The organism is Streptomyces sp. NPDC037242 (genome assembly GCF_055604165.1).
In genome coordinates, this window is sequence record NZ_JBVJUY010000008.1 from 65,924 (window position 1) to 252,223 (window position 186,300).

General features: G+C 71.3%; 186 protein-coding genes and 3 tRNA genes. 64 read left to right on the forward strand and 125 right to left on the reverse strand.

All coding sequences use genetic code 11. The features are described from left to right. Nucleotides 1-237: 237 nt before the first annotated feature. A complete protein-coding gene (locus tag ACZ7GJ_RS12065) occupies nucleotides 238-1,257 on the forward strand; it encodes an adenosine deaminase (RefSeq protein ID WP_470751128.1) in 1,020 nt (339 codons plus the stop codon). Here the strand turns inward: ACZ7GJ_RS12065 and ACZ7GJ_RS12070 are convergent. The 10 genes from ACZ7GJ_RS12070 to ACZ7GJ_RS12115 form a co-directional block, all read right to left on the reverse strand. Then, complete coding sequence (locus tag ACZ7GJ_RS12070; RefSeq protein WP_365919361.1) at nucleotides 1,247-1,663, reverse strand: hypothetical protein; 417 nt, start codon at nucleotides 1,661-1,663, stop codon at nucleotides 1,247-1,249. The two genes, ACZ7GJ_RS12065 and ACZ7GJ_RS12070, sit on opposite strands and share 11 nt — an antisense overlap. A gap of 16 nt (nucleotides 1,664-1,679) precedes the next feature. After that, nucleotides 1,680-2,819, reverse strand: a complete 1,140-nt coding sequence (locus tag ACZ7GJ_RS12075; RefSeq protein ID WP_470751342.1) for a UDP-N-acetylmuramate dehydrogenase — start codon at nucleotides 2,817-2,819, stop codon at nucleotides 1,680-1,682. Further along, nucleotides 2,816-3,214: a DUF3291 domain-containing protein gene (locus ACZ7GJ_RS12080; RefSeq protein ID WP_470751130.1), complete on the reverse strand. Its 399-nt coding sequence runs from the start codon at nucleotides 3,212-3,214 to the stop codon at nucleotides 2,816-2,818. Before ACZ7GJ_RS12080 ends, ACZ7GJ_RS12075 begins: the two co-directional genes overlap by 4 nt. A 112-nt stretch (nucleotides 3,215-3,326) precedes the next feature. After that, complete coding sequence (locus ACZ7GJ_RS12085; RefSeq protein ID WP_470751132.1) at nucleotides 3,327-4,775, reverse strand: DHA2 family efflux MFS transporter permease subunit; 1,449 nt, start codon at nucleotides 4,773-4,775, stop codon at nucleotides 3,327-3,329. 132 nt (nucleotides 4,776-4,907) lie between these two features. Further along, nucleotides 4,908-5,492, reverse strand: coding sequence for a TetR/AcrR family transcriptional regulator (locus ACZ7GJ_RS12090; RefSeq protein ID WP_470751134.1), 585 nt, complete (start codon nucleotides 5,490-5,492; stop codon nucleotides 4,908-4,910). Nucleotides 5,493-6,320: 828 nt separating this feature from the next. Further along, entirely contained in the window at nucleotides 6,321-6,749 is a 429-nt protein-coding gene (locus tag ACZ7GJ_RS12095) for a MaoC family dehydratase (protein ID WP_470751136.1), read from the reverse strand. Nucleotide 6,750: 1 nt separating this feature from the next. Next, on the reverse strand, nucleotides 6,751-7,203 hold the full coding sequence (locus ACZ7GJ_RS12100; protein WP_470751137.1) for an FAS1-like dehydratase domain-containing protein: 453 nt from the start codon (nucleotides 7,201-7,203) through the stop codon (nucleotides 6,751-6,753). A gap of 138 nt (nucleotides 7,204-7,341) precedes the next feature. Next, nucleotides 7,342-7,506, reverse strand: a complete 165-nt coding sequence (rpmG, locus tag ACZ7GJ_RS12105) for a 50S ribosomal protein L33 (RefSeq protein ID WP_003956487.1) — start codon at nucleotides 7,504-7,506, stop codon at nucleotides 7,342-7,344. 88 nt (nucleotides 7,507-7,594) lie between these two features. Then, nucleotides 7,595-7,667: transfer RNA gene (locus ACZ7GJ_RS12110), tRNA-Met, on the reverse strand. Nucleotides 7,668-7,715: 48 nt separating this feature from the next. After that, a tRNA-Thr gene (locus ACZ7GJ_RS12115) sits at nucleotides 7,716-7,788 on the reverse strand. A gap of 365 nt (nucleotides 7,789-8,153) precedes the next feature. On the opposite strand from ACZ7GJ_RS12115, the gene ACZ7GJ_RS12120 reads away from it, so the two are divergent. Beyond that, entirely contained in the window at nucleotides 8,154-9,464 is a 1,311-nt protein-coding gene (locus tag ACZ7GJ_RS12120) for an amidohydrolase family protein (RefSeq protein ID WP_470751138.1), read from the forward strand. Nucleotides 9,465-9,518: 54 nt separating this feature from the next. Then, nucleotides 9,519-10,175 (forward strand): SDR family oxidoreductase, encoded by a 657-nt coding sequence (locus ACZ7GJ_RS12125; protein ID WP_470751139.1) that lies wholly within the window; start codon nucleotides 9,519-9,521, stop codon nucleotides 10,173-10,175. Between the two features lie 101 nt (nucleotides 10,176-10,276). Here ACZ7GJ_RS12125 and ACZ7GJ_RS12130 read toward each other — a convergent pair whose 3' ends face one another. Then, a complete protein-coding gene (locus ACZ7GJ_RS12130; RefSeq protein WP_470751141.1) occupies nucleotides 10,277-10,717 on the reverse strand; it encodes a DUF3574 domain-containing protein in 441 nt (146 codons plus the stop codon). Between the two features lie 38 nt (nucleotides 10,718-10,755). On the opposite strand from ACZ7GJ_RS12130, the gene ACZ7GJ_RS12135 reads away from it, so the two are divergent. Beyond that, complete coding sequence (locus ACZ7GJ_RS12135; protein ID WP_470751142.1) at nucleotides 10,756-11,322, forward strand: maleylpyruvate isomerase N-terminal domain-containing protein; 567 nt, start codon at nucleotides 10,756-10,758, stop codon at nucleotides 11,320-11,322. A 69-nt stretch (nucleotides 11,323-11,391) separates the two neighbouring features. Here the strand turns inward: ACZ7GJ_RS12135 and ACZ7GJ_RS12140 are convergent. Next, nucleotides 11,392-11,473, reverse strand: a tRNA-Tyr gene (locus ACZ7GJ_RS12140). A 199-nt stretch (nucleotides 11,474-11,672) separates the two neighbouring features. Here ACZ7GJ_RS12140 and ACZ7GJ_RS12145 point away from each other — a divergent pair. The 3 genes from ACZ7GJ_RS12145 to ACZ7GJ_RS12155 all read left to right on the forward strand — a co-directional run bounded on the left by ACZ7GJ_RS12145 (nucleotide 11,673) and on the right by ACZ7GJ_RS12155 (nucleotide 15,096). Beyond that, nucleotides 11,673-12,161, forward strand: a complete 489-nt coding sequence (locus ACZ7GJ_RS12145; protein WP_136213204.1) for a YajQ family cyclic di-GMP-binding protein — start codon at nucleotides 11,673-11,675, stop codon at nucleotides 12,159-12,161. Nucleotides 12,162-12,399: 238 nt separating this feature from the next. Then, nucleotides 12,400-13,830 carry a SulP family inorganic anion transporter gene (locus ACZ7GJ_RS12150; RefSeq protein ID WP_470751144.1) on the forward strand — a complete coding sequence of 477 codons (1,431 nt, stop codon included), beginning with the start codon at nucleotides 12,400-12,402 and terminating at the stop codon, nucleotides 13,828-13,830. A gap of 18 nt (nucleotides 13,831-13,848) precedes the next feature. Next, a complete protein-coding gene (locus tag ACZ7GJ_RS12155) occupies nucleotides 13,849-15,096 on the forward strand; it encodes an APC family permease (protein ID WP_470751145.1) in 1,248 nt (415 codons plus the stop codon). Here ACZ7GJ_RS12155 and ACZ7GJ_RS12160 read toward each other — a convergent pair. From ACZ7GJ_RS12160 to ACZ7GJ_RS12220, 13 genes are all read right to left on the reverse strand, one after another. Further along, complete coding sequence (locus ACZ7GJ_RS12160; RefSeq protein ID WP_470751147.1) at nucleotides 15,080-15,604, reverse strand: SMI1/KNR4 family protein; 525 nt, start codon at nucleotides 15,602-15,604, stop codon at nucleotides 15,080-15,082. The genes ACZ7GJ_RS12155 and ACZ7GJ_RS12160 overlap by 17 nt on opposite strands. An 88-nt stretch (nucleotides 15,605-15,692) precedes the next feature. Then, nucleotides 15,693-16,085 (reverse strand): YccF domain-containing protein, encoded by a 393-nt coding sequence (locus ACZ7GJ_RS12165; protein WP_470751148.1) that lies wholly within the window; start codon nucleotides 16,083-16,085, stop codon nucleotides 15,693-15,695. Further along, complete coding sequence (gene htpX, locus ACZ7GJ_RS12170) at nucleotides 16,082-16,945, reverse strand: zinc metalloprotease HtpX (protein ID WP_470751150.1); 864 nt, start codon at nucleotides 16,943-16,945, stop codon at nucleotides 16,082-16,084. Before htpX ends, ACZ7GJ_RS12165 begins: the two co-directional genes overlap by 4 nt. A gap of 189 nt (nucleotides 16,946-17,134) precedes the next feature. Further along, nucleotides 17,135-18,688, reverse strand: a complete 1,554-nt coding sequence (locus ACZ7GJ_RS12175; RefSeq protein ID WP_470751152.1) for an NADH-quinone oxidoreductase subunit N — start codon at nucleotides 18,686-18,688, stop codon at nucleotides 17,135-17,137. Beyond that, complete coding sequence (locus ACZ7GJ_RS12180; protein WP_470751344.1) at nucleotides 18,685-20,238, reverse strand: complex I subunit 4 family protein; 1,554 nt, start codon at nucleotides 20,236-20,238, stop codon at nucleotides 18,685-18,687. The genes ACZ7GJ_RS12175 and ACZ7GJ_RS12180 overlap by 4 nt, the downstream gene beginning before the upstream one ends. 38 nt (nucleotides 20,239-20,276) lie before the next feature. After that, nucleotides 20,277-22,268: an NADH-quinone oxidoreductase subunit 5 family protein gene (locus tag ACZ7GJ_RS12185; RefSeq protein WP_470751153.1), complete on the reverse strand. Its 1,992-nt coding sequence runs from the start codon at nucleotides 22,266-22,268 to the stop codon at nucleotides 20,277-20,279. Next, nucleotides 22,265-22,606, reverse strand: a complete 342-nt coding sequence (gene nuoK / locus ACZ7GJ_RS12190) for an NADH-quinone oxidoreductase subunit NuoK (protein WP_365919329.1) — start codon at nucleotides 22,604-22,606, stop codon at nucleotides 22,265-22,267. The genes ACZ7GJ_RS12185 and nuoK (ACZ7GJ_RS12190) overlap by 4 nt, the downstream gene beginning before the upstream one ends. Then, nucleotides 22,606-23,226 (reverse strand): NADH-quinone oxidoreductase subunit J family protein, encoded by a 621-nt coding sequence (locus ACZ7GJ_RS12195; protein ID WP_470751156.1) that lies wholly within the window; start codon nucleotides 23,224-23,226, stop codon nucleotides 22,606-22,608. The genes nuoK (ACZ7GJ_RS12190) and ACZ7GJ_RS12195 overlap by 1 nt, the downstream gene beginning before the upstream one ends. Then, nucleotides 23,226-23,837, reverse strand: a complete 612-nt coding sequence (locus tag ACZ7GJ_RS12200) for a NuoI/complex I 23 kDa subunit family protein (protein WP_470751345.1) — start codon at nucleotides 23,835-23,837, stop codon at nucleotides 23,226-23,228. The genes ACZ7GJ_RS12195 and ACZ7GJ_RS12200 overlap by 1 nt, the downstream gene beginning before the upstream one ends. Beyond that, a complete protein-coding gene (locus ACZ7GJ_RS12205) occupies nucleotides 23,834-24,802 on the reverse strand; it encodes a complex I subunit 1/NuoH family protein (protein ID WP_470751157.1) in 969 nt (322 codons plus the stop codon). The genes ACZ7GJ_RS12200 and ACZ7GJ_RS12205 overlap by 4 nt, the downstream gene beginning before the upstream one ends. Then, nucleotides 24,799-25,857: an NADH-quinone oxidoreductase subunit C gene (locus tag ACZ7GJ_RS12210; RefSeq protein WP_470751158.1), complete on the reverse strand. Its 1,059-nt coding sequence runs from the start codon at nucleotides 25,855-25,857 to the stop codon at nucleotides 24,799-24,801. Before ACZ7GJ_RS12210 ends, ACZ7GJ_RS12205 begins: the two co-directional genes overlap by 4 nt. Further along, entirely contained in the window at nucleotides 25,854-26,489 is a 636-nt protein-coding gene (locus tag ACZ7GJ_RS12215) for an NADH-quinone oxidoreductase subunit B (protein WP_470751159.1), read from the reverse strand. Before ACZ7GJ_RS12215 ends, ACZ7GJ_RS12210 begins: the two co-directional genes overlap by 4 nt. Next, the gene (locus ACZ7GJ_RS12220) at nucleotides 26,480-26,887 is read right to left on the reverse strand and encodes an NADH-quinone oxidoreductase subunit A (RefSeq protein ID WP_470751160.1); all 408 of its coding nucleotides are present in this window, start codon (nucleotides 26,885-26,887) and stop codon (nucleotides 26,480-26,482) included. The genes ACZ7GJ_RS12215 and ACZ7GJ_RS12220 overlap by 10 nt, the downstream gene beginning before the upstream one ends. A 157-nt stretch (nucleotides 26,888-27,044) precedes the next feature. Between ACZ7GJ_RS12220 and ACZ7GJ_RS12225 the strand changes: the two genes are divergently transcribed. From ACZ7GJ_RS12225 to ACZ7GJ_RS12260, 8 genes are all read left to right on the forward strand, one after another. Continuing rightward, nucleotides 27,045-28,235 carry a sensor histidine kinase gene (locus tag ACZ7GJ_RS12225; RefSeq protein ID WP_470751162.1) on the forward strand — a complete coding sequence of 397 codons (1,191 nt, stop codon included), beginning with the start codon at nucleotides 27,045-27,047 and terminating at the stop codon, nucleotides 28,233-28,235. 290 nt (nucleotides 28,236-28,525) lie between these two features. Continuing rightward, nucleotides 28,526-29,863, forward strand: a complete 1,338-nt coding sequence (locus tag ACZ7GJ_RS12230; RefSeq protein WP_470751164.1) for a sensor histidine kinase — start codon at nucleotides 28,526-28,528, stop codon at nucleotides 29,861-29,863. Nucleotides 29,864-30,115: 252 nt separating this feature from the next. Further along, entirely contained in the window at nucleotides 30,116-30,775 is a 660-nt protein-coding gene (locus ACZ7GJ_RS12235) for a response regulator transcription factor (RefSeq protein WP_453387077.1), read from the forward strand. A gap of 259 nt (nucleotides 30,776-31,034) precedes the next feature. After that, a complete protein-coding gene (locus ACZ7GJ_RS12240) occupies nucleotides 31,035-32,981 on the forward strand; it encodes a 2-oxoacid:acceptor oxidoreductase subunit alpha (RefSeq protein ID WP_470751166.1) in 1,947 nt (648 codons plus the stop codon). Nucleotides 32,982-33,120: 139 nt separating this feature from the next. Further along, nucleotides 33,121-34,122, forward strand: a complete 1,002-nt coding sequence (locus ACZ7GJ_RS12245) for a 2-oxoacid:ferredoxin oxidoreductase subunit beta (protein WP_470751347.1) — start codon at nucleotides 33,121-33,123, stop codon at nucleotides 34,120-34,122. A gap of 156 nt (nucleotides 34,123-34,278) precedes the next feature. Next, entirely contained in the window at nucleotides 34,279-35,145 is an 867-nt protein-coding gene (locus ACZ7GJ_RS12250) for an SDR family oxidoreductase (RefSeq protein ID WP_470751168.1), read from the forward strand. A 135-nt stretch (nucleotides 35,146-35,280) separates the two neighbouring features. After that, nucleotides 35,281-36,228, forward strand: coding sequence for an EamA family transporter RarD (gene rarD, locus ACZ7GJ_RS12255; RefSeq protein ID WP_470751170.1), 948 nt, complete (start codon nucleotides 35,281-35,283; stop codon nucleotides 36,226-36,228). Between the two features lie 207 nt (nucleotides 36,229-36,435). After that, complete coding sequence (locus ACZ7GJ_RS12260) at nucleotides 36,436-37,752, forward strand: M28 family metallopeptidase (protein ID WP_470751171.1); 1,317 nt, start codon at nucleotides 36,436-36,438, stop codon at nucleotides 37,750-37,752. On the opposite strand, the gene ACZ7GJ_RS12265 is transcribed toward ACZ7GJ_RS12260, so the two are convergent. The 4 genes from ACZ7GJ_RS12265 to ACZ7GJ_RS12280 all read right to left on the reverse strand — a co-directional run bounded on the left by ACZ7GJ_RS12265 (nucleotide 37,749) and on the right by ACZ7GJ_RS12280 (nucleotide 40,927). Then, the gene (locus ACZ7GJ_RS12265; protein ID WP_470751173.1) at nucleotides 37,749-38,165 is read right to left on the reverse strand and encodes a hypothetical protein; all 417 of its coding nucleotides are present in this window, start codon (nucleotides 38,163-38,165) and stop codon (nucleotides 37,749-37,751) included. The genes ACZ7GJ_RS12260 and ACZ7GJ_RS12265 overlap by 4 nt on opposite strands. Then, nucleotides 38,162-38,365, reverse strand: coding sequence for a ribbon-helix-helix domain-containing protein (locus ACZ7GJ_RS12270; protein WP_251055898.1), 204 nt, complete (start codon nucleotides 38,363-38,365; stop codon nucleotides 38,162-38,164). Before ACZ7GJ_RS12270 ends, ACZ7GJ_RS12265 begins: the two co-directional genes overlap by 4 nt. Nucleotides 38,366-38,461: 96 nt before the next feature. Continuing rightward, complete coding sequence (locus ACZ7GJ_RS12275; RefSeq protein WP_470751175.1) at nucleotides 38,462-39,679, reverse strand: LolA family protein; 1,218 nt, start codon at nucleotides 39,677-39,679, stop codon at nucleotides 38,462-38,464. 237 nt (nucleotides 39,680-39,916) lie between these two features. After that, nucleotides 39,917-40,927 carry a polyprenyl synthetase family protein gene (locus ACZ7GJ_RS12280; protein WP_470751177.1) on the reverse strand — a complete coding sequence of 337 codons (1,011 nt, stop codon included), beginning with the start codon at nucleotides 40,925-40,927 and terminating at the stop codon, nucleotides 39,917-39,919. A gap of 190 nt (nucleotides 40,928-41,117) precedes the next feature. Between ACZ7GJ_RS12280 and ACZ7GJ_RS12285 the strand changes: the two genes are divergently transcribed. Together ACZ7GJ_RS12285 and ACZ7GJ_RS12290 are read left to right on the forward strand one after the other, a co-directional pair. Further along, a complete protein-coding gene (locus ACZ7GJ_RS12285) occupies nucleotides 41,118-42,635 on the forward strand; it encodes a peptide MFS transporter (protein WP_470751178.1) in 1,518 nt (505 codons plus the stop codon). 22 nt (nucleotides 42,636-42,657) lie between these two features. Next, a complete protein-coding gene (locus ACZ7GJ_RS12290; RefSeq protein ID WP_470751180.1) occupies nucleotides 42,658-44,679 on the forward strand; it encodes a CocE/NonD family hydrolase in 2,022 nt (673 codons plus the stop codon). 48 nt (nucleotides 44,680-44,727) lie between these two features. Here ACZ7GJ_RS12290 and ACZ7GJ_RS12295 read toward each other — a convergent pair whose 3' ends face one another. Next, nucleotides 44,728-45,534: an HAD family hydrolase gene (locus ACZ7GJ_RS12295; RefSeq protein WP_470751181.1), complete on the reverse strand. Its 807-nt coding sequence runs from the start codon at nucleotides 45,532-45,534 to the stop codon at nucleotides 44,728-44,730. A 305-nt stretch (nucleotides 45,535-45,839) separates the two neighbouring features. On the opposite strand from ACZ7GJ_RS12295, the gene fahA reads away from it, so the two are divergent. From fahA to ACZ7GJ_RS12310, 3 genes are all read left to right on the forward strand, one after another. Then, nucleotides 45,840-47,063: a fumarylacetoacetase gene (gene fahA / locus ACZ7GJ_RS12300; protein WP_470751183.1), complete on the forward strand. Its 1,224-nt coding sequence runs from the start codon at nucleotides 45,840-45,842 to the stop codon at nucleotides 47,061-47,063. 149 nt (nucleotides 47,064-47,212) lie between these two features. Beyond that, on the forward strand, nucleotides 47,213-47,824 hold the full coding sequence (locus ACZ7GJ_RS12305) for a hypothetical protein (protein ID WP_470751184.1): 612 nt from the start codon (nucleotides 47,213-47,215) through the stop codon (nucleotides 47,822-47,824). 110 nt (nucleotides 47,825-47,934) lie between these two features. Continuing rightward, nucleotides 47,935-48,555, forward strand: coding sequence for a Uma2 family endonuclease (locus ACZ7GJ_RS12310; RefSeq protein WP_470751185.1), 621 nt, complete (start codon nucleotides 47,935-47,937; stop codon nucleotides 48,553-48,555). A gap of 66 nt (nucleotides 48,556-48,621) precedes the next feature. Here the strand turns inward: ACZ7GJ_RS12310 and nuoN are convergent, their stop codons facing one another. Genes nuoN through ACZ7GJ_RS12380 form a run of 14 tightly spaced genes read right to left on the reverse strand, consistent with a single transcriptional unit; the run spans nucleotide 48,622 to nucleotide 64,502 of the window. Continuing rightward, on the reverse strand, nucleotides 48,622-50,268 hold the full coding sequence (gene nuoN / locus ACZ7GJ_RS12315; RefSeq protein WP_470751349.1) for an NADH-quinone oxidoreductase subunit NuoN: 1,647 nt from the start codon (nucleotides 50,266-50,268) through the stop codon (nucleotides 48,622-48,624). Nucleotides 50,269-50,273: 5 nt separating this feature from the next. Next, nucleotides 50,274-51,875: an NADH-quinone oxidoreductase subunit M gene (locus ACZ7GJ_RS12320; protein WP_470751186.1), complete on the reverse strand. Its 1,602-nt coding sequence runs from the start codon at nucleotides 51,873-51,875 to the stop codon at nucleotides 50,274-50,276. A gap of 1 nt (nucleotide 51,876) precedes the next feature. After that, complete coding sequence (gene nuoL / locus ACZ7GJ_RS12325; protein WP_470751188.1) at nucleotides 51,877-53,772, reverse strand: NADH-quinone oxidoreductase subunit L; 1,896 nt, start codon at nucleotides 53,770-53,772, stop codon at nucleotides 51,877-51,879. Between the two features lie 9 nt (nucleotides 53,773-53,781). Continuing rightward, nucleotides 53,782-54,081: an NADH-quinone oxidoreductase subunit NuoK gene (gene nuoK / locus ACZ7GJ_RS12330; RefSeq protein ID WP_112449176.1), complete on the reverse strand. Its 300-nt coding sequence runs from the start codon at nucleotides 54,079-54,081 to the stop codon at nucleotides 53,782-53,784. Continuing rightward, on the reverse strand, nucleotides 54,078-54,893 hold the full coding sequence (locus ACZ7GJ_RS12335; protein ID WP_470751190.1) for an NADH-quinone oxidoreductase subunit J: 816 nt from the start codon (nucleotides 54,891-54,893) through the stop codon (nucleotides 54,078-54,080). The genes nuoK (ACZ7GJ_RS12330) and ACZ7GJ_RS12335 overlap by 4 nt, the downstream gene beginning before the upstream one ends. Then, a complete protein-coding gene (nuoI, locus tag ACZ7GJ_RS12340) occupies nucleotides 54,890-55,480 on the reverse strand; it encodes an NADH-quinone oxidoreductase subunit NuoI (RefSeq protein WP_470751191.1) in 591 nt (196 codons plus the stop codon). Before nuoI ends, ACZ7GJ_RS12335 begins: the two co-directional genes overlap by 4 nt. Continuing rightward, the gene (gene nuoH, locus ACZ7GJ_RS12345; protein ID WP_470751193.1) at nucleotides 55,473-56,858 is read right to left on the reverse strand and encodes an NADH-quinone oxidoreductase subunit NuoH; all 1,386 of its coding nucleotides are present in this window, start codon (nucleotides 56,856-56,858) and stop codon (nucleotides 55,473-55,475) included. The genes nuoI and nuoH overlap by 8 nt, the downstream gene beginning before the upstream one ends. After that, entirely contained in the window at nucleotides 56,855-59,362 is a 2,508-nt protein-coding gene (locus ACZ7GJ_RS12350; protein ID WP_470751194.1) for an NADH-quinone oxidoreductase subunit G, read from the reverse strand. The genes nuoH and ACZ7GJ_RS12350 overlap by 4 nt, the downstream gene beginning before the upstream one ends. Next, nucleotides 59,359-60,723: an NADH-quinone oxidoreductase subunit NuoF gene (gene nuoF, locus ACZ7GJ_RS12355; RefSeq protein ID WP_470751195.1), complete on the reverse strand. Its 1,365-nt coding sequence runs from the start codon at nucleotides 60,721-60,723 to the stop codon at nucleotides 59,359-59,361. The genes ACZ7GJ_RS12350 and nuoF overlap by 4 nt, the downstream gene beginning before the upstream one ends. Next, nucleotides 60,723-61,490 (reverse strand): NADH-quinone oxidoreductase subunit NuoE, encoded by a 768-nt coding sequence (gene nuoE, locus ACZ7GJ_RS12360; RefSeq protein WP_470751197.1) that lies wholly within the window; start codon nucleotides 61,488-61,490, stop codon nucleotides 60,723-60,725. Before nuoE ends, nuoF begins: the two co-directional genes overlap by 1 nt. Continuing rightward, entirely contained in the window at nucleotides 61,487-62,845 is a 1,359-nt protein-coding gene (locus tag ACZ7GJ_RS12365; protein ID WP_470751198.1) for an NADH-quinone oxidoreductase subunit D, read from the reverse strand. Before ACZ7GJ_RS12365 ends, nuoE begins: the two co-directional genes overlap by 4 nt. Then, the gene (locus ACZ7GJ_RS12370) at nucleotides 62,845-63,558 is read right to left on the reverse strand and encodes an NADH-quinone oxidoreductase subunit C (RefSeq protein ID WP_470751350.1); all 714 of its coding nucleotides are present in this window, start codon (nucleotides 63,556-63,558) and stop codon (nucleotides 62,845-62,847) included. Before ACZ7GJ_RS12370 ends, ACZ7GJ_RS12365 begins: the two co-directional genes overlap by 1 nt. A gap of 14 nt (nucleotides 63,559-63,572) precedes the next feature. Further along, nucleotides 63,573-64,127: a NuoB/complex I 20 kDa subunit family protein gene (locus tag ACZ7GJ_RS12375; RefSeq protein WP_007265818.1), complete on the reverse strand. Its 555-nt coding sequence runs from the start codon at nucleotides 64,125-64,127 to the stop codon at nucleotides 63,573-63,575. Nucleotides 64,128-64,142: 15 nt separating this feature from the next. Beyond that, nucleotides 64,143-64,502 carry an NADH-quinone oxidoreductase subunit A gene (locus tag ACZ7GJ_RS12380; protein ID WP_190182942.1) on the reverse strand — a complete coding sequence of 120 codons (360 nt, stop codon included), beginning with the start codon at nucleotides 64,500-64,502 and terminating at the stop codon, nucleotides 64,143-64,145. 746 nt (nucleotides 64,503-65,248) lie between these two features. On the opposite strand from ACZ7GJ_RS12380, the gene ACZ7GJ_RS12385 reads away from it, so the two are divergent. Together ACZ7GJ_RS12385 and ACZ7GJ_RS12390 are read left to right on the forward strand one after the other, a co-directional pair. After that, nucleotides 65,249-66,103 carry a C40 family peptidase gene (locus tag ACZ7GJ_RS12385; RefSeq protein ID WP_470751199.1) on the forward strand — a complete coding sequence of 285 codons (855 nt, stop codon included), beginning with the start codon at nucleotides 65,249-65,251 and terminating at the stop codon, nucleotides 66,101-66,103. A gap of 266 nt (nucleotides 66,104-66,369) precedes the next feature. Then, entirely contained in the window at nucleotides 66,370-66,696 is a 327-nt protein-coding gene (locus tag ACZ7GJ_RS12390; protein ID WP_470751200.1) for a hypothetical protein, read from the forward strand. Between the two features lie 7 nt (nucleotides 66,697-66,703). Here ACZ7GJ_RS12390 and ACZ7GJ_RS12395 read toward each other — a convergent pair whose 3' ends face one another. Continuing rightward, nucleotides 66,704-67,987 carry a geranylgeranyl reductase family protein gene (locus ACZ7GJ_RS12395; RefSeq protein WP_470751201.1) on the reverse strand — a complete coding sequence of 428 codons (1,284 nt, stop codon included), beginning with the start codon at nucleotides 67,985-67,987 and terminating at the stop codon, nucleotides 66,704-66,706. Nucleotides 67,988-68,085: 98 nt separating this feature from the next. Between ACZ7GJ_RS12395 and ACZ7GJ_RS12400 the strand changes: the two genes are divergently transcribed. After that, nucleotides 68,086-68,637 (forward strand): GNAT family N-acetyltransferase, encoded by a 552-nt coding sequence (locus tag ACZ7GJ_RS12400; RefSeq protein WP_470751203.1) that lies wholly within the window; start codon nucleotides 68,086-68,088, stop codon nucleotides 68,635-68,637. A gap of 63 nt (nucleotides 68,638-68,700) precedes the next feature. On the opposite strand, the gene ACZ7GJ_RS12405 is transcribed toward ACZ7GJ_RS12400, so the two are convergent. Both ACZ7GJ_RS12405 and ACZ7GJ_RS12410 read right to left on the reverse strand, forming a co-directional pair. Beyond that, nucleotides 68,701-69,612, reverse strand: coding sequence for a glutaminase (locus ACZ7GJ_RS12405; RefSeq protein WP_470751204.1), 912 nt, complete (start codon nucleotides 69,610-69,612; stop codon nucleotides 68,701-68,703). Between the two features lie 5 nt (nucleotides 69,613-69,617). Then, on the reverse strand, nucleotides 69,618-70,310 hold the full coding sequence (locus ACZ7GJ_RS12410) for a demethylmenaquinone methyltransferase (RefSeq protein WP_470751205.1): 693 nt from the start codon (nucleotides 70,308-70,310) through the stop codon (nucleotides 69,618-69,620). A 235-nt stretch (nucleotides 70,311-70,545) separates the two neighbouring features. On the opposite strand from ACZ7GJ_RS12410, the gene ACZ7GJ_RS12415 reads away from it, so the two are divergent. Together ACZ7GJ_RS12415 and ACZ7GJ_RS12420 are read left to right on the forward strand one after the other, a co-directional pair. Then, the gene (locus ACZ7GJ_RS12415) at nucleotides 70,546-71,454 is read left to right on the forward strand and encodes a DUF3152 domain-containing protein (RefSeq protein ID WP_470751207.1); all 909 of its coding nucleotides are present in this window, start codon (nucleotides 70,546-70,548) and stop codon (nucleotides 71,452-71,454) included. Between the two features lie 53 nt (nucleotides 71,455-71,507). Then, on the forward strand, nucleotides 71,508-71,801 hold the full coding sequence (locus ACZ7GJ_RS12420; RefSeq protein ID WP_470751208.1) for a helix-turn-helix domain-containing protein: 294 nt from the start codon (nucleotides 71,508-71,510) through the stop codon (nucleotides 71,799-71,801). Here the strand turns inward: ACZ7GJ_RS12420 and ACZ7GJ_RS12425 are convergent. The 13 genes from ACZ7GJ_RS12425 to ACZ7GJ_RS12485 form a co-directional block, all read right to left on the reverse strand. Next, nucleotides 71,767-72,411, reverse strand: a complete 645-nt coding sequence (locus ACZ7GJ_RS12425) for an imidazolonepropionase-like domain-containing protein (protein WP_470751209.1) — start codon at nucleotides 72,409-72,411, stop codon at nucleotides 71,767-71,769. The two genes, ACZ7GJ_RS12420 and ACZ7GJ_RS12425, sit on opposite strands and share 35 nt — an antisense overlap. Before the next feature lie 31 nt (nucleotides 72,412-72,442). Next, complete coding sequence (mqnC, locus tag ACZ7GJ_RS12430) at nucleotides 72,443-73,642, reverse strand: cyclic dehypoxanthinyl futalosine synthase (RefSeq protein ID WP_470751210.1); 1,200 nt, start codon at nucleotides 73,640-73,642, stop codon at nucleotides 72,443-72,445. A gap of 96 nt (nucleotides 73,643-73,738) precedes the next feature. Then, entirely contained in the window at nucleotides 73,739-74,482 is a 744-nt protein-coding gene (locus ACZ7GJ_RS12435; protein WP_470751211.1) for a prepilin peptidase, read from the reverse strand. A 2-nt stretch (nucleotides 74,483-74,484) separates the two neighbouring features. After that, nucleotides 74,485-77,454, reverse strand: coding sequence for a BTAD domain-containing putative transcriptional regulator (locus tag ACZ7GJ_RS12440; protein WP_470751213.1), 2,970 nt, complete (start codon nucleotides 77,452-77,454; stop codon nucleotides 74,485-74,487). A 51-nt stretch (nucleotides 77,455-77,505) separates the two neighbouring features. Next, nucleotides 77,506-77,979: a Tad domain-containing protein gene (locus tag ACZ7GJ_RS12445; protein ID WP_470751214.1), complete on the reverse strand. Its 474-nt coding sequence runs from the start codon at nucleotides 77,977-77,979 to the stop codon at nucleotides 77,506-77,508. After that, complete coding sequence (locus ACZ7GJ_RS12450; protein ID WP_470751215.1) at nucleotides 77,976-78,422, reverse strand: TadE/TadG family type IV pilus assembly protein; 447 nt, start codon at nucleotides 78,420-78,422, stop codon at nucleotides 77,976-77,978. The genes ACZ7GJ_RS12445 and ACZ7GJ_RS12450 overlap by 4 nt, the downstream gene beginning before the upstream one ends. A gap of 7 nt (nucleotides 78,423-78,429) precedes the next feature. After that, a complete protein-coding gene (locus ACZ7GJ_RS12455; RefSeq protein ID WP_470751216.1) occupies nucleotides 78,430-78,897 on the reverse strand; it encodes a TadE family protein in 468 nt (155 codons plus the stop codon). 13 nt (nucleotides 78,898-78,910) lie between these two features. Continuing rightward, nucleotides 78,911-79,159: a hypothetical protein gene (locus ACZ7GJ_RS12460; protein WP_214946958.1), complete on the reverse strand. Its 249-nt coding sequence runs from the start codon at nucleotides 79,157-79,159 to the stop codon at nucleotides 78,911-78,913. 49 nt (nucleotides 79,160-79,208) lie between these two features. Next, complete coding sequence (locus ACZ7GJ_RS12465) at nucleotides 79,209-80,144, reverse strand: type II secretion system F family protein (RefSeq protein WP_470751217.1); 936 nt, start codon at nucleotides 80,142-80,144, stop codon at nucleotides 79,209-79,211. Further along, complete coding sequence (locus ACZ7GJ_RS12470; protein WP_470751219.1) at nucleotides 80,141-81,082, reverse strand: type II secretion system F family protein; 942 nt, start codon at nucleotides 81,080-81,082, stop codon at nucleotides 80,141-80,143. Before ACZ7GJ_RS12470 ends, ACZ7GJ_RS12465 begins: the two co-directional genes overlap by 4 nt. 7 nt (nucleotides 81,083-81,089) lie before the next feature. Further along, nucleotides 81,090-82,397 carry a CpaF family protein gene (locus tag ACZ7GJ_RS12475; protein WP_470751220.1) on the reverse strand — a complete coding sequence of 436 codons (1,308 nt, stop codon included), beginning with the start codon at nucleotides 82,395-82,397 and terminating at the stop codon, nucleotides 81,090-81,092. After that, the gene (locus tag ACZ7GJ_RS12480) at nucleotides 82,394-83,239 is read right to left on the reverse strand and encodes a hypothetical protein (protein ID WP_470751221.1); all 846 of its coding nucleotides are present in this window, start codon (nucleotides 83,237-83,239) and stop codon (nucleotides 82,394-82,396) included. Before ACZ7GJ_RS12480 ends, ACZ7GJ_RS12475 begins: the two co-directional genes overlap by 4 nt. A 28-nt stretch (nucleotides 83,240-83,267) precedes the next feature. Further along, nucleotides 83,268-83,978, reverse strand: coding sequence for a hypothetical protein (locus ACZ7GJ_RS12485; protein WP_470751222.1), 711 nt, complete (start codon nucleotides 83,976-83,978; stop codon nucleotides 83,268-83,270). A 404-nt stretch (nucleotides 83,979-84,382) separates the two neighbouring features. Here ACZ7GJ_RS12485 and ACZ7GJ_RS12490 point away from each other — a divergent pair, with 404 nt between their 5' ends. Together ACZ7GJ_RS12490 and ACZ7GJ_RS12495 are read left to right on the forward strand one after the other, a co-directional pair. Next, nucleotides 84,383-85,030: a hypothetical protein gene (locus ACZ7GJ_RS12490; protein ID WP_470751224.1), complete on the forward strand. Its 648-nt coding sequence runs from the start codon at nucleotides 84,383-84,385 to the stop codon at nucleotides 85,028-85,030. Beyond that, nucleotides 85,018-86,058: a hypothetical protein gene (locus ACZ7GJ_RS12495; protein WP_470751225.1), complete on the forward strand. Its 1,041-nt coding sequence runs from the start codon at nucleotides 85,018-85,020 to the stop codon at nucleotides 86,056-86,058. Before ACZ7GJ_RS12490 ends, ACZ7GJ_RS12495 begins: the two co-directional genes overlap by 13 nt. Nucleotides 86,059-86,115: 57 nt before the next feature. Here ACZ7GJ_RS12495 and ACZ7GJ_RS12500 read toward each other — a convergent pair whose 3' ends face one another. From ACZ7GJ_RS12500 to ACZ7GJ_RS12525, 6 genes are all read right to left on the reverse strand, one after another. Continuing rightward, nucleotides 86,116-86,907 carry a hypothetical protein gene (locus ACZ7GJ_RS12500; RefSeq protein WP_470751227.1) on the reverse strand — a complete coding sequence of 264 codons (792 nt, stop codon included), beginning with the start codon at nucleotides 86,905-86,907 and terminating at the stop codon, nucleotides 86,116-86,118. 34 nt (nucleotides 86,908-86,941) lie between these two features. Then, on the reverse strand, nucleotides 86,942-87,532 hold the full coding sequence (locus ACZ7GJ_RS12505; RefSeq protein ID WP_470751229.1) for a hypothetical protein: 591 nt from the start codon (nucleotides 87,530-87,532) through the stop codon (nucleotides 86,942-86,944). A gap of 29 nt (nucleotides 87,533-87,561) precedes the next feature. Then, a complete protein-coding gene (locus ACZ7GJ_RS12510) occupies nucleotides 87,562-88,773 on the reverse strand; it encodes a mucin-2 (protein WP_470751230.1) in 1,212 nt (403 codons plus the stop codon). Between the two features lie 97 nt (nucleotides 88,774-88,870). Then, nucleotides 88,871-89,212 carry a hypothetical protein gene (locus ACZ7GJ_RS12515; RefSeq protein ID WP_470751231.1) on the reverse strand — a complete coding sequence of 114 codons (342 nt, stop codon included), beginning with the start codon at nucleotides 89,210-89,212 and terminating at the stop codon, nucleotides 88,871-88,873. Then, nucleotides 89,209-89,571 (reverse strand): hypothetical protein, encoded by a 363-nt coding sequence (locus ACZ7GJ_RS12520; protein ID WP_470751233.1) that lies wholly within the window; start codon nucleotides 89,569-89,571, stop codon nucleotides 89,209-89,211. Before ACZ7GJ_RS12520 ends, ACZ7GJ_RS12515 begins: the two co-directional genes overlap by 4 nt. Before the next feature lie 49 nt (nucleotides 89,572-89,620). Beyond that, nucleotides 89,621-91,813, reverse strand: a complete 2,193-nt coding sequence (locus tag ACZ7GJ_RS12525; protein WP_470751234.1) for an alpha/beta hydrolase — start codon at nucleotides 91,811-91,813, stop codon at nucleotides 89,621-89,623. 78 nt (nucleotides 91,814-91,891) lie between these two features. On the opposite strand from ACZ7GJ_RS12525, the gene ACZ7GJ_RS12530 reads away from it, so the two are divergent. Next, complete coding sequence (locus ACZ7GJ_RS12530) at nucleotides 91,892-92,137, forward strand: hypothetical protein (protein WP_470751235.1); 246 nt, start codon at nucleotides 91,892-91,894, stop codon at nucleotides 92,135-92,137. A 36-nt stretch (nucleotides 92,138-92,173) separates the two neighbouring features. Here the strand turns inward: ACZ7GJ_RS12530 and ACZ7GJ_RS12535 are convergent, their stop codons facing one another. Further along, nucleotides 92,174-92,746, reverse strand: coding sequence for a hypothetical protein (locus ACZ7GJ_RS12535; RefSeq protein WP_470751236.1), 573 nt, complete (start codon nucleotides 92,744-92,746; stop codon nucleotides 92,174-92,176). 283 nt (nucleotides 92,747-93,029) lie between these two features. Between ACZ7GJ_RS12535 and ACZ7GJ_RS12540 the strand changes: the two genes are divergently transcribed. Further along, entirely contained in the window at nucleotides 93,030-93,290 is a 261-nt protein-coding gene (locus ACZ7GJ_RS12540; RefSeq protein ID WP_365926445.1) for a WXG100 family type VII secretion target, read from the forward strand. Between the two features lie 75 nt (nucleotides 93,291-93,365). Here ACZ7GJ_RS12540 and ACZ7GJ_RS12545 read toward each other — a convergent pair whose 3' ends face one another. Beyond that, a complete protein-coding gene (locus ACZ7GJ_RS12545) occupies nucleotides 93,366-93,629 on the reverse strand; it encodes a hypothetical protein (protein ID WP_470751237.1) in 264 nt (87 codons plus the stop codon). Between the two features lie 126 nt (nucleotides 93,630-93,755). Between ACZ7GJ_RS12545 and ACZ7GJ_RS12550 the strand changes: the two genes are divergently transcribed. The 5 genes from ACZ7GJ_RS12550 (at nucleotide 93,756) to ACZ7GJ_RS12570 (ending at nucleotide 98,185) form a co-directional block, all read left to right on the forward strand. Next, on the forward strand, nucleotides 93,756-94,412 hold the full coding sequence (locus tag ACZ7GJ_RS12550) for a hypothetical protein (protein WP_470751239.1): 657 nt from the start codon (nucleotides 93,756-93,758) through the stop codon (nucleotides 94,410-94,412). Beyond that, complete coding sequence (locus ACZ7GJ_RS12555; protein WP_470751240.1) at nucleotides 94,400-95,422, forward strand: hypothetical protein; 1,023 nt, start codon at nucleotides 94,400-94,402, stop codon at nucleotides 95,420-95,422. The genes ACZ7GJ_RS12550 and ACZ7GJ_RS12555 overlap by 13 nt, the downstream gene beginning before the upstream one ends. A gap of 60 nt (nucleotides 95,423-95,482) precedes the next feature. Then, complete coding sequence (locus ACZ7GJ_RS12560) at nucleotides 95,483-96,007, forward strand: hypothetical protein (protein WP_470751241.1); 525 nt, start codon at nucleotides 95,483-95,485, stop codon at nucleotides 96,005-96,007. A gap of 75 nt (nucleotides 96,008-96,082) precedes the next feature. Beyond that, nucleotides 96,083-96,754, forward strand: a complete 672-nt coding sequence (locus tag ACZ7GJ_RS12565) for a hypothetical protein (protein ID WP_470751243.1) — start codon at nucleotides 96,083-96,085, stop codon at nucleotides 96,752-96,754. Between the two features lie 48 nt (nucleotides 96,755-96,802). After that, the gene (locus tag ACZ7GJ_RS12570; RefSeq protein ID WP_470751244.1) at nucleotides 96,803-98,185 is read left to right on the forward strand and encodes a PE-PGRS family protein; all 1,383 of its coding nucleotides are present in this window, start codon (nucleotides 96,803-96,805) and stop codon (nucleotides 98,183-98,185) included. 33 nt (nucleotides 98,186-98,218) lie between these two features. On the opposite strand, the gene ACZ7GJ_RS12575 is transcribed toward ACZ7GJ_RS12570, so the two are convergent. The 4 genes from ACZ7GJ_RS12575 to ACZ7GJ_RS12590 all read right to left on the reverse strand — a co-directional run bounded on the left by ACZ7GJ_RS12575 (nucleotide 98,219) and on the right by ACZ7GJ_RS12590 (nucleotide 105,738). Then, nucleotides 98,219-99,064, reverse strand: coding sequence for a hypothetical protein (locus tag ACZ7GJ_RS12575; RefSeq protein ID WP_470751245.1), 846 nt, complete (start codon nucleotides 99,062-99,064; stop codon nucleotides 98,219-98,221). Between the two features lie 82 nt (nucleotides 99,065-99,146). Next, nucleotides 99,147-103,598 (reverse strand): FtsK/SpoIIIE domain-containing protein, encoded by a 4,452-nt coding sequence (locus tag ACZ7GJ_RS12580; protein WP_470751246.1) that lies wholly within the window; start codon nucleotides 103,596-103,598, stop codon nucleotides 99,147-99,149. 183 nt (nucleotides 103,599-103,781) lie between these two features. Then, entirely contained in the window at nucleotides 103,782-104,609 is an 828-nt protein-coding gene (locus ACZ7GJ_RS12585) for an MBL fold metallo-hydrolase (protein ID WP_470751247.1), read from the reverse strand. Between the two features lie 265 nt (nucleotides 104,610-104,874). Next, nucleotides 104,875-105,738 (reverse strand): menaquinone biosynthetic enzyme MqnA/MqnD family protein, encoded by an 864-nt coding sequence (locus ACZ7GJ_RS12590; protein ID WP_470751248.1) that lies wholly within the window; start codon nucleotides 105,736-105,738, stop codon nucleotides 104,875-104,877. A 237-nt stretch (nucleotides 105,739-105,975) separates the two neighbouring features. Between ACZ7GJ_RS12590 and ACZ7GJ_RS12595 the strand changes: the two genes are divergently transcribed. Beyond that, the gene (locus ACZ7GJ_RS12595) at nucleotides 105,976-106,179 is read left to right on the forward strand and encodes a cold-shock protein (RefSeq protein WP_007265804.1); all 204 of its coding nucleotides are present in this window, start codon (nucleotides 105,976-105,978) and stop codon (nucleotides 106,177-106,179) included. Between the two features lie 188 nt (nucleotides 106,180-106,367). Here the strand turns inward: ACZ7GJ_RS12595 and ACZ7GJ_RS12600 are convergent, their stop codons facing one another. Continuing rightward, nucleotides 106,368-108,089: a lytic transglycosylase domain-containing protein gene (locus ACZ7GJ_RS12600; protein WP_470751249.1), complete on the reverse strand. Its 1,722-nt coding sequence runs from the start codon at nucleotides 108,087-108,089 to the stop codon at nucleotides 106,368-106,370. Nucleotides 108,090-108,338: 249 nt separating this feature from the next. On the opposite strand from ACZ7GJ_RS12600, the gene ACZ7GJ_RS12605 reads away from it, so the two are divergent. Further along, nucleotides 108,339-109,142: a thioredoxin domain-containing protein gene (locus ACZ7GJ_RS12605; RefSeq protein WP_470751251.1), complete on the forward strand. Its 804-nt coding sequence runs from the start codon at nucleotides 108,339-108,341 to the stop codon at nucleotides 109,140-109,142. A 1,246-nt stretch (nucleotides 109,143-110,388) separates the two neighbouring features. Here the strand turns inward: ACZ7GJ_RS12605 and ACZ7GJ_RS12610 are convergent. Then, nucleotides 110,389-112,125 carry an AMP-dependent synthetase/ligase gene (locus tag ACZ7GJ_RS12610; RefSeq protein ID WP_470751253.1) on the reverse strand — a complete coding sequence of 579 codons (1,737 nt, stop codon included), beginning with the start codon at nucleotides 112,123-112,125 and terminating at the stop codon, nucleotides 110,389-110,391. A 131-nt stretch (nucleotides 112,126-112,256) separates the two neighbouring features. Here ACZ7GJ_RS12610 and ACZ7GJ_RS12615 point away from each other — a divergent pair, with 131 nt between their 5' ends. From ACZ7GJ_RS12615 to ACZ7GJ_RS12625, 3 genes are all read left to right on the forward strand, one after another. Next, nucleotides 112,257-113,264 (forward strand): AraC family transcriptional regulator, encoded by a 1,008-nt coding sequence (locus tag ACZ7GJ_RS12615; RefSeq protein ID WP_470751255.1) that lies wholly within the window; start codon nucleotides 112,257-112,259, stop codon nucleotides 113,262-113,264. 158 nt (nucleotides 113,265-113,422) lie between these two features. After that, nucleotides 113,423-114,256, forward strand: a complete 834-nt coding sequence (locus tag ACZ7GJ_RS12620; protein ID WP_470751256.1) for an ATP nucleotide 3'-pyrophosphokinase — start codon at nucleotides 113,423-113,425, stop codon at nucleotides 114,254-114,256. Between the two features lie 116 nt (nucleotides 114,257-114,372). Continuing rightward, on the forward strand, nucleotides 114,373-115,551 hold the full coding sequence (locus tag ACZ7GJ_RS12625; protein ID WP_470751257.1) for a lipase family protein: 1,179 nt from the start codon (nucleotides 114,373-114,375) through the stop codon (nucleotides 115,549-115,551). Nucleotides 115,552-115,580: 29 nt separating this feature from the next. On the opposite strand, the gene ACZ7GJ_RS12630 is transcribed toward ACZ7GJ_RS12625, so the two are convergent. Further along, nucleotides 115,581-117,110, reverse strand: coding sequence for an alpha/beta hydrolase (locus tag ACZ7GJ_RS12630; protein ID WP_470751259.1), 1,530 nt, complete (start codon nucleotides 117,108-117,110; stop codon nucleotides 115,581-115,583). A gap of 187 nt (nucleotides 117,111-117,297) precedes the next feature. After that, nucleotides 117,298-119,160, reverse strand: a complete 1,863-nt coding sequence (locus ACZ7GJ_RS12635; RefSeq protein ID WP_470751261.1) for an AMP-dependent synthetase/ligase — start codon at nucleotides 119,158-119,160, stop codon at nucleotides 117,298-117,300. 143 nt (nucleotides 119,161-119,303) lie between these two features. Here ACZ7GJ_RS12635 and ACZ7GJ_RS12640 point away from each other — a divergent pair, with 143 nt between their 5' ends. Beyond that, nucleotides 119,304-120,821 (forward strand): glycosyltransferase family 2 protein, encoded by a 1,518-nt coding sequence (locus ACZ7GJ_RS12640; RefSeq protein ID WP_470751262.1) that lies wholly within the window; start codon nucleotides 119,304-119,306, stop codon nucleotides 120,819-120,821. After that, nucleotides 120,814-121,266, forward strand: a complete 453-nt coding sequence (locus ACZ7GJ_RS12645; RefSeq protein ID WP_470751263.1) for a hypothetical protein — start codon at nucleotides 120,814-120,816, stop codon at nucleotides 121,264-121,266. The genes ACZ7GJ_RS12640 and ACZ7GJ_RS12645 overlap by 8 nt, the downstream gene beginning before the upstream one ends. A 19-nt stretch (nucleotides 121,267-121,285) precedes the next feature. Here the strand turns inward: ACZ7GJ_RS12645 and ACZ7GJ_RS12650 are convergent, their stop codons facing one another. The 3 genes from ACZ7GJ_RS12650 to ACZ7GJ_RS12660 form a co-directional block, all read right to left on the reverse strand. Next, a complete protein-coding gene (locus ACZ7GJ_RS12650) occupies nucleotides 121,286-122,818 on the reverse strand; it encodes a serine/threonine-protein kinase (protein WP_470751264.1) in 1,533 nt (510 codons plus the stop codon). 96 nt (nucleotides 122,819-122,914) lie between these two features. Continuing rightward, the gene (locus tag ACZ7GJ_RS12655) at nucleotides 122,915-123,709 is read right to left on the reverse strand and encodes a helix-turn-helix domain-containing protein (RefSeq protein ID WP_470751265.1); all 795 of its coding nucleotides are present in this window, start codon (nucleotides 123,707-123,709) and stop codon (nucleotides 122,915-122,917) included. Between the two features lie 351 nt (nucleotides 123,710-124,060). After that, nucleotides 124,061-124,483, reverse strand: a complete 423-nt coding sequence (locus ACZ7GJ_RS12660) for an ATP-binding protein (RefSeq protein ID WP_470751266.1) — start codon at nucleotides 124,481-124,483, stop codon at nucleotides 124,061-124,063. A 154-nt stretch (nucleotides 124,484-124,637) separates the two neighbouring features. Between ACZ7GJ_RS12660 and ACZ7GJ_RS12665 the strand changes: the two genes are divergently transcribed. Next, on the forward strand, nucleotides 124,638-125,495 hold the full coding sequence (locus ACZ7GJ_RS12665) for a helix-turn-helix domain-containing protein (protein ID WP_470751267.1): 858 nt from the start codon (nucleotides 124,638-124,640) through the stop codon (nucleotides 125,493-125,495). Further along, a complete protein-coding gene (locus ACZ7GJ_RS12670) occupies nucleotides 125,492-125,680 on the forward strand; it encodes a DUF397 domain-containing protein (RefSeq protein WP_470751268.1) in 189 nt (62 codons plus the stop codon). The genes ACZ7GJ_RS12665 and ACZ7GJ_RS12670 overlap by 4 nt, the downstream gene beginning before the upstream one ends. Before the next feature lie 57 nt (nucleotides 125,681-125,737). Here ACZ7GJ_RS12670 and ACZ7GJ_RS12675 read toward each other — a convergent pair whose 3' ends face one another. The 5 genes from ACZ7GJ_RS12675 to ACZ7GJ_RS12695 all read right to left on the reverse strand — a co-directional run bounded on the left by ACZ7GJ_RS12675 (nucleotide 125,738) and on the right by ACZ7GJ_RS12695 (nucleotide 130,179). Further along, nucleotides 125,738-127,090, reverse strand: coding sequence for a dicarboxylate/amino acid:cation symporter (locus tag ACZ7GJ_RS12675; protein WP_470751269.1), 1,353 nt, complete (start codon nucleotides 127,088-127,090; stop codon nucleotides 125,738-125,740). Between the two features lie 387 nt (nucleotides 127,091-127,477). Next, nucleotides 127,478-127,786 (reverse strand): DUF4229 domain-containing protein, encoded by a 309-nt coding sequence (locus tag ACZ7GJ_RS12680; protein WP_470751271.1) that lies wholly within the window; start codon nucleotides 127,784-127,786, stop codon nucleotides 127,478-127,480. 84 nt (nucleotides 127,787-127,870) lie between these two features. Next, on the reverse strand, nucleotides 127,871-128,395 hold the full coding sequence (locus ACZ7GJ_RS12685; RefSeq protein ID WP_470751273.1) for a GNAT family N-acetyltransferase: 525 nt from the start codon (nucleotides 128,393-128,395) through the stop codon (nucleotides 127,871-127,873). Between the two features lie 107 nt (nucleotides 128,396-128,502). Further along, nucleotides 128,503-129,666, reverse strand: a complete 1,164-nt coding sequence (mqnE, locus tag ACZ7GJ_RS12690) for an aminofutalosine synthase MqnE (RefSeq protein WP_470751274.1) — start codon at nucleotides 129,664-129,666, stop codon at nucleotides 128,503-128,505. Nucleotides 129,667-129,723: 57 nt separating this feature from the next. After that, nucleotides 129,724-130,179 (reverse strand): Lrp/AsnC family transcriptional regulator, encoded by a 456-nt coding sequence (locus tag ACZ7GJ_RS12695; protein WP_470751275.1) that lies wholly within the window; start codon nucleotides 130,177-130,179, stop codon nucleotides 129,724-129,726. Nucleotides 130,180-130,301: 122 nt separating this feature from the next. Between ACZ7GJ_RS12695 and ACZ7GJ_RS12700 the strand changes: the two genes are divergently transcribed. Then, entirely contained in the window at nucleotides 130,302-130,436 is a 135-nt protein-coding gene (locus ACZ7GJ_RS12700) for a hypothetical protein (RefSeq protein ID WP_470751358.1), read from the forward strand. A gap of 14 nt (nucleotides 130,437-130,450) precedes the next feature. Here ACZ7GJ_RS12700 and ACZ7GJ_RS12705 read toward each other — a convergent pair whose 3' ends face one another. Then, a complete protein-coding gene (locus ACZ7GJ_RS12705; RefSeq protein ID WP_365926384.1) occupies nucleotides 130,451-131,122 on the reverse strand; it encodes a UbiX family flavin prenyltransferase in 672 nt (223 codons plus the stop codon). A 97-nt stretch (nucleotides 131,123-131,219) separates the two neighbouring features. Between ACZ7GJ_RS12705 and ACZ7GJ_RS12710 the strand changes: the two genes are divergently transcribed. Continuing rightward, nucleotides 131,220-131,825 carry a rhomboid family intramembrane serine protease gene (locus ACZ7GJ_RS12710; RefSeq protein WP_470751277.1) on the forward strand — a complete coding sequence of 202 codons (606 nt, stop codon included), beginning with the start codon at nucleotides 131,220-131,222 and terminating at the stop codon, nucleotides 131,823-131,825. Here the strand turns inward: ACZ7GJ_RS12710 and ACZ7GJ_RS12715 are convergent. Genes ACZ7GJ_RS12715 through ACZ7GJ_RS12735 form a run of 5 tightly spaced genes read right to left on the reverse strand, consistent with a single transcriptional unit; the run spans nucleotide 131,818 to nucleotide 135,188 of the window. After that, a complete protein-coding gene (locus ACZ7GJ_RS12715; RefSeq protein ID WP_470751278.1) occupies nucleotides 131,818-132,141 on the reverse strand; it encodes a Uma2 family endonuclease in 324 nt (107 codons plus the stop codon). The genes ACZ7GJ_RS12710 and ACZ7GJ_RS12715 overlap by 8 nt on opposite strands. Next, nucleotides 132,138-132,284 (reverse strand): hypothetical protein, encoded by a 147-nt coding sequence (locus ACZ7GJ_RS12720; protein WP_470751280.1) that lies wholly within the window; start codon nucleotides 132,282-132,284, stop codon nucleotides 132,138-132,140. The genes ACZ7GJ_RS12715 and ACZ7GJ_RS12720 overlap by 4 nt, the downstream gene beginning before the upstream one ends. Nucleotides 132,285-132,328: 44 nt before the next feature. Continuing rightward, complete coding sequence (mqnP, locus tag ACZ7GJ_RS12725; RefSeq protein WP_470751352.1) at nucleotides 132,329-133,252, reverse strand: menaquinone biosynthesis prenyltransferase MqnP; 924 nt, start codon at nucleotides 133,250-133,252, stop codon at nucleotides 132,329-132,331. After that, complete coding sequence (locus tag ACZ7GJ_RS12730; RefSeq protein WP_470751282.1) at nucleotides 133,252-133,734, reverse strand: hypothetical protein; 483 nt, start codon at nucleotides 133,732-133,734, stop codon at nucleotides 133,252-133,254. Before ACZ7GJ_RS12730 ends, mqnP begins: the two co-directional genes overlap by 1 nt. Next, nucleotides 133,731-135,188 (reverse strand): menaquinone biosynthesis decarboxylase, encoded by a 1,458-nt coding sequence (locus tag ACZ7GJ_RS12735; protein ID WP_470751284.1) that lies wholly within the window; start codon nucleotides 135,186-135,188, stop codon nucleotides 133,731-133,733. The genes ACZ7GJ_RS12730 and ACZ7GJ_RS12735 overlap by 4 nt, the downstream gene beginning before the upstream one ends. Nucleotides 135,189-135,349: 161 nt before the next feature. On the opposite strand from ACZ7GJ_RS12735, the gene ACZ7GJ_RS12740 reads away from it, so the two are divergent. Further along, complete coding sequence (locus ACZ7GJ_RS12740; RefSeq protein WP_470751285.1) at nucleotides 135,350-135,673, forward strand: PLD nuclease N-terminal domain-containing protein; 324 nt, start codon at nucleotides 135,350-135,352, stop codon at nucleotides 135,671-135,673. Here ACZ7GJ_RS12740 and ACZ7GJ_RS12745 read toward each other — a convergent pair whose 3' ends face one another. From ACZ7GJ_RS12745 to hemL, 8 genes are all read right to left on the reverse strand, one after another. After that, the gene (locus ACZ7GJ_RS12745) at nucleotides 135,674-136,126 is read right to left on the reverse strand and encodes an SRPBCC domain-containing protein (protein ID WP_470751287.1); all 453 of its coding nucleotides are present in this window, start codon (nucleotides 136,124-136,126) and stop codon (nucleotides 135,674-135,676) included. It lies immediately after the preceding gene. A 25-nt stretch (nucleotides 136,127-136,151) separates the two neighbouring features. Beyond that, complete coding sequence (gene ccsB, locus ACZ7GJ_RS12750) at nucleotides 136,152-137,231, reverse strand: c-type cytochrome biogenesis protein CcsB (protein ID WP_470751353.1); 1,080 nt, start codon at nucleotides 137,229-137,231, stop codon at nucleotides 136,152-136,154. Beyond that, complete coding sequence (resB, locus tag ACZ7GJ_RS12755) at nucleotides 137,231-138,961, reverse strand: cytochrome c biogenesis protein ResB (protein WP_470751288.1); 1,731 nt, start codon at nucleotides 138,959-138,961, stop codon at nucleotides 137,231-137,233. The genes ccsB and resB overlap by 1 nt, the downstream gene beginning before the upstream one ends. A 12-nt stretch (nucleotides 138,962-138,973) precedes the next feature. After that, nucleotides 138,974-139,747 carry a cytochrome c biogenesis CcdA family protein gene (locus tag ACZ7GJ_RS12760; protein WP_470751289.1) on the reverse strand — a complete coding sequence of 258 codons (774 nt, stop codon included), beginning with the start codon at nucleotides 139,745-139,747 and terminating at the stop codon, nucleotides 138,974-138,976. 4 nt (nucleotides 139,748-139,751) lie between these two features. Then, on the reverse strand, nucleotides 139,752-140,363 hold the full coding sequence (locus ACZ7GJ_RS12765; protein ID WP_470751291.1) for a TlpA family protein disulfide reductase: 612 nt from the start codon (nucleotides 140,361-140,363) through the stop codon (nucleotides 139,752-139,754). Between the two features lie 82 nt (nucleotides 140,364-140,445). Then, nucleotides 140,446-141,669 carry a polysaccharide deacetylase family protein gene (locus ACZ7GJ_RS12770; protein ID WP_470751292.1) on the reverse strand — a complete coding sequence of 408 codons (1,224 nt, stop codon included), beginning with the start codon at nucleotides 141,667-141,669 and terminating at the stop codon, nucleotides 140,446-140,448. A 152-nt stretch (nucleotides 141,670-141,821) separates the two neighbouring features. After that, nucleotides 141,822-142,496: a histidine phosphatase family protein gene (locus tag ACZ7GJ_RS12775; RefSeq protein WP_470751293.1), complete on the reverse strand. Its 675-nt coding sequence runs from the start codon at nucleotides 142,494-142,496 to the stop codon at nucleotides 141,822-141,824. Next, the gene (hemL, locus tag ACZ7GJ_RS12780; protein ID WP_470751294.1) at nucleotides 142,493-143,815 is read right to left on the reverse strand and encodes a glutamate-1-semialdehyde 2,1-aminomutase; all 1,323 of its coding nucleotides are present in this window, start codon (nucleotides 143,813-143,815) and stop codon (nucleotides 142,493-142,495) included. The genes ACZ7GJ_RS12775 and hemL overlap by 4 nt, the downstream gene beginning before the upstream one ends. 298 nt (nucleotides 143,816-144,113) lie before the next feature. Between hemL and ACZ7GJ_RS12785 the strand changes: the two genes are divergently transcribed. After that, complete coding sequence (locus ACZ7GJ_RS12785) at nucleotides 144,114-144,551, forward strand: hypothetical protein (protein WP_030161262.1); 438 nt, start codon at nucleotides 144,114-144,116, stop codon at nucleotides 144,549-144,551. After that, on the forward strand, nucleotides 144,548-145,093 hold the full coding sequence (locus tag ACZ7GJ_RS12790; protein WP_470751295.1) for a GNAT family N-acetyltransferase: 546 nt from the start codon (nucleotides 144,548-144,550) through the stop codon (nucleotides 145,091-145,093). Before ACZ7GJ_RS12785 ends, ACZ7GJ_RS12790 begins: the two co-directional genes overlap by 4 nt. Before the next feature lie 44 nt (nucleotides 145,094-145,137). Here the strand turns inward: ACZ7GJ_RS12790 and ACZ7GJ_RS12795 are convergent, their stop codons facing one another. After that, nucleotides 145,138-146,037, reverse strand: a complete 900-nt coding sequence (locus ACZ7GJ_RS12795; RefSeq protein WP_470751354.1) for an NADP-dependent oxidoreductase — start codon at nucleotides 146,035-146,037, stop codon at nucleotides 145,138-145,140. Nucleotides 146,038-146,158: 121 nt separating this feature from the next. On the opposite strand from ACZ7GJ_RS12795, the gene ACZ7GJ_RS12800 reads away from it, so the two are divergent. Both ACZ7GJ_RS12800 and ACZ7GJ_RS12805 read left to right on the forward strand, forming a co-directional pair. Beyond that, nucleotides 146,159-146,575 (forward strand): winged helix-turn-helix transcriptional regulator, encoded by a 417-nt coding sequence (locus tag ACZ7GJ_RS12800; protein ID WP_470751297.1) that lies wholly within the window; start codon nucleotides 146,159-146,161, stop codon nucleotides 146,573-146,575. Nucleotides 146,576-146,615: 40 nt separating this feature from the next. Further along, nucleotides 146,616-147,353, forward strand: coding sequence for a Mut7-C RNAse domain-containing protein (locus ACZ7GJ_RS12805; RefSeq protein ID WP_470751298.1), 738 nt, complete (start codon nucleotides 146,616-146,618; stop codon nucleotides 147,351-147,353). A 27-nt stretch (nucleotides 147,354-147,380) separates the two neighbouring features. On the opposite strand, the gene ACZ7GJ_RS12810 is transcribed toward ACZ7GJ_RS12805, so the two are convergent. Next, entirely contained in the window at nucleotides 147,381-147,884 is a 504-nt protein-coding gene (locus ACZ7GJ_RS12810) for a hypothetical protein (protein WP_470751299.1), read from the reverse strand. A 149-nt stretch (nucleotides 147,885-148,033) separates the two neighbouring features. On the opposite strand from ACZ7GJ_RS12810, the gene ACZ7GJ_RS12815 reads away from it, so the two are divergent. Beyond that, complete coding sequence (locus ACZ7GJ_RS12815) at nucleotides 148,034-148,366, forward strand: YnfA family protein (protein WP_470751300.1); 333 nt, start codon at nucleotides 148,034-148,036, stop codon at nucleotides 148,364-148,366. 63 nt (nucleotides 148,367-148,429) lie between these two features. Then, on the forward strand, nucleotides 148,430-149,191 hold the full coding sequence (locus ACZ7GJ_RS12820; protein ID WP_470751301.1) for an SDR family oxidoreductase: 762 nt from the start codon (nucleotides 148,430-148,432) through the stop codon (nucleotides 149,189-149,191). A 22-nt stretch (nucleotides 149,192-149,213) separates the two neighbouring features. Here ACZ7GJ_RS12820 and ACZ7GJ_RS12825 read toward each other — a convergent pair whose 3' ends face one another. The 3 genes from ACZ7GJ_RS12825 to ACZ7GJ_RS12835 all read right to left on the reverse strand — a co-directional run bounded on the left by ACZ7GJ_RS12825 (nucleotide 149,214) and on the right by ACZ7GJ_RS12835 (nucleotide 152,373). Beyond that, entirely contained in the window at nucleotides 149,214-149,885 is a 672-nt protein-coding gene (locus tag ACZ7GJ_RS12825) for a polysaccharide deacetylase family protein (RefSeq protein ID WP_470751302.1), read from the reverse strand. A gap of 41 nt (nucleotides 149,886-149,926) precedes the next feature. Next, a complete protein-coding gene (locus ACZ7GJ_RS12830) occupies nucleotides 149,927-150,880 on the reverse strand; it encodes a DUF8094 domain-containing protein (protein ID WP_470751303.1) in 954 nt (317 codons plus the stop codon). A gap of 299 nt (nucleotides 150,881-151,179) precedes the next feature. Beyond that, nucleotides 151,180-152,373, reverse strand: a complete 1,194-nt coding sequence (locus ACZ7GJ_RS12835) for an RtcB family protein (RefSeq protein WP_470751305.1) — start codon at nucleotides 152,371-152,373, stop codon at nucleotides 151,180-151,182. 165 nt (nucleotides 152,374-152,538) lie between these two features. On the opposite strand from ACZ7GJ_RS12835, the gene ACZ7GJ_RS12840 reads away from it, so the two are divergent. The 3 genes from ACZ7GJ_RS12840 (at nucleotide 152,539) to ACZ7GJ_RS12850 (ending at nucleotide 155,678) form a co-directional block, all read left to right on the forward strand. After that, entirely contained in the window at nucleotides 152,539-153,372 is an 834-nt protein-coding gene (locus ACZ7GJ_RS12840) for a DUF3558 domain-containing protein (protein ID WP_470751306.1), read from the forward strand. Nucleotides 153,373-153,499: 127 nt separating this feature from the next. Continuing rightward, entirely contained in the window at nucleotides 153,500-154,270 is a 771-nt protein-coding gene (locus ACZ7GJ_RS12845; RefSeq protein ID WP_470751308.1) for a DUF3558 family protein, read from the forward strand. A 91-nt stretch (nucleotides 154,271-154,361) separates the two neighbouring features. Next, a complete protein-coding gene (locus ACZ7GJ_RS12850) occupies nucleotides 154,362-155,678 on the forward strand; it encodes a DUF2637 domain-containing protein (RefSeq protein ID WP_470751309.1) in 1,317 nt (438 codons plus the stop codon). Here ACZ7GJ_RS12850 and ACZ7GJ_RS12855 read toward each other — a convergent pair. Then, on the reverse strand, nucleotides 155,675-156,922 hold the full coding sequence (locus tag ACZ7GJ_RS12855; RefSeq protein WP_470751310.1) for a serine hydrolase domain-containing protein: 1,248 nt from the start codon (nucleotides 156,920-156,922) through the stop codon (nucleotides 155,675-155,677). The genes ACZ7GJ_RS12850 and ACZ7GJ_RS12855 overlap by 4 nt on opposite strands. A 125-nt stretch (nucleotides 156,923-157,047) precedes the next feature. Beyond that, entirely contained in the window at nucleotides 157,048-158,787 is a 1,740-nt protein-coding gene (lysS, locus tag ACZ7GJ_RS12860; protein WP_470751311.1) for a lysine--tRNA ligase, read from the reverse strand. Between the two features lie 168 nt (nucleotides 158,788-158,955). Between lysS and argS the strand changes: the two genes are divergently transcribed. From argS to ACZ7GJ_RS12880, 4 genes are all read left to right on the forward strand, one after another. Then, entirely contained in the window at nucleotides 158,956-160,725 is a 1,770-nt protein-coding gene (gene argS / locus ACZ7GJ_RS12865) for an arginine--tRNA ligase (protein ID WP_470751313.1), read from the forward strand. A gap of 113 nt (nucleotides 160,726-160,838) precedes the next feature. Further along, nucleotides 160,839-161,186 (forward strand): DUF6247 family protein, encoded by a 348-nt coding sequence (locus ACZ7GJ_RS12870; RefSeq protein ID WP_470751314.1) that lies wholly within the window; start codon nucleotides 160,839-160,841, stop codon nucleotides 161,184-161,186. Beyond that, nucleotides 161,183-161,473 (forward strand): hypothetical protein, encoded by a 291-nt coding sequence (locus tag ACZ7GJ_RS12875; protein ID WP_470751316.1) that lies wholly within the window; start codon nucleotides 161,183-161,185, stop codon nucleotides 161,471-161,473. The genes ACZ7GJ_RS12870 and ACZ7GJ_RS12875 overlap by 4 nt, the downstream gene beginning before the upstream one ends. A gap of 212 nt (nucleotides 161,474-161,685) precedes the next feature. Next, nucleotides 161,686-162,483 (forward strand): VOC family protein, encoded by a 798-nt coding sequence (locus ACZ7GJ_RS12880; RefSeq protein ID WP_470751356.1) that lies wholly within the window; start codon nucleotides 161,686-161,688, stop codon nucleotides 162,481-162,483. A gap of 23 nt (nucleotides 162,484-162,506) precedes the next feature. On the opposite strand, the gene ACZ7GJ_RS12885 is transcribed toward ACZ7GJ_RS12880, so the two are convergent. From ACZ7GJ_RS12885 to ACZ7GJ_RS12915, 7 genes are all read right to left on the reverse strand, one after another. Next, complete coding sequence (locus ACZ7GJ_RS12885) at nucleotides 162,507-164,906, reverse strand: ATP-binding protein (protein ID WP_470751317.1); 2,400 nt, start codon at nucleotides 164,904-164,906, stop codon at nucleotides 162,507-162,509. Continuing rightward, nucleotides 164,906-165,247 carry a hypothetical protein gene (locus ACZ7GJ_RS12890; RefSeq protein WP_470751318.1) on the reverse strand — a complete coding sequence of 114 codons (342 nt, stop codon included), beginning with the start codon at nucleotides 165,245-165,247 and terminating at the stop codon, nucleotides 164,906-164,908. The genes ACZ7GJ_RS12885 and ACZ7GJ_RS12890 overlap by 1 nt, the downstream gene beginning before the upstream one ends. Nucleotides 165,248-165,353: 106 nt before the next feature. Then, nucleotides 165,354-165,788 carry an ATP-binding protein gene (locus ACZ7GJ_RS12895; protein WP_470751319.1) on the reverse strand — a complete coding sequence of 145 codons (435 nt, stop codon included), beginning with the start codon at nucleotides 165,786-165,788 and terminating at the stop codon, nucleotides 165,354-165,356. Between the two features lie 105 nt (nucleotides 165,789-165,893). Continuing rightward, nucleotides 165,894-166,166: a DUF1876 domain-containing protein gene (locus tag ACZ7GJ_RS12900; RefSeq protein WP_470751321.1), complete on the reverse strand. Its 273-nt coding sequence runs from the start codon at nucleotides 166,164-166,166 to the stop codon at nucleotides 165,894-165,896. A gap of 196 nt (nucleotides 166,167-166,362) precedes the next feature. After that, on the reverse strand, nucleotides 166,363-166,956 hold the full coding sequence (locus ACZ7GJ_RS12905; protein ID WP_470751322.1) for a TetR/AcrR family transcriptional regulator: 594 nt from the start codon (nucleotides 166,954-166,956) through the stop codon (nucleotides 166,363-166,365). Between the two features lie 99 nt (nucleotides 166,957-167,055). Continuing rightward, nucleotides 167,056-168,057: a porphobilinogen synthase gene (hemB, locus tag ACZ7GJ_RS12910; RefSeq protein ID WP_470751323.1), complete on the reverse strand. Its 1,002-nt coding sequence runs from the start codon at nucleotides 168,055-168,057 to the stop codon at nucleotides 167,056-167,058. 43 nt (nucleotides 168,058-168,100) lie between these two features. After that, complete coding sequence (locus ACZ7GJ_RS12915; protein WP_470751325.1) at nucleotides 168,101-168,538, reverse strand: ATP-binding protein; 438 nt, start codon at nucleotides 168,536-168,538, stop codon at nucleotides 168,101-168,103. 151 nt (nucleotides 168,539-168,689) lie between these two features. On the opposite strand from ACZ7GJ_RS12915, the gene ACZ7GJ_RS12920 reads away from it, so the two are divergent. Together ACZ7GJ_RS12920 and ACZ7GJ_RS12925 are read left to right on the forward strand one after the other, a co-directional pair. After that, nucleotides 168,690-169,475 carry a helix-turn-helix domain-containing protein gene (locus ACZ7GJ_RS12920; RefSeq protein ID WP_470751326.1) on the forward strand — a complete coding sequence of 262 codons (786 nt, stop codon included), beginning with the start codon at nucleotides 168,690-168,692 and terminating at the stop codon, nucleotides 169,473-169,475. Next, nucleotides 169,472-169,654, forward strand: a complete 183-nt coding sequence (locus tag ACZ7GJ_RS12925; RefSeq protein WP_470751327.1) for a DUF397 domain-containing protein — start codon at nucleotides 169,472-169,474, stop codon at nucleotides 169,652-169,654. The genes ACZ7GJ_RS12920 and ACZ7GJ_RS12925 overlap by 4 nt, the downstream gene beginning before the upstream one ends. 82 nt (nucleotides 169,655-169,736) lie before the next feature. Here ACZ7GJ_RS12925 and ACZ7GJ_RS12930 read toward each other — a convergent pair whose 3' ends face one another. The 5 genes from ACZ7GJ_RS12930 to ACZ7GJ_RS12950 all read right to left on the reverse strand — a co-directional run bounded on the left by ACZ7GJ_RS12930 (nucleotide 169,737) and on the right by ACZ7GJ_RS12950 (nucleotide 175,519). After that, nucleotides 169,737-171,410: a bifunctional uroporphyrinogen-III C-methyltransferase/uroporphyrinogen-III synthase gene (locus tag ACZ7GJ_RS12930; protein WP_470751328.1), complete on the reverse strand. Its 1,674-nt coding sequence runs from the start codon at nucleotides 171,408-171,410 to the stop codon at nucleotides 169,737-169,739. Continuing rightward, nucleotides 171,407-172,375: a hydroxymethylbilane synthase gene (gene hemC, locus ACZ7GJ_RS12935; protein WP_470751329.1), complete on the reverse strand. Its 969-nt coding sequence runs from the start codon at nucleotides 172,373-172,375 to the stop codon at nucleotides 171,407-171,409. Before hemC ends, ACZ7GJ_RS12930 begins: the two co-directional genes overlap by 4 nt. Next, nucleotides 172,372-174,153, reverse strand: a complete 1,782-nt coding sequence (locus ACZ7GJ_RS12940) for a glutamyl-tRNA reductase (RefSeq protein ID WP_470751330.1) — start codon at nucleotides 174,151-174,153, stop codon at nucleotides 172,372-172,374. The genes hemC and ACZ7GJ_RS12940 overlap by 4 nt, the downstream gene beginning before the upstream one ends. Further along, nucleotides 174,150-174,968, reverse strand: a complete 819-nt coding sequence (locus tag ACZ7GJ_RS12945; RefSeq protein WP_470751331.1) for a redox-sensing transcriptional repressor Rex — start codon at nucleotides 174,966-174,968, stop codon at nucleotides 174,150-174,152. Before ACZ7GJ_RS12945 ends, ACZ7GJ_RS12940 begins: the two co-directional genes overlap by 4 nt. A 272-nt stretch (nucleotides 174,969-175,240) precedes the next feature. After that, nucleotides 175,241-175,519, reverse strand: a complete 279-nt coding sequence (locus ACZ7GJ_RS12950) for a glutaredoxin family protein (protein ID WP_470751332.1) — start codon at nucleotides 175,517-175,519, stop codon at nucleotides 175,241-175,243. A gap of 124 nt (nucleotides 175,520-175,643) precedes the next feature. On the opposite strand from ACZ7GJ_RS12950, the gene ACZ7GJ_RS12955 reads away from it, so the two are divergent. The 3 genes from ACZ7GJ_RS12955 (at nucleotide 175,644) to ACZ7GJ_RS12965 (ending at nucleotide 179,263) form a co-directional block, all read left to right on the forward strand. Then, nucleotides 175,644-176,612, forward strand: a complete 969-nt coding sequence (locus ACZ7GJ_RS12955) for an HAD family hydrolase (protein WP_470751333.1) — start codon at nucleotides 175,644-175,646, stop codon at nucleotides 176,610-176,612. Between the two features lie 407 nt (nucleotides 176,613-177,019). Continuing rightward, nucleotides 177,020-177,832, forward strand: a complete 813-nt coding sequence (locus ACZ7GJ_RS12960; RefSeq protein ID WP_365928147.1) for an ECF subfamily RNA polymerase sigma factor, BldN family — start codon at nucleotides 177,020-177,022, stop codon at nucleotides 177,830-177,832. Between the two features lie 234 nt (nucleotides 177,833-178,066). Beyond that, nucleotides 178,067-179,263 carry a DUF5667 domain-containing protein gene (locus ACZ7GJ_RS12965; RefSeq protein ID WP_470751335.1) on the forward strand — a complete coding sequence of 399 codons (1,197 nt, stop codon included), beginning with the start codon at nucleotides 178,067-178,069 and terminating at the stop codon, nucleotides 179,261-179,263. An 85-nt stretch (nucleotides 179,264-179,348) separates the two neighbouring features. Here the strand turns inward: ACZ7GJ_RS12965 and ACZ7GJ_RS12970 are convergent, their stop codons facing one another. From ACZ7GJ_RS12970 to ACZ7GJ_RS13005, 8 genes are all read right to left on the reverse strand, one after another. After that, complete coding sequence (locus ACZ7GJ_RS12970) at nucleotides 179,349-180,341, reverse strand: lysophospholipid acyltransferase family protein (protein ID WP_470751337.1); 993 nt, start codon at nucleotides 180,339-180,341, stop codon at nucleotides 179,349-179,351. Further along, complete coding sequence (locus ACZ7GJ_RS12975; RefSeq protein ID WP_470751338.1) at nucleotides 180,341-181,417, reverse strand: NAD-dependent epimerase/dehydratase family protein; 1,077 nt, start codon at nucleotides 181,415-181,417, stop codon at nucleotides 180,341-180,343. The genes ACZ7GJ_RS12970 and ACZ7GJ_RS12975 overlap by 1 nt, the downstream gene beginning before the upstream one ends. Nucleotides 181,418-181,518: 101 nt before the next feature. Further along, a complete protein-coding gene (locus ACZ7GJ_RS12980) occupies nucleotides 181,519-181,617 on the reverse strand; it encodes a 30S ribosomal protein bS22 (RefSeq protein WP_003948845.1) in 99 nt (32 codons plus the stop codon). A 153-nt stretch (nucleotides 181,618-181,770) separates the two neighbouring features. After that, the gene (locus tag ACZ7GJ_RS12985) at nucleotides 181,771-181,980 is read right to left on the reverse strand and encodes a helix-turn-helix domain-containing protein (RefSeq protein ID WP_162688852.1); all 210 of its coding nucleotides are present in this window, start codon (nucleotides 181,978-181,980) and stop codon (nucleotides 181,771-181,773) included. 114 nt (nucleotides 181,981-182,094) lie between these two features. Then, on the reverse strand, nucleotides 182,095-182,925 hold the full coding sequence (locus ACZ7GJ_RS12990; protein ID WP_470751339.1) for a phosphatase: 831 nt from the start codon (nucleotides 182,923-182,925) through the stop codon (nucleotides 182,095-182,097). Nucleotides 182,926-183,049: 124 nt separating this feature from the next. Continuing rightward, nucleotides 183,050-184,201, reverse strand: coding sequence for an acetoin utilization protein AcuC (locus tag ACZ7GJ_RS12995; RefSeq protein WP_470751357.1), 1,152 nt, complete (start codon nucleotides 184,199-184,201; stop codon nucleotides 183,050-183,052). Then, complete coding sequence (locus ACZ7GJ_RS13000) at nucleotides 184,173-185,399, reverse strand: MFS transporter (protein ID WP_470751340.1); 1,227 nt, start codon at nucleotides 185,397-185,399, stop codon at nucleotides 184,173-184,175. Before ACZ7GJ_RS13000 ends, ACZ7GJ_RS12995 begins: the two co-directional genes overlap by 29 nt. A 51-nt stretch (nucleotides 185,400-185,450) precedes the next feature. Then, nucleotides 185,451-186,104 (reverse strand): HAD family hydrolase, encoded by a 654-nt coding sequence (locus ACZ7GJ_RS13005; protein WP_470751341.1) that lies wholly within the window; start codon nucleotides 186,102-186,104, stop codon nucleotides 185,451-185,453. Nucleotides 186,105-186,300 lie beyond the last annotated feature (196 nt).

The window sequence follows — 186,300 nt, forward strand, 5'->3', positions numbered from 1 at the left end:
GGTGAGGCCCCGCTCCCCGCGCCGGAGGTTTCCCTCCCCCCCCCCCCCCCGACCCCCCCCCCCCCCTCCCCCCCCCCCCCCCCCCCCCCCCCCCCCCCCCGCTCAGGCGTTTCCGGGCCCCGCCGGGGGCTGCGGCCCGGGGCTCCGGCGGGCCCTCTCCCAGAATTTCCGTTCGGGCAAGGTCCCGTTCAGGGAATGGGGCTGCCGATCGGGTGACAAGTGCGGCAGTATCACCAGATGGAGCACCTACGCGATCTCACGCTTCTGCCGAAGGCCCACCTGCACCTGCACTTCACCGGGTCCATGCGCCCCTCGACCCTCCTCGAACTCGCCGACAAGTACGGCGTGCGCCTGCCCGACGCGCTGACCGCCGGGGAGCCGCCCAAGCTGCGCGCCACCGACGAGCGCGGCTGGTTCCGCTTCCAGCGGCTGTACGACGCCGCCCGCTCCTGCCTGCGCGAGCCCGACGACATCCGTCGCCTGGTGCGCGAGGCCGCGGAGGAGGACGTACGGGACGGCAGCGGCTGGCTGGAGATCCAGGTGGATCCCACGTCCTACGCACCCCTGCTGGGCGGCATGATCCCCGCCGTCGAGATCATCCTCGACGCCGTCGACGCGGCCTCCCGGGAGACCGGCCTCGGGATGCGGGTCGTCATCGCCGCCAACCGCATGAAGCACCCCCTCGACGCCCGCACCCTGGCCCGCCTCGCCGTCCGCTACGCCGACCGCGGCATCGTCGGCTTCGGGCTGTCCAACGACGAACGCCGCGGCATGGCCCGCGACTTCGACCGCGCCTTCGCCATCGCCCGGGAGGGCGGCCTCCTCGCCGCCCCGCACGGCGGCGAGCTCACCGGCCCCGCCTCCGTCCGCGACTGCCTCGACGATCTGCACGCCTCCCGCGTCGGGCACGGCGTACGGGCCGCGGAGGACCCCAGGCTGCTCAAGCGCCTCGCCGACCGGCAGATCACCTGCGAGGTCTGTCCCGCCTCGAACGTGGCCCTCGGGGTCTACGAGCGGCCCGAGGACGTCCCGCTGCGGACCCTCTTCGACGCCGGGGTGCCGATGGCGCTCGGCGCGGACGACCCGCTGCTGTTCGGGTCCCGGCTCGCCGCGCAGTACGAGATCGCCCGCCTCCACCACGGCTTCACGGACGCGGAGCTCGCCGAGCTGGCCCGCCAGTCGGTACGCGGTTCGGCCGCGCCGGCCGACGTGCAGGAGAAGCTGCTCGGCGGGATCGACCACTGGCTCAGCGTGTGAGCCGCAGGTCCCCCTCGTGGCAGTCGGCCCGTACCCGGCGCCCGTCCGGGAAGCCGATCTCCAGGTGCGTGCGCCCCTGCTCGGGCAGCGCGTACTCGGCCACCGAGGCGACGGTCTCGCCGAGGTGGCGCAGGAAGGGGTGGTCGCCGAGGTCCTCGCCGACCTCGATGCGGCCCCACTCCCCCATGTCGTAGGGCTCGTGCGGGTCGGCGGACTCGACGATGAGGCACCAGTCGGACCCGGTGGTGATCCGGGTGGAGTCGCCCGCGCTGTCGATCAGCCAGACGTCGAGCGGCGACTCGGACCGCTCGCCGTCGCTGAAGTGCCAGGACGCGACGACTCGGCTGATCGTGCGTCCCACCAGGCGGGTGGGGTCCGTACCGGCCCCGTGCAGGGGACAGAGCATGGGCGGCCGGGGCTCCTCAGATGCTGACGCCGACCGTCACCGGTTCGTTGACCAGGGTGACGCCGAAGGCCGCGTGGACGCCCGCGACCACCTCGCGGGCCAGGGCGAGGAGGTCTTCGGTGGTGGCCTCGCCGCGGTTGGTCAGGGCGAGGGTGTGCTTGGTGGAGATGCGCGCGGGGCCGGTGCCGTAGCCCTTGGTGAAGCCGGCCTTGTCGATCAGCCAGGCCGCGCTGGTCTTCGTACGGCCGTCGCCCGCGGGGTACGCGGGCGGGGCGGTGTCGGGGCCGAGGCGGTCCTGGGCGCGGGCGAGGAAGGCGGCGTACGCCTCGTCGGTCAGGATCGGGTTGTGGAAGAAGGACCCGGCGGACCAGGTGTCGTGGTCGGCGGGGTCGAGGACCATGCCCTTGCCGGCGCGCAGGCGCAGCACGGTCTCGCGGGCGGTGGCGGCGGGGACCCGGTCGCCGGGCCCGACGCCGAGGGCGCGGGCGGTCTCGGGGTACTTGATCGGCGCGGACAGCCCGCCGGCGTCCTCCAGGGCGAAGCGCACGCGCAGGACGACGTACCGCTCGGGCCGGTGCTTGAAGAGGCTGTCGCGGTACGAGAACGCGCACTCGGCGGCGGTCAGCGTGACCGTCTCGCGCAGGGTGCGGTCGTAGGCGACGACCTCGGTGATGGTGTCGCAGACCTCCTGGCCGTACGCCCCGACGTTCTGGATCGGGGTCGCGCCGGCGGAGCCGGGGATGCCGGCGAGGCACTCGATGCCCGCGAGGCCGGCGTCGACGGTGCGGGCGACGGCGTCGCTCCAGTTCTCGCCCGCGGCGAGCTCCAGGGTGGTGCCGTCCAGGGTGTAGCCGGTGGTCGCGATGCGCAGGGCGGTGCCGTCGAAGCCGCGGTCGCCGATGACCAGGTTGCTGCCGCCGCCGATGACCAGGAGCGGGGTGCCGCTCTCGTCCGCGGCGCGGACGGTGGCGACCACCTCGGCGTCGGTGGTCGCGGTGACCAGACGGGTGGCGGGGCCACCGAGGCGGAAGGTGGTCAGCGGGGCGAGGGGGGCGTCGTGGAGTTCCTGCACGTGGACAAGAGTACGGTCCGTGCCCCTCGCATCCCTGCGGGGCCACGGACCGTACGGGCGCTTCCCCCGTACCGTCCGGCTCAGGAGGCCGGCTTCTGTTCGGCGAGGCGCCGCTCGGCCTCGGGCCAGTCGATGGGGAGCTGCGAGGCCGGGACGGTCCAGAAGGTGAAGGCGGATTCCTTCATGAACGCGGCGGCCGCGCGGGAGCTGGAGCGGTGCGGCTCGCTGCGGGCGAAGCGGTAGAGCGCGTCGCGGTCCTCCCAGGCGGAGAGGGTGAGGAAGGTGCGGCTGAAGACGCGGGCGCGCAGGGCGACGCCGTGGGCTCCGGGGGCCTTGCGGATCTGGGCGACGATGCCGGGCGACTTGAGGAAGAACCTGAGGGCGCCGGTGAGGGTGGCGGTCTCGAAGCGTGAGGCCATGACGTAGACCTCGGCGTCGGGGGCGGCCTGGGTGGGCGTGGACCAGGGGATGTCGGGCATGGCGGGCACTCCTTCGCTGTGAGTCGTACGGGGTGGGGCGCGGGCGTAGGTGGTGCGGGCGGTGCGGTGGTGCGGGCGGTGCGGTGGTGCGGGCGGTGCGGTGGTGCGGCGGTCAGCTCGCGGCCGGGACCTTCGCCAGGGCTTCCGCCGGGGCCGCGGTGGGCTGCGCCGCGACCTGCGGCTGCTTCGCCTTGCGGGGCAGCAGGAGGGCGAGGGCCGCGGCCACCGCCACGGCTCCGGCGCCGATCCACAGCGCGGGGACGGTCCCGTCGGTGAAGGCCTGCCCGGACTCGTAGCCGCCCTGGGCGGAGAAGACCGAGGCGAGGACCGCGACGCCGAGGGCTCCGCCGACTTCGCGCAGGGCGTTGTTGGTCCCGGAGGCCCTGCCCTGGTCGGCGGGGGCGACGGTGGACATCAGCGCGTTGGAGGCGGGGGCGAAGTACAGGGCCATGCCGATGCCGCTGAGGATCAGGGCCGGGAGCTGGGCGGCGTAGGAGACGTCCGTACTCAGGATGGCCGCGAACCAGCCGAGGCCCACGGCCTGCAGCGTCAGTCCGGCGGCGACGACGGGGCGGCTGCCGATGCGGTCGGAGAGGATGCCGGCGATCGGGGCGACGATCATCGGCATGCCGGTCCAGGGGAGCATGCGCAGGCCGGCCTCGGTCGGGGAGTAGCCGGCGACGCCCTGGAGGAACTGGCTCAGCAGGAAGATCGAGCCGAACATCCCGACGTACATCAGCAGGCTGGCCATGTTGATGCCGAAGAACCCGCGGTCGCGGAAGAGCCGCATGGGGAGCATGGGGTTGGCGTTGTTGAACCCGTGGTGGATGAAGCCGCCGACGAGCACGGATCCGCCGATCAGGCCGGTGAGGACGGGGGCGCTGGTCCAGCCGTCCGCGTTGGCGTTGACCAGGGCGTAGACGATCCCGAAGAGGCCGCCGCTGATGAGGAGCGTGCCGGGGACGTCGAGCCGCGAGCCGGGGGCGGTGGACTCGGCGAGGCGCAGGCGGGCGAGCGGGATCAGGGCGAGGCCGAGCGGGACGTTGAGCCAGAAGATCCACTGCCAGGAGATGTGTTCGGTCAGGCTGCCGCCGATGAGGGGGCCGCTGGCGACGGCGAGGCCGGTGACGGCGCCGTAGATGCCGAGGGCCATGCCGCGGCGGGCGGCCGGGACGGCGGTGGTCAGCAGGGTGAGGGAGAGCGGCATCATGACCGCGGCGCCTACGCCCTGGACGGCGCGGGCGGCGATGAGCTCGTTGATGCCGGGCGAGAGCGCGGCCGCGGCGGAGGCGCCGGTGAAGACGGCGAGGCCGGCGATGAAGAGGCGGCGGCGGCCGAAGCGGTCACCGAGGGCGGAGCCGAAGAGGAGGAGGACGGCGAAGGTGAGCGTGTACGCGTTCACCGTCCACTCCAGGTCCTCCAGCTTGCCGCCGAGGTCCTCGCGGATGACGGGGAGGGCGGTGGTGACGACGAGGTTGTCGAGGGCGGCCATGAAGCTCGCGGCGCCGGTGAGGATGAGGGCCCATATCGCGGGCCGGCCGAGCTTGTCTTGCGTGTTCACGAGTGTCCCCCTGGGGATGTTAGTTATTGCTGACTAACTTTCGTGGGCAGAGTTACGCGTTGACGCGGGCCGTACGGTGTGCCGGGCGCGGCGGGGGCGGGGGCGGGGGCCCGCGGGGCGCGGACCGGCGCGCTAGTCGCCTGCGGTGGTCTCAGTGGTGGGGGCGACGGGGCGCGCGGCGGGGTAGCACCCGTCCCAGACCCGGTGCCCGGGCGGGAAGCCCATGGCGGCCAGGGTGTTGATGAGCATCCCGTACGCCATGAAGGTGGTCGTCTCGTTGACGTCCGCCCCGAGCGGCAGGTGGACGGTGTCCCAGAGCTCCATCCAGGCCGCCCGGACCATCTCCCCGAAGCCCGGCTCCCCGGCGGCCTCGGCCGCGGAGACCGTCACGAACGTCTGGAGCTGCATCTGGAGCTTCTCGGGCTGATCGGCGATCAGCCGCATGTAGGCCTCCCCCATGGCCTTGACCGCGTCCTCGCCGTGGTGGCCCTTGGCGGCCTCCTCGAAGACGAGGCGGACCTCTTCCATGCAGCGGGCGGAGGCGGCGAGGAACATCGCCTGCTTGTTGGGGAAGAGCCGGAAGAGGTACGGCTGGGAGACGCCGACGCGCTTGGCGATCGCCTCGGTCGAGGTCCCGTAGTAGCCGCCGCGGGCGAACTCGCTCATCGCCGCACGGATGACGCTCTCGCGCCGCTCCTCTGCACTCATCCTTGCCATGCCCTTAAGTTAGTGCTCAATCACTAACTACGTCAACCCCCGCCGCCGAGCGCGTGCCACCGGGGGCGGCGGCCGGGCGGCACCTCGCACCACTCTGGCGGCGCCCCGGCAGCGGCACGGCCGGGGCACAGCCGTGCTGCTGCCGGGGGGGGCAAGGTCGGAGCACCGCCGGTGCACCGGGAGGCGAAGACGCCCGCCCAGCCTGAGCGGCAGCAGCAGCCCAGCCGGGGCCGGGGCCGGGGCCGGGCCGGGCCGGGCCGGGCCGGGCCGGGCCGGGCCGGGCCGGGCCGGGCCGGGCCGGGCCGGGACAGCCACCCAGCCGGAACGAGCGCCCCGCCAGCCGGCCGCGGCAGCAGCCCAGCCGGAGCAGGCGCTTGCCCCCAGCCGGACCGCGGCCAGGGGCCAAGGGCAGGGCCAGGGGCCAAGGGCAGGGCCAGGGGCCAAGGGCAGGGCCAGGGGCCAAGGGCAGGGCCAGGGGCCAAGGGCAGGGCCAGGGGCCAAGGCCAGAGCAAGGGGCCAAGGCCAGAGCAAGGGCCAGAGGCCAAGGCCCCGGGAGGCCGAGACAGGCGCCCAGCCGGAGCGAGTGCCCGGCCAGGCAGCCGCGGCTGCCACCCCGCCTGGGGCTGCAGCTGCCCCCGGCCGGGGCGGGAGCGGGGGCGGGGGCGGGGGCGGGGGCGGGGGCGAAACCGCCGAGACGGGACCGGGGCCCCGGGAGCCAAGGCCAGGGACCAAGGCCGAGGCCGAAACGGCCGGGCCGGGGCCGGAGCCGAAACGGCCGGGCCGCGGCCAGGGCCTTGGCCGAGACGGCCGGGCCCTGGCCGGGAGGCGTCAGGCGAGGGTTACCACCGCGCGGGACATGCCCAGGACCTTCTGGCCCGCACTCATCGCCGTGAGGTCGACGCGGACCCGGTTGCCCTCCAGCTTCGCGGCGACCTTCGCGGTGACCTCGATCAGCGCGCCCTGGTCGTCGTTCGGGACCACGACCGGCTTCGTGAAGCGCACCCCGTACTCGACGACCGCACCCGGGTCGCCCACCCAGTCGGTGACGACCCGTACCGCCTCGGCCATGGTGAACATGCCGTGCGCGATGACGTCCGGCAGCCCGACCTCCTTGGCGAACTTCTCGTTCCAGTGGATCGGGTTGAAGTCGCCGGAGGCGCCCGCGTACCGGACCAGCGTCGCGCGCGTCACGGGGAAGGACGCCGCCGGCAGCTCGGTGCCGACCTCGACGTCGTCGTACTGGATCTGCGCAGTCATCTCAGGCCTCCTCGGGGGCGCGGGAGACGAGCTTCGTCCACGCCGTCACCACGTGCTCGCCGGTCTCGTCGTGGACCTCGCCGCGGATGTCGATGATGTCGTTGCCCGCGAGCGACTTCACGGCCTCGATGGTGGAGGTCACCGTCAGCCGGTCGCCGGCCCGCACGGGGCGGGAGTACGCGAACTTCTGGTCGCCGTGCACGACGCGGCTGTAGTCCAGGCCCAGCTGCGGGTCCGCGACGACCTGCCCGGCCGCCGCGAACGTGATGGCGAACACGAAGGTCGGCGGGGCGATCACGTCCAGGTGGCCGAACGCCTTGGCCGCATCGGGATCGGTGTAGACGGGATTGGCGTCACCCACCGCAACCGCGAATTCGCGGATCTTCTCCCGGCCGACCTCGTACGGATCGGTGGGCGGGTAGCTCCGCCCCACGAAGGTCTGGTCGAGCGCCATGGCTCACTACCTCCTGTTGAAGGAACATCAAAGACGGTCAGAGATCCGGAAAGACAGGCCCGGGAAACGACACGAGGCCGTCCCCCATTGAAGGGGACGACCTCATGACGGTGCCTATATTGCGGGACTTCGCTGGGGTCAGCGGGTCTCGCGGTGCGCGGTGTGCGAGTTGCAACGCGGGCAGTGCTTCTTCATCTCAAGACGGTCCGGGTTGTTACGCCGGTTCTTCTTGGTGATGTAGTTCCGCTCCTTGCACTCCACGCAGGCCAGCGTGATCTTCGGGCGGACGTCGGTGGCAGCCACGTGAGTGCTCCTTGACGGACTATGGGACGGATGAACGCATAAAAGAGTAGCCGATCGGGAGACCGACCCCGCAATCGGCTACTGTGTGTAGCGGCGACCGGACTTGAACCGGTGACACAGCGATTATGAGCCGCTTGCTCTACCGACTGAGCTACGCCGCTTTGATGAGATCCGTTCCCCACCCGAGGGTGGGGAACCTCTCTCACCAGAGCCCCAATGCGGAATCGAACCGCAGACCTTCTCCTTACCATGGAGACGCTCTACCGACTGAGCTATTGGGGCGAGCGAGGAAGACATTACACGGTTGCCCGCCGATCGCCCAAATCCTTTGCGGGGCCTGGCCTCGGAGGACGCGGCGAAGTCTTTCCCGATCACCACTCAGGCACCTCCCACCCCGTTTTCGGGCCGGATTGTGGGCGGGGTCACAACCCCGGCCCGGTCCGCGGCACCCGCCACCCGTGTCCCCAGCCCGAAGACACCGCGCGCAGCCGCGCGCCGGGGCGCGTGGGCACCACACCGGTACGACTATTGCGCTCTTCCGTGAAGCGGGCAGCCCCGCACCCTAGGCTCTGAGCACGCTGCGTGATCTTGGGCCGCGGGCCGGGCGGCCACGGCCCAGGAACCGCCCGAGCCACCGCAGGAGCGCGATGTCCGACAGCCAGCCGCAGCAGCCGTCCCCCTCCCCGCGCAGCGGCCGCGGCGAGGGCGGCGGCCACGGGCACCTCCGCCCGGCCGGCCACGGGAACGCGGCCGCCGCCGAGTCCACGACCCTCCTGCTCGCCGGGGCCCGCCTCACCGACGGCCGCACCGTCGACGTCCGCCTCGGCGGCGGCCGGATCCAGGCCGTCGGCACCGCCGGCAGCCTGCCCGCCCCCGCCGTCTCCCGCGTGGACCTGAGCGGCTACCTGCTGCTCCCCGCCCCCGCCGAGCCGCACGCCCACGGCGACACCGCCCTGACGGCCGACGGCGAGGGGCCCGTCTCCTACACCCCCGACGAGGTCCAGCGCCGGGCCACCGAGGCCGCTCTGCTCCAGCTCGGCCACGGGGCGACCGCCGTACGCTCGCACGTCCGCATCGGCGACATGCACGGCCTCGGCCCCATGGAGGCCGTGCTCCAGGCCCGCCGCTCCCTGCGCGGGCTCACCGACCTCACCGCCGTCGCCGTCCCCCGGCTGCTGACCGGCGTGGCCGGGGCCGACGGGCTCGCGATGCTGCGCGACGCCGTCAAGATGGGCGCCTCCGTCATCGGCGGCTGCCCCGACCTCGACCCCGATCCGACGGGCTTCCTCGAAGCCGTGCTGGAACTCGCCGCCGAACACGGCTGCCCCGTGGACCTGCACACCGACGGTGACGACCCGGGCCGGCTGTCCCGGCTCGCCGCGATGGCCGGCGGCCTGCGCCCCGGGGTGTCCATCGGCCCCTGCGGCGGCCTGTCCCGGATCCCGCTCGACGTGGCGGCCCGCGCCGCCGACCAGCTGGCCGCGGCCGGCGTACGGGTCACCTGCCTGCCCCAGGGCGACTGCGCGGCCCTGGAGCGCCGCGGCCTGCGCACCGCCCCCGTACGGCTCCTGCGCGCGGCCGGGGTACGGGTCGCCGCCGGCAGCGGAGCCCTGCGGGACGCCGGGAACCCCGTCGGCCGCGGCGATCCGCTCGAAGCCGCGTACCTGCTGGCCTCCCAGGGCGGCCTGCGGCCCATGGACGCCTACGACGCGATCAGCGCCGCCGCCCGCGAGGCGATGGGCCTGCCGGAGGTACGGGTGGAGGCCGGCTTCCCGGCGGAGCTGCTCGCGGTGCGCGGGGACCGCATCGCCGGGGTGCTGTCCCTCGCGTACAGCCGGATCGTGATCCACCGCGGGCGGGTGGTAGCCCGTACGAGTGCCGTGCGGGAGTACTGCGACTCCGCCGTCGCCGTGGCCCTGGACCTGCCTCGGCAGGGCCGTATGGAGCCCGGTCCCTGAGCGTTCGCCGTGCGTTCGCGGGCGTGGGCGCCCGGGTCGTCGTACGGTCGGGACATGCGCATCGTCATCGCTGGTGGACACGGTCAGATCGCGCTGCGGCTGGAGCGCCTGCTCGCCGCGCGCGGGTACGAGGTCGCGGGCATCATCCGCGACCCGGCACAGGGCGACGACCTCAGGGAGGCGGGCGCCGAACCGGTGCTGTGCGACCTGGAGTCGGCCTCGGTCGAACACGTGGCGGGGATCCTGCAGGGCGCGGACGCGGCGGTGTTCGCGGCCGGCGCGGGCCCGGGCAGCGGCGTCGGCCGCAAGGGCACTGTGGACCGGGGCGCCGCGGTGCTCTTCGCCGACGCGGCCGAACGGGCCCGCGTCCGGCGCTTCCTGATGGTCTCTTCGATGGGCGCGGACGCACGGCACGGGGGCGACGAGGTCTTCGACGTCTACCTGCGGGCCAAGGGCGAGGCGGACGACCACGTCCGCACCCGGCTGGGCCTGGAGTGGACGGTGCTGCGTCCGGGCTCGCTGACCGACGACGCCGGTACGGGCCTGGTGCGGCTGGAGGCGCTGACGGGCCGCGGCTCGGTCTCGCGCGACGACGTGGCGGCGGTGCTGGCGGAGCTGGTCGAGACCCCGGCGACGGCGGGCCTGACGCTGGAGCTGATCTCCGGCTCGACCCCGGTGGCGGTGGCCGTCAAGGACATGGCGGGCAACTGACCCGGGACCGGCCGGTGGCTCAGGGACCGGCCGGCGAATCCTGGCACGGGACCGACGGGCCGACGGGCCGACGGACCGCCGGGGCCGGCCCTGACCGTTCCTCAGAACTCGGCGCTCACCTTGTCGTCGGACCGCCCGACCGAGTCCTGCTGGAACTGCGCCTCGTAGGCCCGCCGGATCCGCTCGATGCGCACGCTGCGGTCGTCGGCGTCCTTCTCGGGGTACAGCAGCACCACCTCGTAGGAGGTCTCGCGCACGGACTTGCCGTCCCCGCCCCGCCACTGGCCGTATCCGTCGTGGACGGTGAGCCCCTCGGGGAAGGCGGGGGTGATCTCCCGCTCCAGGAAGCGCATGAAGTCCGCCTCGCCGACCGGGGGACCGCCATTCGGGCGATCGGTGCCGAAGTACAGTCGGGTCTCCTCGTACGGCTCGCCCACTTGCGTGTGGAGCGCCGCCCCGACCAGAGCCGGGATCCCGGCCCCGAGCAGGGCGATGAGTACTCCGCCGCCGACCTTTCCGCGTGTTTCAGAAGTCCATTTCACCCCCGTGCAACGAACGGAAGGCTGAGACGATGCGGCCGATGAGCGGCTCCGACGTCGAACGGGCGGCGGCCGAATCGGTGTCCGCCCTTGCCCCGCACGCCGGGCGCGACTGGCAGGTCCCGGCAGGTTCGCTCGACTGGAGCTGCTGGACGACCGCGGCCCACATCGCGCACGATCTCGTGGCCTACGCCGCCCAGGTCGCCTCGCTCGCGCCGGGCGGCTACCTGCCGCTGGACCTGCGGGTCCGCCCGGGCACTCCCCCGGCCGAGGTGCTGACGGTGGTGTCGGCGAGCGCCCGGCTGCTGAGCACCGCGATCTCCGCGGCCGCTCCGCAGGACCGGGCCTGGCACTGGGGGCCGTGCGACCCGGGGGGCTTCGCGGCGATGGGTGTGGCGGAGCTGCTGCTCCACACGTATGACATCGCCCAGGGCCTCGCCCTGCCCTGGCTGCCCCCGCCGGACCTGGCCGCCCCGGTCCTGGCGCGGCTCTTCCCCGACGCCCCGCCCGGTCCGGCGCCCGAGGTGCTGCTCTGGTCGGCGGGCCGCCTGGCCCTCCCGGACCGGCCCCGCCGCACCTCGTGGTCCTGGCAGGCCGCACTCCCGTGATGCCCCCGGGCGTACGACGAGAAGACCCCCGCTGCTGCGTTTCCGCAGTAACGGGGGTCTCACATCGCGTGGCGGCGCCAGGGTTCGAACCTGGGTAGGCTGAGCCGGCAGATTTACAGTCTGCTCCCTTTGGCCACTCGGGCACACCGCCAAGATTTGCTGCCGTCTTTCCGCCTTGCGGCGGCGCTCCGTGGCAACGACGTAAACAATACCCGATGCTCGGGGATGCTTCGCCACCGGATTGATCAGCACCTCCGGCGGGCACGGTGGCTAGGCTTTGCGGAGCGGGCCGGGGATGTCCGGCCGCGCCCTTCGGGGCCACCACAGCCGACTTCAAGGAGCCACAGCACATGGCCGACTCCAGTTTCGACATCGTCTCGAAGGTCGAGCGGCAGGAGGTCGACAACGCCCTCAACCAGGCCGCCAAGGAGCTCTCGCAGCGCTACGACTTCAAGGGCACCGGCGCGTCGATCGCCTGGTCCGGCGAGAAGATCCTGATGGAGGCGAACTCCGAGGAGCGCGTGAAGGCCATCCTCGACGTCTTCGAGACCAAGCTGGTCAAGCGCGGGATCTCCCTGAAGGCGCTCGACGCCGGTGAGCCGCAGCTGTCCGGCAAGGAGTACAAGATCTTCGCCACGATCGAGGAGGGCATCTCCCAGGAGAACGCCAAGAAGGTCGCGAAGATCATCCGGGACGAGGGCCCCAAGGGCGTCAAGGCCCAGGTCCAGGGCGAGGAGCTGCGCGTCAGCTCGAAGAGCCGCGACGACCTGCAGGCCATCCAGGCGCTCCTCAAGGGCAAGGACCTGGACTTCGCGATCCAGTTCGTGAACTACCGCTGATCGAACTCTGCGACCTGCGCAACGGGGGCGCACCGCCCCCGTTGTGCGCGGCCCGCGGCGCCGGACCCCTTGCGCCGCATCCGGGCTGAGCCTCCCTCACCCCGGCCGGCGTGCGGGTGGTGTGTGCGGGGCGCGTGCGGCGCGTGCGCCTTCGCCGGCTCCTGTGGGGACTTGGGCGGGGTGGGTGCGCCCGGCCAGGCTGTGGGCATTCGTCACCGCTTGGCAGGGGGGTTCTCGCATGCCTGGGGCCGGCACGTTTCGTGAAGACTTCGGGGCGTCGGTGGTCGTCGCGCTCGTCGCGCTGCCGCTGTGCGTGGGGGTGGCGGTCGCCTCCGGGGTCCCTGCCGAACTGGGCATCGTCACGGGGGTGGTGGGCGGGCTGGTCACGGGCTGGTTCCCGGGGAGCTCGCTCCAGGTCAGCGGGCCCGCCGCCGGGCTGACCGTGCTCGTCTACGAGGCCGTGCAGGCGTACGGGGCACCCGTGCTCGGGGTGCTCGTGCTGGCCGCCGGTGTGGTGCAGCTGGGCATGGGGGCACTGCGGCTCGGGCGGTGGTTCCGGGCGATCTCCGTCGCCGTCGTGCACGGGATGCTGGCCGGGATCGGACTCGTGCTGATCTCCGGGCAGTTGTACGCCCTGGGCGGCGCGCAGGCCCCGGGCGCGACCCTCGCCAAGCTGGCCGGGGTGCCGGCGCTCGCCGGGCGGGCCGACTGGACCGCCGTGGCGCTCGGAGCCGGGACCGTGGCCGTCATGGTGGCCTGGCGCCGGCTGCCGGCCCGGCTGCGGTTCGTGCCGGGAGCGCTCGTCGGGGTGGCCGCCGCCACCGCCGTGGCCGCGCTGCTGCGGCTGCCCGTGGCGCGGGTCCGGGTGACCGGGGTGCTGGATGCCGTGGCCCCGCCGGGCTGGGGGGACTTCGGGGTACTGGCGTCCGCGGGCGCCGTGGGCACCGTGGCCGCGCTGGCGCTGATCGCCTCCGCCGAGACGCTCTTCAGCGCCGCGGCCGTGGACCGCATGCACGACGGGCCCCGTACCGACTACGACCGGGAGCTGGTGGCCCAGGGCTTCGGGAACACGGTCTGCGGGCTCCTCGGGGCGCTGCCGATGACCGCCGTGATCGTGCGCAGCGCCGCCAACGTGGAGGCCGGCGCCCGCACCCGCGCGGCCCGGGTGATGCACGGCGGCTGGCTGCTGCTGTTCGCGGTGGCGCTGCCCTGGCTGCTGGAGATCGTGCCGCTCGCCGCGCTGGCCGGGGTGCTGCTGCACGCGGGCTGGAAGCTGCTGCCGGCCCGGGCGGTGGCCGCGCTGTGGCGTACGCACCGGGGCGAGGCGGTGGTGCTGGTGGCGACGGCCGGCGCGATCGTGGCCACCAACCTCTTCGAGGGGGTGCTCCTCGGACTGGGGCTCGCCGTCGCCAAGGCGGCCTGGGAGACCTCCCACGTGCACGTCGAGGAGGTGTGGGAGGGCGAGGTGCTGTGCCTGCGGGTCCTGGGCAACGCCAGCTTCCTGCGGCTGCCCAAGCTGCTGGACGAGCTGGACGCCGTACCGGACGACGGGCGCAGCGTACGGCTCGACCTGAGCGGCCTGCGCCACCTCGACCACGCGTGCCTGACCGCGCTCACCGGCTGGCAGGACCAGCGCACGCCCCTGACCCGCCCCAAGGGCGTCATCTAGGCCGTTTACCCTCCGCCTGTGGACAACGAATTGAAGCGCACCCTGGGTGTGTCCGATGCGGTCGTCGTCGGGCTCGGGGCGATGGTCGGGGCCGGGATCTTCGCGGCGCTCGCCCCGGCGGCGGACGCGGCGGGCAGCACCGGCCGGGCCCTCCTGGCCGCCCTGGCCGTGGCGGCCCTCGTCGCCTACTGCAATGCGCGCTCCTCGGCGCGGCTCGCCGCCCGTTACCCGTCGTCCGGGGGCACCTACGTGTACGGGCGCGAGCGGTTGGGCCCCTTCTGGGGGTATCTGGCCGGCTGGGGCTTCGTCGTGGGCAAGACGGCCTCCTGCGCCGCGATGGCGCTCACGGTCGGGGCGTACGCATGGCCGGGGCAGCAGCGTGCCGTGGCCGTCGCGGCGGTGGTGGCGCTGACCGCCGCGGGCTACGGCGGTGTGCAGAAGTCCGCCAGGATCGCGCGGGTGATCGTGGCGGCGGTGCTGGCCGTGCTGGCCGGGGTCGTGGTGGTGTGCCTGTCCTCCGGCGCGGCGGACGCCGGGCGCCTCGGCGGCGCGGGCGGGATCGGTGCCGGCGGGCTGTTGCAGGCGGCCGGGCTGCTGTTCTTCGCCTTCGCGGGCTACGCCCGGATCACCACCCTGGGCGAGGAGGTGCGTGATCCGCAGCGCACGATCCCGCGGGCGGTGCCCCTCGCCCTCGGGATCGCCCTGCTCGTGTACGCCGCGGTCGCGGTGGCGGCGCTCTCGGTGCTCGGCGCCGACGGCCTGGCTCGGTCGTCGGCCCCGCTGGCGGATGCGGTACGGGCGGCCGGGTGGCCCGCACTGGCTCCCGTGGTGCGGGTCGGGGCGGCCCTGGCGGCGCTGGGCTCGCTGCTCGCGCTCGTGCTCGGGGTGTCGCGGACGGCCCTGGCGATGGCTCGCGACGGCCATCTCCCCCGCGTGCTGGCCGCCGTACACCCCCGCCACCGGGTGCCGCACCATGCGGAGCTGGCGGTGGGCGCGGTCGTGGTGGTGCTCGTGGCCACCACGGATCTGCGGGGCGCGATCGGCTTCTCCTCCTTCGGGGTGCTGGCCTACTACGCGATCGCGAACGCCTCGGCCTGGACTCTCGATTCAGGTGTCAAGGATCGGGCCGTGGCAGCGGTCGGGCTGTCCGGCTGTGTGCTGCTGGCCTGCGCCCTGCCCGCCGCCTCGGCGGTCTCGGGGGCGGCGGTGCTGGCCCTGGGCGCACTCTCCTACGCCGTCCGCAGGCGGCTCACACCCGGGATCTGAAGCCCGACCAGGGCGTCAGGTCCAGGTCGTACCCCTCCCCCGCGTCGGAGTCCTCGCAGTACCAGGCGGTGCCGTCGAGCCAGCCGCGCAGCCAGTCGGCGAGGCTCGGCGCATCGACGAACCAGGCGAGGTCCGGTTCCCCCAGGTTCGGCTCGAACAGCAGGACTTGGGCCGTGGCGGACTGGCAGTCCACGCACACATACATCCCGCAGCCGTAGTCCGCCAGCGGCAGCACCCCGGCGGGCCAGCGCCACCCGGAGCTGCGCATCGCCCCGTACGCCGCGACGCTCTCGCGCAGCGGCAGCAGGCCCCGCTCCGGGCCGAACCCCCCGTCCCCGACCCGGGTGTAGAGCCCGGCGAGCAGCGGCGGCAGGGCGAAGCCGAGTATGCGCTCGACCTCGGCCCGCGCGCCGGCCTCCAGCGGCGCCGGCAGGGGCTCTACGCAGCCCTGCGCGCGGTGGCGCGCATGGGCTGCGACTTGCTCCAGCAACTGCTCGTTCTCGTCCATGCACACATCGTGACCGACCCCACTGACAATCGCCCCGACCTGGGCGTTCCCGCCTAAATAGCCCCAAGGCGCAGGAGAGCCCGGCCGCTCAGCGCGAGGCGAACGGCGCGTCCGTCGGGACGATCTCGCGGCCCAGCGGGAGCAGGGACAGCGGGACCATCTTGAAGTTGGCGATGCCGAACGGGATGCCGATGATCGTGATGCACAGCGCGATGCCGGTGGCGATGTGGCCCAGGGCCAGCCACCAGCCCGCCAGGATCAGCCACAGCACGTTGCCCACGCAGGACGGGGCGCCGGCGTCGCGCCGCTCGACCGTGGTGTAGCCGAAGGGCCACAGGGCGTACACGGCGATGCGGAAGGCAGCTATCCCGAAGGGGATGCCGATGATGGTGATGCAGAGCAGCGCGCCCGCCAGGCAGTAGCCCAGGAACAGCCAGACGCCGCTCAGTACGAGCCAGATGATGTTGAGGATTGTCTTCACTGCCTGCGGCCTGCCATCTGTTCGAGCCGGGCGATGCGCTCGGCCATCGGAGGGTGGGTGGAGAACATCTTCGAGAGGCCCTCACCCGGCCGGAACGGGTTCGCGATCATCATGTGGCTCGCCGTCTCCAGCCTGGGCTCGGGCGGCAGCGGCAGCTGCTTGGTGCCCGCGTCCAGTTTGCGCAGGGCGCTGGCCAGGGCCAGCGGGTCCCCGGTGAGCTGGGCTCCGGAGGCGTCGGCCTCGTACTCGCGCGAGCGGCTGATCGCGAGCTGGATCACGGACGCGGCCAGCGGGCCCAGGATCATGATCAGCAGCATGCCGAAGAGGCCGGGGCCCTCGTCGTCGTTCGACCGGCCGATCGGGATCAGCCAGGCGAAGTTCACCAGAAACATGATCACGGAGGCAAGGGCTCCGGCGACCGAGGAGATCAGGATGTCGCGGTTGTAGACGTGGCTCAGCTCGTGGCCGATGACCCCGCGCAGCTCGCGCTCGTCGAGGATGCGCAGGATGCCCTCGGTGCAGCAGACCGCGGCGTTGCGCGGATTGCGACCGGTCGCGAACGCGTTGGGTGCCTCGGTCGGCGAGATGTAGAGCCGGGGCATGGGCTGGCGCGCGGAGGTGGAGAGCTCGCGCACCATGCGGTAGAGCTCGGGGGCCTCGAATTCGCTGACGGGGCGGGCGCGCATCGCGCGTAGAGCCAGCTTGTCGCTGTTCCAGTACGCGTACGCATTCGTCCCGAGGGCGACCAGTACGGCGACGATCAGGCCGCCGCGCCCGAAGAAGCTTCCGATGACGATGATGAGTGCCGACAGCCCGCCGAGGAGTACGGCGGTCTTCAGCCCGTTGTGCCGGCGGTGCACGGTACGCCCTCCAAATGGTGCGGCAGGGGAGCCCGTCATGGTTTTGAGGGTCTACGGTCCAGTGGACCCTCCCTCTCTGCACAACGCGAGGTGAGGGCGGCGGGTTCCCGGCGCGCGGCCGCCCCGGCGCCCAAGGGACGGGGGCGGCGGGGCGGCTGTCGGCGTTGCTCCGTACGGGCTACGTAGCGGCTACTGCGGGAACAGGCTGCCCGCGGCGAAGCGCAGGACGAGCTGCGGGGCTCCGGAGAGCACCACGGCGACCGCGGCGGTGAGCACGATCGCGGTCGTCACGGGCCACGGGGCCCTGGTACGGGCGGCGGGGGCCGCCTCCTGCTCCGCCTCCTGCGGGCTGCGGAAGAGCAGTGCCGTCCAGCGCAGGTAGTAGTACAGGGCGATCACGACGTTGACGGCCATGACAACGGCGAGCCAGCCCAGGCCCGCGTCGACCGCCGACCGGAAGACGGTGATCTTGGCGAAGAGCCCGATGATGCCCGGCGGCAGTCCGGCCAGGCAGAGCAGGAAGAAGGCCAGCGAGAGGGCGGCGAGGGGGTGCTCGGCGTACAGGCCGCGGTAGTCGCTGATCCGGTGCAGCGGCTTCGTACGGGCCACCAGGGCGGCCACGGCGAAGGCGCCGAGGTTCACGGCGGCGTACATGAGGGCGTACGCGACGGTGGAGCCGATCTGGTCGCGGTCGGAGTACGCGGCCGCGGCGATCGGGACCAGCAGGTAGCTGGCCTGGCCGACCGAGGACCAGGCGAGCAGCCGGACGGCGCCGTTGGGGCGGTCCGCGGACTGGCGCAGGGCGGCGGCGTTGCCGAGCGTCATGGTGAGCGCGGCGAGGACGGCCAGGGCGGGGCCCCAGATCTCGGAGTACGCCGGGAACGCGATCACGGTGACGAGGACGAGGCCGGTGAAGCCGACGGCCTTGCCGATCACCGAGAGGTAGCCGGCGATGGGCAGCGGGGCGCCCACGTAGGTGTCGGGGACCCAGAAGTGGAAGGGGACGGCCGCGGTCTTGAACGCGAAGCCGACGAGGGTGAGCGCGACACCGGCCATGGCGAGGGTGTCGAGCTGCCCGGGGACGTCCTCCAGGCGGCCGGCGACCTGGCTCAGGTGCAGGGAGCCGGTGGCGGCGTAGACGAAGCTGACGCCGAGCAGGGAGACGGCGGTGGCCGTGACCGAGGAGAGGAAGAACTTCAGGGCGGCCTCGGAGGAGAGCCGGTCGCCGCGCCGCATGCCGACGAGGGCGAAGGCGGGCAGCGAGGCGACTTCGAGGGCGACGATCAGGGTGGCGAGGTCGCGGGAGGCTGGCAGCAGGGCCGCGCCGGCGGCGGAGGAGAGCAGCAGGAACCAGTACTCGCCGGCCGGCATGCGCGCGTCGCGGACGGCGGTGACCGACAGCAGGGCGGTGACCAGGGCGCCGGCCAGCACCAGGAACTGGACGACGAGCGCGAAGTGGTCCGCGGCGTAGCTGCAGGCGGCCGGGTCGGCGGTGCCGGGTCCGGTGAGGCAGAAGGTGGCGCGGTCGTCGGCGCGCAGCGGCAGCAGGGTGGCGGTCGCGGCGGCCAGGCCGGCCACGGAGATCCAGCCGAGGGCCGGCTTGTGCCGCTCGGGTACGAAGAGGTCCGCGACCAGGACGACCAGGGCGACGGCGGCGGTGATGACCACCGGTGCGATGGCGAGCCAGTCGACGGACTGGACCAGGTCGGGGGTCTCGGCGGCGAGGACCGTCAGGGCCGTCATGAGTTGCCTCCTGCGAGGAGCTTCTGGACGGCCGGGTCGGTGAGGCCGAGGAGGACCGCGGGCCACAGGCCGGCGAGGACGGTGAGGGCGGCGAGCGGGGTCCAGGCAGCGAACTCGTAGCGCTGGATGTCCGCGACGGCGAGCTCGGGACCGGCTTTCGGGTCCCCCATGCACACGCGCCGTACGACGATCAGAAGATAGGCGGCGGTGAGCAGGGTGCCGAACGCGCCGACGGCCGTGTACGTCAGGAAGGCCGGCCGGGACAGGCCCTCCGCGGGGTCGAACGCGCCGAACAGGGACAGCATCTCGCCCCAGAAGCCCGCCAGGCCGGGCAGGCCGAGGGAGGCGACGGCGGCGAAGGCCAGGAGCGCGCCGAAGCGCGGGGCGCGGCCGTAGAGGGCGGCGCCGGTGGCCCCGGCGAGGGTGTCGAGGTCGGCGGTGCCGTAGCGGTCCTTGAGGGCGCCGACCAGGAAGAAGAGGAGGCCGGTGATCAGGCCGTGGGCGATGTTGGCGAAGAGCGCGCCGTTGACTCCGGTGGGGGTCATGCTCGCGATGCCGAGGAGCACGAAGCCCATGTGGCCGACGGAGGAGTACGCGATGAGCCGCTTGAGGTCGCCCTTGCCGCCCTTGCGCGCCAGCGCGAGGCAGGCGAGGGACCCGTAGACGATGCCGACGGCGGCGAAGGCGCCCAGGTAGGGGGCGAAGGTGTGCATGCCGTCGGGGGTGGCGGGCAGCAGGATGCGGACGAACCCGTACGTGCCCATCTTCAGCAGTACGCCGGCCAGCAGGACGGAGCCGACGGTGGGCGCGGCGGTGTGGGCGTCCGGCAGCCAGCTGTGCAGCGGCCACATCGGGGTCTTCACGGCGAGGCCGATCCCGATGGCCAGAACGGCCAGGATCTGGGTGCTGTGGGACAGTTCGCGCCCATTGTCGGAGGCGAGTGCCACCATGTCGAAAGTGCCGCCGTTCAGCCCGATCAGCAGCAGACCGAGCAGCATGACGACGGAGCCGAGGAGCGTGTAGAGGATGAACCTCCAGGCGGCTGCCTGCCGCTGAGCACCGCCCCAGCGGGCGATGAGGAAGTACATCGGGATGAGGACCATCTCGAAGGCGAGGAAGAACAGCATCAGGTCGAGTACGGCGAAGGTCGCGAGGGTGCCGGACTCCAGGACCAGGAGCAGCGCGACGAAGGCCTTCGGGGAGGGGCCCGCGGGGAGCTTGAAGTAGCTGTAGAGCGCGCAGAGGAAGAACAGCAGCGCGGTCATCAGGAGGAGGGGGAGCGAGATGCCGTCGATGCCGAGGTGGATCCGGACGTTCAGCGCCTGGATCCAGCTGATGTCCGTCGTCGCCTGGAAGCGGGACGGGGCGTCGTGGTCGAAGCCCAGGGTCAGGGCGACGGCCGCGGCGAGGATGGCGCCGGTCACGGTCACGCCGTGGCGCAGTACCGCCTGTTCGGGGCTCTTGCCCTTCAGCCCGGGAGGGGCCGGCAGGAGGGCCGCGGCGGCGCCGACGAGCGGTCCGGCAACGATGAACGCCAGAAGGAACTGCATCACGGACGGGCTGATATCAATCACGGCTGACTCACGGCTCACGATCCGGCGTTGACGTTGGCGAGGACGGCGGTGGCGATCGCCAGGACCACGGCGCCGGCGAGCAGGGCGCTCAGGTAGCTCTGCACGTTGCCGGTCTGGGCGCGGCGTACGAGGCTGCCGAGCAGCCGGGGGCCGGTGCCCGCGCCGCGGACGTACGTCTCCACCACCTCGCGGTCGAGGAAGCGTACGAGGCTCGCGGCGCCCCGGACGGGGCGGACGAACAGCCGGTCGTAGACGGCGTCGAGGTGGAAGCCGTCGGCCGCGTGGCGGTGCAGGGGCCCCAGGAGGGCCCTGCCGGGGTCGGGGGCGGTTCCGGCGGGGACGGCGGGGTGGTCGTGGGTGACCTCGGCGACCTCGGGGGTCTCGGCGGCCGACTCCGCGGCGGCGACCGACACGGGCACCCCGGCGGCGGCTCCGTCGCGGGCCACGGCGCGCTGCCAGAGGGCGTAGGTGAGCAGGGCGCCGATGACGGCGGCTCCGGTGCCGAGGACCGAGGTGGTCACCGTCGGGGTGAGCTCCTTGCCGTCGAACCAGTCGGCGAGGGGGCCGGCGGCGAGGCCGAAGCCGACCGACGGGATCGCCAGCAGCCACAGCACGCCGGTCATGGCGACGGGCTCCTTGCCGTGGTCGGGGGCGGCGGCGCCCTGGCCGCGGAAGGCCAGCAGCCACAGCCGGGTGGCGTAGGCGGCGGTGAGCAGGGCGGTCAGCACGCCGGCGACGAGGACCACCCAGCCGGCCGTGCTCGGCGCGAACTCGGAGTGGCCGGTGGCGGTGTGCTCGGCGGCGACCAGGACGGCTTCCTTGGAGAAGAAGCCGGCGAAGGGCGGGATGGCGGCGAGCGCGAGCAGCGCGATCGTCATCGTCCAGAACGCATCGGGGATGCGCTTGGCGAGGCCGTCCATGCGGGACATGGCGGCCAGCGAGTTCGTACCGGCGGCGTGGATGATCACGCCGGCGCCGAGGAACAGCAGCGCCTTGAAGGCGCCGTGGGACAGGAGGTGGAAGACGGCGGCCGAGCGGTCGCCGACGGCCAGGGCGCCGGTCATGTAACCGAGCTGGCCGACGGTGGAGTAGGCGAGCACGCGCTTGATGTCGTCCTGCGCCAGCGCGGCGAGCGCGGATCCGACCATCGTGACGGCCGCCATCACGGCCATGACCACCAGCGCGGCCCGCGAGGCCGCGAAGACCGGCAGGAGGCGGGCGATGAAGTAGACACCGGCGGCGACCATCGTCGCGGCGTGGATCAGCGCGGAGACCGGGGTGGGGCCCGCCATGGCGTCCGGGAGCCAGGTGTGCAGCGGGAACTGCGCGGACTTGCCCGCGACTCCGGCGAGCAGCAGCAGTGCGATCAGCGTCGGGTGGTCGAGCCCGCCCGCGGCGACGGCGCCCAGGATCTTCGTGATCCGGAAGGAGCCGGTGTCGGCGGCGAGCGCGAACAGGCCGATCAGGAAGGGGACGTCGCCGAGCTTGGTGACGAGGAAGGCCTTCAGGGAGGCGGAGCGGGCCGCCTCGGTCTCCCAGTAGTGCCCGACCAGGAAGTACGAGCAGATGCCCATGATCTCCCAGCCGACCAGCAGCACCATCAGGTCGCCGGAGTAGACGACGAGCAGCATGGCGGAGGTGAACAGTGAGACCAGAGCGGCGTACGACGGGTAGCGCGGATCCTCGCGCAGGTACGCGGTCGAGTAGAGCTGTACGCAGGTGGCGACGACCCCGACCAGGACGGCCACCAGCACGGCGAAGCCGTCCAGGTGGAGCGAGAGCTCGATCGGCACCGAGCCGGTCGGGGTCAGCTCGGTCGCGGTGTCGATCGCCTTGCCGCCGCCGTGGCGGACGGCGACGAGCACCGCCAGCACGGCGGCGGCCAGCGTCGGCAGTACGGCGAGCGGCCGGACGAAGCCGGGGGCCGCGCGGCCGGAGAGGAGTCCCGCCACCGCGCCCAGGAAGGGGAGGAGGGGGACGAGGACGGCGAGGGTCGGGGTGCTCACGCGGCGGCTCCAGTCGCGCTGTCCGGCTCGTGGCCCTCGGCGGTGTCGCGCAGTGCGTCGACGTCCGCGGTGCCTCGGTTGCGGTACACCATCAGCACGATCGCGAGGCCGATGCCGATCTCGGCGGCGGCGATGGCGATGGTGAAGAGGGTGAGGGCCTGGCCGGCGTGCAGGGCGTCGCGCAGCCAGACGTCGAAGGCCACCAGGTTGAGGTTGACGGCGTTGAGCATCAGCTCGACGGACATCAGCACCAGGATGGCGTTGCGGCGGGCGAGTACTCCGTACAGGCCCGTGCAGAAGAGGAGCGCCGCGAGCACGGCGGGGTAGGCGAGGTGCATCAGCGCTGCCCCTTCTTGTCACCGGCGTTGGCGGCGCCGGCGTCCGCGGTGTCGGCGGTGTCGGCGGTGTCCACGGATGTGTTCCTGCGGGACAGCACGATGGCGCCGATCAGGGCCGCGAGGAGGAGGACGGAGAGCGCCTCGAAGGGCAGCACCCAGTGCCGGAAGAGGATCTCGCCGGACACCTTGGTCGAGCCCTGGGCGGGGCCGTCGAGGTCGATCCAGGTGGTGCGGAAGGCGTCCACGACCACCCAGACCAGCGCGGCGGCCGCGGTGGCGGCGACACCGAGCGCGACCCAGCGGTTGTTGGAGTCGGCGTCCGGGGAGCGGCCGATGGGGGCCTTGGTGAGCATCAGCCCGAAGAGGAGGAGGACGACCACGGAACCGAGGTAGATCAGCACCTGGACCCAGGCGATGAACTCGGCGGTCAGCAGCAGGTACTCGACGGCGATGCCGCCGAGCGCGACGACCAGCCACAGGGCGGCGTGGACCAGCTGCTTGGTGGTGACGGTGACGGCTGCCGCGCCGAGGGTGGCGAGGCCGACGAGGACGAAGGCGATCTCCACGCCCGTCGGGGAGAGGAAACCGGGAGCGGTGGCCGCGGCGAGGTGGGCGTACATCAGGCGGTGCCTCCCGCAGGGGAGTCGGGGGTGCCGCCGGGGGTGCCGCCCGGGGCGCCGTCGGCGGCCGTCGCGGCGGCTGCCGCTGCGGCGGCCTCGGCCTTCTCCACCGCCTTGCGGGCGGCGGCGAGTTCCTTGGGCTCCTCGGCGGCGGGGTCCAGGGCGGGCGGGGCCGGGACGGTCCACATCCACTCGCGCAGCTTGTCGCGTTCGTGGGTGAGCTCGTGGATGTCGGTCTCCGCGTACTCGAACTCCGGTGACCAGAAGAGGGCGTCGAAGGGGCACACCTCGATGCAGATTCCGCAGTACATGCAGAGGGAGAAGTCGATGGCGAAGCGGTCGAGGACGTTGCGGCTGCGCTCGCGGCCACCGGGGGTGGACGCGGGCAGCGTCTCCTTGTGGGAGTCGATGTAGATGCACCAGTCGGGGCACTCGCGGGCGCAGAGCATGCAGACCGTGCAGTTCTCCTCGAACAGGCCGATGACCCCGCGCGAGCGCGGCGGGAGTTCGGGCTGCACCTCGGGGTACTGGGCGGTGTGCGAACGCTTCGTCATCGTGCGCAGGGTGACGGCGAGGCCCTTGGCCAGGCCGGATCCGGGGATGGGCATCAGTTGATCGCCACCTTCACGATGCCGGTGAGCGCGATCTGGGCGAGCGCGAGCGGGATGAGTACGGTCCAGGCGAGCTTCTGCAGCTGGTCCTCGCGCAGCCGCGGGTAGCTCACGCGGAGCCAGATCACCACGAAGGCGAGCACCGCGACCTTGAGCAGGGTCCAGACCCAGCCGAGGCCGTCATCGCCGAGGGGTCCGTGCCAGCCGCCGAGGAAGAGGACGGTGGTCAGACCGCACAGGACGACGATGCCGGCGTACTCGGCGAGGAGGAACAGCGCGAAGCGCAGGCCCGTGTACTCGGTGTACGCGCCGAAGATGATCTCGGAGTCGGCGACGGGCATGTCGAAGGGGGGCCGCTGGAGTTCGGCGAGGCCGGCGGTGAAGAAGACGAGCGCGCCGACGATCTGCCAGGGCAGCCACCACCACTCGAAGGCCTCGACGATGCCGGGGAGCGAGACGGTCCCGGCGGCCATGGCGACCGAGGCGGCCGCGAGGAGCATGGGGAGCTCGTAGGCGAGCAGCTGCGCGGCGGTGCGCAGGCCTCCGAGCAGGGAGAACTTGTTCGCGGAGGCCCAGCCGGCCATCAGCGAGCCGAGGACTCCGACGCCCATGACGGCGAGCGCGAAGAAGAGCCCCGCGTCGATGACCTGGCCGACCGCGCTCTCGCTCGGACCGATCGGGATCACGAGGAGGACGAGCAGGTACGGGAGCAGCGCCACGGCGGGAGCGAGCTGGAAGATCCGCCGGTCGGCGTTGGCCGGGACGATGTCTTCCTTCTGCGCGAACTTGACTCCGTCGGCGACGAGCTGGGCCCAGCCGTGGAAGCCGCCGGCGTACATGGGGCCGAGGCGGCCCTGCATGTGGGCCATCACCTTGTGCTCGGTCTGCCCGACGACGAGCGGGAGCACGAGGAAGACGGCGAAGACGACGATCAGCCGCAGGGCGACGTCGAGGACGTCGTTCACGCGTCGCCTCCGTTGTCGGGGTTCGGTTCGGGGGTCTCGGACCGGTCCGCGTCTGCCTGCGGCGCGGGTTCCGAGGTGGCCGGGGCCTCGAAGGCGGGCTTCGGGTCGTGCCAGGGCGCGTCCGCGCTGCGGGGGGCCGGGCGGCGGGGCGCCCGCGCCTCGGGCTCGGCCGCGTCGGCCTCGCCCTGCGCGGCGTCCGCCGCCGGGGTCGCCTGACTCGCCGAGCCGTCCGCCACCGAGCGCGTACGCCGGACCGGGCGCGGCGGGGCCTCGCCCTCCGGGGCGTCCGCCGCCGGGGTCGCCTGACTCGCCGAGCCGTCCGCCACCGAGCGGGTACGCCGGACCGGGCGCGGCGGGGCTTCCGGCTCGCCGGCGGCGGGCTCGGCGACCGTACGGGTGCGGCGTGCCGGGGCACCGGCGGCACCGGCCGCGCCCGCCGCACGCGGGGTGCGGGCCGGGCGGGCGGGGGCCGGCGGGAGCTGGCCCTTCATCGGGCCCCAGTCGTTGGGGTCCGGGACGCCCGGCGGCAGCATCTGGCGGCGCTTGGGCCCGTCGGGGTCGGCACCCTCACCGGGCTCCTTGGCCCCCGGCCAGGCCTTGGCGACGCGCGCCGCGAGCACGAAGTCCTTGCGCAGCGGGTGGCCCTCGAAGTTCTCCGGGAGGAGCAGCGGCACCAGGTGCGGGTGGTCGGTGAAGACGACCCCGAACATCTCGAACGTCTCGCGCTCGTGCCACTCCGCCCCCGCGTAGATCGCGACGGCGGAAGGCAGCGAGGGCGCCGAGTGCGGGACCGTCGTCCGCAGCAGCAGCCGGCGTACCCGGTGGTTCTCCAGGGAGACGACGTGCGCGCAGATACGGAAACCGGTGCCCGGCTCGTCCACCGCGCTCAGCCAGTCGAAGTACGTGCAGCCCAGCTTGTCCCGGGCGATCTCCAGCGCCGGGATCCAGCTTCCGACGGGCACGTCGACCGTGAGGACGTCGTACGAGAAGGAGCCGACGGCTTCGGCCCCGAAGATCGTCGGGGCGCCGTCCGGGAGGGAGTCGTAGAGGTTCACGCGCCCGCCTCCGGGGTCGGCGGAGGGGTCACCAGGGGGCTCGTCAGCTGGGCGGTCGAGGCGGGGAGGGCGGGAGAAGCGGCCGCGTTCGTGTAGCGCTCCGCCAGCGACTCCCGGGCGATCTTCTCCTGGAGTTTGAGGATGCCCTGGAGCAGCGCCTCCGGGCGCGGCGGGCAGCCGGGGACGTAGACGTCGACCGGGATGATCTGGTCGACGCCCTTCGTCACCGAGTACGAGTCCCAGTACGGGCCGCCGCAGTTGGAGCACGCGCCGAAGGAGATGACGTACTTCGGCTCCGGCATCTGCTCGTACAGGCGCTTCACGGCCGGGGCCATCTTGTCCGTCACCGTGCCCGAGACGATCATGAGGTCCGCCTGGCGGGGCCCCGGCGCGAAGGGGATGACACCCAGCCGGATGAAGTCGTGCCGGGCCATTGACGCGGCGATGAACTCGATCGCGCAGCAGGCGAGGCCGAAGTTGAAGACCCACAGGCTGTAGCGGCGGCCCCAGTTCAGGACCACCTTCATCGGCTCGGGGGCGAGGCGGGAGAGCACTCCCAGCCGCTTCGGCTCCGGAAGGAGCTGGGGCGGGGCCGGGGTCTGGGCCGGTGTCTGGGCCGGTGTCACGTCCATTCGAGGACGCCCTTCTTGTACGCATAGAGCAGGCCGACGGCCAGGAAGCCCAGGAAGATGAACATCTCCACCAGCGTCGTGGCGCCGTAGCCGACGGCCGCGAACACCGTCGCCCACGGGAAGAGGAAGATCGAGTCGACGGCGAAGATGACGTAGAGGAAGGCGTAGACGTAGTAGCGGACCTGGGTGTGCGCCCAGCCCTCGCCGACCGGGTCCACGCCGCACTCGTAGGTCAGCAGCTTCTCGGGGGTCGGGACCGAGGGGCGCAGCAGGCGGTTCGCGCTGAAGGCCACGGTCACGAAGAGCACACCGAGGACGGCCAGGAGGCCGACGACCGAATAGCTCCGGAAGTAGTCCGTGGCGAGCACGGATACGGTCGATACCGTCTGGTCGGGCACGTCCGTTTCCTCGCTCCTCGGCCACTGTCGACGATCAGGGTGATCTGGTACGGACGGGAGTCTAGGGCCTGGGCCCCGCAGGGTGGGGTTATCCCCCGTTTACCTCGACCTGACTACCCCATGGCATCGGAGTGGCGTAATTGGCAGGGTGGGGCGCATGACCGCGAGCATTCGAGCCAGTCAGGCCGCCGGAGACGATCGGCCCCCTCCCGTACGCGCCGCCCTGAGTGCCGTGACCTGGAAGGAGATCGCCCATCTCTTGAGCAATCTCCCAGCGACTCTCGTCGGGTTTGTTTACACGATTGCCATGGTGTCGACCGCGGGCGGTCTGTCCGTGACCGCGATCGGTCTTCCGTTGCTCGCATGTGGTCTGTTCACGTCTCGCCAGTTGGGACGCCTCGAACGCGCGCGGGCCCGCGTGCTGCTGGGCGTGCGCGTGGAGGAGCCGACACCGCTTCCCGGCCCGCGGCGGGCCGGCGGGTTCTTCCCCTGGCTGTGGGCGAGCCTCAAGGACCCGGTGGCGTGGCGGACCGTGCTGTACGAGCTGGTGCGGCTGCCGTGGGGGGTGCTGACCTTCACGGTGGCGCTGACCGGGCTGTTCGTGCTGTGGCCGGTACTGCCGTACGTGGCGCGCCTGCTGACCAATGTGGACCGGGCGATGGTACGGGGCCTGCTGTCCCCGTCGGACGAGCTGGAGCGGCGCATCGCCGAGCTGGAGTCCGACCGCGGGGTGGTCGTCGACACGGCGGCCGCTGACCTGCGGCGCATCGAGCGGGACCTGCACGACGGTGCGCAGGCCCGGCTGGTGGCGCTGGCCATGGGGCTGGGCCTGGCCAAGGAGAAGCTGCTGGAGGACCCGGAGGGCGCGGCGGCGATGGTGGACGAGGCGCACGGCGAGGTGAAGTTGGCACTGCAGGAGCTGCGGGATCTCGCGCGGGGCATCCATCCGGCGGTGCTGACCGACCGGGGGCTGGACGCGGCGCTGTCCTCGGTGGCGTCCCGGTGCCTGGTGCCGGTGAAGGTCTCGGTGGACCTGCCGGGCCGCCCGGCGGAGGCGATCGAGGGCATCGCGTACTTCGTGGTGTCGGAGCTGCTGCAGAACGTGAGCAAGCACGCCGGGGCGCGGATGGCGTCGGTGGAGGTGTGGCGGTCGGGACCGCGGCTGCTGATCCGGGTGTCGGACGACGGGCGGGGCGGGGCGAACACATCGGCCGGGACCGGGTTGGCGGGGCTGGGGGAACGGCTCGACTCCGTCGACGGGGTGTTCCTGGTGGATTCCCCGGAGGGGGTCGGGACCACGGTCACGGCCGAGCTGCCGTGGCGGGACCGGGTCCCCGTGCGGGGCTAGGGAGTGTCGGCGAACGGGACCCCCGTCCAGGGTCGGGCGGGGGTCCCGCCGTGTGCCCGGGGTCGGGCGGGGATACCGCCGTGTGCCCGGGGTCGGGCGGGCGGGGCCCTGCGGGGCTGTCCCCCACCCGCCCTTCCACCGTTCCCCGGGCTCCGCCCGGACCCGTAGGACCTGGGGCTCCGCCCCAGACCCCGCGCGTTGCAGGGGGTGGGGTTAACCCCCCGGGCAAGAGGCCGACGCGCCGCATGGTTCCGGGGTGGGCGCGGGCGGCAGGGTGGAGGGGTAAAGGGATGACGGAAGGGCGGGTCGGGACCATGGTCGGCAGCGAGCGCACGGGCAGTGGCATCGGCAGGGCACTGCGGGCCCCGGTCGAGGGGCGGGCCTGGCGGGAGTTCGGGTACGTGCTGCTCGGGCTGCCGCTCAGCACGCTCTACTTCGCCCTCGCGATCACCGGCATCAGCCTCGGCGCCGGACTGCTCGTCACCTTCCTCGGGGTGCCGGTCCTCGCCGGGGTCCTCGCCATGTGCCGGGGGTTCGGGCGGCTGGAGCGGGCACGGGCGCGCGGTCTGCTGCGGGCCGACATCGCCGAGCCGGCGCCCATCCGGGCGCAGAAGGACGGGGCGCTCGCCGCGATGGGGGCGCTGCTCAAGAGCGGGAGCGCCTGGCGGCACGCGCTGTACTCCGTGATCCACTTCCCGTGGGCGGTGTTCAGCTTCTGCCTGGCGCTGGTGTTCTGGACGTACGGGTGGGCCTTCCTCCTGTACCCCCTCTGGTTCTGGGTCTTCCCCGGCTTCACGGACCAGCCCGGGCTCCAGGTCTTCCAGAACGACGACTACTCGTACTTCCTGGACTCGCCCCTCGACATCACGCTGACCTGCCTCCTCGGGCTCGCGCTGACGCTCGCCACCCCCTGGGTGGTCCGGGCGCTCACCACCGTCGACCGGGTCCTGATCGCCGGGCTGCTGGGGCCGTCCCGGCTCGCCCACCGCGTCAGCGAGCTGGAGAGCGACCGGGGCGTCGTCGTCGACACCGCCGCCGCCGACCTGCGGCGCATCGAGCGGGACCTGCACGACGGGGCGCAGGCCCGGCTGGTGGCGCTGGCCATGGATCTGGGGCTGGCCAAGGAGAAGCTGGCCGAGGACCCGCGGGCGGCCGCGCAGATGGTCGACGAGGCGCACGGCGAGGTGAAGATCGCCCTGCAGGAGCTGCGCGACCTGGCCCGCGGGATCCACCCGGCCGTACTGACCGACCGGGGGCTGGACGCGGCGCTGTCCTCGGTGGCCTCGCGGTGCGCCGTTCCGGTACGGGTGGCCGTGGACCTGCCCGGCCGGCCCGCGGCGGCGATCGAGGGGATCGCGTACTTCACGGTCTCCGAGCTGCTCCAGAACGTCAGCAAGCACGCCCGGGCCCGTACCGCGAGCGTCGACGTGTGGAAGTCGGGCGACCGGCTGCTGATCCAGGTCGCCGACGACGGCCGGGGCGGGGCCGGCGCCGCCGGCGGCAGCGGGGCCGGCAGCGGCCTGGCCGGGCTCGCCGAGCGGCTCGACGCCGTGGACGGGGTGTTCGTCGTGGACTCCCCCGTCGGCGGGGGGACCACCGTCACCGCCGAGCTGCCCTGGCGCCCGTAGCCGAGCGTCTGCCGGACACGGCCGTTCGGCCCGCGCGCCGCGTGGGCCGAACGGCCGTGTCCGGCACGGTCCGAGGCCCTGACTTCCGGCCGCCGGTGCCCGGCGCGCCACGCCGGGCACCCGGAAACACCGCCCGTACGCCCACTCGTTGATCCGGCTCCGCCTTGATCCGGCCTTGAGGCTGGGATGCTTGGCTGAGTCAGGAACACGGGCACGAGCGAATGCGGGAGCTGCAAAGTCGTGGAAGACAGGGTGCGGGTGGTCATCGCCGAGGATTCAGTGCTGCTGCGTGAGGGCCTGACCCGGCTGCTGACCGACCGGGGGCATGACGTCGTGGCGGGCGTCGGGGACGCGGAAGCCCTGATCAAGACGGTGGCGGATCTGGCGGCGGAGGATGCGCTGCCGGACGTGGTGGTGGCGGATGTACGGATGCCGCCGACGCACACCGATGAAGGCGTACGGGCCGCGGTGCGGCTGCGGCGCGACTACCCCGGGATAGGGGTGCTCGTGCTGTCGCAGTACGTGGAGGAGCAGTACGCCACCGAACTGCTGGCCGGTTCCAGCACCGGGGTGGGGTACCTGCTCAAGGACCGGGTGGCCGAGGTGCGGGAGTTCCTGGATGCGGTCGTCCGCGTGGCCCGGGGCGGTACCGCCCTGGACCCCGAGGTCGTCGCCCAGCTCCTGGGCCGCAGCCGCAAGCAGGACGTGCTGGCGGGGCTGACCCCCCGGGAGCGCGAGGTGCTCGGACTGATGGCCGAGGGCCGGACCAATTCGGCGGTGGCCAAGCAGCTGGTGGTCAGCGACGGGGCGGTGGAGAAGCACGTCAGCAACATCTTCATGAAGCTCGGCCTCTCGCCGAGTGACGGGGATCACCGGCGCGTGCTGGCCGTCCTCACCTACCTAAGGTCTTGATCGACTGACACTCTGTCAGGTATGGCCGGATGCAGCCCCTGCGTCGGCACCCGTACCGGCACCCCTGCCGGTACCTGTGCCGCACAGGGAACTGCGTCCGGCCGGCACCTGGGCTCGGAATATTTTGCGCACGGCACGACATCTCTCGGACAGACCGTCTCAGAGGACGGTCCAGAACACGAGCGCCCCAGGGAAGGAAAACCTTCCGACGTAGGGTTGGCCTTGGGAGCGGCTCACGCCTCGAAGGAGGTCCAGTTCAGTGACCAGCCAGGTCAGTAGCCCAGCCGAGCAATCCGACGGGGCCGAAGGGGCCGTGGTCGGCGAGCAGCGGACGCCCCCGGGCCCGGGAGGCGGCAAGGAAGTGCGCCGCCTCGACCGAGTGATCATCCGCTTCGCGGGTGACTCCGGTGACGGCATGCAGCTCACCGGTGACCGCTTCACCTCGGAAACGGCATCGTTCGGCAACGACCTCTCGACGCTCCCGAACTTCCCCGCCGAGATCCGGGCGCCCGCCGGCACCCTGCCGGGCGTCTCCTCCTTCCAGCTGCACTTCGCCGACCACGACATCCTGACGCCGGGCGACGCCCCGAACGTCCTGGTGGCCATGAACCCGGCGGCGCTCAAGGCGAACATCGGGGACGTGCCGCGCGGCGCGGAGATCATCATCAATACCGATGAGTTCACCAAGCGCCCGATGGCCAAGGTCGGCTACGAGACCTCGCCGCTGGAGGACGGCTCCCTGGCGGCGTACAACATCCACCCGGTGCCGCTGACCACGCTCACCGTGGAGGCGCTGAAGGACTTCGGGCTCCCCCGCAAGGAGGCCGAGCGCAGCAAGAACATGTTCGCCCTGGGGCTCCTGTCCTGGATGTACCACCGCCCCACCGAGGGCACCGAGAGCTTCCTGCGGCAGAAGTTCGCGAAGAAGCCCGAGATCGCCGAGGCGAACGTCGCCGCCTTCCGGGCCGGCTGGAACTTCGGCGAGACCACCGAGGACTTCGCCGTCTCCTACGAGGTGGCCCCGGCCACCCGCGCCTTCCCGACCGGCACCTACCGCAACATCTCCGGGAACCTGGCCCTCTCGTACGGCCTGATCGCGGCGGGCCTCCAGGCCGACCTGCCGGTCTACCTGGGCTCGTACCCGATCACCCCGGCCTCGGACATCCTGCACGAGCTGAGCAAGCACAAGAACTTCGGCGTACGGACCTTCCAGGCCGAGGACGAGATCGCCGGCATCGGCGCGGCGCTGGGCGCGGCCTTCGGCGGCGCGCTCGGCGTGACCACCACCTCCGGGCCCGGCGTGGCGCTGAAGTCCGAGACGATCGGGCTGGCGGTCTCCCTGGAGCTGCCGCTGCTCATCGTGGACATCCAGCGCGGCGGGCCCTCCACCGGCCTGCCGACCAAGACCGAGCAGGCCGACCTGCTCCAGGCGATGTACGGGCGCAACGGCGAGGCCCCGGTCCCGGTCGTGGCCCCGCGGACCCCGGCGGACTGCTTCGACGCCGCGCTCGATGCGGCCCGGATCGCGCTGACCTACCGGACCCCGGTGTTCCTGCTCTCCGACGGGTACCTCGCCAACGGCTCCGAGCCCTGGCGGATCCCGGACGTCGCGGACCTCCCGGACCTCAAGGTGCAGTTCGCCACCGCCATGAACCACGAGCTCGCGGACGGCACCGAGGTCTTCTGGCCGTTCAAGCGCGACCCGCAGACCCTGGCCCGCCCCTGGGCGGTCCCGGGCACCCCGGGTCTGGAGCACCGCATCGGCGGCATCGAGAAGCAGGACGGCACGGGCAACATCTCCTACGACCCGGCCAACCACGACTTCATGGTCCGCACCCGCCAGGCCAAGATCGACGGCATCGAGGTGCCCGACGTGGAGGTGGACGACCCGGACCACGCCCGGACCCTCGTGCTGGGCTGGGGCTCGACGTACGGCCCGATCACGGCCGCCGTACGCCGGCTGCGCATCGCCGGCGTGCCGATCGCACAGGCCCACCTGCGCCACCTGAACCCCTTCCCGAGGAATCTCGGCGAGGTCCTGAAGCGTTACGACAAGGTAGTGGTGCCGGAGATGAACCTCGGGCAGCTGGCCACCCTGATCCGGGCGAAGTACCTGGTCGACGCGCAGTCGTACAACCAGGTCAACGGAATGCCGTTCAAGGCCGAACAGCTCGCCACGGTCCTCAAGGAGGCCACCAATGACTGACCTGTCCGAGGCGACCAGGCCCGAGGCGGACCTGTCCGGGCCGGCGCTGACCGAGGCCCTGCCGGACGTGGCCGCAGCCGGGGCGGACCCCGAGCCGACGCTGCTGTCGCTCGTACCGAAGGCCGCGGCCAAGCAGTCGATGAAGGACTTCAAGTCCGACCAGGAGGTCCGCTGGTGCCCGGGCTGCGGCGACTACGCCGTGCTCGCCGCCGTGCAGGGCTTCATGCCCGAGCTGGGGCTGGCGAAGGAGAACATCGTCTTCGTCTCCGGAATCGGCTGCTCCTCGCGTTTCCCGTACTACATGAACACGTACGGGATGCACTCGATCCACGGGCGCGCCCCGGCCATCGCCACCGGCCTGGCCACCTCGCGGCGCGACCTGTCGGTCTGGGTCGTCACCGGTGACGGCGACGCGCTCTCCATCGGCGGGAACCACCTGATCCACGCCCTGCGGCGGAACGTCAACCTCAAGATCCTGCTGTTCAACAACCGGATCTACGGTCTGACCAAGGGGCAGTACTCCCCCACCTCCGAGGTCGGCAAGATCACCAAGTCGACCCCGATGGGCTCGCTCGACGCGCCCTTCAACCCGGTCTCGCTGGCGCTCGGCGCCGAGGCCTCCTTCGTGGCCCGCACGGTCGACTCGGACCGCAAGCACCTCACCGAGGTGCTGCGGCAGGCGGCCGACCACCAGGGCACGGCGCTGGTGGAGATCTACCAGAACTGCAACATCTTCAACGACGGGGCCTTCGAGGTCCTGAAGGACCACGAGCAGGCGCAGGAGGCGGTGATCCGGCTGGAGCACGGGCAGCCGATCCGCTTCGGCGTGGACGGCGCCAAGGGGGTCGTGCGCGACCCGGTGACCGGGGAGCTGGAGGTCGTGGTGGTCACCCCGGAGAACGAGTCGCGGATCCTGGTCCACGACGCCGGCTCGGCCGGCCCGACCACGGCGTTCGCGCTGTCCCGGCTGGCCGACCCCGACACGCTGCACCACACCCCCATCGGGGTGTTCCGCAGTGTCGAGCGGCCGGTCTACGACACGCTCATGGCCGAGCAGCTGGAGAAGGCCGTGGACCGCAGCGGCAAGGGCGACCTCAGCACCCTGCTGAGCGGCAACGACACCTGGACCGTCGTCGGCTGAACCGGTGCGCGCGCAGCCGTCCGGGGCCCGGATCTCCCAGGAGATCCGGGCCCCGGCGCATTTCCCGGGGCTATCGCGACGCATACATGGCGCCATGCACTTTCTAAAAGTTAGCGCTTACCGTAAGGTGGTGACATCCGACCAAGGAGAGCAATCATGAGCATCGTCGTCACCGGAGCCACCGGAGCCCTCGGCCGCCTCGTCGTCGAGGAGCTGCTGGAGCGCGTCCCCGCCGACCGCGTCGCCGTCGTCGTACGCAGCGCCGACAAGGCCGCCGACCTCGCCGAGCGCGGCGTCGAGCTCCGGATCGCGGACTACAACGACCCCGCGAGCCTGACCGGCGCCTTCCGGGCCGGCGACCGGGTGCTGCTGATCTCCGGGAACGAGATCGGCCGCCGCGTCGCCCAGCACACCGCCGTGATCGAGGCCGCGGTCGCCGCCGGGGTGGCGCAGCTCGCGTACACGGGGATCCTGGGCGGCCCCGAGGCCGACTTCGAGCTGGCGGCGGAGCACCGGGCCACCGAGCGGGCGATCCTCGACTCCGGGCTCCCGTACACCTTCCTGCGCAACGGCTGGTACCACGAGAACTACACCCGCGACCTGGCGGGCGTCCTGGAGCACGGCGCCGTCCTGGGCAGCGCGGGCGAGGGTCGGGTCGCCTCGGCGGCGCGCGCCGACTACGCGGCTGCCGCGGCCGTGGCCCTGACCGGCGAGGGCCACCTGAACCGGGCCTACGAGCTCTCCGGGGACACCGCCTGGAGCCTGGCGGAGTACGCGGCCGAGGTCGCGAAGCAGTCCGGCAAGGAGGTCGCGTACACCGAGCTCCCCGCGCAGGCGCACCTGGAGGTCCTGACCGGCGCCGGGGTCCCGGAGGCCTTCGCGGCGATCTTCGTGGACGTGGACGCGGCGATCGGCCGCGGCCGGCTGGGCTCCACCAGCGGCGACCTGGCCCGGCTGATCGGGCGGCCCACGACCCCCGTGGCGCAGGCGATCACCACCGCCCTCGCGCCCCTCACGGCGTAGCAATCGATCACACGGTCAGGCCGGTTCCAGCCCGGATCCACTCGATGTCATGAGTATCTCGTAACAACAGTCATGACATCCGGCCCGTACGGCGCTACCGTCGTCAGGTTGGCTCAAAGTCGTAGTGGAGGCCCCGTGAAGGCGGATAACGAGCAGCGCACGGGTTTGCTCTACGGATTGGGCGCGTACGGGATCTGGGGGCTGGTCCCCCTGTTCTGGCCGCTGCTCAAGCCCTCCGGGGCCGTCGAGATCCTCGCCCACCGCATGGTGTGGTCCCTGGCCGCCGTCGGCCTGGCACTGCTCGCCCTGCGCCGCTGGGCCTGGATGGCCGAATTGCTGCGCCGGCCGCGCAAGCTCGCGCTCACGGCGCTGGCCGCCGCGCTGATCTCGGTCAACTGGGGCATCTACATCTGGGCCGTCAACAACGGCGCCGTCGTCGAAGCGAGCCTCGGCTACTTCATCACCCCCCTGGTCAGCATCGGGCTCGGCGTGCTGGTGCTCGGCGAGCGGCTGCGCCGCGTCCAGTGGGCGGCGGCCGGCATCGGCGTCGCCGCCGTCCTGGTGCTCGCCATCGGCTACGGGCGCCCGCCGTGGATCTCCCTGGTCCTGGCCTCGACCTTCGCGCTGTACGGGCTGCTCAAGAAGAAGATCAACCTCGGCGGGCTGGAGTCCCTGACCGCCGAGACGGTGCTGCTGTTCCTGCCCGCCCTCGGCTATCTGCTGTGGCTGGCCGCGCGCGGCGAGTCCACCTTCGCCGCCGAGGGCACCGGGCACTCCCTGCTGCTCGCCTCGACCGGGCTGGTCACCGCCGTCCCGCTGGTGCTCTTCGGGGCGGCCGCGATCCGGGTCCCGCTGTCCACACTGGGGATGCTCCAGTACATGGCCCCGATGTTCCAGTTCGTGCTCGGCGTCGTGTACTTCCACGAGGCCATGCCGCCCGCCCGCTGGGCCGGCTTCTCGCTGGTCTGGGCGGCCCTCGCGATCCTCACCTGGGAGGCCCTGCGCACCGCCCGGCGGACCCGGGCCGTACGGCTCGAAGCGGCGCCCGCCGCGTCGGTGGCGCCGGCCCGCGAGCCCGCGTAACGCCGCACCCGCCACACACACGATCCCCGCTACGCAACACAGGTAGCGGGGATCGTCCGTTTTTCGAACTCCCCTGACCGAATTATGGTCTTGACGGACAGTCATACTCTCGTTGAACATCAGGCTCGCACTGACGCACCCATGCTCACCTGCCGTATCCCCGCACGTTCCGTTCACATCCCCAGTACGGAATCACGGAGCCCCCACATGAGCCTGTCCGTCTCCCGGCGCCTCACTGCCGTGGCCGCACTCGCGGTCGCCGGCCTGTTCGCCGCGTCCTCTCCCGCCGCCCTCGCCGCCCCTACGGCGGTCACCGCGGCCCCGACACCGCCCGACATCCCGGTCGCCAACGTCAAGGCGCACCTGTCGCAGCTCTCGACCATCGCCGCCAACAACGGCGGCAACCGCGCCCACGGCAGGGCCGGCTACAAGGCCTCGATCGACTACGTGAAGGCCAAGCTGGACGCCGCCGGGTTCACGACCACCCTGCAGACCTTCACCTCCAGCGGCGCCACCGGCTACAACCTGATCGCCGACTGGCCGGGCGGCGACCCCAACTCGATCCTGATGGCCGGCTCGCACCTGGACTCGGTGACCTCGGGCGCCGGGATCAACGACAACGGCTCCGGTTCCGCGGCCGTCCTGGAGACCGCCCTCGCCGTCTCCCGCGCGGGCCTGCAGCCCACCAAGCACCTGCGCTTCGGCTGGTGGGGCGCGGAGGAGCTGGGCCTGGTCGGGTCGAAGTACTACGTCAACAACCTGCCGGCGGCCGAGCGAGCGAAGTTCGCCGGCTACCTGAACTTCGACATGATCGGCTCGCCGAACCCGGGCTACTTCGTCTACGACGACGACCCGACCATCGAGCAGACCTTCAAGAACTACTACGCGGGCATCGGCGTACCGACCGAGATCGAGACCGAGGGCGACGGCCGCTCCGACCACGCCTCCTTCAAGAACGTGGGCATACCCGTCGGCGGCCTCTTCACCGGCGCCAGCAACACGAAGTCGGCGGCCCAGGCGCAGAAGTGGGGCGGCACCTCCGGTCAGGCCTTCGACCGCTGCTACCACTCGTCCTGCGACAACACGGCGAACATCAACGACGTCGCCCTGGACCGGAACTCCGACGCCGTCGCCTACGCGATCTGGAACCTCGGGGCGGCCACCCCGGTCCCGCCGGGCCCGTCCTTCGAGAACACGGCGGACGTGAGCATCCCGGACTCCCCGGCCGCCGCGGTGAACTCGCCGATCACGGCCTCGGGCGTCACGGGCAACGCCCCGGCCACCACCAAGGTCGACGTGAACATCGTCCACACCTACCGCGGTGACCTGGTGGTCGACCTGGTCGCCCCGGACGGCACCGTCTACAACCTGCACAACCGCTCCGGCGGCAGCGCCGACAACCTCGTGCAGTCGTACACCGTCAACGCCTCCAGCGAGGTCGCGAACGGGGTCTGGAACCTCCGGGTCAAGGACGTGGCGGCCCAGGACGTCGGCTACATCAACAGCTGGAAGATCACCTTCTAGCCGGACGAAGCGGGCGAGGCGGGTGAGGTGTGCTGCGGGTCCTGTATGCGGGCCCGCAGCTCCTCCGCGACCGCCGCGACATCGGCCCGCCCCAGCTTCGCCGCCTCCACCAGATCGCCCAGCTCCTCCGGCGTGGGGAGCTGTTTCGCACCGGCGACGCGCAGGTACGAGCGGGTCGCGGCGGCCGCGTAGAACTCGTTCATCGGCGATTCCAGCGCCGGGCACACCGCGAGGGTGTGCAAAAACGCGGCGGCCCGCCACGCGGTGTCCGGGGCGGGCTGTTCGGGCACCAGGACGAGGTCGTTCTGGTGCCGGGCGACCGCGGCGGCCACCCCGGAGGGGTCCCACACGGCTGGATCCGACGGGAGATGGTGGGCCAGAGCGGTCCAGGCCCACTCCATGGTGATCTTCAATTCCCGAACCGCTCCTGGAAGTAGCCCCAGTGGTCGGCGAACTCCTCGATGCCGGACAGGAAGTTCTTCCGGTCGTCGTCGAGTTCGCGTTCCGTGACTTCGGTGATCAGCGCGGTGACCGTCGTCCCCAGCGCCGCCGCACGCGCCTTCAGGCGTTCGTGGAACTCTTCGTCCAGGCGGATGGTGACGTGTCTCGACATGCCATTCACCGTACAGCGGGGCCGCTGTACACAGGGCGGCAACGGCAGAAGGGTGGGCAGGGACACAGTCCCCGCCCACCCTTCGCCGCCTGCGCGTTACTTGTTGGCGTCGGCCGCCTTCACCAGCGCGTCCTTGGTCACCGCGCCGACGTAGACCTTGCCGTCGTCCGTGATCAGGGCGTTGACCACGCGGGTCTTGAAGACCCGGCCCTCGCCGAACTTCCCGGAGACCTTGTCCCCGAGGGCGTCGAGGAACTGCTTGGCCTCCTTCGGGGCGTTCTTGTCGTTCTCAAGCTGCTTGAGGTTGTTGCCCGCCCCGGTCTCGATCCGCGCGATGCTCGCCCAGCCCTCGCCGAGCACCTTCACCTCGCCCTTGCCGTCCGCCGCCCCGCCCATCAGGCCGTCCAGGCCCGGGATCGCCTCCAGGCCCTTCAGGCCCTTGCCGTGCTCGGCGCCGTCCTTGGCGCCCTCGCTCACCTTGGCGCCCTTGGGCGGGGTGAAGGCGAAGGTGTCCGCGGCGGGCTTCTCGAAGTCCACCTTCGTGAAGCCGGCGTCCACGATCGGCTTGCCGCCCTCGGTGGACAGCAGCTGCACGCGCAGCGGCACGCCGTTCTTCGCGTCGACGGCGATCTTGACCGAGGCGATGGTGGAGCCGGCCGCCTTCGGCTTCAGCACGAGCTGGTAGGCGTCGCGCCCGGCCACCTGGGCGGTGTCGCCGACGCTGATGTCCGTGGTGGGGCCGGCGGCCTTCAGGACCTCCTGGGCGATCTCCTGGGGGGAGGTGGCGAGCCGGTCGGCCGTCTTGTGGTCCTTGCCGTCCTTGCCGGCTTCCTTGCCGTCCTTGCCGGCGCCGGGGTTCTTCTCGTGGAAGACCTCGTTCGACTTGGAGTCGTATCCCCAGACGTCGTCGCCGTTGTGGATGAGGCTGTACTCGTCCTTGCCGTCCAGGAAGGTGAGCTTCTGGCGGTCCGGACCGTCGGCGGCCACCCGGAAGGTGTGCGTGCCGCTCGCCAGCTGCGCGACCTTCTCCTCCGGGTTCGCCGAGCCGCCCGTGACGCCCCCGCCGCCGAGCAGGCCGGTCGCCAGCGTCGGCAGGCCCAGGTCGGTGCTGATCTTGGCGCTGCCGGAGAGCTGCTGCACCTCCGAGGCGGCCACCTTCTCGATGAGCTGCTGGGCCGTCACCGCCGGCAGGTCCGGGCCCGAGGAGTTCGCGAAGGCGGGAACCATCGCGATGGCCCCTGCGGCCACTCCGAACACCGCGACCGGTACGGCGTACCGTGCGGCCTTGCGGGAAGTCTTCGCGTTCGCTGCCATGTCAGTGCCCTGCCCTCTGTGTCCACGGTGACGACCCCGGTGTCGCCACACTCACTCGATCCGGTGGGGGTTTGATGACTCCATCTGACCAAATCGGGGACTTCGGGGCGTCACTCCCCGGCATCAACTGCGCGTACGACCGTGGGATGACATGGGAAGGGCCCTTCTCCCCCGACCCGTAGGGGTCGATGGGGCGGAAGGGCCCGTTCCGCTGCCGAAACCGCAGCAGGGGTCGTACTAGCCGGCGCGGTGCACCACCGCGTCGCACAGCTCCTCCAGAGCCGACTTCGCGAAGCACTCCGGCAGCGGTGCCAGCGTGGCCCGCGCGTCCTCCGCGTACCGGACGGTGTCCCTGCGGGCCTGCTCCAGCGCGGGGTGGACGCGCAGCCGGGACAGCGCCTCGGCGTGCCGGACGTCGTCCGTCAGGTCCCCGTCCAGGAGCCGTACGAGGTCCAGGTCCTCGGCCCTGCCCTCGCGCGCGGCCATCTCGCGCAGCCGCAGCACGGGCAGCGTCGGGATGCCCTCGCGCAGGTCGGTGCCGGGGGTCTTGCCGGACTCGTGCGAGTCGGAGGCGATGTCGAGGACGTCGTCGGCCAGTTGGAAGGCGGTGCCGAGCCGCTCGCCGTACTGGGTCAGGATGTCGACGACGGCCTCGTCTGCGCCGGACATCAGCGCGCCGAACCGGCCGGAGACGGCGATCAGCGAGCCGGTCTTGCCGGCGATGACGTCGAGGTAGTGCGCGACCGGGTCGCGGCCGTCGCGGGGACCGGCCGTCTCCAGGATCTGGCCCGTCACCAGCCGCTCGAAGGCCTCGGCCTGGATGCGGACGGCCTCGGGCCCGAGGTCCGCAAGGATGTGCGAGGCACGGGCGAACAGGAAGTCACCCGTCAGGACGGCCACCGAGTTGCCCCAGCGGGCGTTGGCGCTCTCCACGCCCCGGCGCACGTCCGCCTCGTCCATGACGTCGTCGTGGTAGAGCGTCGCCAGGTGGGTGAGTTCCACGACGACTGCGGAGGGCACGATTCCGGGCGCATAGGGGTCGCCGAATCGGGAGGCGAGCATCACGAGCAGCGGCCGAAACCGCTTGCCGCCGGCTTTCACCAGGTGCTGTGCGGCCTCGGTGATGAAGGGGACTTCGCTCTTGGTGGCTTCCAGCAGACCCGCCTCGACGGCGGCCAGTCCGGCCTGGACATCGGTTTCAAGAGCCTGGTCCCGCACGCTCAGTCCGAACGGCCCGACGACGGTCACGAGGGGTACTCCTGTCTGCTGACGATCACGCTGACGATCACATGGATTGTCGATGTGTCGCTGCCATCACTCAAGCCAGCGTATCCGGTCTGTTTTCGATCACCCAGAGCGCCTGCCCGCTCGCATCAGACGCGCTGACCGATCCGCACCGGTATGTTCTTGAGGAGCCGAAACAACCGGAGAATACGTTTTGTCCAGAATTGCGACCGATATAGAGGAACCCGGGGACCCCGAGGCGGACCAACCGCCGCCCCGCGACGACCACGCCTTCCTCGGGCACCCCCGGGGCCTCGCCACCCTGTCCGGGCTGGAGGTCTGGGAGCGCTTCTCGTTCCTGGGCATGCAGGCCATCCTCGTCCTCTACTTCGCGGACACGGTGGCCAACGGCGGCCTGGGGATGAACCCGGGCACCGCGGCCTCCGTCTCGGCGGCCTACGGGACCATGGTCTACCTCGTCTCCGTCGCCGGCGGGTGGCTCGCCGACCGGATCCTCGGCTCGTACCGCGCCGTCCTGTGGGGCGGCATCCTGATCGCCTGCGGACACTACGCCATGGCCGTGCCGACCGCCGCCATGACCTGGGCGGGCCTCGGCCTGATCAGCGCGGGCACCGGCCTGCTCAAGCCGAACGTGGCCAGCATGGTCGGCAAGCTGTACCGGACGGACGACGAGCGGCGCGACGCCGGCTTCGCGCTCTACTACATGGGCATCAACATCGGCGCCTTCGCCGGACCGCTGATCACCGGCTGGCTCGGCGAGCACCAGGGCTGGCACTGGGGCTTCTCCGCCGCCGCCATCGGCATGACCGCGGGCCTGGTCCAGTACGTCCTCGGCCGCCGCCACCTGGCCGGACGCAAGCACTCGGCCGAGTTCGCGCTCGCACCCGAGGCGATGCGCTCCGCCGTCCGGAAGATCGTCGGCGGGCTCCTCGCCGTCGCCGCGCTCGCCACCGTGCTGGCCGGCCTGGGCTGGCTGACGATGGGCCGGTTCGTGGACCTGCTCACCCTGATCTCGGTGATCGCCCCGGTCGTCTACTTCGCGGTCATGTTCCGCAGCCCCCGGGTGAGCGCCGAGGAGCGCGGGCGGCTGCGCCCGTACGCCGTCCTGTTCCTGGCCTCGGTCGCCTTCAACTTCATCCTCTTCCAGGCGTACTCGACGATGATGCTGCTCGCGTCGACGAACGCCGAGACGAGCATCCTGGGCTTCCACTTCCCGGCGAGCTGGTACGCCTCCGCGCTCGGCGCGTTCGAGGTGGCGCTCGCCCCGGTCGTGGCCGCGCTCTGGGTCCGGATGGGCCGCCGCCAGCCGCACGCCTCGAACAAGATCGCCATCGGTGTGGTCCTCGGCGGGCTGTCCTTCCTGCTGATGATCGTCCCGACCTCGGGCCACGGCGGCGACACCTACAAGATGGCCGCCTGGTGGATCATCGGCTCCTACCTGCTGCTCGGGCTCGGCGACATCCTGCTGGAGACCTCCGGCATGTCGGCCACCACGAAGCTCGCCCCGAAGGCCTTCAGCAGCCAGACCATGGCCCTGTGGTTCCTGTCGCTGGCGCTGGCCAACGGCATCCAGGCCCAGGTCGTCAAGCTCTACGGCGAGGTCTCCAACCCCGTCTACTTCGGCGTCAACGGCGGCATCGCGATCGCGGTGGGCATGGCCGTGATCGCCCTCGCGCCGTGGCTGCGGCGCACGATGCACCCCGTCCACTGAGGCGATTGGCGGCCCGACCCTGATGATCATCCGCACCGAGTTCCCGTACGAGACCACCCGTGAGGATGTCCGGATCCCGCTCCCCGACGGAGTGGAGCTGTACGCCCGGATCTGGCGCCCGGTGACGGACGAGCCCGTTCCGGCGCTGCTGGAGTACCTCCCGTACCGGCTCACCGACTGGACCGCGCCGCGCGACTGGCAGCGCCACCCCTGGTACGCGGGGCACGGCTACGCCTCCGTACGCGTCGACGTGCGCGGCCACGGATGCAGCGGGGGGCTCCCGGGCGACGAGTACGACGCCCGGGAACTCGCCGACGGGGTGGCCGTCGTGGAGTGGCTGGCGGCGCAGCCCTGGTGCACGGGGTCGGTGGGGATGTTCGGGATCTCCTGGGGCGGCTTCAACTCCCTGCAGATCGCCGCGCTGGCCCCCGAACCGCTCAAGGCCGTGGTCACCGTCTGTTCGACGGACGACCGGTACGACAACGACGTGCACTACATGGGCGGCTCCGTGCTGGCCGTCGACATGCACGCGTGGGCGGCGACGATGCTGGCCTTCGCCTCGCGCCCGCCGGACCCGCTGTTCGTCGGCGACGGCTGGCGGGAGCAGTGGCTGGAGCGGCTGGAATCGCTCGAACCCCTGATCCACACCTGGCTCTCGCACCAGACGCGGGACGACTACTGGCGCCACGGCAGCGTCTGCGAGGACTACGCGGCGATCGGCGCGGCGGTCCTGGCGGTGGGCGGCTGGCACGACCCGTACCGGGACACCGTGCTGCGGCTCGCCGAGCACCTGCCGGCCGGGCGGGTGCGCGGGCTGATCGGGCCGTGGTCGCACCAGTACCCGGACCGCGGGCTGCCGCCGGGCCCGGCCATCGGCTTCCTCCAGGAGACGCTGCGCTGGTGGGACCACTGGCTGAAGGGCGCCGACAACGGGGTGATGGACGAGCCGCTGCTCCGCTCCTGGATCAGCGAGTCCCACCCGCCGGCGACGGTGTACCCGGAGCTCGCGGGCCGCTGGGTGGGCGACACGGCGTGGCCGTCCCCGGCCGTGGGGACCGTCTCGTACGCGCTCCAGGGCGCGCCGGTGGTCGTGGCCTCCCCGCAGCACACGGGGCTGGACGCGGGCCGGTTCTTCCCCTTCGGCAATGACGCGGACCTGCCGCCGGACCAGCGGGAGGAGGACGCGAAGTCGGCGTGCTTCGAGTTCCCCGTCGCGGAGGGGCCGGACGCGGCGCCGGTGGAGATCCTCGGGCGGCCGCGGGTGACCGTACGGATCCGGCTCGACGTCCCGTACGGGCAGGTGGTGGCCCGGCTGTGCGACGTGGCCCCGGACGGCTCCTCCACACTGGTCACGCGGGGCGCGCTGAACCTGTCCGCCCGGCAGGGGCGGGACAAGGCGGTGCCGTGGCGGACGGGCGCGTTCGAGGACGTGGCCTTCGAGCTCAACGGCATCGGCCACGCCTTCGCGCCGGGGCACCGGATCCGACTCGCCCTCTCCTCCGCGTACTGGCCGTGGATCTGGCCGCGGGCCGGGTCCGAGGCGGGCTGGACCCTGGAGCCCGCGGGCAGCGCGCTGGAACTCCCGGTGCGGGACGCGGCCTCGGCCGGGGCGTACGGGGAGGAGATCCTCTTCGAGGCGCCGGAGCAGGCGCAGCCGCTGGGGGTGGTCTTCCCGGCCACGCTGGACGAGCCGCGGCCCGAGCGGCTGGTCGTACGGGACGTCGCGCGCGGGACCTGGCGCATGGAGGTCGACCCGCGGTACGGGGGCACGCGGGTGTACCCGGACGGGCTGGAGTTCGGCGAGGACGCCCTGGAGGTCTACGAGATCCAGGAGGCCGACCCGCTGTCGGCCCGGACCCGCTCGGACTGGCGGATCCGGCTCCACCGGCCGGAACTGGGCTGGGACGCGCGCGTGGAGACCCGCTCGGAGATCCGTTGCGACGAGGGCGGCTTCCTCACGTCGAACGAGGTGGTGTGCCGGGAGGGCGACGAGGTCGTCTTCCACCGCTCGTGGGAGCGGCGCCTGCCGCGCGCGGCGGGCTGAGCGGGCCCGGGCGCGGGCGCGGGCGCGGGCGCGGCAGGCACCCGCGCCCTACGCGAACAGCCGCTCCAGGACCACCGCGATGCCGTCGGCCTCGTTCGACAGCGTCAGCTCGTCCGCCACCTCGACCAGCTCGCGGTGCGCGTTGGCCATGGCCACACCGTGCGCGGCCCACGCGAACATCGGGATGTCGTTCGGCATGTCGCCGAAGGCGATGGTCGACGCGGCGGCCACCCCCAGGACCTGCGCGGCCCGCGCCAGCCCGCTGGCCTTGTCGATGCCCGGGGGCTGGAGTTCCACCGTGTGCTCCCCCGCCATCGTGACGTTCACGAGGTCGCCGACGACCGACCGGGCGACCCGGGTCAGTTCGTCGTCGTCCAGTTCGGGGTGCTGGAGCAGGACCTTGTTGATCGGCGCCGCCCACAGGTCGGCCCGCCGCCGCACGCGCACCGTCGGCAGGTGCGGATGCGGCATCCGGTAGCCCGGCCCTATGAGCATCTCGGCGTCCACGCCCTCCTGGTTGACCGCCGCGTAGAGCTCGCCGATCTCCGCCTCGATCTTCCCCAGCGCCACTTCCGCGAGCTCGCGGTCCAGGGAGACGGAGTGCAGCATGCGCCCGCGCGCCGTGTCGTACACCTGCGCGCCCTGTCCGCACACCGCGAGCCCGGTGTAGCCGAGGCCGTCCAGGACGTGCCGGACCTGTGGAACGGGGCGGCCGGTGACGATGATGTGCAGGGCGCCCGCCGCGCGGGCTGTCGCGAGAGCCGTGTGGGAGCGGGCCGAGACGGTGTCCCCGGCGCGCAGCAGAGTCCCGTCCAGGTCAGTGGCGATCAAGTCATAGGGGAGGGCGGAAGTCACGGCGCCAAGGATACGGACCCTCTTGGACAAGTCCTATGAATATGGCGTTAATCCGGCCTCCCACATGCCCCACCAACCACTTGACGCACTCCTGGATCCGAGGTCGACCATATGACCCCGCCCTGCCGGCACATGCCAAAAGATCAGATATGACCGGAACTGGGCACATCTGGCCGCTCGCGACCTCCCGAGTGTGTTCATCTCCGCCCGGGGCCCCGCGCTTTCACACCGGAACCTGGGTAGCGTGTGCCGCACTGTGTCTTCCGGGCCACCCCCGGACCGCATCGAAAGCGAGGCCGCACCCCATGCCCCAGCAGAGCCCCCTCGATGTACCCGAGGGCGACCCGTTCGGGCCGCACAACCTCCCGTACGGCGTCTTCTCCACCTCCCAGGACGCCCGCCGCCGGATCGGCGTGCGGATCGGCGGACACGTGCTCGACGCCGGTGCGACCGCGGCCGCGCTCGGTTCCCCGTACGCCGCACTGCTCGGCCACGGCTCCCTCAACCCGCTGCTCGCCGCCGGCCGCACCGCCTGGCGCGACGTGCGCCGCGCGCTGACCGCCTGGGTCACCGACCCCGGCCACCGGCCCGCCGTGGAGCCGCACCTGCTGCCGCTGGACGAGGTCGAGCTGCACCTGCCGTACGAGGTCGCCGACTACGTCGACTTCTACGCGAGCGAGAACCACGCCACCAACGTCGGCCGGATGTTCCGGCCCGACGGCGACGCGCTGACGCCCAACTGGAAGCACCTGCCGATCGGTTACCACGGCCGCGCGGGCACCATCGTGGTCTCGGGGACCGACGTCGTACGCCCCAGCGGGCAGCGCAAGGCCCCGACCGACCCGGCGCCCGTCTTCGGCCCGTCGGTCAAGCTCGACATCGAGGCCGAGGTCGGCTTCGTCGTCGGCGCCCCCTCCGAGCTGGGCAGCCCGGTGGCGCTGGGCGACTTCGAGGACCACGTCTTCGGCCTGTTCCTGCTCAACGACTGGTCCGCGCGCGACATCCAGGCCTGGGAGTACGTCCCGCTCGGCCCCTTCCTCGGCAAGTCCTTCGCCACCTCCGTCTCCGCCTGGGTCACCCCGCTGGAGGCCCTGGACGCCGCCCGGGTCGCCCCGCCCGCCCGCGACTTCCCGCTGCTGCCGTACCTGGACGACGCGGACGCCGACCGCCCCGGCGGCTTCGACCTGCACATCACCGTCTCCATCAACGGGCAGGAGGTGGCCCGGCCGCCGTTCGCCACGATGTACTGGACCGCCGCCCAGCAGCTCGCGCACATGACCGTCAACGGCGCCTCCCTGCGCACCGGCGACGTCTACGGCTCCGGCACCGTGAGCGGCCCGGACGTCGACCAGCGCGGCTCGCTGCTGGAGCTCACCTGGAACGGCCGCGACGCCATCGAGCTCACCGACGGCAAGCGCACCTTCCTGGAGGACGGCGACACCGTCACCCTCACCGCCTGGGCCCCGGGCGCGGGCGGCACCCGCATCGGCCTCGGCGAGGTCACCGGGCGCATCGTGGGATCGCGGTAGTCGCACCCCTGGTTCGGAGGGCCGGCGGATGTTCCCGCCGGCCCGCCGCGGCGGCCCTACGCCGTTCGGAGGCACGCCGCGTGCACGCGGTCCGGCGCCCCTGGATGGTGGACGAAAGGCCCGCGCACCGCCGAACCCCAGGAGCCCCCGTGCCCGCACGCCCCCTGAAGGCCGTCCTGACCTGCGCCGCCGCCGTGTCCCTCGGCCTGGCCGCCGTGGCGCCCGCGCACGGGGTCGACGGCCCCGCGCCCGACCCGAAGGACGCCCGGGCCATGCGGGACATGGCGACGGCGATCCGGGTGACGGCCAAGTACGTGGACGAGCGGGAGGCGCTCAAGGACGGGTACGTCCCGCACGGCGAGGAGTGCATGACCAACCCGTTCGGGGTCGGCACCATGGGCTACCACTACGTCAAGGACGCCAACTGGGGTTCGAAGGATCCCGCCAGGCCGACCGCACTCCTCTACAGCACCGCCAAGGACCGCCACGGCCGCCGCAAGCTCCAGACCGTGGAGTGGATGTCCACCGACCGGGACCAGGACCTGAAGACCACCGACGACCGGCCGAGCATGTTCGGGCTGCCCTTCGACGGACCCATGCCCGGCCACTGGGCCGGCATGCCCAAGCACTACGACCTCCACATGTGGGCGTACGAGAAGAACCCGGCCGGCCGCTTCCACAACTGGAACCCGAACCCGGCCCTGGCCTGCCCGAAGAAGACTCCTGCCACCGCCGCCACCGGGCACGCACACGGCCACTAGCCGGAACGTCAAGTGCTGAACGCATATGACTCACCCGTAAGGGCGGCGCTTCGTGAATCCCGGGCGATACGCTGAACGGACTCGCGAGACTCTGCCCCATGGGAGCACTGATGAGCGTCGAATCCGCAGCGCCACAGCCTGATCCGGAGCCGGGGCCCCGCTGGCCGATCCCGCCGGCGGGCGGCTGGACCGCGGATGACCTGGACACGCTTCCGAATCTGCCTCCGCACACGGAGCTGATCGACGGGAGCCTGATTTTCGTGAGTCCGCAGACCAAATTCCACCTGCGTGCCGTGCGGTTCTTCGAACGGCAGCTGGAGTCCCTGGTGCCGGACGGACTCGAAGTGCTACGAGAATTCACCATCGACATCGACCGTCAGAACCGGCCGGAGCCGGACGTGATCGTCGTACCCGAGGAGGACGACGAGGATCCGCATCAGACCCGGCTTCCGGCAGCATCCGTGCGACTCGCGATCGAAGTCGTGTCCCCGGAATCCGTCGCCCGCGACCGCGAGGCCAAGCCCCTCAAGTACTCCCGCGCCGGAATCCCGCATTTCTGGCGAGTGGAGCACAAGGACGGCCGAGCCGTGGTCTACGTCTTCGAGCTCGAACCAGCCACTCGGAAGTACGTGGCCACCGGAATCTTCCACGACCGCCTCAAAGTCTCCGTCCCCTTCCCCATCGATCTCGACCTCACCGAGATCATGCCGAAGCCACGACGCGCCGAGTAGTCCCGCACACGGCACAGGGCCCGGCCCCCCGAAGGGGGCCGGGCCCTGTGCCGTACGGCGAACCGGTCAGCGGACGAAGGTGCTCGCCTGCCCCGCCAGGTCCAGGAAGTACTGCGGGGCCACGCCCAGGACCAGGGTGACCGCGACGCCGACGGCGATCGTGGTCATCGTCAGCGGCGAGGGCACCGCCACCGTCGGGCCGTCCGCCTTCGGCTCGCTGAAGAACATCAGCACGATGACCCGGATGTAGAAGAACGCGGCGATGGCGGACGAGATGACACCGACCACGACCAGCGCCCCCGCGCCGCCCTCCGCCGCCGCCTTGAAGACGGCGAACTTGCCGGCGAAGCCGGACGTCAGCGGAATGCCGGCGAAGGCCAGCAGGAACACCGCGAAGACCGCCGCCGTCAGCGGCGACCGCCGCCCCAGGCCCGCCCACTTGGACAGGTGCGTCGCCTCGCCGCCCGCGTCGCGCACCAGCGTGACCACCGCGAAGGCGCCGATCGTCACGAAGGAGTACGCGCCCAGGTAGAAGAGGACCGACTTGACGCCCTCCGCCGAGGTCGCGATCACACCGGCCAGGATGAAGCCCGCGTGCGCGATCGAGGAGTAGGCCAGCAGCCGCTTCACATCGGTCTGGGTCACGGCGATCACCGCGCCGGCCAGCATCGTGACGATGGCCACGCCCCACATCACCGGCCGCCAGTCCCACCGCAGGCCCGGCAGGACCACGTACAGCAGCCGCAGCAGCGCGCCGAAGGCGGCCACCTTCGTCGCCGCGGCCATGAAGCCGGTGATGGGGGTCGGGGCGCCCTGGTAGACGTCCGGGGTCCACATGTGGAAGGGGACCGCGCCGACCTTGAAGAGCAGGCCCATCAGCAGCAGGGCGCCGCCGATCAGCAGCAGCGCGTCGTTGCCCATGGTGTCCGCGAGCGCCGGGTCGATCTTCGCGACGCTGCCGTCCACCACGTCCGCGATGACCGCGTACGAGACCGAGCCCGCGTACCCGTAGATCAGCGCGATGCCGAAGAGGAGGAAGGCGGAGGAGAAGGCGCCGAGCAGGAAGTACTTGACCGCGGCCTCCTGCGACATCAGCCGCTGGCGGCGGGCGAGGGCGCAGAGCAGGTACAGCGGGAGGGAGAAGACCTCCAGGGCCACGAACAGCGTCAGCAGGTCGTTGGCCGCCGGGAAGATCAGCATGCCGGAGATCGCGAACATCGCCAGCGGGAAGACCTCGGTGGTGGTGAAGCCGGCCTTCACGGCCGCCTTCTCGCTCTCACTGCCCGGTACGGACGCCGCCTGCGCGGCGAAGGAGTCGACCCGGTTGCCGTGGGCGGCCGGGTCCAGCCGCCGCTCGGCGAAGGTGAGGACCGCGACGACCGAAGCCAGCAGGACGGTGCCCTGCAGGAACAGCGCCGGGCCGTCCACGGCCACGGCCCCCATGGCCGCGATGTGCGCCTTGGTGCTCCCGTACCCGCCGGCGGCGAGTCCGACGACCGCCGCGAAGGCCGAGGCCAGCGCGGCGACGGCGAGGAACACCTGGACGTAGTAGCGGGACTTGCGCGGTACGAAGGCCTCCACGAGGACTCCGACGATCGCCGCGCCCAGCACGATCAGTGTGGGCGAGAGCTGCGCGTACTCGATGTGCGGGGCCGGGATCTTGTCGATCGGCTCCGCGGCCGCCAGTGTCAGCAGGCTCTGGGCAGCAGTCACAGTGCTCACTTCGCCGCCTCCCCCTTCTTGGCGTGCTCGGCCTCGACAGCCACGTCGGGCTTCGGGTCCGTCTGCTTCACATCCGACATGGTGTGCTTCACCGCCGGGTTGACGATGTCGGTGAGCACCTTCGGGTAGACGCCGAGCCCGATCAGCAGGGCGATCAGCGGGGCGACCACCAGCACCTCCCGCAGGCGCAGGTCCGGCATCGTGCGGACCTCCTCCTTCACGGGTCCGGTCATGGTGCGCTGGTAGAGCACCAGCGTGTAGAGCGCGGCCAGCACGATGCCGAAGGTGGCGATGATGCCGACCACCGGGTAGCGGGCGTACGTGCCGACCAGGACCAGGAACTCACTGACGAACGGTGCCAGGCCCGGCAGCGACAGGGTGGCGAGACCGCCGATCAGGAAGGTGCCGGCCAGGACCGGCGCCACCTTCTGCACGCCGCCGTAGTCGGCGATGAGCCGCGAGCCGCGCCGCGAGATCAGGAAGCCGGCCACCAGCATCAGCGCGGCCGTCGAGAGCCCGTGGTTGACCATGTATAGCGTCGCGCCCGACTGGCCCTGGGAGGTCATCGCGAAGATGCCCAGGATGATGAAGCCGAAGTGCGAGATCGAGGCGTACGCCACCAGCCGCTTGATGTCGCGCTGCCCGACCGCGAGCAGCGCGCCGTAGACGATGCTGATCAGGGCCAGGACGAGGATGACCGGCGTGGCCCACTTGCTGGCCTCCGGGAAGAGCCCGAGGCAGAAGCGGAGCATCGCGAAGGTGCCGACCTTGTCGACGACCGCGGTGATCAGTACGGCCACGGGGGCGGTGGCCTCGCCCATCGCGTTCGGCAGCCATGTGTGCAGCGGCCACAGCGGGGCCTTCACCGCGAAGGCGAAGAAGAAGCCGAGGAACAGCAGCCGTTCGGTGTTGGTCGCCATGTCGAGCGTGCCCGCGGCGCGGGCGGCGGCGATCTCCTGGAGCGAGAAGTTCCCGGCGACCACGTACAGCCCGATGACGGCGGCCAGCATGATCAGGCCGCCGACCAGGTTGTAGAGGAGGAACTTGACGGCCGCGTACGAGCGCTGCGCGGCCGCGTTCTCGTCGGACCCGGAGTGTGCCCGGTCTCCGAAGCCGCCGATGAGGAAGTACATCGGGATGAGCATGGCTTCGAAGAAGATGTAGAAGAGGAAGACGTCGGTGGCCTCGAAGGAGATCACCACCATCGCCTCGACCAGCAGGATCAGGGCGAAGAAGCCCTGGGTCGGCCGCCAGCGGGAGGACGCCGTCTCCAGCGGGTCGGCGTCGTGCCAGCCGGCCGCGATGACGAAGGGGATCAGCAGCGCGGTGAGCGCGATGAGCGCCACCCCGATGCCGTCGACGCCCAGTTCGTAGCGGACGCCGAAGTCGGCGATCCAGGCGTGCGACTCGGTGAGCTGGTAGCGGTCGCCACCGGGCTCGAAGCGGACCGCGACGAGCACGGCCAGGGCCAGTGTCGCCAGCGAGAAGAGCAGCGCGAGCCACTTGGCCGCGGTCCGTCGGGCGGCCGGTACGGCCGCCGTCAGGATCGCGCCGACCGCGGGGACCGCGGCCGTCACCGTCAGAAGCGGGAAACTCATTTCACACCGCCCTCATCAGCAGGGTCGCGGCGATCAGGATCGCCGTGCCCCCGAACATCGAGACCGCGTAGCTGCGGGCGTAGCCGTTCTGCAGCTTGCGCAGCCGGCCCGAGAGTCCGCCGACCGAGGCGGCCGTCCCGTTGACCACTCCGTCCACCAGGCTGTGGTCCACGTACACGAGCGAGCGGGTCAGGTGTTCCCCGCCGCGCACCAGCACGATGTGGTTGAAGTCGTCCTGGAGCAGGTCGCGCCGGGCCGCCCGGGTGAGGAGCGAGCCACGCGGTGCGACGACCGGGACGGGCCTGCGCCCGTACATCGCCCAGGCGATGCCCACGCCGATGACGAGGACGACCATGGTCGACAGCGTCACCGTCAGGGCGCTGACCGGCGGGTGGCCGTGCTCGTGCCCGGTGACGGGCTCCAGCCACTTCAGGAAGCGGTCGCCGATCCCGAAGATGCCGCCCGCGAACACGGACCCGAAGGCCAGGATGATCATCGGGATGGTCATCGACTTCGGGGACTCGTGCGGGTGCGGCGCGTGGCCCTCGCCGTCGGGCTGCCAGCGCTTCTCGCCGAAGAAGGTGAGGAGCATGACGCGGGTCATGTAGAACGCGGTGATGGCCGCGCCCAGCAGGGCCACCGATCCCAGGATCCAGCCCTCGGTGCCGCCCTTCGCGAAGGCCGCCTCGATGATCTTGTCCTTGGAGAAGAAGCCCGACAGGCCCGGGAAGCCGATGATGGCGAGGTAGCCGAGTCCGAAGGTGGCGAAGGTGACCGGCATGTACGTGCGCAGGCCCCCGTACTTGCGCATGTCGACCTCGTCGTTCATGCCGTGCATGACCGAACCGGCGCCGAGGAAGAGCCCGGCCTTGAAGAAGCCGTGCGTCACCAGGTGCATGATCGCGAAGACGTAGCCGATGGGGCCGAGGCCCGCCGCCAGGATCATGTAGCCGATCTGCGACATCGTCGAGCCCGCCAGGGCCTTCTTGATGTCGTCCTTCGCGCAACCGACGATCGCACCGAAGAGGAGCGTGACCGCGCCGACCACGACGACCGCGGTCTGCGCGTCCGGCGCGCCGTTGAAGATCGCCCCGGACCGGGTGATGAGGTAGACGCCCGCGGTGACCATGGTCGCCGCGTGGATCAGGGCCGAGACCGGGGTCGGGCCCTCCATCGCGTCGCCGAGCCAGGACTGGAGCGGCACCTGGGCCGACTTGCCGCACGCGGCCAGCAGCAGCATCAGGCCGATGGCCGTCAGCTTGCCCTCGGACGTGGCGTCCGCGGAGCCGAGCACCGGGCCGAAGGCGAAGGTGCCGTAGGTGGTGAACATCAGCATGATCGCGATCGACAGGCCCATGTCGCCGACCCGGTTGACCAGGAAGGCCTTCTTGGCGGCGGTGGCCGCGCTGGGCTTGTGCTGCCAGAAGCCGATGAGCAGGTACGAGGCGAGGCCCACGCCCTCCCAGCCGACGTACAGCAGCAGGTAGTTGTCGGCGACGACCAGGAGGAGCATCGCCGCGAGGAAGAGGTTCAGGTAGCCGAAGAAGCGGCGGCGGCGCTCGTCGTGCTCCATGTACCCGATCGAGTACACGTGGATGAGCGTGCCCACCCCGGAGATCAGCAGGACGAAGGTCATCGACAGCTGGTCGAGCTGGAAGGCGAGGTCAGCCTGGAAGCCCTCCACCGGGATCCAGCTGAACAGCCGCTGGTGGACGGCCCGGTCCTCGGCCCCGCGGCCGAGCATGTCGGCGAACAGGACCAGGCCGATCCCGAAGGACGCGGCGGCGAGCAGGGTGCCGAGCCAGTGGCCGGCCTTGTCGAGGCGCCGGCCGCCGCACAGCAGCACCGCCGCTCCGAGCAGGGGCGCCGCTACCAGCAGCGCAATCAAGTTCTCCACAGCGACCCCTTACAGCTTCATCAGGCTGGCGTCGTCGACCGAGGCCGAGTGGCGGGTACGGAACAGCGACACGATGATCGCGAGGCCCACCACGACCTCGGCGGCGGCGACGACCATCGTGAAGAACGCGATGATCTGGCCGTCGAGGTTGCCGTGCATCCGGGAGAAGGTGACGAAGGCGAGGTTGCAGGCGTTGAGCATCAGCTCGACGCACATGAACAGCACGATCGCGTTCTTCCGGATCAGGACCCCGGCCGCCCCGATGGTGAACAGCAGCGCGGACAGGTACAGGTAGTTGACCGGGTTCACTTCGAGGCCTCCTCACGGCCGAGCCGCTCGGACGAGGCCTGCTCCAGCGCCTTCAGGTTGTCCAGCGCCTCGCTCGACACGTCGCGGATCTGACCGCGGGCGCGCAGCGTCTTGTTGACGGTCAGCTCGGACGGGGTGCCGTCCGGCAGCAGACCGGCCACGTCCACCGCGTTGTGCCGGGCGTAGACGCCGGGCGCGGGCAGCGGCGGGAGCTGTACGCCCTCGCGTACGCGGCGCTCGGCGAGCTCGCGCTGGGTGGCGGCCCGCTCGGTGCGCTCGCGGTGGGTGAGCACCATCGCGCCGACGGCCGCCGTGATCAGCAGGGCGCCGGTGATCTCGAAGGCGAACACGTACTTGGTGAAGATCAGCGTGGCCAGGCCCTCGACGTGCCCGCCGGAGTTGATCCGGCCGAGCCCGTTGAAGTGGGTGAGCTTGGCGTTGCCGATGCCGGCGATCAGCAGGATGCCGAAGCCGAGCCCGCACAGGGCGGCCAGCCAGCGCTGCCCCTTGATCGTCTCCTTCAGCGAGTCCGCAGCGGTGACGCCCACCAGCATGACCACGAAGAGGAAGAGCATCATGATCGCGCCGGTGTAGACGACGACCTGGACGATGCCCAGGAAGTACGCCCCGTTGGCGAGGTAGAAGACCGCCAGGATGATCATCGTCCCGGCCAGGCTCAGGGCGCTGTGCACGGCCTTCTTCATCAGGATCGTGGACAGCGCCCCGATGACGGCGACCGTGCCCAGGATCCAGAACTGCACTTCCTCACCGGAGGAGGTGACCGAGGTGGAAGCTGCCGCGATGACGCTCACGCCCCCACCCCCTCGGCGGCGTCCTCGGCCACCTCGCCCTTGGAAACGGCGACCTGCCGGACCGTGCCCGGGGCGGCCCCGGTCACCAGCCCCCGGTAGTAGTCCGTGTCCTCCGCGCCGGGGAAGATCGAGTGCGGAGCCTCGACCATGCCCTCGGTCAGGCCCGCCAGCAGCTGCTCCTTGGTGTAGATGAGCGACTCGCGGGTGGCGTCGGCCAGTTCGAACTCGTTCGTCATGGTCAGCGCCCGCGTCGGGCACGCCTCCACGCACAGCCCGCACAGGATGCAGCGGGCGTAGTTGATCTGGTAGACCCGCCCGTACCGCTCACCCGGGGAGTAGCGCTCCTCCTCGGTGTTGTCCGCGCCCTCCACGTAGATCGCGTCGGCGGGACAGGCCCAGGCGCACAGCTCGCACCCGATGCACTTCTCCAGACCGTCCGGGTGGCGGTTGAGCTGGTGCCGTCCGTGGAAGCGCGGAGCGGTGGTCTTCTGCTGCTCCGGGTACTGCTCGGTGAGGCGCTTCTTGAACATGGCCTTGAAGGTCACGCCGAAGCCGGCCACCGGGTTCTGCCACTTCTCGTCAGACATTCTCACCACCCTCCTCTCGGTCGCTCTCGGTGTTCACTGCGCCGCTGACGATCAGCTCCCGCTCGGAGCGGGGCCTTCGGCGCGGTACGGGTGCCAGGTGCTGGCCGGGCTTGGGCGGTACGGGGAACCCGCCCGCCATCGGGTCGAAGGGCGCGGCCGCCGCGGCCTGTTCCGCCTCGCCGGCGGCCGCCTTCTCCTTCTTGTCCCGGAAGAGGTCCGCGACGAAGGACAGCAGCAGGATCGCGATGACGCCGCCGCCGACGTAGAGCACGATCTCCTGGAAGTCGTAGTTCTCGTTGCGCAGCGCCCGGACGGTGGCGACCAGCATCAGCCACACCACGGAGACCGGGATCAGCACCTTCCAGCCGAGCTTCATCAGCTGGTCGTAGCGCACGCGCGGCAGCGTGCCGCGCAGCCAGATGAAGAAGAACAGCAGCAGCTGGACCTTGAGGACGAACCAGAGCATCGGCCACCAGCCGTGGTTGGCGCCCTCCCAGTACGTGGAGATCGGCGCCGGCGCCCGCCAGCCGCCGAGGAAGAGGGTGACCGAGACCGCCGAGACGGTGACCATGTTGACGTACTCGGCCAGCATGAACAGCGCGAACTTGATGGACGAGTACTCGGTGTTGAAGCCGCCGACCAGGTCGCCCTCGGACTCGGGCATGTCGAAGGGGGCGCGGTTCGTCTCGCCGACCATCGTGATGACGTAGATGATGAAGGAGACCGGCAGCAGGATGATGTACCAGCGGTCCGCCTGCGCCTCCACGATCGCCGAGGTCGACATCGACCCGGAGTAGAGGAAGACCGAGGCGAAGGCCGCGCCCATCGCGATCTCGTAGGAGATCATCTGCGCGCAGGAGCGCAGGCCGCCGAGCAGCGGGTACGTCGAACCGGAGGACCAGCCCGCCAGCACGATGCCGTAGATGCCGACCGAGGCCACCGCGAGGATGTAGAGCATCGCGATCGGCAGGTCGGTCAGCTGCATCGTGGTGCGCTGGCCGAAGATGGACACCTCGTTGCCCGAGGGGCCGAAGGGGATCACCGCGATGGCCATGAAGGCCGGGACCGCCGCGATGATCGGGGCCAGGACGTAGACGACCTTGTCGGCCCGCTTGACGATGACGTCTTCCTTCAGCATGAGCTTCACGCCGTCGGCGAGCGACTGGAGCATGCCCCAGGGGCCGTGCCGGTTCGGGCCGATGCGCAGCTGCATCCAGGCGACGACCTTGCGCTCCCACACGATGGAGAACAGCACGGTCACCATCAGGAAGGCGAAGCAGAACACCGCCTTGAGGACGACGAGCCACCAGACGTCCCGGCCGAAGAGGGACAGGTCCTCGACGGCGAGTTGTACGAAGTCACCGGGTACGGCGTTCACTCGTCCACCTCCGCAGTGGTGTCGCCGGCGGCGGCCGGGCCGGCCGGCCCGATCCGGACGAGGCCGCCCGGAAGGGCTCCGGTGTCGGCGATGACCCCGGAGCCGGTGGAGTTCATCGGGAGCCAGACCACCCGGTCGGGCATCTCGGTGATCCGCAGCGGCAGTTCCACGGAGCCGGCCGGGCCGGTCACCGCGAGGACGTCGCCGTTCTTCACGCCCGTCTCGGCGGCCGTGGCGGCCGACAGCCGGGCGCTCGCCTCGTGCCGGGTGCCGGCCAGGGCCTCGTCGCCCTCCTGGAGCCGGCCCAGGTCCAGCAGCAGCCGGTGGCCCGCGAGGACCGCCTCGCCCGCGCCGGGGCGCGGTACCGGCGCCGGGTCGGTGGACTGCTCGGAGGCCAGTTCCCCGCCCCACGGCCCGAGCCGCTCCAGCTCGCGGCGTACGGCGTGTACGTCGGGCAGCGCGATCGGGCGGTCGGCCGCGTCGGCCAGCATGTGCAGCACCCGCGAGTCCGCGGGGGCGAGCCGCCGCGTCATCTGCTCGGGCTTCAGCGCCGCCTCGAACGACCGGACCCGGCCCTCCCAGTTGACGAAGGCGCCCGACTTCTCGGCGACCGCCGCGACGGGGAACACCACGTCCGCGTGGTCGGTGACCTCGCCGGGCCGCAGTTCCAGCGAGACCACGAAGGCCTCCTGGAGGGCGACCCGCGCCCGGGCCGGGTCCGGCAGGTCGACCAGCTCGACGCCCGCGACCAGCAGGGCGGAGAGCTCTCCCCCGGCCGCGGCCTCGATGATCTGGCCGGTGTCGCGGCCGTAGCGGTGCGGGAGCTCGTCCAGGCCCCACACGGTGGCGACCTCGTCGCGGGCCCGCGGATCGGTGGCCGGACGCCCGCCCGGCAGCAGCGACGGCAGCGCGCCCGCCTCCACGGCGGCCCGCTCACCGGCCCGGCGCGGGATCCACACCAGGCGGGCGCCGGTCGCGGCGGCCGCCCGTACGGCGGCGGTCAGCGCGCCGGGCACCCCGGCGAGGCGCTCCCCGACGACGATGACGGCGCCCTTCTCGCGCAGCGCCTCGGCGGCCGCGTGGCCGCCCTGCTCCAGGCCCGAGCGGGAGGCCAGCGCGGCCAGCCACTCGGGCTCGGTGCCGGGGGCCGCGGCCAGCAGGGTGCCGCCCGCCTTCTCCAGGCCGCGGGTGGCGAAGGGGGCGAGGGCGAAGGTCCGCTGCTTGTGCTTGCGGTGGGCCTTGCGCAGCCGCAGGAAGACCCCGGGGGCCTCCTCCTCGGCCTCGATGCCGACGAGCAGCACCGCGGGCGCCGCCTCCAGCGAGGAGTACGTCACCCCCTCACCGTCGAGGTCCTGGCCGGTGCCCGCCACGGTGGCGGCCAGGAACTCGGCCTCCTCCGCACTGTGCACGCGGGCCCGGAAGTCGATGTCGTTGGTGTCGAGCACCACGCGCGCGAACTTGGCGTACGCGTACGCGTCCTCGACGGTCAGCCGGCCGCCGGTCAGCACCCCGGCCCGGCCGCGCGCGGCGGCGAGGCCGTTCGCCGCGGCCTCCAGGGCCTCGGGCCAGCTCGCCGGGGCCAGGACGCCGTCGGCGCCGCGCACCAGCGGGGTGGTGAGCCGGTCGGGGCGCTGCGCGTAGCGGAACCCGAAGCGGCCCTTGTCGCAGATCCACTCCTCGTTGACCTCGGGGTCCTCGGCGGCCAGCCGGCGCAGCACCTTGCCGCGGCGGTGGTCGGTCCGGGTCGCGCAGCCGCCCGCGCAGTGCTCGCACACGCTCGGGGAGGAGACGAGGTCGAACGGGCGGGAGCGGAACCGGTAGGCGGCCGAGGTGAGCGCGCCGACCGGGCAGATCTGGATGGTGTTGCCGGAGAAGTACGACTCGAACGGGTCGCCCTCGCCGATGCCGACCTGCTGGAGCGCGCCGCGCTCCAGCAGCTCGATCATCGGGTCGCCTGCCACCTGGTTGGAGAAGCGGGTGCAGCGCGCGCACAGCACGCACCGCTCCCGGTCCAGCAGCACCTGGGTGGAGATCGGCACCGGCTTCTCGTACGTGCGCTTGCGCCCCTCGAAACGGGACTCCGCGTTGCCGTGCGACATCGCCTGGTTCTGCAGCGGGCACTCGCCGCCCTTGTCGCAGACCGGGCAGTCCAGCGGGTGGTTGATGAGCAGCAGCTCCATCACCCCGCGCTGGGACTTCTCGGCGACCTCGGAGGTCAGCTGCGTCTTGACGACCATGCCGTCGGTGCAGGTGATGGTGCAGGAGGCCATCGGCTTGCGCTGGCCCTCGACCTCGACGATGCACTGGCGGCAGGCGCCGACCGGGTCGAGGAGGGGGTGGTCGCAGAAGCGGGGGACCTCGATGCCGATCTGTTCGGCGGCCCGGATCACCAGCGTGCCCTTGGGCACCGACAGCTCGACGCCGTCGATGGTCAGCGACACGGTGTTCTCGGGCGGCACCGCGGCCTCGCCGCCACCGGCGGGAGCGTTCGTGGTGACGGTCATGCGTTCACCTCGGAGTTCTTCTTGGGACCGTCAGCCCAGAGGGTCGACTTCTTGGGATCGAAGGGGCAGCCCTTGCCCGTGATGTGCTGCTCGTACTCCTCGCGGAAGTACTTGAGCGAGGAGAAGATCGGGCTGGCGGCGCCGTCGCCGAGCGCGCAGAACGACTTGCCGTTGATGTTGTCGGCGATGTCGTTCAGCTTGTCGAGGTCGGACATCACGCCCTTGCCGGCCTCGATGTCGCGCAGCAACTGGACCAGCCAGTACGTGCCTTCGCGGCAGGGCGTGCACTTGCCGCAGGACTCGTGGGCGTAGAACTCGGTCCAGCGGGTCACCGCCCGCACCACGCAGGTCGTCTCGTCGAAGCACTGCAGGGCCTTGGTGCCGAGCATCGAGCCGGCCGCGCCCACGCCCTCGTAGTCGAGCGGGACGTCGAGGTGCTCGTCCGTGAACATCGGGGTGGAGGAGCCTCCCGGGGTCCAGAACTTCAGCCGGTGGCCCGGCCGCATCCCGCCGCTCATGTCGAGGAGCTGGCGCAGGGTGATGCCGAGCGGGGCCTCGTACTGGCCGGGGCCGACGACGTGCCCGGAGAGCGAGTACAGCGTGAAGCCGGGGGACTTCTCGGTCCCCATCGCCTTGAACCAGTCCTTGCCCTTGTTCAGGATCGCGGGAACCGAGGCGATGGACTCGACGTTGTTGACGACAGTGGGGCACGCGTAGAGCCCCTCGACGGCAGGGAAGGGGGGGCGCAGCCGGGGCTGACCGCGCCGGCCTTCGAGGGAGTCGAGGAGTGCCGTTTCCTCCCCACAGATGTACGCACCCGCGCCCGCGTGCACCGTGATGTCGAGGTTGAGGCCGCTCCCGAGGATGTCCTTGCCGAGGTAGCCGGCCTCGTACGCCTCGCGCACCGCCTCGTGCAGGCGCCTCAGTACCGGCACGACCTCGCCGCGCAGGTAGATGAAGGCGTGCTCGGACCGGATCGCGTAGCAGGCGATGATCATTCCCTCGATGAGGGAGTGCGGGTTGGCGAAGAGGAGGGGGATGTCCTTGCAGGTTCCCGGCTCCGACTCGTCCGCGTTCACGACGAGGTAGTGCGGCTTTCCGTCGCCCTGCGGGATGAACTGCCACTTCATTCCGGTGGGGAAGCCCGCGCCGCCCCGGCCGCGCAGGCCCGAGTCCTTGACGTAGGCGATGAGGTCGTCCGGGGTCATCGCGAGCGCCTTGCGCAGGCCCTCGTACCCCTCGTGGCGCCGGTAGGTCTCCAGCGTCCACGACTCGGGCTCGTCCCAGAACGCCGACAGGACGGGCGCGAGGAGCTTCTCAGGACTAGTGCCGTTCTTGCTCAGCTCGGTCGACACGGTCATCACTCCCCTCCCTCGGTGGTGGTCTCGCCACGGGCCTCGCCACGCGGGTGCACGATCGGGGCGTGCGGGGACTCGCCGCGTGCGATGCGCAGGCCGATCAGGGAGGCGGCGCCCGCACCGCCGCTCGCCTCGACGGCGCCCTCGCGCTCGTCGGGGAAGCCCGCCAGGATCCGGGCGGTCTCCTTGTACGTGCACAGCGGCGCGCCCCGGGTCGGCTCGACGGGGCGGCCGGCCAGCAGGTCGTCCACCATGGCCTTGGCGGACTCGGGGGTCTGGTTGTCGAAGAACTCCCAGTTGACCATCACCACGGGGGCGTAGTCGCAGGCCGCGTTGCACTCGATGTGCTCCAGCGTGACCTTGCCGTCGGGCGTGGTCTCGTTGTTGCCGACCCCGAGGTGCTCCTTGAGCTCCTCGAAGATGGCGTCGCCGCCCATCACCGCGCACAGCGTGTTCGTGCAGACGCCGACCTGGTAGTCGCCCGAGGGCCTCCGCCGGTACATCGTGTAGAAGGTGGCGACGGCCGTGACCTCGGCGGTGGTCAGGCCCAGCACCTCGGCGCAGAAGCGGACGCCGGTGCGCGAGACGTGGCCCTCCTCCGACTGGCACAGGTGCAGCAGCGGCAGCAGCGCGGAGCGGCTGTCGGGGTAGCGGGCGATGACCTCGCGCGCGTCCGCTTCGAGCCGGGCACGTACCTCGGCGGGGAAGTCGGGGGCGGGCAGTTGCGGCATCCCCAGGCTGACCCCTGCATTCACAGGACTGGCTGTCATCGGTCGACGCCTCCCATCACGGGGTCGATGGAGGCGACGGCGACGATGACGTCGGCGACCTGGCCGCCCTCGCACATCGCGGCCATGGCCTGCAGGTTGGTGAAGGACGGGTCGCGGAAGTGGACCCGGTAGGGGCGGGTGCCGCCGTCGGAGACGACGTGGACGCCGAGTTCGCCCTTGGGGGACTCGACCGCCGCGTACGCCTGCCCGGCGGGTACCCGGAAGCCCTCGGTCACCAGCTTGAAGTGGTGGATGAGGGACTCCATGGAGGTGCCCATGATCTGCTTGATGTGGTCGAGCGAGTTGCCGAGCCCGTCCGGGCCCATCGCGAGCTGCGCCGGCCAGGCGATCTTCTTGTCGGCGACCATGATCGGACCCGGCTCCAGCCGGTCCAGGCACTGCTCGACGATCCGCAGCGACTGCCGCATCTCCTCCAGGCGGATCAGGAACCGCCCGTAGGAGTCGCAGGACTCGGTGGTCGGCACGTCGAACTCGTAGTTCTCGTATCCGCAGTACGGGTCCGTCTTGCGCAGGTCGTGCGGCAGTCCGGCGGAGCGCAGGATCGGGCCGGTGGCGCCCAGTGCCATGCAGCCGGTGAGGTCGAGGTAGCCGACGTCCTGCATGCGGGCCTTGAAGATGGGGTTGCCGGTGGCGAGCTTGTCGTACTCCGGCAGGTTCTTCTTCAGGGTCTTCACGAGCTCGCGGAGCTGGTCCATGGCGCCCGGGGGCAGGTCCTGCGCGAGGCCGCCGGGGCGGACGAACGCATGGTTCATGCGCAGGCCGGTGACCAGCTCGAAGACGTCGAGGATCAGCTCGCGGTCGCGGAACCCGTAGATCATGATCGTGGTCGCGCCCAGCTCCATGCCGCCGGTGGCGATGCACACCAGGTGGGAGGAGAGCCGGTTGAGCTCCATCAGCAGCACGCGCAGGACGGTGGCCCGGTCCGGGATCTGGTCGGTGATGCCGAGCAGCTTCTCGACGCCGAGGCAGTACGCCGTCTCGTTGAAGAACGGCGTCAGGTAGTCCATGCGCGTGACGAAGGTGGTGCCCTGCGTCCAGTTGCGGAATTCGAGGTTCTTCTCGATCCCGGTGTGCAGGTAGCCGATGCCGCAGCGGGCCTCGGTGACCGTCTCCCCGTCGATCTCCAGGATCAGGCGGAGCACCCCGTGCGTGGACGGGTGCTGCGGGCCCATGTTGACGACGATCCGCTCGTCGTCCGCGCGGGCCGCCGACTGGACGATCTCGTCCCAGTCGCCGCCGGTGACGGTGTAGACGAGGCCTTCGGTCGTCTCACGGGAGGAGGCGTGCCCCTCTGCGTGGTTCGGGGTGTCTGCGTGCTTCGAGGTGGGGGACATCAGCTGTACGACCTCCGCTGGTCGGGAGCCGGGATCTGGGCGCCCTTGTACTCGATGGCGATGCCGCCGAGCGGGTAGTCCTTGCGCTGCGGGAAGCCCTGCCAGTCGTCCGGCATCATGATCCGGGTGAGGGCCGGGTGCCCGTCGAAGATCAGGCCGAAGAAGTCGTACGCCTCGCGCTCGTGCCAGTCGTTGGTCGGGTAGACCGTGACGAGCGACGGGATGTGCGGGTCGCCGTCCGCGACGGACACCTCCAGCCGCACGATCCGGCCGTGGGTGAGCGAGCGCAGGTGGTAGACGGCGTGCAGCTCGCGGCCCTTGTCGTCGGGGAAGTGCACCCCCGAGACGCCGGTGCAGAGCTCGAAGCGCAGGGCCGGGTCGTCGCGCAGGGTGGAGGCCACGCGTACGAGGTGCTCGCGGACGACGTGGAGCGTCAGCTCGCCCCGGTCGACCACGACCTTCTCCAGCGCGTTCTCCGGGACCAGGTCCTGCTCCTCCAGCGCCCCTTCGAGCTCGTCGACGACCTCGTCGAAGTACGAGCCGTACGGGCGGGCGCTCGCGCCGGGCAGCGCCACGGTGCGCACGAGGCCGCCGTAGCCGCTGGTGTCGCCGCTGTTGGCGGCGCCGAACATGCCCCTGCGGACGCCGATCACCTCGGGCCCGGCGGAGGCCCTGGGGGCCGGGACGTTGTTGCCGTTGGGACCGCTTTCCACGGCCGGGTCCTCGCTCACCGCAGGAGCCCCTTCATCTCAATGGTGGGGAGCGCCTTGAGGGCCGCCTCCTCCGCCTCGCGGGCCGCCTCTTCCCGGTTCACGCCGAGCTTCGATCCCTGGATCTTCTGGTGGAGCTTGAGGATCGCGTCCATCAGCATCTCGGGGCGGGGCGGGCAGCCGGGCAGGTAGATGTCCACCGGGACGATGTGGTCGACGCCCTGGACGATCGCGTAGTTATTGAACATTCCGCCCGAAGATGCGCAAACCCCCATGGAAATGACCCATTTGGGAGCGGGCATCTGGTCGTACACCTGCCGCAGCACCGGCGCCATCTTCTGGCTGACCCGGCCCGCCACGATCATCAGATCGGCCTGGCGCGGTGAACCGCGGAAGACCTCCATGCCGAAGCGGGCCAGGTCGTACCGGCCCGCTCCGGTGGTCATCATCTCGATGGCGCAGCAGGCCAGGCCGAAGGTCGCAGGGAAGACGGATGACTTGCGCACCCAGCCCGCGGCCTGTTCGACGGTGGTCAGCAGAAAGCCGCTCGGCAGCTTCTCTTCCAGTCCCATGGAAAATTCAGCCCCTCAGTCCCATTCCAGGCCGCCGCGGCGCCATACGTAGGCGTAGGCGACGAAGACGGTGAGCACGAAGAGGAGCATCTCGACGAGCCCGAAGATCCCCAGCGAGTCGAAGGTGACCGCCCAGGGGTAGAGGAAGACGATCTCGATGTCGAAGACGATGAAGAGCATCGCCGTCAGGTAGTACTTGATGGGGAAGCGGCCGCCGCCGGCCGGCATCGGAGTGGGCTCGATGCCGCACTCGTAAGCTTCAAGCTTTGCCCGGTTGTACCGTTTTGGGCCGATCAGCGTGGCCATGACCACGGAGAAGATCGCAAACCCTGCGCCGAGGGCGCCGAGCACGAGGATGGGCGCGTACGCATTCACGCTCCTCGCTCCTTCCAGTCGTCCTTGACCGTTGGACCGCTGCCGGCGCATGTGAGGCAGTTCACAAGCCGGACTGGTGCGCATCTTATGCCCGCTCCTCTGTGATCTGCGACACGGGTTGCAACAACGAGTTTGTGATCTCCACCACCTGACGAACGATCATGAAGTCCGATGAGTGGTGATCTTCGTACGCGAAGCATCCACATGATCACCAAAGGTGACATCCGACCTCGTCGCCGCAGGTGGAAGGGGTATCGCACTATCAAACCGTGGCCGGTGCAGGCAAATTGGCGACACGGTGGCCGCAGTGGTAAGGGGATCCGCGTCCCCCGGGCGGGGGAGGCCGGCCGTACGGGAGTGGACACGTGCATCCGTTCACGAACCCGACCCGCGGATCCGGCGACTCCTTCCGGCGGGATGCGTCCGCCGCTTCACAGCGGGATCACGAACGGGCCACGGCGTCCGCACAGTGTCCGCACAGCGTGACGCTCCTGTGACCTGCGCCACTCCCGATTCGCACCGGCGAAAGGGGGCTTGGCCATCTGTGCGGAGGGATGGTAGGCCGCGGATCAATTCGGACTTATTGCAGAAACCCCATGATCACAGGCTTGCGGAAGGCTGCCCGAATGGTCCGTTACGGCGTCAATAAGACGCTCGACGCGCCCGGTTAGCCCGCTTCGCGCACAACTGTGGCGCAGCCCACGTTTCTTGAAGGGAACCGCAACCCCCTGATAGCGGTTGTACCCATGTCCCTCACCGCTCACATACCCAGCCACCGGAAGCCCCGCCGCAGCGCCTCGAAGCTCGCGGTCCGCGCCGGAGTTGCCGGTGGCGTCCTCAGCACCCTGGCCATGGCCGGCACGGCGAGCGCGTCCCCGTCCGCCGAGCCCGTGACCGAGACGACGCTCGAAATGCCGGTCCTCAACCTGGACCTGGCCGCCGAGGTCTCCTCGTCCGTCACCAAGGCCGCGGAGAACACCCGCGCAGCCGTCCTCGAGGGCGAACTGCACGCGCAGGAAGAGACCGCTCGTACGGGCGCCGCCGCCGAGGCCAAGAAGGCCAAGGAGGACGCCCAGCAGAAGGCCGACGCCGAGCAGAAGGCGCAGCAGGAGAAGGAGGAGGCGGACCGCAAGGCCGAGGCCGAGCGCGCCAACCGCAGCTCCGCCCGCGCTTCGCTCTCCACCAAGTCCGGCTCCGGCGCGACCCCCAGCGACGGCTCCGGCGCCTCCGTGGCCGCCCCGGCGACCGGCTCCGCCGCCGCCATCGTGAACTTCGCCCGCGCGCAGGTCGGCAAGGCGTACGTGATGGGCGGCACCGGCCCGTCCTCGTTCGACTGCTCCGGCCTCGTCCAGGCCGCGTACCGCCAGGCCGGCATCTCGCTGCCGCGCATGTCCCAGGCGCAGTCCTCGGCGGGCACCTCGGTCTCGCTGAGCGCACTGGAGCCGGGCGACATCCTGTACTGGGGTTCCAAGGGCAGCGCGTACCACGTCGCCGTCTACGTCGGCGGCGGCAAGTTCGTCGGCGCCCAGAACTCCAGCACGGGCATCGTCGAGCGCTCGCTGAGCTACGACAAGCCCACCGGCGCCGTCCGCGTCCTCTGAGCCGCCTGGGGCGCCCGAGCCGCCTCGGACCGACCTTTGGGCGGTCCGGAGCGCTGCGAGGCGCCCTGAAGGCCGCCTGACGGCTGCCTGACGCCGTCTCACGGCTGTCCGCGCCATGCGCAGGGCCGGCACTCCCCCGCTCGGGGGTGGAGTGCCGGCCCTTGCGCGTCCCTCCTGCCGACCGGGCGTACCGCGGCGGCCGGGGCCCTGCGAGGATGGCCGGGACGCGCCGCGCACGCCCGATTCACCCCAGGAGGTGGTTGCCCATGATCACCGAGCCGTACGAGGACCAGGACGGCAGCGGCGGCGACCCCACCGCCCTCCCGGCCGCGGCGGGACTGGGCCTCCTGGCCGTGGGCGGCTGGCTGCTCACCACCGCCCGGCCGTGGCAGAAGCCGAACCACCCGGTGACCCTCGGCCTCGGCTGGACCGCCTCGGCCGCACTCCTGATCTGCGGTCTGCTGCTGCTGTCCCGCTGCATCCGGGCCGTGCACCGCTCGCCCGAAGCCCCGTACGCACCGCGTCCGAACCTCGACGACACCCCGTACGAAGAAGCGGGCCGCACCGGCGAAAACCCGGCCCGGCCCGCCTGAACCCCGATCAGGCCTTCGGGGCCACCTTCGAGAGGCCGTTGATGATGCGGTCCATCGCGTCGCCGCCCGTCGGGTCGGTGAGGTTGGCCAGCATCTTGAGCGTGAACTTCATCAGCACCGGGTGGGTCAGGCCGCGCTGCGTGGCGACCTTCATGACCTTCGGGTTGCCGATGAGCTTCACGAAGGCGCGGCCCAGCGTGTAGTAGCCGCCGTAGGTCTCCTTGAGCACCTTCGGGTAGTTGTGCAGCGCCAGTTCGCGCTGCGCCGGGGTGGCCCGCGCGTGCGCCTGGACGATGACGTCGGCCGCGATCTGGCCCGACTCCATCGCGTAGGCGATGCCCTCGCCGTTGAACGGGTTGACGAGCCCGCCCGCGTCGCCGACCAGCAGCAGGCCCTTGGTGTAGTGCGGCTGCCGGTTGAAGGCCATCGGCAGGGCCGCGCCGCGGATCGGCTGCGTCATGTTCTCGGGGGTGTAGCCCCAGTCCTCGGGCATGGACGCGCACCAGGCCTTGAGGACCTCGCGCCAGTCCAGCTCCTTGAAGGCCGCGGAGGAGTTGAGGATGCCCAGACCCACGTTGGACGTGCCGTCGCCCATGCCGAAGATCCAGCCGTAGCCGGGCAGCAGCCGGTCCTGCGGGCCGCGCCGGTCCCACAGTTCCAGCCACGACTCCAGGTAGTCGTCGTCGTGCCGCGGCGAGGTGAAGTAGGTGCGCACGGCCACGCCCATCGGGCGGTCCTCGCGCCGGTGCAGGCCCATGGCGAGGGACAGCCGCGAGGAGTTGCCGTCGGCCGCGACGACGAGCGGGGCGTGGAAGGTGACCGGGGTCTTCTCCTCGCCCAGCTTCGCCTGCACACCGGTGATGTGGCCGGTGCGCGGGTCGCGTACGGGCTCGCCGACGTTGCAGCGCTCGTACAGCCGGGCGCCGGCCTTCTGGGCCTGGCGGGCCAGGGTCTCGTCGAAGTCGTCGCGCTTGCGGACGAGTCCGTAGTCCGGGAAGGAGGCGAGTTCCGGCCAGTCGAGCTGGAGGCGCTGACCGCCTCCGATGATCCGCAGGCCCTTGTTGCGCAGCCAGCCGGCCTCTTCGGAGATGTCGATGCCCATGGCCACCAACTGCTTGGTGGCGCGGGGGGTCAGTCCGTCACCGCAGACCTTCTCGCGCGGGAACGCCGTCTTCTCCAGGAGCAGGACGTCGAGTCCCGCCTTGGCGAGGTAGTAGGCGGTGGTCGAGCCGGCGGGCCCGGCCCCGACGACGATCACATCCGCGGAGTGTTCGGAGAGGGGCTCGGTCACTGCGGGGTCTCCCGAAGGCTCGATAAAGGGTGCCCAACGGCACGGGACACGTGCAGTCTATGCAGCGAGAGAGATCGCGAACCGAAGGGCTGCCCCCGATGACCGCCTCGCCCAGCTCCCCCAGCTCGCCGACCCGGCCGCTGCCCGCCGTACAGCTTCGCGTGCCCACCGACGAGGACGCGCACGCCTGGCACCAGGTCTTCCACGACCCGGACGTCATGGAGTTCCTCGGTGGTCCCGCCGAGCTGTCCGCCTACGAGGAGATGACCGCGCGCCAGCGCATGCACGACGCACGGCTCGGCGTCTGCCTGTGGACCCTGACCGACGAGGAGGGCACCGTGCTCGGCTTCACGGGCGCGCAGCCGTGGCCTGCGGAGAAGACCTGGGGGCCGGTCGGGGAGATCGAGATCGGCTGGCGGCTCGGCCGCTCCGCGTGGGGCAAGGGATACGCGTACGCGGCCGCGCTCGCCACCCTGGAGCGGGTCCGGGACGAGACCGAGATCCCGCACGTCGTGGCGATGATCGACGACCAGAACCTCCGCTCGATCGCGGTGGCCGAGCGCCTCGGCATGACCCTGGCGGAGCGCTTCCTGCTGCCGGGCGGCGTCCGCTACGGCCGCCGCTACTCGCTGACGTTCGACCGGGACTGAGCGACCGGGACTGGGCGACCGGCGCTGAGCGACCGGGCTGAGCGACCGGGCTGAGCCGCCGCGTCAGAAGACGCTCAGGCCCGTCAGGGTCGTGAAGCGGTCGAGGGCCGCCACACCCGCGACGGAGTTCCCCTGGGGATCCAGGCCCGGACTCCAGACCGCGAGGGTGCACTGGCCGGGCACGACCGCGACGATGCCGCCGCCGACCCCGCTCTTGCCGGGCAGGCCGACGCGGTAGGCGAACTCGCCTGCCGCGTCGTACGTCCCGCAGGTCAGCATCACGGCGTTGATCTGCTTGGCCTCGCTGCGCGTCAGCAGCCGCGAGCCGTCCGCGCGCAGCCCGTGCCGGGCCAGGAACCGGGCGGCGCGGGCCAGGTCGGCGCAGCTCATCTCGATGGAGCACTGCCAGAAGTAGTGGTCGAGCAGGGTCGGTACGGGGTTGTCTATGTTCCCGTAGCTGGCCATGAAGTGGGCGACGGCCGCGTTCCGGTCGCCGTGCTCGTGCTCGGAGGCCGCGACCTCGGCGTCGAAGGCGATGTCCGGATTGCCACTCTCCTCCCGCAGGAACCGCAGGAGTTCGCTGCTCGCGTCGCCGGTCAAGGTCTGGAGCCGGTCGGTGACGACGAGCGCGCCCGCGTTGATGAACGGATTGCGGGGGATGCCGTTCTCGTACTCCAGCTGCACGAGGGAGTTGAACGGGTTGCCGGAGGGCTCCCGGCCCACCCGCTCCCACAGGCTGTCGCCGCCCTCGGCGAGCGCGAGGGCCAGCGCGAAGACCTTGGTGACGGACTGGGTGGAGAAGGGGACCTGCCAGTCCCCCACCCCGAAGGCGTTGCCGTCGAGGTCGACGATCGCCATCCCGAACTGCCGCGGGTCCACGGACGCCAGCGCCGGGATGTACTCGGCGGGCGTCCCGCTGCCGACCAGCGGGGCGATGTCCTCCGCGACCTGCTCCAGCAGCGTCTGGTAGTCCACGGCTGCTACTCCTTGGTGCCGCGGTGCAGCGCGACGATCCCGCCGCTCAGGTTGCGCCAGGCGACCTTGCCCCAGCCGGCCTTCTGCAGCAGCGCGGCCAGCGCGGGCTGGTCGGGCCACTCGCGGATGGACTCGGCGAGGTAGACGTACGCGTCGGGGTTGGAGGACACCGCGCGGGCCACCGGCGGCAGGGCGCGCATCAGGTACTCGGTGTACACGGTCCGGAAGGGCGCCCAGGTGGGCTGCGAGAACTCGCAGATGACGACCTGGCCGCCGGGCTTGGTCACCCGGTACAGCTCGCGCAGGGCGGTGTCGGTGTCCTGGACGTTGCGCAGACCGAAGGAGATGGTGACGGTGTCGAAGACGTCGTCCTTGAAGGGCAGCCGGGTCGCGTCGCCCGCGGTCAGCGGCAGCCAGGGGTTGCGCTTCTTGCCCTCGCGCAGCATGCCCAGCGAGAAGTCGCAGGGGACGACGTACGCGCCGGTCGCTGCGAACGGCAGCGAGGAGGTGGCGGTGCCGGCGGCGAGGTCGAGGACGGTGTGCCCGGGGCGGGCGCCGACCGCCTTGGCGACCTCCTTGCGCCACAGGCGGGCCTGGCCGAGGGAGAGGACGTCGTTGGTGAGGTCGTAGTTCGCCGCCACACCGTCGAACATGGAGGCGACTTCGTGCGGCTGCTTGTCCAGGGAAGCGCGGGTCACTGGCGTTGGCCCCTCGGTGTACGGATCGGCTGGTACCACCCCATCCTCTCAGGCCCGCGGCGTCCTGCCGCGCGGGGTCGGCCCGTGTGCGGGCCTCGCGGCGGATTGCGGGCGGAACTGGCCCGAAGGACAGTTACGCAGGGTGTGCGCCGCCGCGTTGACTGGCCGGGTGCGGCCCCCGTGGGCCTGACCAGCGGCCCGATCCGTGGCGGCCGCCACGAGCAAAGGGCTTCACATGCCGGCAGGCCGTTCCACCGGTCGACCCCGCCGCAGTACCCGCGCGGGGCGCCGCGCGGCCGAGCGCCGCAGGCGGCTGCGCCGTACGCTGCTCCTCGGTTCCGCGGCGGTCCTCGTCGCGGTGTCGGCGACGGCGTACGCGATGGCTCCGGACGACGACAAGGTCACCACGGCCGCCGACGGCCGGGCGGCGCAGGACGCCCCCGCCGCCGAGGCTCAGCCGGAGCCGGAGCCTTCCGCCGCGGCCTCCTCGAAGGCGCCGCAGGCCACGGGCAGGCGCTCCGCCTCGCCCTCCCCCTCGGTCTCCGCCTCCCCCAGCCCGTCCGCCGCCGCCTCGCCGCCCGCCACCGCCACCGGGGGCTTCACCGCCTCCGCCGTCGCCGGCCAGCCGCAGGGCAAGGGCCCCGCGCGGCGCTGGCGGGTGGAGGTCGAGGAGGGCAGCGGGGTCGACCCGAACGCCGCGGCGCAGGCCGTCGAGGCGATCCTCGGGGATCCGCGCGGCTGGATCCGCGACCCGGCGTACGGTTTCCAGCTCGTCGGGGCCGGCCAGCCGGTGGACTTCACCGTGAAGATCGCCACGCCGACGACCACCGACCGGCTGTGCGAGGTGGTCACGCCGGAGCTGAAGGGCGAGACGAACTGCCGGGCCGGTCACACGGTGGTGGTCAACCTCAAGCGCTGGCAGGAGGGGTCTCCGCAGTTCAGCGGGCCGGTGGAGGAGTACCGGGCGCTGATCGTCAACCACGAGGTGGGGCACGAGCTCGGCCACGAGCACGAAACCTGCCCGGGTCCGGGCAAGCCGGCACCTGCGATGATGCAGCAGATCAAGGGGCTGCTCGGCTGCACCGCCAACGCATGGCCGTTCGACCGGAACGGAACCTATCTGTCCGGTCCGCGCGTCCCCTAGAACGGGGACAGGGCCGGACGGACCGGGCCTGCCGGGGGCGAGGAGTGGGAACCGTGCGCGTGGTCAGCTTCAGTGTTCCCGCGTGGTTCCCGTCGTACGACGCCAAGCTGCCCCCGGAGGCCGCGCCGGACGCCCAGCTGACCGAGCAGGAGTCGGCCGTGTTCCTGTGCCTGGCCACCGGCGCCTCGAACGCGGAGCTGGCCGCCGAGCTGCAACTGTCCGTCAGCACGGTCAAGTTCCACGTGCACAACATACGGACCAAGCTGGGCGGCATCAGCCGCCTCCAGGCCTGCCTGCTCGCCGCGCTCGCGCTCAGCGACGGCGGTGCAGCAGCCGGCCCCCGATGACCGTGGCCACACAGGTGGTCGGCCCCTGCTCCAGCAGTTCGTCCGGGCCCGACACGGCGAAGACCGCGAACCTGGCCGGGGCGCCGGGCTCCAGCACCCCGTGGAAGGCCTCCTCGGCCCGCTCCCGGCCGGCGAACGGGTCCAGGGACGGCTCGCCCTCGTAGGCGGCAGGCGCCACGACCGTCAGCCCCGAGCGCACCACCGCGGTCCGCACCGCCTGGACGGTGAACCGGCCGGCCACCGCCACCACCCCGCGGGCCAGCAGCTTCTGCGTGCCGCGCCGGGCGCTGTTGCCCCAGCGGGCCTCGGTCATCTTCAGGTCGGCCAACGCCTCGGCCCCGGTGATCGGTTCGCGGCCGAGCTCGGTGGTCTCGTACGGGTCGTCCGGGTAGTACGTCCGCTCCAGCAGCGCGTCGGCGCCCCGCACCAGCAGCCCCGGGGTGAGCACCCCGGGCCAGCGGCGGGCCCGGGCGTGCGGGTAGGCCGCGCCGAGTTCCTCGTACGGGCCCACGCGGGCGATCCGGTCGCCCTCGACGAGGACGGCGCCGCCGGGCAGGGGTGCGGACCCCGGCCCGGGGACGAGGAGTTCGGCGGTGTGGAGCGTCAGCATCGGCAGCGGTTCGCAGGCGTGGGCATTGGCGTCAGTTCGTGGAGATGAGCTTCAGCTCGGGGTGCGCGGTGCCGCCCTCGATGGCGGTGGAGGAGATGTGCGAGACCACGCGCTCGTCGACCGGGTCGTTCGCCGGGTCGTCGTGCACCAGGAGGTGCTCGTACGTCGTCGCGCGCTGCGCCGGGGTGCGGCCCGCCTTGCGGATCAGGTCGATGATCTCCTGGCGGTTGGAGCGGTGCTTGGCACCGGCCGAGGAGACGACGTTCTCCTCCAGCATGATCGAGCCCAGGTCGTCCGCGCCGTAGTGCAGCGAGAGCTGGCCCGCCTCCTTGCCCACGGTCAGCCAGGAGCCCTGGATGTGGGCGATGTTGTCGAGGAAGAGCCGCGCGATCGCGATCATGCGCAGGTACTCGAAGACCGTCGCCTGGGTGCGGCCCTTGAGGTGGTTGTTCTCGGGCTGGTACGTGTACGGGATGAAGGCGCGGAAGCCGCCTGAGCGGTCCTGCGTGTCCCGGATCATCGCGATGTGCTCGATGCGCTCGGCGTTGGTCTCACCGGTGCCCATCAGCATGGTGGAGGTGGATTCCACGCCCAGCTTGTGGGCGAGCTCCATGATCTCCAGCCAGCGCTCGCCGGACTCCTTGAGCGGGGCGATCGCCTTGCGCGGGCGCTCCGGCAGCAGTTCGGCGCCGGCGCCGGCGAAGGAGTCGAGGCCGGCCGCGTGGATGCGGCGGATGGCCTCCTCCGCGGACACCTTGGAGATGCGGGCCATGTGCTCGACCTCGGACGCGCCGAGGGAGTGGATGACCAACTGCGGGAAGGCCGCCTTGATGGCGGAGAAGTGGTGCTCGTAGTACTCGACGCCGTAGTCCGGGTGGTGTCCGCCCTGGAACATGACCTGCGTGCCGCCGAGCTCCACGGTCTCCGCGCAGCGGCGCAGGATGTCGTCGAGGTCGCGCGACCAGCCCTTCTTGGTGTCCTTCGGGGCCGCGTAGAAGGCGCAGAACTTGCACGCCGTCACACACACGTTGGTGTAGTTGATGTTGCGCTCGATGATGTACGTCGCGATGTGCTCGGTACCCGCGTAGCGGCGGCGGCGCGCCTCGTCGGCGGCCTTGCCGAGCGCGTGCAGCGGTGCGTGGCGGTAGAGGTCGAGCGCCTCTTCCTTGGTGATCCGGCCCCCTGCGGCGGCGCGGTCGAGGACAGACTGGAGAGCGGCCTGGTCGGTCACCGGTGCGTCACCTTTCGGCGGTGTGTCAAGAGGTCCGGACCGATCCAGCCTACGCCAGGGTCATGACCACTTCCGGGACACCCCTGGAGATCGCGCTCAGCCGAGCCCGCCGTACACCACCGCGGCCAGCGCCCCGGCGAGCATGAAGGGGCCGAAGGGCATCGCGGTGCTGCGGCCCCCGCGGCCCAGGAGCATCAGGCCGAGGCCGTGGACCGCGCCCGCGAGGAAGGCGGCGAAGGTCCCGAGGAACAGGACGGGCCAGCCGTACCAGCCCAGCACCTGGCCCAGGGCGAGGGCCAGTTTGACGTCGCCGAAGCCCATGCCGCGGGGGCTGATCAGGAACAGCGTGAAGTAACAGCCGCCCAGGGCCAGGCCGCCGAGCAGGGCCGTCGGCCAGGAGCCCGCGGCCCCGGGGAACAGTGCGGCCAGCCCCAGCCCGGCCGCCGTCAGTACGGCGAGCGGCAGCGTCAGCACGTCGGGCAGCCGGAACACGGCCGCGTCGACGAGGGCCAGCAGGACCCCGAACGGCGCGAGGGCCAGCCACACGAACAGCTCCGGGCGGCCCCCGACGGCCGCGGCGAGCGCCCCGCAGGCGGCCGCGGTCAGCAGGACGGGCAGCAGCGCGGGCCGGTACGCCCCGCCGCCTCCGCAGGGCGCGCAGACCGCGCGGCCCAGCCAGCCCCGGGCGACTCCCGCCAGCGGGTGGCCGGCGGGGCACCGCGTACGCCACGCGTCGTCCGGTTCGACGGCGAGCCGGTAGGCGGCGCGCGGTACGAGAAGGCCCCAGCCGGCGCCCCACAGGGCGGCGCCGGCCACGATCAGGGCCTGCGTCACGTCCAACGTCAGCCCGCCGACGCGCTGTCGCCGCGCCAGGTCGGCAGCAGTTCGTCGAGGAGGGCGGACGTACGCGGCGGCAGGCCGCGGCCGCCGCCGAGCGCGCCGGCGCGCATGGCCAGCGAGTCGGCGAGCGCCGTCAGGCGTCCCGTGTCGCCGGTGGCGTGGGTGGCCCGGACCATCTCGTTCCACAGCCGCTCGTCGTTGGGCGACAGCGACATGGCGGTGGAGAGCGCGCCGATGGCCTGCTCGGGCCGGTCCTGGCCGAGCTGGTGCTCGGAGAGGGTCAGGGCGACCTCGGTGACGAGCAGCGGCAGCTGCGCGTCGATGATCTCGTGGGAGAGCCAGCCGTACCGCCCCGCGGGCCGGTCCGGGAGCAGGTCTCCCCGTACGAGGCCCAGCGCGTCGGTGAGCAGCCGCTCGCGGATGCCCGCGTTGCGGGTTCCGCGGCCCTGCGTCGCCTCGTGGTGCAGCGACCGCAGCACGTCGAGGTCGGAGACCACGGACGGCGCGAGGGTGAGCCGCCCGGCCGCGCCCGCGCGCAGCCTCGGGGTGCCGTCGGGGTCGGTGCCGAGCCACTCCCGCATCCGCTCGATGAGCGCGTCGCGGACGTCGTCGGTCACGCCCCGCGGCCACAGCGCGGCGGCGAGCACCCTGGGGTTGACGCCCTCGCGGTGGAGCAGGCACATGGCGAGCGCCTCGGTCATCAGCGCGGCGCGGTCGGGATCCGGGGTGCCGAGGCCGATGAGCTCGACCGGGCCGATGATCCGGGCGTAGACCGCCGGGCGGCCCTGCTCGGTGACGTCGACCAGGAAGGGCGGGGCGCCCGGGTCCGGCTCGTGGCCGGTCTCGCCGTCGGCGTCCCGGAAGAGCTGTACGACGGCTTCGTGCTGGGCCCGGGGCAGCGTCTGCGCCTGGAGTTCGAGGCCCAGTACGGGGGCGAGCAGCCGGCCGTCGGAGGTGGCCTCCAGCTCCCAGACCGCGCCGGGCAGGCTCTGCGTCGGCGTACCGAGGAGGTAGCCGATGCCGAGGCGGGCGGCGTCGGCGCCGAGTGCGGCGAGCTCGGCGGCCTGTTCCCCGGTCGGCTCGGCGGCGAGCAGCACGAAGTGCGGCGCCCACCGGTTGTCCTGCGCGTGGCCGGTGCGGCCGGTGAGGACGGAGTCGTGGCCGGCCGCGCCCAGGGCGCCGGCCCGCTGCCGGGTCTCGGCCTCCATGACCGGCAGCAGGTCGTCGATCCCGGGCAGGTGGCGCAGCCGGGTGGGTGCGAGGGCGGTGAGCTCCTCGCCGAAGCCGACCAGGGTGATCGTCAGGCGGTCGGACCAGCCGTTGGTCGCGAGTTCGGCGGCGATTGAGGACATGACCGCCGACCGGTCCGTGGCGGCGCCGGTCAGGGCGACCACGCCGGGTACGGCCTCCAGGTTCAGCAGCAGGCGGTTCCCGTCGAGGGTGCCGATGCTGACGAGTCCCGGGTAGGGGGCCGCGGTGTCGACGGACGGGGCGGCCTCGGCGGACACGGCGTCCAGGCTCCAGACCGTGTGGTCCTGGCCCTGCTGCCACGGCGCGGGCGGGGCGGCCTCGCCGTCGCCGAGCTGGAGGTGGACCTCGCCGCCGGCGAGCCAGGCCGCGTACACGGTCGGCAGCGGGCGGGAAGCCGCGGTGAGCGCCTCGGACAGGCCGCGCAGGGAGCGGTCGAGGCGGCGTACGGCGTCGGGGTCGGCGCCGACGAACAGCGCGTCCTGCGCGTTGGCCGCCTCGCCCGTGGGGATGGGCGGGGGCGTCATCCCGCGGCCCGAGACGGCGCCGATCGCGGACTGCCACAGCGCGGTGCGGCGACGGCGGCCGAGGGCGGCCAGCAGGCCCGCGGCGAGCAGCGGGGACGCGAGGAGGGCCTCGGGGAGGTTCTCCGTGACGGCCTCGGTGAGGGTCGCGGACAGGCTGGAGGAGGAGTCGCCGGCGTCCGCGGTCTGCGCCTGGGCGCCGGTGGCCGCGGCGGACTTGTCCTGGGTGGCCCAGTCGCGGGGCATGACGAACTGGGTGGTGTCGGTGTCCGTGGCACCGGTGGCGGCGGCCGCGCCGCCCTTGGCCGCGTCGGCCGTGGCGCCGGTGGCCAGCGCGTGGTCGCCGCTCTTGGAGTACTCCACGATCTGCTCGCGGACCTCCTCGGAGACCTTCGGCGCCGCGTCCGGCATCTCCACGAGATCGCCGCCGTACGCGTCGGCGGGCATCTCCATGATCCAGCCGGGCCGGATCAGGCTGGCCTTCGACAGCTGCTCGCCGTCGGGCTGCACGCGGTCCTTGTTGAGCTCGTAGATCTCGGAGTAGCGCCGGCCGTCGCCCAGGTGCCGCTCGGAGATCTCCCACAGCGAGTCGTGGTGGCGGCCCTCGGGGGGCTGGATCCGGTAGAACTTCGTTCCGGCTTCCCGGGCCTGCTCGGCCGCCTGCCGGTCGGACTCCGCCTGTTCCGCGGCCCGGTCCTGGGCCGCCTGCTGCGCCTGCTGCCCGGGGGTCTGCTGGGCGGAGGCCGTGACACCCGGCCGGTGCTGGTCCTCCAGCGACTGGCCCAGCTGCGAGAGACCGGGCGTGAAGCTCGCCGCTCCGGCGGTCACCAGCAGCAGGGCCGCGACGAGTTGCCGGGCGAGGGCCTGGCTGGCCCCGGCGGCGGGCACGCGCGTCGGCATGCCGAACCCGGTGACGGCGGCCTTGACCTCGACGAGGACGCACGCGGTGAACTGGGCCCACGCCAGCCACACGACCACGGTCAGCACGGAGATGAACGTGTTGACGGTGATCTGCTGGCGGAGCATGTCCAGCGAGGGCACCTCGTCCGGCAGCGGCCAGCCGACCTGCGACGCGAGCGCCACCGGGACTCCGAGCACGAGCCCGGCCAGCGCGAGGAACGCGAAGAACGCCTTGACGAAGTCGCCGAAGGTCCGCCGCGGTCTCGGTGCGGCGCTCGAACGGGAGGTGCTGCGTGCCATGGCGGCTTCCTGTGTGGAGAGAGCGGTGGGGCGGAACGGGGGTCGCGCGGGCTATCCGGTCACGGACTCGGCGACCGCTCTGCCGCGGACCGTGACCGGTCCGCGGTGGTAGAGGCCGAGCACGGGCCGGTAGGTCAGCTGGATCTCGACCTGGACCCGCTGGGCGCCGGCCGAGACACAGTAGGACGCGTTGACGTCCGGGAGCGCCATCTTGGACTCCTCGGCGAACCGGCGGACCCGGCCCGTGCAGTTCTGGTAGTTGATCGGGGCGCCGCCCGAACCCGCGTACAGGGCGGCCCGGTCGATGTCCTGTGCGGCGAAGCGGGCGGCCTGCTCGGCGAGGTCCGCGGCCCGTTCCCGCTGGGAGATCGCCATGCCGCCGTCGACGACGAAGGCGGCCAGGAACAGGAAGAGGATGCTGAAGATGATCAGCGCTGCGGCGCCGGAACCTCGGTCGTCCAGCTCCGCACGGCGTTCCTCGAACAGCGCCTCGGCCCGGGCCCTCAGCCCGTCCAGCGCTCTCATGCCGCCCTCCGGAAGGGGTCCAGGGAGGAGGTGGCCCGGCCGCTGATCCTGGTCGGGATGTCGAGTCCGAGCATGCGAAGGCCGCGGATCTCGCAGCTGACCTCCACGGTGAAGAAGCCGCCGGGCTCGAAGCCCGCGCTCGTCTTCTGCACCGACACCGCCCCCGAGCACACGTCGCTCAGGTCGGCCTCCGCGGCCTTGACCGCTTCGGCCATCGCGATGTCCCGGTTCTTCTGGATGGACCCGGCCCGGGCCGCGTCGCGCGCGGCGCCGTCGACCGCGCCGCGGCCCTGGGCGAGCTGCCCGAAGGCGACGAGGACCAGGATGAAGAGGAAGAAGACGGGCGCGATGATGACCACCTCGATGGTGGAGATCCCCCGCGCGTCGCTGCCGCGGACGCGTGCCCACCGGCCGCGTGCCCACTGCCGTATCCGAGGACTCATCCGGCCCTCACCCCCCGTCCCGTACGAAACGCTCGACCGGCCCGCTCGACTGGGCGTGGATGGTCAGGTCGAGCCCCGGCACGATGCTCGGCGCGCGGGCCGTGACCACGACCCGGACCGTGTTCGGCGCCGGCTGGTCGACCGTCACGTCCGGGCCGAGGACCAGCTGCGGGCCCAGCTGCTGGATGTAGCTGTTCGTCGTTGCCCGCGCCTTGCCCTGCCAGGCGCCGGGGTTGGCGTCCGCCGAGGCACGGGCCTCGCGGGCACCGGCCTGGGCCGCGGCCTGCGCCACCTGGTCCGCGAAGGAGTACATGGCGAACTGCACCGCCGCGAAGATCATGAAGAACAGCAGCGGCGTGAGGAAGACGAACTCGATCGCGGTCATGCCGGAGTCACCGCGGGCGGAGGCGGCCTCCACCCTGCGGCGTACGGCGCTGCGGAGTCGGGCAGCGCAGCCGTTCACGACATCGGTCACCGGGAAGGTACGGCTACTTGCAGGTGCCGGACTGGTTGGCGCCCGCGATGCAGTTGCCGACCTTCGTGGCACCCGTGCTGAGCGCGGCGTTGATGATGGCGGCGACGACGCCGACGATCGCGACGACGACCGCCGAGATGATCACCCATTCCACGGCGGACGCACCGCGGTCCAGCTCACCGGACCGGGCGCGCTGCACGCGGCCCTGCAGGAAGGTGATCAGGAAGTCGACGGCCGGGTGGCTTTTGCGGAAGCCGTTCATGTGGAGGGTCCTCTCGGAAGAAGGGGATAACGGGACGGGTCGGGCGGGGTCAGGCGCCTTGGAAGACGCGCACTGCCGCCGGGAAGATCAGGAAGATCAGGAAGCCGCCGCAGAGCAGGAGCTGGGCCACGAGCATCGACTGCGACTTCTCGCCGGCGCTGCCCTCGATCTCGGCCATCTCCCGGTGGCGCATCGTTTCGGCGCGGGAGGCCAGGGACTCCCGTACCTTCGCGCCGTCCTCCGCGACGAGTCCCAGCGCGCTCGCCAGGTCCTTCAGCTCCTCCACGCCCAGCTCCTCGCCGAGCATGCCGAGCGCCTGCCACTGGCTGGTGCCGGTGATCCTGGCGTCCGCCAGGGTGTTGCGGATGCGCCGCAGGGCCCAGCCGTCACTGACCTCGGCGGCCGCCATCAGCGCCTCGGGCAGGCCGCGGCCGCCGGCGAGGTTCATCGCGACCAGGTCGAGATAGGCACCGATGACCCGGCGCAGGTCGCGGCGCTTGTCCGCCGCGTCCCGGCGCACCTCCAGGTCGGGGAGGAAGAAGAACAGCGCGCCGCAGGCCAGGGCCATCCAGACCGGGATGACCGGTCCGCTGGCGAAGCCGATGGTCCAGACGATCGCGAAGAGGAACGGACCGAAGATCAGGCCGACCGCGCCCAACAGGATCTTCGTCGCCAGGAAGTTCTCCCAGCTGCGTTCCAGGACGTTCAGGTCGGCCCGCAGGGAGCGCTGTTCCCAGCCCTGCTGCCGGTAGAGGTCGGCGACCCGGGCACCGATGCCGGCCCGCAGGGTGCCGAGCCGGCCGGAGTCCTCCTCCTGCGCGGCCGAGCGCCCGGGCGACTCGTACAGGGCGCCGCGCGCCCGCATCGCGTCGATCTGGGCCACGGTCGCCACCGCGCCGCGCTTGGAGGGCACCAGGGCCCGTACGAGGGCGTAGATGCCGAGACCGAGGACCGCCCCGATCACGACCGGAAGGGTGAGGTTCACCTCGGACCGACCTCCTCACGTTCGGACGGGGGCTGCGCGAAGCGCACCGGCTGTGCGTCGCGGACCAGGAAGCGCTCGGGCGTCTCGATGGTGGACAGCTTGCGCAGCCACAGGAAGCCCAGCGCGAAGAGCGCGCACACCAGGGCCAGGACTACCTGGCCCACCGCGGAGTTGTACGGGGACACGAAGTCCGGGTTGAAGATCGAAAGGCCGAGTACGAAGGCGACGCTGACGCCGACGACGATCTGCACACTGCGCCGGGTGCTGGAGCGCTGGGCCATCACGCGCTGGCGCATGTCGACCTCCTCGCGCGCGGACTTGGCCAGCGCGCCCAGGACCTGGCGCAGACCGGGGCCGCGCAGCCGGGCGTTGAGGATCAGCGCGGCGACGATGATGTCGGCGGACGCGTCGTCGATCTCGTCGGCGAGGTGCTGGAGCGCGTCCGGCAGCGGCATGCGGGCCCGCAGCCTGTCGACCAGCGTCTCCAGGTGGGGCCGCAGGGCCGGGGCCGCGGCGCGCGCCGAGGCGGGGATGGCCTGCTCCAGGCCGACCGCGCCGGCGATGGTGTCGCGCAGCGACTCGGTCCAGGCCGCGAGGGCCTCGACGCGGCGCATCGCGGACCGCTCCTCGGCGGCGCCGCCAAAGAGGCGCTCCCAGAAGAACACCAGGACGCCGGTGGCGATGCCGGCCACCGCCCAGCGGGTCAGCAGCAGGATGACCAGGCCGGTGCCGATCGCGAGGGAACCGCGACGGCCGGCGAAGCGGGCCAGCTCGGCCAGCCGCTCGCGCGAATTGGCCTGCTCGTGCTCCGGCTTGACGGGCAGCCCGCGGATCGCGGCCGTGAGCAGGGCGAGCCCGCCGCCGACCACGAGGCCGCACACCAGCGCGTACAGGACGGGCAGCGAGAACACGCCGCCCATGGAGGTGATGCCGTTCATGTCCGCCTCACCCCCAGGATCCGCTGGGGCGGTAGCCGTAGGGAACGAGCTCCTCGATGCAGGAGATCGGGGCGTGCGGGACGACCCGGCCGTCGGGGGTCTCCGCGAAGACCTCGCTGGACAGCACGCGGCCGTCGACGCCGTTCACCTCGCGTACGGAGGTGACGACGCGGCGGAGCCTGCCGCCGCTCTGGAAGGCGTTGCGGCGCTCGACGAAGACCACGAAGTTGATGGCACCGGCGACCAGCATCTGGCTGGCCTCGATGGGCAGCCGCTCGGCGGCCTGCAGCGCGTAGGTGGAGATACGGCTGAAGACCTCGCTGGAGCTGTTCGCGTGGATCGTGGAGAGCGAGCCGTCGTTGCCCTGGGACATCGCGTTGAGCATGGTGACGATCTCGTCCCCGAGCACCTCACCGACGATGACCCGGGAGGGGTTCATACGCAGCGAGCGGCGCACCAGCTCGGACATCATGATGGCGCCCTGGCCCTCGGAGTTGGGCAGCCGCTCCTCGAAGGCCACGACGTTGGGGTGCAGCTCGGAGAACGTGTCGAGGCCGAGCTCCAGGGCCCGCTCCACCGTGATGAGGCGTTCGTGCGGCGGTATCTCGTTGGCGAGCGCGCGCAGCAGCGTGGTCTTGCCGGCGTTGGTCGCACCGGCGATCATGATGTTCTTGCGGGCGCGGACCGCGCAGGACAGGAAGTGGCCGAGCTCCGGGGTGAGCGTTCCGTTGCCCACCAGATCCGACATGAAGACCTTGCCCATGCGGGCGCGACGGATCGACAGCGACGGCCGCCGTGTCACGTCCATGACCGCCGACAGGCGGGAACCGTCGGGCAGCCGCAGGTCGAGCTGCGGGTTGGCGGAGTCGAAGGGGCGCGAGGAGAGGCCGGAGTAGGCACCGAGGACCTGGATGAGCTCGATGAGCTCCTCGTCGGTCTCGGCCACCGGGTCGGACCGGACCTCGTTGCCGTTGGCGTACCCGACGAACACCTGGTCGCAGCCGTTGATGTCGATGTTCTCGACCTCGGGGTCGTCGAGCAGCGGCTGGAGCCGGCCCACGCCGAAGAGCGCCGCGTGGACGGCGGCGGCGAACTGCTCCTCGGTCTCGGCGTCGAGGGGGGTGCGGCCCGCGTTGATCTCGCCGCGGGCGTACTCCTCCAGGATCTGGGCGATGACGGCGCGGGCGTATTGCCGCTCGTCCTCGCCGGACATCTGCATGAGGCCCGACAGCTGGTCGACGCGGCGCTGTTCGGCGATCCGGTCGCCGGCCTCCTGCCGGAAGCGCTTGACGAGCTGGTGGTCGACCGCGCTCATCGGGCCGTGCCAGGTGCGGCGCCGGAGGGACCGTTGGGAGCGGCCCACACGGCGCCGTACTGCTGGTTCAGGTCGAAGGAGACCTGCCGGGCGGACCGGATCAGCAGCGACTTGTCCAGCCGGCCGCGCCGGCGGCCCGCCAACTGGTCCGCGCCCTGCGGGTCGTACGCGAGGGAGCCGACCACGCGGACGCCCGAGTGCGAGGCGACCAGCATGTCGTTGACCTGGCCGACCACCTTGGAGGAGTCCTTGGGGTCGGTCACCAGCAGCACGCCGAGCAGCGGCGTGCCCAGCTGTCCGGCGCCGCGCTGGGAGCCGTGCAGCTTGGCGGACAGCGCGAGGGCCCGGTCCCGTACGCGGGCGATGCTCTCCGGCTGCGTACGGCCGACCAGCAGCACCAGGCTGGCGTGGGCGAACAGCTCCATCGCGGGGCCGTCGCCACCGATCCGGCCGCAGTCGGCGATGACGTCGGCGGGCGAGTGCGGGGACTCGGCGAGCGAGGCGAACGCCCGGCCGAGCAGCGGCCACTGGCCGACGAGGCCGGCGGACTGCTCGGACGAGCCGATGCCGACGAGTACGTCGAGGCCGCCGGACATCGTCTGGGCGTGGTCCCAGAGCTGGTCCGGCGCGAGGCCGCGACGCGCGGTCGCAGCGATCGACAGCATGCCGGTGTTCGGGTTGAGCGGTCCCCCGTGGGAGGCAGCACCGCGGTATACGAGGTCACCGCCGGCCGGGTCCGCCTCCGCGAGCAGCGTGCGCCGCGGCCATACGGCTGCGAGCGCGACGGCCGCGGTGGTCACACCGGGTGAGCCCTTGTCGGCGGCGAGTGCGATGAGCGCCATGTCTTCTGCTTTCCTGTGCGCCCGTGAATCAGCCGGAGGCCGACGGGATGAGCACCAGGGACACCTGGCCGGCCGCGGCCGCCTGGGTCAGTGGCGCGATCTCGTTGGTGCTGACCATGACGGTGACGGGCAGGCTTCCGCTGCCGATGGACTTGCCGTCGCCGACGATGACGTCGTTGACCCTGGCGTCGCGCACGAGCAGCGTGTTGGCCTCGCCGGCACCTGCGTTGCCCGCGGGCTTGGTGGCGTCGGCGCTCACGCGGTACGCGGCGACGTGGTCGCCGGCCTTGAGCCCGGAGGGGTACTGGCCGTCCTTGAGGGAGAGGCCGACGAAGGCCTTGCCGTCCGGGAGGCCCTTGACGTCGGAGAACATCTCGCCGATCGCGATGGTGCCCTTGACCAGGCTGTTCTTGGCCTGGAGCGCCTTCAGCGCCTCTCGCTGCTCCCACCGCACGTAGTGGACGGCGGGGTCGTCCGCCACCATCACGGGCGTCATGCTGGCGTCGCTCACGGACTTGCCCGCGGCGATGTCCGCCGAAATGCGGACGACCTCGATGCGCTCACCGGCCCGCAGGACGAGCACGGTGGCCCCGAGGGCACCGGCGAGGATGAGCAGTACCGCCAACGCGGCGAGCGCGGGCTTGCGTTCCCGACCCGAGGAGGGCAGTCGCTCACCAACGCCCTGAGCGGACCCTGAACCCCTGTGGCTCGCCGCACCCGAACGTTCCTGGACCTTCACTCCACCGCTCCCCCGTGCACTACCACAGACAAAATCGGTCATTCAGCAACAGAACCTGGGCCTGTTTAAGACTTGACCGAACCATAGAAAAAGCAAGCTGATCGCACGGTAGCAGTAGCACATAGGCACCTCAAGGCGAGTTGGTCGCCGTGAGACCGGACCGCGCATAAATGAGTACGCGTACTCAGACGGCACTGGTTCCCGGCTAGGAGGATGGGCCTACAACCGCTCCCGCGGAGCCCCCGGACGGCACGCAACCCTCACATTCGCCGCATTCCCCATGACCCGGCCGCACCGCGGCCGATCTCCACGGGATCCAGCCACATTCGCCCTGGCGAAACCATTCTCTGCGCCGGTAGCGTCAGAACGCTTCAGATGACCCTCGCCCCACCAGGAGCTGCCCAGTGAACCGCCGCACTTTGCCCGTTGCAGTCGCCGCCGCGGCGACTGCCCTGCTCCTGACCTCGTGCGGCGGAGGCAGCGGCAAGGCCAACGACAAGATCGCCGGCGCGGACGGGAGCTCCGCACCGTCGTCCGCGTCGCCGAGCGCGAGCCCGTCGGACACGGCGGGGCGTCCAAAAATCACGCTCCCCGCGGACCTGAAGCACGAGTTCGAGGGCTGGACCACGGGTGACCCCGTGAAGGACGCCCTTCTCTCGGACATCACACAGGCCGTCGCCTCCGTCGACGCCGCCATCGCGAGCGACGAGGCCGAGTCTCCCGCGGTCGCCTTCTACCACACGGGCGATGCGCTCATCGGCGCCTCGACCTGGATCGCGAAGCTCAAGAACGACGGCCTGACGGCCACCGGGACCACGCGGTTCTTCAACCCCAAGACCGAGGTCTACGACGACAAGTCCGCAGGCGTCGCCTACTGCTCGGACGAGAGCAAGGCGTTCGCCAAGGAGCGCAAGACGGGCAAGGTCCTCACCACACCCGTCACGAGCAACTCGTACGTCAAGTACTCGATCAGGGTGGCCAAGAACCAGCAGGGCGTCTGGCAGACCACGAACCTCACCTCGAAGCGGGGAGACAAGACGTGCACACCGTAGGGCTTCCGCTGCGCTGGCTCGCAGCGGGGACAGTAGCCGCCGCACTGGCGCTCATACCGTCCACCGCGAACGCGGACATACCACCCAATGACTCCAGAGGAGGCGACACCAGCGGCAGCCTGAACAACGGCAAGCTCCAGTCGACCGTCCAGCTCTCCGGGGACAAGAGGGCGCCCGGCGCGGCGCCCAAGGGCTTCACCTCGGCGAGCAACTGGACGCCGCCCGCCTGCTGGTACGAACCCCGCTCGGCCGCCGAGTTCCAGGCCTACGTCGAGGCGTTCTACACCTCCACCATCAACTACCCCGGCCAGCACAGCTACGCCAAGCAGGCGGTGGGCCAGTTCCGGGACATCTACAAGGACGGCAAGTACAAGAACTACAACCTCGACAAGGCGAGCGAGGGCGCCTTCTGGGTCGCCGTCCAGAACCCCGACCGCATGGACGAGCTCGGCGCCTTCTCGTGCAGCGACCTGCCCGAATGGGTCCCGAACGGCACACCGCCGCCCTTCCGCCAGGCCATCACCCCCGAGATGCTCGCGCAGGCCGCGTACGGCGCGATCGACCTGCCGGCGACCAGGGTCAGCCTGGCCCCCGCGGACAACACCAAGGTCAACCTCGGCACCTGGGCCTGGCTGGACAAGAACGTCTTCGAGCCGAAGAGCGTCACCGCCTCCCTCAGCGCGGGTGGCACCAACATCTCGGCGACCGCCACCGCCACGCCCGCGTCCGTACGCCTGAAGCCCGGTACGGGGGACGCGACGCTCCACCCGGGTTCCGGTGAGTGCGCGTTCAACCCCGGCGGCGGGGCCGGCGTTCCCTTCACCGCGGGGTCCGAGAACCAGACCCCGCCCTGCGGGATCACCTACCTGCGCTCCTCCGGCAACGGCACGTACCCGCTCCAGGCCTCCGTCACCTGGAACGCCAGCTGGACCGGCAGCAACGGCCAGGGAGGCGCGCTGCCCTCCGGCTCCATGGAGGGCGAGCCCCAGAACGTGACGGTCCAGGAGATCCAGGCCGTCAACCGCTGACGAACACGAGTGCCGCTGCCCGCCGGGAACACCCCGGCGGACAGCGGCACTGCCGTTTCAGGCGAGCTCCGAGCCCTCCGGCAGGAGGTCGGCGATGGCCTGCCACAGCTCCTTGGCGTTGGTGCGCCGGACCCGCAGCGGGCTCTCCAGGGTGACCTCACCCTCGCGCACGGGCTCCGCGGGCAGCTCCCGCACCCAGTAGCCCTCCAGGCCGCAGTCCCAGACCGCCAGGCCCGTGAAGGTCGGCTCGGCGTTCTCGACGTGGGCGTTCTTCCACACCACCGTCATCCGCCACATGCAGTTGAGCTGCGCGAGCACCTCGACGAGGCGCGCCGGGGCGCCGGTCTCGCGTACGACCGTCTCGGTGTCCACGACCCCCTGGCCGGCCTCCATGCGCACCATCAGCGCGTCCAGCTCGCCGGTGGTCGAGTTGATCACCTCGGCGAGGTCGGCGCCTTCCACGATGTCGTCGTGCAGGTCGATGCTGCGGGCGAGGGCCGGCACGAGCAGCGGGGCCTCCACGGGGACGTACTCGGACTCGGCTTCGCCGGGCCAGCCCTCGTGCGTGAAGACGAAGTCGTTGCCGATGACGGCGCCGCACTCCATCAGGCCCTGGTTACCGGTTATCTCCGTACGGACGATGACGCGCGGCGCCAGCAGGGTGGAGACGAGGGGGTAGAGGTCCCCGACGATGTTTCCCTCGTCGCCGACGATTCCGGCCGACCGGAGTTCGGCCAGTGCCGTTTCGAGTTCGGCAGGTACCGCGTCCTCCTCCACGAGGAGGCCGAGCACGCTGATGTGGGAATCGGCGAGGCGCAGTCGACGTCGGGCCGTATCTATCGAAGGCATGTCACATTCCTTTGGAACTAAGTCGGTTCAGTGCTCAGAAGTCCGGCAGATCAGCCCGGCTCAGCATTCGGCCGGGAAGGGAATACAGAGCGCCTGCGAAGGTGAGATTGCGCGTGTACATGCTCTGCAGGGCTATCGCCAGAGCGACATCGACGTTGTCGATGTTCCCCTCCGCCACGCCGGAGATCGTCCGGGGATGTCTCCACTCGGAGCGGGTCGTGGTGACACTGGCGCCGTCCCGCACGAGCGCGTGCCGGCGCTTGCCGGCGAGTACCTGGTAGCGGTAGTCGCGCCCGCAGACGTTGATGCGCAGTGCGCGCCCCCGCCGCGTCACGGCCAGGCGCCGGCGCTTGAACATCGCCGGCCACTCGTTGACGTTCAACTGCATCTCGGCCATCCGCAGGTGGTTGCGGAAGCCTATTGCGGTGAAGGTCACGGTCGGGAAGTTCTCCCCCCAGGCCGCCCCGAGAAGCAGGTTGAGGTTGCGGTCGACCCGCTCCAGCGGGAACTTCAGCTCGACCGGTCCGAAGCCGGGCACGATTCCCGACCAACCGTGGGTGGACGTCTTGTAGACGAGCCCCTCGGTGGTACCGGCATGGGAAAGTTCGAAATGGATCGTGGTCATCCGGCGCCCCTCAGTCGAATCGGTTGAGTTTAGTCGAATGGGTTGTATTTGCTCACCAGCTTCTTGGCGCCATCGGCCAGCTTGCCCGCACCCTTCGAGATCGCCTCGCCTGCCTTGCCCGCCGCGTCCGCCACCTTGCCCGGCCACTTCTTCACCGTGTCCCAGTTGTCCACGATGGAGGCCACGCCATAGACAATGCCTGTCACCGCGACAGCACCGATCGTGATCGGGTTCGGCGCGATCATCGCCGCCGTCAGGGATGCGTTGAAAGCCACACCCGACACGTCCGCCACGTATCCGGCCTTGTCCTTCTTGAAGGCCTCGACCGGGTTGCCCTTCTGGTAGAGCTCGAAGGCCCCCACGCCCGTGGCGACGACACTGCCCGCGATGCCGGCACCCCGCCAGAACCCGGCCGTCCGCAGGGAGGTCCCGGCACCTGCCGCGAAACGGGACAGGAGACCGCCGTTCGCCTGGCTCCCCGCATTCAGCCCCACCCTGATGAGACTCGCCTCGTACGCGTGCAGGCGGCCGCCGAACACCTGGGCAAGACGCTCATTGCCCGCGAGGAAGTTCAGCAGGGGAGGCGGGATGAGCCCGCCGAGGCGCGCGCCCTGGAGGCGTACCGCGGCCGGCAGCAACGACGAGCCGTTGCCCCTCAGGAGCTGCGCCAGTGTGGTGCCCGGCGCCTTGAGCGGAGTGCCGCTCTTCACGAGCTTGATGAGGTCCCAGGCCGCCTTGCCCCCCTTGAACAGGGCGCCGGGTGCCGACTGTACGAACTCGACGAGGTCGTAGTAATCGGCGACGACCTCGCCCATCTTCTTGTCACCGGTGATCTTGGCGACGGCGTCGCTCTTCATCCGGTTCTGCCACTCGGTGTACGTCTCGCCCTTCTGACGCTTCACCCAGTCGAACTTGCCGTCGTCGGCCAGCGAGGCAGCGCCCGCCAGGATCGCGAGCTGCGGGTTGAGCGCCAGCAGCGCCGCGTCCTCGGCCGAGAAGCCGGCCCACAGGAAGCCTCCCGTCGGGTCCCCGTTCTCGGCCTTCAGGATGCCGGCCCGCTTGCGCAGGTCCGGCGCGGTTTCCGTGTTCCAGCTCTGGATCGGCCGCAGTGGCCCGAGCTTCGCCGTGACGCCGAGTGACGAGGCGCGCGTGAACGCCTCGGCGATCTTGTCCTGCGATCCGCCCTTGCCGTCGAGCAGCTTCGCGAGCTGCTCGAGGTCCTGCGGATTGGCCTTCCTCATCAGCTACTCCCCCGTGCGAACATCCGTGCAGTCCTACAAACTGCCCAGCATAGTCACGAGGTTGGGACAAGTAGACAACCGGCCTCCTCTTTTCGCGTCACCGCGAGGGAGCCACGCTCCCCGTGAACGTCAGCCCGCGGCTGGAGGCGTACAGCCGTCCCCTGCCCACGCCGTCCTTGAAGATCCGGGCGGACCGGTCGTCGCTGTCCGTCGCCTCGGGGGCCACCCGCCAGCCGCGTTCCGCCAGGTACTGCGTGCTCGCCCGCAGCAGTGTGCCGTTGGACGCCGTCTCCTGCGGGTCCCACCCCGCGATGCGGGCCGAGTCGCCGTCGAACTCGTCGTCCGGATACACGGCGCTCGGCGACGCCGCCCTGATCGCGGCACGGATCTCCGCGGACAGCGTCCGCGCCGGGTCGGTCACGTCCTCCGGGCCGCTCACGCGTCGCCCTCCAGCACCCCGGCGAAGGAGACCGCGGGCGGCTGCACGGCGAAGGAACCGCTGCCGAGGCCGGGCAGTACGGCGTACAGCGCGGGGCCGGCGGCCGCGGGGGCCGGATCGCCCTCGGTCTCCTGGAGCGTCCAGCCCGCCTTGCCCAGCACCTCGACCAGAGCGGCCGTCAACTCCTGCACCGACCGGGTCTCGGACTCGTCGAAGGCGGTGAGCGAGATGGCCTCCGGCCCCACGGGCGAGGGCACTTCCACCAGCGTGGCGTCACCGAGCACTCGCTTGAGGACCGCCCCGGCCTCCTTCACGAGCCGGCCGCGATCCCTCTTGGCCTGTCCGCTGTCCTGTCCCATGCCCTGTCCCACCAGTCCTTCCCGAGTCCCTGCACACCCCGCCGTGAGCCTATCCACCGAAGAACTTGACGACGCCCTTCCCGATGTCGATGCCCTTGTCGATCGCCTTGCCACCGGTCTCGGCCGCGGACCTGGCGATGTCGCCGCCCTTGTCCACGATCGTGTTCTTCGCGTCGTTCAGACCCCCGGCGATGTCGGGGACCTTGTCGAAGATCTTGTCCTTCGCGCCGTCCGCGATCTTCCAGATGTCCCCGGCGTTCTCGCCCGCGTTCCAGGGCCGTACGAAGGTGTCGCCGAGCTCCAGGACCACCTTCCCGCCGTCCTTGAACAGCCCGTCCGACAGCTCCTTGGTGTCGTTGTAGATCTGGGCGCCCTCCCTGCCCAGCTCCGTACCCAGCTCCCTGACGTGCCCGCCGATCTCGGTGGCGCCCTGGTGGACGATGTCGCCGAACTGCTTCACGTCGTTCGCGATCCGGTCGACCTCCAGGAGCTTGACCACCGGCCAGGTGACCGCCCCGAGCAGCTTCTCCGAGGCGAGCTCCGCCGCCTTGCCCGCCGCTGCCGCGACGAAGTCCGGCGCTCCCTTGTCCTTCACCGCCTTGTACGTCTGCTTGTACGCGACGTTGCCGGCGAGGTCGTTGATCTTGCCGAACATCTCGTCCGGCGGGACCCGGTCCAGCATGTTGTATTTGCCCAGGACCGAGTGGACCTCCACCAGCAGGTCCTTCACACCGATCCGCCCCGCGAAGTGGGCCTGCACGGCCGCGTCGAGCTCGCCGCCCATCTTCACCACGACGTCCGGCGGGACCTTCGCGTGCAGGAAGCCGACCATCTCGCGGGCTTCGGCCGCGCCGATCTGCTCGTCGTCGAGGGAGGTGTGCGTGAAGGTCAGGGGCTTGGCGTCGCCGCCGTAGAAGATCCGCTGCATGTTGGCCAGGGAGCCGGTCTTCCCGTCGTAGTACTGGGAGTGGCCGCTGGCGCCGTCGGTGGCGAGACGGGTGATGTCCTTGAAGTCCGCCGGGTCGTTGCCGTGCCCCTGCGTGTACGAGACCCAGTCCCCGGGCGCCCGCATGGCGAAGAACTTGGTGTTCGGCATCTTGAAGTCGGCGACGGAGTTGATGTTGGGCCCGAGGCCCGGGCTTCCCATGAACGTGACGTTGTCGACGTTGGTCAGGCCCGCCTGCAGCGCCTTGCTCGTGACCAGCGTCCCGTAGCTGTGGGCGAAGATGTCCAGCCCGGCGTTCGGCTTCAGGTTGACGGATATGCCCTGGCGGAACGCGTTCAGGGCCGCCCCGCCCGCGAAGGCCTTGGCCGGGTCCACGGAGTCGCCGAGCTCAGGGGTGTCGTAGCCGAGCCAGCTCACCACGGCCGTTCCCGGCTGCTCGACCCCGTTCTCGTCGGCGACGAGCTGGTAGCCGCCGCTGGAGAAGCCGTTGAAGTTGTCGAGCCGGTTGGTGATGCCCGGAACCCGGAACGCGACGTTGTCGGCGTTCTCCAGATCGCCCACGACCTCGGCGATCCGGCCGTCCGGGAAGGGCGAGGACTTGGGGTCCGCGGTCGAGCCGAAGTTGGGGTCGAAGACGAGGAACTGCCGCGGAACCTCGACCTTTATTTTCTGGCCCGTGTTCGGGTCGAGCACCGTCTTGACGCGCGGGTTCATGAAGCTCCGCAGCGTGTCCACGCGCTCCTTGGTGCGTTTGTACGCGCCGTCGGTCGGCTTGAGCGTCGCCAAGTAGGCGGCTTCTTTGGTGTATTCCGCCTGGATGGTCAGCCGGTTCGCCGCGAAGCGGACATTGACCGGTACGCCGTCCAGGTTTCCGACGAGCAGCGGATCCTCGGCCGCGAGCGCCGCCTGCTGCGCGGGAGAGAGCTTGGCGAAGTAGTCCTTCACCGCCTGGGCGCGCTGCTGCGGAGTGCCGTTCTTCTGCTCTTCGAGAAGAGCCTTCAGTTCGGTCTGGAACTTCTTCCCCGCATTCGGGTCGCCGGCCACACCCGGAGGCAGCCCGAACGCCGCGAGGGTGTCGAAGGGCGATTCGGAGGGCGACCGCAGGATGCCGGCGCGACGCCGCAGGTCCTTGGCCGTGTCCCCCAGCCAGGAGGCGATCGCGGGCAGCCCCGCGACGAGCCCGCCGGCTTCGAGCGTGGACGCCCGGCTCTTCAGCTGGGGAATCGCGCCTGCTTTGCTGTCCAGCGATTTCGCCAGTCGGTCGAGCATCTCCGGATCCGCAAAAACCATGGCCATGGCGGCGTATCGTAATACCGCCAACAGCGGCATGACCAGCGAAGCGATCAACCAAGGGAAGATTCGGGGCGATTTGCCATGGGCGCGAACGATGCAGTCGATTTGCGGAAACTGGCCGCCGACATCCGGGTCCTGCTCGACGAGCCCATCGAGATCGCCGCCGACCGCAACGCGAAGGCCGACGAGCAGTGGCAGGGTCCCACCGCGACACACGTTCGCGGGGAACTCTCCACGCGAAAGGCGCGCCTGGGAACGATGGCCACCGACCTGGAGAAGGAAGCCGGAAACCGGAAGGACAAGACTTCCGGAAACCAGCCCAGCTGACGGCCGGAGCCGACCGTATGACCCCTGCCCGCCCGCTTACTCCTTCATGTACTTCGGGTTGCGGAGGCAGTCCGTCTCGATGACGGCCGAGAGCTTCGGGATGACCGCACCCGATGTCGTCTTGAACGGGTAGGCGATGACCATGACGGTGCCGGAGCCGGGCAGGTCCACGTACTTGATCACTCCGTCGGGCTTGCCGACCGGTGCGCTGTCCGCCCGCTGGCCCGCCTTCCACCCGCCCTGACTTGTGAGCCGGCCCACCACGCCGCTCGCCAGCTCCTCCGGCGAGCGCGTGTCCGAGGCCACTCCGGTCAGGTCGACGTCGAAGGTGGACCTCACCTTGCTGGCGTCCTTGCCGTCGAGGAGGTCGGGGCCTCCGCAGTCCGCGTTGCCCCGCAGTTCCTCCTGCGGCTCGATCTCCGGCATCGCCGGCTTCATCGCCTCCCGGACGCCCGGGAGCATGGCGTCCAGGGCTTCCTGGTACGTACGCCCGCCCCGGTCGCCCTTCTTCGACGATCCTGACCCGGAGCCGGGCGACATCGAGCAACTGGAGACCGCCGCCACCACGAGAACGGCGTACGAGATCTTCCGAATGGTCCCGGTACGCAACTGTTCGTCACCGCCCTGTTTCCGTCGGCCACTGTGGTCCCTGCCGGCTCAGCATAATCACGGATGCCCGTACGGATGCCCGTACGGATGCCCGTACGAGGGCGAACGCCCCACGGCACCGGAGCGCCCCGCCCACCCGGCGCCCCCAGTGTCAATCCCCTGATTTGACCTCAGATCGGCCTCAAGATTCGAACAGGACTCTCTGGAACGGCAGAAGGTGCGATAGCGTCCCCAGGTGCAAACGCACCATCAGTGACACCAGAGCGATACGGGGAGGGCCGCCATGGATCGTGGCGCAGATATCAAGCAGCTCAGGGACCTGGCCAAGCTGTTTCACAACAAGGCCGGGGATCTGCAGACGCTGATCAACAACCTGAACTCTTCGACCTCCGGCAGCACCGGCTACTGGAAGGGTCCGAAGTCGGACCAGTTCCGCCAGGAGTGGGAGACCGCTCGCGGAACCTTCACGAAGTGGGTCGACACCCTCAACGACGCCAGCAAGTCGGCGTCCACCAGCGCCGACAACATCGAGCGCGCCACCTGATCCGTCCCACGGATCGGAAGACTCACGAACGGCGGGGCGTCCACCTCTACAAGGTGGGCGCCCCGCCGTCGTGGATCACGTCTTGGGTTGCTTCTGAAGCTCCTTGGCCGCATCCGAGCTCTGCTGGGCCTCCTCGCGGAGGGACTTCGCCACGTTGCCGCACGTCGTGTGCCAGGTGTTGAGCTTGCCCCGCACGTCGGTGGCGTTCGGACCCTCCCAGGTCTTCATCTGCCCCGTACTGAAGTTGCGCGGCTGATCCATCATCTTCTCGATGTGGTCGGCGAGCGACCTCAGTGCTCCAGCACGCTGGTTGAGTTCTTGAATGTCCGGGTTACCCATGGCAGCTCCCCCGCTGTCTCGACAACGGAGCCAGCATATCGACGCGGTGGGCACGCGGCTGTCCACCTCGTGCCATGATCTGATGAGATCCTTACCTAGCTGATGCAAACGTTACGGAAGTTGACCATGATCGCGCGAAACCGGGCCGGTCTCACCGCCCTCGCCGCCCTAGTCGCCTCACTCTCCCTGACGGTGACGGCCTGCGGCGGCGACTCGAAGCCCCCGGCCGAAAAGATCGCGGGCGTCGACAACGCCCCCTCAGCCTCGGCCTCGCCCAGCCCCTCGGCTCCCGTCGGTGCCGACCGCCCGAAGCTCACCCTGCCCGCAGACGACGTTCTCGTCTTCGAGGGTGAGAGCACCGGTGATCCGAAGATGGACGCGGTGCTTCGCGACAACGCGGAGCACATACGGGCTGTCGACGACGCGATCGCGCGCCAGGACCCCAAGTCCGCCGCCGTGGCCTTCTACACGAAGGACACCGCCCTGGTGGACACCACCACTTGGATCAACGGCTTCATCAAGGACGGCAAGACCGTAACGGGCACGGTCCGGCACTTCGCCCGGAAGGTCACCTTCCTCAAGGACGGGGCCGCCGCTGTTACCTACTGCGCCGACGAGAGCAAGGGCTACACGAAGGACCTGAAGACGGGCAAGGTCGACGCCACACCTGCCACCAAAAACTCCTACGTCTTCTACAACGAGCGTCTCGAACAGAACGACAAGGGTGTCTGGCAGACGAGCAAGACGATCTCGGAGCGAGGGTTCCAGGCATGCCAGCCGTGATGCGCGGGCGAGCCGCGGCCATAGTTCTCCTGGGCGCGCTCGCCACCGCCCAGGCCGTCCCCGCGGCTCACGCAGACCGGGGTGACGGAAGCAAGGGCGGGGCGAAGGGCGGCCAGGACGGCCAGAACATCACCGCCGAGACGAAGATCCAGGTCAGCACCCCGGGTGACCCCGGCTCCGCGAAGACCGGCACGCTCAGCTCCGACGACGGCAACTGGACTCCCCCGGCGTGCTGGTACGAGCCCGCCTTCTCCCCCAAGGAGATCGAGGCCCGGGTCAAGGCCATCGACGGCCTCCCCCTGGTCGGCGACATGTTCGCCGGAGTCCTCAACTCGTACTACAAGGACGGCACGCCCTACAAGGACTACAACCTGGACAAGCAGGGCCAGGGCATGTTCTGGGCGTCCGTGGTGAACCCCAAGCGCAAGGACGACCCCGCGGCCACCTCCTGCGACAAGCTGCCGTTCTGGGTCGCAAACGGCGCCACCCCGAGCGAACCGCTCGCCGTCAGCCCCCAGGTCCTCGCCGGGTACGCGTACGACGAGCTGCGCCTGCCCGACACCACGATCACCATGAAGCCGGGCGACAAGTCCACCGTGAACCTGCCCACGTGGACCTGGCTCGACAAGTCGACGTTCAAGCCCGTCTCCGTGACGGCCAGCATCCCGAACTCCGGCCTGTCGGCGACCACCACCGCGACCCCGGTGTCACTCAAGCTCGACCCCGGCACGGCCGACGCCCGGCTCCACCCGGCGAGCGGTGTCTGCGCCATCGCCGCGGACGGCAGCATCGGAGCCCCGTTCAGCCAGGACAAGGCCAACCAGACCCCGCCCTGCGGTGTCACGTACCTGCGCGCCACCACCGGCTCCGGCCCGCACAAGCTGCGTGCGACGGTGACCTGGAAGGTCGAGTGGCGCAGCAGCACCGGCCAGGGCGGCGCCCTGCCCAACGGAACCTTCGGCACGTCCCAGGACGTCACGGTCCAGGAGATCCAGTCCATCAACCGGTAGTCGCCTGCCGGCCACCAGCGCCGGCCACCGACCGCCCCGAGGCGAACCGAGAGAGACCACGTGTACGTCGAAAAGCTCCCCAAGACCTGGTCCGCGATATGCATCGGCCTCTACCTGGCCGGTGTGGCCGCCATGGGCGTCGACTCGATCCCCGAGGACACGGGGCCGTGGCTCGCCGTCTCCGCCGTCTTCCTGCTGGTCCTGCTGCCCTGCCTCGCCGTGCCGATCTCGAAGCGGATCTACAACCGCATCCGCATCGACCCCGCGCAGGGCACCCTGCGCGTCGGCCGCGAGCGCTTCCCCCTCGCCTCCATCCACCCGGGCTCCGTCCAGGTGGCCCTCCAGCAGGCGGTGCCGGGCATGGCCATGCGCTACGCCTCGTCGGCGTCGAACATCGACGGCATTCCCGGCCTGCGGGAAACGGAGTGGAACACGCCGCGCCTCGTCGGCGGCGGCTGGGCCGTCCCGATGGGCATGGACTCGGTGGTCCTCACCACCCGCGAGGGCAAGGCCCTCACCATCGCCACCCACGACCGCACGTCATTCCTGACCGCCCTGGCACGGGCCACCGGCGTCGCCTACTGACCGCCGATACACGGAGCGACAGTCACACGGTATGAATGGTCGGTCAGGAAACACCCCGGTACCTGAGGAGGCGTAGTGGCTTTCGGAAAGAGCAAGCCCGTCGAGGAACCGCCGGTGGCGCCCGTCGCCTGGGAACGGGTACGGGACTTCGTCGTCGGCAACACCGAGCGCCCCGTCACCGCCAAGCGCCGCACGAGCACGTTCGGGCCGCTGGCCGTGCGCGTACCGAAGAACGGCAAGGACCTCCGGATCTTCGCACCGTGCGCCTTCGTCGGCCGGGTGGACGAGGGCTACGCGCTCTACGAGGACGCCGAGTCCCAGACGTTGCTCTGCCTCATCGACAAGGACGGCCGGGAAGTCGACGGCGAGCGCCACCACGACGTCCACGACGGACAGGGGCAACTCATCGGCACCCTGCGGCGGATCCCGCCCCGTCGCCTCTTCAAGCACACCTGGCGCATCGACCAGCCCGGCCACCCTCCGGTCGTCGGGCGCAACGAGTGGGTGAGCGGGGACGCGAAGGGGTTCGCGACGCGGGCGCTGGACAAGGGCCTCTCCGAGGTCTTCACCGCCGTCACGAGCCTGGGGGCGGAGGGCGGCGACCGGCCCTCCAAGCCGCGCACCCTCGAATGGCGGGCCGACGACAAGGTCGTGATGGTGTCGCAGGGCAGCGAAAAGGTCACCGTCAAGGCGGACTGGTTGGACCGGCGCCTGGCATTCGCATTCGCCCTCGTGGGTGACCGCTGAGGGGCCTGAACAACTCCATTCGCTCATGAAGTCACGGGGGGACAGCACATGAGAAACGCGAATCCTGACGACCTCGACCAGTTGGCCAAGCTCCTCGACGGGCGTGGCGGGGCCCAGGACAAGGTGGACGAAGCGTTCACCAGGGCGTCCAGTCTGGGCGTGACCAGCAAGCTCGGCTCGTTGCGGCCGCTGCGCGCCTGGGTGCACGACACGGGTCCGGACCTGCGCAGGCGAGCCACCATCGCCCGCCTGGAGGACGGTGACCCGGAGGCCGGACTGCGCTGGGCCGGCTTCTCGCCCGAGGAGCTGAAGGCGTACCAGGGTGAGCAGATGTCGCCCGATACGCTGCTCCTGGCCAACTCGGTGGCGGCCAGCGAGGACCCGGCGGCGTACGAGTTCAAGCGCCAGCCGAACGAGAAGCTCGCCGACTGGATCGCCCGGCTGGAGGGCCACGCCCTCGCGAAGCTGCCCGGCCTGCAGGGCCACGAGGAGACGATCACAACCCTCGTCAAGATCTTCGGCGACTGGACGGCCGTCACCGCCGCCACCGCCGTGGTCACCATCCACGGAACCTCGCTGACCAAGGTCCTGGTCGGGAACAGCGTCCAGAACGGCGCCGCCCGCACCTGGAAGATCAGGGTCGGCACGATGCTGCGGGGCAGCAACAGCGAGTTGCTGCGCAAGGGCGGCAACAAGATGATCCAGTGGGCCCCCAAGATCCGGTCCGTCAGCGCTCCCGGAAGCTGGCTCCCCGGACAGTTGGGCAACGCCTTCAATTCGAGCTCCGTCTACCAGAACGCCAGCGGGGTCCCCGGCACGGCCGGTGTCCGGGGCGACCTGTTCGGCAGGGCCTGGGACGCCTTCCGGGCGACGCCCGTGGTGCAGAGCCTGAAGGCCAACGGCGTCATCGACTTCATCGTCGGTTCGGACGAGATGGCCAAAGCGTTCGGCGGCGCCACGCACGCGGGCACGCCGGTCGCCCGGGCCGGCCAGGCGAGCCTGTACACCGTCTTCAAGAATGCGGCTGCGGCCGCGCCGGAAGGCTCGTCCGCCTTCCGCACGGGGCTCGCGGCATCGTCCAAGACCGCGGGCTTCCTCCGCGGCGCCGGCGTCGTCGGCGGCGTCGCCGCGACGGGCCTCAGCATCGCCAACGTCGCCTCGCAGGGCAATCCCGTCAAGGCCTTCCAGCGGGAAGGCGCCGGCTACGTCGCGGACGTGGCCGAGGTGGGCTTCAACGCCTCGCTGACCCTGGCGATGGTCGCGCCCAACCCCTTCACCATCGGTGCGGCCGTCGTCTTCGGCGCCGTGTACGGCGGTGCGAAGATCGTCGAGCACTGGGACGACATCAAGGCAGGAGCGGGCAAGGCCAAGGACTGGGTGAAGGACAAGGCCAAGAGCGCGGTCAAGAAACTCAACCCGTTCAACTGGTGAGGCCTGGAGTTACGGGCGGGTTCCGCCGGGGCCTCAGGCCCCGGCGGCCTCGTCGATCATCTCTTCCTTGTCCGGCAGCAGGTCCGTCAGCTTGTCCCAGACCTCGCCCGCAGTGCTCCGTACGACGACCAGAGCGCTCTGCGGCGTGACCTGGCCGGGCATGATCGGCTCCTCGGGCTGCTCCCTGATCCAGTAGCCCAGCGGTCCGCAGTCCCAGGTCGCGAGGGCGCGGACCATCGCGGTGCGCTCGCCCTCGTAGGTGCCGTCCCAGGCCGTCGTGACCCGCCAGGTCGCGTTGAGGGCCAGGACCAGATCCAGGAACTGGTCGAGCGCGGCGCCCTCCAGGGTGCCGTCCGCCTCCACGGCCGCCTTCCGGGCCAGGTCGCGGGCGGCCTCCTCATTGCCCGCGGCCTCCTCGACCGCCACGAACACCGCGTCCAACGCAGCCATGTTGGTCTCGATGCGGGTGACTGCGGGCTCCGTACGGTCGCGCTCCCCACGGTGCAGGTTGACCTTGCGGGCCAGGTCCCACACCAGGGTGGTGGGCTCGATCGAGACGTACTCGGACTCTTCCTCGCCCGGCCAGCCGTCGTGGGAGACGACCGCGTCCCTGCCCACCACGACACCGTGGTTGATCGGGCCGTGCTCGCCGGTGATCTCCACCTGGACCATGAGGACGGGCTCCGACAGTGCGCCGAGCAGGTCCCGCAGGAGCGGGGCCAGTTCGCCCTCTTCTCCCACGAGGCCCGTCCGCTGGAGCTCCACGAAGGAGTCCCACAGCTCGTCCGGCGGGGTCTCACCGTCCATGAGGTGTGCGAACACCGCGATGTGACGGTCGGCCAGCCTCAGGCGTGCCCGGGAACTGTCGTACGAAGGCATGTGGTCGTCCTCCCCCTACGGCTTGCGCCGCCAGCTGTCATAAAGACGGTTCAGCATATCCACGGCCCGCCGGCCGCATCCCTCAGCCCTGCATCACGCCCTGGACCGGGACGAACGAGCCGCCCGAGGCGAACAGGCCGCTGCCTGCCGCGCCGCCGCCGGTGTTCGACGGGAGGCGCAGGCCGAACAGTTCGCCGTCCTGCGAGCTCTGCGGGGTCAGCAGCAGACCGTTGCGCGACTTGCGCGCCGCCGTCACGAAGCCCCGGTACTGCGAGTTCAGCGCGTCCGTCGTACCGGCCGTCAGCAGGCCCAGCCCGCCGTCCGCCCCCTTGCGGAGCAGGGCCTCCAGCGGCTCGTCCAGCCGGGTGTCGTAGAGCAGTTCGGCGTCGTCGGCGACCACCACGTACGGGCGCCCCTCCGCCTTCTCCACCAGCTCGGCCAGGTCCTCCTCGCGGCTCTCCGCGTTCAGGGAGCCCAGCACGCCCGGGTGCCCCTCCAGGTCCCGCAGCGGCGAGCGCCGCGGGGTGATGAGCACCAGCGGGGTGCCCGACGCCAGCAGCGACTCCGCCGCGCACACCAGGGCCGTGGAGCGGCCGGACTTCGGCGGACCGGCGATCACGAAGCCGGGGCCGGACTCCTCCAGGTCGATGCCGAGGGGGGTCAGCTCGTCCCCGCCCACCGCGAGCAGCGCCCACAGCGGCGACGGCGCGGTGAACTCCGGGTCCAGGTCCAGCGCCTGGCGGGCCGTGATCCGTACCGGCAGCGCGTCGACCCGCATCGGGCGGCGGCGCACCGGGACACGGCCGTACCGGGCCTGCACGGCCTCGGTGATCTCCCGCAGCATCCGCACCTGGGCCTGGCCCGACGGGTCCGGGTCGAGCAGCGCGATCTGCGTCTCGTCGATGCCCGTGTCGGTGATCCGCAGCGCACGCCCCGGACCCATGTTCTTCGGGACCTCGCGGGGGTGGATGCCGGCCACGGAGTAGTCGTTGGGATCGGCGAAGCGCAGGATCAGCCGGTCCACGAACGCGGAGGCCACCATGCCGCTCAGGCCGCTCCGGTCGGCCGTCATGACCACCTTGAGGCCCACCGCCGAACCCTCGCGGAAGATCCGCTGGACCATCTCGATGAGCTGGCCGTAGTTGTAGCTCTCGAAGGACGAGACGAAGCCCTCCCAGCTGTCCAGCAGCAGGACCATCCACGGAAGGCGGTCCTCGGGAGCGGCCGCCGCCCGCTGTTCTGCCGCGCTCGACGCCCCCTCCATGGCGAGCAGTTGCTGGCGCCGGCTGATCTCCGTCAGCAGCCGGTCGATGAGCCGCCGCACCCGGTCGGGCTCGTCACGGTTGACGACCGCGCCGACGTGCGGCAGCCGTACGAGCGGCAGGAGCGCGTTCGACCCGCAGTCGATCCCGTACACGTGGACGTCACCCGGGTCGGTGGCCCGCGCCAGCGCACCGGCCAGCGTGCGCAGGGCCGTGGAGCGGCCCGAACGCGCGCCGCCGGCCAGCATCGTGTGCTCGCCGCTCACGAAGTCGAGCCCGAACGCCGCCCGCGCCTGCTGCGCCGGGAGGTCGGTGAGGGCGTATCCGATCGGCGGTACGTCCCCGTGCACGGGCGCGGCGGCCGGCTGGGGCAGGTCCTCCAGCGTCACGTGCTCGGGCAGCGGGTCCAGCCACGGGCTGCGCGGCGCCGGGAAGCCCATCGCCTCCGAGCCCGACCGGACGGCGTCGACGAGCACGGCGAGGTCGGTGACCATCGTGCCGTCGTCGCCCGTGTCGGCCGCCCTCGGCAGCGGACGGCTGTACGAGTCCCAGGTGAGCGGGATCAGGTTCGCCTTCGGGCCGCTGTTCCCGGTCGCCGGGCGCCGGCCACCGATACGGGCGGACTGCACGCCCACGAGGGACTGCGCGCCGGAGCGCACGAAGGCGCGTCCGGGGGTCGACTTGGCGATGGCGCCGGAGTCGGGGGCGTCGATGACGTCCTGGGACTCGGTGCCGTCGGTCACGCGCAGTGCGATGCGGAGGTTGGTGTTGGCCCGGATGTCCGCGCTGACCACACCGGCAGGGCGCTGCGTCGCGAGGATCAGGTGCACGCCCAGCGAACGGCCACGCCGCGCGATGTCGACGAGACCGGCGATGAAGTCGGGGAGCTCGGCGACCAGCGAGGCGAACTCGTCGATGACCAGCACCAGTCGGGGCATCGGCTCCAGCTCGGGGCGCAGCTTCCTGGTGTCGTTGTAGTCCTCGATGTCCTTCGTGCCCGCGTTGAACAGGATCGTCTCGCGGTGGTGGAGTTCGGCGGCGAGCGAGGCCAGGGCCCGCTCGGTCAGGTGGGCGTCGAGGTCGCTGACCATGCCGACGGTGTGCGGGAGGCGGGCGCAGTCCATGAAGGCGCTGCCGCCCTTGTAGTCGATGAGGACGAAGTTGAGGGCGTCCGGCCGGTTGGCCACGGCCAGCGACGCGATGATCGTCTGGAGCAGCTCGGACTTGCCCGCGCCGGTCGTACCGGCGATGAGGGCGTGCGGCCCGTCCCGCCGGATGTCCAGGGTGAACGTTCCGTCGGCCGCGATGCCGATGGGCGCCGCGGTCGTCGAACCGCCGGCCCGCCAGATCCTCTCGATGTCGTTGCCCGTCGGATCGGGCATGCCGAGGAGGCTCAGCAGCCGGGCCGCCGTCGGCAGGGCCCCGCCCGCGTCGTCGCGGCTGACGTCGCGCACCGGCGCCAGGGAGCGGGCGAGCAGCTCGCACCACTCGGGTCCGACCTGGTCGGCCAGCACCTCGCCGACGGCCTCCAGCCCGCTGCCGCGCAGCCGTACCCGGGTCGGCGACTCGTACGTCCACGCGACGACCGCCGCGCACTCCTCGGGGAGCACCCGCTCGTCCTCGTCCAGGCAGAGCGCGAAGATCCCGTACTCCGGTCCCTCCTGGAGCAGCTGCGGCACTCCGGGGACCCGGCGCAGGAGCCGCGCCCCGTCGAGCACCAGCAGCACGAACGGGTCCGGGACCATGCCGCCGCTCATCGAGCTGTGGTCCTCGCGGGCGGCCTTGCGCCGGGCCAGCTCGTTCAGGAGCTCGTTCACGCGGCGGGTGATGGCCTCGGAGTCGGATCCGACCAGGGCGACGCAGTCCTGCCCCAGCTGGGGCGAGGTGTGCGGGAGCCAGTGGGCCCAGGCCCAGTCTGCGCCGGACTCGCGTACGGCGGACAGCACGACCAGCGACAGATCGCGCGGGCTGTGCAGCACCGCGGCCTGTACGGCGAGCCAGCGCACGCTGGCGAGGGCGCGGGCGCGGTCGCCCGCGACGCCGACGACGCGCAGTTCGGCGAGCGGAAGGGTGACCGGTACGTCGGCCAGCAGCGGCGGCGCCGGCTTGTCCTCGTCGTACCCGCCGCGGGCCATGGCCAGGTCGACGCCGGCCGGCAGGGCCCCGACGCCGATCCGCAGCTGGAGGGCGTCCACGTCGGTGATCCGGCGCTCCCACAGGCGGCGGCGCGGTCCGGTCGCGAACAGCAGCACCTCGGCGGGGTCGGGGCTGTCGGCCCGACGGTGGGCCTGGTCCTGCTTGCCGATCCGGTCCAGCTCGGCCTCGTAGGCGGCGACGTCCTTCTTGTACTGCTTGACCGAGGTCTTGTTCTTCTTCTTGCCCTCGCGGTTCTCGCTGATCCACTGCCCGAGCATCATGATCGGAGTCATCGCGCAGAAGAGCAGCATGTAGATCTGCTTGGTGACGGCGAACATCACCAGACCGAAGATCATCGGGGTGAAGGCCGCGATCATCTGGAAGCGGGCCTTCTCCGACTTGGACGGCAGCACGGGCACGACCACCCGGGGCCGCGGCCGCAGCGGCGACAGCCGCGGCGGACGGTTGTACGCGAGCCCGCCCTCGCCCGTCGCGGACAGGTGCGCGTCCGGCTCGCTGACGGCGTCGAGCACGAGCAGCGAGTCCCCGGCCCGTACGAAGGCCCCCGGCGGCCAGGCCTGGGTCCCCTCGGCCTCTTCCCCGTCCAGCAGGATCCCCGCGCCCGCCTCGGCCTGGAGGGTGGCGTTGCCCTTGACGTCGATCGTCACGCGCGCGGCGAGCGGGGCCAGCGCGCCGTCCGCCACCGGCACCGTGCAGGTGGGGGCGGAGCCGATGGTGGCCGTGCCGACGCCGAGGCGGACCACCCGGCCCGCCGCCGGGCCGGCGGCGATCCGCAGCTCGTAGCGGCCCGCGGGCTCGCCCCGGCGCAGCAGCGGCCCGATCGCGTCGTCCACGGAGACCCGCATGCCGTCGCGCAGGATCCCCGCGGCCGGGGTCCCCGGCTCGCAGCGCCGCCCGTCGGCCCACAGGGTCGGCCCGGCGGGCGCCTGCCGCGCATGACCGCCGTGCAGCGGCACCACCACCTCGCGCACCCCGGCGCCCGGAGCGAACCGGGCGACGCCGAAGGCCGAGGCCAGCGTCTGCGCCACGTCGCGCGCCGTCGCCGAATCGTCCGCATCGACCACGACGTCCTGCGGGGGTATTCCCCCCTCTACGACCGTCACCCGGACTCGCATGCCCCGTCCCCTCACCGTCAGCGCGTGCTGCGCCGCCCACCCACTCGGTTCTCGCTGATCAACCGAGGCTAGTGCCTGCGCGGAGCGGCGGGAACCGCCGCCCACGGCAAGCTGCCGCCCCGGCGGCGCCCACCGCCGCCGGGTACGGCCGGGTCGTCATCCGCCGCGCACCCCCGGTGACGGTCAGCGACCGGCGGCGCCCGCTCCGGCGGGCTCGAAGCCGGCGAGCATCTGCTCCAGTGCCTGCTGGTCCGGGCCGACGAACGGTTCGAGTCCCGGGGCGAGGCCCACCGTGTCGAGCATCCGGGCGATGAGCCCGAGCCCGGAGGCCGGCGGCAGGTGCGTGGAGAAGACGTACTCGGGATCCATCTCCTTGATCGGCCGGACGGTGGCGAGGAACTTCTCCCGGTCGACGATGGCCGCCCAGGGGCTGTCCACCGACGCCCAGAACAGCTGCCCGGCGCGCAGTTCCTCGGGGCCGACCGCGCCGGCCTCCCCGTCGGCCGCGAGCTGCGCGTCCGGCATCGGTGAGCCGAAGCAGTCGGAGCTGAAGCAGGCCCGCGCGCGGTCGTCGTAGAAGCCCACGGTCGCGGGGTTGTCGTAGAGCGGCGGCCGGAAGCCCGTCAGCGAGCGGTCCCCCACGTCCAGGACCTGGCCCGGGTTGAGCATGAGGACGCGGTCCATCGGCAGCGGCCGCTCCGTGGACATCGCGCCCGCGCCGAGGAAGGTGGTCACCACGCGGGCCTGCGGGGCTGCCTCCAGCAGGGCGAAGATCCCGCCGGTGTGGTCGCGGTCGGGGTGGGTCAGCCAGATCCACCGCACGTCGGCGGGGTCGATGGCCTCGGCCAGCGTCTTGAGGAAGTCCCGGTCGGGCAGGCCCAGCCCGGTGTCGACGACGACTGGCTCACGGGCGTACAGGACGAACGCGTTGACCGGGATGAAGCCGGCGCCGGGCACTTCGAGCGCGTCACCCAGGACGCTGACGTCCCTGCTGACTCTGCGAGTGGGCATGGCGGAACTCCCAAAGGCCCCCTGGGTGGGCACGCTCGCGGCCGCCGGGACTGCCGTCCCTCGCTCCATCGTGACCCCGCGCGGGCCCCGCCGCACGCCTGTACGGGAATGCCGGTATTCCCCCGCGGACCGCCCCCGAATGCGAAAGGGAACGAATTCCCGGCAACCGGAACATTCCGATTTCCGGGATGCGGAAATCGATCAGGGAACGGGTCGGGAGTGACCGAGGGGACGCCTGGGCATAACCCGCTGGGCATAAGCCGCGTTAATGGCTCGGGCGGGGCACCTTCAGGAGCTCCACGGCGACATCCGCCGGGTATCCCGTCGTGGGACCGGTACGCCGCGCGAATTCCCGTACGCCGGCCAGCTGATCGGGGCCGAAGCGGAAGTCGAGCGTGGTGAAGTACCGCTCCAGCAGTTCGGCGTCGAAGGCCTCCCAGCGGGCCGCCTGCTCGGCGACCTTGCCGACCTCCTCCAGGGACACGTCACGGGAGGCGAGGAAGGCCTCGTGGACCTTCTCCACGACCTGCGGCTCACGGGCCAGGTAGTCCTTGCGGGCCGCCCAGACGGCGAAGACGAAGGGCAGCCCGGTCCACTGCTTCCACATGTGCCCGAGGTCGTGCACGGTGAGGCCGAGCCGGGGCGCGTCGTGCAGCGAGGCCCGCAGCGCGGCGTCGCCGATCAGCACCGCCGCATCGGCCTCCTGCATCATCAGCCCCAGGTCAGGGGGGCACGTGTAGTAGTCGGGCCGCACCCCGTACTGCTCGGCGAGCAGCAGCTGGGCGAGGCGTACGGACGTACGGGAGGTCGAGCCGAGGGCCACCCGGGCGCCGTCGAGCTGCTCCAGCGGGACCTGGGAGACGATCACGCAGGACATGACGGGGCCGTCGCAGCCGACCGCGAGGTCGGGGAAGGCGACGAGCTCGTCCGCGTTGCGGAGGAACTCCACGAGCGTGATGGGGGCGATGTCGAGCTCCCCCGCGACCAGCCGCTCGCTGAGCTTCTCGGGGGTGTCCTTGGTCAGCTCCAGGTCCAGCAGCGTGCCGGTTCTGGCCAGGCCCCAGTAAAGGGGCAGGCAGTTCAGGAACTGAATGTGGCCGACGCGGGGCCGGCTGTGAGAGACGTCCACATCGCGAGACTAGCCCCCGCATCCACGTCAGCCCTCTGCCGGGTCTCAAACGTCCGGGTGACGTGATCTTTCCCTCTGGTCTCGCCCGCAGGGTGCGTGCTAGGCTCGCCCCAAGTTGCAGTTTGGTTTCCCTTGCAGTACGAGGCCTGCGGAGAATGTGACCCGCAGGCTTTTGTAGTTTTCAGACTTCTTAGCAGGTTCTGGAGCAGGGCGACCCTTTGGCCCATAGGAGGGCTCATGGCTACCGGAACCGTGAAGTGGTTCAACGCTGAAAAGGGCTTCGGCTTCATCGCCCAGGACGGCGGCGGCCCGGATGTCTTCGTCCACTACTCCGCGATCAACGCCTCTGGCTTCCGCTCCCTTGAGGAGAACCAGCAGGTCAACTTCGACGTCACGCAGGGTCCGAAGGGCCCGCAGGCGGAGAACGTCACCCCGGCCTAGTCGCCTGGGCCAACCTAATCGCGGTTGGATAAGCATTACCCAAGGAGCCCTGTCTCTTCCGTGCGAGCGGAGAGACGGGGCTCCTGCCTTTTCCCCTCTCCGGAGGGGCGGGGAAAAGGCGAACGGCGAGGGCCCCCGCACCGTGAAGACGGTGCGGGGGCCCTCGCCGTTGCCTGTTGCCGACCGGCCTACTGGGCGGCCTTCGCGGCGCTCGCCGTCGCGCTCGCGCTCGGCGACGGGCTCGGCGCCGGGGTCGTCTCCGGCTTGGCCGTGACCTTGAGCTCCACGAGCGCGAAGACCTTGTCCGAGATGCTCACGCGCAGCGTGTACGTACCCGGGGCCACGTCCGTGGTGAACAGCTCCGGCAGGGCGATCTTGCCGTCGGCGCCGGTCGCCGGCAGCTCCAGGGTGGTCAGCTTCTCGCCGTCCGTTCCCTTGAAGAACGGGCCCTTCGCGGTCGCCGGGTCCACCGGGACCCACTCCCCGGCCGCGTTCTTCTCGACCAGGCCCGCGGTGGCCTTCGCCAGCGGAACCGGCTTCTCCTTGGCCGTGGCCAGGAACGTCAGGCCCGTGAAGCTCTTGCCGGCCTCCGCCTCCGGCACCTTCGGGCCCTCGTCGGTACGGACCAGCAGGTCCGCGACCGGGACCGGCTTCGGCGTGACGGAGCCGGTGAGCTTCGTCGTGAGCTGGCGCGAGGCGTCGTACGCCGTGGCCCGCAGGGTGAAGCCGCCCGCCTTGAAGCCCGCCTTCAGCGCGGGGACCGCGGCGACGCCCTGGGCGTCGGTGGTGACCACCGCGAAGTCCTTGCCGTCGGCCGTGAAGGCGGTGCCGCCGGTGGTGTCGTCCTCGACGGCGAACACGACGGTCTGGCCGACCGCCGGCTTGCCGTCGCTGAGCAGCGCCTTGGCCTTCGGGGCCTGCGCGAAGGCGGACTCGGCCTCGGCCTTGAGCTCGGCGGCGTCGAACAGCTCCAGCTTGTCCAGGTGCGCGGCCGGCGTCGGCTTCTCCGGCGGTACGGTCGGCGGCACCGGAGGTGTCACCGGCGGGGTGACCGGAGGCGGGGTCACCGGCGGCTTGGAGATCGGCGGCAACGGGGTCGGCAGGGTGCCCGGCGGCGTCGGGGTCGGGTAGTTGCCCGCGGGCGGGTTCGGCACCTGGGCCGCGCCGGCCTGGTACTGGCGCATGTACCCGAGCACGGTGTTCACGTACTCGCGGGAGTTGTTGTAGCTCAGGACCGCGCGGTCGAGCTGGCTCGCGTCCGAGAGGTTGCGGCCGCCCGCGCAGAGGTAGAGGCCGGCACCGAGCGCGGCGTCGTAGATGTTGTTCGGGTCGCGCTTGCCGTCGCCGTTCCCGTCCGCCTTCCAGGTGATCCAGGTGGAGGGGATGAACTGCATCGGGCCGACCGCGCGGTCGTACACGGCGTCCGCGTCCCACTCGCCCTTGTCGGTGTCCCGGATCTCGGCGAACCCGTTGCCGTCCAGGCGCGGTCCCCGGATCGGCTTCTCGGTGTACCCGTCGGCCTTGAGTCCGTAACCGGAGGCGTGGACGGACTCGACCCTGCCTATGCCCGCGAGGAGTTGCCAGGGCAGCTTGCAGCCGGGAAGGGCCGCGGCCACCGAGATCTCGGCTCTGCGGTAGGCGTCGAGGGCGGTCGCGGGTATGCCGCTGGCCGCCCCCTCGGGGGTCGTGGCACCCGGCGGCAGCGGCGGGTCCGCCACCAGGTCGGGCAGTTCCAGCCGGGCGTCACCGCGGTCGGTGGCCTGCGGGCTGTCCGGAGTCGGCTCGGCCTCCCCGGCATCAGCGGTCGGTGTGTTGGTCACGACCGCGGCGGTGGTCAGGCTGGCCGCGAGCGCGGCGGTGCACAGGACCTTGCGCGAGGTGTTGACGAGGTGACGGTGAAGAGGCTTCACAGTGCGGCGATCCCCCCAAGGCTGCCGTCATGCGTACTAACGCAAACTTGAGCGGCCGATCGGGCCGCTCATATTCCCTGTCTATCAGGTATTCGGAAGCGACTCGCCGTCCCCCCGGCAGATGTGACGCACCATTCGTCTCGACTTCGCGCGGGCCGGAAGTCCGGAGGGGTTCAGGCCCTAAGTCCCTGCCCGAAACACCCCAATGACCCCCGGTTTCTCCGATTTCACCTCCTTACCCTGGTCGTTATGGCTACGAGCAAGAAGAACGACCAGCGGCGCGAAGCCCGCGAGCGGCTGCGCGCGGAGCGGGAGGCCGAGGTCAGGCGCGCGAAGCTGCGCGGACGCCTGATGGTCGGGGGCGCGCTGGTCGCCGTGCTCGCCATCGCGGTCGGCGCCGGCCTCTACGCGTCGAACCGGTCCACCGGATCCGACGAGGCGGCCGGCAAGCCGTTCGTCCAGCCGGCCAACACCACCGGCAAGGACGGCATCGTCGTCCCGTACGGCAAGGCCGACGCGAAGAACGTACTGACGGTCTGGCTGGACCCGCGCTGCCCGTACTGCGCGGGCGTGGAGATCGGCCTCGGCAAGACCTTCAAGGAACAGGCGGACGCGGGCAAGTACCGCGTCGAGTACCACCTCGCGACGTTCCTCGACGGCTCACTGGGCGGCAAGGGCTCCAAGCGCGCGGTGAACGCCCTGGGCGCGGCGGTGAACGAGAGCCCGGAGAAGTTCATGGAGTACCTCCAGGTGCTCTACAAGAACCACCCGGAGAAGGAGTCGGACGACAAGTTCGGCTCGACCGAGACCCTGCTGGAACTGGCCGACCAGGTCCCCGGCCTGCGGACCCCCGCCTTCAACCAGGCGGTCAAGGAGCTCACGTACATGCCGTGGGTCGACAAGGTCGGCAAGGCCTTCTACGACGAGAACATCAACGGCACCCCCAACGTCCTGATCAACGGCACGAAGATCACCGTGAACTCGGGGGTAGGCATCGACTCGATCACCCCGAGCGCCTTCGACGCCCTGATCGCGGACAAGCTGAAGAACTGAGCGGGGGGGGCGGGCGGGGGCGTCGGGGGCGGGAGTGTGAGGGCGAGTCGGGGGTGGGTTTGCGGGGGTGCTCTTGGGCGGTGGCGTTGAAGGGTTTGGGGGTTTCCCGTCAGTCCCATCGTCTCTCCGCGTCGGTCCGCCCTGTCAAGGGCGCTCCCTGCGGTCGCGTCGCTGCGCGATGGCCTTCGGCCACCCTTGACAGACCGGCCCGCCACGGAAAGACAGGACTGTCGGGAAACCCCCAAAAGAACGGGCCGGATGTCCTCCTGACCACCGATCCGGACCTTGTCGCCGACCGGCACTCCGCTGAAGGGGAAACACCCCCCAACCTGCCCCAAACAGCGCCCAGATGATCCTGTCGGGGGGTCAGGCGCCCCAAATCGCTACGCGCTCCTCACGAATGGCGTCAGCGACCCTCTTGGGTTGGACATAGGCCGCCCAAAATCGCTACGCGCTCCTCCATGACGGCGTCAGCGCCCCTCTGTGGCTGGGCATAAGCCGCCCCACGACCCAAAGGCCCTCTCACCGAACGCGACTGCGGGTTGTTGGGGGCTGAGATGGCCCCATGGGGGCCGTTGGGAGGTCGGTGGGCCTCTGACGGAGTCTGAGGTTGACGGGTCCGGCCTCACGCTCCACCTGGGGCACTTCCCACCCTCCGACAGCCCCCAAAGGGCACCACCAACCCCACAACCACCAACGACCCCAGTCGAGGGCCAGTCGCGGTCAGTCAGAGGGCTTGTTGGTCGTGGGCAGCCTATGACCGGCCACAGACGGTCGTCGGTCGCGGTCGGCGAGGAGCGCGTAGCGATTGTGGGCGGCCTATGTCCAACCCAAGAGGGTCGGAGACGCCGTCATGGAGGAGCGCGTAGCGATGTGGGGCGCCTGACCTCCCGACAGGATCATCTCGCCGCTGTTTGGGGCAGGTCGGGCCGTGTTTTGGTCCCCGAGCCCCCACCCCTGTTCTGCGACAAGGTCCGGATCGGTGGTCAGGAGGACATCCGGCCCGTTCTTTTGGGGGTTTCCCGACAGTCCTGTCTTTCCGTGGCGGGCCGGTCTGTCAAGGGTGGCCGAAGGCCATCGCGCAGCGACGCGACCGCAGGGAGCGCCCTTGACAGGGCGGACCGACACGGAGAGACGATGGGACTGACGGGAAACCCCCAAACCCGTCAACGCCACCGCCCGACAGCAGTCCCGCAAAACCCCACCCCCGACCCGCCCCTCACCTCCACCCCCGACCCCCGACCCCCTACCCCCCGTACAACCCCCCGATCTCCGCCGCGTACCGCTTCGCCACCGCCCTGCGGCGGAGTTTCAGGGTGGGGGTCAGGGTGCCCGCCTCGATCGTGAAGTCCTCCTGGAGGATCGTGAAGGCGCGGATGCGGGCCGGGCGCGAGACCGTGGCGTTGGCCGTGGTGACCGCCTCCTCGATCAGGGCGCGGACCGCCGGGTGGGTCGGGGCCTCGGCCGGGGTGAGGGTGAGGCCCTCGCGGGTGGCCCAGGCGGCTATCTCCTCCGCGTCCAGGGTGATCAGGGCCACCGGGTGGGGGCGGTTGTCGCCGATCATGACCGCCCGGGACACGTAACGGGAGCGCTGGATCGCGAACTCGACCTCGGTGGGGGTGATGTTCTTGCCGGCCGAGGTGATGATCAGCTCCTTCTTGCGGCCCGTGATGCGCAGGTAGCCGTCGGCGTCCAGTTCGCCCAGGTCCCCCGTGCGGAGCCAGCCCTCGGGGTCCAGCGTCTGCGCCGTCGCCTCCTCGTTGCCGTGGTAGCCCGGGAAGATCATCGGCCCCCGGGCCAGGATCTCCCCGTCCTGCGCGATGCGGACCTCGCAGTCCGCGATCGGGCGCCCCACCGTGCCGTAGCGGACCCCGGCCGGGTGGTTGAGGCTGATGACGCCGCCCGACTCCGTCATCCCGTACCCCTCGTAGACCGGGATCCCGCACGCCCTCATGAAGTCGAGCGTCGCCGGGGCGATCGGGGCGCCGCCGGTCAGCGCCCATTTCAGGCGGCCCCCGAACGCCGCCCGTACGAGGGAGTACAGCGACTCCTCCGCCGCCTCGTGCGCCTCGCGGTCGGCGGCCGGCAGGCGGCCCTCCGCCGCCAGGACCCCCAGGCGCACCGCCTCCTCGAAGCGTTCCCGCCCGCCCTCCCGGGACTCGGCAAGCGACAGCACCACCGAGTGGAGCTTCTCGAACAGCCTCGGCACGGACGGCAGATGCGTGGGCCGGACGACCGCCAGCTCCGTGATGACGTCCTCGATCCGCCCCCCGAAGTAGCAGAGCTCCCCGCCCTCCAGCAGCGTGGTGAACTGGATCAGCTGCGCCAGCAGGTGGGCCAGGGGCAGATAGAGGTACGTGGAGTCCCCCGGGCCTCCCGCTATCAGCGGGAGCGTGGCGTCCTGGATCGCGCCCAGGTTGCCGTGCGTGAGGCGGCACCCCTTGGGCAGGCCCGTCGTACCGGAGGTGTAGACGATCGAGGCGTCGTCGGAGGCGCTCACCGAGCGGGCCCGGGCGAGGAGTTCGGCCTCGGGAGCAGGTAGCAGGCCCGGGTCTCCCAGCCCGTCCATCCCCACCACCTCCCGCAGCTTCGGCAGTTGCCCGCGCAGCGCCTCCACCCGTGCCGCCTGCGCCGCGTCGTCGCAGACGACCACCGCCGCCTCGGAGTCCGACAGCACCCAGGCCAGTTCCTCGTCCCCCGCCGTCGGGTAGACCGGCACCAGGACCGCGCCCGCCGCCATCACGCCGAAGTGGGTCCAGGTCCACGCCGGGCGGGTCTCCGCCAGCACCGCGACCCGCTCCCCCGCGGCGACGCCGAGGCCGAGCAGCGCCCGCCCGACCTCCCGTACCCGGGCGCGCAGTTCCCCGTACGTGAGGGTGCTCCAGCCCTCGCCCTCCCGGAAGCGCAGGGCCGTCTCCCCGCCGTACCGCTCGCCCGTCCACTCCGTGAACACCGCCAGTGTCTGCGGTCGCAACGCGTCCATCGGCTTCGCCTCCCCTGGGGTCCTACGGGTCGTCGTCCCCACTGACGCTAGGCACCCCAATACGCCATCCGGCATGACCGGAAGCGTCACCCCCGCTGACCCCAGCGCTCATTGCGGCTACCGTCGGAGCCATGGGGAGGCGGACGATCACCGTGCACCACGTGCGCGCCGTGCTCGCGGGTGCGAGCGGCGGCGGCATCGACACCGTGCCGCTGCTCCAGGAGGCGCAGATACCGCCGCTGCTGCTCGGCGACGACCGGGCACGGATCACGCCCGCGCAGTTCGCCCGCCTGTTCCGGGCGCTGTACCGGACCACCCAGGACGAGTTCCTGGGGCTGTCGTCCGTCCCGAGCCGGCCCGGGACCTTCGCGATGATGTGTTACGCCGCACTCGGCTGCCGCGACCTCGGCGCGGCCACGCAGCGCGCTGCCGCGTTCTACGGGCTCTTCCCCGGCGGGCCCGAGCTCTCGCTCGAAGTGTCGGGCGACCGGGCGCGGTTCACCGTACGCAACGACTTCGCGCGCGACGAGGAGCGCTTCCTGGCCGAGTGCGTGGTGGCGATCTGGCACCGGCTGAGCAGCTGGCTGGTCGGGCGGCGCATCCCGCTCGCGTACGCGGCCTTCGCCTATCCCCCGCCGCCGCACAAGGACGAGTACGAGGTCCTGTTCGACTGCCCGGTCCGCTTCGGGGAGGACCTGACGGGCGCCGCCTTCGACGCGCACTGGCTGACCGCGCCGCTCGTACGGGACGAGCCCGCGCTCGACGCGATGCTGCGCCGGGCCCCCTTCGACCTGCTGTCGCGGCCGGAGTACGGGACCACCGTGGCGGAGCAGGTACGCCGGACCCTGACGCGGGGGCTGCGCAGCTCGCCGCGACTGCCCGAGCTGGGGGAGGTCGCCGCGCGCCTGGCGGTGTCCCCGGCGACGCTGCGGCGCCGGCTCCGGCAGGAGGGCACGTCCTTCCAGGAGCTCAAGGACCACGTCCGGCGGGACGCGGCGATCGCGGGCCTGGCGGAGAGCGGTGAGCCGATCGCGGAGCTGGCCGCCCGCCTCGGCTTCTCGGAGGACACGGCCTTCCACCGCGCCTTCCGCCGCTGGACGGGCACGACCCCGGGCGCGTACCGCATCGACCACCGCTGACGGAACAGCTCGGTCACGCGCTTCCGCCGCGCGATTCCGCCGCCGGACGGCGCCATCACGCCAATGTCCGGCATCCGGTGCTGTTTCGCGGTACTTCCGCGCCTTTCCTCCCGTTGTCCCCGGCGACGATCACCGCCGAGAAGGGACACCGCCCCCGCATGACCACGGACCGCATGAGCACGCACCACCTGGGCCGGGCGACCGTACTGGCCGCCGCCCTCGCCCTGGCCACGGCCACGACCGGGCTCACCGCGTACGCCGCCGGCCCCTCCGACCCCTCCGACCCGACGGGCAAGCGCACCACCGCCCTGCGCGGCGGCAGCAGTGCGGCGGCGCGCTGCGAGGACGATCCGGACGCCTGGAAGGGCGACGGCCTGTGCCTGAACGGCGCGGACAACCGCAAGGTCGACGCGTACATCGCCCGCGCCCGCGCGGCGGAGCCGTCGATCAGCAGCGACGTCCGGACTGCCGCCGACCTCAGCCGGGCCGAGCTGGTCGGCTTCGACCACCGCCTGAAGTCCCCCGACTCCCTCAAGCGGAAGGTCGCCACGGACCTCAAGGAGCACCCCGAGCGCAACACCGACGACGTCCTGGCACGCCTGAGTGACGCGGTGCGCTACACCCTCCAATGGCCCGACGGCGATTACGTCACCGGTGTCACCATCGCCTCGGAGGTGCTGTCCGCCTGGGGCAACGACACCTCGAAGTGGTCCAACACCTGGGGCCGCGAGAAGGGCTACAAGGGCCTCAACACGGGCTGGCGCGCGCTCGGTTCGCAGCAGCTGTTCGAGGTGCAGTTCCACACCCCGGCGAGCAAGTACGCGCAGGAGGAGACGCACAAGCTGTACGAGGAGCAGCGGCTGCCCTCGACCAGCCCCGCGCGCAAGAAGGAGCTCCAGGACCAGCAGGACGCGATCTTCGCCGCGGTCCCCGTACCGGACGGCGCTCCCGCCCTCGCCGCTCCCGCCCGTCCTCTGGCGCCGGCCGCCTGACACCCACCGCGCAACCCCCGGCCAGGAAAGGTGAGCTGCGCGGTCAACGACCTTCCTACCGGTCGGTCACTACTTTCTCCTCACCATCCCCGCACGGACCCTTGGGAGAGCCGCCCATGCGTTTCCGAAGCACCGCCCTCGCCGCCGTGACCGCCCTGGCCCTCTCGGCCTGGATCCCCGCCGCCACCGCCCACGCCACCGACGCCGCGGACGCAGCCGACACCACCGGCGCCGCCGCCCGCCCCGGCGACATCGTCAGCAGCGCCCCGTCCGCCTTCCACCCGCTGCCCGGCCAGCCCACCAACACCAAGGCATGGAAGATCCACTACCGCTCGACCACCGCCGACGGCGCCCCCAACGTCGTCTCCGGCACCGTCGTCGTCCCGCAGGACGGCCGCACCGGCCCGCGCCCGCTCATCACGTACGCCGTCGGCACCGTCGGCATGGGCGATTCCTGCGCGCCGAGCAACAACCTCCCGTACGGCACCGCCATGGAGGCCAACCTCATCCAGCAGCTCACCCTGCGCGGCTGGGCCGTCGTCGTCACCGACTACGAGGGCCTCGGCACCCCGGGCGTGCACACCTACACCGTCGGCCCCTCCGCCGGCCACGCCGTGCTCGACGCGGCCCGCGCCGCGACCCGCCTCCCGGAGGCCGGGCTCTCCGCGAACACCCCGGTCGGCATCATGGGCTACTCCCAGGGCGGCCAGGCCAGCAGCTGGGCGGCCGAGCTGCAGGGCTCGTACGCACCGGAGTTGCAGGTCAAGGGCACCGCGACGGGCGGCGTCCCGGCCGACCTGCTGGAGGTGGCCGCCTTCAACAACGGCTCCTACGGCTCCGGCCTCATCTTCATGGCGGCCGCCGGGCAGGACGCGGCCTTCCCCGAGCTGAAGCTCGACTCCTACCTCAACCCGGCCGGCAAGGTCCTGGTCGAGGGCATGAAGGACAACTGCGTCGCCATCGACGCCGTCGCCGGCTCCTTCAAGCGGATCTCCGACCTGACGACGCGCGATCCGCTCGCCCAGCCGGACTGGCGGGCCCGCCTGAACCAGAGCAGGCTCGGGCGCACCGCCCCGGCCGCGCCGGTGTTCCAGTACCACGCGCTCGGCGACGAGCTCATCCCGTACTCCGTCGGCCGCCAGTTGCGCTCCGACTGGTGCGCGAAGGGCGCGAACATCGAGTTCGACACCATCTGGATCGGTGAGCACGTCAGCGGCGTGATCACCCAGTCCCTGGCGGCCGGGAACTGGCTCGCGGACCGCTTCGCCGGCCGCTCGGCGCGCCCCAACTGCTAGGTCGTGTCGTCAAAGTCCCGCCGGTGCGTTCACTCCCCGGCGGGGCAGGACCGCGTCCCGCCCGGCAGCCGTCCGTCGATCAGGAAGTGGTCCACGTAGCCGCGCACGCACGCCGAGGACGCGTACCCGGTGTGGCCGTCGCCCTTGTAGTCCAGGACCACCGCCGAGCCGAGCCGGCCGGCCGTCTCCTCCGTCCACTCGTACGGGGTCGCCGGGTCCCCCCGGGTGCCGACGAGCAGCATCCGCGGGGCGCCGGCCGGGTGGTCGATCTTCCGGATGAAGTCGGTGCCGGCGGGGCGCCCGTAGCAGGACAGCACCGTCATCAGCTGCCCCGGTCCGAAGATCGGGGACGCCGCCAGGAACTGCGGCTCCAGGGCCTCGATCTCCCGCTGGACGGCCGCCGGGGTGGCCTTGTCGTTGCCGCGGTCCGGGTCGTCGGCGCAGTTCACCGCCACCAGCGCTGCATCGGCGTTGTCCGCGGGCACCTTGCTGGGCTCCTCGCCGTCGCCCGGCTCCGGCGGCTCCGAGGGGCCGCCGAGCTCCAGCAGTCCCGCCGGGTCGCGGTGCCGCTCGACCATCTCCAGCGCCTGGGCGAGGTGGGGCCACATGCGCTTGGAGTACAGCGCGTTCCCGATGGTCGCGGCCACGTCCTGCCCGGTGAAGTACGAGCCGTCCTCGCCGGTCAGGGGGTCCTGGTCGAGCCGCTCCACGAGGGCCTTGACCTTCTCCTTGGCGCTGCGGGTGTTGGTGCCGTAGACGCACTCCTTGCGGTGGGTGCACCAGGCGAGGAAGTTGTCCAGCGCCCTCTGCTGGCCGCGCGCGGAGACGAGCGCCTGCTCGGCCAGCGGTTCGGTGAGGGTGTCGACGCCGTCGAGGACCATGCGGCCGGTAGTGCGCGGGAACAGCGCCGCGTAGACCGCGCCGAGCCGGGTGCCGTAGGAGAAGCCCAGGTAGTTCAGCTTCTTGTCGCCGAGGGCCCGGCGCATGACGTCCATGTCGCGGGCGACGTTCACGGTGCCTATGTACGGGAGGACCGGGCCCGAGGCCAGCTCGCAGCGCTTGACGACCGCGCGCAGGGCGGCGAGCTGCGAGGCCGCGTCGTCGGCGACCTCCTCGTCCGCCGCCTGGGATCCGCCGCAGCTGACGGGCTCGCTGAGGCCGACCCCGCGGGGGTCGAAGGCGATCAGGTCGTAGCGCTTGTTCAGCTCCGCGAAGGCGCCCGGATCGGCTGCGAGGGAGGCGATCCCGGGTCCGCCGGGCCCGCCGAAGTTCAGCAGCAGCGAGCCGAGGCGCCTGCCGCCGCCGGTGGCCGGGAGCCGGGCCAGGGCCACCTTGGCGGTGCCCTTCGCCGGGGCGGCGTGGTCGAGCGGCACGGTGACGGTGGCGCACCGCATCCCGGCGGGGACGGGCTGCTCGGCGCACTCACCCCACCGGATGCGCTGGCCTCCGGCGGTGGCGGGCGGCGGGGACGGGCCCGGGCCCGGCGTCGCGCCGAGCGCGGCGGTGACGAGCACACAGGCCGCGGCGGCGGTGGCCGACCGGGTACGGGAACGGTGCACTGCACCCTCCTCGGGTGACCCCCCGAAGCAGTCAGCCCACCATATGCGGACTCCCCGCCCCCCGCCCGCCGGCGGCCCGGGCCTCCGGGAAGGCCGGCCTCCCCGGCCCCCGGGGTCGCCCCACCGGCGCCTTCGAGGCGTACCCGGGCGTCAGAACCACGGGCGGGGGTACTGCCGGGCCCGGGGCTCACCGGTCCCGGCGGTACAGCTCCTCGATCTCCCGCTCGTAGTCGCGGGCGATGGCGCCGCGCTTGAGCTTCAGGGACGGGGTCAGGTGGCCCCGCGCCTCGGTGAAGTCCCCCGGCAGGACGACGAAGCGCCGGATCGACTCCGCGCGCGACACCAGCCGGTTCGCCTCGTCCACCGCCCGCTGGAGGTCGGCCCGCAGTTCCTCGTCCCGGACCAGCTCGGCGACGGGCACGTCCCGCTTCTTGTGCATCTGGCGCCAGTGCGCGAGGCCCTCCGGCTCCAGGGTGACCAGCGCGGTGATGTACGGACGGTTGTCGCCGACCACCATGCACTGGCCGACCAGGGGATGCGCCCGCAGCCAGTCCTCCAGCGGGGCGGGGGCGACGTTCTTGCCCCCGGAGGTGATGATCAGGTCCTTCTTGCGGCCGGTGATGGTGAGGTAGCCGTCGGCGTCGAGCTCGCCGATGTCCCCGGTCGCCAGCCAGCCCGTGCCGCCGCCGCTCTGCGCGGGGCTGTTCCAGTAGCCGGCGAAGACGTGCGCCCCGCGCAGCAGCACCTCCCCGTCGTCGGCGATGCGTACGGCGGTCCCCGGCAGCGGCCAGCCGACGGTGCCGAGCCGGGGCCTCAGCGGCGGGGTGACGGTCGAGGCGGCCGTCGTCTCCGTGAGGCCGTAGCCCTCGAAGACGTCGATGCCCGCGCCCGTGTAGAAGGCGGCGAGGCGTCGGCCCAGGGGGGATCCGCCGCTCAGTACGTAGCGCACGCGGCCGCCGAGCGCGGCCCGGATCCGCCGGTAGACGAGCGGGTCGTACACCGCCCGCGCCGCCCGCAGGCTCAGCCCGGGGCGCTTGCCCTCGACCACCTCGCCGTAGCTCTGCGCGATCCGGGACGCCCGGTCGAAGGAGGCGGCCCGGCCCATCTTCTCGGCCGTCGCCCGGGCGGTGTTGTAGACCTTCTCCAGCACGTACGGGATGGCCAGCAGGAACGTCGGCCGGAAGCCCGCCAGGTCCGCGAGCAGGTCCTGCGTACTGATGCTCGGCGCGTGCCCGAGCTTGACGCGGGCCCGCAGGCAGCCGACGGCGACCATCCGCCCGAACACGTGCGACAGCGGCAGGAACAGCAGCGTCGAGGCCTCGTCCTTGGTCGCCGCCCTGAAGACGGGGTGGAGCAGTTCCACCGCGTTGTCCACCTCGGCGAAGAAGTTGGCGTGGGTCAGCACGCACCCCTTGGGCTGCCCGGTGGTCCCGGAGGTGTAGACGAGCGTGGCGACGGAGTCCGGCGTACGGGCGGCCCTGCGCGCGTGCACGAGGGCGTCCGGCACCCGCTCCCCGGCCTTGACCAGCCGGTCCACCGCTCCGGTGTCGAACTCCCAGAGGTGGGTCAGCCAGGGCAGGTTGGCGCGCTCGGCGCTGATGATCCGGGCCTGGGCGGTGTCCTCGACGGCGCAGGCGACCGCGCCCGAGTCGTGGATGATCCAGCGGGCCTGGAGCGCCGAGGAGGTGGGGTAGATCGGTACGGTGACCAGCCCGGCGGCCCAGGCGGCGAAGTCCAGCAGGGTCCACTCGTAGGTGGTCCGCGCCATGATGGCCAGCCGGTCGCCCTCCCGCAGCCCCTCGGCGATCAGCCCCTTGGCGACGGCGAGGACCTCGGCCGCGAACTCGGCGGCGGTCACGTCCCGCCAGCTCCCGTCGCGCTGCTTGCGGGCGAGCACGGCTTCGCCGGGTGCCTCGCGGGCGTTGTGGAAGGGGATGTCGCCGAGCGACCCGCTCGCGGGCGCCGCGGCGAGCGCGGGCACGGCGACCTCCCGCACCACGCCGTCGACCACGGTCCGGACGGGCTCCACGAGCTTGGGCTCGGCATCCACGGCGTTCGCTCCTCGGGTCGAAGGGGTTACCGCCGGTAATTTACGTATGGGTAACCGCCCTGAACACCCCTCCGGAGACCCTTCACACCGAATCTCCCCCGGGCCTGCGGATGCTGCGCCATAGTGATGGCCGAGGGGGGCGCATGGACATTTCCTTCGTGATCACGCTCGTCGCCGCCGCACTGCTCATCCAACTCCTGCTGCCGCACGTCAGGTTCGTCAAGGCGGACGAGGAGTACGACCTTCCGGACCCGCCCCCGGACCCGCCGGGCGGCCCGGTCCCGGTGAGGTTCTCCCTGCTCGTTCCGCTGCGGTACGAACCGGACGTCGACGAAACGCTCCACTACCTGCTCCGTTCCCCCCGACGGGATTTCGAGATCCTGCTGCTCGTGGCCATGGACGACCCGAGCACCGAATTGGTCTGCAAATCGCTGGCCGGGGCGTACCCCGATCGGGTGCGCGTCGTGGAGAACCTGCCCGGTACGACCTGGAACATGGCCGCCGCCCTCAACACCGCGATCCCCCACTGCAACGGCGACGTCGTGGGCGTCATCGAGGGCGGGGACCCGGTGCGCGCGAGCCTCCTGGACCGGGTCGACGGCGCCTACCGGGCATCCGGCGCCGACATCGTCAGGGTCGCCATGGACGTCCCGGACGGCCCCACCCCGCACCTGTACTGGCTGATGGACGGCATGGTGTGCGTCCGGGGCAGCCGGCCGGTCCGCGTGACCAAGCGTTTCCACCTCACGCCGAGCGCCGCGTACTTCGTCCGGACCGACCTGCTGCGGATCTCCGGCGGCTGGGACGGGGACAGCCGCGCCGAGGAACTGGAGCTACTGCTGCGGCTGCGCAGCTTCGGTGTCAGCGAGGCGATGCTGTACGGCGAGCCGGTCCGCCACGACGCACTGCGACCTGCGGACCGTTGGCCGTCGATGGCCGGCTGGATGTCACTGAGACAGCAGCGCGCCCGCTGGTACATGAGCCTCCTCCTGATCCGGCGCACCCGCGAATGGCGCCGCTTCCCGACCTTCGGGCAACGGCTGAGCGCACTCGACGCCCTGGTCCTGCCCGTCCTCCAGGCCGTGTTCGCGGTTCCCGCGCTCATGGTGTCCGTCCTGCTCCCTCTCGCCTGGCCGGACCAGTCCCCGTACCGGTTCGCCCTGCCGCTGTGGGTGTTCTACGTGTCCGTCGTGACGACCACGTGGGGCGTGACCTGGCTTCGCAACCAGAGCGGGGGCAAGCGGTCGCGGCTGACGACCGCGGCGGAGTCACTCGACGCGCGCTCCTTCGTGTTCAAGATCCGGGTGATCGCCGGCTGGGGGGTGGACCTCGGCATCCGCCTGGCCGCGGTCCAGGAGGCCCTGCGGGCGTACCTGCGCAGCGACACCAAGGTGCTGACCGACCACTTCGACCGCAGCCGGCGCGAGCCGCCCAAGCGCGCGGCCAGGGCGGCGCCGGACCGGGCCGGGCCCGAGCCGGATCCCCCGGCCCACGCCGACCTGCTGGCCGTCGCCGAATCACCCGACACCCCGGCCGCCGTGGAAACCATGGCCACCGGCCTCGACGCACTGTTCCGCGCACTCGGCCCGCCGCCCGAGTCGCTCCGGCTCGCCGAGGCGGGCCCCACGCCCCAGGGAGACGGAGGCACCAGCGATGGCTGAGGAGATCGGCACCGAGCCGGCCCACCGGCCCAGCGCGCTCGACATCGCCGCGCAGTGGGCGCAGCTGCCGGCCGAGCACCTGGCCGTCGCGCTGGCCGCGCTCGATCCGCAGCTGGCGCGGGAGCACGAGCTGCGCATGCTGGCGGAGCGCGCCCGCGAGCGGGCGGAGCTGGAGCGCCTCCAGAGCGAGCGCGTCGAACAGCAGCGGGCCCACCGCAGGCACGTCCTGGGCATTTCCGCCGCGCTGACGGTCGCACTGGCCACGCTCGGCGCGTCCCTGTACTTCGGCACGCACGACCACCCGGTGCTCGCCGTCACCTTGTTCGGGCCGACCCTGCTCGCCCTGGTGAAGATCTTCGCGCTGCACCGCAGCGACGCCGACGACATGAAGCACGTGGCGGCCGCGACGAAGGCGGCGGGCAACCAACTGCCCCCGCCGCCCTAGCCGGCGCCTTCGACGCCGGCTAGCGGCTGGGCATCAGCCTGCCCAGTACGATCCCGCCGAGCAGCCAGACGAGGAAGCCGCAGCCGACCGCGATCCAGATCGCGGCCCTGGTGGTGGCGAGCAGCAGCCACCCGGTGAGGACTCCGCCGACCAGGGCCGCGTTGCCCGCGATGAAGGCGGCCTCCTCGGCGCGGGACCCTCCGGCGATCCACTCCCGCGCGAGGGCGGCGCAGAACATGAGGCTCGGCACCGCGACCAGGCCGATGGGGACGGCGGCCCACCACGGGAGGGCCTCGGTGAGGATCAGGGTCGTCCCCATCCCCACGCCGACGACGATCGAGAACACTCCCGCGAAGTTCGACAGCTCGTTCGAAGCGGGCGGATTCTTCGCCTCGGCGGCCTCGAAGGCGAAGAACAGCAGGGCGGCGACGACGCCCGTCAAGACGGCCCAGCCGGGGGCGATGAGCGTGAAGGCAGCCAGCTCCCCGCCGAACGCGGCCCCGACGGCCAGCGAGCCCGTCCAGAGCGCACCCCGCGCGGGGGTCAGCACCGGTGCACTGCCGACCGGCGCCGGCTGCACGACCGGGTCGGGGCGGGGCTCCGGCCGGTGCTCCGGGATGGGCTCCGGGCGGGGCTCCGGACGGGGCTCCGGAACCGGCGCGGTCAGGGTCGCGGGCACCGGTCCGGCGGGCTGAACGGGCCGTACCGGCCGACCCGTTCGGACGGTCGGCGGCGACTCCAGTACCCGCTCGATGTCGCGGAGCCGGTCGGCGACCTCGGCCGCGCCGGTGGGCCGCCGGGAGGCCTCCTTGCTCAGCAGCTGCTGGACCAGCAGGTCGAGGTCGACGGGCACCTCGGGCCTGCGGTCCCGCACGGGCGCCGGCTTCTTGTTGGCGTGCTGGGCGAGGATCTCCCAGCCCGTACCGGTGAACGGCGGTGCCCCGGTGAGCAGTTCGTAGAGCAGGCAGCCCAGCCCGTACAGGTCGCTGCGCGCGTCGATCGCCTCGCCGCGCGCCTGCTCGGGGGACATGTACGCGGGCGTTCCGGTGACCGAGCCGGTCGTGGTCAGGCCCTGGAAACCACTCTGCCGGGCGATCCCGAAGTCGCAGATCTTGATGCGGCCCGCCCGGGTGAGCAGGACGTTGCCGGGTTTGATGTCGCGGTGGATGACGCCCGCGCCGTGGGCGGCCGCCAGCCCCTCGCAGATCTGGACGGCCCACCGCACGACGTCCTCGACGGTGGCCGTGCCGCGGGCGGTGCCGAGCGACGCGCCGTCGACCAGTTCCATGACCAGGTAGACGACCGTCCGGTTGTCGATGACGGTCTCGCCGACGTCGTGTACGGACACCACGTGCGGGTCCGACAGCGCCGCGGCCGCCCGCGCCTCGGCGCGCAGCCGCTGGGCGAGTTTGTCGTCCCCGGGCTGGGCGATGAGCTTGACCGCCACGTCCCTGGCCAGTGCCAGGTCGCGGCCGCGCCAGACCTCGCCCATGCCGCCCGCGCCGATGCGCCCACCGAGCCGGTAGCGGCCAGCCAGCGTCGTACCGTCCATCCATGCACCCCCACACAGCGCACTCGCCCGCCGGCGCGGGTGCGCGACCGGCATCCAGTGCACTGTAGGACGCTACCGCCGCGAGCGTGACAACTCCTAGGCGGCAGCCGCCCGTTCCGGCGGACAGTCGCGGCAGCGGCCTCCCGGCTGCGGGGCTCGGAAGGCCCGTTCGCAGCCGTCGCAGGTCTGGAAGGGGTCCGGCCGCGCGATCCGCTCGCGGGGCGGGGGCGGGGGCGGCGGCGCGGGCAGGTGGGGCGGGAGCCAGTCCGCGAGACGGCGGGCGAGCAGGGCCGCGGGGTGCCGGAGGTCCGCGGGGAGCCCGCCGGCCAGGAGGTGGCGTACGGCCTCGGGCTCGGCCCCGCGGTCCAGCCACTGGGAGAGCGCGGGCGCGAGCCGCTCCACGTCCCGGGCGGCCAGCAGCAGACGCGGGTCTTCACAGCGCAGCCGGGCGAGCAGGTCCCGCGCGTCCTGCCGGACGGGCGGCGGCGGACCGGCCTCGGCCGCGGGGGGCGGGGGTGCGGGGGCGGGGGCGGGCTTCGCCGCCACCACCGGCACCGGTACGGGCGCCCGACCCGTCGGCGGCGGCGGGGTGGGCGGCTGCGGTGGCACGGGAGGCTCGGGCGGCTCCGGGGGCACGGCGCCCGGCTGGTTGTAGGACACCGTGCGGGTGATGAACTGCCCGTTGGGGAGCTTGACGCGGCTGCGCTCCAGGTACCCGTGCGCCTCCAACTCCCGCAGGGCGGCGGCGACGCGCACCTCCCCCTCGGGGAACCGGCCGGCGAGCACCTTGATGCCGACGGGGGCACCGTCCGGCAGCGACTGGACGTAGACCGCGATCCCGATCGCCACCAGCGACAGCGAGCGGTGCTGGGCGAGGTGGTTGCCGACCACCGTGTAGCGACTGGGCTGCGGGGCGTTGACATGAACGACACCGGATCGGGCGGTCCCGCCGCGAAGACAGGACGAGGCGGACGGGGCCGCGCTAAAGTGCTCAAGAGCCATTGGGAAGGTGAGGCTTCCTGTGTGGTCAGGCCCTCGTCCGGGATGCCAGTCCCGCCGGGGGCCGTCTCATGTCTGGGGTTGTCGGGGCGAGCATATGCCAGCCAACCCGCCTCAAATCCAGCCGAGTTGGCACAGTTCACCCCTGCGGGTGACGGGGGGCCGGAGGGGTTGGGTTGGGTTGGTTTTACCCGGTTCTTTAAAGAGGTTGGGCCGGGCCGCACCGGGTCCGGGCCCCCCGCGTCACGGTCCGCCAGAAGCCCCGGGCACGTCCAACTCCGCCCACACCGTCTTGCACGGCGGCAGCCCCCGTTCCACGCCCCAGCGGTCGGCGAGCGCGTCCACCAGCACCAGCCCCCGCCCGGCCTCCGCCCTCGCGTCCGCGTCCCGGATACCCGGGACCCGGTCACCGCGCGTGTCCACGACCTCGATCCGCAGCATGCCGTCGGTGAGGGCGAGCCCCATCCGGAAGCCCCGCCCGGGCACCCGGCCGTGGGTCACGGCGTTGGCGGCCAGCTCGGCCACGATGAGCGCGGGCTTTTCGGACGCCAGCCCCCACGAGTCGAGCTTCTCGACGGCGAGCCGACGGGCCTGGCGGGCTCCGAGCGGCGTGGCGGCCAGTCGGGCCGTGAACTGACCCGCGGAGTCAGGAATTTGCGTATTCACGTCACTGAGCGTGGCGGTGGCTGCCTACCGTGAGAAGCGGCAACGCCCCCGCGTCCGGCCTTTGTCCGGAGCCTGTCCGGTGCTGTCCCGGCTGTCCCGACCAGGCCCCGGGAACAGGGCGTTGAGGAATTCGGTGCGGCGGAGGTGGGCGTGCATGGGCGTGGACAGTGACGGCACGGAAGACGCGGGCTGGGACGTCGATCCCGAGGACGAGCAGGGAGTCGCGGTACTGGCCGCGCTGGGCCGCCAGCTCAAGGCGTGGCGGGAGCAGGCGGGCCTGCGGTGTGCCGAGTTCGGCACGGCGATCGGGTACGGGGAGGACCTCGTCCGCAAGGTCGAGGCGGGCAAGCGGATCCCCCGCCCCGAGTACCTGGACAGGGCGGACGACGCCCTACAGGCGGGCGGCAAGATCGCCGCGATGAAGGCGGACATGGAACAGGTCCGCTACCCGAAGAAGGTGCGGGCGCTGGCGAACATGGAGGGTCGGGCAGTCGAGCTGTCCGCCTACGGCAACCACAACATCCACGGCCTGTTGCAGACGGACGACTACGCCCGGGCCCTGTTCGAGATGTGGCAGCCGCCCCACACGAAGGAGGAGGTCGAGCGCGGCGTGGCCGGCCGAATGGCCCGACGGTCGATCTTCGATCGGTCTCCGGCGCCCACGCTCAGCTTCGTCCAGGAAGAGGTGACCCTTCGACGGCGCATCGGGGGGACAATGGTGATGCGCGGGCAACTCGAACGCCTGCTGGAGGTGGCCCGGTTGCGGCACGTGACGATCCAGATCATGCCGACCGACCGCGAAGAGCACGCCGGGATGGGTGGGTTGATCCAGGTGCTGAAGTTCGCGGACGGATCGGCAGTGGGGCGCTCAGAAGGCGCCTTCAACGGTCGCCCGGTCTCCGACCCGAGGCAGCTCAGGGTCCTTGAACAATGTCATGCCATGATCCGGTCCCAGGCTCTCACGCCACGGGAGTCAGTTGCATTCATCGAGCAAGTGCTGGGAGAGACATGATCCGCAAGCCCGAGCTGGAGTGGTTCAAGAGCAGCTACAGCGACAGCGGTGACATCAACGACTGCGTCGAGGTGGCCAACACTCCCGCCACCGTCCACGTCCGCGACTCCAAGGACCTCGGCCGGCCCCACCTCAGCTTCGCGCCCCGCGCCTGGGCCGGATTCGTCGCGCACACGGCCGTATGACACACCGCAGCCCCCGCCCGGACGGGGGCGGGGGCTGCGGCGGGTGTGGAGCGGGGGTCAGACGGAGACCGGGACCTTCGCCTGCTCCGGGGTGACGGCCGGGGCCGCGGCCTCGGCCGACTCGTCCAGCGGGGAGGACGAGGCGGCGGCGTAGGCCTCCTTGTCCAGGATCCCCTCGCGGGCCGCGACGACGACCGGGACCAGCGCCTGGCCCGCGACGTTCGTCGCGGTACGCATCATGTCCAGGATCGGGTCGATCGCCATCAGCAGGCCGACGCCCTCCAGGGGCAGGCCCAGGGTGGAGAGGGTCAGGGTCAGCATGACCGTCGCGCCGGTCAGACCGGCGGTCGCGGCCGAGCCGACCACGGAGACGAAGGCGATGAGCAGGTAGTCCGTGAGGCCCAGCTGCACGTCGAAGATCTGCGCGATGAAGATCGCGGCGAGCGCCGGGTAGATCGCGGCGCAGCCGTCCATCTTGGTCGTCGCGCCGAACGGGACGGCGAAGGAGGCGTACTCCTTCGGAACGCCCAGGCGCTCGGTGACCTTCTGGGTGACCGGCATGGTGCCGACCGAGGAGCGGGAGACGAAGGCCAGCTGGATGGCCGGCCAGGCGCCCTTGAAGAACTGGATCGGGTTGACCTTGGCGACCGTGGCGAGCAGCAGCGGGTAGACGCCGAACATCACGAGCGCGGAGCCGATGTACACGTCCGCGGTGAAGGTCGCGTACTTGCCGATCAGGTCCCAGCCGTACGAGGCGATGGCGGTGCCGATGAGGCCGACGGTGCCGAGCGGGGCCAGGCGGATGACCCACCACAGGGCCTTCTGGAGCAGCTCCAGCACGGACTCGGCCAGGTTCAGCACCGGCTGCGCCTTGGCGCCGAGCTGGAGGGCGGCGATGCCGGCGACGGCGGCGAGGAAGACGATCTGCAGGACGTTCAGCTCGGTGAAGGGCGTGATGATGTCCTTCGGCACGATGCCGGTCAGGAAGTCCAGCCAGGACCCGGTGCGCTTGGGCAGCTTGCCGTCCTGCGGGGTGAGGCCGGTGCCGGAGCCGGGGTTGGTGAGCAGGCCGATCGCGAGGCCGATGCCGACCGCGATGAGCGACGTGATCATGAACCAGAGCAGGGTGCGCGAGGCGAGGCGCGCGGCGTTGTTCACCTTGCGCAGGTTGGTGATCGACACCAGGATCGCGAAGAAGACGAGCGGGGCGACGGCCAGCTTCAGCAGCTGGACGAAGATGTCGCCGATCTGCTCCAGCGTGGTCCCCAGCCAGCTGACGTCCTGGCTGCGCGACACCCAGCCGAGCAGGACGCCGAGTACGAGGCCGGTGACTATCTGGGCCCAGAAGGGGAATTTGAACGAGGCCTTGGCCTTGACGGCAGGGGCCTGCGGTGACGCGGACACGGACACTCTCCGAGGTGTTCTGCGGTGGGGTGATGGTGCGGTGCGGCAGCACCCGGAGAGAGCCGGGCGGGCGGGACCGCTGCTGTATCGATTCAGCTCGACGAACAGCAACAGGCCGCGGACACGCGGCGGCAGAGGTCGACGTGCAGGCGCGCCACGAGCGGGACGCTCGGGGTCATCGTGTGCGCGGAGGGCGCAGCGGCTGCGGTCAACATGTTGAACACGCTAACACTCCACCTTTGAGAACCCCAAAGGGAGCCTTTGAGTCGAGGCCGCGCGAAGGCCGCCCGAAGGTGCCCGAGAACGCGGAAAGCCCCAGCGCTACGGGCGGTGATCCCGTCGCTGGGGCGGTTCTGCGTGTGAGGAAACCAACTGCGCGCGGCAGGGCCCGCGCTACGCCGCGCGCGACGCGTCGTCGACCGCGTCCTCCTGGCTGCGGTTCGCGGCGAGCTTCTCCTTCGCGCCCGCGACGCGGCCGGAGATGGCCACGGACATCTCGTCGCGCTGCTTGCGCAGCAGGATGAACGAGAGCGGCGCGGAGAGGACGAGGGCGAGCAGCACGACCCAGGCGGGGTTGGCGTCGCCCAGCCCGGCGGGCACCCAGCCCACGCGCACCAGCGCGGCTACGGCGACGAGGCATCCGACGAAGATGCCCAGGCGCATCGCGGTGTAGCGGATCGTCGCGCTCGGCTTGAGGGACACGGTGACCCCTTCTCTCTCGTCGTCCTACGTCGGTACGTTCCCGTCCAGTGAAGCACGCCGGGCCCCCGCTCCGGCCCGCCGGGGTCAGTGCAGCGGCAGGAGCATCGTGATGTCGTCGCGGTCGTCGCCGGGGGCCACGCGGATGGCTTCGGGGACGCGGCCGACCTCCTTGTAGCCGCAGGCCGCGTAGAAGTGCTCCAGGCCCAGCCCGCCGCGGCAGCTGAGGCGGACGGCCTCGATGCCGCCGATCGTGCGGGCGGCGTCGGCGACGGCGGCCATCAGCTCGCGGCCCGCGCCCTGGCCCTGGAGGGCGGGGCTGACCATGACGGTGTAGACCCAGACCCAGTGCGTCTGGAGGCGGTGCGTGTTGAGCGCGATGAAGGCGGTGCCCAGGACCCGCCCCTCCGCGTCGCGCCCGACGACCAGGCGGTGGCGGCCCTCGGCCATCGCGGCGAGGTGCTTGACCAGTTCGGGGCGGATGTCGTCCGCGGTGACGGGCGGTACGAAACCGACGGCGCCGCCGGCGTTGGACACCTCGGCCCAGAGCTCGGTGATCCCGTCGCGAAGGGCGGGGTCGACGACCGGGTCGAGGGTAAAGGTAAGGGTCATTCCCGAATCCTAGTCATTACCAAGACTCCCGGGCAACGGAAAAGCCCCGGTCCTCGCAGGGACCGGGGCTCGACCGGGGCTCACCGCACCGAACAGCAGCCGAAACCTCAGACGCGCATCGCCTGCGGCGTCTCGCGCAGCCCCGCGTCCGGTCCCGGGTACTCGCGGATGATCTCGTAGCGCGTGTTGCGCTCGACCGGGCGGAAGCCGGCCTCCCGGATCAGCTGCAGCAGGTCCTCGCGGCCCAGCTTGTTCGGGGTGCCGTAGTTGTCCGCGTCGTGCGTGATCTTGTACTCGACGACCGAACCGTCCATGTCGTCCGCGCCGTGCTGGAGCGCGAGCTGGGCGGTCTGCACGCCGTGCATCACCCAGAAGACCTTGACGTGCGGCACGTTGTCGAAGAGCAGCCGCGAGACCGCGAAGGTCTTCAGCGCCTCGGCGCCCGTCGCCATCGTCGTCCGCGCCTGGAGCTTGTTGCGGATCTTGCCGTCCTTCATGTCCACGAAGTCGTGCTGGTACCGCAGCGGGATGAAGACCTGGAAGCCGCCGGTCTCGTCCTGGAGCTCGCGCAGCCGCAGCACGTGGTCCACGCGGTGGCGCGGCTCCTCGATGTGCCCGTACAGCATCGTCGAGGGGGTCTTGAGACCCTTCTCGTGCGCGAGCCGGTGGATGCGCGACCAGTCCTCCCAGTGGGTGCGGTGGTCGACGATGTGCTGGCGGACCTCCCAGTCGAAGATCTCCGCGCCGCCGCCGGTGAGCGACTCCAGGCCCGCCTCGATCAGCTCGTCGAGGATCTCGGAGGCCGAGAGCCCGGAGATCGTCTCGAAGTGGTGGATCTCGGTCGCCGTGAACGCCTTCAGCGAGACGTTCGGCAGGACCTCCTTGAGCGCGGAGAGCGAGCGCGGGTAGTAGCGCCACGGCAGGCTCGGGTGCAGGCCGTTGACGATGTGCAGCTCGGTGAGGTTCTCGTTCTCCATGGCCTGGGCCAGGCGCACGGCCTCCTCGATGCGCATCGTGTACGCGTCCTTCTCGCCCGGCTTGCGCTGGAACGAGCAGTACGCGCACGACGCGGTGCACACGTTCGTCATGTTGAGGTGGCGGTTGACGTTGAAGTGCACGACGTCGCCGTTCTTGCGCGTGCGCACCTCGTGGGCGAGGCCACCGAGCCAGGCCAGGTCGTCCGACTCGTAGAGGGCGATACCGTCCTCACGCGTCAGCCGCTCGCCGGAGCGGACCTTCTCCTCCAGCTCGCGCTTGAGCCCAGCATCCATGCCGGTCTTCTCCTCTGTGCCGTCCTGCCCTGCCTGCAACCGCCACCAACCGTACTCTCAGCGCTCCTCGGGCAGAGCCCCGACCCGGTTCTCCCACTTCGTGGAGAGCACGATGGTGGTGCGCGTGCGGGAGACGCCCTTGGTGCCGGAGAGCTTGCGGATGATCTTCTCCAGGCCGTCCACGTCGCTGGCCCGCACCTTCAGCATGTAGGAGTCGTCGCCGGCGATGAACCAGCAGTCCTCGATCTCGGCGAGGTCGCGCAGCCGCCGGGCCACGTCCTCGTGGTCGGCGGCGTCCGAGAGGGAGATGCCGATGAGCGCCGTGACGCCGAGGCCGAGCTCGGCCGCGGCCACCGTCGCGCGGTAGCCGGTGATCACACCGGCGGTCTCCAGCCGGTTGATCCGGTCGGTGACGCTGGGGCCGGAGAGGCCCACGAGCCGGCCCAGCTCCGCGTACGAGGCACGTCCGTTTTCCCTGAGTGCCTGGATGAGCTGCCTATCCACCGCGTCCATATACCTGGAGCCTTCCATTATTCGGCGATCCCGCAAGTTTACGTATAGAATCAAAGGCGCACAGGGTCAACACCCTGTGAATCTTTCAACAGATCAATGACGATCTTCAGGAGTGGTTCACCGTGTACACGATCGAGATGGCCTACGCGCACATGCGACAGCTCCAGGAGCTGGCCAACCGATCCCGTGCCCACCAGCCCGCCGCCGCGCACCGCGTCGACAAGACCCGCAAGCCGCGCACCGCGAAGCAGCGCTAGTCGCGCTCGCTGCCCTAGTCACGGGGGCGGGAGCCTCCCAGCTCCCCCTCCCAACGGCGGTACAGCCGGTGCGGCACCCCTGCCGCGTCCAGCACCCGCCCCGCGACGAAATCCACCAGATCCTGGATGTGCGTCGCGCCCGCGTAGAACGCCGGAGAGGCGGGCAGCACGACCGCGCCCGCCTCGTCCAGCGCCACCAGATGCTTCAGCGTCTGCCCGTTCAGCGGGGTCTCCCGCACCGCGACCACCAGCCGGCGCCGCTCCTTGAGCGTCACGCTCGCGACGCGCTGGAGCAGGTCCTTCGACAGCCCGAGCGCCACCCCGGCCACGCAGGCCGTCGACGCCGGCACGATCAGCATCCCCTTGACGGGGTACGAGCCCGAGCTCGGCCCGGCGGCCAGGTCCCCGGCGCCCCAGTGGCGGACGTCCCCCAGCTCCGGCCGCGCGAAAGTCGCGGGCTTGCCGTCGGCCCCGCGCTCCAGCCACTCGCCGAGGTCCTCCCGCCAGTGCGCGTCCCGGAAGGCGATCCCGGTCTCGTCCAGCAGGGTCAGCCGCGAGGCCCGGCTCACCACCAGGTCCACACTCTCGCCCGCCGCCAGCAGGCCGCGGAGCACCGCCGCCGCGTACGGCGTCCCGGACGCCCCGGAAACCCCGACCACCCACGGGGTGCGCTTGCGCTCAGTCATACCTCCGAGACTATCCGGCCACAGGGCGCGGGCACTCGGTAAGGTGACCGGACGTTCCAGGGGGTGGGACGGTCAGCGCCGGGAGCACGGGGACACCATGAGCACGACGGACCAGAACTGGACACGGACCGACCGCGCCAAGGCGGCGGCCGGGCTGATGCTGGGCTGGGTCGCCCTGCTGTGGGTGATCGAGGCCGTCGACTACGCCACGGGCCACGCGCTGGACTCGTACGGGATCGCCGCGCGCGAGGCGGACGGCCTCACCGGGATACCCCTGGCGCCGTTCCTGCACCTCGGCTTCGACCACGTCGCGGCCAACGGCACGCCGCTGCTGGTCCTCGGGTTCATCGCCGCGCTCAGCGGCATCCGCCGCTTCCTGGCCGTCTGCGCGGTGATCATCGCCGTGGACGGGCTCGGCGTCTGGCTGCTCTCCCCGTCGAACAGCATCACCATCGGCGCCTCGGGCCTGGTCTTCGGGCTGTTCGGCTACCTGGTGGTCCGCGGCTTCGTCGACCGCAGGGTCCTGGGCGTGGCCGTGGGCGTCGTGATCGCCGCCGTCTGGGGCGGCACGGTCTTCCTCGGCATCCTGCCGACCGACTCCGGCATCAGCTGGCAGGCCCACCTCTTCGGGCTCGCGGCGGGCGTGGCCGTTGCCTTCCGCTTCCGCCGCGCGGCCCCGGCGCCCGCCCCGGCACTCAGCTGACGACCGAGGGATCCACGGGCAGCTCGGCGGTATCGACCACCAGCTTCCCGAGACCGCTCTCCACGACGACCGTCTGGCCGTACGGGATCACGTCGCGGCCCCGGTAGCCCTCCGACCCGGGGTTCCACAGGGTCGTGCACTGCGCCTTGTACGGGTCGAAGATCAGGTTGTGCGGGATGCGGCGCCGGGCGCAGGCCCGGTCCTTGACCTCGTAGTCGTTGCGCACGCTGCTCGGGGACACGACCTCGATGGCGAACTCCACGAGGTCGGGCGGATAGGCACTGAGGTTCTTGTCGGCCTCTGCCGCGGGGATCACCGCAGCCGGATGGTCCTGGCGTGGTGCGGCTTCAGCGGACTCGTCACGAGGGCGCCCTCGACGATCTCCGTCCGGTAACCGGGGAACATGTCCTCGAACCGGCTGAGCTGCGAGTGCGGGCGGTCGCCCTCCGAGACGGTCACGTCGGCCTCCCTGTCGATGCGCTCGATGGTGGGCCGGACGGTAGCTAGACCGTCAGACCCCGCACCAGCAGATCCAGCAGGGCGCACACGAAGAGGGCAATGCCGATGAAGCCGTTGACCGTGAAGAAGGCGCGGTTCAGGCGGGACAGGTCGTTCGGCTTGACGATGGTGTGCTCGTAGAGGAAGGCGCCGACGACGATGGCCAGGCCCGCCCAGAACAGCGGCCCGGCGTCGGTGGCGGCGCCGTACCAGGCCAGCAGGCCGGTGGTCACGACGTGGGCCCCGCGGGCGCCCCACAGGGCGGCCGGGATGCCGAAGCGGGCGGGGACGGACTTGACGCCCTCCGCGCGGTCCGCGGCGACGTCCTGGCAGCCGAAGATCAGGTCGAAGCCGCCGATCCACACGCCCACCGCGAGGCCGAGGATCACCGCGTCCCAGGACCACTCGCCGGTGACGGCGAGCCAGGCCCCGACCGGGCCCATGGCCTGGGCCAGGCCCAGGATGGCGTGCGGGAAGTTCGTGAACCGCTTGCCGTACGGGTACACCACCATCGGCACCACGGCGAGCGGCGCGAGCATCAGGCACAGCGGGTTGAGCAGCGCGGCCGCGCCCAGGAAGACCACGAGCGCGACCCCGGCCCCGGTCCACGCGGACCGCACCGAGACCGCGCCGGTCACGAGCTCGCGCCCGGCGGTGCGGGGGTTGCGGGAGTCAATCTCGCGGTCGATGATCCGGTTGGCGGCCATCGCGAAGGTCCGCAGCCCCACCATGCAGACGGTGACGAGCAGCAGGGTGCCCCAGTGCACGGTCCCGTCGAGCCGGAACATGGCGGTGAGGGCGGCGATGTAGGCGAAGGGCAGCGCGAAGACCGAGTGCTCGATCATCACGAGCCGCAGGAAGGCCTTGACCTTGTTGCCGGTGGCCTGCGGCGCGGGGCCGGGTCCGACGACTTCATCGGCGGTGGTCATCATGCGAGGGCTCTCCGGAACTCTTCGAGGTCGGCCAACAGGGTGGCGGTGGGCACCGTAGCCGTCTCCAGGGAGACCGTGGGCGCGCCCTCGGGCTCGGGCGGGGTGGCGTGCACCGTGAACACGTACCCCTCGCCCACGCGGGCAGAACTGCTCGGGCGGGCGTCCAGCTGGAGGACGGCACCCGCCTCGATGGTGAACGGCTCGCCGGTGCCGAGCGCGGCCTGCAGCCGCTCCGCGAAGTCATAGACCTCGGCATCGCGTACGCCGGGCAGCTCGAAGCCGCCGTCGGCTTCGTAGTCGTCGTCCAGCACCAGGGCCCACACGTTGCCGGGGCCCGCGAACTCCTCGGCCGAGACACCCGCCTGCTCGGCTGCTTCCCGCACGTGCGGGTCCGCCGGGTCGAGCTGCGGGCGCACGAGCAGCATGAACGTCGTGTCCTCGCCGATGAACAGCGCCGGTCCACCGAATTCGGAGCTCACAGCCCGTACTCCTTCCAGCGGCGGTCCACGAGCGCGGCGGTCGCCGGGTCGGACTCGACCATGTCGGGCCAGCCGCCGTCGCGGGTGTAGCCCTCCTCGGGGAGCTTCTTCGTCGCGTCGATGCCCGCCTTGCCGCCCCAGAACTGCTGGTACGAGGCGTGGTCCAGGTGGTCGACCGGGCCCTCGACCACCGTGAGGTCGCGGGAGTAGTCGGTGTTGCCGAGCGCCCGCCAGGACACCTCGTGCAGGTCGTGGACGTCGCAGTCGGAGTCCACCACGATGATCAGCTTGGTCAGCGACATCATGTGCGCGCCCCAGATGGCGTGCATGACCTTCTGCGCGTGCTTCGGGTACTTCTTGTCGATCGAGACGATCGCGCAGTTGTGGAAGCCGCCCGACTCCGGCAGGTGGTAGTCCACGATGTCCGGCACGATGATCTTGAGGAGCGGCAGGAAGAAGCGTTCCGTCGCACGCCCCAGCGGCCCGTCCTCCGTCGGCGGCCGGCCCACGACGATCGACTGGATCAGCGGGCGCTTCCGCATCGTCACGCAGTCGATCTTCAGTGCCGGGAACGGCTCCTGCGGCGTGTAGAAGCCGGTGTGGTCGCCGAAGGGCCCCTCCGGGAGCGTCTCCCCCGGCTCCAGCCAGCCCTCGATGACGACCTCGGCGTTGGCCGGGACCTGGAGCGGGACCGTCTTGCAGTCGACCATCTCGATCCGCTTGCCCGCGACGAAGCCGGCGAAGAGGTACTCGTCGATGTCACCGGGCAGCGGCGCGGTGGACGCGTACGTCACGGCCGGCGGGCAGCCGAAGGCGATGGCTACGGGCAGCCGCTCGCCGCGCTTGGCGGCGACCGCGTAGTGGTTGCGGCTGTCCTTGTGGATCTGCCAGTGCATGCCGATGGTGCGCTTGTCGTGGCGCTGGAGGCGGTACAGACCGAGGTTGCGCACGCCCGTCTCCGGGTGCTTGGTGTGCGTCAGGCCGAGGTTGAAGAAGGATCCGCCGTCCTTGGGCCAGGTGAAGAGGGCCGGCAGCTGGTCCAGGTCCACGTCGTCGCCGGTGAGGACGACCTCCTGGACGGGCGCGGCGTCGCCCTTCACCTTCTTCGGCGGCACGTGCACCATCGAGCCGAGCTTGCCGAAGGCCTCGCGGACGCCGATGAAGCCCTGCGGCAGCTCCGGCTTGAGCAGGCCGCCGATCTTCTCGCTGATCTCGGCGTACGACTTCAGGCCCAGCGCCTTCAGCAGGCGGCGGTCGGTGCCGAAGACGTTCATGGCCAGCGGCATCGCCGAGCCCTTGACGTTCTCGAAGAGCAGCGCGGGGCCGCCCGCCTTGTTCACTCTGTCGACGATCTCCCCGACCTCCAGGTACGGGTCCACCTCGGCCTTGATGCGCTTGAGGTCGCCCTCCCGTTCGAGGGCCCGGAGCAGCGAGCGGAGATCGTCGTAAGCCATGCGGGCAATTGTGGCATCCCCGCTCCCGGGCCGGACCGCTGCGGGGGTCCGAGCCGCTGCGCCGGACGGATCGTCACCGGCGGCCCGTCCCCTCTACCCTGGAGGAGTCATCCTCGGCCCGTCCAGGGCCGTGCGTTTCCACTGGGGGTCGGTCCCACACCGTGCTGCGCTATCTGCCGTTCCTGCTGATCATCGCGCTGACCATCTACGCGTTCATCGACTGCCTGAACACGCCGGAGGAGGAGGTCAAGCACCTTCCCAAGGTGGTGTGGGTGATCATCATCCTCCTCTTCTCGATCGTCGGCCCGGTGGTGTGGCTGTTCGCGGGCAAGAAGCGGACGGCGACCGGCGGCGGGCGGGTGCGCCGCACCCAGTGGGTGGCGCCCGACGACAACCCGGAGTTCCTGAAGTCCTTGCGGGACGAGAACGACAAGGGCAAGGGCAAGGACGGCAAGGAAGGCAAGGGCAAGGACGCCGACATGTGATCACCTGTCGGCGGGGCTGCCCGCCAGGGCCGATTCCAGCAGCTCGAAGCGGTGCTGCCAGCCGGCGAGGCAGTCGAGGCGCTCCGCCTCCGTCCCGCCGCGCTCGTTGACGAAGCGCAGGACCGTCGAATCCGTCCCCACCGGCTCCAGGTGGAAGCGGATCCGCCCGTGCTCGGCCACCGTGTACTCCACGACCCGCTCGATGTCCCAGGCCGTGACGCGCCCGCTCACCGCGGTGCCGGTGTCCAGCCAGCGCAGCGTGACGGCCCCGCCGAGGCGGCGTTGCAGTACGTCGGCCGCCGCCAGCCAGCCGCGCAGCCCGTCCGCCGTGGACAGGGCGGGCCACAGGACCTCGTAGGCGTACGGCAGGTGCAGCTCGAAACGCAGCAGCCAGCGGTTCTCGCCGCGACCCCCGACGCGGCTCTCGCTGGTGCCATGGCTCACAGGAGGCATGACACCAGCGTCCCACTCCGGCCGGTCAGACGCCCGCGTACGAGTGCTTGCCGTTGAGCAGGATGTTCACGCCGTAGTAGTTCCAGATCCAGCAGGCGAAGGCGAAGAGCGCGAGGTACGCGGCCTTGCGGCCCTTCCAGCCGGCGGTGGCCCGCGCGTGCAGGTAGGCGGCGTACGCCACCCACGTCACGAAGGACCAGACCTCCTTGGGGTCCCAGCCCCAGTAGCGGCCCCACGCGTCGCCGGCCCAGATCGCGCCCGCGATGATCGTGAAGGTCCACAGCGGGAAGAAGGCCGCGTTGATCCGGTACGAGAACTTGTCCAGCGTGGCCGCGGCCGGGAGCCGCTCCATGACCGAGGTCGCGAAGCGGCCGGGCTGCGCGCCCCGCGCGAGCTTGGACTCGTAGCCGTCGCGGAAGAGGTACAGGACCGTGCCGGTCGCCCCGATGTAGAAGACGGCGCCGCAGATGATCGCGGTGGAGACGTGGATCCACAGCCAGTACGAGTGCAGGGCCGGCACCAGCTGGTCGCTGTCGGTGTAGAGCCAGGTGGTGGCGATGCCGAGGTCCAGCAGGACGCTGGTGACCAGGATCAGGCCCATCCAGCGGACGTTCTTCTTCAGCGCCAGCAGGAGCAGGTACGCGCCGACGGCCACCGTGGAGAAGGTGAGCGAGAACTCGTACATGTTGCCCCAGGGGGCCCGTTCCACCGACAGCGCGCGGGCGACGACGCCGCCCGCCTCGACGAGGAAGGCGAGCGCGGTCAGCGAGACCGCGATCCGCCCGTACAGGTCGCCCTGGACGGTGCCGCCGGCCGCGCCGGGGCCGTCCGGGACGTCGCGGGTGCCGGAGGCGGAGCGGGTGACGACCTTGGGCTTGTCGAGTACGGCGGTGCTCCCGCCCTTCGCCCGCACCTGCACGGCGGGGGCGTCGGCCGTCTTGGCGCCGGTCAGCGCGGCCGCCGTCCGGCCCACCTTGCTGCGGCTGCCGAAGATCCACTCGGCGATGTGGGCGAGGAAGGCGAGCGTGTAGACCGCCATCGACGAATAGACCAGGTTGTTGCTGATGTGCGCCAGATTCTCGTTGGCTGCGGCCGCGAGCGACATCATCCGCGCTCCCCTTCAGGTTCTACAGATTCGACAGGTTCGGATGGGGCTGCGGGCGCCGTCGGCGCCTGCCGGTGGAGCTCGGTGGCGAGCACCGACAGCTCCTGCGGGAGACTGGCGGACTCGCTGCGGCCGAGGCCTGCCATCTCGACGACGGTCACGCCGTCCTTGCCGGCCACCGCCCGGACCCAGATCCGGCGGCGCTGGATGAAGAGGGAGCCGGCCAGCCCCGCGATGGCGGCGATGGCGCCCGCGAGCGCGAGCCCGCTGCCCGGCTGGTGGGTGACCGAGAAGGTGGCCCAGCGCTCGATGCCCTCGAACTTCACGGTGCCCGCGCCGTTGGGCAGGACCATCGATTCACCGGGCAGCATCTTCTGCTTGAACAGCTGGCCCGACTCGTCCTTGAACGACTCCATCTTGGAGGTGTTCAGCTGGTACACGTTCTGCGGCAGGCCCGCATCCACGCCGAGGCTGCCGTGGTAGGCGCTGAGCATCAGCGCCGGATAGTTCAGCTCGGGGAACTGCGAGAACATCATGCCCTTGCCCTCGCCGGCGTACGTCGGCACGAACATGGCGTTGAAGCCGAGCTGCTCCTTCTTGCCGTCCTTGTCCTTGTAGCCGTCGGTGACCTTGACGGCCCCGCTGGAGGTGAGGTTCGCGTCCTGCGGGAGCATCGGCACGGCGTCCTTGAAGATCACCTTGCCGGTGGAGTCGGTCACCGAGACGACCGGCGCGTAGCCGTGGCCGAGCAGGTAGACCTTGGAGCCGTCGACCTCCAGGGGCTTGTTGACCTGGATCTCGCGCTTCTGCGGCTCGCCGTGCGCGCCGTTGCTGAAGGTGACGTACGCCTTGAAGTCGCGCGGGGTGCCCTTCTGCGGGCCGCTCGTCTCGTACGACGCGTCGAACTTGTCCAGGGTGAAGGAGAAGGGCGGCAGGTCGTCGGCGTCGAAGAGGGCGCCGGACTTGAAGTCGTCGTACTGGGTGAGCGTGTTCGAGAAGCCCTTGCCGCGCAGGACGAGCTTGCCGCCCTCGGACTTGAAGTACTGGCCCCAGGCGAAGGCCACCAGCATGACGATCAGCGCCACGTGGAAGACCAGGTTGCCGGCCTCGCGCAGGTAGCCCTTCTCGGCGGCGACGGAGTTCGTGCTCGCGCCGCCCGCGCCGGTGCGGAAGCGGCGTCCGGCGAGCAGGGTCCCCGCGTACGAGAGCACCTCGTCCGGGGACTTCTCCGTACGCCACGTCGTGTAGGCGGGCAGCCGGTCCAGGCGCCGGGGGGCGGCCGGCGGGCGGCCGCGGAGCTGGCCGACGAACTGCCAGGAGCGCGGCAGGATGCAGCCGATCAGCGAGATGAACAGCAGCAGGTAGATCGCGGAGAACCACACCGAGCTGTAGACGTCGAAGAGCTGGAGCTTCTCGGCGAGGGACACCCAGGAGGGGTTTTCCTTCTTCCAGACGGCGACCTTCATCGCGTCGACCTGGGTCTGCGGGATCAGCGAACCCGGGATGGACGCCAGGGACAGCAGGAAGAGCAGGATCAGCGCCACCCGCATGGAGGTGAGCTGACGCCAGAACCAGCGGGCCCAGCCGATCACGCCGATGCCGACGGCCGGTGCGGCGGGGCCGTCGTCCAGCGGGGCGGTGGACAGCTGCGCGCCGGCCGCGGTGTCGTCGGGGTCCGCCTGGACGGTGTCGTTCGGCGCCTCGGGGGACGCCTTGTCGGTCGTACTCATTGGTTTAAGTCCTCAGATCCCCACCGTGAAGTCCTGGGTCCAGCTCTGCGTTTCACTGATGAGGGTCCCCCACCAGCCTGTGACGAGCAGCAGACCGGTCAGGATCAGCATGCCTCCGCCGATGCGCATCACCCATGCATAGTGCTTCTTCACCCAGCCGAATGCGCCGAGCGCCTTGCGGAAGGCGATCGCGGTGAGGATGAAGGGCAGGCCCAGCCCGGCGCAGTAGACCACCATCAGCAGGGCGCCCCGGCCGGCGCTGGCCTGGTCGAGGGAGAGCGTGTTGACGGCGGCGAGGGTCGGGCCCATGCAGGGGGTCCAGCCGACGCCGAAGAGCACGCCGAGCAGCGGCGCGCCGATCAGGCCCGCCGTCGGCTTCCGGTGGAAGCGGAACTCGCGCATCGTCAGCCCGGGGATCGCGCCCATGAAGAACAGGCCGAGCAGGATCACCAGCCCGCCCATGACCTGGGAGATGATCTCCTTGTTCACGGCGAGGGTGTTCCCGAACTGCCCGAACAGCGCTCCGGTCGAGACGAAGACGGCCGTGAAGCCCGCGACGAACAGGCTCGCGCCGGCCAGCATCCGGCCGCGCTTGGCCTCGGCGAGGTCGGCACCGCCGACGCCGGTCACGTAGGAGATGTATCCGGGGACCAACGGCAGCACGCACGGGGAGAAGAACGAGACCAGCCCGGCGAGCAGCGCGATCGGCAGGGAGATCAGCAGTGCCCCGTTGAGGACCGTCTCGTTCACACCGGTCACCTCGGCGGCGAGGACGTACCCGACCACGAGGTCACTGCTCCGCGAGGAGCGGGTCGATCATCTTGTGCAGCTGCTCCTCGTTGACCGCGGCAAGGGTGCGGGCGGCGATCTTGCCCTCCTTGTCGAGGACGATCGTGGAGGGGATGGACTGCGCGTTGAGCGTGCCCTTGGGGAAGCGGAGCATCAGCTTGCCGTCGGGGTCGTAGAGGCTCGGGTAGGTGATCCCGAAGTTCTCTTCGAAGGACGCCGCGTTCTGCTTGCTGTTGTCGCGGGTGTTGAGGCCGACGAAGGCCACGTCCTTGCCCGCGTCGGCGAGGTCCTTCGAGACCTTCGCGAAGTACGGGGCCTCGGCGCGGCACGGCGGGCACCAGGAGCCCCAGACGTTGAGGACGACGACCTTGCCCTTGAGGGTGGTGGTGTCGAGGGTCTTGCCGTCGACGGTCTCGCCGTCGAGCTTGGGGGCCTGGTCGCGGCTGCCCTTGGCGACGGTGGAGATGCCGCCGGGGCCCGTCACGTAGTTGCCGCCGGCGGAGCCGGAGGACTTGCTGCCGCCGTCCGAGTCGCTGCACGCCGTGAGGGTCAGGGCGCTCACGAGGGTCACCGCGGCTAGCAGGGTGGCGCGGCCGCTGGGGCTAAGGCTCATGTGAAAAGTTTCGCATGAGCGATTTGCGGATCTTCCGCGCCCCCCGACGGTGTATTAAGCCCCTGGTCAGGTGCCGCGAGCGCTACACGAGATACGTGTGCCAGCCACCGGTCGGCGACTGGCCGGGCCCGAGCGCGCGCAGCTTGGTCAGGATCCTGCCGTCCTGGACGTCGAGCCAGTCGGTGAACTGCCGGAAGGATACGAGCCGTACATCCTTTTTGTCCGACATGCCCTTGATGGCTTCCTCGACGGCGTCCATGTAGATGCCGCCGTTCCATTGCTCGAAGTGGTTGCCGATGAAGAGCGGTGCGCGGTTGGTCTCGTACGCCCGCTTGAAGCCGCCGAGGTAGGCGGCCGTGGCCTGAGTGCGCCAGGCCGGGTAGTTGGAGGGGACGCCCCTGGTGGTGTTCTTCGACTGGTTGGCGAGGATGTTGTAGTCCATCGACAGCACCTCGAAGGAGTGCCCCGGGAAGGGCAGCGACTGGAGCGGCAGGTCCCAGATGCCGCCCTTGCGCGAGGGCCACTGCTGGAGGCCGCCGGGCGAGGAGGCGTCGTAGCGCCAGCCGAGCTTCTGCGCGGTCGGCAGCAGGTTGTCCTGGCCGAGCAGGCAGGGCGTGCGGGCGCCGACCAGCTCCTTGCGGTAGTCGAAGGGCAGCGGTTCGAGGTCGGTGAAGCCGGTGTTGGTCCGCCAGTTGGTGACGAACGACACGGCCTGGTCGATCTCGTTCTGCCAGTCCTGCGGGGTCCACTTGCCCACCGAGCCGGAGCCGCCGCAGAAGTGGCCGTTGAAGTGGGTTCCTATCTCGTGCCCGTCCAGCCACGCCTCGCGCACGCAGGCGAGGGTGTTGCGGACGTTCTCGTCCTTCAGGTACCCGATGTCGGAGGCGCCGACGGGGTTGTTCGGCGGGCGGTAGAGCTCCTTCTTCGACTCGGGCAGCAGGTAGATGCCGGAGAGGAAGAAGGTCATGGCCGCGCCGTGGTCCCTGGCCAGCTTCAGGAAGCGCGGGAAGAGGCCGTTGCCGATCTCGCCCGCGCCGTCCCAGCTGAAGACCACGAACTGGGGCGGGGTCTCGCCCGGCTGGAGCGGCACGGGAGCGGCCGGCTGACGGGGCTGCGGGCCGGTGTCCGCGGTGGAGCCGTCGCCGATCGGCCTGACCGCCGGCTTCTCGCCGGGCTTCGGGTTCTTGATCGGCCCGGGGTTGCCGGGCTCGGACCTGTCCGGGGAGCCGCCGCAGCCCGCGATTCCCATCGCGGCGGCCGCCCCAAGTCCGAGTCCCAGCACACCCCTTCGATTGAAGTCGCGCATGTCACCGTCCCCATCGTCACCCGCAAGGCTCACGTCGAAGTCCATATAAACGGACAATTCGGCGCGGCTTGCGGCACTGAGACGGTGATTCCCGGCGCAACTTGTAATTATTTAGGTAAAGCTGTAACGGTTCGTAACAGAGTGCCGGGCCGTCAGGCCCCGAAGGCCTTCGACCCGCCCTTCACCGGCTTGGCACCCGCCAGCAGGTGCGCCGGGACAAGATCCCGTGCCGGCTCGCTGTAGCCCACCGACACCAGCTTGTCCCCCTGGTACGTGAACGACGTCAGCGAGGCCAGCGTGCACTGCCGGCGCCGCGGGTCGTGCCACAGCCGCCGCTTCTCCGCGAAGCTGCGCACGATCCAGATCGGCAGCTGGTGGCTGACCGCCACCGCCTCGTGGCCGCGGGCCGCGTCGCGCGCCGTGTCCAGCGCGCTCATCATCCGCACGACCTGCTCGACGTACGGCTCGCCCCAGGACGGCTTGAACGGGTTCGTCAGGTGCTTCCAGTTCTCCGGCCGGCGCAGCGCGCCGTCGCCGACGCCGAAGGTCTTGCCCTCGAACACGTTGGCCGCCTCGATCAGGCGGGCGTCGGTGGCCAGGTCCAGGCCGTGCACCTTGGCGACCGGCGCCGCGGTCTCCTGCGCGCGCTCCAGCGGGGAGGACACCACGTAGGTGATGTCCCGGCCCTGGAGGTGTTCGGCGACCCGGTCGGCCATCTGCCGGCCCAGCTCGGAGAGGTGGTAGCCGGCGCGGCGGCCGTAGAGGACGCCCTCCGGGTTCTCCACCTCGCCGTGACGCACCAGGTGTACGACGGTGATGTCGCTCATGCGGTCGCCTCCGCGGCGGCTCGGGCGGCGGCGGGCAGGGCGGCCGCGATGCGCTCGATCGCCCGCTCGTCGTGGGCGCTGGACACGAACCAGGACTCGAAGGCCGACGGCGGCAGGTACACGCCCTGCGACAGCATCGAGTGGAAGAAGCCGTTGAAGCGGAAGGCCTCCTGCTTCTTGGCGTCGTCGTAGTTGCGCACCTCGTCCTCGGTGAAGAAGACGGAGAACATGTTGGACGCGGTCTGCAGCCGGTGCGCGACGCCCTCCTTGCTCAGCGCCGCGGTGACCAGGCCCTGGATCTCCTTCGAGACCGCGTCGACCTTCTCGTACGCCGCCCCGTCCAGCAGCCGCAGCTGCGCGAGACCGGCGGCGGTCGCGATCGGGTTACCGGACAGGGTGCCGGCCTGGTAGACGGGCCCGACGGGGGCGAGGTGGCCCATGACGTCGGCGCGGCCGCCGAACGCCGCGGCCGGGAAGCCGCCGCCCATGACCTTGCCGAAGGTCATCAGGTCGGGCTTGACCCCGTCGACCCCGTACCAGCCGGCGCGGGAGGTGCGGAAGCCCGTCATCACCTCGTCGGAGATGTAGAGCGCGCCGTCGGCGCGGCACAGGTCGGCGAGCCCCTGGTTGAAGCCCTCGGCCGGCGTGACGACGCCCATGTTGCCGGGCGCGGCCTCGGTGATCACACAGGCGATCTCGCCGGGGTGCGCGGCGAACGCCGCCCGTACCGCGTCGAGGTCGTTGTAGGGGAGCACGATCGTGTCCCCGGCCTGGGCGCCGGTCACACCGGGGGTGTCCGGCAGCGCGAAGGTCGCGAGCCCGGACCCGGCGGCGGCCAGCAGCGCGTCCACGTGGCCGTGGTAGCAGCCGGCGAACTTCACGACCTTGGCGCGGCCGGTGAACCCGCGGGCCAGCCGGATCGCCGACATGGTCGCCTCGGTGCCGGAGGACACCAGGCGGACCTGCTCGACGGGCTCGATGCGCGCCACGATCTCCTCGGCGAGCGCCACCTCGCCCTCGCCGGGAGTGCCGAAGGAGGTGCCGCGGGCGACGGCGGCCTGGATGGCCTCCACCACGGCCGGGTGGGCGTGGCCGAGGATCATCGGCCCCCACGAGCAGACCAGGTCGACGTACTCGCGCCCGTCGGCATCGGTCAGGTACGGACCGGTACCGGACACCATGAACCTGGGCGTTCCGCCCACGGCGCGGAACGCGCGCACGGGAGAGTTCACGCCGCCAGGCGTCACGAGGGACGCGCGGTCAAAGAGAGTCTGCGAGACTTTGGCTTCATACGGGTACGGGTAGCTCACACCAGCCATGGTCTCAGAGGCCGCGACTGACTTGCGGACGGGCGTTTCACCGCGCCGCCCCGGGGGAGGTCACTGCCATGATGATCAGGCTGCGTGGCGGGGGACGCTGCGGGGCCGGGGCAGGCAAGACCAGTCGGGTGGAGATATGCAACGCGGTGGTGGACCGGGCGAGGGCACGGACGGCCTGGACCCGCAGCGCGCCCGTGAATCCCGTCGCCGCGGCAAGCACCGCCGCCGGGCCACGGACGCGGCCGAGCACGTCCCGGGACCCGCGCAGGACTCCGACGGCCTTCCCAGGGGCCGCGGCATGGGCGTGACGTACAAGTACTTCGGCGCCCCCGACGGCGCGACGGCCGCCCGCGTCCCGGTGACGATGCGGCCCGAGGAGCTGGGCGGCGACGAGCTCGGCATGGGCGGCCTGTTCACCAAGATCAAGCCGGAGACCGTCGCCGCGATGGTCCTGACCGGCATCGAGGGCATACCTCTGCACAAGGTGCCCCCGCTGGAACTGGTCGTCCTGCACCCCGACTACGCGGTGGTCAAACTCCCGATGACGGTGGTCGACCCGCTGCGCGGCATCGGCGAGGAGTCCGTCGGCGCGGCGGCCTTCATCTGGTCCACGGTCCCCGACCGCGGCGGCCCCCGCGACGCCTTCAACGTCTACCAGCTGCTCCACGAGTGGCAGGACTTCTCCCACCGCCTCCACGAAGCCGGCCACCAGCCCTACTGCCTGGTCTGGCCGTGACCGGCGTCGTCGTCCTGACCCCCTGGTCCGCGGACGACTTCCCGCTGCTGCTGCGGGCCAACGAGCCGGCCATGACCGTGCACCTCGGCGGGCCCGAGTCCGCGGAGCGGCTCGCCGACCGCCAGCGCCGGTACGAGGCCCTGAGCGCGCGGGAGCCCGCGGCCGGCCGGATGTTCCGGGTGAGCCTCGCCCCTTCCGGGGAGGCCGCCTCCTCCGGGGAGGCCGCCAGCTCCGGCGAGGCCGTCGGCTCGATCGGCTTCTGGGAGCGCGAGTGGCGCGGCGAGCCGGTGTACGAGGCCGGCTGGGCCATCCTCCCGGAGTTCCAGGGCCGCGGTCTGGCGGTGGCCGCGCTGGCGGAGCTGATCGCCTACGCCCGCGCCCACGGGAACCGGCCCGCCCTGCACGCCTTCCCCGGCACCGACCACCCCGCCTCCAACGCGGTCTGCCGCCGCGCGGGCTTCGAGGACCTCGGCGAGGTCGACTTCGAGTACCCCCCGGGCACCAGCCACCCGAGCACCGACTGGGCCCTCCCGCTGCGGTGAGCCCGCGGGCGCAGCGCCCCGCGCGGCCCCACCGCCCCGCGCGGTCAGGGCAGCGTCAGGACGATCCGGCCGCGGGCGCCGCCCCCGGCCAGGCGGGCGTGGGCGCGGGCCGCGTCCGCCAGGGGGTAGGTGTCCGAGACGCGCAGCGTCAGCGCCCCCGCGTCGACCAGGGCCGCGAGGCGCGCCAGGTGCGCACCGTCCGCGGCGACCTCCTGCTCCACCACGCGGATCCCCCGCTCCGCGGCCGGCGCCGCGTGCGGGCGCAGCCCGACGTAGACCCCGCCGTCGCGGACGAAGCCCAGCGCGGGCTCTCCCAGCACCGCCGCGTCGAGCACCCCGTCCACCGGCCCGGCGGGAGCCGCCCCGCGCGGGACGAAGTCGGCCGCGCCCAGCCCCCGTACGAGCGCCTCGTCCTCGGCGCCGGCCAGCGCCGTCACCACCAGCCCGGCCCGCGCCGCGAGCTGCACCGCGAGTCCGCCCACCACGCCCGCCGCGCCCGTGACCAGCACCGTGGAGCCGGGGGCGAGCCCGAGCAGGTCCACCGCGCGGGCCGCAGTCAGCCCGCTCAGCGGGAGTCCGGCCGCGGTCACGTCGTCCACGGCCGCCGGGGCCGCCGCCAGCGCCGAGGCGTCGAGCACCGCGTACTCGGCGTGCGTGCCGAGCGGCTTCACGGGCCCGTAGTGCAGCCCGACCACCCGGTCGCCCGTCGCCCAGCCGGTGACGTCCGCGCCGACCGAGTCGACCTCCCCGGCCAGGTCCCAGCCGAAGCCGATCCGCTGCCCCTCCCCGCCGAAGACCCCGGCGCGCACCGCGCCGTCCACCGGGTTGATCCCGGCCGCCCGGACCCGGACCAGGACCTGTCCGGCGCCGGGGCGCGGGACCGGCACCCGTACGATCTCCACCTGCTCGGGGCCGCCGAAGCCGTTCACGACCGCCGCACGCATTTCCTTGTTCATTTTCTCTCCCCGTTCGCTCGTTCTTCCTGAGCACTAACCTAGAGAGAGGTACTGTCGTTTCGAAAGTACGTACTTCGAGGTGCGTACCCGACCCGGAAGTGGGCTCCCCATGGCCACCCGCACCGCCGCCGCCCGCCGCGAAGAGGCCCGCACCGCGTACGACGCCTTCCTCAAGGAGTGCCCCACCAGCCAGCTCCTGGCCCGCATCAGCGACAAGTGGGTCGGCCTCGTCGTCAGCGCCCTCGGCCAGGCCGACGGCGGCTCCATGCGCTACAGCGACCTCGGCCGCAAGATCCCCGGCGTCAGCCAGAAGATGCTCACCCAGACCCTGCGCTCCCTGGAACGCGACGGCCTCCTCACGCGCACCGTCACCCCCACCGTGCCCGTCCGCGTCGACTACCGGCTCACCGAACTCGGCAGCAGCCTCGGCTGCCTGCTCTCCGCCGTGAAGGTGTGGGCCGAGAACCACTTCGACGAGGTCAGCACCCACCGCGCGAGCTACGACGAGGCCGTCGCCGCCCCGTAATTCACCCGCACCGCCACCCCCGCAGTGGCATGCTGGCACCGTGAACGGACCCGGCATTCAGCTCACCCTCGCCCCCGAACTGCACGTGTTCGCCGCCCCCGGCCGGCGCGGAGAGCACGTACCGACGACCACCGACGGCGTATCCAGCGTCGGCCACGTCGTCGAATCGACCGGCGTCCCGCTCACCGAGGTCGGCCGCATCCTCGTCGACGGCACCGAGACACCCGTCTCCTACGTGCCCCGCGCCGGCGAGTCCGTCGAGGTGTTCGGGGTCGACCGCCCCCAACGCATCGCCGGGGCCCCGCTCCGCTTCCTCCTCGACGTCCACCTCGGCACCCTCGCCCGCCGCATGCGCCTGCTCGGCGTGGACGCGGCGTACGAGAACGAGGACATCGGCGACCCGGCCCTGGCCGCCCGCTCCGCCGCCGAGCAGCGCGTCCTGCTCTCCCGCGACCGCGGACTGCTGCGCCGCCGCGAGCTGTTCGCCGGCGCGTACGTCTACAGCGACAACCCCGACGAGCAACTGCGCGACATCCTCGGCCGCTTCGCCCCGGCCCTCGCACCCTGGACCCGCTGCACCGCCTGCAACGGCCCGCTCCACGAGGCCACCAAGGACAGCGTCGGCGACCGCCTGGAGGACGGCACCCACCGCTCGTACGACGTCTTCGCCCAGTGCACCGAGTGCGAGCGCGTCTACTGGCGCGGGGCCCACCACGCCCGCCTGGAGCGCATCGTCAACGAGGCCGTCGCCGAATTCGGCGGAGTCGGCGCGCCGTAGCCGCGGAGCCGGCACCCCGAGCCGGCTTCAGAACGCGTACGCGTCCCCGGTGTCCAGCGCCAGCACCACGTGCTCGTTGTTGCTGAGGTCGCGGTCGGTCGCGCCGCCGTTCCACCAGGTGTCGACCCGCACCACCACCTCGGGCGCGCTCTCCCGCAGGTCCAGCACCAGCCCGATGTGCCGCCCCCGTCCGTGCAGCGGCAGCGGCCCCGTCTCGCAGACCACCTCGCGCAGCCCGGCCCGCGCGCAGCCCCCGGCCAGCTCCTGCCGGTCGGCGAGGTCCACCGACAGCCGTACGCGCACGGTGGCGTTCGGCAGCTCGGACGGCCCCTCGTTCTGCGGGACCAGCCAGATGCGCAGCTGCCCTTGGGTCAGGGCGACCCGCCCGTGGTACGCCACATCGGCCTCGGCGGCCCCGGCATCCTCGGGCCCGGCCCAGGCCCCCGCCGGTCCGGCCCCGGCTCCGGCTCCGGCCAGTGCCATCACCAGCAACCCCACCACCACCACACTGCGTACGGCACTTCGGCGCACCGCCACCACCTCCTCGCGCGGACGTTAACCACCCCGCGCGCCTGCCAGTCGGACCATCACACGAACGAGGGCGAGCCGTCCCCCATTCGCCCCTCACCGGCCCGCACCTGCCCGCACCTGCCCGCACCCGCTTCCGTAGGCTTCGAGCCATGCTGATCGCCCGCTCCGCAGCCCTCTTCGCCCTCGCCGCCGTCCTGGAGATCGGCGGCGCCTGGCTGGTCTGGCAGGGCGTGAAGGACCACAAGGGCTGGGCCTGGATCGGCGCCGGGGTCATCGCCCTCGGCCTCTACGGCTTCGTGGCCACCCTCCAGCCACAGGGCGATTTCGCCCGCGTACTGGCCGCCTACGGCGGAGTCTTCGTCGCCGGATCCCTCCTCTGGGGCATGGCCGCCGACGGCTACCGCCCCGACCGCTGGGACGTCGTCGGCGCCCTCGTCTGCCTCGTGGGAATGGCCGTGATCATGTACGCGCCCCGGCGCTGACCCGACCTATGCTGGCGAGGAATCGCCCGTACGAACGAACGAGCAACAGCGAGGAGCCCGCACATGAGCACGGCCACCCGAACCGCCGTAGTCACCGGAGCGAGCAGCGGCATCGGCGCGGCCACCGCCCGGCAGCTCGCCGCCGCCGGCTACCACGTCGTCCTCACCGCCCGCCGCAAGGACCGCATCGAGGCCCTCGCCGCCGAGCTCACCGACGCCGGGCACGAGGCGACCGCCTACGCCCTCGACGTCACCGACCGCGGCGCGGTCGACGCCTTCGCCTCGTTCCTCGGCCGCTGCGACGTGCTCGTCAACAACGCCGGCGGCGCGATCGGCGCGGAGCCCGTCGCCACCGGCGACCCCGCCGACTGGCGCACGATGTACGAGGTCAACGTCATCGGCACCCTCAACGTCACCCAGGCCCTGCTGCCGGCGCTGACCGAGTCCGGCGACGGCACGGTGGTCGTCCTGTCCTCCACGGCCGGGCACTCCACGTACGAGGGCGGCGCCGGCTACGTCGCCGCCAAGAACGGCGCCCGCGTCCTCGCCGAGACCCTCCGCCTGGAGATCGTCGGCCAGCCGGTGCGCGTCATCGAGATCGCCCCGGGCATGGTCAAGACCGAGGAGTTCGCGAAGACCCGCTTCCGCGGCGACGCCGAGAAGGCGGAGAAGGTCTACGCGGGCGTCGCGCAGCCCCTGTCCGCCGACGACGTGGCCGACACCATCACCTGGGCGGTGACCCGCCCCAGCCACGTCAACATCGACCTCCTGGTGGTACGCCCCCGCGCCCAGGCCTCGAACACGAAGGTCCACCGCGAACTCTGACGCCGGACACGACCCAGCGGCCTCAGACCAGCCCGGCCGTCTTCAGGTGCGGCATGAGGGCCGCCGGCTTCAGCCCGGCGGCCTTCGCCGCGTCCAGGGCCCGCTGGAGGTCCGCCGCCAGCGTGGGCGTGAAGTGCAGCAGCACGATGTCACCGGCCTTCAGCCGGGGCGTCGGCGGCGTCTGGCTCCAGGTCGTGAAGTCGTACGTCCACGTCACCAGGGCCTTGACCCCGCACGCCTTCGCCGCGAGCCGCACCTCGTCGTTGACGGCCCCGTACGGCGGCCGCAGCAGCTTCGGCGTCCTGCCGAAGGCCGCGTCGAGCTGCTCGCCGGCCCCGCACACCTCGGCGTCCTTGCCGGCCGCGTCGAGCGCGGTCAGGTCGGGGTGGTTGACGGTGTGGTTCTCGACGGTGGCCCGGCCCTCGTCGACCAGCCGCGTGAAGTACCCGGTGTCGTACGAGGTCGCGCCCGGCAGCAGGAACAGCGAGACCGGCACCCGCTTCTCCAGGAGGATCCGGGCGGCCTCCGGGTCGTGGTTCCAGCCGTCGTCGATGGTGATGAAGACGACCTTCTCCTGGGTCGGCACATGCGACACGACGGGCGGCAGCCCCACCCCCGCCTGGGCCGACCCGGCGGCCCCGAGGGCGAGCGACAACGACGCGAGCGCGGCAAGAAGCGCGCGGGATCTCCACATGCCGCACACCTTGGTCTAGACCAACTCTGCCCGTCAATCCCCTAGCGCGGAGTTCCCTCACCCGAAAGCATCGGCGGCTTAAGGGAGTTGGCCCCCACCACCTCGGCGGGACCGGCCTGCGGCAGCTCGAAGGTCACCGTCACGCTGCGGCGTACGGTCGTGTTCCGCCACCACTTGTTCCCGCCGCCCACCATCGCGTCGAGGTCGTTGAACCTGCCGGTCCCGTAACGGAACGCCGAGTCCCTGCCCGACCAGTGGTCCGTCCGCACGTAGGAGCAGGTGACCAGGGACTTGCCGTCCGCCAGACGCACGACCGGCAGCACCTGGCCCACCACCTCGAAGTGGTAGCGCTTGCGGATGTAGTCCAGGTCCTCGTTCGCCCCGTTGTACGCCGTGACGATCCCGGACGTCAGATCGCCCGGAACGAAGTGCTCGCTCTGCGGCTCCCCGTCCGGTGCGGTGAAGGTCGTGTACTCCGCGTACCGCTCGCACACCTCCCGGTCGGCGCCGGCGGTCGGCGACAGGGTCACCACCCCGGCGGCATCCCGGACGACCTGGGCGATCTCCTGATGCCGCACCCCGAATCCCGAACGCCCGTAGGGCACCTCCTCCTTCGGCCCCTTCGCCGGCCCCTCGTTCACCCGCGAAGCCGCGGCCGCCTTCCACTCTCCTCCCGGCGCCTCCTGGACGAAGTAGTGCACGGCGGTCTCCCGGCCCCGGGGATCCCCGGACGGCTTGCTCAGCACCACGAAGGAGCGCGGGTGGCCGGGCTGGTCCCGTTCCGCGGGAATCAGGAACGACGGCTGGACGTAGCGGCTCTCCACCGCGACCCGGAACCCCTGCTTCAGCTGCCCGAAACGGGCCCGGCTCTCGTCCAGGAGCGGCCCGGTCTGCAGCCTGGCGGCCGCTTCCTCGTCCCGCCGCTCCTCGGCGGCGAAGCTCTCCACGGCGTACCGGTTGAAGACCTCTTCCGCCTGCTCCCTGCCGATCACCATCGGCACTATGGGCGCCGGCGTCGGCGCAGCCGCCACGGCAGCACCCGCATCCCCGTCACCCTTCGCGGAAGTACACCCGCCCACCCCGAGGACCACCGCCCCGACGACGCCCACCCACACACGCCGCCGACCGGCCCGAAACCCACCCACGAAACTTCCCCCCACAGCACGCACCCACCAGAACTCTGCCGAATGCAATCACGCCCGCGAACGCGGACACCGGGAGGGGCGTACGCGAAGGGGCCCGGACCGTGATCGGTCCGGGCCCCTTCACACCCCCGTCGTCCGCACCCCGGGCCTCAGCCCTTGATGCAGATGACCTGCTTGAGCTTGGCCACGACCTCGACCAGGTCGGTCTGCTGGTCGATGACCTGCTCGATCGACTTGTACGCGCCCGGGATCTCGTCCACGACGCCCGAGTCCTTGCGGCACTCCACGCCCTTGGTCTGCTCCGCCAGGTCCCGCGCCGAGAACCGCTTCTTCGCGGCCGTCCGACTCATCTTGCGGCCCGCGCCGTGCGAGGCCGAGTTGAAGGACTTCTCGTTACCGAGGCCCTTCACGATGTACGAGCCCGTGCCCATCGAGCCCGGGATGATCCCGTAGTCACCGCTACCGGCGCGGATCGCGCCCTTGCGGGTGACCAGCAGGTCCATGCCGTCGTACCGCTCTTCCGCCACGTAGTTGTGGTGGCAGCTGATCTCGTGGTCGAAGGAGACCTTCGCCTTGCGGAACTCCTTGCGGATCACTTCCTTGGACAGGCTCATCATCACCGCACGGTTGTACTTGGCGTAGTCCTGTGCCCAGAAGAGGTCCTCACGGTAGGCCCGCATCTCGGGAGTCGCCGCGAGGAACACCGCCAGGTCCCGGTCGACCAACCCCTGGTTGTGCGAGAGCGTGCGGGCCACTCCGATGTGGAAGTCGGCCAGCTCGTTGCCGATGTTCCGGGAACCCGAGTGCAGCATGATCCATACCGAACCGGATGCATCGAGGCAAAGCTCCCAGAAGTGGTTGCCTCCGCCCATTGTTCCCAATTGCCGCATGGCGCGCTCGTGGCGGAACTTCACCGCGTCCGCGAGGTAGTCGAAGCGCTCCCACAAGTCCCCGAACCCCGCGTCCGAGAACCCGTACAGCCGGCCCGGATCCACGGCCTCCCGGTGCATCCCCGCCCCCACCGGGATGGCCCGCTCGATCTTCGACCGGAGTCCCGACAGGTCCCCCGGCAGGTCGTTCGCCGTCAGGGAGGTCCGCACCGCCGACATTCCGCAGCCGATGTCCACGCCCACCGCCGCCGGGCAGACCGCGTCCTTCATGGCGATGACCGAGCCGACCGTCGCGCCCTTGCCGTAGTGGACGTCCGGCATGACGGCCAGACCCTTGATCCATGGCAGGGTGGCGACGTTGCGCAGCTGCTGCATCGCGCTGTCCTCGACCGACGCCGGGTCGGTCCACATCCGGATCGGGACCTGCGCCCCGGGAAGCTCTACATACGACATTTCGGCCTCAATACCCCGTTAACCACAGAAGAATCTCAATACGCAAAAAGCCTCGCTCTTGGCCCTAAAAGCGACAGAGGACCGGCGCCAGCACCAGCGTGTGCGATAGACATTGTGTCCATCCGCGCCCGAACCGCGGCAACGCATTTTTCGTGAGGGGAGCCAGTGGACGTGCAGCGCAAGGCGGTCCAGCAAGTCCTTCCGGGCATCGCGATGCTCACCGCGCTCGCGGTGGCCGGCCTCACCGGGTGCAGCGCGGGCAGCGGCGTCGGGATCACCTCCGACGCGAAGGCCGGCGACAGCGCCGGCACGGTCGCCCAGCCGGGCAAGTACCGCAGCCTGCCCTCGCCCTGCAAGGCCGTCGACGGCAAGCGGGTCAAGGCGATGCTCCCCGCCTCGGAGGGACTCACCGAGCAGCAGCTCGAACAGCTCTACGCCGGAGTCGCGGACGCCTCGTACGACGGCGACCGGCACGTCGGCTGCCGCTGGAGCGCGCAGACCCCCGAGGGCACCCGGCTGCTGTCGGTCGCCTTCGAGCGGGTGGTCTCCTACGACCGGGCCACGACGAGCGACGACGACAAGGCGCGGCAGGTGTTCGTACGCCGCCTCACCGACGCCCACCTGCCCTTCCCCGGGGTGGTGACGTCGCCGTCGTCGACCCCGTCCCCGTCCTCGTCCCCCTCGTCCCCCCCCGCCTCGCCCCCCGGCGCCTCCGGTTCCCCCTCCGGGTCCCCGTCCCCCTCCGCCCCCGCCGAACTCGGCTCCCGCGTCCTGGAGGGCCTCGGCGACAACGCCTTCCTGGAGGACAAGCTCAGCCCGGCCGGCGCCACCGCCGCGCAGTCGCGGACCGTGCGGATTGTGTTCCGTACCTCGAATGTCATCGTCACCGTCGAGTACAGCGTGCAGCCCGCACTGCCCGGCGCGGTCCCGCCCAGCGGTGAAACCCAGGACAGGGCGCGCCAGTTGGCGCAGGCCCTGGTCGACCGTTTCGACGAGTAGCCGCACCCGCCATCGAGGGGCGTACGGGGCCTGCGTGACGGCGCGCACAGCAGGCGGGCGCCGGGTCGGGCTACGGTTGTTCCGGTCCCGCGCCCGAAAGAGCAGTCCCCCAACGTCTGAAGGAACCATGCACCGATCAGCCTCGCGCCTCACCCGCGTCCTCGCCTGCGCAGCCGTCCCGGTGGTCCTCACGCTCGCCGGCTGCTCCTCCGACTCGGGCAAGGACTCGAACGCGGACGCCGGCAAGAAGTCCGACTCGTCCTCTTCGTCCAAGCCGAGCTCGAAGCCGTCGGCCGCCCTGGAGAAGGCGGCGTACGCCACGCTGCCGGACCCGTGCAAGGCGGTCCAGACGAAGACCATCGAGTCGCTCGTGCCGAAGGCGAAGGACAACAACGGCACCTCGGCCAAGTCGAACGACCTGGCCAGCCGCGCCAGCTGCTCCTGGAACGGCTTGGACGAGGACGGTCTGAAGGGCTCGCAGTACCGCTGGCTCTCGATCTCCATGGTCCGCTACGACTCGCTCGCGTCCGTCGGCCCCGGCAACAAGCGCGCCGAGGACGAGCTCAACAAGCAGGTCGAGAAGGCGAAGGTCACCGAGGGTGCCTCGGACGTGAAGTCCGAGCAGGCGGGCGGCGTCGGCGACCAGGCCGTGTCCGTCGTCTTCACCACGAAGAAGGACGGCGACTTCTTCAACAACACGGTCATCGCCCGCACCCAGAACGTGGTCGTCACCCTCGACTACAACGGTGCCGCCTACGAGGGCGCCGGCGCCCCGGACCAGGGCAAGCTGCTCCAGGACGCCATCGCGGCGGCGAAGGAGGCCGTGGCCTCCGTGGACGCGGCCAACCAGCAGAAGCAGCCGGAGCAGCAGGCCTCGCCGTCCCAGTCCCAGTCGTAGCACCCGAACCGCGACCGGACCGCCGACGTCCGTTCCCTCGTACGCGCGTACGCTGTGCCTGCCGTAGCTCGACAAGGGGAGGGGACCGCGGGTGGCCGCGATGCAGCTGACTCGTACGCACCGGATACTCATCGGTGTCGTGGTCGCCGGAGCCGTCGTCATCGCGGGGATCGGTTTCGCGGGTTCGTACGCCGCCGTCCGCGCGCTCGCCCTGCAGAAGGGGTTCGGCAGCTTCTCGCTGGTCTTCCCGATCGGCATCGACGCCGGCATCTGCGTGCTGCTCGCGCTGGACCTGCTGCTGACGTGGATCCGGATCCCCTTCCCGCTCCTGCGCCAGACGGCGTGGCTGCTGACGATCGCGACGATCGCGTTCAACGGCGCCGCGGCCTGGCCGGACCCGCTGGGCGTCGGCATGCACGCCGTGATCCCGGTGCTGTTCGTGGTCACGGTGGAGGCGGCCCGGCACGCGGTGGGCCGGATCGCGGACATCACCGCGGACCGGCACATGGAGGGCGTGCGCATCACGCGCTGGCTGCTCTCCCCCGTGCCCACCTTCAAGCTGTGGCGCCGGATGAAGCTGTGGGAGCTGCGCTCCTACGAGCAGGCCGTCGGCATGGAGCAGGACCGGCTGATCTACCAGGCCCGCCTCCAGGCCCGGTACGGGCGGGCCTGGCGCCGCAAGGCCCCCGTCGAGGCCCTGATGCCGCTGCGCCTCGCCCGCATCGGCGTCCCGCTGTCCCAGACGGCCCCCGAGGGCCTCGCGGCGGCGGGCATCGACCCGGTGCTGCTGCCCCCGGCCGCGGCCGTACCGGTCGCGGCCACGGCCACGGCTCCGGCCCTGCCTGCGGGCGGGGCCGAGCAGCAGGAGCCGGCGGAGCCCTGGCAGGACCAGCAGCCCGTGCAGCAGGCCCCTGCCCAACCCGAGCCGCAGCACGCCCCCGCGCCCTTCGCCGTCGACCCGACGGCCATGCCCGCGGCGCACAACAGCGCCTGGTTCGCGGCGCCGCTGGCCCCGCAGGCGGCGTACGAGGGCGGCTACAACCCCCAGTACGTCGACGGCCTGGAGCCGACCCCGGTCATGGCCCCCTCGGGCCCGCAGCCGCAGCAGCCGCAGCAGCCGCAGCAGCAGGAACTGCCGATCCCGGCCCCCCGCCAGGAGGAGACCGAGGAGGGGGCCGAGGAAGAGCCCTCGCCGATCGACGAGGTCAAGTTCGCCGAGACCGCGTACGAGGTCTTCCGCGCGTACATCGACGAGCACTCGCAGTTCCCGACCCCGGAGCAGGTGGACATACACCTGTCGGACCGTCACGGCGTCGTGCACCCGCGCAGCGCGTCGATGATCCGCAAGATGATGCCGGACCTCAAGCAGCGCTACCAGCGCGACCTGGAGAACGAGCACATCGCCTAGGACGACGGTGGTGTCGACCGTTTCGGCTCCGATACGGGCTTCGGCAGGTAGAAGACGTGCTCCGGGCTCACGATCTGCGTGATCGCCTGCCCGAAGAGGACGCTCGGCTCGAAGCCGTTGTCCGAGATGTCGGTGTTCGACAGGAGCACCAGGGTGGCCTTCGGCCCGGGCAGATGGATCGTCAGCGACTGGTAGCCGGGCAGTGAGCCGTTGTGGCCGATCCAGCCCTGGACGTTGAAGATCCCCATCCCGTAGCCCGCGCCCTCGATGCCGGTGGGCTCGGTCTTCAGGCGCTGGGCCTGCGTGGCGGGCGTCAGGAGCGTTCCGTCGGCCAGGACCGAGGCCCAGCGGCGCAGGTCCTGGAGGTTCGAGATCATCGCACCGGCGGCCCAGCCCCAGGAGGGGTTCCAGTCGGTCACGTTCTCGACCTTGCCGGTCTCCGTCTGGTTCGAGTAGCCCTGGGCGTGCGGCTCGGGGAAGGCGGCGTCCGTGGCGAAGACGGTGCGCTTGAGGCCGGCGCGCTTGACGACGTCCTGTTCGATGACGTCCTTCAGCGGACGCCCGGTGATCTTCTCGACCACCAGCCCCAGCAGGATCAGGTTGGTGTTGCAGTAGTCGAAGCGCTCGCCGGGCTGGAACTGCACCCCGGGGCGCTTCCATGCGTACGCCAGGAGCTCCTGCGGGGTGAAGCTGCGCCCGGGGTCGGCGAACAGGTCCTTCGTGAAGGCATCGTCGGTGGTGTAGCTGTACAACCCGCTGCGCATCTCGGCGAGTTGGCGCAGGGTGATCTTGTCGCCGTTGGGGACGCCGTCGATGTACTTGGCGATGGGGTCGTCGACCGCGATCTTCTTCTGGTCGACGAGTTGGAGCAGGGCGGTGACCGTGAAGGTCTTCGTCTCGCTGCCGATGCGCGAGTTGAAGTCGGTGGCCATCGGCTTCCCGGTGGCCTTGTCGGACACGCCGAAGGTGCGTACGTACTCGCCCTTGCCCGGCGCCCACACGCCCACGATGACCCCGGGGACCTGGGTCTCGCGCAGCACCTTGCGGATCGCGTCGTCCAGTTTCCGCGCGATCTCCGGTGTCAGTTGCGGAAATTGCGCGTCCCCGGCGCTCGCGCTGCCCGTCGTCGCCACCGACGGGTCCGGCGCCGCGTTCGCGGCCCCCGCCGATACCGGTACGGCCAGTAGCCCTGCCGTGGCCACGGCCACCCAGGTACGGCGCAGTCGGCTGTTCCAGCAGCTCACGGCAGGCTCCTCCCACCAGGGGACGGGAATCTCCACCCACCACCCTAGGCACGGCACTCGGAAGGCCGCACACGGAAGGGCCCGCACCCCCGGGGGTGCGGGCCCTTCCGTACGCGTGCGCGGCCTTACGCGGCCAGCAGCTTGCGCACCCGGTCCGCCCCGACCGCGAGCAGCAGCGTGGGCAGGCGCGGCCCGGTCTCCCGGGTCACGAGCAGCCGGTACAGCAGCGCGAAGAAGGTGCGCTGGGCGACCTTGAGCTCCGGCGTCGGCTTGGCGTCGGGCTCCAGGCCGGCCATCACCTTCGGCACGCCGTAGACGAGCGTGGTCAGCCCGTCGAGCGACCAGTGCGAGTCCAGGCCGTCCACGAGCATCCGCAGCGACTCGCGGCCCTCGTCGTCCAGCGAGGACAGCAGCTCGGTGTCGGCCTCCTCGCGTACGAGGGTCCGCTGGTCGGCCGGGACCTGGGTGGTGATCCAGTTCTCGGCGCGGTCCAGGCGCGGGCGCACCTCGTCCAGGGAGGCCAGCGGCTTCTCCGGCTCCAGGTCGCTCAGGATGCGCAGGGTCTGCTCGTCGTGCCCGGCGGTGATGTCGACGACCGAGGCGAGCGTGCGGTAGGGCATCGGGCGCGCGGTGCGCGGCAGCTCGTGCGAGGCGACGCGGACGGCGCGGGCGTGCGCGGCGGCGTCGGCGGGCAGCACGGAGCCGTCGGCGACCTTCGCCTCCAGCTTGTCCCACTCGTCGTAGAGCCGCTGGATCTCCTGGTCGAAGGCGATCTTGAAGGACTGGTTGGGGCGGCGGCGGGCGTACAGCCAGCGCAGCAGCTGCGGCTCCATGATCTTCAGCGCGTCGGCCGGGGTCGGGACCCCGCCCTTGCTGGAGGACATCTTGGCCATGCCGCTGATGCCGACGAAGGCGTACATCGGGCCGATCGGCTGCTCGCCGCCGAAGATGTGCACGATCTGCCCGCCGACCTGGAAGGACGAGCCGGGCGAGGAGTGGTCGACGCCGGAGGGCTCGAAGACCACGCCCTCGTAGGCCCAGCGCATCGGCCAGTCGACCTTCCAGACCAGCTTGCCGCGGTTGAACTCGCTGAGCTTGACCGTCTCGGTGAACTCGTCCTCGGTGCAGACGTAGGTCAGCTCGGTGGTCTCGTCGTCGTACGAGGTCACCTTCGTGAAGTCCTTGCCGCACTCGCCGCAGTACGGCTTGTACGGGAAGTACCCGCCCTCGGTGCTGCTGCCGTCGTCCTCGGCGGCCGCGCCGGAGCCCTCGGCGGCCTCCAGCTCGGCCTCGTCGACCTGCTTCTGCTGGGGCTTCTTGCCGCCCGGCTTCTGCTTGGTGCGGTATTGGTCGAGCACGGCGTCGATGTCGCCGCGGTGCTTCATCGCGTGCAGCACCTGCTCGCGGTAGACACCGGTCGTGTACTGCTCGGTCTGGCTGATCGGGTCGTACTCGACGCCCAGCTCGGCCAGCGCCTCGACCATGGCGGCCTTGAAGTGCTCGGCCCAGCTCGCGTACGCCGAGCCGGCCGGGGCCGGGACGGAGGTCAGCGGGCGGCCGATGTACTGGCCGTAGGTCTCGGGGTCCACGCCGGGGATGCCGGCGGGCACCTTGCGGTAGCGGTCGTAGTCGTCCCAGGACAGGACGTGGCGTACCTCGATGCCCCGGCGGCGGATCTCGTCCGCGACCAGGTGCGGGGTCATGACCTCGCGGAGGTTGCCCAGGTGGATCGGGCCGGAGGGGGAGAGTCCGGACGCGACGACGACGGCTTTGCCCGGGGCTCGGCGCTCCGCCTCGGCGATGACCTCGTCCGCGAAACGGGAGACCCAGTCGGTCTCGGTGCTGCTCTGGGCGCTCTGAGCCACGACACGTCCTTCTATCTCGAATGCTGGCTGATGCCATTCTCCCAGACGGAACCGGGGGCTCCGAGGTTGTTTTCTCCCGTGAAAGCGAAGGCACCCGCGTGGGATACTCGGCTCTTGTCGGAACAACCAAGTGCACGCTCAGGCACGACCTCACAGGAACGGCAGCTCATGGCCTCGGTCCCTTCCCTCGCTTCTTCCGTCAATCAGCGCGTCGCGGACGCCCTCGCCTCGGCCCTGCCGGAGGCCGGTGGCGCGGACCCGCTGCTGCGACGAAGCGACCGGGCGGACTTCCAGGCCAACGGCATCCTGGCGCTCGCGAAGAAGGCCAAGGCCAACCCGCGCGAGCTGGCGACGACCGTGGTCGAGGGCATCCCGACCGGTGACCTGATCCAGGAGATCGAGGTCTCGGGCCCCGGCTTCCTCAACATCACGATCACCGACAAGGCGATCATCGAGACCCTCGCGGCCCGCGCCGCCGACGACCGCCTCGGCGTGCCGCTCGCCGCGCGGCCGGGCACCACGGTGATCGACTACGCGCAGCCGAACGTCGCCAAGGAGATGCACGTCGGGCACCTGCGGTCCGCCGTGATCGGCGCCGCGATGGTCGAGATCCTGGAGTTCACGGGCGAGACCGTGATCCGCCGCCACCACATCGGCGACTGGGGCACCCAGTTCGGCATGCTCATCCAGTACCTGCTGGAGCACCCGCACGAGCTGGACCACAAGTCGGACGAGGAGGTGTCCGGCGAGGAGGCCATGTCCAACCTGAACCGCCTCTACAAGGCCTCGCGCGCGCTCTTCGACTCCGACGAGGAGTTCAAGACGCGCGCCCGGGCTCGGGTGGTCGACCTCCAGGCCGGCGAGCCGGAGACCCTTGCCATGTGGCAGCGGTTCGTGGACGAGTCGAAGATCTACTTCTACTCCGTCTTCAACAAGCTGGACATGGACATCCAGGACCCCGACGTGGTCGGCGAGTCCGGCTACAACGACATGCTGGTGGAGACCTGCAAGCTGCTGGAGGACTCGGGCGTCGCCGTCCGCTCCAACGGCGCGCTGTGCGTCTTCTTCGACGACGTCAAGGGCCCGGACGGCAACCCGACCCCGCTGATCGTGCAGAAGTCGGACGGCGGTTTCGGCTACGCGGCGACCGACCTCTCGGCGATCCGCAACCGCGTCGCCGACCTGAAGGCGTCGTCGCTCATCTACGTCGTGGACGCCAGGCAGTCCCTGCACTTCAAGATGGTCTTCGAGACGGCCCGCCGGGCGGGCTGGCTGAACGACGAGGTCAAGGCCGTGCAGCTGGCCTTCGGCACGGTCCTCGGCAAGGACGGCAAGCCGTTCAAGACCCGCGAGGGCGAGACGGTCCGACTGGTGGACCTGCTGGACGAGGCCGTCGACCGGGCCACCGCGGTCGTCCGCGAGAAGGCCGCGAAGGCCGAGCTCACCGAGTCCGAGATCGTCGAGAACGGGCAGCAGGTCGGCATCGGCGCCGTGAAGTACGCCGACCTGTCGACCTCGGCCGCGCGCGACTACAAGTTCGACCTGGACCAGATGGTTTCGCTGACCGGCGACACCTCTGTGTACCTCCAGTACGCGTACGCCCGGATCAAGTCCATCCTGCGCAAGTCGGGCGACCGCAAGCCGGTCGCGCACCCGGAGCTGGAACTGGCCCCGGCCGAGCGGGCACTGGGCTTGCACCTGGACCAGTTCGGCGAGCTGATCGAGGAGGCGGCCGCGGAGTACGCCCCTCACAAGCTGGCCGCGTACCTCTACCAGCTGTCCTCGCTGTTCACCACGTTCTACGACCAGTGCCCCGTCATCAAGCCGGAGCCGGAGCTCATCGTGGGCGAGAACCGCCTGTTCCTGTGCGACCTGACCGCCCGCACCCTCACCAAGGGCATGTCCCTCCTCGGCATCCGCACCCCCGAGAAGCTCTGACGCTCCACCCGACGGCCCCCGGCGCACCCGCCCCGGGGGCCGTCGCGTTTCCCGGACCGGGCCCGAAGAGGACGGCTAGGGTGGAGGGCGTCCGATCCGAGGAGGAACCGGAAATGACGACCGCGACGCCTGCGCCCGGTGGATCAGTGCCGCCGATGCCGGAGTACACGCCGAAGGCCGTGCGTGCCGCCATAGCCGCCCACGCCCCGGCCCTCCTGCCGGACTTCGACGCCGCATGGCGACAGCAGATCGCCGACGCGTACGACATCGGGCCCGTCCCCGCGTTCATGGCCCGCTGGTGGGGCGAGTACGCCCTCGCGCGCGACCCCGAGCTCGACCGCCGCGTCAAGGATCTCGAAGCTCGGGCGGCCGGAGCCACGGACGCCGAAGCGGCCCGCAAGCTCCTCGACGAGGCCTCGCGCATCCGCCACGCGCTGCGCGAACTGGAGCCCGGCGAGTGAGCGAGGAGTTCACCGGACCGCCGTGGGCTGTGGACTGCACGCAGGACGCCGAGAAGTACCGGCTCGCCCTTGCCGACGGGGCCCGCGAGGCGCTCTGGGAAGCCCTCTTCGAGCTGCGGACCGCCCACAACCCCTACCGGGGAGAGAACGTGGAACCCGCGCGGTCCACCGTGCCCCGAGGCCCGCACATCGCGTACTTCGACGGCTATCGCGGGTGGATCCTGTTCACGTTCCTCCCCCGAGTGGCCGAACCCCAGATCGTGGTGGAAGAGATCTTCTGGCAGTAACCCCGGCTTCCCGGCGCCGGTGGCGTACAGGCTCGACGCCCCGGGGCGCGGTGGTGCGACCGGCCCTGGTCCTCCCGGGACCGGGACACAGCACCACACCGGCCCCGACAACCGGGCTTCACCCGTACGGCCCGGTTCGGGGCGTACGGGCCGGGTAGGGGACGGCCCGTCCTTCCCCAGCGGTACGCACCCCGGAGGCATCCGTGCCCGATATGAACGGCCCGTACAAGCCCGGCACTCCGTGCTGGATCGACCTGATGGTCCCCGACCAGCAGGCGGCCCTCGACTTCTACTGCGACCTCTTCGGCTGGCAGGGCGAGATCGGCCCGGACGAGACCGGCGGGTACTCCGTCTGCACCCTCAAGGGCAAGCCGGTCGCCGGGATCATGAAGGCGATGAACCCGGACGGGACGACGCCCGACCCGATGCCTCCGACGGTGTGGACCACGTACCTGTCGACCGACTCCATCGACTCCACCGTCAAGGCCGTCACCGACGCTCACGGCACGGTCATGATGGGCCCGATGGACGTCATGGACCTCGGCCGCATGGCCGTCGTCAGCGACCCGACCGGCGCCGTCTTCGGCCTGTGGCAGCCCGGCACCTTCGACGGCGCCGGCATCGTCAACGAGCACGGCGCCCTCATCTGGAACGAGCTGACCACCAGCGACGTCCCGGCCGCGGCCGCGTTCTACACCGCCGTACTGCCGGTCACCACGACCGCCTCCAAGGAGCCCGGGGCCGAGGGCTACACGGAGTTCAAGGTCGGCGGCCGCGCGGTGGGCGGGATGATGGACATGAGCAAGCTGCCGCCCGGTGTCCCGCCGCACTGGATGCCGTACTTCCACGTCGACGACGTCGACAGCATCCAGGCCGCCACCGTCCGCGCCGGGGGCACGGTCCTCGCCCCCGCCTTCGACATGGTGGCGGGCCGCATGGCCGTCCTCGCCGACCCCCAGGGCGGCGGCTTCTCGGTCATCACCTCGACCGTCCAGGAACAGCCCGCCTGATCGCCTGACCTCCTGGTCCGCTTCTACTCCCCCCGTCCCGCGCCCACCGCGCGGCACAGCGCCTCCCCTTCCGTGTCACCGGCCGCGGCGCAGAGGTCCGCCGCCCGGTCGAAGGCCTCCGCCGCCTCGGCCGGGCGGCCCAGCGCCGCCAGCGCGACCGCCAGGTTCCGTACCGCCACGGACTCGTTCGCGCGGTCGCCCGTACCGGCCAGCAGCGCGCAGGCCCGCTCGTGCGCCGCCAGCGCCTCGGCCGGGCGGCCCGCCTCGCGGTGGAGCCGGCCGAGGTTGGTCAGGGTCGAACCCTCGCCGTGCCGGTCGCCGGCCGCCGCGAAGAGGGCGAGGGCCTCCTCCAGCGGCTGGAGCGCCTCGTCGGTCCGCCCCTCGTCCAGCAGCGTTGCCGAGATCCCGTTGAGCACCCAGGCCTCCATGCTCCGGTTGCCCAGCTCCCGGACCGCGGCCAGCGCCTGCTGCCGTACGGCCCTGGACTCCTCGCGGCGCCCGGCGGCCAGCAGCGCGTCCGCCAGGTGGTCCAGGCCGAACGCGGTGCGGTGGCGGTCCCCCACCGCGGCCACGAGGGCGACCGACTGCCGGTAGGCGTCGATGGCCTCGTCCTGCCGCCCCAGCCGTTCCAGGACGTTGGCGAATCCGGCCAGGGCCGTGCCCTCGGCGTGCGGGATCCCGAGCTCCCGGAAGATCTCCAGCGCACCCTCGAAGGCCGCCCTCGCCTCCTCGAACGAGTGCGCCATCCGGTACAGGGTGGCCAGCAGGTTCAGCGCCTTGCCCTCACCCCTGCGGTGGGAGCCCGCGCGGAAGATCCCGAGGGCCTCTTCCAGCCGCTCGGCGGCCTCCGCCAGCTCGTACGCGTCGATGAGGACGAGCCCGAGGTCGTACAGGGCCGCACCGACGGCCTCCCTGTCCCCGCCCTCCCGGGCCACGGCCAGCACCTGCCGCGCCACGGCGACGCTGTCCTGCGCGTGCCGGTAGAGGTGGAGGTACGGGCCCAGCAGCCCGGCCAGCTCCAGGGCCGCATCCCGACGGCCGCACCGGGCGGCGAAGCCGACGGCGGCGGTCAGCGTGGCCCGCTCGCTGTCGAGCGCGCGCACCGCCGCCTCCGGCGAAGGCAGCCCCGGGCCCGTGGCCTGCCGGCCGTCCAGGCCGAGGACGTCCGCCGAGGCGCGGGTGTCGTGCACCAGCCCGGCGAGGAAGGCGTCGATGACCTGCTCCCGCCCGTCGTGCTCCGCGTACTCCTCGCCCCGCTCCGCCGCGTACAGCCGCACCAGGTCGTGCATCCGCCAGCGCCCCGACCCGAGCGGCTGCTCGGCCAGCAGGCTGGCCCTGACCAGCGCCGCGAGCTTGCGCCGCAGGCCCACGGACTCGCCGGTGAGCAGCGTGGCGTGGGCGGTGGAGCAGTCCGGCCCCGGGTTGACCGTCAGCAGCCGGAAGATCCGGGCCTGTTCCCCGGGCAGCCGCGCGTACGAGAGGTCGAAGGCGGCCCGCACCCCCAGCGGTACGTCGCCGTCCTCGAAGGTCAGCGTCTCCAGCCGGGTCCGGGTCTCGGCCAGCTGCCCCGCCAGCTCGGCGGCCGGCAGCCCCGGGTCGCCCGCCAGCAGGGCGCCCGCCACCGTCAGCGCCAGCGGCAGCCGCCCGCAGTGCTCGGCGATGCCCGCCAGCGCGGCGGGCTCCCGCTCCGGGCGCGGATCGCCCCGCCAGGTGCTCCGCAGGGCGCCCGCGAGGAGCTGCGCCGCGGGTCCGGCCGCCAGCTCGTCCAGGCCGACCAGTTGCGCCGCGAAGCCCGGGGCCACGAGCCGGTGCCGCGAGGTCACCAGCAGCCGGTGCCCGTCCCGGGCCGGTACGAGGTCGCGCACCTGCTCGACCGATCCGGCGTCGTCCGCGACGACCAGCACCCGCTGCCCGGCCCTCGCGTACTGCGCCAGCCGCGCCCGGTACAGCGCGAGGCGGCCCTCCGGCGACGGCGGCTGGTCCGCGTCGCGGACGCCGAGGAGCCGGAGCATCTCCTGGACCGCCCGGGCGCCGGTGAGGCCGCCGTCGGGGGCGTAGCCGCGCAGCGGGAGGGAGAACACCCGGTCCCCGAACCAGCCCAGTTCCACGGCCCGGTGGGCGATCGTGGCCGCCAGGGCGGTCTTGCCCACGCCCGCGAGCCCGGCCACCACGACCACCGGCACCCCGCCGTCGGCCCCGTCGGCGCCGCCGCCGTCACCACCGTCGGCGAGCAGCGCCAGCAGCTCCTCGACCGCGGCCTGGCGCCCGAACAGCACCTCGGGCGCCTCGGGCAGCCCCAGCAGCGTCGGGGGCAGCGGGCCGGCCCCGGGCTCGTAGCGGACGTAGTCCCCGGCGACCTGGGTGATCCGGGCGCTCCCCTCGGCCTGGGCCCACTGCCCGGACTTCGGCTTCCGCAGCGCCATTACGGGGTGTCCTGCCCGCCGCTCTGCCGCACCCGGGCCGCGTCCTCGGCGCGGGCCCGCTGCTCGACGTCGGCGGCGCCGCCGCCCGACTGCGTGACCTCGGAGGTCCCGGAGGCCTCGGCGTACTGCCGTACGGTCCCCCGCGGGCCCGGGTCCGCGGCGGCCACCGGTGCCGAGGCGGCCCACCAGCCGCCGGCCAGCCCGAAGGCGGCGGCCATGGCCCCGCCGAATCCGGCGGCCGCCGCGACCTTGTCCGAGTCCTTCTCCGGCAGCCATCCGAACGGGTCCCACAGCCCCAGCCGGAACCCCAGCAGGAACACGACGGCCGTGCCCCCGAACACCACAACCCACCGCAACGGACGCGACATTGGCCCCCCAGACCGAACTTGCGAGCAGCCAAACGTAGCAAACCCGGCGCCGTGGATCCCGTCCGTACTACCGCCCCGGTCAGCGGAACTCGCACCAGACGACCTTGCCCGGATGGCGTGCGAGCACCCCCCACTCGTCGGCGACGGCCGCCACGAGCATGAGGCCCCGGCCGGTGGTGCACTCGCCGTCGAACCGCCCGGCACCTCGCGGGCTGCCGGGGCCGCTGTCGTGGACCTCGATCCGTACGGTCGTATCGAAGGTGATCAACCGCAAGAGGTACCCCCGTCCGGGCGGGACGCCGTGCAGCAGGGCGTTGGTGGCCAGCTCGCTCACGCAGAGCAACATGTCGTCCCGCCGGGCCACCACCCCCCACGCGTGCAGGGTGTCACGGGCGAACTGGCGCGCTGATCTCACGGTTTGGCGTGACCGCAGGTAGAACTGATCCCGCAGCAGGGCCGGCTGATTATGCAGGTTCACCGACCCATGGTGGCGCAGAGTGATCACGATGTTCATCAGCGTCAACCCGTACTCACCAAGGAGTACGGGTCGGCCCCGGGGTATTTCACGCGCACGGGTGGCGGGTCCGCAGGAGCGGCCCCGCCGCCGGGCCGGACCCGTTCAGTGGGTCAGCGGATAGGAGTGGCGGCCCGTCGCCGCGTCGATCTCGGTGTGGGCCTTCTGCAACAGCTGGGACGAGAGATCCATCAGCGCACGCGCGCCCGCGATCTCTTCGCCGACCTGGAGCTGGTCCGGGTCGGACGGGTGACGCATGGCGTAGCCGTGCGCCCTGATCTCGGAGCCGTCAGCGAGCCTGACCATGCATGCCGCACTGGTGCGGTGGCCTTCCTCGGTGAATTCGAGCTCCACATGCCACCCGACGAGCGTAGGCATGGTGCACCACCTCCAGGGGGATCGCCCTGCCTCCAGGGTGCTCCTCCGGCGCCCGCCCCGCACCCCGGGGCCCGAGCCCCTCTCCGGGTCCTCCCCTGTGGGACCCGGAGGGGTGCCGCCCGCGCTGCCAAGTCTGGCGCGCACCGCGTCGATTGTGGAAGTTTTTCTAGAATGATTTTTTAGAACCGGCGGGAAATCACTCCGGTCTCAGCGATCTCCAGACCGCGTCCGGCAGCACCTTGGCGACCTCGTCGAGGTCGAGATCGTACGTATTGGACAGCCAGCGCCGCGCCGCCTCGCACGGCGGCCCGATCACCAGGACCTCCACCACGGACCCGGGCAGCGGCCTGATCTCGCCCTTCTCCATGCGGGTCCACATCCACACCGCCATGGGGGCCAGCTTCTCCTCCTTGGCCGCCCGGATCTCCGCCTCGTGCACGGCCAGGTACCCCGAGTAGGCGGAGGCGTGCAGGAACACCGAGGCGTCCCGGTTCTCCCGAGTGAAGTCCAAGTAGGCCTGGACCAGGGCCCGTACACCCGTCCGGGCGGTACGGGACCGCTCCAGCGCGGCCATCATCCCGTCGAAGAGACGGCCCATGCAGCGGATGTACAGGGCGGCGGCCAGCCCGTCGAAGCTGCCGAAATGGTGGTACAGGCTGCCGAGGCTGACCCCGCTGGCGGCCGTGACGGCGTTGACGGTGAAACCGTGCTGGCCCGACTCGGCGTACACCCGCAGCGCGGCGGTCAGGAGCTGCTCCACGGTGGCCTCGCCACGCTGCTGCTTCACCATGGCGTCAGCGTAAGCGAGCGGGCGCAATCCCCCGTACGTGAGAACAGGAGAGGGCCCGGGCGCCGTACCGCGCCCGGACCCTCCCCTTCCGCACCGCGGTCAGCGCTCGGCGCGCAGCCAGCCCGCGACCTCGGTCGCCCAGTACGTCAGGATCGTGTCGGCACCCGCCCGCTTGATGCCGAGCAGGGCCTCCAGGATGGCCCGTTCGCGCTCGATCCAGCCCTTCTCCGCGGCCGCCTCGATCATCGAGTACTCGCCGCTGATCTGGTACGCGGCCACCGGCACGTCCACGGCCTGCGCGACCCGGTGCAGGATGTCGAGGTAGGGGCCGGCCGGCTTGACCATCACCATGTCCGCGCCCTCCTCCAGGTCGAGGGCCAGCTCCCGCAGGGACTCCCGGGCGTTCGCCGGGTCCTGCTGGTAGGTCTTGCGGTCGCCCTGGAGAGAGGAGCCGACGGCCTCGCGGAAGGGGCCGTAGAAGGCGGAGGAGTACTTCGCCGTGTAGGCGAGGATCGCGACGTCCTCGTGCCCGGTCTCGTCGAGCGCGTCGCGGACGACGCCGACCTGGCCGTCCATCATCCCGCTCGGGCCGACCACGTGGACGCCCGCGTCGGCCTGGACCTGCGCCATCTCGGCGTACCGCTCCAGGGTCGCGTCGTTGTCCACGCGGCCGTGCTCGTCCAGCACCCCGCAGTGGCCGTGGTCGGTGTACTCGTCCAGGCACAGGTCGGACATGATGACCAGGTCGTCGCCGACCTCCGCCTTCACGTCGCGGATCGCGACCTGGAGGATCCCGTCCGGCTCGGTGCCCGCCGTACCCAGCGCGTCCTTGTTCTCGTCGGCCGGGACGCCGAACAGCATGATCCCCGAGACCCCCGCCTCGACCGCCTCCACGGCGGCCTTCCGCAGCGTGTCCCGGGTGTGCTGGACCACGCCCGGCATGGCCGAGATGGGGAGCGGCTCGCTGATGCCCTCGCGGACGAACGCCGGGAGGATCAGGTCCGAGGGGTGCAGCCGGTACTCCGCGACCATCCGCCGCATCGCCGGGGTGGTGCGCAGCCGCCGGGGCCGCGAGCCGGGGAAGGATCCGTACGCGCTCATCTTCAGTCGCCTCTTCGAGCATCGACAGCAGTCGGCACCCAGCCTAGGCGGTGCCGGAGGGCCGGTCCGCGCCGGACTCACCGACCGCGAACTCGCACCACACCACCTTCCCCGGCACCCGCAGCCCGACCCCCCACCGGTCCGCGACCGCCGCCACCAGCAGCAGCCCCCGCCCGCCCTCGGCCGCCGGATCCCGCCGCTCGGCCACCCGCGGCCACCCGCGTCCGCTGTCGTGCACCTCGACCCGGACGACCCCCTCGAAGCGCAACAGCCGCACCCGGTACCCACGGCCGGGCGGCACCCCGTGCAGCAGGGCGTTGGTCGCCAGCTCGCTCACGCAGAGCGACACGTCGTCCCGGCGGCATGTGACACCCCACGCGTGAAGTGTTATGGCCGTGAACTCCCGCACTGAGGCGACGGTTTGGCGGCTGCGGGGGAAGACCCGCTCGCACAGCAGGGCCGGTTGGATTTCCAGATTCACGGAACGATCGTCGCGTTGCGTGACTAGCGTGAGCTAGCCCAGCGACCCGTACTCCTTCATGAGTACGGGTCGACAGCGGTATCCATCCGGTGCACTCGGGGAGTTCACAGGTATGCCACCACGCAAGAGGCCTCGGCCCAACGAGACGGCGATGAAGATGGTCGGCGCGCTGGTCGCCGCCGCCCGCATCGCCAAGGGACTCACCCAGCGCGCCTTCGCCGACGCACTACACATCAACGTCGAGACCGTCGCCTCGATCGAGCAGGGCCGACGGACCCTCATGTCCGAGGTCGCCGAGGAAATGGACCGCATTCTCGGCCTGCCGGGACTGTTGACCATCGCGGCGAACAAGATGCCAGCGGTCGATGTCACCCCTCCTTGGGTGGAGGAATACTTCGCCAGCGAGGCCGAGGCCCTCGCCATGTGCTGGTACGAACCCGGGATCGTGCCCGGCCTGCTCCAGACCGAGGAATACGCCCGCGCCCTTTTCGATTGCCGTATCCCCTATATCGGCGAGGAGGAGATAGAGCTCCAGACGGCGCTCCGCATCAGGCGACAAGAGATCCTCCACCGCCGCATCCCACCCACGCTGAGTTTCATCGTCGGGGAAGCAGCACTGCGTGACCGTCTCGGCGGCGACCATGTACGACATCAGCAGCTACGCCACCTGCGCGAATGCGCTGACCGGCCCGCGATCTCACTCCAGGTACTCCCCCTCGGCCTCACCGCACACGCAGGTCTCGCGGGTTCGTTCATCGTGTTGGAAACACCCGATCACCAACATGTCGCGTACTCCGAGAATCAGCGCGTCAGCATCGTCATGCGGTCTCCCGACGAAGTCAGCATCTTCGCGCAGAAATATGCGATGCTGCGGTCCCAGGCCCTCAACGTTACAGAGACAAAGGGGCTGTTGGACCGGTTGCTAGGAGAGTCATGACCACCCCGATGAAGTGGTTCAAGTCCAGTTACAGCAGCGACGAGGGCGACACCTGCGTCGAGGTCGCCACCTGCCCCGCCCACCAGGTCCACATCCGGGACTCCAAGGTCACCGACGGGCCCCAGCTCACCCTCGCGCCCGCCGCGTGGGCCGGGCTCACCCGGTGGGTCTCCGCCTAGCCGTACCCACCGGCGGTCCGGACACGCCGCGGGGCCCGGGCGGCACACGCCACCCGAGCCCCGTGAGGAAACGCTCCGCCTGTCAGGTCGTGCGGCGACGCCTCGCGCCCGGACGGCGCTCGCTCGGCCGGAACACGCTCTCCCCGGCCTCCTTCGCCGCCTCGCGGCGGGCCGCGCCGTACTCGGCGAGGGCCTCCGCCAGCTTCGAGACCGACGGCTCCGGCGACAGCACGTCGACCCGCAGGCCGTGCTCCTCGGCCGTCTTGGCCGTGGCCGGGCCGATGCAGGCGATGACGGTGACGTTGTGCGGCTTGCCGGCGATGCCGACGAGGTTGCGCACGGTCGAGGACGAAGTGAAGAGCACGGCGTCGAAGCCGCCGCCCTTGATCGCCTCGCGCGTGTCCGCCGGCGGCGGCGACGCGCGCACGGTCCGGTAGGCCGTGACGTCGTCGACCTCCCACCCGAGCTCGATCAGGCCCGCGACCAGCGTCTCGGTGGCGATGTCGGCGCGCGGCAGGAAGACGCGGTCGATCGGGTCGAAGACCGGGTCGTACGGCGGCCAGTCCTCCAGCAGCCCGGCCGCGGACTGCTCGCCGCTCGGCACCAGGTCCGGCTTCACGCCGAACTCCACCAGCGCCGCGGCGGTCTGCTCGCCCACCGCGGCGACCTTGATCCCGGCGAAGGCGCGGGCGTCGAGCCCGTACTCCTCGAACTTCTCCCGGACGGCCTTGACGGCGTTGACCGAGGTGAAGGCGATCCACTCGTAGCGCCCGGTGACGAGGCCCTTGACGGCCCGCTCCATCTGCTGCGGGGTGCGCGGCGGCTCCACGGCGATGGTCGGCACCTCGTGGGGCACCGCGCCGTACGAACGCAGTTGGTCGGAGAGCGACGCGGCCTGCTCCTTGGTGCGCGGTACGAGGACCCGCCAGCCGAACAGCGGCTTCGACTCGAACCAGGCCAGCTCCTCGCGGCGCGCGGCGGCGCCGTGCTCACCGACCACGGCTATCACCGGCCGGGCGCCCTCGGGCGAGGGGAGCACCTTGCCCTGCTTGAACACCTGGGCGATGGTGCCCAGGGTCGCGTTCCAGGTGCGCTGGCGGGTCGTGGTGCCCGCCACGGTCACCGTCAGCGGGGTGTCGGGCTTGCGCCCGGAGCTCACCAGCTCGGCGGCGGCCGCCGAGACCGTCTCCAGCGTCGCGGAGACGACGAGGATGCCGTCGCTGGCGCCGACCTCGGTCCAGCAGCGCGCGGAGGCGCTCTTCGCGTCCACGAACCGCACGCCGTTGTCGTCACCGCGCTTGTCGCGCAGCGGGACACCCGCGTACGCCGGCACGCCGACGGCGGTCGGGATGCCCGGGACCACCTCGAAGGGGATGCCCTCGGAGGCGCACACGAGCATCTCCTCGGCCACGCTCCCGTCGAGCCCGGGGTCTCCGGTGACGGCACGGACGACCCGCCTGCCGGAGCGCGCGGCCTCCATGACAAGATTGGCCGCGTCCCGGATCACCGGGACTCCGGCGGCTGCTGACACTTCGTCAGCCACCGTCAGCTGTGGCGTGTCCACGCCCGCGCGCGCATGCGTACGTACGACGTCGAGCACATCGGGCTCGGCGATCAGCACGTCCGCCGCGGCGAGCGCCTCGACGGCACGCAGCGTCAGCAGGCCCGGGTCACCGGGGCCGGCACCGAGGAAGGTGACGTGCCCGTGCGCCGCGAGCGCCGCGAAAGCGGGAGTGGTGGGACTTTTGGGGTTCAAAGCGACCGCTCCCCCATCAGACCGGCCGCACCCTTCGCCAGCATCTCGTCCGCGAGTTCACGGCCGAGAGCCATGGCCTCGTCGTACGACTGGGGTACGGGACCGGTGGTGGACAGCTGCACCAGCGTCGAGCCGTCGAGCGTGCCGACGACGCCGCGCAGGCGCATTTCATTGACAGTCTGCCCATCGGCCAACAGGTCGGCGAGCGCCCCGACGGGGGCGCTGCAGCCGGCCTCCAGGGCGGCGAGCAGGGCACGCTCGGCGGTCACGGCGGCCCGGGTGTACGGGTCGTCGAGTTCGCCGAGCGCGGCGATCAGGTCCGCGTTGGACGCGAGGCACTCCACGGCGAGGGCGCCCTGGCCCGGAGCGGGCAGCACGTTGTCGACGGAGAGCAGGTCGGTGGCTTCGTCGCTGCGGCCGATCCGGTTCAGGCCGGCGGCGGCCAGCACGACCGCGTCGAGCTCACCGCTGCGCACGTAGCCGATCCGGGTGTCGACGTTGCCGCGGATCGCGACGGTCTCGATGACCTTGCCCAGAGCCTTGGCGTACGCGTGCAGCTGGGCCGTGCGGCGCGGCGAACCGGTACCGATCCGGGCGCCGTCGGGCAGCTGCTCGAAGGTCAGGCCGTCACGCGCGACGAGCGCGTCCCGGGGGTCCTCGCGCAGCGGCATGGCCGCGATCACGAGCTCGTCGGGCTGCCCGGTCGGCAGGTCCTTCAGCGAGTGCACGGCGAAGTCGACCTCGCCGCGCACGAGGGCGTCGCGCAGGGCGGTCACGAACACCCCGGTGCCGCCGATCTGCGCGAGGTTCTCGCGGGACACGTCACCGTAGGTCGTGATCTCCACGAGCTCGACGGGCCGGCCGGTGACCGCCCGTACCGCGTCGGCGACATGCCCGGACTGGGACATGGCCAGCTTGCTGCGCCGCGTGCCGAGCCGCAGTGGCTGGTCGAGACGTGGATTCATGATGCCCGTCCTGAGTCGTGGTTCTTGTCAGCCTCGTCGGCCCGGCTGACGGAGGCCACCGTCTGCGGGTCGAGATCGAAGAGTTCGCGCAGCGCCTCCGCGTACCCGGCGCCGCCGGGCTCGCTCGCGAGCTGCTTGACGCGCACGGTCGGCGCGTGGAGGAGCTTGTCGACGACGCGCCGCACGGTCTGAGTGACCTCAGCCCGCTGCCGCTCGTCGAGGTCGGGGACCCGTCCGTCGAGCCGCGCCACTTCCATGGCGACGACCTCGGCGGCCATGGCGCGCAGGGCGACCACGGTGGGCGTGATGTGCGCGGCCCGCTGGGCGGCCCCGAAGGCGGCCACCTCGTCGGCGACTATGCCGCGCACGGCGTCGACGTCGGCGGCCATCGGCGCGTCCGCGGACGCCTCGGCCAGCGACTCGATGTCGACCAGCCGTACGCCCGGGATCCGGTGCACGGCGGCGTCGATGTCGCGGGGCATGGCCAGGTCCAGCAGGGCGAGCCGTACGGGCGCGCCGTTCTGGCTGCGTACCGTCCTGCGGGGCTGCCGCTGCGCGGCGGCCTCGCCCTGGTCGGCCCATGTCCCGTGCAGTTCGAGGGAGTTGGCGTCGACCCCGGTCAGCGCCGCCCGCCCGTCGGCGGTGCGCGCCGGATCGGCCGCCAGCGCGTCGAGCCCGACGGGGCAGCCGTCGCGCTCCCCGGCCTCGACGGCGGTGAGCGTCCGCGCGGCCCCCGCGTCGGCCAGCCGGCCGCCGGCCTGGGCAGCAGCGGCAAGCCGCGCGACGACATCGGCATCCAGTCCGGCGGGCACATCCAGGCCGAGGGGGGCCAGATCCAGCCCCGCCCGGGGGCCCCTCCCAGCGGTAGCTGGGGGAGTTTGAGGCGCGGGGTCCGGGGCGGAGCCCCGCTCCCCCGCCGGCGCTCCGAGCACGGAGCCCACGGTGGAGCGCACGGCGCCGCGGACGTCATCGGCCGTCAGTACGAGCCCGGTCGCGCCGGTGCACGAGACGACCACGTCGACTCGTGTCAGCTCATCGGCGACCGAGGCCATCGGGACGGCCCGCGCGGCCACACCCGTGCCTGAGGCAACCAGAATCTCGGCCAAACGCTCCGCCCGGTCAGCGGTCCGGTTCGCCACGACGACCTCGGCCACGCCGACCCGCGCCAGCGTCGCCGCCGCGAGGGAGGACATCGACCCGGCGCCGATCACCAGCGCCCGCTTGCCCGCGGCCCACTCCCCGACGGGCGCGTGCACGGCCAGCTGCTCCAGCCCGAAGGTCACCAGCGACTGCCCGGCCCGGTCGATCCCGGTCTCGGAGTGCGCCCGCTTGCCAACCCGCAGCGCCTGCTGGAAGAGGTCGTTGATCAGCCGGCCGGCGGTGTGGAGCTCCTGCCCCAGCGCCAGCGCGTCCTTGATCTGCCCGAGGATCTGCCCCTCGCCGACCACCATCGAGTCCAGCCCGCACGCCACCGAGAACAGGTGGTGCACCGCCCGGTCCTCGTAGTGGACGTACAGGTACGGGGTGAGCTCCTCCAGCGCGACACCGCTGTGCTGCGCGAGCAGCGTCGACAGCTCGGCGACACCGGCGTGGAACTTGTCCACGTCGGCGTACAGCTCGATCCGGTTGCAGGTGGCGAGCACGGCCGCCTCCGCCGCCGGTTCCGCGGCCAGCGTGTCGTGCAGCAGCTTGACCTTGGCGTCGGCGGACAGCGACGCCCGCTCCAGGACGCTCACGGGCGCGCTGCGGTGGCTCAGCCCTACGACGAGCAGACTCATGCCGGCATCACCGCCGGGACGTCGCCCTCGGGGTTGCCCTTGCGCGCGACGGCGGTGGCCCGCCCGGCCGGGGGCACGACGGCGGCGGCCGGAGCCGCACCGGAGCCGGAGCCGGGCGCGGGGGCGGCGGTGGCAGCGGCCGCGGCGGCTTCCTCGCCGGCCTTGCGCTGCTCGTGGAACGCGAGGATCTGGAGCTCGATCGACAGGTCGACCTTGCGCACGTCCACGCCCTCGGGCACGGACAGCACGGTCGGGGCGAAGTTCAGGATGGAGGTGACACCGGCGGCGATCAGCCGCTCGCTGACCTGCTGGGCGGCCCCGGCCGGCGTCGCGATGACGCCGATGGAGACGCCGTTCTCCTCGATGATCTTCTCCAGGTCATCGGTGTGCTGCACGGGCATCCCGGCGACCGGTCGCCCCGCCATCGCGGGGTCGGCGTCGATGAGCGCCGCGACGCGGAACCCGCGCGCGGAGAAACCGCCGTAGTTGGCCAGGGCGGCGCCGAGGTTGCCGATGCCGACGATGACTACGGGCCAGTCCTGGGTCAGCCCGAGCTCGCGGGAGATCTGGTAGACGAGGTACTCGACGTCGTAGCCGACGCCGCGCGTCCCGTAGGAGCCGAGGTACGAGAAGTCCTTGCGCAGCTTCGCGGAGTTGACTCCGGCGGCGGCCGCGAGCTCCTCGGAGGACACCGTGGGCACCGATCGCTCGGAGAGCGCGGTGAGGGCGCGCAGGTACAGCGGAAGCCGGGCGACAGTGGCCTCGGGAATACCTCGGCTGCGGGTCGCCGGTCGGTGAGTTCGGCCAGTTGCCACGATGCTCCTGCGGGATGAGCGGGGCTGCAGGCGGTCACTTGTCCCAAGACCGCCCCGTCGGAAGCAGGCTATGCCTTTGTGAACGCGTGCACAAAGATTGTGTCCGCTTTGTCCGAGCAAAGTGACCGGGGTCACGCGGCCTGACCGCCGTGAACGGGAACCGGAACTACACCGAACCCGTTCAAATCCCGAAGGGGGCAAAACCGTACACACTCCTCATCGATACGCCCCCGAACCCCACAAATCGCCCACGATGGTAACTGGCGGAAGGGTCAGGCCTCCAATGCCCGCTTGAGCCGGTCAGGGTTCACCCTCCAGAAGGTGTGCTGCTCTCCGTCCACCAGCACCACGGGGATCTGCTCCCAGTGCAGCCGGTAGAGCTCGGCGTCCTGCGAGATGTCCTTCTTCTCCCATTGCGCTCCGGTCTCGGCGCACACTTTCTCGATCTCTTCCTGGGCGGCATCGCACAGATGGCACCCCGGCTTCCCGATGAGCGTGACCATCCGATCCTCGGGACGCTTCTTTTCCTTGCGGCGCAGCAAAGGGCTCATGCCCCCATTCTCCCGCGCCCCGGTCCGCCGCCCGGCCGCTCCTTAACACCGGCGCCCCGAAGAGTTCACACCTCCGCATCCCATCGGTTCGGGAACTCCCGAACACAATGGCTATGCTCGCGTCATGGCCGCTCTGGGATGGCTCACCCCCCGTAGGCGCTCCGCCACCGCGCGGAGCGTGCTGGCAGGCGAGGCCTCGGCCGAGGCCGCCCGCAAGACCGCGCAGGCCGACGCCCCGCCCTTCACCGAGGAGCCGGCCGCCTCCGCGCCCGCCTCCCTGGAGGAAGCGGAAGAGGCCGAGGTCGAGTTCCCCGTGGCCGGCGACGACCTCGCCGCCGCCTTCTTCGACCTCGACAACACCGTCATGCAGGGCGCCGCGATCTTCCACTTCGGCCGCGGCCTCTACAAGCGCGAGTTCTTCCAGCGCCGCGAACTCGCCCGCTTCGCCTGGCAGCAGGCCTGGTTCCGGCTCGCCGGGGTCGAGGACCCCGAGCACATGCAGGACGCCCGCGACAGCGCACTGTCCATCGTCAAGGGCCACAAGGTCTCCGAACTCATGGCCATCGGCGAGGAGATCTACGACGAGTACATGGCCGAGCGGATCTGGCCGGGCACCCGCGCCCTGGCCCAGGCCCACCTCGACGCCGGCCAGAAGGTGTGGCTGGTCACCGCGGCGCCCGTCGAGACGGCCACGATCATCGCCCGTCGGCTCGGCCTGACCGGAGCCCTGGGCACCGTCGCCGAGTCCGTGGACGGCATCTACACCGGGCGCCTGGTCGGCGAGCCCCTGCACGGCCCCGCCAAGGCGGAGGCGGTGCGCGCCCTGGCCGCCGCCGAGGGCCTCGACCTCGAACGCTGCGCCGCCTACAGCGATTCGCACAACGACATCCCGATGCTGTCGCTGGTCGGACATCCGTACGCGATCAATCCCGACACAAAACTGCGCAAGCATGCCCGCGCCCACGACTGGCGGCTGCGCGACTATCGCACCGGCCGCAAGGCCGTGAAGGTCGGCGTCCCCGCGGCCGCCGGAGTCGGCGCCATCGCGGGCGGCGCGGCCGCCGCCGTCGCCCTGCACCGCCGCCGCAAGTAGTCCGCGACACCCCGCCGGCGGGTCACCGCCCGGCCGCCGCCTGCGCCGAAGCCGCCCCGCGGCCCGACGGCCGGCCGCCCGCACTGCGCCGACCCGCTGCGGAGCGGGCATTCCCCTGCTCTACCCCCGCGCCCCGCGCGGCATTCCCGCATGCCCGGATCGGTCGCGAGCCACGCTGGAAGCCGCCATTCCGCGCACCCAACCGATCAAGAAACGATCACCAACTGCGACTGAATATGCCCTCGACACGCAACAGAAGTGTCGGAACCGGTGATTTGAGCAACTGGGTGTAGCGCTGCCTGTACGAAGCGTTATTCTCCTCAAACGCATGCCACCGGCCATCTGTCGCCACGACGGGTGAACGGTCCCGCACTGCACGTGATGGAAGCTCTGCCTCTGGGAGTCCCGTGTACCCACCTGTCGGGGTTGACGCCTCGGGCCTGGCTACGCTGCGCGCAACGGTCCTCGACCACCTGCGCGGCTTCGTCCCCACCGCGTACGCCGTCCCCGCATTCGCCACCGCGGTCCCTGCCGGCCACGGTCCGGCCGGTCCTTGCTACGCCCTGACCGACGGCGGAGCGACGGTGGGCAGACGCGGTCGCCCGTCCTCGGGCACCGGCTCCGCCGGCACCACCGCGCCGGCCGCCCCCCGCCGCCCCACCGCGGACAGCGACCAGGCCCGCATGATGGACCTGGTCGAACGCGCCCAGGCCGGAGAGGCCGAGGCCTTCGGCCGGCTCTACGACCAGTACAGCGACACGGTCTACCGCTACATCTACTACCGCGTCGGCGGCAAGGCGACCGCGGAGGATCTCACCAGCGAGACCTTCCTGCGCGCGCTGCGCCGCATCTCCACCTTCACCTGGCAGGGCCGCGACTTCGGCGCCTGGCTGGTGACGATCGCCCGCAACCTGGTCGCCGACCACTTCAAGTCCAGCCGCTTCCGCCTGGAAGTGACCACAGGCGAAATGCTGGACGCCAACGAGGTGGAACGCTCCCCCGAGGACTCCGTCCTCGAATCCCTCTCCAACGCGGCCCTGCTGGAAGCCGTACGGAAACTCAACCCGCAGCAGCAGGAGTGCGTGACCCTGCGCTTCCTCCAGGGCCTCTCGGTCGCGGAGACGGCACGCGTCATGGGAAAGAACGAGGGCGCCATCAAGACGCTCCAGTACCGGGCGGTCCGCACCCTGGCCCGCCTCCTCCCGGACGACGCCCGCTGAAGCTGCTCACCATCCACACAACCGGTAGCCCCTGTCGATGACTCTGATGACGCTGTGGTCCGATCATCCTTCGTCCGTAACCCAAGTGCCGCGCCGCTCGTTGTGCGGGATGCAGGCTCCCTGTGGACACGCTTTGCCCGAAGCCGCTCACTCGAAAGGGTGGATGTGCTCAAGGAAGGCAACCTTCCGGACACCTTGGGGAGTCGATCGTCATGACGAGAGGAGGTGCCGCCAGTGATCGCGAACGTGACTCCGCACCGGCGGGCGAACGCCTTCGCCCAGGCCCTGGAGGAGCGGACCCCGTCCGACCTTTCGGAACCGGACCCGGCGGCCGAGCAGTCCGAGGCACCTGCCGAACCTGCCGACCACGACCGGTTGTTGGCCCTGGCGAGCGTGCTCGGCGAACGTATGCCGCGCCCGGTGCTGGACCCCGAGGTCAAAGTGGTGCAACGAGCCCAGCTCGTTGCCGCCATGGAGGCCAAGGTGATGCAGGAGAGGGCCGGAGGCGGTGCCGCCGACCCTCAGGTGCCCGAACAGCGGACCGGCCGCGGCGCCCACCGGGCGACCTCGCTCCGGAAATTGCGGCCCCGCTCCCGCTGGTCCAAGGGCATCGCGGCAGGCGGCCTCACCGTAGGTGTGGCCGCGGGGGCCTTCAGCGGAGTGGCCGCTGCCAGCACGGACGCCCTGCCGGGTGACCACCTCTACCCCGTGAAACGGGGCATGGAGGACATCAGGCTCGGGATGGCCGACGACGATTCCGACCGGGGCGAGCTCTATCTCGACCAGGCCGCGAACCGCCTGTCGGAAGCCCGCAGGCTGATGGAGCGCGGCCGTACGGGCGTGCTGGACCACGAATCCCTGGGCGATATCCGCCGCGCACTGGCGGGCATGAAGCACGACGCCACGGAGGGCCACCGGCTCCTCCAGGCCGCGTACGAACGGGACGGCTCGCTCGGCCCGATCGCGGCACTGTCGTCGTTCTCCCAGTCCCAGGGCAACGCCTGGAGCCGGCTCCGCCAGAAGCTCCCGGCCCAGCTCACCGACGTGGGCGGCGAAGTCGACTCGGTCTTCCAGGCCATAGACGATGACGTCGCGCCGCTCCAGGGCCTGCTCCCCAAGCCGCCCGAGCAGACCCGCGGCCCGGGTGCCCCGGCCAAACCGAGCACCCCCGCGGGCAAGCAGCAAGCGGCCCCCACCCCGGGCACGCCGTCCGCCGCACCCGCCCCGAGCGCGTCGGACTCCGGCAAGCCCCCCGCCCCCGGCGGCGGCCTCCTGGGCGGTACGGGCAACCTCCTGAACCCGCCCGCGGGCGGCCAGTCCACCCCCGCCGCCTCCGCATCCCCGGACCACCCCAAGCCGGAGATCACCCTCCCGCCCCTGCTCCCGGGACTCCTCCCGGGCCTGGGCATCAATGCAGAGGACGCGGAGTAGCCGTCAGAACAAACGCCGGCGAGGCACATTCAGCCTCGCCGGCGTTCAGGCACGGGATCCGGGGCGGAGCCCCGACTCTCGACGGTCAGAAGAAGACGGACCTGCGCTGCACCAGCAGCTTGTACAACGTGTGCTGGATCTGCTCCCGCACCTGATCCGTCAGGTTGAACATCAGCATCGGATCCTCCGCGGCCTCCGCCGCGTACCCGTCCGTCGGGATCGGCTCACCGAACTGGATCGTCCACTTCGTCGGCAGCGGCACCGCCCCCAACGGCCCCAGCCACGGGAACGTCGGCGTGATCGGGAAGTACGGGATCCCCAGCAGCCGCGCCAGCGTCTTCGCGTTGCCGATCATCGGGTAGATCTCCTCCGCCCCCACGATCGAGCACGGAATGATCGGCGTCCCCGCACGCAGCGCCGTCGACACGAACCCGCCCCGACCGAACCGCTGGAGCTTGTACCGGTCCCCGAACGGCTTCCCTATCCCCTTGAAGCCCTCCGGCATCACCCCGACCAGTTCCCCGGCCTCCAGCAGCCGCTGAGCGTCCTCCGCGCACGCCAGCGTGTGCCCGGCCTTCCGCGCCAGCTCGTTGACCACCGGCAGCATGAACACCAGATCGGCCGCCAGCAGCCGCAGGTGCCGCTGCGCCGGGTGGTGGTCGTGCACCGCCACCTGCATCATCAGGCCGTCCAGCGGCAGCGTCCCCGAGTGGTTCGCCACTATCAGCGCACCACCCTCCTTCGGGATGTTCTCGATGCCCTTGACCTCGACCCGGAAGTACTTGTCGTACAGCGGCCGGATCATCGACATCAGGACCTGATCGGTCAGCTCCTTGTCGTAGCCGAAGTCGTCGACCTCGTACTCGCCGGTGACCCGCCGCCGCAGGAAGGCCAGCCCGCCCGCGATCCGCCGGTCCCAGCCGCCCCCGGCCGGCGCGGGCGCCGGCTCCGGCACGGCCTCCACCACGGGCTCGGCAGCCGCCGTCGGCTCCGGCTCCACCGGCGGAGCGGCCCGCACCCGCCGGGGCCGCCGGCGCGACCGGTCCTCGTCGAACGGAATGACCTTGGCGTCCGCCACTATCGCTTCGCTCCCTCAGCCGCAGGCTCTACGTTCAACAGGTCCGCCTTCACCAGCCCCGCCACCCGGTCCACGGCCCGCGCCGCCCGCTCCGGCGGCAGCAGCCCGGTCCCCCGGCTCCGCGCGAAGTCCGCGAACGTCTCGGTGGTCGTGTACATCGGCTCGAACCCCAGCACCTCCCGCATCTGCGTGGTCTGCACGACCCGCCCGTGCGTGAGGAGCCTTATCTGCTCGGGCGAGAAGTCCGTGACCCCGACCGCCCGCAGCGCGGACCCCACCCACGTCACCGCGGGCAGCAGCAGCGGCACCGTCGGCCGCCCCAGCCGCCGCGAGCACTGCGACAGCAGCAGCACCCCGTCGCCGGCGATGTTGAAGGTCCCGCTGTTGAGCGTGCCGCTGCGGGGATCCTGCGCCGCCAGCCGCAGCACGTCCAGTACGTCGTCCTCGTGGACGAACTGCAGGCGCGGGTCGTAGCCCAGCACCGTCGGCATCACCGGCATCGAGAAGAACTCGGCGAGCGCCGAGTCCGCGAAGGGCCCCAGGATGTTCGCGAACCGCAGGACGCACACCGCCACGTCCGGCCGTCTTCGCGCGAAGCCCCGTACGTACCCCTCGACCTCCATGGCGTCCTTCGCGAACCCGGCCGACGGCAGCGACTTCGGCTGCGTCGTCTCGGTGAACACGGCGGGGTCCCGCGAGGTGCCCCCGTAGACGCTCGTACTGGACTTCACCACGAGCCGCCGTACCGTCGGCGACTTCTGGCACGCACCGAGGAGCTGCATCGTCCCGATGACGTTGGTTTCCTTGACCGTGCTGTGCGAGCCCCCGCCCGCCCCCGAACTGCCCCCGGTGACCGCCAGGTGCACCACCGTGTCGACGGCGTGCTCGGCGAGCACGCGGGCGATCGCCGACTGCCTGATGTCAGTACGGATGAACTCCGCCGATCCCAACCGGTGCGGCGGAGCCACCGCGTCCACCGCGATGACCCGCTCGACCGCCGGATCACGCTGGATCCGCCGTACGAAACGGCCTCCCAGCTGCCGGGCGGCCCCGGTGACGAGCACGACCTTCCCCACGAGCTCAGCGCCTCCCTGTTAGGAACAACCCGTCCCCGGCTACACCGCAGCCCCTCCACCAGAATGGTGGAGGGGCTGCGGAGAACACGTACAGCTGCCGTTTACTTCTTGTTACGGCGCTGGACGCGGGTGCGCTTGAGCAGCTTGCGGTGCTTCTTCTTAGCCATCCGCTTGCGCCGCTTCTTGATAACAGAGCCCACGACTACCCTCGCTCACTTCTCTTCATTCGGTGCGGGGCGTCGGGGCCCACACGACCTGTGTCGGCCTAGCCTACCCGCCCGAGCTCTGAGCTTGTAATCCGAGTGCACGCGAGGGGTGACACAGGGGGCCCGACAGGCCCCCGAGGCCCGTTCTCAGGCCGACTCCACCCCCACAAATGACTCGCGGAGGTACTCGTGCACCGCGTTCTCGGGGACCCGGAAGGACCGGCCCACCCGGATTGCGGGCAGATGGCCGTTGTGCACCAGTCGGTACACGGTCATCTTCGACACTCGCATCACCGAGGCGACCTCCGCCACGGTCAGGAACTGAACCTCACTGAGAGGCCTCTCGCCAGCAGCCATGACACACCTTGACCTTCCGCGCATGACGGGCACCGGCTTCCCCTCCGGTTACACCCCGTCGTCGCACGCTCACTCCCCAGAGTAGGGGCGTGTGATACGAGTGGGGAAGAGGAGCTACAGCCACTCCTGGCGACCCGACAGGTTCGCCCGGCCCAGCACATAGCGAGTGAGCGGACCGTAGTAGTCCGAGCGCACCGCGTCATCAAGCGGAACGGCCACCGAGACCCGCCCCTCGGCCTCCCCGACGAACAGCGCCGGATCATCCGTATCCGCCAGCCCAATCGCCTCCACACCGAGCTGACCTGCACCGCAGACCCACCCGTGATCCCCCACCACCAGCCCCGGCAGCGGCCCGCCGGCCTCCGCGAGGGCCGCGAGGGCGATCCGAACCGGCAGCGGCGAGTGGGTGTGTGCGCCGGTTGCACTCCCGGGCGGGCGCGCGCCGCCTTCCCGCACCAGTGCGACTCCCCGTACGTAATCGATGTTGTACGGGCGTACGCCGAACCGGGTCTGCATGTCCACAGCCACCCCCTGCGCAGGAGTGAGAACAAGACATCCCGCCGCCGACAGCGCCTCCGCCAAACCTGCGTAGAAGCCCAGGAGCCGATGCGGGTGACCGGTCCCGAACAGCACCGGCGCCCGCGCCCGCGCCGCCGCCCGCAACCGCCCCGCGAAGGCCTCCAGTCCCGCGAGCGTGAGCTCCGGGTCGATCACGTCCGGCCCGCTGACGTGCGCCGGGTCCGCCGAGACCCCGCACTTGTCCGCCATCAGCCGCAACAGGTCCCGCTCGCCCCAGCACCACTCCGGATCCAGCCCCAGCAGCACCCGCGGATCACGCGCCGCGAACAGCCGGTAGCTGCGCAGGCTCTCCTCCCGGGAGGTCGCGACGGGCCCGGCCAACCGGGCGGCCAGCAGATGCGCTCGCAGCGCGGCGGTGCTCAACACCCTCCGATGCTGCCGCACGGGACCTGGCGGTTCATCAATTACACGGATGAGCCCCACAGTTGGCGTAACACATGGCATGCCCGCGCCCGCCCACGGCTCACGGATCACGACTCACGGGCGGTCGCTACACGAGCATCCCGCGCAGCGGGAACACCGCCCGCCGCGTCGCCAGCACCGCCTGGTCGATCCGGTCCGCCGGGTCGTAGCCGCTCTCCCACTCCCGCCACACCGGCGTCCGCCCGTCCGTCATCCGGGCCGGCGCCAGCTGCCGCGTACGCGCGTACACCTCGTCCCGCCACGACGCCGGTACCGCGCTCTGCGGATCGATCGGCCTGTGCCCGGCGATGGCCACCAGATGCGTCCACGACCGCGGTACGACGTCCACGACCTCGTACCCGCCGCCGCCCAGCGCCAGCCACCGCCCGTCCGCGTACTCGTGCGCGAGCCGGTGACAGGCCTCCTGGACCGCCCGCTGCGCGTCCAGCGACACCGCAAGGTGCGCGAGCGGATCCTCGAAGTGCGTATCGGCCCCGTGCTGGGTCACCAGCACCTGTGGCCGGAAATCCTCCAGCAGCTCCGGCACGGTCCCCGCGAAGGCCCGCATCCACCCCTCGTCACCGGTCCCGGCGGGCAGCGCGACGTTCACCGCCGAACCCTCGGCGGCGCCCCCGCCGCCCGTCTCCTCCGGCCAGCCCGTCTGCGGGAACAGCGTCCGCGGGTGCTCGTGCACCGACACCGTCAGCACCCTGGGGTCGTCCCAGAACGCCGCCTGCACCCCGTCCCCGTGGTGCACGTCCACGTCCACGTACGCCACCCGCTCGGCCCCGAGCTCCAGCAGCCGCGCGATGGCCAGCGACGCGTCGTTGTACACGCAGAAACCGGCCGCCCCGCCCGGCATCGCGTGGTGCAGCCCGCCGGCGAAGTTCACGGCGTGCGCGGCCTCCCCGCGCCAGACGGCCTCCGCCGCGGCCACCGACTGCCCGGCGATCAGCGCGGACGCCTCGTGCATCCCGTGGAACGCCGGATCGTCCATGGTCCCCAGCCCGTACGAGCCGTCGGCGACCCCCGGGTCGGCCGAAACCTCGCGCACGGCGGCGACGTAGTCCGCCCGGTGCACCAGCCGCAGCGTCGAGTCACCGGCCGGCTTGCCCGCCCGTACCTCCAGCTCCCGGTCCAGCCCGAAGGCCCGTACCAGGCCCATCGTCAGCGCCAGGCGCACCGGATCCATCGGATGGCTCGGCCCGAAGTCATACTTCGTTACCGCCTCGTCCCACATCAACAGCCCGGTCATCGGCTCGCCGCTCATGCCGCACACCGTATCCGGCCACATCCGAGCCGAACGAGCGGGCGTAGAACAACGTCACCAGCACCAGCGCCATCGGCACGAACATCGCGCCCCGATAGCTCCACGCGTCCCCGATCCCCCCGACGAGCGGGGACCCGATCAGGAACCCGACGTAGTTGAAGATGTTCAGCCGCGCCACGGCCGTGTCCGAAGCCCCCGGGAAGAGCCTCCCGGCCGCCGCGAAGGTCTGCGGCACGATCACGCACAGCCCGATCCCCAGCAGCGTGAACCCGAGCATCCCCACCCACGGACCCGAAGCCACCGCCACCACGGCGAAACCTCCCGCCGCCACCAGCGTCCCCATCCGCACCACGGCCGCGGCCCCCAGGCGCCGCACCCCCAGGTCGCCGACGGCCCGCCCCAGGAGCGTGGTCACCATGTAGACGTTGTACGGGACCGTCGCCAACTGCTCGGAGCTCCCCAGCACGTCCTGGAGGTACTTGGCACTCCAGTTCGCCACCGTCGAATCCCCGATGTACGCGCACGCCATCACCAGGCAGAGCGGCAGCAGCAGCTTGAACCCGCCGGCGCCCAGCCCCTTCTGCGCGCCCACCACCGGCACGGAACCCTCGTCGACGTAGAACCGGCTGGCGAAGAGGGCCGCCGGCAGCAGCACGACCACGGCGGGCAGGTACGAGGTGAACAGCGACAGGTGCCAGTGCGCCCCCGCCCACGCGGCCGACGCCCCCAGGATCCCGCCCAGGCTGTAGGAGGCGTGGAACCCCAGCATGATGCTGCGCCCGTACGCCCCCTGGAGCCGCACCCCGAGCATGTTCATGGAGGCGTCCAGCGCACCCACGGACAGCCCGAACGCCCCGAGGGCCAGGGCCACGTGCCACATGTCCGTACCGGCACCCGCACCGAGGAGCGCGAGCAGCACCAGGGGCTGCGCCCACCTCAGCACCACACTGGGCGGCACCCGCTTCACGAGGTGCTCGGTCGCGACGCTCGACAACCCGGCGAGGATCGGAACGGCGGCGAGGAAGGCGGGCAGCAGCCCGTCGGATATCCCGTACCGGTCCTGGATGGCGGGGATCCGCGTCACGAGGAGGGCGAAGGTCACGCCCTGCACGAAGAAGCTGAACCCCAAGGCCCCCCGCCCGTGGCGAAGCCGCACGTCTGCTGTCATGGCGGCACAGCGTAGGCCCCGTGGCTACCGGTGGGTAGAGAGATCACATGGTCAATCCTGCAGGCCGAGCAGCCCGAGCAGCTGCGCCATGTCCCCGAAGTACCCGGTGGCCCCGGGCAGCCGGTCCGCGGGCAGCATCCCGGTGAATGCGTACACGTCCATCCCTGCGGCGACCGCGGCCTGGATCCCGAGCGGGCTGTCCTCGACGACCACGCACCGGGCCGGCTCCGCGCCCATGGAGCGAGCGGCGTGCAGGAACAGGTCCGGGGCGGGCTTCCCCTTGCCCACGTCCTCCGCGCTGAAGATCCACTCCTCCTCGAACCACTCGTCGAGCCCGGCGGCCCGGTGCCCGACCCGGATCCGCTCGTGGCTCCCGGAGGAGGCCAGACAGTACGCCGTGCCGCTCTCGCTCAGCGCACCGAGCACCCCTTCGACACCGGGCACGGGCTTGAGCTCCCGCTCGAACGCGGCGAAGGTCCGGGCGTACAGGGTCCCGTCGAACTCCGCCGGCAGCTGCTGCCCGGTCCTCTCCTGCACGAGATCGTGCACCCGGTGCAGGGCGGCTCCCATGTAGTCGCGGAGCGACTCCTCGTACGAGGTCGGATGCCCGAGCTCGGTCAGGTACCCGGCGAGGATGCTGTTGGCGAGCGGCTCGCTGTCCACCAGCACGCCGTCGTTGTCGAAGATGACGAGGTCATAGCCCATGCGCTAACCCTACGATCCGTCAGGCCGGATCCATCCGGACACCATGCCGGGCATCCGCAGGACACCTGAAGGGCCGTACGTAAGGGCCGTGCGTACCCGGCCCGTAAACGCAGAAAAGCCCCGCACCATAAGGTGCGGGGCTTTCCCACAATGATTGTTCGGCGGCGTCCTACTCTCCCACAGGGTCCCCCCTGCA

Excerpts from the sequence above, each read along its gene's own strand:
- ACZ7GJ_RS12065 (WP_470751128.1), top strand. The coding sequence starts at position 238 with ATGGAGCACCTACGCGATCTCACGCTTCTGCCGAAGGCCCACCTGCAC.
- ACZ7GJ_RS12070 (WP_365919361.1), bottom strand. The coding sequence starts at position 1,663 with ATGCTCTGTCCCCTGCACGGGGCCGGTACGGACCCCACCCGCCTGGTG.
- ACZ7GJ_RS12080 (WP_470751130.1), bottom strand. The coding sequence starts at position 3,214 with ATGCCCGACATCCCCTGGTCCACGCCCACCCAGGCCGCCCCCGACGCC.
- ACZ7GJ_RS12090 (WP_470751134.1), bottom strand. The coding sequence starts at position 5,492 with ATGGCAAGGATGAGTGCAGAGGAGCGGCGCGAGAGCGTCATCCGTGCG.
- ACZ7GJ_RS12095 (WP_470751136.1), bottom strand. The coding sequence starts at position 6,749 with ATGACTGCGCAGATCCAGTACGACGACGTCGAGGTCGGCACCGAGCTG.
- ACZ7GJ_RS12100 (WP_470751137.1), bottom strand. The coding sequence starts at position 7,203 with ATGGCGCTCGACCAGACCTTCGTGGGGCGGAGCTACCCGCCCACCGAT.
- ACZ7GJ_RS12120 (WP_470751138.1), top strand. The coding sequence starts at position 8,154 with ATGTCCGACAGCCAGCCGCAGCAGCCGTCCCCCTCCCCGCGCAGCGGC.
- ACZ7GJ_RS12125 (WP_470751139.1), top strand. The coding sequence starts at position 9,519 with ATGCGCATCGTCATCGCTGGTGGACACGGTCAGATCGCGCTGCGGCTG.
- ACZ7GJ_RS12135 (WP_470751142.1), top strand. The coding sequence starts at position 10,756 with ATGAGCGGCTCCGACGTCGAACGGGCGGCGGCCGAATCGGTGTCCGCC.
- ACZ7GJ_RS12145 (WP_136213204.1), top strand. The coding sequence starts at position 11,673 with ATGGCCGACTCCAGTTTCGACATCGTCTCGAAGGTCGAGCGGCAGGAG.
- ACZ7GJ_RS12150 (WP_470751144.1), top strand. The coding sequence starts at position 12,400 with ATGCCTGGGGCCGGCACGTTTCGTGAAGACTTCGGGGCGTCGGTGGTC.
- ACZ7GJ_RS12160 (WP_470751147.1), bottom strand. The coding sequence starts at position 15,604 with ATGGACGAGAACGAGCAGTTGCTGGAGCAAGTCGCAGCCCATGCGCGC.
- ACZ7GJ_RS12175 (WP_470751152.1), bottom strand. The coding sequence starts at position 18,688 with ATGACGGCCCTGACGGTCCTCGCCGCCGAGACCCCCGACCTGGTCCAG.
- ACZ7GJ_RS12180 (WP_470751344.1), bottom strand. The coding sequence starts at position 20,238 with ATGCAGTTCCTTCTGGCGTTCATCGTTGCCGGACCGCTCGTCGGCGCC.
- nuoK (WP_365919329.1), bottom strand. The coding sequence starts at position 22,606 with ATGCACCTCGCCTACCCCGCCGTGCTCGCGGCGCTCCTCTTCTGCACG.
- ACZ7GJ_RS12195 (WP_470751156.1), bottom strand. The coding sequence starts at position 23,226 with ATGTACGCCCACCTCGCCGCGGCCACCGCTCCCGGTTTCCTCTCCCCG.
- ACZ7GJ_RS12215 (WP_470751159.1), bottom strand. The coding sequence starts at position 26,489 with ATGGACGTGACACCGGCCCAGACACCGGCCCAGACCCCGGCCCCGCCC.
- ACZ7GJ_RS12225 (WP_470751162.1), top strand. The coding sequence starts at position 27,045 with ATGACCGCGAGCATTCGAGCCAGTCAGGCCGCCGGAGACGATCGGCCC.
- ACZ7GJ_RS12230 (WP_470751164.1), top strand. The coding sequence starts at position 28,526 with ATGACGGAAGGGCGGGTCGGGACCATGGTCGGCAGCGAGCGCACGGGC.
- ACZ7GJ_RS12245 (WP_470751347.1), top strand. The coding sequence starts at position 33,121 with ATGAAGGACTTCAAGTCCGACCAGGAGGTCCGCTGGTGCCCGGGCTGC.
- ACZ7GJ_RS12250 (WP_470751168.1), top strand. The coding sequence starts at position 34,279 with ATGAGCATCGTCGTCACCGGAGCCACCGGAGCCCTCGGCCGCCTCGTC.
- ACZ7GJ_RS12260 (WP_470751171.1), top strand. The coding sequence starts at position 36,436 with ATGAGCCTGTCCGTCTCCCGGCGCCTCACTGCCGTGGCCGCACTCGCG.
- ACZ7GJ_RS12270 (WP_251055898.1), bottom strand. The coding sequence starts at position 38,365 with ATGTCGAGACACGTCACCATCCGCCTGGACGAAGAGTTCCACGAACGC.
- ACZ7GJ_RS12275 (WP_470751175.1), bottom strand. The coding sequence starts at position 39,679 with ATGGCAGCGAACGCGAAGACTTCCCGCAAGGCCGCACGGTACGCCGTA.
- ACZ7GJ_RS12290 (WP_470751180.1), top strand. The coding sequence starts at position 42,658 with ATGATCATCCGCACCGAGTTCCCGTACGAGACCACCCGTGAGGATGTC.
- fahA (WP_470751183.1), top strand. The coding sequence starts at position 45,840 with ATGCCCCAGCAGAGCCCCCTCGATGTACCCGAGGGCGACCCGTTCGGG.
- ACZ7GJ_RS12310 (WP_470751185.1), top strand. The coding sequence starts at position 47,935 with ATGAGCGTCGAATCCGCAGCGCCACAGCCTGATCCGGAGCCGGGGCCC.
- ACZ7GJ_RS12320 (WP_470751186.1), bottom strand. The coding sequence starts at position 51,875 with ATGAGTTTCCCGCTTCTGACGGTGACGGCCGCGGTCCCCGCGGTCGGC.
- nuoI (WP_470751191.1), bottom strand. The coding sequence starts at position 55,480 with ATGTCTGACGAGAAGTGGCAGAACCCGGTGGCCGGCTTCGGCGTGACC.
- ACZ7GJ_RS12350 (WP_470751194.1), bottom strand. The coding sequence starts at position 59,362 with ATGACCGTCACCACGAACGCTCCCGCCGGTGGCGGCGAGGCCGCGGTG.
- nuoF (WP_470751195.1), bottom strand. The coding sequence starts at position 60,723 with ATGACCGTGTCGACCGAGCTGAGCAAGAACGGCACTAGTCCTGAGAAG.
- nuoE (WP_470751197.1), bottom strand. The coding sequence starts at position 61,490 with ATGACAGCCAGTCCTGTGAATGCAGGGGTCAGCCTGGGGATGCCGCAA.
- ACZ7GJ_RS12365 (WP_470751198.1), bottom strand. The coding sequence starts at position 62,845 with ATGTCCCCCACCTCGAAGCACGCAGACACCCCGAACCACGCAGAGGGG.
- ACZ7GJ_RS12375 (WP_007265818.1), bottom strand. The coding sequence starts at position 64,127 with ATGGGACTGGAAGAGAAGCTGCCGAGCGGCTTTCTGCTGACCACCGTC.
- ACZ7GJ_RS12385 (WP_470751199.1), top strand. The coding sequence starts at position 65,249 with ATGTCCCTCACCGCTCACATACCCAGCCACCGGAAGCCCCGCCGCAGC.
- ACZ7GJ_RS12390 (WP_470751200.1), top strand. The coding sequence starts at position 66,370 with ATGATCACCGAGCCGTACGAGGACCAGGACGGCAGCGGCGGCGACCCC.
- ACZ7GJ_RS12400 (WP_470751203.1), top strand. The coding sequence starts at position 68,086 with ATGACCGCCTCGCCCAGCTCCCCCAGCTCGCCGACCCGGCCGCTGCCC.
- ACZ7GJ_RS12415 (WP_470751207.1), top strand. The coding sequence starts at position 70,546 with ATGCCGGCAGGCCGTTCCACCGGTCGACCCCGCCGCAGTACCCGCGCG.
- ACZ7GJ_RS12425 (WP_470751209.1), bottom strand. The coding sequence starts at position 72,411 with ATGCTGACGCTCCACACCGCCGAACTCCTCGTCCCCGGGCCGGGGTCC.
- ACZ7GJ_RS12440 (WP_470751213.1), bottom strand. The coding sequence starts at position 77,454 with ATGGCACGCAGCACCTCCCGTTCGAGCGCCGCACCGAGACCGCGGCGG.
- ACZ7GJ_RS12445 (WP_470751214.1), bottom strand. The coding sequence starts at position 77,979 with ATGAGAGCGCTGGACGGGCTGAGGGCCCGGGCCGAGGCGCTGTTCGAG.
- ACZ7GJ_RS12450 (WP_470751215.1), bottom strand. The coding sequence starts at position 78,422 with ATGAGTCCTCGGATACGGCAGTGGGCACGCGGCCGGTGGGCACGCGTC.
- ACZ7GJ_RS12460 (WP_214946958.1), bottom strand. The coding sequence starts at position 79,159 with ATGAACGGCTTCCGCAAAAGCCACCCGGCCGTCGACTTCCTGATCACC.
- ACZ7GJ_RS12470 (WP_470751219.1), bottom strand. The coding sequence starts at position 81,082 with ATGAACGGCATCACCTCCATGGGCGGCGTGTTCTCGCTGCCCGTCCTG.
- ACZ7GJ_RS12475 (WP_470751220.1), bottom strand. The coding sequence starts at position 82,397 with ATGAGCGCGGTCGACCACCAGCTCGTCAAGCGCTTCCGGCAGGAGGCC.
- ACZ7GJ_RS12480 (WP_470751221.1), bottom strand. The coding sequence starts at position 83,239 with ATGGCGCTCATCGCACTCGCCGCCGACAAGGGCTCACCCGGTGTGACC.
- ACZ7GJ_RS12500 (WP_470751227.1), bottom strand. The coding sequence starts at position 86,907 with ATGCCTTCGATAGATACGGCCCGACGTCGACTGCGCCTCGCCGATTCC.
- ACZ7GJ_RS12505 (WP_470751229.1), bottom strand. The coding sequence starts at position 87,532 with ATGACCACGATCCATTTCGAACTTTCCCATGCCGGTACCACCGAGGGG.
- ACZ7GJ_RS12510 (WP_470751230.1), bottom strand. The coding sequence starts at position 88,773 with ATGAGGAAGGCCAATCCGCAGGACCTCGAGCAGCTCGCGAAGCTGCTC.
- ACZ7GJ_RS12520 (WP_470751233.1), bottom strand. The coding sequence starts at position 89,571 with ATGGGACAGGACAGCGGACAGGCCAAGAGGGATCGCGGCCGGCTCGTG.
- ACZ7GJ_RS12525 (WP_470751234.1), bottom strand. The coding sequence starts at position 91,813 with ATGGCCATGGTTTTTGCGGATCCGGAGATGCTCGACCGACTGGCGAAA.
- ACZ7GJ_RS12530 (WP_470751235.1), top strand. The coding sequence starts at position 91,892 with ATGGGCGCGAACGATGCAGTCGATTTGCGGAAACTGGCCGCCGACATC.
- ACZ7GJ_RS12540 (WP_365926445.1), top strand. The coding sequence starts at position 93,030 with ATGGATCGTGGCGCAGATATCAAGCAGCTCAGGGACCTGGCCAAGCTG.
- ACZ7GJ_RS12545 (WP_470751237.1), bottom strand. The coding sequence starts at position 93,629 with ATGGGTAACCCGGACATTCAAGAACTCAACCAGCGTGCTGGAGCACTG.
- ACZ7GJ_RS12550 (WP_470751239.1), top strand. The coding sequence starts at position 93,756 with ATGATCGCGCGAAACCGGGCCGGTCTCACCGCCCTCGCCGCCCTAGTC.
- ACZ7GJ_RS12555 (WP_470751240.1), top strand. The coding sequence starts at position 94,400 with ATGCCAGCCGTGATGCGCGGGCGAGCCGCGGCCATAGTTCTCCTGGGC.
- ACZ7GJ_RS12570 (WP_470751244.1), top strand. The coding sequence starts at position 96,803 with ATGAGAAACGCGAATCCTGACGACCTCGACCAGTTGGCCAAGCTCCTC.
- ACZ7GJ_RS12575 (WP_470751245.1), bottom strand. The coding sequence starts at position 99,064 with ATGCCTTCGTACGACAGTTCCCGGGCACGCCTGAGGCTGGCCGACCGT.
- ACZ7GJ_RS12580 (WP_470751246.1), bottom strand. The coding sequence starts at position 103,598 with ATGCGAGTCCGGGTGACGGTCGTAGAGGGGGGAATACCCCCGCAGGAC.
- ACZ7GJ_RS12585 (WP_470751247.1), bottom strand. The coding sequence starts at position 104,609 with ATGCCCACTCGCAGAGTCAGCAGGGACGTCAGCGTCCTGGGTGACGCG.
- ACZ7GJ_RS12595 (WP_007265804.1), top strand. The coding sequence starts at position 105,976 with ATGGCTACCGGAACCGTGAAGTGGTTCAACGCTGAAAAGGGCTTCGGC.
- ACZ7GJ_RS12605 (WP_470751251.1), top strand. The coding sequence starts at position 108,339 with ATGGCTACGAGCAAGAAGAACGACCAGCGGCGCGAAGCCCGCGAGCGG.
- ACZ7GJ_RS12610 (WP_470751253.1), bottom strand. The coding sequence starts at position 112,125 with ATGGACGCGTTGCGACCGCAGACACTGGCGGTGTTCACGGAGTGGACG.
- ACZ7GJ_RS12615 (WP_470751255.1), top strand. The coding sequence starts at position 112,257 with ATGGGGAGGCGGACGATCACCGTGCACCACGTGCGCGCCGTGCTCGCG.
- ACZ7GJ_RS12620 (WP_470751256.1), top strand. The coding sequence starts at position 113,423 with ATGACCACGGACCGCATGAGCACGCACCACCTGGGCCGGGCGACCGTA.
- ACZ7GJ_RS12625 (WP_470751257.1), top strand. The coding sequence starts at position 114,373 with ATGCGTTTCCGAAGCACCGCCCTCGCCGCCGTGACCGCCCTGGCCCTC.
- ACZ7GJ_RS12640 (WP_470751262.1), top strand. The coding sequence starts at position 119,304 with ATGGACATTTCCTTCGTGATCACGCTCGTCGCCGCCGCACTGCTCATC.
- ACZ7GJ_RS12645 (WP_470751263.1), top strand. The coding sequence starts at position 120,814 with ATGGCTGAGGAGATCGGCACCGAGCCGGCCCACCGGCCCAGCGCGCTC.
- ACZ7GJ_RS12650 (WP_470751264.1), bottom strand. The coding sequence starts at position 122,818 with ATGGACGGTACGACGCTGGCTGGCCGCTACCGGCTCGGTGGGCGCATC.
- ACZ7GJ_RS12665 (WP_470751267.1), top strand. The coding sequence starts at position 124,638 with ATGGGCGTGGACAGTGACGGCACGGAAGACGCGGGCTGGGACGTCGAT.
- ACZ7GJ_RS12670 (WP_470751268.1), top strand. The coding sequence starts at position 125,492 with ATGATCCGCAAGCCCGAGCTGGAGTGGTTCAAGAGCAGCTACAGCGAC.
- ACZ7GJ_RS12685 (WP_470751273.1), bottom strand. The coding sequence starts at position 128,395 with ATGACCCTTACCTTTACCCTCGACCCGGTCGTCGACCCCGCCCTTCGC.
- mqnE (WP_470751274.1), bottom strand. The coding sequence starts at position 129,666 with ATGGATGCTGGGCTCAAGCGCGAGCTGGAGGAGAAGGTCCGCTCCGGC.
- ACZ7GJ_RS12695 (WP_470751275.1), bottom strand. The coding sequence starts at position 130,179 with ATGGACGCGGTGGATAGGCAGCTCATCCAGGCACTCAGGGAAAACGGA.
- ACZ7GJ_RS12705 (WP_365926384.1), bottom strand. The coding sequence starts at position 131,122 with ATGACTGAGCGCAAGCGCACCCCGTGGGTGGTCGGGGTTTCCGGGGCG.
- ACZ7GJ_RS12710 (WP_470751277.1), top strand. The coding sequence starts at position 131,220 with ATGAGCACGACGGACCAGAACTGGACACGGACCGACCGCGCCAAGGCG.
- mqnP (WP_470751352.1), bottom strand. The coding sequence starts at position 133,252 with ATGACCACCGCCGATGAAGTCGTCGGACCCGGCCCCGCGCCGCAGGCC.
- ACZ7GJ_RS12735 (WP_470751284.1), bottom strand. The coding sequence starts at position 135,188 with ATGGCTTACGACGATCTCCGCTCGCTGCTCCGGGCCCTCGAACGGGAG.
- ACZ7GJ_RS12745 (WP_470751287.1), bottom strand. The coding sequence starts at position 136,126 with ATGCCTCCTGTGAGCCATGGCACCAGCGAGAGCCGCGTCGGGGGTCGC.
- ccsB (WP_470751353.1), bottom strand. The coding sequence starts at position 137,231 with ATGTCGCTCGCGGCCGCAGCCAACGAGAATCTGGCGCACATCAGCAAC.
- resB (WP_470751288.1), bottom strand. The coding sequence starts at position 138,961 with ATGAGTACGACCGACAAGGCGTCCCCCGAGGCGCCGAACGACACCGTC.
- ACZ7GJ_RS12765 (WP_470751291.1), bottom strand. The coding sequence starts at position 140,363 with ATGAGCCTTAGCCCCAGCGGCCGCGCCACCCTGCTAGCCGCGGTGACC.
- ACZ7GJ_RS12770 (WP_470751292.1), bottom strand. The coding sequence starts at position 141,669 with ATGCGCGACTTCAATCGAAGGGGTGTGCTGGGACTCGGACTTGGGGCG.
- ACZ7GJ_RS12775 (WP_470751293.1), bottom strand. The coding sequence starts at position 142,496 with ATGAGCGACATCACCGTCGTACACCTGGTGCGTCACGGCGAGGTGGAG.
- hemL (WP_470751294.1), bottom strand. The coding sequence starts at position 143,815 with ATGGCTGGTGTGAGCTACCCGTACCCGTATGAAGCCAAAGTCTCGCAG.
- ACZ7GJ_RS12785 (WP_030161262.1), top strand. The coding sequence starts at position 144,114 with ATGGGCGTGACGTACAAGTACTTCGGCGCCCCCGACGGCGCGACGGCC.
- ACZ7GJ_RS12795 (WP_470751354.1), bottom strand. The coding sequence starts at position 146,037 with ATGCGTGCGGCGGTCGTGAACGGCTTCGGCGGCCCCGAGCAGGTGGAG.
- ACZ7GJ_RS12800 (WP_470751297.1), top strand. The coding sequence starts at position 146,159 with ATGGCCACCCGCACCGCCGCCGCCCGCCGCGAAGAGGCCCGCACCGCG.
- ACZ7GJ_RS12815 (WP_470751300.1), top strand. The coding sequence starts at position 148,034 with ATGCTGATCGCCCGCTCCGCAGCCCTCTTCGCCCTCGCCGCCGTCCTG.
- ACZ7GJ_RS12820 (WP_470751301.1), top strand. The coding sequence starts at position 148,430 with ATGAGCACGGCCACCCGAACCGCCGTAGTCACCGGAGCGAGCAGCGGC.
- ACZ7GJ_RS12825 (WP_470751302.1), bottom strand. The coding sequence starts at position 149,885 with ATGTGGAGATCCCGCGCGCTTCTTGCCGCGCTCGCGTCGTTGTCGCTC.
- ACZ7GJ_RS12830 (WP_470751303.1), bottom strand. The coding sequence starts at position 150,880 with ATGGTGATCGGCAGGGAGCAGGCGGAAGAGGTCTTCAACCGGTACGCC.
- ACZ7GJ_RS12835 (WP_470751305.1), bottom strand. The coding sequence starts at position 152,373 with ATGTCGTATGTAGAGCTTCCCGGGGCGCAGGTCCCGATCCGGATGTGG.
- ACZ7GJ_RS12845 (WP_470751308.1), top strand. The coding sequence starts at position 153,500 with ATGCACCGATCAGCCTCGCGCCTCACCCGCGTCCTCGCCTGCGCAGCC.
- argS (WP_470751313.1), top strand. The coding sequence starts at position 158,956 with ATGGCCTCGGTCCCTTCCCTCGCTTCTTCCGTCAATCAGCGCGTCGCG.
- ACZ7GJ_RS12870 (WP_470751314.1), top strand. The coding sequence starts at position 160,839 with ATGACGACCGCGACGCCTGCGCCCGGTGGATCAGTGCCGCCGATGCCG.
- ACZ7GJ_RS12880 (WP_470751356.1), top strand. The coding sequence starts at position 161,686 with ATGAACGGCCCGTACAAGCCCGGCACTCCGTGCTGGATCGACCTGATG.
- ACZ7GJ_RS12885 (WP_470751317.1), bottom strand. The coding sequence starts at position 164,906 with ATGGCGCTGCGGAAGCCGAAGTCCGGGCAGTGGGCCCAGGCCGAGGGG.
- ACZ7GJ_RS12895 (WP_470751319.1), bottom strand. The coding sequence starts at position 165,788 with ATGAACATCGTGATCACTCTGCGCCACCATGGGTCGGTGAACCTGCAT.
- ACZ7GJ_RS12900 (WP_470751321.1), bottom strand. The coding sequence starts at position 166,166 with ATGCCTACGCTCGTCGGGTGGCATGTGGAGCTCGAATTCACCGAGGAA.
- ACZ7GJ_RS12905 (WP_470751322.1), bottom strand. The coding sequence starts at position 166,956 with ATGGTGAAGCAGCAGCGTGGCGAGGCCACCGTGGAGCAGCTCCTGACC.
- hemB (WP_470751323.1), bottom strand. The coding sequence starts at position 168,057 with ATGAGCGCGTACGGATCCTTCCCCGGCTCGCGGCCCCGGCGGCTGCGC.
- ACZ7GJ_RS12920 (WP_470751326.1), top strand. The coding sequence starts at position 168,690 with ATGAAGATGGTCGGCGCGCTGGTCGCCGCCGCCCGCATCGCCAAGGGA.
- ACZ7GJ_RS12925 (WP_470751327.1), top strand. The coding sequence starts at position 169,472 with ATGACCACCCCGATGAAGTGGTTCAAGTCCAGTTACAGCAGCGACGAG.
- hemC (WP_470751329.1), bottom strand. The coding sequence starts at position 172,375 with ATGAATCCACGTCTCGACCAGCCACTGCGGCTCGGCACGCGGCGCAGC.
- ACZ7GJ_RS12940 (WP_470751330.1), bottom strand. The coding sequence starts at position 174,153 with ATGAGTCTGCTCGTCGTAGGGCTGAGCCACCGCAGCGCGCCCGTGAGC.
- ACZ7GJ_RS12950 (WP_470751332.1), bottom strand. The coding sequence starts at position 175,519 with ATGAGCCCTTTGCTGCGCCGCAAGGAAAAGAAGCGTCCCGAGGATCGG.
- ACZ7GJ_RS12955 (WP_470751333.1), top strand. The coding sequence starts at position 175,644 with ATGGCCGCTCTGGGATGGCTCACCCCCCGTAGGCGCTCCGCCACCGCG.
- ACZ7GJ_RS12985 (WP_162688852.1), bottom strand. The coding sequence starts at position 181,980 with ATGGCTGCTGGCGAGAGGCCTCTCAGTGAGGTTCAGTTCCTGACCGTG.
- ACZ7GJ_RS12995 (WP_470751357.1), bottom strand. The coding sequence starts at position 184,201 with ATGTGGGACGAGGCGGTAACGAAGTATGACTTCGGGCCGAGCCATCCG.
- ACZ7GJ_RS13000 (WP_470751340.1), bottom strand. The coding sequence starts at position 185,399 with ATGACAGCAGACGTGCGGCTTCGCCACGGGCGGGGGGCCTTGGGGTTC.
- ACZ7GJ_RS13005 (WP_470751341.1), bottom strand. The coding sequence starts at position 186,104 with ATGGGCTATGACCTCGTCATCTTCGACAACGACGGCGTGCTGGTGGAC.